This window comes from Microvirga flocculans ATCC BAA-817, assembly GCF_000518665.1.
GTDB lineage: Bacteria > Pseudomonadota > Alphaproteobacteria > Rhizobiales > Beijerinckiaceae > Microvirga > Microvirga flocculans.
Window position 1 is genome coordinate 1 of sequence record NZ_JAEA01000010.1, and the last position, 216,046, is coordinate 216,046.

Below are 216,046 nucleotides of genomic sequence, written 5' to 3' on the forward strand. Positions count from 1 at the left end.
CCAACAAAACTCCACACGCCGTCCCTGCCCTGCGCCCGCAAGAATCAATCCCGCCACGCAAGAGAAAAACCGAGGCCGCAAGACGCAGATCAGGACGCCAAAGACAAAGGCCGCATCGGACACGGGAGCAGGAAGCCCCGGCCCTCCCGATGAAAACCCCGCCGCGCGAGGCAGGACGGGGCCTGGCACCAGCAGGGGCAAAGGAGCGGCGTGAAAAGCGCTGCGGGCGACCGGCCCCGATCGCCTCAGGCAACCTGGCCCACAGGGTCCAGGTCGGCATTCAGGCCGAACCGCTCCAGCTGAACCGTATACGCCGCCTCCAGACCCTTCAAACGCAGCTCAGGAACCGGATCGAGACGCCCCGCCGCAGACGGCAGAGCGATCAACGGACAAAGATGCGATCAGCTTCCATCATGGTTGGGACTCCGAAGGCGGAGCCACAACGGATTTGACGAGGGGATCGTCGATGGCGTGAAAGCCGTCTTCGGCGTCGCCGCCCCTATGATGGCTCTATGAAATGCGCCGAGGCCGATTGCAGCAGGGCGGCGATATGGCAGGTGCGAAGCCCCGGTCCGCTCAGTTCAAGTTCTCGGGGACCCGCCGCGCGAGTTTCCTCTCACTCCCGGCGGAGAAACAGGGTGAAATCCATGATCAGCGCGAGGGACGCGCTCCTTCACAGGATATGGCGCGGGCCCATGGACTGAGCGGGAATTCCCGCTAGAGTGAAGCCAAGCCGTATTGCAAGCGGCCGCACCGTCACCAGAGGAATATCATGTCGATGAAAATGACCCGTCGCGAACTGGCCAAGATCGGTCTCGGATTGAGCGCCGCAACGGCCCTGGGCCGCAGCGCCTTCGCTCAGGCCCCTGCCTTCTTCCGGATCGGGACCGGCGGAACCGCGGGGACCTATTATCCCGTCGGCGGCCTCATCGCGAATGCGGTCTCGAATCCGCCCCAGCTCGTCCTGACGGCCCAAGCCTCCAACGGATCGGTGGCGAACGTCAATTCCATCGCGTCGGGCGCGCTCGAATCCGGCTTCAGCCAGGCCGACGTGGCCTATTGGGCCTATACCGGAACGGGCCTTTTCGAGGGCAAGGGCAAGAACGAGGACCTGCGCCTCCTGGCCAACCTCTATCCCGAGAGCATCCATCTGGTCGCGGCGAAATCGGCCAACATCAAGTCGGTCGCCGACCTCAAGGGCAAGCGCGTCTCCCTCGACGAGCCCGGCTCGGGCACCCTCGTCGACGCCCGGATCATCCTGGCGGGCTGGGGCATCAAGGAGGCGGACGTCAAGGCCGACTTCCTGAAGCCCAACCAAGCGGCCGAGCGCATGCGCGACGGCGGGCTGGACGCCTTCTTCTTCGTCGGCGGCTATCCCACGAGCGCGATCACGGAGCTTGCGGCCACCGGCGGCGGCATCGACATCGTTCCTCTCGCGGGACCGGAGGCGGATGCGATCCGCAAGCAGTATAGCTTCTTCGCGGCCGACGAGATCCCGGCCGGCACCTACAAGGATGTCGGCGCCGTGAAGACGCTGGCGGTCGGCGCCCAGTGGATCACCTCGGCCAAGGTGCCGGACGCGGTCGTGTATGAGGTGGCCAAGGGCCTCTGGAGCGACAAGACCCGGGCCGCGCTCGATGCCGGCCATGCCAAGGGCAAGCTCATCCGCAAGGAGAGCGCGCTTGCCGGCGCCGGCATTCCGATCCATCCGGGCGCCGAGCGATTCTACAAGGAAGCCGGCCTTCTGAAGGGCTGATTCACGCCTGCCCGTCCAATCCAAGCCTCCCGCGTCAGCCGCCGCGGGAGGCGCTTTGTTTCATTGCCGAGAGCCCGCCATGTCCGCAGACGCCCACGTGATCATCGAGAACCGCAGCCTCGAGGAGAAGTTCGATCCCGAGATGCGCTTCCGCCCTCTGCCGCAGGGGACCGCATGGCTCGTGGCGGGCCTTCTGCTCGCCCTGTCGGGCTTCCACTATTATACGGCGGGCTTCGGATTGCTGCGCGAAGCGACCCATCGCGGCATCCACATGGCCTTCGTGCTCGGCCTCATCTTTCTCGTCTTCCCGGCCTTCAAGAACGATCAGGACCGGATCGCCCCGTCGAACTGGTGGCGTCCAGGCAGCATTTCGCTGATCGACTGGGCGCTCGCCGTCGCAGCGGCCGTCGCCAGCCTCTACGTGCCGTGGATCTTCTCGGAGCTGGCGTTCCGCGTCGGCAATCCGAACATGACCGATGTGCTCATGGGGACGACCCTTATCGTGGTGCTGCTCGAGGCGACGCGCCGCTCCGTGGGCTGGCCGCTGCCTGTCATCGCCATCGGCGTGATGCTCTATGCCTATTTCGGCCCCTCCATGCCGGGCATCCTCCAGCATCCCGGCGCATCGTGGTCCAACATCGTCAACCATCTCTATCTTACGAGCCAGGGCATCTATGGCATCGCGCTCGGCGTCGTTGCGACCTATGTCTTCCATTACGTGCTGTTCGGCGTGCTCGCGACCCGGGTCGGCCTCGGCAAGCTCTTCATCGACCTCGCCACCTGTGTCGCCGGCCGTTACGCGGGCGGTCCGGCGAAGGTCTCGATCTTCGGCTCGGCCCTCTTCGGCATGATCTCGGGCTCCTCCATCGCCAACACAGTCACGGTCGGTTCGCTCACGATCCCGGCGATGATCCGCGTGGGCTATCAGCGCCACTTCGCGGCGGCTGTGGAATCGGCGGCGTCGACCGGCGGGCAGATCACGCCGCCGATCATGGGGGCCGCGGCCTTCCTGATGGTCGAGTTCCTGGACCTCTCCTATCAGACGATCATTCTCGCGGCGCTCGTGCCCGCAGCGCTGCACTTCTTCGGCGTATTCATGCAGGTCCATCTCGAGGCCAAGCGCGCCGGCCTGAAGGGCCTTCCGGCGGATGAGCTGCCGAGGGCCGCCAAGGTGATCCGCGAGGGATGGCAGACGATCATGCCGCTCGCGGTGCTGCTGATCGTGCTGTTTTCCGGCTTCACGCCGTATCTTGCAGCCTTCTGGGGCATCACGGGCTGCCTCGTCGTCGGGGCGTCGCGGGTTCCCGTCATCACGCTCGGCTTCCTTGCCGCGATCGTGGCAGGCATCGCCACGGGTCTGCTGACGCAGCTCATGTTCGCGGGGCCTCTGCTCGCCTTCGTCCTGGGTCTCCTGATCTACACCTATCTCAGGAGCGAGGCCGGAAAGGCGGTGGTCTTCGATCTCATCGACGCCTTCGTGGTCGGCGCGAAATACGCCATCGGCGTCGGCGCGGCGGCGGCCACGGTCGGCATCATCGTCGGCATCGTGACGCTCACGGGCGTGGGCTTCAAGATCTCCTTCATCGTCACGTCCTTCGCCGCGCAGATGGCGCAGAGCTTCATGGATCTGGTGCCTGCCGGTTTCGCCGACATGAAGGCCATGACTCTGTTCTTCACGCTCCTGATGACCGCCATCGTCTGCATTCTGCTCGGATGCGGCGTGCCGACGACGGCGAACTACATCATCATGGTCACGGTCGCGGCCCCGGCGCTCGGCCTCCTCGGCGTCCAGCCGCTCGTCGCGCATTTCTTCGTCTTCTATTACGGAGTGCTCGCCGACATCACGCCGCCCGTGGCGCTCGCGGCCTATGCGGGGGCGAGCATGGCGGGCGCCGACCCGTTCCGGACGGGCAACACGGCGTTCCGCCTCGGGCTCGGCAAAGCACTCGTGCCGTTCGTGTTCGTCTATGGACCGGCCATGCTGCTGGTGACGCCGGAATTCACCTGGCCCGACTTCCTCTTCGTCGTCGCGGGCGCCGTCGTCGGCATCGTGTTCCTCTCGGCGGCTTTCGCCGGCTATGCGGTGACGTCGCTCCGGACATGGGAGCGCTGGCTCATCGGCCTCGCGGCCCTGCCGATCATCGCGCCGGATCTGAAGACGACCCTGATCGGCCTTGCGCTCGCGAGCCCGGTGGTGCTGTCCCAGCTGCTCAAGCTCCGAATTGCGGCTGCGCCGAAACCGGCGTGAGCCGCCATGGCGGCCGCGACGGCTCCGGGCGAGACAACCTGAACCATTCGGCGCCGCTTCCGTTGTTCTGGAAAGAGCGCAGGAGGGCCCCATGGTCGATTATCGGAAGCTTCTGGATGCCTTTGTCGGGGCCATCGGGCGGGCGGATCATTCCCGGCCCGACCAGCCGGCTTCGGACGGCTTCGGGCGGCAGGTCGAGAGAGGTGTGACTCAGGTCACGGGGCAATCGCCCGAACAGCTTCTGCAGAAGGCCAGGGATTTCGCGACCCGGCATCCCGGCGTGACCCAGACCGCTCTGTTGGGCCTGGCGGGGCTTCTCTTCGGGCGGCGCAAGAAGGGCCGCCTGACGGGGGATCTGGTCAGGCTCGGCGGCCTCGCCGTGATCGGCGGGCTCGCCTACAGAGCCTTCCAGAACCGTGAGGCCGTGCAGGCGACGGCGGAAGGCGGGGCCGCGCCTGCGCTCACCCCGGTCTCTCAAGACGAAGCCGTGGCGCAGTCCGCTCTCGGCCTGCCGGAAACCTCGCGCTTCCATCCGGTGTCGCAGACCGAGGACGATACGCTGCTATTCCTGCGCACCATGGTGGCGGCGGCTGCCGCAGACGGGCATATCGACCGGGCCGAGCGGGCGCGCATCGTGAAAGGGCTCATCGAGGCCGGCATCGATCCCGATTCAACCCGCTGGCTGGAGAACGAGATGGCCTCGCCCGCCGATGTGGAGGAGCTGGCCGCCGGCGTGAACGACCCGGAAATGGCGGCGCAGGTCTATGCCGCCGCGCGCATCGCCATCGACCCGGACACGATCCAGGAGCGCGAGTTCCTGCATCGGCTTGCCGAGGCGCTCGATCTCGATCCGGCGGTGCGGGCGCAGATCGACGAAACCGCCGCGGAGCTGGGCTGAAGCGTCTTGATGGATGTCCGAAGCGGATGCCTCAGAGGGGAGCGGCCTTTCCGAGCGGCTTGATGCTCTGGTACTTCACGACCGTCTGGGAGCCGCCTCTTTCCTCGTATCGCTTGGCCAGGACGAAGCCGAGCTCGGGCGAGTAGAGATCCGTATGCTCGCCCGTGACCTTGCCCTCCGCGTTGAGGAAGCGGTTGCGCACGATCAGGACATTGTAGGAGCAGGAGCCGAGCTGAAGCTGTTCCTGGCCCGTCACTGTCAGTTCGAGCGAGACGATGGCGCCCACCTTGTCGGGCTGGGCGGGCGCATAGGTGAGGGCGCGGCGGGCCTTCGGCTCCAGGGGAAAAACCGTCCGCAGGTCGGATACCGGAATGTTGATGCTGCGCGCCGTGTCGTCGAAGCGGCTGACGGGGAAGAAGCCGCGGTAATAGATCACGTTCTGGACCTTCCCGGAGGGATAGAGGTTCAGGACATGGGTGAAGTGATCCGAGCCGGGCCGGACTTCCGCGCGCGTTCCCTGGCGCTCCAGCACGAAGCCGAGCTTTGCGGTTTGGGCCGTCGGGCAATCGTCGCCCATCGCCGGGGTGGCGAGGGGAAGCGCGACGGCGAGAAGGAGGGAGCGTGCAAACATGAAGGCCTGCTCGGTCAACGATTTCGTGAAATCATATAACGGATAATTGTCCGCGCGGAAGAGAGGCAGGGGCGGCTTGGGAAAGCTCTCCCCGGGAGATCCGGGCCAAATTGCCGCGACTTTCGTCTGAGTCTGGATGATCTCGACTTTCGCTCCAGATCAAATAGCCTTCGACGCGTCACGGACCCCCGAAAGGACACGAAGAATGGCTGAGAGGCCTCACCGTCGCACTCCCGATCAGCTTCGCTCCCGGCTCTGGTTCGACAACCCGGACAACCCCGGCATGACGGCGCTCTACCTGGAGCGCTACCTGAATTTCGGCCTGACGGGCAAGGAGCTGCAGGGCAAGAAGCCGATCATCGGCATCGCGCAGACGGGGTCCGACCTTTCGCCCTGCAACCGGCATCACCTCGAACTCGCCAAGCGCGTGCGCGACGGCATCACGGCGGCGGGCGGGGTGGCCTTCGAGTTCCCGTGCCATCCGATCCAGGAGACGGGCAAGCGCCCGACCGCCTGCCTCGACCGCAACCTCGCCTACCTCTCCCTCGTCGAGGTGCTCTACGGCTACCCGCTCGACGGCGTCGTGCTGCTCACCGGCTGCGACAAGACCACGCCAGCCTGCCTGATGGCGGCCGCCACCGTGAACATCCCGGCGATCTCGCTCAATGTCGGGCCCATGCTCAACGGCTGGCATCACGGGGAGCGCACGGGCTCCGGCACCGTCATCTGGAAGGCGCGCGAACGCCATGCGGCGGGCGATATCGACTACCAGCAGTTCATGGACATCGTCGGCTCCTCCGCGCCGTCCGTCGGCCATTGCAACACCATGGGCACGGCCTCGACCATGAACGCGCTGGCCGAGGCGCTGGGCATGTCCCTCCCGGGCTCCGCCGCGATTCCCGCGCCCTATCGCGAGCGCGGGCAGATGGCCTATGAGACGGGCAAGCGCATCGTGGACATGGTCTGGGAGGACCTGAAGCCTTCCGACATCATGACCCGCGAGGCCTTCGAGAACGCGATCGTCGCCAATGCCGCCATCGGCGGCTCCACCAACGCGCCGATCCACATCAACGCCATCGCCAAGCATATCGGCGTGCCGCTCGACAACGACGACTGGGAGCGGATCGGATTCGAGATTCCGCTGCTCGTGAACGTGCAGCCTGCGGGCGAGTATCTCGGCGAGGAATATTTCCGCGCGGGCGGCCTGCCGGCGGTGCTCGCCGAACTCATCGGCGCGGGCAAGATCCACGAGCGCGCCATCACCTGCACGGGCACGACCATCGGCGAGAACTGCAAGGGCAAGTTCTCCTGGGATCGCGACGTGATCCGCTCCTACGACAATCCGCTGAAGGAGAAGGCAGGCTTCCTCAACCTCAAGGGCACGCTCTTCGATTCCGCGATCATGAAGACGAGCGTGATCAGCAAGGAATTCCAGGACCGCTATCTCAACAATCCGGAGGATCCGAACGCCTTCGAAGGGCCCGTGGTCGTGTTCGACGGGCCGGAGGATTACCATCACCGCATCGACGACCCGTCGCTCGGAATCGACGAGCACACGATCCTGATCATGCGCGGCGCGGGGCCGGTCGGTTATCCGGGCGCGGCGGAGGTGGTGAACATGCAGCCGCCGGGAGCGCTCATCAGGCGCGGCGTTCTTTCGCTGCCCTGTATCGGCGACGGACGCCAGTCCGGCACGTCGGGCACGCCCTCGATCCTCAACGCGTCGCCCGAAGCCGCCATCGGCGGCGGGCTCGCGCTGCTCCAGACGGGAGACCGCGTCCGCATCGATCTCAACAAGCGCAGCGCCGATATTCTCGTTTCGCCCGAGGAGCTGGAGAAGCGCCGCGCCGATCTCAAGGCCCGGGGCGGCTACGCCTATCCGGCGAGCCAGACCCCGTGGCAGGAGATTCAGCGCTCCATGGTCGATCAGCTCTCCGAGGGCATGACACTCAAGCCCGCCGTGAAATATCAGAAGGTCGCGCAGACCTTCGGCGTGCCGCGCGACAATCACTGACCGGCGTGGGAGAGCGGCGCGTGTCATGAGCCGGTTGCAAGGAAAGACGGCCCTCGTCACGGCGGCCGGCCAGGGCATCGGACGGGCCATCGCGCAGGCCTTCCTCCGCGAAGGTGCGATGGTCTGGGCGACGGATCTCGACGTTGCGAAGCTCGACGGCCTCGACGGCGCATGGACCCGCCGTCTCGATGTGCTCTCGGGTGCGGATGTCGAGGCGCTCGCCGCCGAGGCGGGCCCCTTCGACATTCTCGTCAATGCGGCGGGCTTCGTGCATCACGGCACGGTGCTGGATTGCTCCGACAGGGACTGGGATTTCTCGTTCGATCTGAACGTGAAGTCCATGCACCGCACCATCCGGGCCGTGCTGCCGGGGATGCTGGACAAAGGCTCCGGCTCCATCGTCAACATCGCCTCGGGCGCGTCCTCCGTGCGCGGCATTCCCAACCGCTATGTCTATGGCGCGACGAAGGCGGCGGTCATCGGCCTCACCAAGGCCGTCGCCGCCGATTTCATCGGGCGCGGCATCCGCGCCAACGCCATCTGCCCTGGCACGGTGCAATCGCCCTCCCTCGACGAGCGGATCGCGGCGCTCGCCGAGAGCACGGGCCAGAGCAAGGAGGCGGTGCGCCAGGCCTTCATCGACCGCCAGCCCATGGGCCGCCTCGGAACGCCGGAGGAGGTGGCGGCGCTCGCCGTGTATCTCGCCTCGGACGAGTCGAGCTACACGACCGGCCACATCCATCTCGTCGATGGCGGGTTCGCGCTTTAATCCACGCGCCCCTTATAAGGCGTCTCGGGCACCGGCGTGAGCGGTCCCTTGTCATCGAACCAGGCGATCAGGTTGTCGGCCACGAGCTTGCCCATGGCCTTGCGGGTGTGGACCGAGCCCGACGCGACATGGGGCAGGAGCACCACATGTTCCATGGCGATCAGCTCCTGCGGAACGCGGGGCTCGTCCTCGTAGACGTCGAGGCCGGCGCTGAGGATCGTTCCGGATCGGAGGGCTTCGATCAGGGCCTGCTCGTCCACGACGCTGCCGCGCGCCACATTGATCAGCACGCCGTTCGGCCCCAGGGCCTGCAATACCTGCGCGTCGATGAGATGGCGCGTCGAGGGGCCGCCGGGAGTGATGACGATCAGCACGTCCGAGGCCTGCGCGAGGTCTGTGACGGTCGGGTAATAGGGATAGGCCACATCGGGCTGCCGGCTGCGGCCGTGATAGGCGATGCCCACATCGAAGCCTGAGAGCCGCCGTGCGATGGCCTTGCCGATGCGCCCGAGGCCGACGATGCCGACCTTCCTCTCGCGCAAGGTCGCCGACAGGGGAAACGGCGCCTTCAGCCATTGGCCCTCGCGCAGGTAGCGGTCGGCCTGCGGGATCTTGCGCAGCGTGGCGAGGAGCAGGCCGATGGTGAGATCGGCCACCTCGTCGTCGAGGACGCCGGGCGTGTTGGTGACGACGATGCCGCGCCGGGCCGCTTCCGCCGCATCCACATTGTCGTAGCCGACCCCGAAGCTCGCGATGATCTCCACGCTCGGCAGCCGGTCGAGAAGAGAGGCTTCGAGGCGGCCGTAGAGCGTGCTCGTGGCAATCCCGCGAATGCGCGGCCCGATAGTCTCGAGAAAGGCTTCACGGTCGTCCTGCTCCCACAGGCGATGGAGCGTGAAGGCCTTGTCCAGAGTCTCGATCACCACCGGCATCATCGGCGCGGTCATCAGGATGTCTGTGCGGCTCATGGGGTTGTCCGTCTCGTATTCGATTACAGGGCGCAGCGGGTGACGCCACCCCGGCGAAAAGCCTCTTCGATAGCCTTGGCCTCCTGCTGGAGCGCGGCTTTCACAGTCTGGGGCAGATCGAGCCAATGACATCCGCGCAAGGCGGCTTCAAGGGCATAGAGCGCATTGAGGCTGACGCGCCTGGGCAGCATGAACCTGAGGCGCCGATAGGCCTCGACGGCCCCGATGGCCCTGAGCTCGCCGACGGTGTGGATGCCGGCTTCCGAAAGCCATCCCTGCGTGACGGGGCCGATTCCGGGCAAGGTGTCGATGGAGGCTTCGCTCATGAGGGTTCCGGCGTCCGTGGCTTCCTAAGCTTACGGTAGAGCAAGTCGAGCCGTGACGCGACGGCGATGCGGGCCGGAGGAGGATGGAAATCCGGGCCATCCCCAAGGAGTGCATGGCCTGGGAATTCGATCGGGACGAACCGGGCAGAGAGGGATGTAACGCCCGTCCCTGCGGCGCCTGCCGAGGACGGCCTCGAGAGGGCGCAGATAATCGGCGCACGAAAGCCGTGCGCCGCAGATAAGATCCAAAACGGAGGCGTCAGGCCGTGGCGGCCAGTTCCGGCTCGTTTGATTCCAGACCCTCGGCATCGGCCTCGTCATCGGCCTCCGTCTCAAAACCGGTCTGGTCGGCCCCGGTGAGCCCGGCGAGGTTCTTGGCGGCCCGGCGCAGGAGCTTGCGCAGGCGCTTGCGGTCCTTGTTGTCGAAGTCCTGGAGCAGCTCCGCCTCGACCTCGGCCCAGAGGGCATCGATGGCGGCCGCCTTGCGCTTGCCTTCCTTGGTGAGCTTCACGCGCACGACCCGGGCGTCGCCGGGCTCGGTGTGGCGTTCCACCAGCTTGAGGGCCGAGAGGCGGGACACTGTCTTGGAGGCCGTCGGCGGGCGCACGCGCAGGATGGCGGCAAGCTCGCCCATGGTCATGGGCCCAGAGGTGCTGAGAGCCTGCAGAACCTGCTCCTGCCCGGCGAAAAGGCCGAGTTCCGAGAGCTTGTCGCCCGTGCGGCTTCGATGCAGGCGTGAAGCTTGAACCAGAGCCCATCCGACACTCTTGATGCCGGGATGCTTGATGTCGTTGTCCATCGTCCCTCGCTTTTCGAAGCGTTGCCTCACGTATCATGGACCCGTCTCATGACGGTACGATGACAAGCCGGCACAATATTAACAGGCTAAGGAACGAGAAGCTTCATTCGCCCCCGGCGAGGGCGCTTTCGTGCCAGCGGCGGAGCAGCAGGTGGCTGAGAGCCGCCAGAAGGAGATAGAGGCCGATGCCTGTCAGGGCCAGAAGGACGAGGGCGGCGAAGAGGCGCGGGATGTTGAGGCGGTACTGGCTCTCGATGATGCGGTAGGCCAGGCCCGAGCCCGCTCCGGCGGAGCCCGCCGCCATCTCGGCCACCACTGCGCCGATGAGGGAGAGCCCGCCCGCGATCCGCAGGCCCGCCAGGAAGGCGGGAAGGGCGGCGGGGCGGCGCAGATACCACAGGGCCTTCAGCCGAGCCCGGAACCGGGCGAGGGGCGTGCGGGAGGTGGGAGCGCCATAGAGCCGGAACAGCTCCATTAGGTTCCGGTCGACCGATTGCAGCCCCAGCATCGTGTTCGACAGAACCGGGAAGAAGGCGACGAGCCATGCACAGGCCAGCACCGCCACATCCTGCGGCATGTAGATCAGCAGCAGGGGCGCGATGGCGATGACCGGCGTGACCTGGAGCACCACGGCGAAGGGATAGAGCGAATATTCGACGATCCGCGACAGGCTCAGGAGGACGGCGAGCCCCACGCCGCCGACGAGAGCCAGGGCGAGGCCGCCGAGGGTCGTCTCGAGCGTCGTCACGAGCGAGGCCCGCAGGAGCGGCCAGTCGGCGACGAGGGTTTTTGCGATCAGGCTCGGAGCCGGCAGGATATAGGGCGGGATGCCCTTCAGGCGCACGGCGATTTCCCAGGCGCCGATGGCCGCAGCGAACACGCAGAGCGGCAGCAGATATTTCATAAGATTGACGCGCGCGCGTCCGGGAGAAGCGATCGTCATCACGCGCGCTCCTACGCCGTCTGCGCGAGCAGCGCCTGCGAGACCTGCCCGCAAAGCTCCGCGTAGCGGGCGCTGGTGCGGAAGGTTTTCGCGCGCGGGCCAGGCGGCTCGCCTTGGATTTCCGCGACGATGCGGCCGGGTCGCGACGACATGACGGCGATGCGGCTCGACAGATAGGCGCTCTCGTAAACCGAGTGCGTGACGAAGGCGATCGTGCAGCCGAGTTCCGCCTGAAGCCTCAGAAGATCGTCGTTGAGCCGGAAGCGCGCGATCTCGTCGAGCGCGGCGAAGGGCTCGTCCATGAGCAGCAGACGCGGCTTCAGCGAAAGAGCGCGCGCAATCGACACACGCATTTTCATGCCGCCGGAAAGCTCCCGCGGATAGGCTTTCGCGAAGTCGGCCAGGCCGACGAGGGCGAGGCTTTCGGCGATGCGCTCGCACGCATCGCGCTTCGCCATTCCACGCAGGCGCAGCGGCAGCCATACATTGTCCGCCACATCGGCCCAGGGCATCAGCGTCGGCTCCTGGAAGACGAAGCCGATCTCGCTGCGATGGTCGGCTTCAGCAGAGCCGGGCCAGGTGACGGTTCCCGCATTCGGCTCGGCGAGTCCCGCGATGAGGCGCAGCACTGTCGACTTTCCGCAGCCCGATGGCCCGAGGAGGGACACGAACTCGCTCTCGCGGATGTCGAGATCGAAAGCCTCGAGCGCCGTCACGCCGCTGGCGAAGGATTTTTCAATCCCCCGCAGGGAAACGAGCGTGGATGGGGAATGGCTCATGAGATGCGGCAGCGCTTCGCGGGCGAACGCGCCTCTCCTCTACTTCTTTAGGTTCAGGCCCACGCCCTTGTTCACGAACCGGAGCGTATAGGCTTTCGTGTAGTCGAGGTCCGGCTTGAAGAGACCGGCCTTCACCATCTTGTCGAAGAAGTCCTTCATGCGCGCATCCGTCATGGCGCCGATGCCGAGCGTCTGCGCGTCGCCGGAATCCACGATGCCGTATTCCTTCATCTTGGCGTGGGAGAAGTTCAAGAGCTCGTCCGTCATCTCCGGATTGTCGCGCTTAATGAGCTCCTTGGCCTTCGTGTTGTCGCCGTAGAGATAATTGTACCAGCCGATGGTCGAGGCATCGACGAAGCGCTGCACGAGATCCGGGTTCTTCTCCATAACCTCGCGGCGCGTCTCCACGGTGGTGGAATAGGTGCTGAAGCCATGATCGGCGAGCAGGAACACGTTGGGCTTGAAGCCCGCGGCCTTCTCGATGGTCAGAGGCTCGGAGGTCACATAGCCCTGCTGCACGGCGGCCTTGTTGGCGATGAAGGGAGCCGGGTTGAAGCCGAAAGGCTTGACTTGCTCGTCCCTGAAGCCGAACTCCGCCTTCATCCATTGAAAGAACGTGGCGACGCCGTCCTTGGAGAGAAGAATGTCGTTCGACTTCTTCAGGTCGGCGAAGGTGTCGAGACCCTGGCCCGGATGGCTGAGGAGCACCTGCGGCTCCTTCTGGAAATGGGCGGCGACCACGATGGTCGGGATGTCCTTCTCCACCGCCGAGAAGGCCTGGATCATGCTGCCGCCCATGTAGAAGTCGAGCTTGCCGACGCTCATGAGCATGCGGTTGTTGGCGCGCGGGCCGCCCGGCACGATGGTGACCTTCAGGCCGTACTTCTCATAGGTGCCGTCCGCAAGGGCCTGGTAGTAGCCGCCGTGCTCGCCTTGCGCGATCCAGTTGGTGCCGAAGGTCACCTCCGTCAGCGGCTGCGCCATTGCGTTTCCTGCGAACCACGAGAAGCCCGCGGCCAGCGCTCCTGCCGCCACCCAAGCATTCAGCTTCATGCCCGTTTCCCCCTCGCTCCGGCCCTGCGCCGGGTCGCTCAGCTTCTGCGCGGTTCGGCGGGGCTTGGCAAGGTCCGTAGCGTCACGCGGGCCGTGCAGGGCAGGTCATTCCACGGACCAGGGATAGGTCCAGGTCTCCGTCAGCGCCCGGTTGCCGGCGCGCAGGAAGGCGCGCAGGTCCGTGGACTGGCCCGGCTCCAGCTTCACGTCGATGGCGGCGCGGAAGCCCTTGGTGTGGGAATTGGGCATGAGGAAGGTGTTGGTGATCTGGCCGGTCGAGGTGGAGGGAACGAGCTGCACCATGTCCGGAGCGCTGAGGTAATAGGCCAGGTTGCCCCCGGCGAAGTCGATGAGGAAGCGGCGATGACGCGGGTCGCTCGGCGCGTTCGAGCCGCTGGCCCGGGGCGGGGTCTGGAAGGTGTTGATGACCTTGCCGCCGGGATGCATGGCGCCGATGGCTGCGGCCGCGCGCAGCCGATAGGCGACGACGACTTCCTGTCCCGGCTCATAGGGCCTGCTCGGCTGCCAATAGGCGACGATGTTGTCGTGGGTTTCGTCCGGCGTCGGGATCTCGACCAGCTCGACCCAGCCTTCGCCCCATTGCCCGACGGGCTCGACCCAGTAGCCGGGCCGCTGATGATAGGTGGCTTCCAGGTCCTGATAATTCTCGAACACCCGGTCGCGCTGCATCAGGCCGAAGCCGCGCGGATTGTTGTCGCTGAAGGAGGAGATCGTCTTGGCGCGCGGGTTGCGCAGGGGCCGCCAGATCCACTCGCCTGCGCCCGACTGCATCAGCAGGCCGTCCGAATCGTGCAGCTCGAGCCGGAAATCGTCCGTGGGCTTCCGGTCGTTCTCGCCTTCGAAGAACATGGAGGTGAGGGGCGCGAGCCCCACATTGGCGAGGGTCTGGCGCGGGAAGAGCGTGGCCGTCACGTCGAGGGTGGTTTCCTTGGACGGATAGATCTCGAACCGGTAGGCGCCCGCGACGGAGGGGCTGTCGAGAAGGGCGTAGACCACGGCCCGCTCGTCGTTGGGCTTGGGCATCTCGACCCAGAACTCGCGGAAATGCGGAAACTCCTCCGCCTCGCCGCCTTCCACGTTGATCGCGAGGCCGCGCGCGGAGAGGCCGTATTTCTGGTCCGCGCCGAGGAAGCGGAAATAGCTCGCACCGAGGAAGGCGATGAGCTCGTCGAAGACCTTCGGGTCGTTCAACGGGTAATGAAGCCGGAAGCCCGCGAAGCCCAGGTTGACCGGCAAAGGCCGCTCGATCTTGTTGCGCCCGTAATCGAAGAGCTCCCGCTGGTAGGGCACGGGGGTCGGCACCCCGTCGCGGATGATGTTGACCGTCACCGGGCGCTGATAGAGGAAGCCGAGGTGAAAGAGCTGCATCCGGAACGGCCCGTTGCCCGAGCCGAGAAGCGCCTTCTCGGGACGGAACCGGATGTCGCGGTAATCGTCGAAGCTGAGCCTGTTCAGCGGCTCGGGCAACTGCGCCGACGGCGCCTCGAACGGGGCGCCCGACAGCTCGCGGGCCCGGCGCACCACATCCTCATAGCGGAAGGGATTGGGCTGCGGCGCGCCGTTCTGCTGCTGCGCCCAGCCGGGACCGCTCCAGGCGGACAGCGCCGTGGCGGCGAGCAGGCTTTGCAGAAGGGAGCGGCGGGACGGATTCGTCATGGCTGTGGAGCTGTTCTCGTCGTCGATGGAAAGGTAGAGGCTTTAAGAAGCGGGATATGGGCCGGGCCCGCTATCCGTGCAGCTGGGCCGCTTAATGAAAGCTGAATGGTGATGCGGGCAAGACACAGGTCCGGCCAGGGTTAAAAAAATCCTCCGGGGGGTCGGAAAACCACTTGAGGTCCGGGGCGAATATGCTTATCTCCCCCCTTGCCCAATTTCGCACGTGCCTGTGGTCGCGTGCCGGTTGGTGGGCATCCGGACAAGAGGCCGGACAGCCGCCCGAGAACGACCTAGTTCTCGATACCCCTAACCGGCAGCCGGAGGCGAAACCGGCGTACTTCGCTCTCAGCGGAGGACGCGGCTTAAAGCAACGACGAACGGGCTTTTTTGGTCTCGTTGGCCCTCCACAGGTCAACACCGAAGAGGCTTGTTTATCATTGCCAGGCGTGCGGACGGGAAATCCCCATCCAATCCAAGGCAGCATCGTCGGGTGAAGAGCCCATTGCCGCTCGTCGTGTCTCCATCGCACGAGGCGGAATGCCATCTTCCCTCGCTGACGCCGGACGGCAGGTCGCCTGATCGTCCAGACTTCAATCCGGAGGCTTGAAGACCTCCATTGAACCTTTGGTGGGGAGAGCGCCATGACGCAGCGCATCCGTGAGTTCCTGCGCAACCGACGTGAGGACGGCCCGTGCGTGGTCGTCGACCTCGAGGTCGTGCGCGACAACTATTCCAAATTCGCCCGCGCGCTGCCCGACACGCGCGTGTTCTACGCCGTGAAGGCGAACCCCGCCCCGGAAGTGCTCAAGCTTCTGGCCGACATGGGTTCGTGCTTCGACACGGCTTCCGTGGTCGAGATCCAGCTCGCCCTCGATGCCGGCGCCACGCCTGAGCGGATCTCCTTCGGCAACACGATCAAGAAGGAGCGCGACATCGCTCGCGCGCTCGAGCTCGGCGTGCGCCTTTACGCCGTGGACTGCGAGGTCGAGGTCGAGAAGATCGCCCGTGCCGCCGCTGCCGTCGGCGTCGAGGCGTCCGAGGTGAAGGTGTTCTGCCGCATCCTGTGCGACGGCGCCGGCGCCGAATGGCCGCTCTCGCGCAAGTTCGGCTGCGTGCCCGAGATGGCCGTGGGCGTGCTGGAGCATGCTCACCGTCACGGACTCGAGGCCTATGGCGTGTCGTTCCACGTGGGTTCGCAGCAGCGCAACACCGAGGCCTGGGATCAGGCGCTCGCGTCCGCTTCGGCGATCTTCCGGGAATGCGCGGCCCGCGGCATCTTCCTCTCGATGGTCAACCTCGGCGGCGGTTTCCCGACGAAGTACCTGAAGAGCGTTCCGGAGGTCGAGGCCTATGGCGAGTCGATCTTCCGCGCGCTGTCGAAGCACTTCGGCAACCGCATCCCGGAAACGATCATCGAGCCGGGCCGCGGCATGGTCGGCAATGCCGGCGTGATCGAGGCTGAGGTCGTCCTGATCTCTAAGAAGAGCCAGGACGAGGACGAGGTGCGCTGGGTCTATCTCGACATCGGCAAGTTCGGCGGTCTCGCCGAGACCATGGACGAGTCGATCCGCTACCCGATCCGCAGCGAGCGCGATCACGACCGCAAGGTGCCGTGCGTGCTGGCCGGGCCGACCTGCGATTCGGCCGACGTTCTCTACGAGAAGGAGCCTTACCCGCTCCCCGTCTCGCTGGAGATCGGCGACAAGGTGCTGATCGAGGGCACGGGCGCCTACACGACCACCTATTCGGCGGTCGCGTTCAACGGCTTCCCGCCGCTCAAGTCCTACGTGATCTGAAGCATTTTCCGCAAAAGTGGTCTTCCGGTTTTGCTAAAGAAAATGCGACGCTAAGAGTGTCACGTCCCGCCTGCCTCGATGACGAGGCAGGCACCAACCCTGAAAGAGAGTTGTCCCGGACGGCTTGTTCAAGGCCATGAGGACGCATCGGATAACCGCAAAACCGGTATCCGCTTTTGCGTCCGATGCTGCGAGCAAGTGCGAGGGCTGTCGCTCACCCCACGTGTATTGGGAGGCCACGGCCATGATCACGATCCGCGAAGAAATCTATCGCGACACGGAAGCGCGCGAAGCGCTGCTCGATGCCTGCTTCGGACCCGCCCGGTTCCAGAAGACCTGCGAGCGCCTGCGCGAAGGCAGGATGCCGGCCGACGGCCTGTCCCTCGTCATCGACCGGGACGGCGAGGTCATCGGCACCGTGCGCCTGTGGCACATCTCGGCCGGTCCGAACCGTCCGGCGCTCATGCTGGGGCCGATCGCCATCGATCCGTCCGTCCAGGGCCTCGGGCTCGGAGGCAAGCTCATGCGCGAGGCGCTGGAGCGTGCGGGCCGTCGCGGCCACAAGGCGGTGCTGCTGGTGGGCGACGCGCCCTATTATGCGCGTTTCGGCTTCTGCGCGCAGAAGACCGGCTCCCTCTGGCTGCCCGGACCCTATGAGCGCGACCGCTTCCTCGCTCTCGAACTCGAAGCGGGCTCTCTGGACGGCGCCCACGGGCTCGTCACCGCGACGGGCGCGGCTGCGGAGAAGCCTGATCTTGCGGCGCTCGTGGCGGCATCGTCCCAGGGCGTTCTGGGAGGCGTCGTTCGCACGGCCTGAATCACCGTTTCACCATTGACGTGCGCCGCACCAGGCTCAATGGTGCGGCGCATTTCTTTGCCACGGAGCAATGTTTAATTGGAACCCAGTCTGACGAAGGAGAACCATCGATGACCACTTGGCCCGTTCATGGCCGCATCACCGGCCCGATCGTGATGATCGGCTTCGGCTCGATCGGTAAAGGCATGCTGCCCCTGATCGAGCGGCATTTCGAGTTCGACAAGAACCGGTTCACGGTCATCGATCCCGTCGACACGGACCGCAGCATGCTCGACGTGCGCGGCATCACCCTCGTTCAGAAGGCCCTGACGCCCGACAATTACCGCGAGATCCTGACGCCTCTTCTGACGGAAGGCGGCGGCCAGGGCTTCTGCGTGAACGTGTCCGTGGACACGTCCTCCCGCGCCATCATGGAGCTCTGCCGCGAACTCGGCGCGCTCTACATCGATACCGTGGCCGAGCCCTGGGCCGGGTTCTACTTCGACAAGAGCGCCGGACCCGCCGAGCGCACCAACTACATGTTGCGCGAGAACATTCTCGACGCGCGCCGGCAGAGCCCGGGCGGCACCACGGCGGTGAGCTGCTGCGGCGCCAATCCCGGCATGGTGTCCTGGTTCGTCAAGCAGGCGCTTCTCAACATCGCCAAGGATCTCGGCATCGCGCATGACGAGCCGAAGTCCCGCGATGACTGGGCGCGGCTCATGCAGCGCGCGGGCGTGAAGGGCATCCACATCGCCGAGCGCGACACCCAGCGGGCCGAGAACCCGAAGCCCATGGGCGTCTTCGTGAATACCTGGTCGGTGGAAGGCTTCGTGTCGGAAGGCGTGCAGCCTGCGGAACTCGGCTGGGGCACGCACGAGAAGTGGATGCCCGAGAACGGGCGCACCCATGACAAGGGCTGCGGCGCCGCGATCTACCTGCTCCAGCCCGGCGCGAATACGCGTGTGCGCACCTGGTGCCCCACGCCCGGCCCCCAATACGGCTTTCTCGTCACGCACAACGAGGCGATCTCGATTGCGGATTACTTCACCGTGCGCGAGGGCGATAAGGTCGCCTATCGGCCGACCTGCCACTATGCCTATCACCCGGCGAACGATGCCGTGCTCTCCCTGCACGAGATGTTCGGCAACGCCGCCAAGGTGCAGGAGAAGCATCACATCCTCACCGAGGACGAGATCGTCGACGGCAAGGACGAGCTCGGCGTGCTGCTCTACGGCCATGGCAAGAACGCCTATTGGTACGGCTCGCAGCTCTCCATCGAGGAGACCCGCAAGCTCGCTCCCTACCAGAACGCCACGGGCCTCCAGGTGACCTCCGCCGTGCTCGCGGGCATGGTCTGGGCGCTGGAGAATCCGAATGCGGGCATCGTGGAAGCCGACGACATCGACTTCCGCCGCTGCCTCGAGGTGCAGATGCCGTATCTCGGGCCGGTGAAGGGCTACTACACGGACTGGACGCCGCTCGACGACCGCCCGGGCTTCTTCCCGGAGGACATCGACACCTCCGATCCGTGGCAGTTCCGGAACATTCTCGTTCGATAACGCTCTCCATCATGGCCGGCTTCACGCCGGCCATGTTCGTTGGCAGGCCGCACCGGGCTTCATGGAGATATCGCCATGCCGCATTTCGAGGAATTCTACGCCAACAAGCTGCGCGGCGGCTTGGGCGTCGTGGACGCCGATGCCGTGCTCGACCTGCGCGGCGCGTCCCGCGAGCAGGCCGCGGCCTCGATCCAGGACATGCTGGAGCGCAGCCGCTTCGGGCAGGCGAAATCCGTCGCCGTCCGCCTCGACCCGCCCCCGGAAGGCGGCGGCGAAACGCTCTTCCAGCCCATCGGTAAGGCGCTGCTGGAAGCGAAAAAGCGCGGCTGGATCGACCGCCTTCAGACCTTGCCTGCCAACGACGGATTGGGCTTCTACGTGACGCTCGCCGGAAAGCCGGAGCGCGAAGCTTAAGCCTGCATTGATCTAGCCTCGCCCTCATCCTCCTCAGGATGAGGGCGGAGTTATTTCTCTCAGCAGGAATTATGCATTGACCGTTTGGCGAGGCCGCCTGAAGAGACTGCGCAGGAATCCCGCCAACAGCAGAATGCCGCCCCACACGGCGACGAAGCCGATGGCCGTTGCGAGAAGGCCTTCTTCCGTCACGGGCATGGCCGGTTCGAAATCGCGATAGGCGGCTTCCATCACATCTGTGTCGCCATCGCGCGCCATCATGGCGACACGTGCGAAGGGGCCTGCCTGAATCATGGCTTCGCGATGCGCCTGCAGGCGGCCTAGGCGCTCCACATTGGCCTGCATGGCTACGCCCTGGCGGCTGACGAGATCGTCGGGATTGGAGCGCAGCCGCGCTATGGCGCCGTCTTGCGTCTCGCCGTTGGCCGCAGCATCCGCATCGAAACGCGCGATCACGCGCTTGAGTTCATCAATGGTGCCGCCGAGACGCTGGCGGTACTGCTGGGAGAATTCCGGTCCTTGTGAAGCCGCGACGCCGCCGAGAATTCCCAATCCGAAAGCGATGATGCGAACGATGCGCGGCAAGGTTCAGCCTCCTGAACCGTCACGTAAGCTGCGGATATCCTCTTCCGTCACCTCATCGAGGGGCTTCTGCACCTTCAGCGCGCGCGTCTTCTTTCCGGGTTCCATCACCAGAATGACGGTTTCGATTCCGGGGCAGCCGGGGTCGTTGCAGGCGATCTCGTTCACGGCGAAGGCCGTCTCGGGCGGGACCTGGAGCGCCGCGCGGGCCAGGTCCTTCACCCGGTCGATCGCCTGCTTGTCGGGTTTCGGCAGGCCGAAGGTGCCCCGCATGAAAGCGCCGAAGAGAGCCAAGGGCGACCTCACGCGGGCAGGGTCAGGATTCCGGCCTGGCCGTCCTCGCAGCCGAAGGCCAGATGCCGGCCAGCCTTGTCCCAGGCCATGGCCGAAATCCCGCTGTCCTTCACGGCGGGACGCACCAGGAGCTCCGAGGCATCGGTGAGGCGGATGAGCAGGATGCAGCCGTCCTCGTAGCCGACGGCCAGCACATAGGTGTTGGGGTGAAAGGCGACGCGGCTCACCTTCGCGGGCCGCACGCCGCATTCCCGGGGAGCCTTGCCCATGGGGCCTTCCTTCGACTCGAAGGGCCAGATGATAGCGGCTTCCGCGCCGGAGGTGGCGAGCCACTTGCCGTCATGCGACCAGGAGAAGGAGCGCGTCTTCGAGGGATAGCCGCTCATGCGCATGTGGCCCTTGTCGGGGATGAGCCGCCAGCCGTGGAGCGCGTTCTCCTGCATGGAGGTCACGACGAAGCGGGCATCGGGCGACCAGGTGACGTCGAGATGCGAGCCCTTCCATTCGAGCGTCTCCGGCTTGGCCTCCACGTTGGGGAACCAGAGCGTCGCGCCGTTGTAGTGGGAAATCGCCAGCCGGTAGCCCTTGGGAGCGAAGGCAAGGCCGCGCGCGGTGGAGGAAACCTCGAGGATCTTCTCGCGTCCCCTGTCGTCACGGGCGATGACCCGCTTGCCCGCGGCATAGGCGAAGGCGCCGCCGCCGCTGAGCGCCAGGGAATCGATCCAGGCCCCCTTCGTCTCCGCCAGGGTCTTGGTCGAGCCGTCCGCGCCCGTGACGGCCACGCGGCCGTCGTCCCCGCCCGTCACGAAGCGCTCGCCGTCGCTTGCCGCCACCAGCACGCCCGCGTCCGGGTGGGCCTCGACCCGATGGGTCTCGGAATCCTTCGCCAGCAGCACGTCGCCGTCTCCCAGGCCGAAGGCGGCGGTGCCCTTCAGCCAGCCCACGGCGGTCACGTGCGCGCCTGCCGTCAGGGGCTTCACGCTTTGGGTCAAGGACGGTGCGGTTCCGGTGCTCATTCCATCAATTCCTTCATGCGGGCTCGCCTTACCACAGATCGGAGGGTGGTGGCAGGGCGGGGCGACCGCGCTTTGCCCGGCCCGACCGATGCGCCAGGGTTTAAGCCTTTTGCACCTTGGTCCGCCCCTGCCTTTTGCCGCACAATCCGCTCTCTTATGGGAGCCATGGAATGCGAGCCCTGCCTCTGGCGGCCTGTATCTTCGTCACGATGTCGTCCCTTGGCCTGCGCGCCCAGGAGCAATCGTTTCCGGCAACGGAGCGGGGGGTGCAGAAGGCCGCCTGCGAGGAAGAGGCACGCCGGATCTACCGCACCAGCAGCCGGGGCGTCGGCATGGCTCCCGATGTCCGGGAGCGCATGATCGCCGCCCGCAGGGCGCATGTCCGGGAGTGCCTGGTACGGGCGGGGCCCGCCCCAGGCTGATCCCCGTGGCCGTTCACGCCGCGCAGGCCAGGAAGCCCTCGCGGATCGCCTTCGCGTTGAGGTCGCGGCCGATGAAGACGACCTTGGAGGTCCGCTTCTCGCCCGGCTTCCACTCGCCCTGCACGTCGCCGTCCAGGATCATGTGCACGCCCTGGAAGACGAAGCGCTTCGGCTCGTTCGGGAAGGCCACGATGCCCTTGCAGCGCAGGATGTTCGGCCCCTCGACCTGGGTGAGGTTCGAGATCCACGGCATGAACTTTTCCGGATCGACCTCGCCGTCGATGGCCGCGGAGACGGACTGCATTTCCTCGTCATGATGATGGTGATGGCCTTCCTCTAGGAAGGCGGGCTCTATCTCGATGATGCGGTCGAGGTCGAAGGCCTTGCGGTCGAGGACTTCCGAGATTGGGATGGCGCAGTTCTGCGTGCGATGGACCTTCGCGTAAGGGTTGATGGCGCGGATGCGCGCTTCGACTTCGTCGAGCTGCTCGGGCGTGACGAGATCGATCTTGTTGAGGATGATCACGTCGGCGAAGGCGATCTGGTTCTTGGCCTCGGGCGCGTCCTTCAGGCGGTCGGATAGCCACTTGGCGTCGGCCACCGTCACCACCGCGTCGAGGCGGGCGGCGTCGGAGACGTCCTGATCCATGAAGAAGGTCTGGGCGACGGGAGCGGGATCCGCGAGGCCCGTGGTCTCGACGATGATGGCGTCGAACTTGCCCTTGCGCTTCATGAGCCCGTCGAGGATGCGGATCAGGTCGCCGCGCACGGTGCAGCAGATGCAGCCGTTGTTCATCTCGAACACTTCCTCGTCGGCGCCGACGACGAGCTCGTTGTCGATGCCGATCTCGCCGAATTCGTTGACGATCACGGCGTATTTCTTGCCGCGCGGCTCGGTGAGGATGCGGTTGAGGAGGGTGGTCTTGCCGGCGCCGAGATAGCCTGTGAGGACGGTGACGGGGATTTTGTCTGTCATCGGTTGGTCCGCAACGTTCGTCTTCCGCTCGCGGGAAGGATGGGGAGGTCAGCTCGAGAGGGCCGCGCTGAAAGCCCTTATATTGTGTCTCATCATGTCAATGTAAGTGCCTGCCGGCCCATCGGGAGCCGAGAGCGCGTCGGAATAGACCTGGGAGCCGATCTTCGCCCCGGTTTCCTTGGCGATGCGCTCCATCAGCCGGGCGTCGGAGACGTTCTCCACGAAGACCGCGCCGATCTTCTCGCGCTTGATCTGCTGGATGATCTTCGCCACGTCCCTGGCGGAGGCCTCCGATTCGGTGGAGACGCCCTGGGGCGAGACGAAGTCGATGCCGTAGGCGTGCTCGAAATAGCGGAAGGCGTCGTGGGAGGTGATGATCCTGCGGCGCTCGGCCGGGATTCCGGCGACGAGGCTCCGGATCTCCGCCTCCAGCGCGTCGAGCTGCGCGAGATAGGCCGCGGCATTGGCCTCATAGGCGCCCTTGCCCGCCGGGTCGGCGGCGATCAGGGCGTCGCGGATATTGGCGACGTAGATCTTCGCATTGCCGATGCTCTGCCAGGCATGGGGATCCGGGCCGCCGTGGTCGTGCCCGTGCCCGGGTCCGTGATCGTTGTCCTCGCCCTTCAGCGGCGTGATTCCCCCGGCGGCCTCGACCTTGACCGCCTTCGTGCCGGAGGATTTGACGAGACGGTCGATCCAGCCCTCGAACTTCAGCCCGTTGGTGAAGACGATCTTCGCCTCCGTCAGGCGGCGGCCGTCGGCGGGGGAGGGGGAATAGACATGCGCATCGCCGTTGGGGCCGACCAGGGTCGCCACCTCGACGCGCTCGCCGCCCACATGGCGCACCATGTCGCCCAGGATCGAGAAGGTCGCGACGACCTTCAGCCTGTCGGCGCCTTGTGCCGCCGCGGGCAGCGACAGCACGGCAAGGCTCAGGCCTGCTGCCAGCAGGGAGACGGCAGTTCTTCTCGTCAGCATCGATGGGGTCCTTTCGAGGGATCAGGCTTCCAGATGCCTGCCGGGCCATGCGAGCCACAGCAGGCCGCCCTCGCGCCCGAGCGCAAGGGAGATCACGTAGACGACCCCCGCCGAGAGGATGATCGCGGGGCCTGCGGGGAGTTCCGCATGGAACGAGAGCAAAAGGCCGCTCACCCCGGAGACGATGCCGATGAGCACTGAGACGAGCATCATCATGGTGATGTCGCTGGTCCAGAAGCGGGAGGCCGCCGCGGGCAGCATCATCATGCCGACTGCCAGCAAGGTGCCCAGCGCATGGAAGCCGCCGACGAGGTTCATGACAACGAGACCTAGGAAGATCAGGTGCGTCGGCGTGCCGGCCCGGCTCACCGAGCGCAGGAAGATCGGGTCCACGCATTCGAGCACGAGCGGGCGGTAGAGCACCGCGAGCGCGAGCACGGTCAGCGTCGAGATGGAGGCAAGCAGCAGGAGCGTGTGGTCGTCGAGCGCCAGCACCGTGCCGAAGAGCACGTGCAGCAGGTCCACGTTCGAGCCCCTGAGCGACACGATGGTGACGCCGAGCGCCAGGGACAAGAGATAGAAGGCGGCCAGGGAGGCATCCTCCTTCAGGGACGTGAAGCGGGAGACGAGGCCGGCCGCGATCGCGACGATCACGCCCGCGGCCAGCCCGCCGACGGTCATGGCCGGCAGCGAGAGGCCGGCCATCAGATAGCCGATCGCGGCTCCGGGGAGGATGGCATGGGCCATGGCGTCGCCCGTGAGGCTCATGCGCCGCAGCATCAGGAAGACGCCCACGGGGCCGCCGCCCAGGGCAATGGCGATCACGCCCACGAGGGCGCGCCGCATGAACTCGAATTCGGAGAAGGGAGCATAGAACAGGTCGAGCATGGGAAACGGCCTTTACGCGACGCTGCGGTGGCAGACATCCGCATGCGGATCGTAGGCCTCGACCATGCGCCGGGCCTTGAGCAGGTTCTCGGGGCTCAGCACCTCTCCCGTCGCCCCCCAGGCCACGGGCTCGCGGGCGATCAGCAGGGTCTGCGGGAAGCTGCGCTTGACCATGTCGAGGTCGTGCAGCACGGCGACGACGGTGCGGGACTCGTCATGCCACCGGCGGACGAGGTCCAAAAGGTCGGCGGTGGTCTTGGCGTCGATGGCGGTGAAGGGCTCGTCGAGCAGGATCAGGGGCGCGTCCTGCAGGAGCAGGCGCGCGAAGAGCGCCCGCTGCATCTGCCCGCCCGAAAGGGTCGAGAGGGGGCGCCGCTCGAAGCCGGTGAGGCCCACCGCCGCTAGCGCCTCTTCGATCCGCGCATGATCGCGCCGTCCGATGCCGCCGAAGAGGCCGGACCGGGACCAGAGGCCCATGGCGACCAGGTCGTAGACCGACAGCGGAAAGGACCGGTCGATTTCGGCGACCTGGGGGAGATAGGCGATGCCGGAGGCGGGGCCCTTGAGCCGGATATGGCCCTCGAGGGGCTTGAGCGTCCCGACGATGCCCTTGAGAAGGGTGGATTTGCCCGCCCCGTTGGGGCCGACCACGGCCATGAGGCAGCCGGCAGGGATTTCCCCGTCGAGATGATGCACGGCGGGCCTGCGGCCATAGCCCAGGGTCACGCCGTCGAACTGAATGGCGGTCGATGCGGAGGACATGGGCTACCCCATCACGCCGAAGACGAGCAGCCACAGGCCCAGCAGCAGGACGGCCGCTCCGGCGAGGCGCTGCCCGGCCGAGAGGCGCAGGAGCGAGAAGGTCGGCGCGGCGGCCATCGCCCGATGCCCGTGGGCATGGTGATGATGGTGGTGGTGATCGTGCGACATGACGATCACCATAGACTCATCCGGCGCCGATTTCCAGAGGCGTATAGTATTTTATACGCCCCCATCAAAAGTATGGTTTATAAGGTCTATTCAGGCTATCGGGTGGTACTGGTAAAGCCAGGTCTCGCTCAGGACTTCGTTCCCGTTGCGCAGGTAGCAGCGCATCTCCACGGGCTCGGTTCCGGTCACCGTCAAGTCGAACTGGGTGCGCCAGTGGCCGGGCACGTTGTTGGGCACGGCCTCGGTCAGAACGTTCGAGAACTCGCCGCGGGAGGCAGTGAGCACGGGCTTGGGGATCACTCCGCTGGGCAGCTTGGTCAGGGGCTGGCCGATGAACTCCACCATGAACTTGCGCACGCCCTTCGGGCGCACGGTTCCGGCCTGCCCGCCATTGCCGAACCGGGTGGCGATCACCCGGGCCAGCGGGGTCGGATAGGGCTCGTCCGCCGCCCAGTGCATGCGGTAGCGCAGCTCCATCGCCTGGCCGGCGCGGGCCGGCTCGGCGGGCACCCACATGACCACGATGTTGTCGTGAATCTCGTCGTCGGTCGGGATCTCGACGAGCTGGATGGTGCCGCGGCCCCAGGCGCCCTGCGGCTCGATCCAGAGGGAGGGGCGGCGGTCGTAATAGACGCCGTCGAGGTAATGGTCGAAGTTCCGGTCGCGCTGGAGCAGGCCGAAACCCTTGGGGTTCTCGTCCGAGAAGGCCGAGGTGATGATCCGGGGCGGGTTGTTGAGGGGGCGCCAGATATGCTCGCCTGCGCCCGTCCACATGGCGAGCCCGTCCGAGTCGTGGATTTCCGGGCGCCAGTCGATGGCGGTGGCCTTGGCCTTCTCGGAATACCAGTACATGGAGGTCAGCGGCGCGAGCCCGAGGCGGCTCACGTCCTGGCGCATGTAGACCGCGCAGTCGATGTCCATGATGACCGCGGCCGCCCGCTGCATCACGAAGCGATAGGCTCCCGCCACGCTCGGGCCGTCGAGCAGGGCATAGACCGTGACCGTGTCCGAGCCCGGCTTCGGGGTCTCGAAATAGATGTGGGTGAAGTCGGGAAACTCCTCGTTCTTGCCGAAGACGGCCACATCCACGGCGATCCCGCGGGCGGAGAGGCCGTATTGATAGAGTTCGCCGATGGCGCGGAAATAGGACGCGCCAAGGAAGGCCACCCAATCGTTCTTCTTCCAGTCGAGCTTGCCGGTGCGGGCCTCCTGGAAGCGGAAGCCGGCAAAGCCCGAATTGTCCGGCAGCTTGCGGGCCGGGGAATCCGCGGGCATCTCGAAATAGGCGTTGTCGTAGACGATCTCGCGGGCCTGGCCGTTCTCGACCACGTTCATGCGCACCGGCTTCTGGAAGAAGCGGCCGAGATGGAAGAAGGTGACCGGGAACTCGCTGGGGCCGTTGGCCCAGAGGGCGAGGTCCGTCTTGAACCTGATCTTGCCGTGGGCGTCGTAGTCGATCTGGTAGAGCACCTCCGGCGAGGGGCTCGGCGGAGCCGCATAGGGCAGGCGCGCCATGTCCTGCGCCCGCTTCTTCAGCGCGTCGAAGGAGAACGGGGAGGGGGCTCCCATCTTCAGGCCCTGCTGCGCCAGGGCGGAAGCGGAGAAGCCCTGAGCGGCCAGGGCGGCCGTGGCGGTTGCGGTCTGGAGGAACTGGCGACGGTTGATCATGGATGAGCGCATGTATCTGTGAAGGGACGCACCCCTACCGACCAAGGTGGCAGGATTAAGTCCCTCTTAGCCTCTTGAGAAATCTTCGTCAGCGGTCAAAGTAACCCCACACACAGGCGCTGCAAGAAATAGCGCCGTAAGAGAGGGAGTACGCTATGCATCGTAAAGTCATGCGCCGCCTGATCGGCGCAGCGGCCGCTTTTGCCCTGGCCGGAGCCAGCATTCCGGCGCAGGCCCAGGATTTCATCAATGTCCTGACCGGCGGCACCTCTGGCGTCTATTATCCTCTCGGCGTCGCTCTCTCCAAGGTTTTCACGGATAAGGTGCAGGGCTCCCGCCCGTCGGTGCAGGCCACGAAGGCTTCGGTGGAGAACCTCACCCTCCTGCAGCAGGGCAAGGGCGAAATCGGTTTCACCCTCGGCGACAGCCTGGCCATGGGCTGGGCGGGCGACGAGGAGGCGGGCTTCAAGGGCAAGCTCGACAAGCTGCGCGGCATCACCGCCATCTATCCGAACTACATCCAGATCGTCGCGACCCAGGAATCGGGCATCAAGTCGCTGGCCGACCTCAAGGGCAAGCGCCTCTCCGTCGGCGCGCCGAAATCCGGCACCGAGCTCAATGCCCGGGCGATCCTCCAGGGCGCGGGCCTGGCCTACAAGGATCTCGGCAAGGTCGAGTACCTGCCCTTCGGCGAATCCGTCGAGCTCATGAAGAACCGCCAGCTCGACGCCACCCTGCAATCGGCCGGCCTCGGCGTGTCCTCCATCCGCGACCTCGCGACCTCGGTGCCGATCGTGGTGGTGGAAATTCCCGCCGATGTCGTGGCCAAGGTCGGCACGCCCTACATCAAGGCCACGATCCCGGCCAACACCTACCAGGGCCAGAGCGCTCCCGTGCAGACGGCGGCCGTGGTGAACTACCTCGTCACCCATTCCGGCGTGAAGGACGAGACCGTCTACCAGATGACCAAGGCGATCTACGAAAGCCTGCCGGAGCTGGCAGCGGCTCATGCCGCCGCCAAGGACATCAAGCTCGAGAACGCGCTCTCCGGCATGCCGGTCCCGGTCCATCCCGGCGCGCAGCGCTACTTCGACGAGAAGGGCGTCAAGAAGCAGGGATCCTAAGCAATTCGGGTGATTTACATTCGGGCCGGGGCAGGTGAACTGCTCCGGCTTTTTCGTGACGAGAAGAAGATCCTCGAGGAGCCGCAGCATGAGCCAGGGCACGAACACTTCGGAACTTGCGCAAATGGAGGCGCCCTCCGAATCCATCAACCCGGAGCATGGCCTGCCGGAAAGCTTCGGCGAGGGTTTCCTGGGACGGCTCCTCTTCTGGGTCGCGGTGGCCTTCTCGACCTTCCAGATCATCACGTCCTTCGGCATTCCCCTCGATCAGCCCTTCGTTGCGGGCCTGAGCCTCACGCACCTTTTCACGGCCGCCATGACGGCCTGGGCCGCATGGCTGGTCGCACTCGCCGTGCGCCGGCGCGGCCTCGCCGACGGCGTTCTCGCATGGCTCGCCATTGCCGCGGCCTTCGGGCTGGTGCTCTGGTTCGGCGGGAGCCTTCCGAGCCAGGTCGTGCGCGCCCTCCATGTGGGCTTCCTCTGCCTCGTGGCGGGAGCGATGGTCGCCAACCATCGGGCGGGCTCGTCCGTCACCCGCGCCATCGGCTGGCTCGTCGGCCTCGCGGGGTTCGGCGTGGGGCTCTACCACTGGGCGCTCTACAACGAACTCGTGATCCGCGCGGGCGAACTCACCACGGCGGATCTTGTCGTCGGGATCGCCGCGCTTGCGATCATCGTCTATCTCGTCTGGCGCGTCATGGGACCGGCCCTTCCCATCGTCGCCGGCCTCTTCCTGTCCTACTGCCTGTTCGGCCACCTGCTGCCCGCGCCCCTCGACCATCGCGGCTATTCCCTGGACCAGGTGATCGAACACATGTCCTTCGGCACCGAAGGCATCTACGCCACGCCGACCCTCGTTTCGGCGACCTACATCTTCCTGTTCATCCTCTTCGGCGCCTTCATGGAGAAGGCGGGCGTCATCGACTTCTTCAACGACATCTCGATGGCGGTGTTCGGCGACAAGCAGGGCGGTCCCGGCAAGGTCTGCGTGGCGTCCTCCGCCCTCATGGGAACCGTGTCGGGCTCGGGCGTCGCCAACGTGGTGGCGTCGGGGCAGTTCACGATTCCGCTCATGAAGCGCTTCGGCTTCCCTTCGGCCTTCGCCGGCGGCGTCGAGGCGACGTCGTCCATGGGCGGCCAGATCATGCCGCCGGTCATGGGCGCCGTGGCCTTCATCATGGCCGAGACCATCGACGTGCCCTATTCGAAGATCGTTGAGGCTGCGATCATTCCGGCGGTTCTCTATTTCGCGGCCTGCTATCTCGCCGTGCATCTGGAAGCCGGCAAACGCAACCTGCGGGGCCTGCCGAAAGCCGAATTGCCGAATGCCTGGAGCGAGCTGAAGAAAAACTGGTTCCTCATCACACCGCTCGGCGTTCTCGTCTACCTGCTCTTCGCCGGATACACGCCGCTCTTCGCAGGCGCCGTGGGCCTGTCGCTCACCGTCGCGCTGATCCTCGGCACGGCCATCGTGGCCGGGCTCGGCACGCCGGCCCTGCGCGTCGCGTTCTGGATCGGCCTGGCGCTGGTGTCCGCTTATTCGCTCGCCTCGACCGTGACGCTGGTCGTGCTCGTGGTGGCGGCGCTCTCCCTGTGGAACGCCTTTACGGGCCGCGGCCGCACCACCCTGAAGGCCTGCGTCGATGCCATGGCGGACGGTGCTCGCCAGGCGCTTCCTGTCGGCTTGGCTTGCGCCGTCGTCGGCATCGTGATCGGCACCATGACCCTGACGGGCCTCGGCACCATCGTCGGCACATGGATGATCTCCATCGGCAAGGAGAACATCTTCGCGGCGCTCGTGCTGACCATGATCTTCAGCCTGATCCTGGGCATGGGCATCCCGACCATTCCCAACTACATCATCACCTCGTCGCTCGCGGCGCCGATCCTGCTGCAGCTCGACGTGCCGCTCATCGTCTCGCACATGTTCGTCTTCTATTTCGGCATCATGGCGGACCTGACCCCGCCGGTGGCGCTCGCGGCTTTCGCGGCGGCTCCGATGGCCAAGGAATCGGGGCTCAAGATCGGCATCCAGGCGATCAGGATCGCGCTGCCGGGATTCGTGATCCCCTACATGGCGGTCTACGATCCCACCCTGATGCTGCAGCCGGTGCCGGGGCTCGAAGGAGCCGCCTACTGGTTCGCGGTGGTCTATATCGTGCTGAAGGCTTCGCTCGCGATGGTGCTCTGGGGCGTGGCTGCCGTCGGCTTCTTCCTCAGGCCTCTCTCCTGGTGGGAGCGGATCTGGGCGACGCTTGCGGCGGGTTTCCTGGTCGCGGCCATTCCGCTCACCGATGAGATCGGCTTCGTGCTCTCGATTCTCTTCGTCGGGTTCCATCTCTGGCAATCCCGCAGGGCCGCCAACCTCGCCATCGGCCGATGATCTGCCTCATTGCCGGATCCGTGGCCGCGCCCCTGATGGCGGGCGCGATCACGCTCTCCTGGATGCACTCGGTCGAGAGGATCGCCTGGGAGGAGGACTGGCGCTCTACTCCGGCGGGCTTGGAGCTCGTCGAGGCGCGGGTGCGCGGCTCGGGGGCCGGCATGGAGCCGCCGCCGGAGGCGAGATTCGTCAATGGCGTCTGGTCGTGGAAGCCGGATCTGCCGCCCCAGCGCGAGGTGATCCTGCGCCGCTCGGGGGCGACGGCGGATTGGCGGATCTGCGTGTCCGGCCGGTGCCTTCCGATGGAGGCCTATGTGCCGGCCGGAGCCGATCCGATCGTGATGAAGGTCTGTGAAAAGCCTTAAGCCCGTCCGGTCAGGGGCTCGACGGAGACGCAGCGCCGCCAGAGGTTCACGAGGACATAGAGGGCGAAGAGGCTGAAGAGACCCATCAGGGCATAGCCCACGATGTCGCCGAGTTCGAACAGGCCCGCAATGGCCCAGCCGGCGGCAATCGCGACGCCGAAGACTTCCGCGCCGACCAGGATCATGATGCTCACGATCGTGATCACGTTGCGCCAGTTGGTGCTTTTCGCCTGAGCCACTGTCGTCTCACTCCATTCTTGACGGATGGGACTACCCTAATTGCCCCCTCCGGTGCAAGTTCTGCCCGAATCTCATTCCGTGACGCCTCACATTCAAGAGACATGCCAGAGACCCCCGTCTTCTCGACAGCCGCCGTCGCCGCTCCTCACAGCCTCGCCGCCGAGACCGGCCAGACCATTCTTGCGGCCGGAGGCAATGCGGTGGAGGCCATGGTCGCCATGGCCGCCGCCATCGCGGTCGTCTACCCGCATATGAACGGCCTGGGGGGCGACGGGTTCTGGCTCGTGCGGGAGCCGCGGGGCCGCATCCATGCCCTCGACGCCTCGGGACCGGCCGGATCCCTCGCCACCATCCGGCGCTACCGGGACAAGGGCTACGACGCCATCCCGCCGCGTGGGCCTGATGCTGCTTTGACCGTTGCCGGCGCCGTCGGCGGATGGGCCCTGGCCCTCGAACTCGCCAGGGCGCTCGGCGGGCAGCTTCCCCTCGACCTGCTCTTGAGCGACGCCATCCGCTTCGCCAGGGACGGCTATGCCGTCGCCGCCGCCGAGGGACGCAACGCGCTCCTGGAGCAGGAGGCCCTGTTTGCTGCTCCCGGTTTCGCGCAGGCCTTCCTGGCCGAGGGGAAGCGGCCCGAAGCCGGCTCCTTACGCAAAAGCCTCAGGCTCGCCGATACGCTCGGCCAGCTCGCCCATGCGGGCCTGGCCGATTTCTACCGCGGCGATGTGGGGCGGGAGATCGCCGCCGACCTGGAGCGGATCGGGAGCCCTGTCAACCGCAAGGATCTCGAGGCCTACCGCGCCCGCGTGGTGGAGCCCCTGTCCGTTCGCCTCAGGCACTCCACGGTCCACAATCTGCCGCCGCCGAGCCAGGGGCTCGCGAGCCTTCTGATCCTCGGGATTTTCGAACGGCTGAACGTGACGCGCGCCGAAACCCCGGAGCACCACCACGGGCTGATCGAGGCCGCCAAGCGCGCCTTCGCGATTCGCGACCGGGTCGTGACCGATCCGCGCGAGCTCGCCCACAACCCTTCCGACTACCTCACGCCCGCCCGCCTGGAACGGGAGGCGGCCCTGATCGAAGCCCGGCGGGCCGCGCCCTATCCGCCCCGCTCCGCCGAAGGCGACACGGTCTGGATGGGATGCATCGACAAGGACGGGCTCGCGGTCTCCTACATCCAGTCCGTCTATTGGGCCTTCGGCTCGGGCTGCGTGCTGCCCGCCACGGGCCTTCACTGGCACAACCGGGGTATGAGCTTCTCCCTCGATCCGAGCAGCCGCAATCCGCTGGAGCCGGGACGAAAGCCGTTCCATACGCTCACGCCGGGGCTCGCCGTGTTCGATGACGGGCGGGTCCTGTCCTACGGCACCATGGGCGGCGACGGGCAGCCGCAGATCCTGGGTCAGATCTTCACCCGCTACGCCGATTTCGGCATGAGCCTCGCGGATGCGGTGGATGCCCCGCGCTGGCTCTTCGGCAAGAGCTGGGGCGCGCCGGCGGCGACGCTGAAGATGGAGGATCGTTTCGATCCCGGCCTGCTGCGGGCGCTCTCCGGCTTCGGCCATCCGGTGGAGGAGACGGGCAAGCCCTATGCGGATGCTTTCGGCCATGCGGGCATGCTGGTGAAGCATCCGCGCAACGGGCGGGTCGAGGCCGTGCACGATCCCCGTTCCGACGGGGGATCGCTGGGACTTTAGACCCGAATTCCGGTTGGGCGGCCTAGCCCTTCGAAGCGCGGCGATGGCCGTTTTAGCCAGCCCACAGGCCCTGGAGCAGGCTCAGGCCCAGCACCAGAACGAAGGTTGCCGCCAGGAGCTCGATCCCCGAAATGGCGATGGCGCCCCAGGCGCCGCGCCCGCCCGCGATCCTCAAGGCCGCGGCCTTGAAGAAGACCGCGAGCGCCGCGATGGCGCCGGTGGTGAGCGCAGTGCCAAGGGCCATGGCGAAGGTCGCCGCGATGCCTGCCGCGAACAGGCCCTGCGACAGGGCGAAGACCAGGACGATGAGCGCGCCGGAGCAGGGGCGGATGCCCGCGGCGACCGCCACGCCCGCCATGTCGCGCCAGCGGGTCAGGCGGTCGAGCTCCCCCGGCGGGGGCAGGTGGACATGGTCGCATCCATCTTCCACGGGCACGGCCGGGTTGCGGGCGAGCGCCAGGACGCCCAGGACCTTGCCTGCCTTGCGCCAGGTGATGGCTGCGCCGAGCAGGGTCACGGCGAGGAAGCTCGCCAGCTCCACGTTCATGGCGAGCTTGTTCATGGTGGCGGCGGTGGCGCGTAGCGCCAGGTTCACAAGGGACACGATGGCGATGGCGACCAGGGCCTGCACGAGGGCCGCTGCCAGGCTCAGGGCGAAGCCCTTGCGCAGGGCCTTCTCGTCGGCGACCAGATAGGCCGAGATCACGCCCTTGCCGTGTCCCGGTCCCGCCGCGTGGAAGACGCCGTAGGCGAAGCCGAGGGCGAGCAGGGAGAGGAAGGCGGAGCCGTCGTCCTTCAGGGCGCGCACCCCCGCCTGCAGGCTCGCATAGAAGCCGGACTGGACGGACAGGATCCAGGCGCCGACGCTGCCCGACGGCGTCGCCTCGCGCAGGCCCATGCCGAACGGGTTGCGCGGCGGCGTGCTCGACGGCCCGAGCCAGAGGCCGATCAGGCCCATGGCGGCAGCCACCACGGCAATGGCGATCAGTGCGATGCCGAGCCGCCGCCATGGCGGAATCCGTCCGGCGTTCGGCACGGCGGAGGTGTCGGACATCAGGGACATGCGACAATGGCCCTGTTGGAATATTCGATGCCGAAGCCCGGATTGGGCTGCCCCTGGATGGCGCCTTCGTCCTGCAGGATCTTCTGCATGGCGGCGTCGAGAGGTTTCGCCTTCGCGACATTGGTCACGCAGCCCTGGGGCGCGTTGGCGAGGGAAATCGCCGCGTTGCCGTCCTCCAGGCTGAAATAGACGAAGAAGCTCGGATCCTCGATCTCGATGGAGACTGCGCCCGAAGGCGTCACGGGTGTCTTGAGGGGCAGGAAGAACGACATGGCGACCTGGGTCTTCTCCATGCTCATCCGGGCCTCCCGCGGCGGATCGAAGGCCTGCGGCCTGCCGCGCGCCTTGAGCACCGTGAAATACTCGAACTCGTTGAGGGAGGCGGCGTTCTCGTCCGCGAGGCCCTGCAGCTCCTCCGGGGTCAGCTTGCCGTCGCCGTTCGCATCCAGCCCTTGCGTGACATAGGCCGTATAGGCCTCGTCGAAGGTCCAATGGTGGCGCACCCCCGTCACCAGCCCATCCTGTGCGAAGACGATCTCCGCCTTGGCCGTGACCCACACATGGGGATGCGCAAGGGCCGGCGAGGCCAGGCCCCAGCCCAAGCCTAGGCTCAAGGCAACCAGGGAGGATTTCAGACCGAAACGATGTGCCATGCGATGACCCTGGAGAGGCGACGCTTCCGGCCGAGGGCCGGGAGAGAGCCATATGAGGGTTCTATGGTTAACAGAGGCGAAACGATGGCGCGGGCGAAAGGCCTCGATTGACGGGCTTTGGAAGATATGTCAGCATTACTGACATATTCAACGAGAAGAAGACCGGATCACCGGCAGCGGAGCAAAGGCTCCAGGAGGGAAACGGGTAATGGCCGAAGGTCATGGTGCGCTGCGTAGCGTGTCGCTCGACGACAAATACGACCTGTCAAAGGATCACATCTTCATCACGGGCACGCAGGCCGTCATCCGCATGCTGCTGATGCAGCGCGAGCGTGACCGGCTGGCGGGCCTCGACACGGCTGGGTTCGTCTCCGGCTATCGCGGCTCCCCCATCGGCGGGCTCGACCAGAATCTCTGGCGGGCCCGGAAATGGCTGGAGGCCTCGAACATCGTTTTCCAGCCGGGCCTCAACGAGGAACTGGCAGCCACCGCCGTGTGGGGCTCGCAGCAGGCCGAGATCCGCGGCGACGGCAAGCATGACGGCGTCTTCGGCCTCTGGTACGGCAAGGGTCCGGGCGTCGACCGCTCGGGCGACGTGTTCCGCCACGCCAACATGGCCGGGTCCTCGAAGCATGGCGGCGTGCTGGCGCTGATGGGCGACGACCACACGGCGGAATCCTCCACCGTCGCGCACCAGTCCGAGTTCCACTTCGTCGATGTGATGATACCGATCCTGAACCCGGCGGGCGTTCAGGAGATCCTCGATTACGGCCTTTACGGCTATGCCATGAGCCGCTTCTGCGGCACCTGGGTCGCCTTCAAATGCGTGAAGGACAACATCGAATCCACCGCCTCCGTCGATGGGTCGCTGGACCGGGTAAAGATCGTCATGCCCGACGATTTCGCGATGCCTCCGGGCGGGCTCAACATCCGCAACCGCGACGGCGTGCTCGACCAGGAGGCGCGCCTTCAGGATTTCAAGCGCGACGCCATGCTAGCCTTCGTGCGCGCCAACAACCTCAACCGCATCGTTCTCTCCGGCGGCCGCAATCCGAAGATCGGCATCATCACCGTCGGCAAGTCCTATCTCGACGTGCGCCAGGCGCTCGACGAGCTCGGCCTCGACGAGGTGAAGGCGAACGACATGGGGCTGCGCCTCTACAAGGTCGCCTGCCCCTGGCCGCTCTCGCAACGCGAGCTCGTCGACTTCGCGCGGGGGCTCGACAAGGTCATCGTCGTCGAGGAGAAGCGCTCGCTCATCGAGGTGCAGCTGCGCGAGGAGCTTTACGGCACGGCCAACCAGCCGGTCTGCATCGGCAAGAAGGACGAGGAGGGCCGCTGGCTCTTCCCCGTGAAGGGCGCGCTCGATCCCAACGACATCGCGATCGCCATCGGCGAACGTCTTCTCGCCTATCACAACAACGACGATCTGCGCGGCCGCGTGGCGCGGCTTCGCCATGCGCAGGAGGTGCTGGCGACCACGGGCGACGTGGCGAACCGCGTGCCGCATTTCTGCTCCGGCTGTCCGCACAACACCTCCACGAAAGTGCCGGAGGGCATGCGCGCCTATGCGGGCATCGGCTGCCATTACATGGTGCAGTGGATGGACCGCTCCACCGAGGGCTTCACGCAGATGGGCGGCGAGGGCGCGAACTGGATCGGCGAGGCGCCGTTCTCCAAGCGCGGGCACGTGTTCCAGAATCTGGGCGACGGCACCTACAACCATTCCGGCATCCTGGCCCTGCGCTGGTCGATCCACACCAAGACCCACGTCACCTACAAGATCCTCTTCAACGATGCGGTCGCCATGACCGGCGGCCAGCCGCACGAGGGCAAGCTCACCGTCGACATGATCGCGCGCCAGGTGCGCGAGGAGGGCGTGGAGCGCATCGCCCTCGTCACCGACGAGCCGCACAAATATCCGAAGGAGATGCGCTGGCCGTCCGGCATGACGATCCATCATCGCAGCGAGCTCGAGGCCGTGCAGCGCCAGCTCGCGGAAATTCCCGGCGTGACGGTGATGATCTACGACCAGACCTGCGCCTCGGAAAAGCGCCGCCGCCGCAAGCGGGGCGAGTTCCCTGATCCGGACAAGCGCGTCATCATCAACGATCTCGTCTGCGAGGCCTGCGGCGATTGCTCCGTGCAGTCCAACTGCGTAGCCGTGCAGCCCGTGGAGACCGAGTTCGGCCGCAAGCGGCAGATCGACCAGTCGAACTGCAACAAGGATTTCTCCTGCGTGAACGGCTTCTGCCCTTCCTTCGTGACCGTGCACGGCGCGAAGGTGAGAAAGGCGGCGCCGGAAACCGTCTCGCCGGACGGCATGACGTTCGCGCCGCTGCCCGACCCGGCGCTGCCTTCCATCGACCGCACCTTCAACATCATCGTGACGGGGGTGGGCGGCACGGGCGTCGTCACCATCGGCGCGATCCTCGGCATGGCGGCGCATCTCGAAGGCAAGGGACTGGGCATGATCGACATGGCCGGCCTCGCCCAGAAGGGCGGCGCGGTCTACAGCCATGTGCGCCTCGCCAATAACCAGGACGACATCCACGCCATCCGCGTGAGCGCGGACTCCGCGCATCTCGTTCTCGGCTGCGATCTGGTTGTCACGGGCACCAAGAAAGTGCTGGCCTCGGTGAAGCAGGGGCAGACCGCGCTTGTGGTGAACACGGCGGAGGTGATGCCCGGCGAGTTCACCCGCAACGCCGACTTCTCCCTGCCGACCGAGCGCCTCAAGCGCGCGATCACATCGGCCGCCGGCAAGGAGGGCGTGTCCTTCGTCGATGCGACGGCCATCGCCACCGCGCTCCTCGGCAATGCGATTGCCGCCAACATGTTCATGCTGGGCTATGCCTACCAGACGGGCCTCATCCCGCTCTCTGGCGAAGCCATCGAAAAGGCCATCGAACTCAACGGCGAGGCGGTGAAGATGAATCTTTCCGCCTTCGCCTGGGGCCGCCGCGCGGCCGCCGAGCCCGAGCGGATCGCCGCCATGATGAGCGCGCTGAAGGCGCCGACCGAATCGCGCAAGCTGTCCGACACCCTGGACGAGGTGATCGAGCGCCGGGCCGCGTTTCTCGAAGGCTATCAGAGCAAGCGTTACGCCAGGCGCTATCGCAGCCAAGTGGAGCGCGTGCGCGCAGCCGAATCCGCCGCCGTGCCCGGCGCGACGGCGCTCACCGATGCGGTCGCCCGTTCGCTCTTCAAGCTCATGGCCTACAAGGACGAGTACGAGGTGGCGCGCCTCTATACGAACGGCGATTTCGAGCGGCAGGTCGCCTCGGCCTTCGAGGGCGATAACCTGCGCTACGAGTTCCACATGGCGCCGCCCCTTCTCGCCAGGAAGGACCCGGTGACGGGCCTGCCGCGCAAGATGAGCCTCGGTCCGTGGATGATGCAGGCCATGCGCGTTCTGGCAAGGTTCAAAGGCCTGCGCGGCACGCCGCTCGACGTCTTCGGCTATACCCATGAGCGCCGCACCGAGCGCCAGCTCATTCATGATTTCGAGAGCTTGATCGGTGAGATCGTGGCGAAGCTCGACGCCGGCAATCACGCGGTTGCGGTGGGGCTTGCCGCCGTTCCGCAGAAGATCCGCGGCTTCGGCCACGTGAAGGAGCGGAACCTGACGGCGGCGAAGGCGGAAGAGGCGGATCTTCTCGCGCGGTTCCGCGCCGAGCCGCAGAAGATGCCGATCGCGGCGGAGTAAATCGCGCTCGAGCGAAAAACGTCATCCCGGATCGCCGCTTTGCGCCGTCCGGGATGACGGGTCGTGAGTTTAACCCTGGCTCACGTCCACGAAGCTTTTCGCGACCGTCGGCACGTTGGCCTCGTTGAGGCCCGCCACGCACATGCGCCCCGAGCCGACGAGATAGACGCCGTCCCGCTCGCGCAGGGCAGTAACCTGCTGCTCGGTGAGTCCGGTGAAGCTGAACATGCCGCGCTGGTTCAGCAGGAAGCCTATATCCACCTCGTTCGACAGCTTGCGGATCTCTTCGGCCAGGAGCTTGCGCATCGCATCCATGCGGTTGCGCATGGTTTCGACCTCGCGGGTCCATTGGGCGCGCAGATCGTCGTTGCCGAGCACCGTTCCCACGAGCAGGCCGCCCGTCATGGGCGGGCTCGAATAGCTGCGGCGCACCGCGAGCTTGAGTTGCCCCAGCACGCGCTCGGCCTCATCCCGGTCGCGGCAGACGACGCTCAGGCCGCCGCAGCGCTCGCCATAGAGCGAGAAGTTCTTCGAGAAGGAATTGGCGACGAGGCAGCTCGCGCGCGCCGCATAACGGCGCACGAAGGCGGCATCGGCCTCGAGGCTGGTGCCGAAGCCCTGATAGGCCATGTCGAACACGACGATATGGCCCTTGGCGACGAGAAGGTCCGTGACGGCCGCCTGCTGCGCCTCGTCGAGATCGACCCCGGTCGGGTTGTGGCAGACGGGCTGGAGCACCACGATGGAGCCCGCTTCCGCCGCGTCCAGCGCCTTGACCATGCCGTCGAAATCCACGGACCGGCTGGCGCGGTCCCAATAGGGATAGGTCGCCGTCTTGAAGCCCGCCCGCTGGAACAGGCCGTGATGGTTCTCCCAGGTCGGGTCGCTCACGAGCACGGTGCGGCCGGGGGTGTGCTTGGCCAGGAAATCGGCGGCGATGCCGACAGCGCCCGTGCCGCCGATGGTCTGGATCGTCGCGATGCGCTTGTCGGAAAGAGCCGGATGGGACGCGCCGAAGACGAGCTTCTGGACGCCGTCGCGGTAGAGCGCATGGCCCTCCATCGGAAGGTAGGGGCGTTCGGCGAAGCCGATGCGCTCGTAGGCGGCGCGGACCGAGCCCAGCACGGGGATGCGGCCGTGTTCATCCGTGTAGACGCCGATGCTGAGATTGACCTTCCGGTCGCGCGGGTCGGCCTTGAAGCTGTCGTTGAGGGACAGGATCGGGTCGCCCGCGAAGGCTTCCACCTGTCCGAACAGGGATTCCGTCATGCTGATCTCCAAGCCTGTTGCGACGGCGCGATGCCGCCGCAAATGCCTGTCGCGAGACCTAGCCCCTGGTGGGGCTCCTCCGCAAGGAACTTCGTGGAACTTCAGGCATCCAAACGCCAGTCCACCGGCGCCAGTCCCTTCTCCGCGAGCCACGCATTGGCGCGGCTGAAGGGCCTCGTGCCGCGAAAATCCTTCAGCCGGTTCAGCGGGGAGGGATGCCCTGCCTCGATGACGAGATGCTTCCTCCGGTCCACGAGCGCGGCGCGCTTGCGGGCGGGGGCGCCCCAGAGCAGGAAGACGACGGCGGGCTGCCGCTCGGAGATCGCGGCGACCGCCTGATCGACCAGCTCAGACCAGCCGAACTTCATATGGGCCCCGGACTTGCCCGCCTCGACCGTCAGGGCGGTGTTCAGGAGGAGAACGCCCTGCTTGGCCCATTGCGTCAGATCGCCCGATTTCGGCATGGGCACGTCCAGATCCGCCGCCATCTCAGTGAGGATCGTGCGGAGGGAGGCGGGCAGGCGCCGGGTGCCGCGATAGGAAAAGGCCAGCCCATGGGCGTCGCCCGGCGTCGGGTAGGGGTCCTGGCCCAGGACGACCACCTTCACCCTGTCGAGCGGCGTCAGCGTCAGGCTCGTGAAGACCAGATCGGGGGGAGGGAGCACCTGAACGCCGGAGGCAACCACCGCATCGACCTTGGCGGCGACCGCCTCCGCGCTTCCATCCTTGAAGAAGGGGAGCGTGAGCCATCCCGCGGCCTGGGGCTTGGCCCGGAAAGCGGCGAGGGCCTGGCTGATCGGTCCGGTCATGAGCTTGGGTGCCTTTAGGTAAGATGTGGGCCGGTCGCTGGATGCGCCGCGGGGTTTGGCAGGGCCAGATGAAAAAGACATCGGGAGTGCCGCCGATCCGGGCGCTGTGAATATCGACAGAATGTTACCGATGTGACACGTTTCCCGTCTAGGTTCCGCGTCCGTAACACTGGAACCAACCTGCTACGAGGACTTTTCATGATGCTTCAGAGCCGCCCCTCCGCCGCCCTGCGCGCCGGGTTTCTCGGATTATCCCTGCTTTTGTCGGGCACGGCCCTGGCGCAGGAGGCCGTGACGATCCGCTTCGTCCAGACCAACGATATCGACCGCATGAGCCCTGAAAAGGGTCGCGGCGGCTTCGCCAAGCTCGCAACGGTGATCAAGGAAGAGAAGGCCAAGGGCAATGCCTTCTTCATCCATGCCGGCGACACGATTTCCCCCTCGCTCCTGTCGGGCTTCGACAAGGGCGCCCACATCATCGACATCCTGAACCGCATGGGCGTCGATGCGATGGCCCCGGGCAACCACGAGTTCGACCTGGGTCCCGACGCCTTCCGCGCCCGCATGAAGGAGGCCAAGTTCGACGTGCTGGCCACCAACATCGTCGACGGCAACGGTCTGCCCGAGAACACCAAGCCCGACAAGATGGTCGAGGTTCAGGGCGTGAAGATCGGCTTCTTCGGCCTCACCACCGAGGAGACGCCCATCGCGTCGAGCCCCGGCAACATCAAGTTCTCCTCCACGATCGACACCGCCCGCGCGAAGTCCAAGGAACTGCGCGAGAAGGGCGCCGACATCGTGGTCGCCATCGCGCATACGCCGCTCGAAGTGGACATGATCATCGGCCGCTCCGCCGGCGTGGACGTCATCATCGGCGGCCATGACGAGCACCTGATCGCCTTCTACGACGGCAAGGTGGTCCTGTCGGAATCGGAATCGCAGGGCAATTACATCAACGTGATCGAGCTCGCCGTTACCAAGGCCACGAAGGACGGCAAGACCTCCGTCACCTGGACGCCGAACTTCCGCATCGTCGACAGCGCGACCGTGAAGCCCGATCCCGATATCGAGGCCGTGGTGAAGGGCTACGAGGACAAGCTGTCCAAGGAGCTCGACGTCGAGGTCGGCGTGACGGAAACGCCTCTCGACAGCCGCCGCGCCACGGTTCGCGGAGGCGAGGCCGCCATGGGCAACCTGATCGCCGATGCGCTCAAGGCCGCCGTCGGGGCCGATGTCGCCCTCACCAATGGCGGTGGCATCCGTGCGGACAAGCAGTACCAGGCCGGCCAGAAGCTGACCCGTCGCGATATCCTCTCCGAGATGCCCTTCGGCAACACCACCGTGCTGCTCGAGGTCACCGGCGCGCAGATCAAGGACGCGCTGGAGAACGGCGTGAGCCAGGTGCGCGAGCTGGGCGGACGCTTCCCGCAGGTGTCGGGCATCGTGGCCGAGGTCGACGTGAAGGAGCCGGTCGGCAGCCGGGTGAAGTCGGTCAAGATCAACGGCCAGCCGCTCGATCCGGCCAAGACCTACAAGCTCGCGACCAACGACTTCGTGGCCCGCGGCGGCGACGGCTACCGCATGTTCGCCAACGCCAAGTCGCTCATCGACGTCTCGGCGAGCCAGCTCATGGCAAGCCAGGTGATCGATTACGTGGCGAAGGCGGGCAAGGTCGCGCCGAAGGTCGAGGGACGCGTCGTCCTGCGCTGATCCGCGCCGCAGCTTTTTTCCCGCGCCGGGGCTCGCAAGGGCCCCGGCGTTTTTCATGCGGCAATGCTGCCGATATCCTGCTCTGGGGCATCTTGTCCCTGGCGATGCCGGTATCTGGCGCTCGCCTCTGGTCATTCAGGAAATAGAACGTAGATTTCCTCTCCATCGACGGAGATTGCCGTGCCATTCTGGGCGCGCGCAAAGGCGAAACTTCATAACCAAAGCGATCATCTCTTGCAGTTCTACTCGCTTCCGGAATCCTTGAGTCCGTCACAGAAGCGCCGCCGCCGCTCACTCGTGCGGGGACGGCTGGCTCTCGTGATGGGATTGCTCGGCGTCACGTTCATCCTGCTGACCTTCGGCTATGTCACCTGGGAGCAGCGCAACCGTCTGATCCAGCGCAACGAGGACGATCTCGGGAATGCGGCGTTCTTCCTCGCGGATCATGCGGCCAGGCTGATCGAGGTGACGGACCTGACCCTGAAGCAGACCACGGCTCTGACGCATAAACAGGGCTGGGAGCAGGTGGAGACGTCACGGGCCCTGTGGGAGCAGATCCGCGCCGTGCAGGAAGCCTTGCCGTATATCGAGGATGTGTGGCTCAACGATGCGAGCGGCCGCCTTCGTCTCACATCGGCGCAGTTCCCGACGCCCGTGGCGAACGTTTCCGGGCGCGATGCCTTCGAGGCCCAGGCGATGCGGGACCGGGGCCTCTTCATCGGCCAGCCGATCGTCGGGCGGCTGACCAAGGAGCCGACCTTCATGATCAGCCGGCGCCTGCAGAACGGAAATGCCGAATTCGACGGCACCGCTTCGGTGACCGTCGCCCTGTCCTATTTCTACGATTACTGGTCGAAGCTGCGCTTGCCGAAGGGGAGCCGGATCGCGCTGATGCGCGCCTCCGACGGGGCCGTGATCGCGCAGTATCCGCCGCCGCCGGACGCTCTCTCCTTCGCGCCCATCGACAAGGCGGCCTTCGACAAGGCACTCGAATCGTCAGTCCATGCCGGGCTCTACTCCTTCGTCAGCTTGGGCGCCGACCGTATCGGTGCCTACCGGCAGGTCGGCGCGATGCCGCTCTTCATCCATGCCAGCATGCCGCAGGACGCTTACCGGTCGCAATGGCTCGTGCAGACGCGGCTCTATGGCGCCTTCGCGCTGATCGCCCTGCTGGCGCTCCTGGCTCTGACGACGCTCGCTTCCCGGCAATTCCGTGAGCAGGCTACCACGGCCACGCTCCTGGAGCGCCAGGTGGCCATGCGGACCCGCGAGCTGCGCACGGAAACGGCTGCGCTGGAAATCCTTAATCGAACAGGCAGCATCCTGGCGGCCGAGCTCGACCTCGACCGCATCATCGAGAGCGTCGTCGATGCCGGAATCGAGCTGACCGGCGCCCAGTTCGGGGCCTTTTTCTGCGGAGCCTCTCAGGATGGGAAGGAACATTACGGCCAGTACCCGTCCGAGGATCTGCGCCGAGCTTTCGCCGCGCTCGACATCCGGGCCGTCTGTGCGCCCGCCTTCGCTGAAGGCAAGAACGTCATTCTCGACGATCTATCCCAGATCATGACCGATGGCGGGGCCGCCCTCGCCGGCGATGGCCAACCCGGCCATTCCGCCATCCGCAGCCTCATCGCGGTTCCCGTTCCGCTCCGGACCGGCGACGTTCACGGCATTCTCGTCTTCGGCCACGAGAAGCCGGGCATGTTCGGCGAGCGCTCCGAGCGCCTGCTCGCGGGTCTCACGGCGCAGGCGGCCATCGCCCTCGAGAACAGCCGTCTCTACCGCAATGCGCAGAGCGAGATCGAGGAGCGCAAGCAGGCGCAGACGCAGCAATCGCTGCTCATCCGCGAGCTCCATCACCGCGTGAAGAACACGCTCGCCACCGTGCAGGCGGTCGTGGGGGCCACGGCACGCTCGGCGCTCAGCATCGACGATTTCTATCAGGCCTTCGTCGGTCGCATCATTTCCCTTGCCAACACCCATTCCCTGCTGACCGAAGCCGTGTGGCAGACCGCCTCCCTGCGCGAGATCCTGGAGAAGGAGCTGCGCCCCTACAACGACACCAGGGGCGAGCGAATCACCCTGGAGGGAGGCGCCGTCGAGCTGCCGTCGGAGGCGGCCGTGCCTCTCGGCATGGCGATCCATGAGCTCACGACCAATGCGGCCAAATACGGTGCGCTCTCGGTTCCCCGCGGAAAAGTGGCCGTTTCCTGGGAGAGCGAACCCCTGGAGGACGGCCTGCGCCTCACCCTCGTCTGGCAGGAGCGCGGCGGGCCCGAGGTCGCGCCTCCGGCGCGGCAGGGTTTCGGCTCGCGCCTTCTGCACCGAGTGCTCGCCACCCAGCTCAACGCGAAGGTCGAGATGGATTTCGACCCGTCGGGCCTGCGGGTGGCCATCGATGCGAACCTCAAGCGGATGCCGTATCCCGAGACGGGGTTCTGAGCCTCCGCAGGTTTTCTGCAAAGCCACTTTGCGGCCGGGCGCGTCAATGTGAAGGGCCGATCGGTTGGCGGGATGCCGGAAAACCCCTATCTAGGCGGCATGACAGGGCGGGACCCGCCAGGGCTTCCCGCGGCCAAGGGGCTTTGAATGAACGAGATCGTCAAACCAACCGACTTGCAGGTGAACGTCGTCCGTCCGGCGAACCACCCCGCTGTGCGGAGCGGGCGGATCGGCGTGCTGCTGATGAACCTGGGCACGCCGGAGGGCACGAGCTACTGGCCCATGCGGCGCTACCTGAAGGAGTTTCTCTCCGACCGGCGCGTGATCGAGACGCCGCGCCTGCTCTGGTGGCCCATTCTCAACCTGATCATCCTGACCAAGCGCCCCGGTCCCAAGGGTCGGGACTACGCCTCGATCTGGAACAAGGAGCTCGACGAGGGGCCCCTCAAGACGATCACCCGCAACCAGGCCGAGAAGGTGGCCGCGCACCTGAAGAGCATCGGCGGCGACAGGATCACGGTCGATTGGGCCATGCGCTACGGCAAGCCGGAGGTGCGCGAGCGCATCCAGGCTCTGCTCGACCAGGGCTGCGACCGCGTTCTCCTGGTGCCCCTCTATCCGCAATATTCGGCGGCGACCTCCGCCACGGCCTGCGATCAGGCCTTCCGCGCGCTCATGGACATGCGCTGGCAGCCGGCCGTCCGCGTCTCGCCGCCCTATCACGACGACCCGGTCTATATCGATTCCGTCGTATCCTCCATGAGGGCGGAACTGGCGAAGCTGCCCTTCGAGCCCGAGGTGATCCTCGTCTCCTTCCACGGCGTGCCGAAGGAGTATCTCATGAAGGGCGACCCCTATCACTGCCACTGCGCCAAGACATGGCGCCTCATGCGCGAGGCCTTCGGCTGGCCGGCGGACAAGTTCCGCATGAGCTTCCAATCGCGGTTCGGCCCGGCGGAATGGCTGCAGCCCTACACCGACAAGACTGTCGAATCGCTCGCGAAAAGCGGCGTGAAGCGGCTCGCGATCGTCGCGCCGGGCTTCTCCGCGGATTGCCTGGAGACCCTAGAGGAGCTCGACGGCGAGAACCGCGAGATCTTCATGCACAACGGCGGCGAGCAATTCGCCTATCTGCCCTGCCTCAACGATTCTCCCGAAGGCATGCGCGTGATCAACCACATCGTGGAGCGTGAGCTTCAGGGGTGGATCTAGGACTCCTGCCCTGTTTGAGGTAGCCTGAGCCCTCTGCAACTCCGTTGCCTGGGGGGCTCATGCCGCTGAGTGGTTTCGATATCTTCGTCATCGTTCTGGTGCTCGTCGTCGTCGTGACGATCGCCATGGGCATCAGAACGGTCCCGCAAGGGTATGCCTACACCGTCGAGCGATTCGGGCGCTATTCGCGCACGCTCACGCCGGGCCTGGGCCTGATCGTGCCCTATATCGATCAGATCGGGAAAAAGGTGAACGTCATGGAGCAGGTGCTCGACGTTCCGAGCCAGGAGGCCTTCACCCGGGACAATGCCGGCGTCACCATCGACGCGGCCGCCTTCTATCAGGTGCTCGATGCCGCCCGCGCGTCCTACGAGGTCGCCAACCTGAACCAGGCGCTCCTGGTTCTCACCATGACCAACATCCGCACCGTCGTGGGGTCCATGGATCTCGATCAGCTCCTCTCCCATCGCGACGAGATCAATGAGCGGCTGCTGCGGGTCGTGGACGCCGCCGCGTCGCCCTGGGGCGCCAAGGTCACCCGCGTCGAGATCAAGGACATTCTCCCGCCGGCGGATCTTGCCGGCGCCATGGCGCGGCAGATGAAGGCCGAGCGCGAGAAGCGCGCCGCCGTGCTCGAGGCGGAAGGTCTACGCCAGGCGGAGATCCTGCGGGCCGAAGGGCAGAAGCAGTCGCAGATCCTGGCTGCCGAGGGGCGCAAGGAAGCGGCATTCCGCGATGCGGAGGCACGCGAGCGGCAGGCCGAAGCCGAGGCGAAGGCCACGGGCATGGTCAGCGACGCCATCACCCGGGGCGATCTTGCCGCGGCCAACTTCATCGTGGCGGAAAAATACATCGACGCGATCCGCACCCTCGCTTCCGCTCCCAACCAGAAGGTCGTGATCGTGCCCATCGAGGCGGCCGGGCTCGCCGGGACGCTGGGCGGCATCGCGGAACTCACCAGGTCGGTGTTCGGCGAGGGCGGAGCGTCTACGCGGCCCGCGCGCAGCGTCCCGGCCGTCTCCGGAGGAGCCGAGCGCTCATGATCCAGAACGCGTTCGTCAGCCTGGGAGCCTGGGCCTGGATCATCCTCGGAGTCGTTCTGATCGGCGTCGAGCTTGTGGCCCCGGGAGCCTTCTTCCTCTGGCTGGGGCTCGCCGCCATCGCCACCGGGCTCCTGGATGCGGCGCTCGGCCTGTCCTGGCAGGCGGCATCGCTGGTGTTCGCCGTCCTCTGCGTTACGGCGGTGATCCTGGGCCGCACCGTCACCCGCTCGAGGATGCAGCCCGAGCCGCAGGCCGAGATGCTCAATCAGCGTGGGCAATCCCTCGTCGGCCGCGTCTTCACCCTGGAGACGCCGATCAAGGACGGAGAGGGGCGGATCCGGGTCGATGACAGCTCCTGGCGCGTGACCGGCGCCGACCGGTTCGCCGGGGCGAAGGTGCGTGTGGTGAGGGTCGAAGGCTCCACCCTCGTGGTGGACGATCCTTGAGGAGGGCCGAAACCCGATCCTGTGCTTGACGTAATGTCCGCTGCAAAAAGCTGATTATTGAGAATATTATTACATATTCTGTAATATTTTTATGTCACATTCCGAAAGGGAAAATTCACGATTTTCTGGAATATTTACTTGACCTGAACCTGTCGCGTCGTGGGGGCGCGAACCCCTCGCGGTGATGCGGGCAGGCCGTGTAAGACGCAGATGTCTCTCCAGAAGCTTTCCATCCGCGCCAAGCTCATTGGCGCGTTCACCTTTCTGGTCCTGCTCCTCGCAGGGCTGGGCCTGCTGGGGCTCCGGGGCCTTCAGCGGATCAACGCCGAGACGACCGAGATCGCCGAGCACTGGATGGCCGGCATCGAGAAGGCCGGCGAAGTCAATGCCGAGGTCCAGGAGTTCCGCGCAACGCTCCTCAGGCACATCATCGCGAGCGCCTTCACCAAGCACCTGGTGGATCAGGAAATCACCCAGCTGCGTGAAAAGATCGCCGCCGCCCTGCGAAACTACGAAAAGACGATCGTCCTCGAGGAGGACCGGAAGCTGTTTACGCAGTTCGAGCAGCTCTGGAACGCTTACAACCGGGAAGCCGATGCGGTTTTCCAGCTGTCCAACGGCGACAAATACGAAGAGGCGCGCGACTACAATGCGCTCAAGGCTCTGCCCATCGCTCAGCAAATGAGCGAGGTCCTGAACCAGATCGTCGCATGGAACACCGTGGGAGCCCAGGACGCGCGCCGGGAAGCGTCGGAGGTCTATGCTTCCACGCAGAACCTGATGCTCGGCTTTCTCGCCGCCGGAATCGTCCTCGCCATCGTCATGGCCTTCCTGATCACGCGCACGGTGTCCACCGGGATTGCCTCCGTCACGCGGTCCATGGGGCTTCTTGCGCAAGGCGATCTCACGGCGCAGGTTGCCTATCGCGGCTATCGGACCGAGCTCGGCAAGATCGCCGACGCCGTCCAGGTGTTCAAGGATGCGCTGATCGCCAAGAAGCAGGCGGATGAGGAGGCGGCGCTCGAAGCCGATGCGAAGACGCGCCGCGCGCAAAGGCTCGACGAGCTGACGAAGCGCTTCGAGATGAACGTCTCCCTCCTGACCGAGAGTCTGGCGAGCGCCGCCACGGAGATGGAATCGACCGCGCAGTCCATGAGCTCGATCGCGGATCAGACCAATCATCAATCGGTGAGCGTCGCATCGGCGGCGGAGCAGGCGTCCGCCAATGTGCAGACGGTGGCCGCCGCGACCGAGGAGATGTCCATCTCGATCCAGGAGATCGCCTCTCAGGTCAGCCAATCCTCGCAGATTGCGGAAAAAGCGGTTGCCGGAGCCCAGCGCACCAACACGACGGTGCAATCCCTTGCGAGCACCGCCGAGAAGATCGGCAACGTGATCGCGCTCATCAACACGATTGCCGGCCAGACCAACCTGCTCGCGCTCAACGCCACCATCGAGGCGGCCCGCGCGGGCGAGGCGGGACGGGGCTTTGCCGTGGTGGCCGCCGAGGTGAAGGAACTGGCCAACCAGACCGCCAGGGCCACCGAGGAGATTTCGCACCAGATCGCGGGCATCCAGCATGCGACGCAGGATGTGGTCGCGGCCATTCACGAGATCGCGCAGACGATCACCGAGATGTCGCAGATCTCGACCGGCATCGCCGCCGCTATCGAGGAGCAGGGCGCCGCGACCCGCGAAATCTCGCGCAACGTGCAGGAGGCGGCCCGCGGTACGGAAGCCGTGACCGGCAGCATCGGCCATGTCCGTGAACGGGCTGGGGAAACCGGCGCTGCCGCGATTCAGGTGCTGGGCGCGGCCCAGGAGCTGGCGCGGCATTCGGAGGATCTCAGTCGTGAGGTGTCGGACTTCCTCTCCAGCGTGAAGGCCGCCTGACGCAGCCGGATCGCTTCGGAGCCTCCATCGGAAGAGGTCCATCGCGCTTGCGCGACGGCCTTTTCTTCGGGTGTTAGGCCGCGCCTGCGCGCAGCAGGTCGAGATAATGCACGAGGCCGACGGGCCGGCTGTTCTCGACCACGATCAGGGCCGTGATCCGCGAGGCTTCCTCCATCTCCAGGGCCGTGACCACGAGGGCGTCCGGCGCGATGGTGCGCGGCGTCTTCGTCATGATGGACGTGACGGGAAGCGTCGCGAGGTCGGGCTTGAGGTTGCGGCGCAGGTCGCCGTCGGTAACGATGCCGGCAAGGGTGCCGTCCCCGTTCACCACGATCACGGCGCCGAAGCCTTTGCGGCCGATCTCCTCGATGGCCTCGCCCATGAGGGCGTCGATGCCGACGATGGGCAGGCGCTCGCCCACGTGCATGATGTCCCGGACGAGCTTGAGCCGCGCACCGAGCTTTCCGCCGGGGTGGAACACCCGGAAATGATCCGCCGTGAAGCCGCGCCGCTCCAGCAGGGCGACGGCCAGGGCATCGCCCAGGGCCAGCTGGATCGTGGTCGACGTGGTGGGGGCGAGCCCGTTGGGGCAGGCCTCCTGGGTCTTCGGCAGGGTCAGGCAGATATCGGCGGCCCGGCCCAGGGTCGATGCGCCATTCGAGGTGAGGGCGATCAGGGGGACCCGGAAACGGCGGGAATAGCCGAGGATGTCGGCAAGCTCGGCGGTCTCGCCGGACCAGGACAGGGCAACGATCACGTCGTCCGTCTGGATCATGCCGAGATCGCCGTGGCTCGCCTCGGCCGGGTGCACGTAATAGGCGGGCGTGCCGGTGGAGGCGAGGGTGGCGGCCATCTTGCGGCCCACATGGCCGGACTTGCCCATGCCGGTCACGATCACCCGGCCCCTGGCGGCGGCGATGGTCTCGACGGCCGCCGTGAAAGGCTCCCCGAGGCCGTTGCCGATGGCGTCCATCAGGGCGGTCAGGCCGTCCCGCTCGGTTTCGAGGGTGCGCAGGGCCGAGGCGACGGCCGGGCCGGGCGAATGGGGGGCTGGTTCTGCTAATGCCATGGCCGCTCCTCTAGCACAGGAGAGCGGCCATGCGGAACCCTCGCGCCCGCTTACTTCTGCCGCAGAAGGGCCTCGAGTTCCCTGCGAAAGTCGGCCGAGAGGTCCTCCCGGTCCAGGGCATAGGCCACGTTGGCCATGAGGAAGCCGATCTTCGAGCCCGTATCGTAGGTCTTGCCCCGATACTTCATGCCGAAGAATTTCTGGTCCTTCATCAGGCGGATCATGGAGTCCGTGAGCTGGATCTCGTTGCCCGCGCCGCGCTCCTGGGTGGAGAGCAGGTCGAAGATCTCGGGCTGGAGGATGTAGCGCCCGGAGATGATGAAGTTCGACGGCGCGGTGCCCTTCGGCGGCTTTTCCACCATGCCGGTGATCTCGAAGGTCTGGCCGAAATCCTGCCCCATCGAGACGATGCCGTATTGGTGGGTCTGGTCCTCGGGCACCTCCTCCACGGCGATGATGTTGCCGCCGTGCTGCTCATAGGCCGCGACCATCTGTTCCATGGAGCCGCGGCTGAGCATGTCGGGCAGGATCACCGCGAAGGGCTCGTCGCCCACGAGCTCCCGGGCGCACCAGACCGCGTGGCCGAGGCCGAGGGGCTCCTGCTGGCGGGTGAAGCTCGTCTGGCCGGCCTGGGGCTGGTCCTTGGCGAGAAGCTCCAGTTCCTTCGTCTTGCCGCGGCTCTCGAGGGTGCGGTTGAGCTCGTAGGCGATGTCGAAATGGTCCTCGATCACCGCCTTGTTGCGGCCGGTGACGAAAATGAAATGCTCGATTCCGGCGGCGCGGGCCTCATCGACCACATGCTGCACCACGGGGCGGTCGACGACGCACAGCATCTCCTTGGGAACGGCCTTGGTCGCCGGCAGAAACCGGGTTCCGAGACCGGCGACGGGAAGGACTGCTTTGCGGATACGCTTCATTGAATGAGCCATGATTGAGCATCGAAAGGGAGGGGTAATCTAAGACAGGACCGGCAAAAGGAAACCGATAACTGCCAAGCTCCGACTACCTCCAAGGTGGTAGGTTTCCCGGGTTTCATCGTTGCGTTCCCATCCATGGCGGTGCGGACCTGAATTGAAGCTGAAGCGTTTTGGTTAAGCTGCCGCGGGTGGCCAAAGGGCTGGCTTTCAACCGCCTGTTAACTCTCTTAGTGTCGCAATGGCAGGGCAGATCTGTCCTGTTTCAAAGAGCGAATTTTTTCATGCGCCAGCCGCTTTCCCCGCTGCGCCGCCTTTCCGGCGCACTCCTTCTCGGTCTGAGCCTGGCCGCCGCTGTGGCGATTTCCGCGTCGCCCGTCCAGGCGCAGGAGGCGTCCCAGGCCGGGTTCCAGCGCTTCGTGCAGGGCTTGTGGCCGGAGGCCAAGGCGCGGGGCGTCTCGCGGGCAACCTTCGATGCGGCGTTCCGGGGCGTCGAGCCCGACGCCAAGATCGTCGCGCTCACGCGCAAGCAATCCGAGTTCGTCCGGCCGATCTGGGATTACATCGACGGCGCCATCTCGGCCCAGCGACTGAAGCGTGGCCGGGACATGGCCGCCGAATGGGCGAAGACCCTCGCCGCCGTCGAGAGAACCTACGGCGTTCCGCGCGCCGTCGTGCTCGGCGTCTGGGGCATAGAGACGAATTTCGGCAGCTTCACCGGCTCGATCTATACCATCCGGGCCCTCGCGACCCTCGCCTATACGGGCTATCGCGGCGACTTCTTCCGGGGCGAGCTGCTCACCGCGCTGCAGATCCTGGAGCACGATCATGTAGACCGCTCCAAGATGCTGGGCTCCTGGGCCGGCGCCATGGGCCAGACCCAGTTCATGCCCTCGAGCTTCATGAAATACGCCGTCGACGGCAACCGGGACGGGGTGCGCGACATCTGGGCCTCGGTGCCCGACGCCCTCGCCTCGACCGCCAATTACCTGCGCCAGCAGGGCTGGGAGCCGGGTCTTCCCTGGGGCTTCGAGGTCCAGCTGCCGAAGGGCTTCGATTTCCGGCATGCCAAACTCAACTTCGCCCAGTGGCGGAACCTGGGCCTGCGCCGGGTGGACGGGAAGGCAATGCCGCAGGCAGGGGAGGCGAGCCTGTTCCTGCCGGGCGGCGCGAGCGGGCCCGCCTTCCTGGTGACCCGCAACTACGATGTCATCAAGACCTACAATTCCTCGGACGCTTATGCCATGGGCGTCGCGCATCTGGGGGACCGGCTCATGGGTGGGCTGCCGATCCAGGGCGCCTGGCCGAAGGACCAGCCCATGCTCGACAAGGACCAGCGGCAGGAAGTGCAGGAGCGCCTCGCCCGCCTCGGGTTCTACGAGGGCGACGCGGACGGCAAGTTCGGCTCCAAGACCCGCGAGGCCGTGCGGAACTTCCAGCTCCGGCGCGGCTTGGTTCCCGACGGCTATGCCGATTACGCGGTCCTGCGCGAATTGCGCGCGACCCGCTGACGGAGCCCTGTTCGGGCTCTATAACAAGGCCGGTCTCCGGACACACAGGGAGCCGCCGATGCATTTGGTGCCGATCATCCGCCGCCTGTTCCTTGCCCTGCTCCTGGCAGCGGGGGGAGGAGGCGTGGCCCTGGCCCAGTACGCTCCCGGCCAGCAGCAGGGCTATCGCGACCTGAGGGCCTATCCGCCCGGCTACTATCCCGGCAAGCTCGTGCAGCCTGCCCCCCAGCAGCAGGGCTTCAGCCTGCGGCGCTTCTTCGGCATTCCCGACGATCCGCCCCCGCCCGCCCGCGCTCCGGTGACAAGGCCCCGCAACCCCGCTGCGGCGGCGCCGGCCGTCGCCAAGCAGGAGAAGCCCAAGATCAATCCGAGCACCCAGGTGGTGGTCTTCGGCGATTCCCTGGCGAGCTTCGTCCGGCAGGGCCTCGATGCGCATTTTGCCGAGAACCAGGACGTGGAGGTCGTTCCCAAGCTGCGGGGCGAGGCGAATGTCGTGCGGTCGGATCCGTCGGACTGGCCGAACTTCATCAAGAGCTCCCTCGAGGGCGGACAGAAGATCTCCGTCGCCGTGATCATGCTGGGCACCAACGACCGGCAATCGGTCAGGGACGGCGATGCGAATGTCGAACCCCTGTCCGACCGCTGGAAGGAGCTCTACCGGCAGCGGGTCGATGCAATCGTGAACGTCTTCAAGGAGCGCCGGATTCCCCTGGTCTGGGTCGGTCTGCCTCCCATGAAGAACAGCAAGATCTCCGAGGATCTCGTCGCCATGAACGAGATCTACAAGGAAAGCGTGGAGCGTGGCGGCGGAGCCTATGTGGATATCTGGCCCGGCTTCGTGGATGAGGACAACCGCTACACGGCCACCGGCCCCGACGTGGACGGCGAGCCGGCCAAGCTGCGCACCGACGAGGGCATCTTCTTCACCCGCGCCGGGGCGCGGAAGGTCGCCTTTTTCGCCGACACGGAAATCAAGCGGGTCCTCGGGCTCGGCGGGTCCGGGGCGGCGTCCGCCAGCCCCTCGTCGATCACGCCCGCCGACGGTTCTGCCGCCCCTGCGATCGAAGCCGCCATTCCCGCTCCGCCGGACAGCGCGGCTCCCGTCATCCTGCCGCAGAAACCGCTGATCGGGCCGGTCCTGCCGCTGACCCGGCAGGACGTGACGCCGGGCGGCACACTCGTGTCGGCGCCGCCGAAGCTCACGGGGGATCATCTCTACACGGTTCAGCGCGCCCTGCGCGTCGGCGTAGCCCCCAATTCGCGTCCTGGCCGGGCGGACGACTTCCGCTGGTCCGAACCGTAAAAAGGTCCACATGAAAAGCGGCGGCTCACGACACGGTGAGCCGCCGCTTTTTTTGCGGGTGGGATGGCTTACGCCGGCAGGGTGCTTTCGCCCGTCAGGAAGGTGTCGATGGCGCGGGCGGCCTGACGGCCTTCGCGGATCGCCCAGACCACGAGCGACTGGCCGCGGCGCATGTCGCCCGCCACGAAAACCTTCTCGTTCGAGGTCCTGTAGCTCTTGTCGTCGGCAACCACGTTGCTGCGCCGGTCCAGCGCGACGCCGGACTGTTCGAGAAGGCCCTCTTTCACCGATCCTGCAAAGCCGATGGCGATGAAGACGAGGTCGGCCTTGATGGTGAATTCCGTGCCAGGAATGGGCTGGCGCTTCTCGTCCACGCGGGCGCATTGCACGCCCGTCACGCGGCCCTTCTTGCCCTCCAGCCCGAGCGTCGCCGCCTGGAACTCGCGTTCCGCGCCTTCCGCCTGGGACGAGGACGTGCGCATCTTCGTTGGCCAATAGGGCCACACGGTCAGCTTGTCTTCCCGCTCCGGGGGCTTGGGGCGGATGTCGAGCTGCGTCACGGAGAGCGCGCCCTGGCGGAACGCGGTTCCGACGCAGTCGGAGGCCGTGTCGCCGCCGCCGATGACGACCACGTGCTTGCCGTTCGCGAGGATCGGCTCGTCGAGAACCTCTTCGCCGCCCACACGCCTGTTGGACTGGGTGAGATAGGGCATTGCGTAATGCACGCCGGCGAGATCCTGGCCGGGCAGGTTCGGGTTGCGCGGATCCTCCGCGCCGCCTGCCAGCAGCACCGCGTCGTATTCGTTGTGCAGCGAGGCGAAGGTCTTGTTCACGCCCACATTGACGCCGCAATGGAAGGTGACGCCTTCGGCCTCCATCTGCTTCACGCGCCGGTCGATGTGGTACTTCTCCATCTTGAAGTCCGGGATGCCGTAGCGCAGCAGGCCGCCGGGCTTCGCCTCGCGCTCGTACACATGGACTTCATGGCCCGCGCGGGCGAGCTGCTGTGCGGCGGCGAGGCCCGCCGGACCCGAGCCGACGATGGCGACGCGCTTGCCCGTCATGACGGCGGCCGGCTCAGGCTTGATCCAGCCCATCTCCCAGGCCTTGTCGGCGATGGCCTGCTCGATGGTCTTGATCGTGACCGGCTGGTTTTCGAGGTTGAGCGTGCACGCCTCCTCGCAGGGAGCCGGGCAGATGCGGCCCGTGAATTCCGGGAAGTTGTTGGTGGTGTGGAGGTTGGCCGCCGCCTCCTCCCAGTCGCCCTGCCAGACCAGATCGTTCCAGTCGGGAATCTGGTTGTGCACCGGACATCCCGTCGGTCCGTGACAGAACGGGATGCCGCAATCCATGCAGCGCCCCGCCTGCTTCTTGAGGTCGCTGTCGTCGAGCGGCAGCGTGAACTCGCGGAAGTGGCGGATGCGTTCTCCGGCGAGCTGATACTTCTGCTCTTGCCGGTCGTATTCGAGAAAGCCTGTGACCTTGCCCATGATCTTGCTCTTCCAATCCTTATTCCGCGGCCTGCAGGTTCCGGAGACGATCCATCTCCTGGAGCGCACGGCGATATTCGACCGGCATGACCTTCACGAACTTGGTGCGGTAGGTCGTCCAGTTGTCGAGGATCTCCTTCGCGCGCGTCGAGCCCGTATAGGTGTGATGGTTGGTGATGAGCTGCATGAGGCGCTCTTCGTCCGGGCCCGACATATTGGCCATGATGTCGATGCGGCCCTTGGTCTCCAGGTCGCCGCCATGGTGATGGAGGCGGCGCATGAGGTCCTCCTCCTCCTCGACGGGTTCCAGATCGACCATGGAGAGGTTGCAGCGCTTGGAGAAAGAACCGTCCTCGTCGAGCACATAGGCGATGCCGCCCGACATGCCCGCCGCGAAGTTGCGGCCGGTCTGTCCCAGCACGACCACGAGGCCGCCCGTCATGTATTCGCAGCCGTGATCGCCGGTTCCTTCCACCACCGCGATGGCGCCCGAGTTGCGCACGGCGAAACGCTCGCCCGCCACGCCGCGGAAATAGGCCTCGCCCGCAATCGCGCCGTACATCACGGTGTTGCCGACGATGATCGAGCGCTCAGGCTGGGCCTTGGAGCCCGGTGACGGCCTGATGATGATCTTGCCGCCCGACAGGCCCTTGCCGACATAGTCGTTCGCCTCGCCTTCGAGATTCAGCGTCACGCCGGCGGCGAGCCACGCGCCGAAGCTCTGGCCGGCTGTGCCCTTGAGCTTCACGGTGATCGTGTCGTCCGGCAGCCCTTCGTGGCCGTAGCGCCTGGCGACCTCGCCGGAGAGCATGGCGCCGACCGTGCGGTCGGAGCTGCGCACCCGCGACTCGATGGTCACGGCTTCGCCCTTTTCGAGGGCGGGCTGCGCCTGAGCGATGAACTCGCGGTCGAGCACGTTCGCGATCGGGTGAACCTGGCGCTCCTGGTGACGGATCGCCACGTCCGGACCCGCATCCGGCTTGTGAAAGAGCTTCGCGAAGTCGAGGCCCTTCGCCTTCCAGTGGGTGACGGCTGCGTTCTTGTCGAGAAGGTCGGACTGGCCGATCATCTCGTCGATGGTGGTAAAGCCCATCTCCGCCATCAGCTCGCGCACTTCCTCGGCGACGAAGAAGAAGTAGTTGATGACATGCTCCGGCAGACCCTTGAAGCGCTTGCGTAGGACTGGGTCCTGCGTGGCGACGCCGACGGGGCAGGTGTTGAGGTGGCACTTGCGCATCATGATGCAGCCTGCCGCGATGAGCGGCGCGGTCGAGAAGCCGTATTCGTCGGCGCCGAGCAAGGCTGCGATGACCACGTCGCGGCCGGTGCGAAGGCCGCCATCGGCCTGAAGGGCCACGCGGCCGCGCAGGCGGTTGAGCACGAGGGTCTGCTGCGTTTCGGCAAGGCCGATTTCCCACGGCGAGCCCGCATGCTTGAGCGAGGTGAGGGGAGAGGCGCCCGTGCCGCCCTCGAAGCCGGAAATGGTGATGTGATCGGCGCGCGCCTTGGCGACGCCTGCCGCCACCGTACCGACTCCCACTTCCGCGACGAGCTTCACGGAGACGTCGGCCGCCGGGTTCACGTTCTTCAGATCGAAGATCAGCTGCGCGAGATCCTCGATGGAGTAGATGTCGTGATGGGGCGGCGGAGAGATGAGGCCGACGCCGGGCGTCGAGTGGCGCACGCGGGCGATCTTGGCATCGACCTTGTGGCCGGGAAGCTGCCCGCCTTCGCCGGGCTTCGCGCCCTGCGCGACCTTGATCTGCACCATGTCGGCATTGACGAGGTATTCCGTCGTCACGCCGAAGCGGCCCGAGGCCACCTGCTTGATGGCGGAGCGCTTCGACTGGCCGTTCGGCAGAACGCGGAACCGCTCCGGCTCCTCGCCGCCCTCGCCGGTGTTCGACTTGCCGCCGATGGCGTTCATGGCGAGCGCCAGCGTTTCATGGGCTTCCTTGGAGATCGAGCCGTAGGACATGGCGCCCGTGGAGAAACGCTTTACGATCTCCTGCGCGGGCTCGACCGCGCTCAGCGGAACCGGCGCGCGTCCCGTCTCTTCCGCCTTCTTGATGCGGAAGAGACCGCGAATGGTCTTGAGCTCGTTGTCCTGCTCGTTCACGAGGCGCGCATATTCGCGATAGCGGTCCTGCGCGTTGAGGCGCACGGCATGCTGGAGGGTTGCGACCGTGTCCGGGTTCCAGGCATGAACCTCGCCGCGCTGGCGAAAGGCGTATTCGCCGCCCACATCGAGCGCGTTGCGGTAGATCGGCGCGTCGCCGAAGGCGTCGCGGTGGCGGCGCACGTTCTCTTCCGCCACTTCGTCCATGCCGATGCCTTCGATGGACGTCGCGGTGCCGAAGAAGTCGCGCGCCACGAACTCGGATTTGAGGCCGACCGCGTCGAAGATCTGCGCGCCGCAATAGGATTGGTAGGTGGAGATGCCCATCTTGGACATCACCTTGAGCAGGCCCTTGCCGATGGACTTGATGTAGCGCTTGACCGCCTCATCCGCGTCCACCTCCTCGGGCAGCTCGCCCTTCGCATGCATGTCCGCGATGGTTTCGAAGGCGAGATACGGATTGATGGCTTCCGCGCCGTAGCCGGCAAGGCAGGCGAAGTGATGAATCTCGCGCGGCTCGCCGGATTCGAGCACGAGGCCGACCGAGGTGCGAAGGCCTTTTCGGATGAGGTAGTTATGGACGGCCGCGGTGGCGAGCAGCGCCGGGATCGGGATGCGGTCCGGCCCCACCATGCGGTCGGAGAGAATGATGATGTTGTAGCCGCCGTGCACCGCCGCTTCCGCGCGGTCGCAGAGACGGTCGAGAGCCCCGTCGAGAGCGGGAGCGCCGAGTTCCGCCGGATAGGTGATGTCGAGGGTCTTCGTGTCGAAGCGATCCTCGAAATGCCCGATGCAGCGGATCTTTTCCAGATCCTCGTTGGTGAGGATCGGCTGGCGCACCTCGAGGCGCTTGCGGCGCGAGGTGCCTTCGAGATCGAGGATGTTCGGGCGCGGGCCGATGAACGACACGAGGCTCATGACGAGTTCCTCGCGGATCGGGTCGATCGGCGGGTTCGTCACCTGCGCGAAGTTCTGCTTGAAGTAGGTGTAGAGCAGCTTCGGCTTGTCGGAGAGCGCTGAGATCGGCGTGTCGGTGCCCATGGAGCCGACGGCCTCCTGGCCCGTCACGGCCATGGGCTGCATGAGGAGCTTGAGGTCCTCCGTCGTGTAGCCGAAGGCCTGCTGACGGTCGAGGAGCGACACGTCGGTGCGCGACTCGCGCGCCTGCACGGGCTTGAGATCCTCCAGCACGATCTGCGTGCGCTTCAGCCATTCCTTGTAGGGATGCGCCTGGGAGAGCTGCTGCTTGATCTCGTCGTCGGAGACGATGCGGCCCTCCTCGAGATCGATGAGGAGCATCTTGCCCGGCTGGAGGCGCCACTTCTCCACGATCTTCTCTTCCGGGATCGGCAGAACGCCCATCTCGGAGGCGAGGACCACGAGGCCGTCATCGGTGACGAGGTAGCGCGCGGGGCGCAGGCCGTTGCGGTCGAGGGTCGCGCCGATCTGCCTGCCGTCGGTGAAGCACACGGCGGCGGGACCGTCCCACGGCTCCATGAGAGCGGCGTGGTACTCGTAGAAGGCGCGCCGGTCCTCGTCCATGAGCGGGTTACCCGCCCAGGCTTCGGGGATCAGCATCATCATCGCGTGCGACAGCGAATAGCCGCCGCGCACCAGGAATTCGAGCGCGTTGTCGAAGCAGGCCGTATCGGACTGGCCTTCGTAAGAAATCGGCCAGAGCTTCGAGATGTCGTTGCCGAAGAGTTCCGAATCGACGGAAGCCTGCCGCGCCGCCATCCAGTTCACGTTGCCGCGCAGCGTGTTGATCTCGCCGTTATGCGCGACCATGCGGTAGGGATGCGCCAGCTGCCAGGTTGGGAAGGTGTTGGTGGCGAAGCGCTGGTGCACCAGCGCGAGAGCGCTCTCGAAGCGCGGGTCCTGGAGGTCGAGGTAATAGTCACGCAGCTGCGTGACGAGCACCATGCCCTTGTAGACGATGGTGCGCGAGGAGAGGCTCACCGGATAATAGCCGGCGGTGCGCTCGTCCTTCATGTCGTAGACGGCGTTTGAGATGACCTTGCGGGCGATGAACAGGCGGCGCTCGAAGGTCTCGGCGTCCTCCATTCCCTTGCCCTTGCCGATGAAGATCTGGCGGTGCAGGGGCTCGGTGGCCTTCACGCTCTCGCCGAGATCGCTGGAATCGACGGGCACCTCGCGCCAGCCGAGAACCTGCAGGCCCTCGTCCGCGATCGCCTTGGCGACGATCTCCTCGACGAGCCTGAAGCCCTCCGGGTCGCGGGGCATGAACAGGTGGCCGACGCCGTACTGGCCCGCCTCCGGCAGCCAGATGCCGAGCTTGGCGCATTCGGCGGCGAAGAACTTGTGCGGGATCTGGACGAGAATGCCGCAGCCGTCGCCCATCTTGGGGTCGGCGCCCACCGCGCCGCGATGGTCGAGATTCTTGAGGATCTGGAGACCCTGCTCGACGATTTCGTGCGACTTGCGGTTCTTCATGTCGGCAATGAAGCCGACGCCGCAGGAATCCTGCTCGTTGGACGGATCGTAGAGGCCCTGCGCCGGAGGAAGCCCCGGATCGCGCACGGCCCGTGGATCCGTTTTGACGGCCGTGCGGCTCGGGACCTTCGCTTCCAGTCTCTTCATCGGCACGTCGTTCATATCAGATCCTCACATCCGAACGTCTTCAAGGTTCTTCGAGGCGGTTTTTCGGGCCGCCGGATGATAAGGAGATCGTCCGGAATGCCCGCCGCTTCAGGGGGTCGTCGAGGGGTGGGTCCGGCAGGGGAGCCCGCACCTCGCGGGCATCCTTCAGGCTGTCTTCAGCCCAGAGTCGCCCGTTCCGCCCACGTTTTGCGGGCGGCTTTCGTGGTATCTCGTTTCGTTCGCGTCTGGCGAAGCATCAAGAAAGCCTCAGGGCGGAAAGAAGGGGCGCAGGCACCCCAAAAGGGACAGCATCACTGTCCTAATGCTTCCAACGTGCCAGACTTCATTGCAGGGCACAAGAGGGTTTGGAAAAATTTTAGACAAAAGTTACAAGCCGGGGTTCCGGGGTGTAACAAAAGAAACTTTTCAGCCCCTGGCGTGAAAGTCTGCTCCGATGGGTCAATGATCTTGACATGTCGGCTCCAGTGGGGAGGGTGCGCGTCCGAGGAGACGACGGATGAACTTTGCGAGCGACAATATCGTAGGGGCCAGCGGCCCGGTGCTGCAGGCCATCGTGGAGGCCAATGCCGGGGCCATGGCCGCCTATGGCAACGACGAGATTTCGGTCCGTGTCAGGGCGCGTTTCGCCGAGCTTTTCGAGCGCGAGGTCTTCGTGTTCTTCGCCGCGACCGGCACGGCCGCCAATGCGCTGGCCCTGTCCTCGGCCGTTCCGCCCTATGGCCTCTGCGTCTGCCACCGGGAGGCCCACATCATCGACGACGAGTGCGGCGCGCCGGAATTCTTCATGCACGGGGCGAAGCTCGCGGGCCTGCCGGGCGTCGGCGCGAAGCTGAGGGCCGAGGACGTCGATGCCTACCTCAAGGGCCTGCCCAAGGCGGTGAAGCAGATGCCGCCGAAGGCGCTTTCGATTTCGCAGGTGAGCGAAGGCGGGCTGGTCTACGGCCTCGACGAACTGGCGGCTCTGGGCCGCGTCTGCCGTGCGCACGGCCTGTCCTTCCACATGGATGGGGCGCGCTTCGCCAATGCCCTCGTGGCGCTGGGCTGCACCCCGGCCGAGATGACCTGGAAGCAGGGCGTCGACATCCTCTCCTTCGGCGCGACGAAAAACGGCGGGCTCATGGCCGAGGCCATCGTGGTGTTCAAGCCCGAACTGGCGGAGGCGCTCGACTACCGCGCGAAGCGCGCCGGCCAGATCATCTCCAAGAGCCGTCTCATAGCGGCCCAGTTCGAGGGCTATTTCGCGGCGGATCACTGGCTCGACAACGCCCGCCACGCCAACCGCATGGCCGCGCTTCTTTCCGAGGGGCTCGCGCGGCTGCCCGGCGTGCGCCTCGCCTGGCCGACCGAGGCCAACGAGGTGTTCCCCATCATCCCGCAAGCCCTCGACCGGGCCCTGAAGGCCGCGGGCCTCCACTACCATTCCTGGACGGAGCTGAGTCTGCCGGAGACCGAGACGATCGGGAAGGACGAGGTGCTGATCCGCCTCGTCGCCTCTTGGGCGACGGGCGAGGACGAGGTGCGCAGGTTCCTGGAGATCGCCTCTTCGGAGGTATCGCGGCAGGCCGCCGAGTGATTGCCCTAACCCTGCCGCATTCACCCGCGATGGAAGATCCCAGAGACCCTTGACCGGCGGGGACCTCCAACCCCGGCGGAACGGACCAGGATCGAAAACAAAAAAGCGCCCCGGCCAAACCGGGGCGCTCTTCGTTTGGGGCTTTGGGAAATCTCAGGCCGCTCTGCTGGCCTCGATGGCTCGGGCGCCGTTCGCCGAAATCGGAATCAGCTTCGGCTTCTTGGCTTCGGGGATCTCGCGCACGAGATCGAGATGGAGCAGGCCGTTCTCGAGGGTCGCGCCTGCCACCTGCACGCCGTCGGCGAGCTGGAAGCGCCGGTCGAAGCTGCGGGCGGCGATGCCCTGATAGAGAACGTCGGCCTTGCGCTCCTCCAAAGGCTTGCGCTCACCGCGGACGGAAAGGGTGTTTTCCTTCACCTCGATGGTCAGATCGCGATCGGTGAAGCCGGCCACCGCGATGGAGATGCGATAGGCATTCTCTCCGGTGCGCTCGATGTTGTAGGGCGGGTAGCTCGGGGCCGCATCGACGCCGACCATCTGGTCGAGCATCGAGAAGAGACGGTCGAAGCCGACCGTGTTGCGGTACAGGGGAGCAAGATCAAACTGTCGCATGGCATATCCTCCGCTTGAAGCGACATGCATTGTCGAAGAATCCACCGTCTGAGGCTGGATCCGGATCGCGTGCCGCCACCACGGCCGGCACTCTCTCGAGGTGGGAATAGATGCGGTTGCTTTCAAGAGGGCCGTTCCTTAAGCCTTGCAGGCACGATAAAAGCTTTCCGGTTTTTTGAGTTGGACCCCGCCGTGGAATTCATCGTCACCCCCGACAATCCCGTGCCCGGCGAGCCCACGCTGGTCGATGTGACCACCCGCGACGGCATCGTGCTTCGGGCCGCCTATTGGATGCCCGAGACGGAGGAGCCGCAGGGGACGATCTGCCTCATCCAGGGCAGGGCGGAATTCATCGAGAAATACTTCGAGGTGGTGGGTGAGCTCCTGGACCGGGGCTTCGCCGTCGTCGCCTTCGATTGGCGGGGGCAGGGACTCTCGGGGCGGCAGGTCGGCAATGCCCGCAAGGGCTATGTCCGGCGCTTTTCCGACTTCCGCCACGACCTGGAGGCGGTCCGCGATCAGATCCTTGTGCCGCGCATGCCCGAGCCGCATTTCGGCCTCGCCCATTCCATGGGCGGCGCCATCGCCCTCAATGCGGCCTATGAGAGCTGGCTGCCTTTCCGGCGCCTCGTGGTCACGACGCCGATGATTGCGTTGAGCCTCGTCAAGCGCACCCGCCTGGTGGCGATTCTGATGCGAATCCTGCGCCTGTTCGGGATGGGCAAGATGTTCGTGCCCGGCGGCGGCGAGACGTCCATCTCCACCCTGCCGTTCAAGGGCAACCGGCTCACGACCGACCGCGTCCGCTATGCCCGCAACGCCGAGGCCGCCCACGCCATCGGCGCCGGCGCCATCGGCGCGCCGACGGTCGCCTGGCTCGACGGCGCGTTCCGCTTCATGAAGCGCTTCGCCGATCCGCGCTATGCCATCAGGATCCGCCTGCCCACGCTCATCGTGGCGGCCGGGGAGGATCCGGTCTGTGCGACCCCGGCGATCGAACGCTTCGCCTCGCGGCTCAAGGCGGGCAGCGTCATCGTGCTCCCGGGAGCCCGGCATGAGATCCTCATGGAGCGGGACGCGATCCGCGAGCAGTTCTGGGCCGCTTTCGACGCATTCATTCCAGGCACGCCCGATCCGGTCGTGCCTGCGAAGGGCGATCTCGCGGAAGCGGGTTAGCGGCTGAGCAGCTCGACGGCGGCGGCGTGGACCCGGCGGTCGCCCGCAGCGACGATGCGCCCGCCCTCGGCGGCTGAGCCGCCGTCCCAGGACGTCACGATGCCGCCCGCGCCTTCGATGATCGGGATCAGGGGCGCGATGTCGTAGGGCTTGAGGCCCGACTCGACCACGAGGTCGATATGGCCCGCGGCCAGCATGCAATAGGCATAGCAATCGCAGCCGTAGCGGGCGAGGCGGGCCACGCTCTCCACCCGGTCATAGGCGCGCAGCTCGTCGCCCGCGAAGAGCCGGGGGCTCGTGGTGGAGATCACCGCGTCCTTCAGGGAGGCGCAGCGGCGAACCTTGAGCTTGCGCTCGCCGCCGGGGCCCCGATAGGTCGCGCTGCCCCCGTCGCCAAAGAACCGCTCGCCGGTGAAGGGCTGGTGCATCATGCCGAAGACCGGCTGCTTCTTGTAGGTCAGGCCGATGAGAGTGCCCCAGGTGGGCAGGCCGGCGATGAAGGCGCGGGTGCCGTCGATGGGGTCGAGAACCCAGACGTAATCCGCATCCGGCCGCTCGTCGCCGTATTCCTCGCCGATGATGCCGTGGGTGGGGAAGCTGCGCTTGATGAGGTGGCGCATGGTCGCCTCGCTCGCCCTGTCGGCCTCCGTCACCGGATCGAAGGCGCCGCCGCGCGATTTGTCGTCCGTGGCGATGGCGGTGCGGAAGAAGGGAAGAATCGCCTGGCCGGACTGGGTTGCGAGCTCGTTGACGAAATGCGTGAAGTCGATGAGCCCCATGGCCTGAGAATCCCCTGAAAGACGAATGCAGGCGACCTTGGCCCGCCGTGGATCTGCTTTTATCAAGCGCTTGGCCCGCGGCAAGAGCGCTGCGGTGTCCTGGAGAAATGGCCGCCATGAATCCTGCAAGGCCCGCCGCCCGCCGCGCCGAAACCGCCCTGTTCCTGATCGCGGCGCTCGTCTCGATCTATGCGGTCAGCCAGTTCCTGCGCAATTCCGTCGGCGTGATCGCCAACGATCTCGCCCGGGAGCTGTCCCTTTCGGCGACCCAGACGGGCCTTCTCTCGAGCGCCTTCTTCCTCGCCTTCGCGGCGGTGCAGATCCCCATCGGCATCCTCATCGACCGCTACGGCCCGAAACGCACCATGCTGGGGACGGCGGTGCTGACGGTGCTGGGCACGGTCCTTTTCGCGCTCGCTCCCTCGGCCTCCCTGCTGATCGCCGCGCGGGCGCTGATGGGGCTCGGCTGCTCTACCTTCTTCATGGCGCCGCTCGTGATCTATGCCCGACGCTTCCCGCCGGAGCGCTTTGCCGGGCTCACCAGCCTGCAGATGGGGCTCGCCAATATCGGGACCCTGGCGGCCACGGCGCCGCTCGCCGCCTCGGCCGCCGCCTTCGGCTGGCGGGCCTCTTTCCTTGCCGTGGCCGCCCTGACGGTCGTCATCGCGCTCGCCATCGTCATGGCCGTGCCGGGGGATGACGGCTCCGGAAAGCCAAAGGAGACCTGGGGCGCGGCCTTTCGCGGCGTGGCCGCCGCCCTGAAGATGCCCTCCTTCTGGCCCGTCTTCTTCATGCACCTGACCACCTATGGATGCTTCGCTTCCGTGATCGGGCTCTGGGCCGGGCCCTGGCTGTCGGATGTCCATGGTGCCGACTTCGCCGCGAGGGGGCGCATTCTCCTCCTCGGCGCGACGGCGCAGATCGCCGGCATGCTGATCTGGGGGGCGATGGACCGGTTCTGGGGCAGCTACAAGAAGCCCGTGCTCATCGGCAGCACGGTGACGATCCTGCTTCTCTCCGTCCTGGTTCTCGTGCCGCTCGACCGCACCTGGGCGACCCTATGGTTCATCCCCTTCGGTTTCTTTGTCGCCTATACGCCCATCCTGACCAGCCATGGAAAATCGCTGTTCCCGTCCGCCATTACCGGCCGTGGCATCACGCTCATGAACATCGGCACCATGGGAGGGGCCTTTCTCTCCCAGAGCGTGACGGGAATGCTGATCGATCTCGTGGGGCGCTCCGAGCAGGGCCTGTACCGTCCCGAGGGCTATCGCCTCGTCTTTGCGGCCCTGGCGGCATGGCTGCTGCTCAGCTTGTTATTTTATGTCAAAGCCATCGACCCGCATCCGAGCAGATATGCAAATAAAGCATGACCTGCGGCGAAATTTCAGTTGCAATTTGTGCGCTGCGGCGTAATTATTGCAGTGCGATATGGCGATGGCGTCGCCTTGTCGTAGCCCTTCTTGGGCGTTTCCTCCCTAAACTTCGGGCCGCTGGAGACAGTGGCCTTTTTCTTTTTCCGGCTCTTCCTTCCGTTTGCGATGTCGAGGCTTACTCCGCCGCGATGGGCCGCGTGACCAGCTCCCCCTCGATATCCGCGATCACCTGGGCGAAAGCCTCGATCAGGTCGTCGGCCAGCACCGGGAAGGCAGGTTTCTTCTGCATGCTGCGCTCGTCCATGTAGAGTGCGCGGTTGAGTTCGATCTGCAGCGCATGCCGGCCCAGGGCCGGTTCGCCGTAATGCTCGGTGATGAAGCCGCCCGCATAGGGCTTGTTGCGCACCACCGTATAGCCGCGCCCTCTCAGGGCCGCCTCCACCAGGTCGACCAGCAGCGTGGAGCAGCTCGTTCCGTAACGGTCTCCCAGCACGATGTCGGCCTTGATGCCGTCGTCCCGGCCCACGCTGGAGGAGGGCATGGAATGGCAGTCGATCAGGATGGCATGGCCGAACACCTGGGCCGTGCGGCGCACCAGCTGGCGCAGGGTCCGGTGATAGGGTTTGTAGAGCCACTCGATCCGGTGCAGGGCCTCTTCCACCGGCAGGCGCGAATGATAGATCTCCTGGCCGTCGGCCACGATGCGCGGAATGGTGCCGAGGCCCCCTGCGACGCGCATGGAACGGGTATTCGCGAAGGAGGGCAGGCGCCCGTCGAACATGCGCGAGTCGAGTTCGTAGGGCTCCCGGTTCAGGTCGAGATAGGCCCGCGGGAAATGCGCCGTCATCAAGGGGGCGCCCAGGCTCCTCACCGCGGCGAAGAGCTCGTCCACGAAGGCGTCCTCGGACCGTCTCAGGGCGATGGCGTCGAGCCGGGATCCGGCCAGGAACGAGGCCGGATAGACGGCTCCTGCATGCGGCACGTTGAAGACGAAGGGGATCGTCTGCGTCTCGGGCTCGCTGACGGTGAAGGGAGGATCGAACTCGTCGACGATGGCTGGCCGCATCGGGGAATGAACTTGACTATGCTGGAAGGAAACCGGTCTTCAAGCTAGTGTAAGGCACGGCCGCCGCCTGTCCATGACAATATCCCGGCAAGGCTGCGGCCTTCTTTCACGGCTTGTTTACTCCCCCTCCGGCATGAAGGTGGCAAAGACCCATTCGCCACGATTCGGGGCTGGCAGCCGATGAAGATCCTTCTCGCCGAAGACGACAACGACATGCGCCGCTTCCTTGTGAAGGCGCTGGAGAACGCGGGCTACGACGTCGCCTCGTTCGACAACGGCCTTTCGGCCTATAACCGCCTGCGCGAGGAGCCGTTCGAGCTTCTCCTGACGGATATCGTCATGCCTGAGATGGACGGCATCGAGCTGGCCCGCCGGGCCACCGAGCTCGATCCGGACATCAAGGTCATGTTCATCACGGGTTTCGCCGCCGTCGCGCTCAACCCGGATTCCCAGGCCCCGCGGGATGCGAAGGTCCTGTCGAAGCCGTTCCACCTGCGCGACCTGGTGACCGAGGTCGATAAATTGATGGCGGCCTAAAAAAGGCCCGCCGCAAGGCTTGCGCCCGGGCCCGCTTGTGGGTATATCGCCCCCACAGTCGAGACGGGACGTCAAAAATCACCGTTTCCCGGGCGCGTAGCTCAGCGGGAGAGCACTACGTTGACATCGTAGGGGTCGCTGGTTCGATCCCAGCCGCGCCCACCATTTTCTTTTTTCCGGCCTTCCCGAAGGGCCGCAGGAGACCGGATATGAAGATCCGTAACTCGTTGAAGTCGATCCGCGGCCGTCACCGCGACAACCAGCTGGTGCGTCGCAAGGGCCGGGTCTACATCATCAACAAGACCCAGAAGCGCTACAAGGCTCGCCAGGGCTAAGGGCGTCGTCCGGGGAGGGCCTGCTCTTCCCCGAAGCGATGCGACCCTCAGGAGCCGATGCGGCAAGCCCGCACACGCTTTTATGAATTGACCGCGCATGCCGGGATCCTAAAATCCCGGCATGCGCTTTTTTGCGTCCCTGCTGATCCTGATCTTGAGCCTCGCGGCCCTTCCGCTGGCAGCGCAGGAGGCTGCGCGCCCCAAGGATGCGAAGGGGCGGGGCCAAGCGCCTCAGGAGCGGTCGCGCGCGATCACGCTGGATGACCTGTTCGACCGTCTCGGCAAGGCCCAGTCCGAGCGGGAGGCCGAGGGCATCGCGTCCCTGATCGAGCGGCGCTTTTCCCGGTCCGGCTCCGATACGGCGGACCTGCTCCTGAGCCGGGCGGGCGAAGCCTATGGAAAGAAGGATTTTCCCCTGGCCGTCGAGCTGATCGACCGGGTGCTCGCGCTCCAGCCCAACTGGGCGGAGGCCTGGTACAAGCGCGCCACGGTGTTCTACCAACTCGACGATCCGGTCTCCGCCATGGCCGACCTTCAGCGGGCCTTGAAGATCGAGCCGCGCCACTTCAACGCCTGGACGGGCCTCGGCCATATCCTGATGGCCTCCGACGACAAGGCGCGGGCGCTGGAGGCCTATCGCCGGGTGCTCCAGATCAATCCTCAGATGTCGGACGTCAAGACGATCGTGACCCGGCTCGCGCCCGAGGTTGACGGCCAGGAGCTCTGATCCCAGGTTGCGGGGATGAACCTGCTCCTCGCCCTTGCGGCCCCTGTCCTTTTCCTGCTCCTGGGCGCCGCCTTCACAGCCCTCTACGCCTGGATCGCCGCGCGGCGCTTCCCGCCGACCGGGCGGTTTCTCGACATCGAGGATTGCAGGCTTCACTACCGGGAGGAGGGGCCTCGGGAGACGCCGCCGCGAGGAACCATCGTCCTCCTGCACGGCGCCACGTCCAATCTCGTCGAATCCATGCTTGGGCTCGGGACGGCCCTGTCCCGTCATTACCGCGTGATCGCCGTCGACCGGCCCGGACATGGCTGGAGCGAGCGTCCCCGGACCCTTGCCGCCGCCGAGCCTGCGCGGCAGGCGGCGCTCATCGCCTCCGCCTTGCGGCGGCTTAATGTGCGCAACGCCGTCGTCGTGGGGCATTCCTGGTCGGGAACCCTCGTGCCGCATTTCGCCCTCGACCACACGGATGTGGCCGGCGCGGTCGTGGTGCTGGCGGGTATCACGTCTCCCTGGCCGGGAGGCTATATCGGCTGGTATCGCCGCCTGATGGCGTCCTGGGCCGGCTGGCTTCTCATCCGCACCCTGGCCGTGCCGGTCCTTCTCGTGCTCCGGCCCTGGATGAAGAGAAAGACCTTCCGGCCCCAGCCGCCTCCGCCCGGCATCGTCACGAAGGGCTTCATCCCTCTCGCCTTCCGGCCGCGGGCCTATGAGGCCAACATGCTGGATTTTGCGGTCATGTACCACGCTGTCCTGCGCCAGAGCGCGCGCTACCGGGACATCCGGCTTCCGGCTCTGGTGATCGCGGGAGACAGCGACGAGATCGTCTGGACCGATCTCCACAGCCGCTCCTTCGCCCGCGAGGTGCCGGGCGCGGAGCTCGTCCTGATGCCCGGCATCGGCCACATGCCGCAATATGCCGATCAGGCGGCGGTTCTCGCCGCCATCGAGGCCCTGGCCGAACGGATCGCGCCGGCCAGGGCGGAGGCCGCTCAGGCCTGAGCGGCGTGCTCCTGGTTGACGAAGGCGATGCGCACCATGTTGGTGGCGCCTGGCGTACCGAATGGCACGCCCGCCACGATGATGATGCGGTCGCCGATGGCCGAATAGCCCTCGCGCACCGCGAACTTGCAGGCGCGGAACGCCATGTCGTCGATGTCGCTGGCGTCCTTGGTCCTGATCGGATGCACGCCCCAGACAAGGGCGAGCCGTCTGGCCGTATCCTGGCTCGGGGTCAGCGCGACCACCGTCGAGTTCGGGCGCTCGCGGGCGATGCGGAAGGCGGTCGAGCCCGACGACGTCCAGGCTGCAATGGTCTTGAGGTTGAGCGTGTCGGCGATCTGGTGCGCGCCCGCCGCGATGGCGTCCGATCCGGTCGCTTCCGGCTCGGTGTTCAGAGTGCGCATGATCGACCAGTAGTTCTGGTCCTGCTCCACTTCCTCCGCAATCCGGCTCATGGTGGCCACCGCGTCGACCGGATACTGGCCGGAGGCGCTCTCGGCCGAGAGCATCACCGCATCGGCGCCGTCGAAGACGGCGGTCGCCACGTCGGAAACCTCGGCGCGTGTCGGCACCGGAGAGGTGATCATGGATTCCAGCATCTGGGTGGCGACGACCACGGGCTTGCCGAGGCGGCGGGCTGTGCGGACGATCCGCTTCTGGATGCCGGGCACCTTTTCAAGGGGCATCTCCACGCCCAGATCGCCGCGCGCGACCATGACCGCGTCGGAAATCTCCATGATCTCGTCGAGGCGCGTGATGGCCTGGGGCTTTTCGAGCTTGGCCATCACGAGCGCCCGGCCGCGGGCCACCTTCTTCACCTCGGCCACGTCCTCGGGGCGCTGCACGAAGGAAAGCGCGATCCAGTCCACGCCCGCATCGAGCGCCGCTTCGAGGTCCGAGCGGTCCTTGTCCGTCATGGCCGCGACGGGAATCACCGTGTCCGGCAGGCTCACGCCCTTGCGGTTGGAGATCTTGCCGGCGACCTCCACGGAGGTGGTGGCCGAGCCGGGCTTCACGCTCTTCACCCGCAGGCGCAGCTTGCCGTCATCGATCAGGACCGTGTGGCCGGGCTCGAGCGAGGAGAGGATTTCCGGATGGGGCAGGTGCACGCGCTCGGCGTTGCCGGGGGCCGTGTCCGCATCGAGAGTGAAATTCTGGCCCTTCTCCAGCATGGCGCTGTCGCCCGCGAAGGCGCCCACGCGCAGCTTCGGGCCCTGGAGATCGGCCAGGATGGCGATAGGCCGCTTGAACTTGGCCTCGACCGCGCGGATCATCGCCACGCGCTCCTTCAGCTTCTCGCGCGGCAGATGGCTCATGTTGAGGCGGAAGACGTCGGCGCCGGCCTCGAACAGTTTGGCGATCATCTCGGGGTTCTCGGAGGCAGGCCCCAAGGTTGCTAGAATCTTCGTGCGCCTTTCGCGTCTCATCGTTATGGCCCCCCTGGGCGGTTCGTTTCGGTCAGCTGGATGGTCCAGCTTTTCTGTTCACCCGTATCGACTTCGAAGAAGCCGCTGCGATCGAAGCCTCTGGCGAGGCAATCTTCCGTTCCCCGGATCGTGAATTCACGCTCGCGCGTGCACATGAAGGAGCGCCCGCTCCATTCGCCGCCCCGGTCGTAATCGATGGCGTAGATGTAATAGAAGCGGCCGGCGAGCTGGCCCTTCAGAAGGGTCTCGCAGGCGCGGGCGGTGAGGTTCCACCAGCCTTCCGTCACCCATCCTTGCGCGTCCCGGTAGCCCAGCGCGACGCCGACGCGGCTCGAGGTCATGTTGCACAGGCGCAGGTCCGCCTTCGCGGGCGAGGCGGCGAGAAAACATGCGCTCAGGATGAACGTCGCGAGTGCAAGGCTTCGCCGCCAGCGAGGGGACGGTGTGAGAAAAGCGGCCTTCATGGATGCGGTATGATCGAATCGAAAGGAATGAAATCGCACAATGCCGTGAGAACTGTGTCGAATCGTTGTCGGCCAGAAGCGCCGCTAGGGCAAGACCCGATGACGCGGGCACTATAAAATTTGCCGGCTATGCGTGTGCTTTCACACAATCTGGGAGGCGTCCCGCTGTCTTTGCTCTCCGTTTGGAGAGGAGCTATCCCGCCCCGGTCTCCGTTCTGGGGCGCGCCACCCAGATGCCGAAGAGAATCAGCGCGCCGCCGAGGCTCTGGACAGGGGTCAGCGCCTCGCCGAGGATCGCCCATCCGAACAGGGCGGCCGCGATCGCCTCCAGGAAGATCACCAGCGACGAGAAGACCGCTGGCAGGCGGCCGAGCGCGATGGAGAGAAGCCCCTGGCCTCCCGCATGGCTCACGTAGGACATGGCGAGCAGGGCAGCGATTCCCTGCCCCGTCTGCGGGATCACCCGCGTGTCGAAGAGGAGCGCGACGACGAGGAGGATGGCCGAGGTGATCAGCCCGGCCTCGAACGTGACCCGCGCCGCGCCTGCCGTTTTCCGCGCCCGGCTCGCGGCCAGGAAATACATGCCGAAGAAGAAGGCCGTCGCGACGCCGTAGAGATCGCCGAGGATGCGGCCGGGATTCGCCTGAAGGCTCTGCCCGATCAAGGCAGCGCCGCCGAGAAGGCAGAGGGCGAGGCCGAGAAAGGTCCCGCGCGACACCCGCTGCCGCAGCACGAGCCAGACGACCAGCACCACGAAGAGCGGGGCCATGGTGGCGAAGAACGTGGCGTTGGCCACCGTCGTCTTGAGGATCGCCAGGTGCCAGAAGAAGAGATCCCCGGCGAAAACGATCCCGGCCACGATGCTGGCCTTGGAGAAAGGGATCTTCGGCGCGTCGGCGGTGGCGCGCTTCTCCTCGATCCGCATCCAGGCATAGAGCAGGGGTAGGCAGAGCGAGACGCGCCAGAAGGCGCTGGCGAAAGGCCCCACATCGGCAGGCGTTCCCGCCATGTCGGCGGACGCGAAGCGCACGAAGATCGGGGAAATCCCCATGGCCACGGCACCCAGGCAAAGCGCGGCAAAAGCGGAGGCGAAGCCTGTCTCGGGACGGGCCGTGGCGGAAAGGGAGGGCATGAAGCGTCTTGAAGATCTGTTGCGCGCAACGTCGCGTTGTCAGGTTCGAGGGCGCAGGGTAAGGCTTTTCCTCCGCCGTTCAATCCATCGTTGCCGAAAAACCGTCCATCGCCATGCCGTCTTCCGCCGCGCTCAGGCTCGACGAGCCTTCCCTTGAGCCTCACCCCGTCGAAATCCTGTCCGGCTCCGTCGAATCGGGTCTCCTGATTCTGTGCGATCACGCCTCCAACGCTGTGCCGCCCGACCTGGGCGATCTGGGCCTGCCGGAATCCGAGTTCCAGCGCCATATCGCCTATGACATCGGGGCTGCGGACGTCACCCGGTCACTGGCCCGGCGCCTCGGAGCTCCGGCGATTCTCACCCGGTTCTCGCGGCTCGTCATCGATCCCAACCGGGGGCGGGACGATCCGACCCTGGTCATGCGCCTCTCCGACGGGGCGGTGGTGCCGGGTAATGCCCGGGTGGACGAGGCCGAGGTGCAGCGGCGCATCGCCCGCTTCTACGACCCTTACGACCATGCCATCGCTCAGGCGATCCACAGGGCCATGGCGGCGGGCCATCCGCCCGTCATCGTGACGGTCCACAGCTTCACCCCGGTCTGGCGCGGCTGGCCGCGGCCCTGGCATGTGGGAATCCTGTGGGATGCGGACGACCGCTTCGCAAAGCCGCTGCTCGACGGGCTTCGGGCCGAGGAGGGGCTCGTCGTGGGCGATAACGAGCCCTATGATGGGGCGCTTGCAGGCGACACGGTCGACCGCCACGCGACCGTGCGGGGCCTGGCCAATGCGCTCATCGAGATCCGGCAGGACCTGATCGCCTCGGAAGAAGGTGCCGAGGAATGGGCCGGGCGATTCGCCCGGCTGCTCGAGCCCCTCGCCGCGCGGCCGGATCTGCGGGAGCCCAGGGCCTTCGGCACCCGCACCCGCGACCGCCTGCGCCAGCACGGAGGATGAGCCATGAAGGACATCGACGACACGACCCGCACGGAGCTGGAGGCCGCCGCCTTCCGCAGGCTCCTGGCGCATCTTCGCGAGCGCACGGACGTTCAGAACATCGACCTCATGAATCTGGCGGGATTCTGCCGGAACTGCCTGTCGAACTGGCTCAAGGACGCCGCCGACGAGCGGGGCTTAGCCCTCTCCAAGGAGGACAGCCGGACCCATGTCTACGGCATGCCTTACGAGGAGTGGAAGCAGCGCTACCAGCGCGAGGCGAGCCTGGCCCAGCTCGCCGATTTTGAGAAATCGAAGCCGGGGCATTAAAAGGGCTTCAACGAAATGACCATAACACTGGCGCCAATGCCATCAATCAGGGGTTTTTCCATTCATGGATGACGCAGCTTTCAATACCGAATCCGTCGCCGCCGACCAGCTGAAGGCCTTCATCGAGCGCATCGAGCGCCTCGAGGAGGAAAAGGCCGGAATCGCGGGCGACATCAAGGACGTCTATGCCGAGGCCAAGGGCAACGGCTTCGACACCAAGGTGATCCGCAAGATCATCTCCCTGCGGAAGCGCGATTACGCCGAGCGCCAGGAAGAAGAGGCGATCCTCGAGCTCTACATGCAGGCGCTCGGCATGGCATAGTCCGGGACGGCTCCCTCAAGTCTTCAAAAGGCCCCGCAGCGCGACCTGCGGGGCCTTCCTCATGCCTGGGGCGCATCCGGGAGGCGCAGGGCGTCCATGAGCTGCTTGCACGTGCAGCTATGTGGCATATGCGTCTCTAACGCACTCTCGGCTTTGTCGGACAAAGAGGATCGGCACCCAGCGAATCTCCATCTGGGAATCAAGTTACTTTGCGTGCGCAGAACTTAATCTGTGCCGATCGTTCTATGAGGTTCCTGCTACAAGACGAACCAGCCCTTGCTGAGGTCGAGCGAGCCTTTCAGCTTGATCACGGCTTCCGCTGCCTTGTCGCTGTCGGTGTTGAGGTAGACGTAGGTGTAGCCCTTCGTCTTCTCGTAGCGCACCTCGCCGGCCTTGCTGAAATCCTTGGTGCCGATGAAAGCGAAGTTCTGGTCGCCGCTCTTCTTCGTGTTGGCATCGATGGCCCGCAGGTCGATCCGGTCGCCGCCCTTTCCTGAGAAGTCGGCGATGGTGTCCGCCTTGCTCTTCGAGGAACTCGTCTGCCTGTCGTCGAAGACGAAGGCATCGCGGCCCGAGCCGCCGGTCAGCGTGTCCGTTCCCGAGCCGCCGCTCAGGCGGTCGTTGCCGGAACCGGCAATGAGCGCGTCGTTTCCGCTTCCTCCTTCAAGGGTGTCATTGCCTGATCCGCCATCGAGACGGTCATTGCCGGAGCTCGCCAGCAGCTTGTCATTGCCGCCCCCACCGGAAAGCCGATTTGCGCCTGCGTTCCCGTTCAGAATTTGGGAGAACTCATTGCCTGTCAGATCGAGCGAAGCCCTACCGTTCGGGGCCACGGCCCCCATGAACTCGATGGATTGCCCAGCCTGAAGGGTATAGGACCCGGACGAAAAGATCCGGTCGTCGCCATTCCCGGATATTTCGATGATCAAATCACCGCTACTCACGTAATAGATGTCGTCGCCAGCGCCTCCATCGAGTAGATCAATTCCGTCTCCGCCGTCGAGAACATCGTTGCCGGAACCACCGTCGAGCAGGTCAAGGCCCGCGCCGCCAAAGAGTGAGTCGCCGCCTCCGCCTCCTGAAAGCAGGTCTCGTCCGCCACCGCCCTTGAGGACATCGCTCAGCGCGCCACCGGTAACGACGTCATTGTTCGATCCGCCGTCGAACCTGAGCGCTTCGATCCCGGTCATCACCGTTCCATCGGTCGAAACCCAGGTCGCCGAGGGGTCTGAAAGATCAATAAATGAAGCACGGATGGAATTCGTCCGGTCGATGATGGCGAGATCGACGCCGTCTCCACCGATGAGGGTATCGTGAGCACCGCTGGCCTCGGATTGTCCAGTGCTGGTCAAAACGTCATCGCCGTCGCCGCCCTCCATCCGGTCGGCACCCATGCTGCCGTCAAGCCGATCGCTACCAGCCCCGCCCTGGAGAATGTCATCGCCATCATCGCCGGATAGAATGTCATCGCCGTCGCTAGCGACCAGCGTGTCATGTCCCGCGCTGCCGCGAAGGGTGTCCGCGAAGCGTGTTCCTACGAAGGCGTCGTTGGCACCGGTGCCGTTGAAGGTGACTGCCGAGGTGCGGGGATCGAAGATCTGTGCGCGCACGGCATAAAACGAGGGATCATCCGGGCTCTTGCTGTCGTCGGTCCAGGCGACGATGAACCGCCCGTCAAGGAGCATCGTCATCGACGCCTGTTTTTGATCCGCCTTCGTGGTCGTGTTGACGAGGAATTCGTCCCCGACCTTGCTGCCGTCGGCATTGAACACTTGCGCACGCAGAGCGGCCAGGAACGGATCATCCGGACTGTTGCTCAAGTCGGTCCAGGCCACCACGAATCCCCCGTCCGGGAGCGCCGTGATCGTTGGCGCGAACTGATAGGATGTCGTGGTCGTGTTGACGACAAACTCATTGCCGGCTTTGCTGCCGTCGGCATTGAACACCTGGGCTCGCACGGCCCAGCCTTCGGCATCGTCCCCACTTTGGCTATCGTCGGTCCAGGCAACCACGAAGCGGCCGTCCGAGAGGGTCGTGATAGTAGGCTCGAATTGTATAGATGCCGTTGCAGTGTTCACGAGGAACTCGCCACCGACTTTGCTGCCGTCGGCATTGAACACCTGGGCTCGCACCGAATAGCCGTCCGGGTCGCCCCCAAGCTGGCTACTGTCAGCCCACGCAACGACGAAGCGCCCGTCCGGAAGCGCCGTTATCGCCGGATCCCTTTGATAGCTTGAAGTGGTCGTGTTGACGAGGAACTCGCCCCCGACCTTGCTGCCGTCGGCATTGAACACTTGAGCCCGCACGGCTGAGCCAAGCGTGTCGTCCCCGCTCCCGCTGTAGTCTGACCAGGCAACGACGAATCTGCCGTCGGCGAGAGCCGTGATCGTTGGTTCCCTCTGGTCGTAGAGTGTCGTCGTATTGACGAGAAACTCATTTCCGATCCTGCTTCCATCACCATCGAAAATCTGCGCCCGCACCGCGTAGTCCGACGTGTCGCCCCCACTTTGGCTATAGTCCGACCAGGCAATGACGAAGCGCCCGCCCGGAAGCGCCGTTATCGTGGCCTCGGTCTGGTACTCTGTTGTAGAGGTGTTGACGAGGAACTCGTCTCCCGACTTGCTGCCGTCGATGTTGAATACCTGTGCTCTCAGCGCATACCCGTCGGTATCGTTGCCAGTTCGACTGAAGTCTTCCCAGGCGACGATGAAGCGCCCATCCGAGAGAACCTTAACCTTCGGCGCCTCTTGGGCGGAAGACGTTGTTGTATTGACGAGGAACTCAGGTCCCCAATGCGACGGTTTGGACATGGCGGCACCCCAGGGCGCAGGGATTGGTTGATGATGTATTGCCTATCATCGCGACGCGGCCAAGGAAATTATCCTTATTAAGAAAATATATGTCGACCTGCTCGAGGATACGCGTGTCTTCTCGTGCGCCCTAAAGTTGTTCGGAGGCGATAGATAAACTTTTCTTTGAATCTGAATAACTCTTCTCCACTCGTCCTCTTGATAGCCTCGGGCGAACTCAGGCGAAGGCCGATAGGACTTCGCCGTCGCTTCGGACGAACCATGCCACCAGGCCACAATGTCGAGCCAGTTCCACTCCACCATGGATTCCCGAGACCATCAGCGCCGTGGCCCAGGCATCAGCCACCATGCAGCTCTCTGCGAGAACCGTGACGGCAGCAACATCGTTCGCGAGCGGCGAGCCGGTGCGAGGATCCATCGTATGCGACACGCGACGGCCGTCGATCTCCGCCCCGTGCCGGTAGTTGCCGGAGGTTGCGACGGCTGCGTCCTGGAGTTCGAGGATGCCGTCGATTTCCCGCGTGCCCGCGATTGGCCTCTCCCGTGCGACGGCCCACAGACGCCTGTCGGGCTTGGGTCCGCCCGCCCGCATTTCGCCGTCGATGCCCACGAGCCAGGATTCGACCCCGAACCCGCCCATGACGCGGGCCAATTCGTCGACGCCGAAGCCCTTGGCTATTCCGGACAGGTCGAGCATCAAGGGAGCGAGCTTGCGGGCGCGGAAGCTCCCCAGGTCGAGCTGCAGCGTCTTCGGCGGATTGAACGATGCCCGGCCCGCGACAGTGGCGATCTGCGACGGATCCGGTACCCGTGAACCGCCGCCAAAGCCCCAGGCCTGGACCAAGTCGCCAACGCCGATATCGAAGGCTCCGCTGGACGCGCGACCGATCTCAAGAGCAGTCGCAAGGACCGTCGCGAGTTCGCGTGGGATCGTGACCCATTCACCTGCCGGGGTTGCGTTCAGGCGGTTGAGGTCGGATGCCGGATTCCATGTCGACATCTGCCTGTCGACCCGGTCGACCGTCTCCTGCAGCGCGGCGCCGAGCGCGACAAGGTCGAAATCGTCAGCTGCGTAGAACACGGCGGACCAGCGTGAGCCCATGGTCGGGCCGTTCAAAGTCCGGCGATGCAGGGCTGGGTTCCGAGGGAGAACGTCAGTAGACATCTTCGACATACCGTCCGCTGGATTTGAGGGTTGCGAGGTCCAGGCCGAGCGGGCGCACGACGGCATCGAGGGCATGGGTTACGGCCTGGGCCATGTCGCGCCCGCCGCAGACCAGCACCTGCGCCCCGTGCCGGATCAGCTCCTGCAGACGCGGCGCATCGGCCGCGATGCGATCCTGGACGTAGGCTCCTCCATTCGGCGTACGAGAGAAGGCGGTGTTCAGCGTAGTCAACCGCTTCTCGGCCAGATGCATGGCGAGTTCGTGCTCGTAGAGGAAGTCCGAGGACGGGCTGCGGCCACCCCAGTAGAGATGGACGGGTCGGCCAGGAGAGTTCGCCCGGACGAAGCCTGCGAGCGGACCGATGCCGGCCCCGGCGCCGATCAGGATGAGCGGCGCCCTGCCTTCGGCTGGCCGGAAGCCCGGGTTCTCGCGAATGAAGGCATCGATGCGGCCGCCAGGCTTGAGGCCATGCAGGAACGTCGAGCAGAACCCGCCCTCCCGAAGCCTCACGCAAATCTCCAGAACGCCGTCGCGGGACGAGGATGCAAGCGAATAGAAGCGCGGCATCGGGCTGTCCGGTGGCACGATGCCGACGAGATCGCCCGGCTCGAACGCCGGAAGGCGGCCGGTCTGGCCCTTTGCTCCGGCACCCGGCGCGCGGAACCTCAGGATTGCGATGGGCGCACCGACCGCGGCGCCGTAATCCTCCCGCTCGACAAGTTCCAACTCAGAGGTTTTGGGATGCACGGCGACATGCTCGAGCACAAGGTCGAGGCCGAGGGTTGCGCCGAGGTCACGTCCCCACTGGGCGAATTCCTGGGCCGACTGGCGGTCGACCCTCTTCAGCGGCAGAAGCCGCGGCCAGCCCTTCCGGTCGAGCGCGGTCGAAACCTCCTGGGCGTAGCCGCAAAAATGCGGAAAGGTGCGGTCACCGAAGCCGAGCACCGCCACCGGTAAGGCTGCGTCGAGGGCCGCGAACCGGTCGAGGAAACCTTTCGCCGATGCGGGCGCAGCGCCGTCGCCGTAGGTCGAGGTCAGGATCAACATCCTCTTCGCACTGGTATGGACGGGCGCAAGCTCGCTCATGGCCGCGATATGGACCCGGTGGCCGGCCGCGGTCAGAGCAGCGTGCAGTGTCGTGGCGAAGCCCCAGGTCGCGTTGCCTTCGCTGCCGACAAGGATCACCGTATCGGCCGAGCGGGCGGCGACGTTGTTGGCAAGGCGCGGCGGGTTCGTGCGGCGGCGCCACCAGATTGCGGCTCCTGTGATGGCGAAGGCCGGAACGCAGGCCGCCGAGAGGCCGAGCAGCAGCCCGAGCACCCACGCGCCGCGGCCGGTGTGGAGCATGACGACGACAGCCTGGACGCGTTCAAGGATGGGCGTCGGTGTGAAGACAAGGATTTCGCCAGTCGCGGCGTCGATCCGAGCCTCGCCTGCGGATGTGCGAAGGCCATAGGTATCGGTGCGGTCCTCCGGTGCTGGAAGGGTCAGCTCACGCAGGTCCGCGACATCGACGGCGCGGAGCGCCGCAAGGCTGCCGACCGGCGCCGCCGGGCCGCCGCTGGCGGTGAACGCAGGCTCCGCCAAGCTGCTCTCGGGAATGAGCCCGAAGGTGCCTGCCGACATCCACAAGCCGGTCAAGGATGAGAGCATCAGACCGAGTGCGGCGAAACGGCCGAGTTCTCCGTGCCAGCATTGAGCCGCCGTGCCACGGATCGGCTGTAGAAAGGCCCGCCAACCGCCGAGACGGCGCGCGAGCAGCCAAAGACCCGAGGCCGTGAGCACGAGCATCGCGCCTGCACCGATCGCGCCCGCCGCACGACCGGCATCGCCCACCAGGAGCGAGCGGTGCAGGTTGGTCACGAAGCGGGTGAACTCCGAAGGCTGGTATGGACCGAGACCCGCGCCGGTGGCAGGATCGACCAGTTCGACACCCTTGGTGTCGCCATCGCTATAGGTGACGGTGAGCGCACCGGTCGGACGCCGGGCGATCTTATCGACGCTGCCGTGGCGCGATGCGACGGCTTCGGCCAGTGCCGCGACGCTGACGCCGCGCTCGATCGGCGGATGGGTTGCGCGATCGAGCGCAGGATCAATGGAGAGTATCGTGCCCGAGACGGCGATGACGGTCAGCAGGAGCGCTAGCACGAGGCCCGGCAGGGAATGGATGCGGCGAAGCATGAGGCAATGCTCCGGATGGATCAGAAAGAAGCCAGGAAGGACTTGATGTAGCCCTTGCCGGGCGATGGATTGCCGGCAGAGCCGGTCGATAGCGGGACGACGATTTCCGATGGATTGTCCATTCCGTCCTCGACCGCGGTGTCGACGCGGACCTGATAGCCTGCGTCGATCATGGCGTCGGCAATATCGGCCGTGATCTTGAGCGTCTTGCCCGAGCCGATGCTCGCGCCGGTGATGCCATCGATTTCGGTGGCCGCCCCCCCGGACATGCGCTGCCAGTCGGAGAGGTGCCGATAATATTTGGCCTTGCCTCCCGCCATCCACAGGGTGCCGCGGTACTTGCCCGCCGCATCGGTAACGTAGAGGGCCACATAGGCCCCGTTGCCCCCGTAGTTCTTGAGCGTCGCCTCGAAAGTGACCGGACGAGCGAAGGCGAGGCTCGGGGCGACGAGCGCGGTCGCGGCCGCGAGCGCAGGCATGAGCGCTTTCATTGTTCTGCTCCTGGAGATGCTGGACAGGTGGAGAGTGCCGGTCACTGGACCTGGACCTTGGGCCGGCTGTTGCCGTTGAAGAGGCCGCTGTCCGGGACAGGCGCGGCGGGTTTGGCGGGGCCGTTCTGCGGCATCATCCCCCGGCTGCCATCCTCGTCGTCATCGTCGTCATCATCGTGGTGACGCCGATCACGCTTGGCGATGCGATCCTTGCTCGCGAGGAGGACAGGGCGGTCGCCTTGGCCGACCGTCTCGGAGCCCGTGTTTCGCTCATGCCGGTCTGCCGCTCGAAAACCGTTCTCACCGGATGCAGCGGCCAACGCGAGGCCGGCCGTCGTGGCTGAGAGGAGCAGGGCTGCTCCGACGATGAAGTGCTTGTGCATGGTGTCGTCTCCCGGCTGTTTGCTTGCCGGAGAGGACAGTCGCACCCGATCCTGACGACCACCTGAACCGTTTGCGAATTTGCTTTCAGCTTCCTGTCAGGCTTGTGGCCATTGCAGGGCGCGATGCTTCGGCCGGAGCGACCTTCAGACTCACCGTTGGCCGACGGAACCTGATTCGACTGTGTCGTTTCCCAGGTGGACCGTCGCGCGAAAGCCGTCGGCTTTTCCCGGGATCGGTGAAACCAGTTCGAGCACCAAGCCTGCACCTCGACAGATGGCGGCGGCAATAGCAAGCCCGAGACCGGATCCCTCCGCAGCGGTCTGGCCGCGCTCGAACGGGCGCGTCAGGCGGGCCAGTCGGTCGGCTGGCACAACCCCGCCGTGATTGGAAACTTCGAACAATCCATCGGCGAGCCTCACCGTGACCGACCGGTCGGGATCTCCGTGCTTGACCGCGTTCTCGATGAGGTTACGCGCCAGGACCGCGAAGGCGTCGGGATCCAGGTCGGACGGCGGGCCGCCATCGGCCGGAATCGAGACCTCAAGCCGGTCGCCGCAATCCGCTTGGCGGCTCACCTCTTCGATGACATGGCACAGCACAGGTCCGAGCGGCGCCGGGGTTTCGGCCAGAAGCCCTCCGCCTTCTGCCTTGGCGAGCTGCAGGAGCTTTTCCGACAGGCGCGACAGACGGCGCAGCGCCGTCTCGACCGAGCGGGCGCGGTCGCGCCGCATGTCGTCCGGCAGTTCGGAGATCAAGCGCTGCGTCTGCGCCAGCGCAGCTGCGATCGGTGTGCGTAACTCGTGGGCACTGTTGGCCGTGAAGCTGCGCTCGGCCTCAAGCGTTCCCCGCAGCCGCCCGATCAGCGCGTTGACCGAAGCCGCCATCGGCGCGATCTCATCGGGCAAGCCTTCGGTCGCGATCGGCATCAGGTTGCCGCGCCCCCGAGACTCGATAGCGGCCCGGAACACGACCATGGGCTTCAGTGAGAGGCGGACCGCCGCCCAAACGCCGAGAAGCGCAATCGGGATCAATGCCGCCAGGGGCCATATCAGCGCAGTCATCGCACGCATGACGGCTGCACGCCTGTGCGTGAGATCCTCGGCCGTGGTCACAATGATCGTGCCCTGGACGGCGGCCTCGGTGTAGGTGCGCAGACGGTCGGTCGTATGAAAGCCCGGCGGCAGATCGCGCGGGATCTTCAGGCGATCCGCGTCGCTGGACTGAAGGAGCTCCCGGCCCTGGGCATCGCGGACCACGTAGGTGATGTATTCCCGATGCGGACCGACCGGTGCCATGCGCTGTGTCGTATTGTCCGCATCGCGCGCGAGCACCTCGGCATAGGCGAGGGGAAGGATGCGCTGAGCGACCTCCTGCAGGGCGCTGTCGAAGACCTCGTCGACTTCTCGGCGCAGCACGAGGCCTGCCACGGTGGAGGCGGCCAACCAAAGAACCGCCATGCCAGCGGCGAGCCCAACCCCCAGGCGACGGCGAAGGCTCGACCGTGCGAAACCGAATGGAAGCTTCATTCACGGCTCCCGGGAGCGCCGAGACGGTAGCCCATGCCGCGCACGGTCTCGATCGCATCTGCACCGAGCTTCTTGCGCAGGCGGGCGATGTAGACCTCGATCGTGTTGCTCTCGATCAGGGCGTCGAACGAGTAGAGCCGCTCCTCGAGCTGCGCCTTCGACAGGAGTGCGTTCGGCCGCTGGACGAAGGCTTCGAACAGCGCCCATTCCCGTGCCGTCAGCGGCATTGGCTTGCCTGCCCGGTAGATCGAGCGTGCGGCGAGGTCGACCTCAAGATCGCCGACGGTGACGAGCGGGTTCGGATTGCCGGAATAACGCCGGCCGACCGCGCGGATGCGGGCCGAGAGCTCGAACAGATCGAAGGGTTTCACCAGGTAGTCGTCCGCACCGGAATTGAGGCCGGCAATACGGTCGGAAATCTGGTCGCGGGCGGTGAGGATGATGACCGGCGTGACGTCCCCGGCGGCGCGGCGCTTCTTCAGGAAATCGAGGCCCCGGCCGTCGGGCAGCATCAGGTCGAGCAGGACCAGATCGTAGGCTGCGGCATGGATCGCGGCGGCAGCCTCGTCCAGGCGCTTCATCCAGTCGACCGAATGCCCGTCGGCCAGGATCTGGTCGCGAACCGCCATGCCCAGGACGGGATCGTCTTCGACCAGCAAGATGCGCATCGGGAACCTCAGTTGAACTTGCGCCACATTAGCGCGTTCGTCGGCGGATTGGAGCCGTAAAATTCGCCATGGCGTTCAGGTGAATGTCAGGTCAGGGTGCTATCGGAATGGATTGCGTGCCAAAGTCGGGAGTGTCGGTGGTGAGAAATTTGGTATGGGCGGCGATCCTGTCGGTCTGCCTGGGCGCCGCGCCGGTCGCGGCCGGCGAGCGGTGCAACGTGCCGCTTGCGGACTGGCAGCCGCGCGAGGCTCTGCAGAAGAAGCTGGCCGACGAAGGCTGGACAGTTCTGTCGATCCGCTCCGACGATGGGTGCTACAAGGTGAAGGCCACGAATCCACGCGGCGAGCGGCTTGAGGCGAAATATGATCCCGGTAGCCTGGAGCTTATCCGCCGTAAGGGTAAGGATGACGACGATTAAGCTTCGCCCCGAGAGACACGGCAGATCAAGCCCCTGGCATTAAACGGTCAAATGAAAGGCGCACCGGAGCGCAATTCCCAGATACGCAGCCGGTTTGTGGCCTCCATGCATCAACCGGCCTGCCATCGGGAGCGGGCAGGGAATCATTGCCCTCTTCAAACTTCGCAGAAGGACCGGGCCCGTTTCGCAAGGGACGTTTCATGTAAACTTGCGGAGACACCGGTCAGCCCCATTTCATTGGCTTAAGGTGAGCACGCCCGCCGCATTGTCGCTGACGGCTTGGGCATGCCGTCGGTTTCAAGGCAGATGCCTCCCACCAAAGATTGTCGCGACATTGCCTTCGCGATGTCGCGCTCTCGAGAACCACCGTGACGATCATGTCAGCCAGAATCTGATGGCGAGGCTGACCGCTCCCGTTGCACCAACGCCGGCGGCCCAAAGGCCGATGAACCACAGCCAGCGGCGCAAGGCGGAGTTCGGTTCGGTCACGGTATCCATCAGTGATATCCTTCGTGTCCGGTCTTGCCGCGGAATACCCAGTACGCGTACCCGGTATAAGCAAGGATGGTCGGGATCAGTACGCTTGCGCCAACCAGCATGAATCGGAGGCTCACTTGCGGTGTCGCGGCCTCATGAATGGTGACGGCGTTCGGCACCACGTAGGGAAACATACTGATCCCGAGGCCGATCAGGCACAGGCCGAACAGGCTCAGCGTCAGCAGGAACGGCCAGTATTCCCAGCGGCGCACCAGGCCTACCAGAAGCATTCCCGAGCAGAGGCCGACCAGTAGCGGTACCTGCGCGGTGAACAGCACCTGCGGCCAATCGAACCAGCGCTCATAATAAGCGCCGTTTAGGAACGGCGTCACTGCGCTCACCGCGCCGATGCAGACGATCAGCGCAGGAGCCAGCTTGACGGCGAGGCGGAAGCTGTGGCTCTGGACGGCACCCTCGGTCTTCATGATCAGCCAAGTCGCGCCGAGCAGCGCATAGCCGATCACAAGGCTCACCCCGACCAAAAGACTGAACGGCGTGAGCCAGTCCCACCAGCCGCCGGCGTAGGAGCGTTCCTCGACCACAATGCCCTGGAGCAAGGCACCGAGCGTTATGCCCTGTGCCAGCGTGGCGACGAGCGAGCCGGTGGTGAAGGCGAAGTCCCAGTAGCGGCGGTGGCCGGGATCGCGCCAGCGGAACTCGAAGGCGACGCCGCGAAAGATCAGCGCCAGCACCATGGCGATGATCGGCGCGTAGAGAGCCGGCAAGATGATGGCGTAGGCGAGCGGGAAGGCCGCCATCAGGCCGCCGCCGCCGAGCACGAGCCAAGTCTCGTTGCCGTCCCAAACCGGTGCGACCGAGTTCATAGCGCTGTCGCGCTCAGGTCCTGGCGCGAAGAACGGGAACAGGATGCCGATACCGAGATCGAATCCGTCCATCACTACATAGGCAAAGACAGCAAAGGCGATGATGAAGGCCCAGAGTGTGGGCAGATCGAGAAGCGGTGTCACGGTTCACGCCTCCGCGCCAAGGGTGCGGGCCGGGTTAACGGCCGGGGCCGGTGTGATGCCGGCGGTGCGGATGGGATGGTCGGGACCGGGCTCAGGCCCGGTTTCACCCGGATGCGGAGCTTTGCTCATGAGCTTGAGGATGTACCCGGTGCCGGCGCCGAACACGATGAAGTAGACGACGATGAAGGTCAGCAGCGATACGGCCACCGCCGGCGCCTCGAGCGGTGAGGCTGACGCTGCGGTCTTGAGCAGGCCGTAGACCGTGAACGGCTGCCGCCCGACCTCGGTGGTCACCCAGCCGGCGATCACGGCCACGAAGCCTGCCGGACCCATGGCCAGGGCCAGCCAGTGCAGCGGACGCCAATCGAAGAGGCGCCCTCGAAAGCGTGCCCACAGGCTGAGCATTCCGAGTCCCAGCATGAGGAAGCCCAAGCCCACCATGATGCGGAACGACCAGAACACCACTGGCACATAGGGCCAGTTGGCGCGGTCGACCGTGTCGAGCCCGTTCATGGGTGCATTGAAGTCATGCTTGAGGATCAGCGAGGATGCTTTCGGGATCTCGATTGCATAGCGGACCGTACCGGCCTCTTGGTCGGGGATTCCGAACAGGATTAGAGGGGCGCCGTCAGGGTGGCTTTCGAAGTGCCCTTCCATCGCCATGACCTTGGCGGGCTGGTGCTCAAGCGTGTTGAGGCCGTGCATGTCGCCCGCAACGATCTGGAGCGGGGCGACGAGTGCCACCATGCCCATCGCCATCGAGAACATCACCCTCGCGCCCTTGTTGGTGCGGTCGCGCAGAAGATGCCACGCCCCGACGCCACCTACCACCAGGGCCGTGGTGAGATAGGCCGCCATCACGGTGTGCACCAGGCGATAGGGAAAGGACGGGTTGAAGATGTTGGCCCACCAATCCTCGGGCACGAACTGTCCGGCTTCATTCACGCTGTAGCCGGCCGGTGTTTGCATCCAAGAGTTGGCCGAGAGAATCCAGAAAGCCGAGATGAATGTGCCAATCGCCACGGCAAGAGTCGCGGTGTAATGCAGCTTCCGGCCGACCCGGCCCATGCCGAACAGCATAATACCGAGGAACCCTGCCTCCAGGAAGAACGCGGTCATGACCTCATAGGCCATCAGCGGCCCGATGACCGGCCCAGCCTTGTCGGAGAACACCGACCAGTTGGTGCCGAATTGGTAAGACATGACGATGCCCGAGACTACGCCCATGGCAAAGGCGAGCGCAAAGATCTTAAGCCAGTACCTGAATAGGTTGAGGTAGACCTCACGCCCGGTCCACAGCCACAACCCTTCCAGAACGGCCAGGTAGCTCGCTAACCCGATTGAAAAGGCCGGGAAGATGAAGTGGAATGAGACCGTGAACGCAAACTGGAACCGCGCCAGGAGCAGGGCGTCAAACTGATCAAACATGTCACTTATCCTTGGCGTCGTCGGGGCGGCCCTTCCTGGATCCCGGCACAACGAAGAGGCGGTCTTTCATCTCCAGGATCTTCTGCACCTTCGATCCCAGCGTCAGGAGCTGGACGAGGCGCTCGGTGTCGAGCCGCTGCACGTCGGCGTACCAGCCGGTAAGCAGCTCGAAGAGGTCGTGCATCTCGCGCATGCGATCCTGGGCATGGCGTTCCTCGGCGCTGGCGGGCTCCTGCATCAGCACCTCGCGCAAGAGGCTCATGGTCGGGTCGATCTCCCGCTTCTTGCGCTCCTCGACCAGGGTACGGACGATCTGCCAGATGTCGTCAGGTGTCGAGAAGTAGTCACGCCGATCACCGGGCTTGTGCTGGAGCCGGACAAGGTTCCAGGCTTGGAGCTCTTTAAGACCCATGCTGACGTTTGAGCGCGATACGCCGATCCGCTCGACGATGTCCTCGGCGTTCAAGGGCTCCTTGGACAGATACAGCAGGGCGTAGATCTGGCCGACAGTGCGGTTGATCCCCCAGCGGGAGCCCATTTCACCGAAGTGCAGCACAAAGGTCTGGACGAGGGGCGGGAGGTTCATGTCGATTCCGAAATTTCAGAATTTTCTGAAATATTGGACACGCATTGATCCAAGTCAAGTGAACACATCGACCCCGTGTCCGCGACGGTCAGCTATCCCCCCGAACTGATCGTTGAGGATATCCTCATTGTTGAGTGGCCAACGGGCCGGTTTGCATCGATCCGCGTCGAAAGACTTCATTTCGGCTTTGGCCTCTATGGATGCTCTCTTGCAGGATGTCTCAAGACAGGCAGAAAATGTGATGTAATTTTGTAAAGAATGCCGGGCAATGCCGGCCAGAACGCGAAGTTTGAGAGGGCGTTTGCGGCTGAATAGTTCAGTGCGGAGGCGATCATGGTTCCAACGGCTGGCGCAGCCGGAGCAATTCGCCAATCGTGGGTGTCAAACCTTTGAGGTGCGGATGAAACAGCCTTTTGCTGGCGTCACGGGTATTATGGGAAGGTCAGGCGCTTCCGATTGAACGGCGTCCACGCAAAATCCAGCGAGGCAGCAGAATGAGTCGGCTGCTACGGCGTGGTTGGTCTCCTCCGCGCATGACGAGTACCCACGCAAGAGCATCCCGAGAAACAAGCTGTGCCATAGTGCCTTTATGGTGAAATACACTATGGTGCGGCTCGACGGCCCGATGGGCGGAGCTTTGCTCGCTACCGCGGGAAACGCTTTGACGAAGCTAGCTTTGAGAAGCCGATAGGACGACAGAATGTCTGATATTTTGCAGATCGCCATGGGCGTACAGCGGGCATGGGCTCTACCGGGCCAACCTGGCGCGACGTTGGAGGCTGCTGGGGAAGCCTTCGCGGAAGCCGTGGGATATCGCCTTTATACCGTGACCCAGATGCTGAGCGGGGGGCGTGAGGTCGAGCGGATCTACTCGACGAACATCGCCATATATCCGGTCGGCGGCCGCAAGCCGGTTCTGCCGAACGCGTATACGCAGCGCGTGCGCACCGAGATGCGGCCGTTTCTGGCGAAAACCCCCGCCGAGTTCGCGCCGCTGTTTCCCGATCACGAGACGATCACGGGCCTCGGCCTCGGATGCGTCATGAACCTTCCCGTCGTCTTTAACGGCGATGTGCTCGGGACGGTGAACCTGCTTGATAGAGAAGGCGCCTATCACGAGCAGCACGTCGAACGGGCCATGCTGATCGCCCAGCAGATCGTGCCGGTGCTTCTTTCGGGAAAAGCATAAGTCGGCTGATGATCTCATGGAGCGCCGTGCCAACGTGCAGGTTGACCACGGAGGACAAGGCTTCGACACCAAGGTGATCCGCAAGATCATCTCCCTGCGGAAGCGCGATTACGCCGAGCGCCAGGAAGAAGAGGCGATCCTCGAGCTCTCCATGCAGGCGCTCGGCATGGCATAGTCCGGGACGCCTCTCTCAAGTCTTCAAAAGGCTCTGCAGGGCGACCTGCGGGGCCTTTCTCATGCCTGGGGCGCATCGGGGAGGCGCAGGGCGTCCAGTATCGCGACGGTTTGCGGGGGCAGGGGCGTCGAGCGGCGCGTCTGCTGGTCCACCATCACGATGGCGGCCTCCGCCGTCGCCACGAGGCGTCCGTCGTTGAACATGCCCTGAGCCAGGGTGAACGAGCTGCGTCCCATGCGCACCACGCCCGTGCCGATCTTGACCCGGCCGGGCCAGAAGAGTTCAGCCCGGAAATCGATCTGCAGGCGGGCTATGACGAAACTCCGGCCTTCAGGGGCCAAAGGACGCTCCGGATCGTACATGAAAGCGACGCGCCCGATTTCCGAAAAGGTCGCGAAGACCGCGTTGTTCACGTGCCCCTGCCGGTCGAGATCGGCGAAGCGGATATCGGTGGAGGTCCGGCTCGGGTAGGCCTCCAGAGGGCGAAGGGCGTCGGGGGCGGTCATCATGGGTCTCCCGTGGGACTGCCATAGAATACGGATTGCCTAACGGTTCAAGTGCCTCCCCTACGCCGGTCGGCTCACGTTTCACGCTCGCTCCCCACGCTCCGCTTCTCTATAGATTTTCCTGGATTCAAAATGTGGAGGGACGCATGAAGCGCGCGCGAAACGAAGTGACGGAGCCTCAGGACGCCGAAGCGCGGCGCAGGATCCGCCCGGTCATCTGCTATCCTGTCGACACCCTGCCGCGGCCGGACATCGCCGCCTACCGGGCCGCTCGCGAGGGATGGAAGAAGGTGAGCGAAGTCGTCGTGCCGCCGCGCGATGCCCGGTGCTTCCAGGTGCCGGCCGGGTCGTTCTTCCGGATCGTCAGCATCGAGGGGCCGCAGGTGGGCGACCTCAATCTCTGGTCGGCGCAGGACATCGGCGAGCGCTTCTTCTCCGGCAAGACGCGGGCGCTGCACGGCACGCATCTCTCCACCGGGGACCAGCTCTGGTCGAACCTGCCGCATCTTCGCCCCATGGCGACCATCACGCACGATACCCTCGACTGGTACGGCTTCGACGAATACGGCGGCTCGGTGCATGACGTGATCGGCACGCGCTGCGATCCCTACACGCACAAGCTCCTCTCCGGTCACGAGTACCACCATTGCTGCCATTCCAACCTGACCCGCGCGCTCGCGCAGCGCCTGGGTCGGCCGAAGGAGGAGGTCGAGCCTGCGGTCCACGACGTGCTCAACGTCTTCATGTGCACGGGATTCACGCGCGACACGGGGCAGTACTTCATGAAGGCGAGCCCCGTCCGGCCGGGCGATTATCTCGAGTTCTTCGCCGAGATCGACCTTCTGGGCGCGCTCTCCGCCTGCCCGGGCGGCGATTGCAGCACGGAGCATTCGAGCGATCTGGCCGCCTGCCATCCGCTGCTCGTGGAAATCTACAGGCCGAAGGCGCCGCCTTTGGGCTGGACCTCCCCGCCGCGCAACGGCTACAGCCGCAGGCACGAAGACTGAAACGGGAAGGGCCCCGCGCGGGGCCCTTGTCATGAGAAAATCGATCAAGCCCGAACGTGCGGATCCACGTCCGGGCCGATGCTTCAGCGCACCACAGGCAGCGGCTTGACCGCGGGGCCCGTGAAGCGGTTCGTCGCCAGGTCGCCCACGGGCTTGCTGGAGAAGCCCATATGGAGGCTCGGCTGGGACGACATCAGGGCGCTCAGCGCCGTGGCCGGGGGTTTGGCGGCAGCCGGAGCCTGCGGCGCGGCGGCAGGCTGGGGCTTGAGCTTCGTATCCCTGGACGTGGAGCCCGTGACCTGGACCGGGATATCGGCCGGGTTTGCGGCGGCGACCTGGATCGGGCGCAGGTCGGGCCGGGGCGGCGGCAGGGGAGCGGCGACGGCCTCCGCTGCCGGTTCCGCCGCGCCGCGCAGTTCCGCCAGAACGGGGATCGGGTTCGAAGCCGCGAGCGAGCCGGGCCGGGCCGGAGGCAGGGGCGCATAGGCGAGGGCGACCGTACCGGCGGGGCCGTCGTCGTTCATGTCGTCCGCATCCGGCCGTCGCGGCGGCATGGGCGCGAAGGCCATGCCCTTGGCGATGCTCATCCCGTCCGATCCTTGCGCCTCAGGCCCCTGCTGCCAGGCGAGCGTCGGGCCCGACGCGGTCTGGACGGTGCCGGGAGCGCCGTTGATCCGGGTCGGCGGCAGCGGCGCGGATTGAGGCGGCGTCAGGTCCTCGCGCAGGGCCGGCGCCATGGCCGCCACCACGGCGGGAGCGGGAGGCTCGGGTTGCGGCTGGGGCGCGACCGGGGCGCGGCGGGCCGCCGGAGCCGGCTGCATCGCCGCATAGATCGAGGAGCTCGAATCGCTCGCGTAATAGTCGTCCTGCTGCGGCTGCTGCCTGGAGGCCAGGAGCGCCCGGCCGGGCCGCGAGGCGGTGCGGATCTCCTCCGCATCCTCGTCCTCGTCGGCGCCGCCGCCGAACAAGGTGGCCCAGAAGCTCTTGCGGCGCGGCTGCGAAACGGCCTCCTCCGCATCCGCATAGGCCGTGTAGCCGGCCACGGTGCCGCCCTTGGCGAGCACCTCGGCGCGGGCGAGCTCGTAGCCGGGCAGGGGCTTGCCGTCGGACGGGATATGCACGGTCTTCCCATCAGGGAAGAGGCGGGCAAGCTGGTCGCGGGTCATGCGCGGCCAGGCGCGCACGCTGCCGACATCGAGATGGACGAAGGGCGTGTAGGCGTTGGGGTAATAGCCGACACCGCCGTTCTGGAGACGCATGCCGATGGCGCACAATTGCGCGGAGGACACGTCGGGCAGGTAGAAATCCATGGCCTTGCCCTGCATGTGCTGGCTGTTCTTGGCCACGGCGCTCGATCGACGACGGAGCATGGAATTGGTATGCGGGGAGCGATAGCCGGAGTTCACATGAATGGGCGCGCTCGAGCCGACCTCCCGGTAGACCTCCCAGACCGTATCGAACAGGCGCGGATCCATCCGTGTGGGCTCGTCCCGACGCCAGTCGCGGAGAAACCAGTTGAGCTGCTGCAGGGCCGCCGAATCGTACTGACCGTTGCGCCTGAAGGTGACGGTGAGGCTTTCCTTGGTGTTGTTGTTGTAAAGGGACAGCGTGCGGGTGTCGCCGTTGGCGACGGCATCCTGCGTGCCGCGCACCCCGCCTGCCATGACGGCCAGAAAAGCCGCAAGACCGATGCCCACGCGCCGCGTCGCGCGGTCCTTACGCAATACTCTCACTGTGGTACTCGTCTTTGCCGGCCCGCGTCAGCGGACACAAAAACCTTTATAGTGAAGGGATCTTTGCCGAAGAAAGTTACCTTCCCGTTAAATGCGGGAAAGAAACCCGTTCGAAATGCGGCGTGGCGGAAACGTTTATTCCGCCAGATTCAGGGCCGCGCGGACCTTGCGGTCGAGGCCGTAGACATCCTCGAAGCGCTGCATTCTTCCCTGCCCGTCGATGGCGAGCGTGAAATAGGTCAGGTGCACGGGCAGGGGATCGGTGAGATGGACGGTGCGCTCGCCTTTGCCGATGAGGCCCCGCAGCTTCTCCTCGGTCCATTTGCCGTCCTTGCCCATGATTTCCTCCGCGAGGGCGAAGGGCTTGTCGACGCGCACGCAGCCATGGCTGAAGGCGCGTTTGCTGGCGGAGAAGAGATTGCGGTTCGGCGTGTCGTGCAGATAGACCGCGTGCCGGTTGGGGAACATGAACTTCACGAAGCCCAGCGCGTTGCGCTCCCCCGGTGGCTGCTGCACCGAGATCCGGTTGCCGTTGCGGATGATCTTGTAGCCTTTGCGCGCGGCATAATCGGGATCGCTCGCGAGGGCGGGGAGAATCTCCTTCTTCATGATGGAGGGCGGGATCGTCCAGGACGGGTTCACCACCAGGTACTTCATGTCTTCGGAGAAGATCGGCGTCTGGGACTGCGCCTTGCCCACGATGACGCGGGTTTCGTGAACCACGGCGCCGTTCTCCACGAGCTTCAGGCGGAACTCCGGCACGTTCACCATGATGTGCCGCGCGCCCAGATCGGCTGGAAGCCAGCGCCAGCGTTCCATGTTGGCGATGATCTCGGATTCCTGCTGGAGCAGGGACGGTCCTGAGAGCGCTGCCACAGTCTGGGCGTTCAGGACGCCTGTGTCGGGCAATCCGCGCTCCTTCTGGAACGCTGCCACCGCCGAGGCGACGCGCTCGTCGTAGACCGTTTGGCTGTCCGTGTCCCGGGCGAGATTGAACCGCGCGCGAATCAGCGGAACGCGCGGGTCCTTCATGCCCACGCGCAGGACCGGCCCCTTGGGCAGGTGCACGCTCGGCTGGGAGGGATGGCTCTCCCGCAACTTGACGAGCTGCGCCTTCAGGGCCCTGTACCCCTCGTGGGGCGGATTGAAGCCGGCGAGCGCGGCATCGGCATCCTTCGCCGAAGCAACCGTATCCAGCACGTCCTTCGCATCCGGGATCGCGAGCTTCGGCGTCACGAGCGGCGACAGGCGGGGAAGGTCGATGCGGGCTCCGCGCGCATCCCGGGCATAGCGGATCACGGAAAGCGAGAGCTTCACATCGGCCCGCGCCCACTGGGCCGGGCTTGCCTCCTTGCGCAGGCCCGCCTCGGGGAAGGCGTAATCGGTGGGATCGAGGCCATCTTCGTCCGCTGCCTTCAGCCGCTCCATCGCGGCGCGGGCCGCAGGCGTCCAGGCACCGTCCCGCGCCCAGACCAGCGGACGCTCGGCCTGCGCGTAATAGGCGGACAGGGCCTCGCGGTCCTTGCGGCTCACGCGCAGCTCGCGCATGGCCGCGTCGTCCTCGAAAAAGGCTTCCATGCCCATGCGGACGATATCGTCCTGCATGAGCGCCGTCACGGGCGCGGCGTCGGGTAGGGGGATGTCGACCGCGACGGGCTTGAGATCGGCAGCGCCGATGGAGATGGGCGCCGGTTCGGGGAGCGGAATGGCGAGGGAGGCTGCGCCCGGCTGCGCCGGGGAGGGCGCAACGGCGATGTCGTGGAAGGACGGTTCGGCGGGCGCTTCGACGGCGACGGTCTGCGCGAGGGCGGAGAGGGACAGCAGGGAGACGGAACCGATCAGTCCGAGCCAAATGGCTGTCTTGCGCAATCCACGCATGACCATGCTCCTCGTCGCAATAAAATGGGAGGATTTCATCCATCCTCCATCGAATGAATTCCGTCGGTGTGCAGGCACACGTCTGTTACGCTTAACGCGCGAAACGACGCGCGGCTTCATTGGCTAGACCAAGTTCCTTCAATTTTCCGTAAAAGGTCGGACACCCGATGCCGCGTTGGTGCGACATCGCGGATCTCGAGTCCCCGATAGCGAAGGAGGCTTCCCTCCCGGCGGGGCTCGACATTTCGTCCGCATCGTTAATGAACGGTAAAGCGTTCGGATCGTTGAGCGGCTTTACGGGACGGAGGCGGTTGGGCGGGTCCTGACGGAGGCGGGTCGCGCGCGACGGGTTGATCCCGAGGGCGCGGCGGCCAATATGTGTGCTGACCCTTTCCAACCCGTTTCCGAACAGGCCCGCATCCGTGACCTCCCAGAAAGCCACCCCCTTGCTCCACCCCTCGTCCTCCGGCGCGGCGCAGGCCGAACTCGGTGCGCTGCCGGAGTGGAACCTGTCCCATCTCTATCCCGGCATGGAGAGCGAGGCGTTCAGGAGCGACCTCGCGAAGGCCGAAGCCGCGTGCAAGGCCTTCGCCGAATCCTATCGCGGTAAGCTCGATGCCATGGCGCAGGGTGAAGGGGCCTCCGAAACGCTCGGCGCTGCCGTGAAGCGTTACGAGGCGCTGGAGGATCTCCTCGGCCGGCTCATGTCCTATGCGGGCCTGATCTATTCCGGCGACACCACCGATCCGGTGCGCGCCAAGTTCTACGGCGACACGCAGGAGCGCCTGACGGCGGCCTCGACCGAACTCCTCTTCTTCGGCCTCGAGCTGAACCGTATCGACGATGCGGTGCTCGACAGGGCCATGAGCACGCAGCCGCTCGCGCATTACAGGCCGTGGATCGAAGACCTGCGCAAGGACAAGCCTTATCAGCTCGACGACAGGATCGAGCAGCTCTTCCACGAGAAGTCCGTGACCGGCCGCTCCGCCTGGAACCGCCTGTTCGACGAGACCATCGCTTCCTTGCGCTTCACCGTGCGCGGCGAGGAGCTGCCCATCGAGCCGACGCTCAACAAACTGCTGGATCCGGACGAGAGCGTGCGCAAGGACGCTTCCGACGCGCTGGCCAAGACCTTCCAGGCGAATCTGCGCACCTTCACGCTCATCACCAACACGCTCGCCAAGGACAAGGAAATCTCCGACCGCTGGCGCGGCTTCGAGGACGTGGCCGATTCCCGCCATCTGGCGAACCGGGTCGAGCGTGACGTGGTGGAAGCGATGGTCTCCGCCGTCCGCGCGGCCTATCCGCGCCTGTCCCACCGCTACTACGCCCTGAAGGCCAAGTGGTTCGGCAAGGACAAGCTCGACCATTGGGACCGCAACGCGCCTCTGCCGAAGGTCGAGCAGCGCACCATTCCCTGGAACGAGGCGAAGGACACGGTGCTCTCCGCCTATTCCGCCTTCTCGCCGCGCATGGCCGACATCGCCCGCCGCTTCTTCGACGAGGGCTGGATCGACGCGCCCACCCGGCCCGGCAAGGCGCCCGGCGCCTTCGCCCATCCGACCGTGCCCTCGGCGCATCCCTATGTGCTCCTGAACTACCAGGGCAAGCCGCGGGACGTGATGACGCTTGCCCACGAGCTCGGCCATGGCGTGCATCAGGTCATGGCCGGTCCCAACGGTGCGCTCATGGCGCCCACGCCCCTGACGCTGGCCGAGACGGCGTCCGTTTTCGGCGAGATGCTCACCTTCCGCCGCCTCCTCGACCAGACCACGGATCCCGTGCAGCGCAAGGCGATGCTGGCGTCGAAGGTCGAGGACATGCTCAACACGGTCGTGCGCCAGATCGCGTTCTACTCTTTCGAACGCAAGGTGCATGTGGAACGGCGCAACGGAGAGCTGACGTCCGACAAGCTGTGCGAGCTCTGGATGTCCGTGCAGGACGAATCCCTCGGCCCGGCGATCCGCCTCGGAGCGGGCTACGAGACCTTCTGGACCTACATTCCCCACTTCATCCATTCACCCTTCTACGTTTACGCCTACGCTTTCGGCGATTGCCTCGTGAACTCGCTCTACGGCGTCTACGAGCGCTCCAACGAGGGCTTCGTTGACCGCTATTTCGCGCTTCTCTCGGCGGGCGGCACCAAGCACTATTCGGAGTTGCTCGCCCCCTTCGGGCTCAATGCCGGCGATCCGTCGTTCTGGCAGATCGGCCTGTCGATGATCGAGCGGATGATCGGCGAGCTGGAGGCCATGGAGGCCGCCTGATGTCCGAGTCCGATCGCGAAGCGAACCGCTTTTCGGCGCGCGCCGCCCGTTACGCGCGCGTCGGCGCCAATATGGGAGGCGTGGCGGCCCGCATGGCCGGATCGCGCCTCTTCGGAGGCGACGATCGCGACGCCTCCAACGCGGCGGTTTTGGCCCAGGCCCTGGGCGGGCTGAAGGGGCCGATCATGAAGGTGGCGCAGCTGCTCGCCACCATCCCCGATCTCATCCCGCCGGAATACGCCGCCGAGCTGCAGAAGCTCCAGAGCGAGGCGCCGCCCATGGGGGCGGCCTTCGTGAAGCGCCGGATGCAGGCGGAGCTGGGGCCGCAATGGCAGAGCCGGTTCGGCTCCTTCGAGCTCAACCCCTCCGCAGCGGCCTCGCTCGGCCAGGTCCACCGGGCGACTACGAAGGATGGGGAGGCGCTGGCCTGCAAGCTGCAATATCCCGACATGCAATCCGCCGTGGAGGCGGACCTGAAGCAGCTCGAATGGGTCTTCGCGCTCCACCGCCGCATGGACCCTGCCATCGACACCCGGGAAATCGCGAAGGAGATCGGCGAGCGGGTGCGCGAGGAGCTCGACTACGAGCGCGAGGCAAAGCATGCGGCGCTCTATGCCCGGACGTTGGCCGACGTGGAGGAGGTCCGCGTGCCGCGGGTCCATCCGGACCTGTCCACCAAGCGGCTCCTCTCCCTGCAATGGCTGGAAGGCGAGAAGATCCTGACCTTCACGGAGGCCCCGGTCGAGATCCGCAACCGGCTGGCGGTCGCCATGTTCAAGGCGTGGTGGCACCCCTTCAGCCATGCGGCCGTGATCCACGGCGATCCTCACCTGGGCAACTACACGGTCTTCTCCGAGGGCGGGGAGGCGAGGGGCATCAACCTCCTCGATTACGGCTGCATCCGCATCTTCCATCCCCGGTTCGTCGGCGGCGTGGTCGATCTCTATCGCGGGCTGCAGACGGGTGACCGCGCCCGCATCGTGCATGCCTACGAGACCTGGGGCTTCAAGAGCCTGTCGAACGAGCTGATCGACATCCTCAACATCTGGGCCCGCTTCATCTACGCTCCGCTGCTGGACGACCGGGTCCGCACCGTGGCGGACGGGGTCAAGCCCGGGGAATACGGCCGCCGGCAGGCTTTCGAGGTGCACAGGGCCCTGAAGGAGAAGGGGCCCGTCACCGTCCCGCGCGAGTTCGTCTTCATGGATCGCGCGGCGGTCGGCCTGGGGGCGGTGTTCCTGCACCTCAGGGCCGAGCTGAACTACCACCGGCTCTTCGAGAACGAGATCGAGCGATTCTCCCTGGAAACCCTCGATCGGCGGCAGGCCGAGGCCCTGGAAGCTTCCGGTTTACCACGTCCGATGTAATGAGGTTGCAACTTTTGCGATCCGGCCTTAGAGGCTTACGGTGCGTTAGCGCATTCTCGGAACAGGGGGATCCCGTTTTTCCTCGCCGGACGGTGCGCTCAGTAAGACAAAAAGCACCGGATCACGCCAGGGAGCGGTTTCGCCCCGGGGCCGATGCAAAAGGGGCAGCCGATGAAGATCGCTTTCGTCCACCAGAACTTTCCGGGCCAGTTCCTGCGTCTGGCCCGCAGCTTCGCGGCCGAGGGGCATGAGGTCGTGGGCCTCGGGATGGTCAAGGAATGCTCCATCCCGGGCGTGAAGTACTTCTCTTACGACGCGGTCCCCGGCCCGGATGACGCGCCTTACCAGAACCGCTATTCCCCGGTCATTCCGCGCCTGCGGCGGGCCTATGGCGTGGCCCACAAGGCCCGTGAGCTGGCCAACCAGGGCTTCGAGCCGGACGTGGTGGTGGTCAATACCGGATGGGGCGAGAACCTGTTCCTGAAGGACGTCTGGCCCAAGGCCCGTCATGTGGCCTATTTCGAGTATTACTATCACGCCAAGGGCCAGGATCTCGACTTCGATCCCGAGTACCAGGTCACCAACGAGGAGGTGATCTGGCGCCTGCGGGTGAAGAACTCCATGCAGCTCGGCGCCCTGGACGCCGCCGATCTGGCCGTCGCGCCGACACGCTACCAGCGCGACACGTTCCCGACCTATCTGCGGGACCGGCTCGCCATCATCCATGACGGCATCGACACCCGAAGGCTCGTTCCCGACCCGGACATGAAGATCCGGCTCGGCAAGGACGGGCCGCAGCTCACCCGCAACAAGCCCGTCGTCACCTACGTGACCCGCAACATCGAGCCGATGCGGGGCGCGCATATCGTCTTCAAGAGCCTGCCCTACCTGCTCGACATCGACCCCGAGCTGCGGGTCGTCATCATCGGCGGCAAGGGCACCAGCTATTCGGGCTCCGCCCCGAACGGCCAGTCCTGGTTCGATGTGTTCAAGTCGAAGATCGAGCGGCCGGTCGACTGGTCGCGGGTGCATTTCGTCGGCAACCTGCCCTACGAGCAGTTCGTGAAGGTGCTTCAGGTCTCCTCGGCCCACATCTACATGACTTATCCCTTCGTGCTGTCCTGGTCCTCCATCGAGTCCATGGCGCTCGAATGCCGGATCGTGGCCTCCGACACGGAGCCGGTGCGCGAGATCATCCAGGACGGGGTCAACGGCCGCCTCTTCCCCTTCTTCGACGAGAAGGCTCTGGCGGAGCGGGTGCGCGAAACCCTGGCCGAGAAGGAGAAGTCCGCGGCCATGGCGGCCGAGGCGCGCCGGATCGCCGTGGCGAAATACGATTACGAAACCGTCTGCCTGCCCCAGTGGCGCGAGTTCCTGGGGATCAAATAGGACGGACCGTGCATAAAGTTGTCGCCGGAACCCATTCGAAAGATTGCGGCTCCTCACCGCATGGGTTAAACGCAGCCATTAACACGTGACGCTGAACAGGGCTTTGAATCATGGCCGATACAAAACATGCGCCGCATGGGGGCTATAGTCCGGAGATGGACGGCCGCGCTCATGAGGCGACCTATCGCGGATTTGTCCAATTCGCCGAGATCGGAACCGCCGTCGTCATCTGCTTCATGCTGGCGCTGGCCGTGGGCGGCATCAAGCATGCCTGGATAACGGCCGTTTTCGGCGTCATCCTCTCGCTCGTGGCGGGTGGCGTCGGGGCCGTGGCTCCCTCCATCGGCGTGCGCGCTCCGGCTGCCGTCGGTATCCTTCTTCTGCTGGCGCTCGTTCTCTACTGAGCCCGGGAGCTTTTCCGCAACGATAAAGAGCTTGCTTTTCAAGCCATTGACCAAGTGACAGGGGGGTCGCCATGCGGATTTCCGTTCTCTCCGAAACCGATGGAGCGGAAACCCGCGTTTCCGCCACCCCTGAAACGGTCAAGAAATACAAAAACCTCGGCGCGGACGTGGTCGTCCAGGCCGGGGCCGGCCTCAAGGCCGGCATTTCCGATGCCGAATTCGAGGCGGCGGGCGCTTCCATCGCCAAGACCGCCAAGGACGCCCTGAAGGATGCCGACGTCATCCTGCGGGTCCGCCGCCCGGCGGAGGGCGAGCTGAAGGGCGCCAAGCCCGGCGCCCTCCTCATCGGCATCCTGGATCCATATGGACAGGACGCGGCGCTCAAGGCGCTTGCCGCGGCCCAGGTTTCCGCCTTCGCCATGGAGCTGATGCCCCGCATCACCCGCGCCCAGGTGATGGACGTTCTCTCCTCCCAGGCGAATCTCGCAGGCTACCGCGCCGTCGTCGACGCCACCGCCGAATATGGCCGCGCCATGCCGATGATGATGACGGCGGCCGGCACCGTTCCGGCCGCGCGCGTCTTCGTCATGGGCGCGGGCGTCGCGGGTCTCCAAGCCATCGCCACGGCCCGCCGCCTCGGCGCCGTGGTCACCGCCACCGACGTGCGCCCCGCCGCCAAGGAGCAGGTGGAGAGCCTCGGCGCGAAGTTCGTCGCGGTGGAGGACGAGGAGTTCAAGCAGGCCGAGACGGCGGGCGGCTATGCCAAGGAAATGTCCGCCGAGTACAAGGCCAAGCAGGCCGCCCTTGTCGCATCCCACATCGCCAAGCAGGACATCGTCATCACCACGGCCCTCATCCCCGGTCGCCCGGCGCCGAAGCTGGTGAGCCGGGAGATGGTGGAATCCATGAAGCCCGGCTCCGTCATCGTCGATCTCGCGGTCGAGCGCGGCGGCAATTGCGAGCTGGCCCAGCCGGGGCAGGTGGTGGAGCATAACGGGGTGAAGATCGTGGGCCACCTCAACGTGCCCGGGCGTCTCGCCGCCACGGCCTCCAGCCTCTACGCGAAGAACCTCTATGCCTTCGTCGAGACGCTGGTGAACAAAGAGACCAAGGCCCTGGCCGTGAAGTGGGACGACGAGCTGGTCAAGGCCACCTGTCTGACCCGCGACGGTGCCATCGTCCACACCACCTTCCAGCCCGCCGCTTAATCCCAAGGGGAGGACATCATGGCAACCCTCACGCCCGAACAGGCTGTCGAACAGGCCCGCGCGGCGGCGGAGGCCGCCCGGCGCGCCGCCGAGACGGCCCAGTCCATTGCCGATCAGATGGCCGAGACGGTCGGCACCGCAGCTGCCGTCGTGACCCATGGCGCGGTGGACCCCACCGTGTTCCGCCTCGCCATCTTCGTGCTGGCGATCTTCGTCGGCTACTACGTGGTCTGGTCCGTGACGCCCGCCCTGCACACGCCGCTCATGTCGGTGACCAACGCGATCTCGTCCGTGATCGTGGTGGGCGCGCTGCTCGCGGTCGGCGTCAACGTGGCGCCCGGCCTCGGCGACGGGCCGATCTGGGCGCGGGCGCTCGGCTTCATCGGCCTCATCCTGGCGGCCATCAACATCTTCGGCGGCTTCCTGGTGACCCAGCGCATGCTCGCCATGTACCGCAAGAAGGGGTGAGGCGATGTCGGCCAATCTAGCCTCGATCCTTTATCTCGTCTCGGGCGTCCTGTTCATCCTGGCGCTCCGTGGCCTGTCGCACCCCACCACATCCCGGAAGGGTAATCTCTACGGCATGATCGGCATGGGGATCGCGATCCTCACGACCCTGTTCGTGTCCCCGCCCACCGGCTTCGGCGGCTGGTTCCTCACCTTCTGGGGCCTCGTGATCGGCGGCGTCATCGGCGCCGTGATCGCCAAGCGCGTGCCCATGACGGCCATGCCTCAGCTGGTGGCGGCCTTCCACTCGCTCGTCGGCCTTGCGGCGGTTCTCGTGGCGGCTGGCGCGCTCTATGCGCCGCAGGCTTTCGGCATCGGTGCCGTGGGCACGATCCATGGCGGCTCGCTGTTCGAGATGGCGCTGGGCGTGGCCATCGGCGCGATCACCTTCACGGGCTCCGTCATCGCCTTCCTGAAGCTCGACGGGCGCATGTCCGGCAAGCCGATCCTGCTGCCGGGCCGCCACGTCATCAACATCGCCCTCGGCGCGCTGCTGCTGACCCTGCTCGTCATCTTCATCCGCACGGAGAGCCACGCGGTCTTCTGGATGATCGTTCTGGTCTCCTTCGTGCTCGGCGTCACGCTCATCATCCCTATCGGCGGCGCGGACATGCCGGTGGTGGTGTCGATGCTCAACTCCTATTCCGGATGGGCGGCGGCGGGCATCGGCTTCACGCTCGGCAACCTCGCGCTCATCATCACCGGCGCGCTGGTGGGGTCCTCGGGCGCGATCCTGTCCTACATCATGTGCAAGGGCATGAACCGCTCCTTCATCTCCGTGATCCTCGGCGGGTTCGGCGGCGAGACGGCCGCCGCTGCGGGCGGCGCGGTGGAAACCCGGCCCGTGAAGCAGGGCTCGGCGGACGACGCGGCCTTCATCATGAAGAACGCCGCCAAGGTCATCATCGTGCCCGGCTACGGCATGGCGGTGGCCCAGGCGCAGCATGCCCTGCGCGAGATGGCGGACAAGCTGAAGGAGGAAGGCGTCGAGGTGAAATACGCCATCCACCCGGTCGCGGGGCGCATGCCCGGCCACATGAACGTACTGCTCGCGGAAGCCAACGTTCCTTACGACGAGGTGTTCGAGCTCGAGGACATCAACGGCGAGTTCGCCCAGGCCGACGTGGCCTTCGTCATCGGCGCCAACGACGTGACGAACCCGGCGGCCAAGACCGATCCGTCCTCGCCGATCTTCGGCATGCCGATCCTCGACGTGGAGAAGGCCAAGACCGTGCTCTTCATCAAGCGCGGCATGGGCTCCGGCTATGCCGGCGTGGAGAACGAGCTGTTCTTCCGCGACAACACCATGATGCTCTTCGGCGACGCCAAGAAGGTCGTCGACGAGATCCTGAAGAATCTCTGATCCGGCTTCAGCCGAGTGTTCATGCCCGGCCTCGCGCCGGGCATTTTCTTTGGTGCTTCCACATCATGGCCGGGACAGAACCGGCGATGCTGCGAGATGGAATGACGGATCGAGAAAAAGCTGGTTTAAGAAACCGTCCCATTGATCCGGAAACGCGCATGCCGTCCATCACCCTCCGCGCCGCCCTTCCCGCCGACCGGGAAGCCGTCATCGAGCTGATCCACCAGCTCAACGTCTTCGAGGCCGATCTCGTCGGCGACCGGCGGCGCGACTACGAGGCGGCGAGCGCGTATTACGACGAGCTGATGCAGCGCCTGTCCCGGCGCAACGGCCGCATCGTCCTGGCCGAGGCCGGTGGCGTCATCGTCGGCGCGATGGGCTTCTCCCTCGATCAGGATGCGGCCTATGTGACGGACGAGGTCCGCAACCACGGCACGGTGACGGACCTTATCGTGCATGGCGAGTGGCGCGGCCAGGGCATCGGCCGGACGCTTCTGAACGAAGCCGAGCGCCTGACCAAGGAAGCGGGCCACAAGCGGCTCGTCATCGGCGCTCTCGTGGCGAACGAACGGGCCGAGCGCACCTACCGCGCCTTCGGGTTCGAGCCCTATGTGTCGATCCTGGCCAAGGAAGTCTGAGAGGCCGGATAGGCCTCTTCCCAGGACATGATCAGCGTCAGTCCCGGCCAGCGGGATGGCCAATCCTTGCTTCGCACCCGCTCGCGATAAACATCCATCTTGTGTTTGAAAGCGGGCGTCGGCCTGACGATCAGGTTCAGGAGATCGCCGATCCCGTGAGGCGCCATGACCTCGACCCTGCCGCCTACGGCACGCGCGGCGATGGCTGTGGCGGTCTCCGCCCAATGCGCGATGGCGTCGGCGGTGCCGCGGTAGGGCGCGTCGCCGTTGCGACGATGCATGCGCGCCTGGTTCTTCGCAGACCAGGGAATGCCTGGCGAAAGGGCAAGAAGCTGCCGCTCGATGTCGGCCTCTCGCTGCTTTCGCGTATCTCCGGGGTCGAAGAAGATCACATCGACATCGGCAAGACGCCTCACGTCAATGGTGCGCCCGTGCAGCACGTCCCAGACGCTGTTGCGGATGAAGCCGGCGCCGATCCAGCCATCGGGGAGCCCGAGGCTCTCCACATAGACAAGAAGCGCATGCAGGTCCGCATGCGCTTCGAGAAGCCGTTCGATATCGGATAGCGTCCGCAGGGGAGGGACGGGGTTCATGCCGCCGCCCTTCTCGGCGGTCAGCCGAAGAGACCCGCCACGCCGCCCTGGAGCCGGGAGTTGCCCTGGCGGGCGATGCTGTTGCCGTTGTCGATGGCGAGCGCGCGCTGATAGCTCTCGATCGCCTGCTGGCGGTCGCCCTTGCGCTCGTAGGCCACGCCGCGCCAGGCCCAGGAATTGGCATCCCTGGCATCGACATTGAGGGCGGCGTTGAAATCCTCGATGGCCTTGTCGAACTGGTTCGTCGCGAGGTAGCTCTGGCCGCGGGCGGCATAGGGCGCGCCGACGAAGGGGTTGCGGTCGATGGTGGCGTCGAAGTCCAGGATCGCCTGCTGGTGCATGCCCTGGCGCTGGTAGAGCAGGCCACGGGCATGGAGGGCCTCGGCCGATTCGGGCAGGAGGCGGGTCGCCATGTTGAGGTCGCTGAGGGCCTCCTGGAACTGGTTCTGCGAGCGGTACAGGTTGGCGCGGCCGATATAGGCCGGGCCGTAATTGGGATCGGCCTGGATGGCGCGGGTGAAGTCGGCGAGCGCCTGGTCGTTGCGGTTCGTCTGCCGGAGGGCGAGGGCCCGGTTGGTATAGGCCGGGGCATAGTTCGGATCGAGCTGGACCGCCTTGCTGAAGTCGGCCATGGCGCTGCTGTAGTTGCCCACGCGGGCGTAAGCCGCGCCGCGGGTATTGTAGGCGCCCGGATCGTTCGGGTTACGCTGGATCACGTCCGACAGGGAGGCGATGTTGACCGTGCTCGTGCCCTGCGTGTCCTCTTCCACCACGGCGATGCGCTGGGCGGGACCGCTGCCGGTCGTGCCGCAGGCGGCAAGGCCGAGGGCGACTAGGGTCAGGCTCAGGGGGGCAAAACGGCGAATCGATGGGGCGGACACCTTCGTCTCCAGCTTCTTGAACGCGGTACCAGGAGGCGGCACTCTGGCGGGAAAACCTTAACAGCCGTGAAACAAGGCATCAAAAAGGCATGCCGGGATCGAAACTCCAGGGCGGCCGGCCGGGCAGGCAGAGGATGAGGAATCCCCATATGCAAACAGCGCCCTCGCTTTCGCGACGGGCGCTGGTTCACAACCGATCGGCCAGCCTTCTGAAAGGCTTGAGCGCGAAGAGCTTAGCGGGTGGTGCGCGGCTTCGAAGGCAGCAGGCCTTCGCGCTGCATGCGCTTGCGGATCAGCTTACGAGCGCGGCGGACGGCCTCAGCCTTCTCGCGGGCCTTCTTCTCAGACGGCTTCTCGTAGTGGCCGCGAAGTTTCATTTCGCGGAAGATACCCTCACGCTGCATCTTCTTCTTGAGAGCGCGGAGCGCCTGATCGACGTTGTTATCCCGGACAAGAACCTGCACGCGAATTCCTCGTTTTGAACCGTTTCGATTGTGATAAAAAACAAAGGAGGCGCGTCAAGCGCACCTCTATCTAGCGGGCGTCGATACCAGAAGAAGCCTTGCCTGTCCAGGGTTGCCCCTCAAGAAAAGCGCCGCGCCAGAGGAATAACCCCGGGGGCCGGGAAAGGTTCAATCCCGTTCCGGAAAAACCCGGGTCACATGCCCCATCTTGCGGCCCGGGCGGGCCTCCGCCTTGCCGTAGAGGTGCAGATGCGCGCCCGGCTCGGCGAGGATCTCCTCCCAGGCATCGGCGTCATGGCCGATCAGGTTCTTCATCTCGATCCGGCCCAGGCGGGCGGTGGCGCCCAGGGGCCAGCCGCAGACCGCCCTCACGTGCTGCTCGAACTGGGAGGTCACGGCTCCCCCCAGGGTCCAATGGCCGGAATTGTGCACCCGCGGCGCGATCTCGTTCACCACGAGCCGCTCGCGGCCGCCCTCCGTCACCAGGAACATCTCGACCGCCAGCACGCCCACGTAATCCAGGGCCTCGGCGATGGAGCGGGCGATGCGGACGGCCTGTTCCTCGGTTGCGCGCGAGACGCCGGCGGGGACGCGGGTGGTGTCCAGGATGTGGTGGCTGTGCTCGTTGGCGCAGAGGTCATAGGCCGCGAAGGCGCCGGACGCGGTGCGGGCCGCGACCACGGAGACCTCGCGCTCGAAGGGCACGAAGCCTTCGATAATGGAGGGGCTGCGGCCGATCTCGGCCCAGGCGGCGACGGGATCGCTCCCGGCCCGGAGCATGACCTGCCCCTTGCCGTCATAGCCGAAGCGCCGGGTCTTGAGCACGGCCGGGCGGCCGATCCTGTCGAGGGCCGCAACGAGCTCGGCCTCGTCGGCGAAGGTCGCGAAGGGGGCGACATCGATGCCGAGGCCGGCGATGAAGCTCTTTTCCAGGAAGCGGTCCTGGGACACGGCGAGCGCCTGGGCATTGGGCGCGAGCAGGGCATGGGCGCTCAGGGTCGAGGCGGTCTCGCTCGGTACGTTCTCGAATTCATAGGTCACCACGTCCACGGCCTTGGCGAAGCGCACCAGGTTCGCCTCGTCCTCGTAGGGGGCGATGGTGACCTCGGACGCCACCTCGAAAGCCGGGCTGTTCTCTTCCGGCGCATAGATGTGGGTTCTCAGGCCGAGCTGCGCGGCCGCCATGGCGATCATGCGCCCGAGCTGGCCGCCGCCGAGAATACCGAGGGTGCAGCCGGGACGGATCATGGGCTCAGCCTTCGTTCGAGGGCCGCTCGGCCACGCTGTCGCTCTGGCGCTTGCGCCATGCGTCGAGGCGCTCGCTGAGGGCGGGATCGTGCAGGGCCAGCACGGCGGCGGCGAGCAGGGCCGCGTTCACGGCGCCGGCCCGGCCGATGGCCAGGGTCCCGACGGGAATGCCGGCGGGCATCTGCACGATGGAGAGCAGGCTGTCCTCGCCCGACAGGGCCTTGGACTCCACCGGCACGCCGAAGACGGGCAGGGGCGTCATAGCGGCGGTCATGCCGGGGAGGTGGGCCGCTCCGCCCGCTCCCGCGATGATCACCTGGAACCCTTCCGCCTTCGCGCTCTTGGCGAAGGCATAGAGCCGGTCCGGCGTGCGGTGGGCGGAAACGATGCGGGCGTCATAGGCGATGCCAAGGGCCTCGAGGGTCTCGGCGGCATGGCGCATGGTCGCCCAGTCGGACTGGCTGCCCATGATGATGGCAATGGGGATTCCCGCCATGGCTTGGCTCCGGCTTTAAGGGCCTCAAGATGGATGCGGGAATAACGAAGGCTTCCCCCGCAGGCAAGGCCGTTCAGGCAATGATGTCGGGGGTCAGCTGATCCTCGAGCCGGATGATCTGGTCCTTGAGGGCGAGCTTGCGCTTCTTCAGGCGCTGGACCTGCAGCTGGTCGCCGGCGACCATGCTCTCCAGGGCGTCGATCGCCATGTCGAGATCGCGGTGTTCCTGCTTGAGACGGGACAATTCCGCTTCCAGTTCAGACAAGTCGGTCATTGAAGATACCCAGGATGCCAGGCCGTCGGGACGCCTGGCCGAGAGGGGCGGAAGTATGCCCCCCGGGGCGGTGGAGAGCAAGATCGGCAGGGCCCTTTGACCCCTCGATTCTTTTAAATTTTGCCTTCGACTCGCCACACTCTGTCGGGCACAATCCCCTGGTCAGTAGACACATAGGAGGAACTGACATGCCGCTGCAGAATCACCTGTCGGAACTGGAACGCAAGCATCGGGCCCTCGAGCGCGAGATCCAGGAAAACCTCAACAGACCGTCGGCAGATGACATCAAGTTGGCAGAACTCAAGCGAAGGAAGCTTCAGCTCAAGGACGAGATCGCACGCCTGAGAGGCTCCGAACAGGCGGTGCACTAGCCGTAATCTTCCTCGACAATCCCCCTTCAGAAGCCGTCGCTTCCTTTTCGGGAGCGGCGGCTTTTTCATGAGGCGCGTTACAGCAGAGCGGCCGCCCCGTCATGGACGAGCTTGGCGCCCACGAGCACCAGCAGGGCATAGACGGCCGTGTAGAAATGGGTGCCCGATACGCGCCGCACGAGAAGGACCCCGGCCCAGGTGGAGGCGATCGCCACCGGGAACAGGGCGGCGGCGGTCGCCATGTTCGCGAGCGTGATCTGGCCCAGCGCCAGATAGGGCGGCACCTTGATCCAGTTGATGAGCGCGAACACGACCGCGCCCGTGCCGACGAACACGTCGCGCGGCAGGCGCTGCGGCATGACGTAGATCTGGAAGGGCGGTCCGCCTGCATGGGCGATCATGCTGGTGAAGCCCGTGGCCCAGCCCCAGAAGATCCCGCGCGGCAGGTCGGCCGGCGTCGGTTTCGGTTCCCGCCCGCCGCGCTCCAGCACCAGACGGCGCAGGGCGAAGGCGATGGAGATCACGCCCACGGCCAGCTTGATGAAGGCGTCGGACACCTGGGCCGCCAGGAGATAGCCCGTGAGGATGCCGGTGGCCGCGCCGGCGACCAGGATCGCGACGTTGCGGCGATCCCAGGTGTTCCGGTAGGCCCAGACCGAGACCACGTCCTGCACGATCAGGATCGGCAGCATGATCGCCGCCGCCTGAACCGGCGAGGCGACGAGGGCCATCAGGGGCAGGGAGAGCATGCCGAGGCCCGAGAAGCCGCCCTTGGCGAGACCGAGCAGGGTCACGGCGGGAATGGCGGCGGCATAGAAGAGGGGATCGGTAATCAAGGAGAAACTCGCCGAAAGTCGGATCGCCGAAAGTCTCCGCTGACCACGACGTTGCCGCCTGCTACCACAACAGGCGCTTGAAGTCTCATGCACAGAACGCAACGGGGAAACGCCATGTCATCCACCCAAAGCCGTTATCATGGGGTCTATGCCCGCTGGAAAGCCGACCCGGAAGGCTTCTGGGCGGACGCCGCGCGGGCGATCGACTGGATCAAGCCTGCCGACAAGACCTTCGATCCCACGGCCGGCGCCTATGGCCAGTGGTTCCCCGGCGCGGTCTGCAACACCTGCTACAACGCGGTCGACCGGCACGCGGCCACGCGCGGCGACCAGGCGGCGATCGTCTACGACAGTCCCGTCACGAATTCCAAGCGGACGATCTCCTATGCCGAGCTCAAGGACGAGGTCGCGACGCTCGCCGCCGTGCTTCAGGACATGGGTGTGCAGAAGGGCGACCGGGTCGTCATCTATATGCCCATGATCCCCGAGGCGGCGATCGGCATGCTCGCCTGCGCCCGCATCGGCGCGATCCATTCGGTCGTCTTCGGCGGCTTTGCCGCAAAGGAACTCGCCACCCGCATCGACGACGCCAAGCCGAAGGCGATCCTCTCCGCCTCCTGCGGCATCGAGGGCGCCCGCGTCATCCCCTACAAGCCGCTCCTGAACGAGGCGATCACGCTCTCCGCCTACAAGCCCGATGCCTGCCTGATCTATCAGCGGCCGCAATGCGCGGCCTCCCTCGTCGAGGGGCGCGATGCCGACTGGCAGGCGGAGGTGGCCAAGGCCCGTCAGGCCGGACGGCGGGCCGAATGCGTGCCGGTGGCCTCCACCGATCCGCTCTATGTGCTCTACACCTCCGGCACGACCGGCAAGCCCAAGGGCGTGGTGCGCGACAACGGCGGCTACATGGTCGCGCTCAAATGGACCATGGATCATTTCTACGGCGTCGAGCCGGGCGAGGTGTTCTGGGCGGCCTCGGACGTGGGCTGGGTCGTCGGCCATTCCTACATCGTCTACGGGCCGCTCCTGCATGGCTGCACGGCGATCCTCTACGAGGGCAAGCCGGTGGGCACGCCCGATGCGGGCGCCTATTGGCGCGTCATCGCAGAGCACGGGGTCACGACCCTCTTCACCGCCCCGACCGCCTTCCGCGCCATCAAGAAGGAGGATCCGGACGCGGCCCTTCTCAAGCATTACGACCTCAAGGGGTTCCGCGCCCTGTTCCTCGCCGGCGAGCGGGCCGATCCGGATACGGTGAAATGGGCCGAGGACATTCTCAAGGTTCCGGTCATCGACCATTGGTGGCAGACCGAGACCGGCTGGCCGGTGGCGGGCAATCCGCTGGGCCTCGGCGCCCTGCCGGTCAAGCACGGCTCGCCCACGGTGCCGATGCCGGGCTATGCCCTCGACGTGCTGGACGAGGGCGGGCAGTCCGTCGGCCGGGGCAAGATGGGCACCATTGTGGTCAAGCTGCCGCTGCCGCCCGGCTGCCTGCCGACTCTCTGGCAGGCGGAGGACCGCTTCAGGGAATCCTACCTCGCCACTTATCCGGGCTACTACAACACCTCGGATGCGGGCTACATCGACGATGACGGCTATGTCTGGGTCATGGGCCGCACGGACGACATCATCAACGTGGCGGGCCATCGCCTGTCGACGGGCAGCATGGAGGAAGTTCTGGCCTCCCATCCGGCGGTCGCGGAATGCGCCGTGATCGGCGTGAAGGATTCCCTGAAGGGCGAGGTGCCCTGCGGCTTCGTGGTGCTGAAATCCGGCGTCCGGCAGAACCCCGAGGAGGTCGAGAAGGAGCTCATCGGCCTCGTGCGCGAGAAGATCGGCCCCGTGGCCGCCTTCAAGCTCGCCATCACCGTGCCGCGGCTCCCGAAGACCCGCTCGGGTAAGATCCTGCGCGGCACCATGAAGAAGATCGCCGACGGGGAAGCCTGGACCACGCCCGCCACCATCGACGATCCCGTGATTCTCGACGAGATCGGCGACGTGCTGAAGGGCAGGGGCCTGACGCACTAAAGCATCGGACCCAAAAGTGGACCTGCACTTTTGGGATCGATCCGATGCTTTCTTCTTGAGTGAGAGCATCGTTGAGAGCGGAAAAACCGGGTCCACTTTTCCGCACGATGCTCTGACTCTCCGACACGTCATCCCAGGCGGCAGGAGCCTGTCCGGGATGAAGAGGGCCTAAACGAAGAAGGCCCGGATCACTCCGGGCCTTTTCTCTTGTCCTATTCCTCGTCGTCGTCGTCGCGCTTGAGCTGCTTGAGCTTGGCGAAGACCGAGTTGACGTCGATCTCCTCCTCCTGCGGCTTCGGGCGGCTCATATCGGCGAAGGGCTCGTCGTAGGAGGGTTCCGCGGTGGAGACTTCCGCCGGCATCAGGGTGCTGCCGTGCTCGTGAGCCTCGACCTGCGGACGGTCCTTGGCGGCGCGCTGCACCTCGAAATCGAGGTCGATCTGCGAGCAGAGGCCCAGCGTCACCGGATCCATGGGGCTGAGGCTCGCCGAGTTCCAGTGCGTGCGGTCGCGGACCTGCTGGATCGTGGTCTTCGTGGTGCCCACGAGCCGCATGATCTGCGCGTCCTTGAGCTCGGGATGGTTGCGCACCAGCCAGAGAATGGCGTTGGGACGGTCGTGGCGGCGGGAGACCGGGGTGTAGCGCGGCCCCTTCTTGACCCGCTTCTGCTCCGGCAGCTTCACCCGCGATTCCGCCAGCTTCAGGCGGTGGTTCGGGTCGGCCTGGGCCTTCTCGATCTCCTCACGGGTCAGCTGGCCCGTCGTCACCGGGTCGAGCCCCTTGATGCCGGCCGCCACTTCGCCGTCGGCAATGCCCTTCACCTCGAGCGGGTGGAGCTTGCAGAAGTCGGCGATCTGGTCGAACGACAGCGATGTATTCTCGACGAGCCAAACGGCTGTCGCCTTCGGCATCAGCGGTCCCTGGGACATGTATGCGAACCTCCTTCAGGCCGGGCGCCGGCTGTCGGCGCCGCACGGCAAAACTCTCTTGCGCTCCGAACCGGCCCGGACCGGAGCATCTCGTCTCACGATGTGAGGGAAACGAGATGATTATAGGGATCGTGCCGCGATGTTGCAAATTTTAGAGCGACGGACCCGAAAAGCCCCGTGCTCCGTTTCGGGTCCGATTCCCCGGCCTTTCCTTGAGGAGCGCGTGGCGGACGAGGAAAACACATCGTTTTCCTCGCGATCCGCTAGAAAGCGAGCACGATCTTGCCGATATGCTCGCCCCCGTCCATGCGGGCATGGGCCTTCGCCACGTCCTCGAAGGCGAAGGTCGAATCCATCACCGGCCGGCATCGTCCTTCAGCGAGCAGCGGCCAGACCTTCTCCTGCAGGGAGCGGGCGATGGCGGCCTTCTCGGCAACGGAGCGGGGCCGCAGGGTCGAACCCGTGTGGGTGAGCCGCTTGACCATCAGGCGGCGGAAGTCGACCTCCGCCTTGGGGCTTTTGAGGAAAGCGATCTGGACGATTCGCCCGTCCTGGGCGGCGGCCTCGTAGTTGCGGGGGATGTAGTCTCCTCCCACCATGTCGAGGATCACGTCCGCGCCCCGGCCGCCGGTGGCCTCCTTGGTTGCGGCGACGAAGTCCTCGTTCCTGTAATTCACCGCCACGTCGGCGCCGAGCCGCAGACAGGCCTGGCACTTTTCCGGCGAGCCGGCGGTGGCGATCACCTTCGCCCCGAAAGCCTTGGCGAGCTGGATCGCCGTGGTGCCGATTCCGGAGGTTCCGCCATGGACGAGAAGGGTCTCCCCGGGCTGGAGGCGGCCCCGGTCGAACACGTTGGTCCAGACGGTGAAGTAGGTTTCCGGGATGGCGCCCGCCTCCGTCAGGGAGAGGCCCGCGGGCAGGGGCAGGGCGTTGCTTTCGTGCACGACGGCGTATTCCGCATAGCCGCCGCCCGCGACCAGGGCCATGACCGGCTGCCCCACCGAGACATGCGCGGCGCCGGGACCCGTGGCCACGACCTCGCCCGCGATCTCGAGCCCGAGGACGTCCGGGGCACCGGGAGGCGGGGGGTAGCCGCCCTGCCGCTGGATCACGTCGGGGCGGTTCACGCCCGCCACCTTCACCTTGACGAGGATTTCGCCCTCACCGGGCTGGGGCACGGGACGCTGGACGATCTTCAGGACCTCGGGTCCGCCGCTTCCGTCCGCCACGACGGCGCGCATCATCTGCGGGATCTGCCCCATTTTTTCCCTCCTTTGGTGAACACTCTCCCGGCATATAGGCTTTGTTGGCAAGGAATACATGCCGGATTAACGTGACGATCAACCCTTGAAGAGGAGAATGACATGGCCTTCGATCCCTTCGCCGATGAACCGCGCAAGGCGCTGAGCGGGTACGAGATCGGACAGGACCTGTCGATGCTCTCCATCGATGAGCTCGACGAGCGGGTCGATCTGCTCGAACGGGAGATCGTCCGCCTCAAGGAGGCGAGGGCACGCAAGGAAAAATCCCGCGCCGCCGCGAGCGCCTTCTTCAACATCGGCGAGGAGAAGATCGGCCGGGAATCCGTGTGACCGGATGCCTGTGACGTTGTGTCGATGCGTTCTTAACGGAGCATTAACCATTCCCGGGCATCCTCGCAGGCGTCCAGGTCTCCTCTGGATGTCGAGTGGTTCTGAAGCCCACTCTGTTTGACGCTTCCCTGTTAGACTTCACGAGCCGCCTCGCGCGGCTCGATTTTTGCGGGCCTTGGAACATCGGGCCCGAAAGACGCATTCACTTGCGTTGCGTCAGCTTAACCTTAAGAAGAGGTTACCAGGGCAAGTCCTGAAGCTCCGTTCTATACTGATCGCAACAGTTCAGAACGCCTCGCCGCGCGAGGCGCGGGATAGGCTTTGGGAGATGCGCGTGAACGAACCTGACGTGATCCAGCTTGGCGTCGATCCTGTCCGGTTCGGGCAGAGCTTCGTGGGGTCCGAGGCTTTCAAGGCGCTGTTCCAGGAAGGCATGGAGCTTATCGAGGAGACGGCCGCCTATCTCGACGGTCCGGGCCGGGAGGAATCCCGCCACCTGCCGCGCCAGGCGAGCCTCGCCTATGCCAGCGAGAGCATGCGCCTCACCACGCGCCTGATGCAGATCGCCTCCTGGCTCCTGCTGCAACGGGCCGTTGCCGAAGGGGAGATTTCGCCCGATCAGGCCCAGACCGAGAAGAATCGCGTCCGCCTGAACTCCCACGACACCACCACGACCATCGACGAATACGAGGCCTTGCCGGCCCGCCTGCGCGAGCTCATGGGGCTGGCGACGCGCCTCCACGCGCGGATCCTGCATCTCGAACGCCTCATTGCGGATGCCGCCGCGGCTCCCCGGCCCCCGGCCGCGAACCCGGTCGCGGACCAGCTCGGCATGCTGCAGCGGGCTTTCGGATCGATGGAATAGGCTCAAGGCGGCGGCCATGATGCCGCACCCGCCGCGAACCTCTCCCGGAAGGGTTGAAAGAGCCGGCCTGGAGGCTACAACCTCATGTGTCGGCCATTCGTGGGCCGTCAATCCAAGGATGCCAACCCATGTCCAGCGACAGTCGAAAGACCATGCCGCCTCAGGCCCGCGCGGAAGGCTGATCGCTCGGCTCTCCCGCGATCGGGCCCGTGGCGGCTGGTCGCGAGGAGAGTTCCATGAGAAAATTCATCACGAACCGTTTCGAAATCCTCTCGGAGTGGATCTCCGACAATCTCGGCAGCCCCTATGCCTTCATGGCGGCCTGCCTGCTCGTGGTCGTCTGGGCCGTGTCCGGACCGATCTTCGGCTTTTCGGATACGTGGCAGCTCGTGATCAATACCGGCACCACGATCTGCACCTTCCTCATGGTGTTCCTGCTCCAGAACACGGGCAACCGCACCATCGACGAGATGGAGGAGCGCCTGCGGGCACTGGAGCATCTGAACCGCGAGCTCTTGCACGAAATTCGCGATCAGCGGATGCGGGCCGGGGTGAGAGAGGCGGCGTGAAGCCGTTCCCGGCGGAAGGCTCGCCAAAGAAAAAGCCCCGCCGAGGCGGGGCTTTTTGCGTTCCGGGCCGGGATGGCCGGATTACTTCTTGCCGAGACCCAGGCCGGCGAACTTCGAGTTGAAGCGCGAGACGCGGCCGCCGCGGTCGAGCAGCTGCTGCGTGCCGCCGGTCCAGGCCGGATGGGTGTTCGGATCGATGTCGAGGTTGAGGGTGTCGCCCTCTTTGCCGTAGGTCGAGCGGGTCGTGTACTCGGTGCCGTTGGTCATGACCACCTTGATGAAGTGGTAATCGGGGTGATCGGTTTCTTTGCGCGCCATTGCCATAGTCCTTCTTGCGGCCAGCCACATCTGGTCAGCCCGCAATGTTAAGATCGAGCCTGAATTGATGAATGCGCGCCTATACCTCACTTAGAACCTTGAAACAAGCCGGGGCAAAGGTGCTAAACCGTCCCGCGACGAGATTCCGGCAAACGAAGGGTGTCATGGCCGACCATTCTCCAGGACAACACCGTCCCAAGGCTGCCCTGAGCGCCCTCAAGCCGCTCATTCCCTACGGCTTGGCTTACAGGGGGCGGATCGCGGCGGCGCTGGCGGCGCTCGCCATGGCTTCTGCGGCCACGCTCGTCGTCCCCATCGCCGTGCGCAGGGTGATCGACTTCGGATTCTCGGAGCAGGGCCGGGCCTTCATCAATGCCTATTTCGCCTTGCTCGTCGTGGTGGTGGGCGTTCTCGCCGTCTCCAGCGCCCTGCGCTACTACTGCGTCATCACCCTGGGCGAGCGGGTGGTGGCGGATCTGCGCTCGGCGGTGTTCCGGCACCTGACCTCTCTCGATCCCGCCTTCTTCGACCAGACCAAGAGCGGCGAGATCGTCTCGCGGCTGACCGCCGACACCACCCAGGTCAAGGCGGCCTTCGGGGTCAGCATTTCCATCGCCTTGCGCAATCTCTTCCTCTTCGTGGGCGCGGTCACGCTCATGATCGTCACGAGCCCCAAGCTCTCGGCCCTCGTCCTTCTGGCGATCCCCGTGATCGTCCTGCCCCTCGTGTTCTCGGGGCGCGCCGTGCGACGCCGCTCGCGGGCCGCGCAGGACCGGCTCGCCGACGCCTCGGCCTATGCGGCGGAGGCCATCGGGGCGGTGCGCACCATGCAGGCCTTCGGCATGGAAAGCCTCACCGCCGCGCGCTTTGCCGCCGCCGCCGAGGAGGCCTTCGCGGCCGCAAGGCTCTCCACCACCATGCGCGCCTTCCTGACGGGGGCCGGCATCTTCCTCGTATCATCGAGCGTGGTGGGCGTGCTCTGGTATGGCGCGCAGGACGTCCTGGCGGGCCAGATGACCGCCGGACGCCTGTCCCAGTTCGTGCTCTACGCGGTCTTCGCCGCAAGCTCCCTCGGCCAGCTCTCGGAGGTCTATGGCGAGCTCGCCCAGGCCGCCGGCGCGGCGGAGCGGCTGGGCGAGATCCTGGCCTCCAGGCCTGCGGTCGAAGCGCCCCGCGAGCCCAAGCCCCTGCCGGAGCCGCCGCTGGGCACGGTCGCCTTCGAGGACGTTCACTTCGCCTACCCGACCCGCGCCGAGCAGCGGGCGCTTCACGGACTGAGCTTCGCGGTGGCGTCCGGCGAGCGGGTCGCCATCGTCGGGCCGTCGGGGGCGGGTAAGAGCACGATCCTGCAACTGCTCCTGCGCTTCTACGATCCGCAGAGCGGTACGATCCGCGTCGACGGGGTCAGGATCGCCGAGGCCGATCCTTTCAGCCTGCGCGCCCGCATGGCCCTCGTGCCGCAGGAGCCGACGATCTTCGCGGCATCCGTCCTCGACAACATCCGCTACGGCCGCCCCGACGCGACGGAGGAGGAGGTGCGCCGCGCCGCCGAGCTCGCCTCCGCCGACGGCTTCATCCAGGCCCTGCCGCAGGGCTACGAGACCCTCATCGGCGAACGGGGCGTCACCCTCTCCGGCGGCCAGAGGCAACGCCTTGCCATCGCCCGCGCCATCCTGAAGGACGCGCCGATCCTGCTCCTCGACGAGGCGACCTCCGCCCTCGACGCGGAGAGCGAGCGCAAGGTTCAGGGCGCCCTCGACCGGCTGATGGAAGGCCGCACCACTCTGGTCATCGCCCACCGCCTCGCCACCATCCGCTCCGCCGACCGCATCCTGGTGATGGACAAGGGCCGAATCGTGGAGCAGGGCACCCACGAGGCCCTGCTCGCCCAAGGCGGCCTTTACGCGCGCCTCGCCCGGCTTCAGTTCACGAACGGGGACGAGCAGGCCGAGGCGGCAGAATAAGGCCTCCGGAATGCGTTTATCAGGCGTATCCACGACGCGTCGCATCAACTTGAAACCGATGTATTAGGTTTCGAAACCGGAGTGTTCGGAGGCTATGTCCGATCTCTACCCACCTCTTGAGCCCTACGAGACCGGCATGCTCGATGTGGGTGACGGGCATCTGATCTATTGGGAGGCCTGCGGCAATCCTCATGGAAAGCCGGCCCTTGTTCTCCATGGCGGCCCCGGTTCCGGTTGTACCGTGAATGCGCGTCGGTCTTTCGACCCGAGGGCCTACCGCATCGTCCTGTTCGACCAGCGCGGAAGCGGCCGCAGCATACCGCATGCCAGCGCTCCGGGTGTTGATCTTTCGACCAACACGACAGGCCATCTGCTCGCCGATATCGAACGGCTGCGGCAATTTCTGGAGATAGAGAAATGGCTGGTCCTGGGTGGGTCATGGGGGTCGACCCTGGCGCTGGCCTATGCCGAACGGCATCCTGAGCGCGTCAGCGCCATGGTGCTGTTTAGTATCGCGACGACCACGGATTCAGAAATCGAATGGATCACGCAGGGCGTCGGCGCTTTCTTCCCCGAGGTGTGGGAACGCTTTCGGGCAGGCGTCCCGAAGGCGGATCGAGAGATAAGCCTCGTTGATGCCTATCACCGCCTCCTCATGCATCCCGACCCTGTCATTCATGAGAAGGCGGCTAGGGATTGGTGCCATTGGGAAATGGCTATCGTCGCCACGCATCCCGGTCACAAGCCGCACCCCCGATACGAGGATCCCGCTTTCCGCTTAGGCTTCGCGCGGTTGGTGACCCATTACTGGCGCCATAAGGCTTGGCTTGAAGATGGCGAGCTGATCCGGAATGCGAACCGCCTTGCCGGTATCCCCGGTTTTATGATCCACGGTCGTCTCGACATAGGCAGCCCGCTCGTCACTGCCTGGAAACTTCAGCAGAACTGGCCGGGCAGCGAGCTGATCGTCGTCGGAGAAGCCGGTCACGATGCGCGCGACCCAGGTATGACGGAAGCCATCGTCGCCGCGACGGACCGCTTCGCGTAAGTCCGGCTTCTCAGTCTCACCGCTCCGTCAGCTTCAGCTCGATGCGCCGGTTGCGGGCGTAGGCTTCTTCCGTGGTGCCGTTGTCCAGGGGCTGGAATTCGCCGAAGCCGGCGGCGACGAGGTGCTGGGGCTGGACGCCGCGGGCGATGAGCGCCTGCACCACGGCGATGGCGCGGGCCGATGACAGGGCCCAGTTCGACGGGAATTGCGGGGTGTTGATGGGCCGCTGGTCCGTATGGCCGTCGACGCGGATCACCCAGGGGATGTCCGGCGGGACCTGCTTTTCCAGCTCCACCAGAGCCGTCGCGATCCGGTCGATCTCGCCCGAGGCCTCCGGGCGCAGGGTCGCCTGGCCTGCGGGGAACAGCACCTCCGACTGGAAGACGAAGCGGTCGCCGACGATGCGCACGTCCGGGCGGTTGCCGAGGATCTGGCGCAGGCGGCCGAAGAAGTCCGAGCGGTAGCGGGCGAGTTCCTGCACCCTCTGCGCCAGGGCGACGTTGAGGCGGCTGCCGAGATCGGCGATGCGGGCCTGGCTCTCCTTGTCCCGGTTCTCGGAGGCCGCGAGGGCCTCCTCCAGCGCGGCGAGCTGGCGGCGCATGGCCGCGATCTGCTGGTTGAGGATTTCCACCTGGCTGAGCGCCCGGCCCGTGGCCTGGCGCTCGGTTTCGAGCTGGGTGCTCAGCTCCTGGGCCTGGGACTGCGCCGCGCCGCCGCTGTCGAGAAGGCCCTGCAGGCGCGAGCGCTCGGCCTCGCTGGCGCGCAGGGTCGTCTGCAGCGACGCCACCGTGTCCTCGATGTTGCGGCGGCTCGAGCGTTCGAGGGAGAGCAGGTCGGTCAACTCGGCGATCTGCCGGTTCAGCCGGTCGAGCACCGTGTCGCGGCCCGACAGCTCGCGGGAGAGGAAAAACTGCCCCACGGTGAAGACCGAGATGAGAAAGATGATCGCCAGGAGCAGGGTGGACAGGGCGTCCACGAAGCCGGGCCAGTAATTGATCTGGCCCCCGCGCCCGCGCCGCCGTCCGCCTGCGCTCGACACCGGCATCAGGGGAGCCTTTCACGGGAGAGGCGGTCGAGCACCTGCTTCAGCTCCTTCTCGCGGGCCGCCTGGGCCTCGACCCAGTCGCGGATCATCTGCTGCTCGGCCCGCATGTGCTGGACGAGGCCCTGGACGCCCTCGGCCAGATTGGCCATGGCCTGGGTCGCCGCCCGGCCTCCCGCTCCGTCGTTGACGGCGGCGGTCAGGCGGTTCAGGGCGATGGTGAGATCGTGCGGAGGGGCGCCGCGCAGGGGGCTTTCGGGCGCGGTGTCCATCGTGGAGCTGGCGAGCCAGTCCTCCACCTCCGTGTAGAACCGGCTCTGCGCCTGGCCGGCCTGGAGGTCGAGGAAGCCGAGGACGAGGGAGCCTGCGAGGCCGAAGAGGGAGGCCGAGAAGGACAGGCCCATGCCCTGGAGCGGGCCTGCGAGCGAGTTCTTCAGCTCGTCGAACAGAACGGCCGAATCCTGGCCGGTGCGCAGCGAGGAGATGATGCGGCCCACCGAGCCCACGGTGTCGATGAGGCCCCAGAAGGTGCCGAGCAGGCCGAGGAACACCAGGAGACCTGCGAGATAGCGAACGATCTCGCGGCTTTCGTCGAGGCGGGCTCCGATGGAATCGAGGACCGAGCGGGTCGCGACCACGGAGAAGCCGGACTGGCCGGGCCGGTTTCCGACGAGGGCGGCGAGTGGCGCGAGCAGCACCGGGGGGGAGGGCAGGGCCAGCCCCTCCTCGCTCTGCCGCAGGGTATTGACCCAGCGCACCTCGGGAAACAGGCGCCAGACCTGGCGGATCGCCAGCACGATGCCGATGAACATCACGCCCAGGATCAGGGCGTTGAGGCCGGGATTGGCCTGAAAGGCCTCCCAGATCTGCCGGTAGAGAATGAAGGCGACAAACCCTGCCAGAACCAGAAAGACCGCCATGCGGATGAGGTAGATCCGCGGTGGGGTTAGGGGTTGGTCCGCCATTGTTATCCTGTGCATTGGTGCTTCGGGACTGCACCAATGTGACCGCGCCCGCCCGAAGGATCAAGCGCGACCATGGGCCTCTCGCCGGGCGCGAACAGAAATATCAGCCTTTGGCCTTCTTCAGCAGCTTGAGCAGGTCCCGGTGCATGAGCTCGTTGCCGCAAGCGATCGAGCCCTTGGCGAGCGGGTCGCTGCCGCCGTCCGCGTCGGAGACGAAGCCGCCCGCCTCGCGGACCATGAGGATGCCCGCCGCCATGTCCCAGGAGTTCAGGCCGCGCTCCCAATAGGCGTCGAAGCGTCCGCAGGCCACATAGGCGAGGTCGAGGGCGGCCGCGCCCCAGCGGCGCATGCCGCCCACATATCCCATGACGGCGGCCGTCTCGCGCAGGAAGAGCCCGTGATCGCCCTTGCCGATATGGGGCAGGCCGCAGGCCACCACCGCGTCGGCGAGGTCGTTGCGGGCCGCCACGCGGATGCGGCGGTTGTTGAGATAGGCGCCCTTGCCGCGCTCGGCGATGAAGAGCTCGTCCTTGGCCGGATCGTAGATCACGCCGGCCACGATCACGCCGTCGCGCTCCAGGCCGACGGAGATGGCGAACTGGGGCAGGCCGTGCAGGAAGTTCGTGGTGCCGTCGAGGGGGTCGATGTGCCAGCGGTGGCTGGGATCCGTGCCCACGACCACGCCTTCCTCCTCCATGACGAAGCCGTAGCCGGGGCGGGCCTTTTCGAGGGATTCGCGGAGGATCTTCTCGGCCTTGCGGTCGGCGGCGGAGACGAAGTCGCCGGGGCCCTTGCGGGAGACCTGCAGGTTCTCGACCTCCCCGAAATCGCGCTTCAAGGAGCGCGAAGCCTTCATCACGGCATCGGTCATGACGGTCATGAGGGGCGAGCGGATCATCGTGCAGGTCCTGGCAAAGAGCAAAAATCGATGAGTGGTCGATGGACCACGGAAGGGCTGGCGTCAAGCGGTTGGGGCCGGAGGCGGCCCGGTTTGAGCGTTTGGCTTTCAGGACAAGAGATTGGCGTCCCGGGCGATCCGCCATTGCCCGTCCTTTTCCTTGCGCAGGATCGTCAGGGTGTACCCGGACCGACGCACCGGCTCTCCGCCGGGCGGCGTCATCGTGACGTCGAGATAGTTCCGCAGATAGGCCCAGTCTCCCATGATCCGGAGTTCCTGGACATCGCTGCTCCCGCTCATGCAAAAGTCCTTCATCCGCGCCGCCATGGCTGCGAATGCCTGCTTTCCGAAGGGAGCCTGGCCCGGAACCATGAACACGACATCGTCGGTCATGAGTTCGAGCACAGCCGATACTTCGCCCTTCCGACTGGCCTCCAGCCAAACCTGGACCAGGTGTCTGATGGCAATCTCGTCGTTCGCCATGATGCGCTTCCCGTCTTGGATGGCATGAGACGATCCGGGCGGATGTCCTCGTCCGCGGCTTCCGGTCAGAACTCAGGGTACAGGTCGCGTCTCCCGAGTAAAGCCGGTCGGCCAGGAAAGGCTCCGATGCCCCTCAGCGCATGCCGAGCCGCTCGGCGGCGAGTTTTTCGGCGCGCTTGCGGTCTTCGGTGCTCAGGTCCTTGAGCGCGTTGTCGAGCCATGGGTCGGCCAGCCCCTGAGCCGCCGCCAGAATGTGCCACGCCGCCGCGTCGACCTTGTTGGCGGGCACCCCGCGCCCGGCGACGAGAAGGCGCGCGAGGCGGTTCTGCGCGATGGCGTTGCCCTTGGCGGCGGCGCGGCGGAAATAGCGCGCCGCCTGGGATTCGCTTGCCGGCACCCCGTCGCCGTTGAAGAGCAGGATCGCGTATTCCACCTCGCCGACGGAGCTGCCGTTGCGGGCGGCGCGCTCGAACAGGCGGGCGGCCTCGGCCGGGTTGCGCGCCACGCCGCGGCCCTTGAGGTAGAGGACGCCGAGGGCGTGCTGCGCATCGGGAATTTCGGCCTCCGCGGCCTTCTTCAGCAGCTCGACCGCCTTCTCGACGTCCGCATTTGTCTCGCTCGTGAGCAGGAGCAGGGCGAGGTTGTGGCAGGCGACCGGATTGCCCTTGGCGGCGGCCTGTTCCAGCCAAGCCTTGCCCTGCGCCGGGTTCTTGGCCATGCCGCGCCCGTCCAGGGCCATGAGGCCCAAGGCCGCGAGGGCATGGGCGTCTCCGCGCTGAGCGGCGAGAAGGTACCATTCGGACGCCTTCTTCGGGTCGATGGCGACCCCGAGGCCCTGGTTGTAGAGCTCGCCCAGCAGGGTCATGGCGGCGGTGTCGTTGTTGTTCTTCTCCAGCCGCAGGGTCGCCTCGCGGAAGGCGGTCTGATAGAGGCCGCGCTGGTAGGCTCCATAGGCCAGATCGGGCTGCGCCGCCTGGCTTGCGGTGGCGCAGGCCGCCAGCATCGCGCCACCGATGATCCAGGAAAGCCTCATCGGTGCGCGGCCTCCTGCCGTTCCAGAATGCCGGCGGCGGCCGTCACGGCGGCCGCGGGACCGTCCGGATGGGACCAGACCGCATCGCCCAGGGCGATGAACTCGGCGTTCGTGGCCGCGAGCCTCTCGACCGTATCGAGGCCCGGCGCATAGGCTACGCAGGGCGTCTCGAAGATCTCGGCCCACCAGGAGGCCCGGTCCACCACGCTGTCGAGGGAGGGCAGGGACCCGTCCGGACGGGGCTCGCCGAAGAGCAGGTAATCCGCCCCGCCTTCGCCGAAGGTCATGGCGTCGTCCCTGGTGCGGATCGCCCCCACGCCGACGGCGCGTTCGGATTTCAGGCGCTCGCGCAATTCGCGAAGGCGGGCCGCATCGCCCGCGATGTGCACTCCGTCGGCGCCGCCCCGGGCGGCGACCGTGGCCAGATCCGCCATGCCGTCCGCGGTCACGAGCACGGCTGTCCCATGCTCCTGGGCCGCGGGCGCCAGGGCCTTCACCAGATTGGTCAGGGTGCGCTCGTCGGCGGTCTTGAGCCGCAGCAGGACGGCGGCCACGGCTCCGGTCGCGCAGGCCTCGGAAAGACGCGGCGCGAAGGAGGCGTCCTCCAGGACGGGGGTGATGAGATAGAGGCGGGCGGCGGTATCGGCCATGGATCTGAAGGTCACCAAAAAGGAAAGACACCGTTCCCATAACGAAAACGGGGCCATCTTGCGAGGCCCCGCTTCTCGATCATGATTAAGGCAAAAGCCGGATCGGGTTACTCCGCCGCCTGCTTGGCCGTGCCGAAGGTCGGGTCGAGCTCGCCGGAGGCGTAGCGCTTGGCCATCTCGGCCAGGGTGAACACGCGCTTGATCTTCGAGGCCTGGCCGGCGGTGTTGAACTCCTGGAAGCGCTGCTTGCAGAGCTTCGTCATGGCTTCCATGGCGGGCTTCAGGTACTTGCGCGGGTCGAACTCGCCCGGGTTCTCGGCGAGAACTTTGCGGATCTGGCCGGTCATCGCCATGCGGTTGTCGGTGTCGATGTTGATCTTGCGCACGCCGTGCTTGATGCCGCGCTGGATCTCTTCCACCGGCACGCCCCAGGTCGGCTTCATCTGGCCGCCGTACTGGTTGATGATGTCCTGCAGGTCCTGCGGAACCGAGGACGAGCCGTGCATCACGAGGTGCGTGTTCGGGAGCTTCTTGTGGATCTCCTCGATCACGTGCATGGCGAGGATCGCGCCGTCGGGCTTGCGGGTGAACTTGTAGGCGCCGTGCGAGGTGCCCATGGCGATGGCGAGCGCGTCGACCTTCGTCTCGGCCACGAACTTCACGGCCTCGTCCGGGTTCGTCAGGAGCTGGTCGTGCGAGAGCTTGCCTTCCGCGCCGTGGCCGTCTTCCTTGTCGCCCATGCCGGTTTCGAGGGAGCCGAGCACGCCGAGCTCGCCCTCAACCGAGATGCCGCCGAGATGGGCCATCTCGACCACCTTCCGGGTCACGCCGACATTGTAGTCCCAGTCGCCGGGGGTCTTGCCATCGGCCTTGAGCGAGCCGTCCATCATCACCGAGGTGAAGCCGGCCTGGATGGCGGTCATGCAGGTGGCGGGCTCGTTGCCGTGGTCGAGGTGCACGCAGACCGGGATCTGCGGGTAGATTTCGGTCACCGCGTCCATCATGTGCTTGAGCATGACGTCGTTGGCGTATTGGCGCGCGCCGCGGGACGCCTGGATGATCACCGGGGCGTCGACTTCGCCCGCCGCCGCCATGATCGCGAGCGCCTGCTCCATGTTGTTGATGTTGAAGGCAGGCACGCCATAGCCGTGCTCGGCTGCGTGATCCAGAAGCTGCCTCATCGTGATGCGCGCCATCGTATCCTCCGTATTGGGCGCCCCTCTTAAAGCGCGCCGAAACTGAACCGTACCTTAAGCCCTCAGCGCTTCCACGCCCGGAAGCGCCTTGCCTTCCATCCATTCGAGGAAGGCGCCGCCTGCCGTCGATACATAGGTGAAGTTCTCGGCCACCCCAGCATGGTTGAGGGCCGCGACCGTGTCGCCGCCGCCCGCTACCGAGACGAGCTTGCCTTCCTTCGTGCGCTGAGCCGCATGGCGGGCCGCAGCCACCGTGCCCTGATCGAAGGGCGGGATCTCGAAGGCGCCGAGCGGGCCGTTCCACACGAGCGTCGCCGCGTCGTTGATGGCGGCGTTGATGCGCTCGACCGATTGCGAGCCCACGTCGAGGATCATCTGGTCCTCGGGGATCGCGTCGATGCCGTAGGTGTGGTTCACCGCGCCGGCCTTGAATTCATAGGCGCAGACCCCGTCGACGGGCAGGATGATCGCGCAATTGGACGTGCGCGCCTTCTCGATGATGCGAAGCGCCGTCGCGGCGAGATCCTTCTCGGCCAGCGACTTGCCGACATTGAGGCCCGTCGCGTGCACGAAGGTGTTGGCCATGCCGCCGCCGATCACGAGGGCGTCGACCTTGGTGACGAGGTTTTCGAGCAGGTCGATCTTGGTGGAAACCTTCGCGCCGCCGACGATGGCGACCACGGGGCGCTTCGGCGCTTCGAGGCCCTTGGTGAGCGCATCGAGCTCCTGCTGCATGGTGCGCCCGGCATAAGCAGGCAGCACGCGGGCAAGGCCCTCCGTCGAGGCGTGGGCGCGGTGCGCGGCGGAGAAGGCGTCGTTCACATAGAGGTCGCCGAGCTTCGCGAGGGCCGAGACGAAGGCGGGGTCGTTCTTCTCCTCGCCCGCGTGGAAGCGGGTGTTTTCCAGAAGAAGCACGTCGCCGCCCTTGAGGGCGGCGACGGCCTTTTCGGCAACCTCTCCGATGCAGTCATCGGCGAAGGCCACGTTCTTCTTGAGATGCAGCGAGACCGCTTCTGCAACCGGCTTCAGCGACTCCTTCGGATCGCGTCCCTTCGGGCGTCCGAAATGGGCGAGCAGGATCACCTTGCCCCCCTTGTCGGCGATTTCCCGGATGGTGGGGAGCACGCGCTCGATGCGCGTGGCGTCCGTCACCTTGCCGTTCTCCATGGGGACGTTGAGGTCCACACGGACGAGAACGCGTTTTCCCTGGACGTCGGCTTGGTCGAGCGTGCGGAAGGCGGTCATGGGGCAGCTCTCCTTAGATGAGCTTCGCCAGAGCGATGGCGGTGTCAGCCATGCGGTTCGAGAAGCCCCATTCGTTGTCGTACCAGGACAGCACGCGCACGAAGTTGCCTTCCATCACCTTGGTCTGGTCCATGTGGAAGACCGAGGAATGCGGATCGTGGTTGAAGTCGGAGGAGACGTTCGGGGCGTTCGTGTAGCCGAGGATGCCCTTCAACGGGCCGTCGGCTGCCGCTTTGATCGCCGCGTTGATCTCTTCCTTCGTGGTGTTTTTCTTGGCCACAAACTTGAAGTCGACGACCGACACGTTCGGGGTCGGCACGCGGATCGAGGAGCCGTCGAGCTTGCCGTTCAGCTCCGGCAGAACGAGGCCCACGGCCTTCGCCGCGCCGGTCGAGGTCGGGATCATGTTCAGGGCCGCCGCGCGGGCGCGGTAGAGGTCCTTGTGCATCTGATCCAGCGTCGGCTGGTCGTTGGTGTACGAGTGGATCGTCGTCATGAAGCCCTTCTCGATGCCCACCGTCTCGTGAAGCACCTTCGCCACGGGGGCGAGGCAGTTCGTGGTGCAGGAGGCGTTCGAGATGACGATGTGATCCTTCGTCAGCTTGTCGTGGTTCACGCCGTAGACGACCGTCAGGTCCGCCCCGTCGGCGGGGGCCGAGACGATGACGCGCTTCGCGCCGGCGGCGAGGTGAGCGGAGGCCTTCTCCTTCGAGGTGAAGATGCCGGTGCACTCCATGGCGATGTCCACGCCGAGCTCACGGTGAGGCAGGGTCGCCGGATCCTTGATGGCCGTGACCCTGATCTTCTTGCCGTTGATGACCAGGAACTCGCCGTCGACGGCGACCTCGGCCGGGAAACGGCCATGGACGGAGTCGAAGCGGAGCAGGTGAGCGTTCGTCTCGACGGGGCCGAGATCGTTGATGGCGACCACCTCGATGTCCTTGCGGCCGCTCTCCACGATGCCCCGCAGGATGTTGCGTCCGATGCGACCGAACCCGTTGATCGCGACCTTCACCGTCATAGTCTTAGCTCCCTTGTGTAACGAGGCCCTGTTCGTTGCGAGCCTCAGAGATTGTGTGTCCGCAGAACCTTTTCCACCACGGCCTCCGCCGTGATGCCGAAATGCTTGTACAGGTCCTTGTAGGGCGCGCTGGCGCCGAACCCATGCATGCCGACGAAAATTCCGTCCGGGCCGATGACCGAATCCCAGCCGAAGCGCACGGCTGCCTCGATCGCCACCTTGATCGGCGCATCGCCAATAATCGCCTCGCGCACCTTTTCGGGCTGGGCGAGGAAGAGATCGAGCGAGGGCACGGAGACGACGCGAACGGCGAAGCTCTGCTCGGCGAGCAGCTTCTGGGCCGCCAGCGCGATCTCGACCTCCGAGCCGGAGGCGAAGATCGTGGCGCGGGCCTTGCCCTGGGCCGGGGACAGCTCATAGGCGCCGGTGGCCGAGAGGTTCTTCGCCCCGCCTTCCTTGCGCACCTGCGGCAGGTTCTGCCGGGTCAGGGCCAGGGTCGTCGGGCCGTCGGTGCGCTCGAGCGCCAGCTGCCAGGCCTCCGCCGTCTCAATGGCGTCCGCCGGGCGGAACACGCGCATCTTCGGCATGCAACGCAGGGCGGCCAGGTGCTCCACCGGCTGGTGGGTCGGGCCGTCCTCGCCGAGGCCGATGGAGTCGTGGGTCATCACGTAGACCGCCGGAATGCCGGCGAGCGCCGCGATGCGCATGGCCGGGCGCGCGTAATCGGTGAAGACCAGGAAGGTCGCGCCGGCCGGCACATAGCCGCCATGGAGCGCGATGCCGTTCATGGCCGCGGCCATGCCGTGCTCGCGGATGCCGTAATGGATGTAGCGGCCCGCGTAGCTGCCCGGCGAGATGGCGTTCAGGTTCTTGGTCTTGGTGTTGTTGGACGGCGTCAGGTCCGCCGAGCCCAGCACCAGCTCCGGCACGGCCTCGGTGATCACCTCGAGCGCGATCTCGCTGGCCTTGCGGGTGGCGACGTTCTGCGGCTCGGCGATGAGCTTGTCCTTCAGCGTGGCGATGGCTTCGGCCAGCGCCTTCGGGCGCACGCCCTTCACGCGGCGCTCGAACTCGGCGCGCTTGTCCTGGGGAAGGGCCTTCAGGCGATCCGTCCAGGCCTTGCGATGGCGGCGGCCCTTCTTGCCCGCCTTCGCCCAGGCGTCGCGGATGTTGTCCGGAATCTCGAAGGGAGCGTAGGTCCAGGCCAGCGCCGCCTTCGCGCCCGCCAGCTCCTCGGCGCCGAGGGGCTCGCCGTGGGCCTTGGAGGTGCCGGCCTTCTTCGGAGCGCCGAAGCCGATGGTGGTCTTGCACGCGATCAGCGTCGGCTTGTCCGACTTCTGGGCGCGGGAAATGGCGCGCTGGATCGCCTTCGGGTCATGGCCGTCGACGCGCACCGCGTTCCAGCCGCAGGCCTGGAAGCGCTTCACCTGGTCGACGGAATCGGCCAGCGACAGGGGGCCGTCGATGGAGATGCCGTTGTCGTCGAAGAGCACGATGAGGCGGTTGAGCTTCAGGTGCCCGGCAAGCGCGATGGCCTCGTGGCTGATGCCCTCCATCAGGTCGCCGTCGGAGGCGAGCACATAGGTGTAGTGGTCGACGAGATCGTTGCCGTATTCGGCGTTGAGCATCCGCTCGGCGAGCGCCATGCCCACCGCCGTGGCGATGCCCTGGCCGAGCGGGCCGGTGGTGGTCTCGACGCCGGGGGTCTCGAAGTTCTCGGGGTGGCCCGGGGTCTTCGAGCCGAGCTTGCGGAAGTTCTTGAGCTCCTCGATGGTCATGCCCTTCACGCCGGTGAGGTGGAGGAGCGCATAGAGCAGCATCGAGCCGTGGCCGGCGGAGAGCACGAACCGGTCGCGGTCCGGCCAGGTCGGGTCGGCGGCATCGTATTTCAGGAACTTGGTGAACAGCACCGTGGCGATGTCGGCGGCCCCCATGGGCAGGCCCGGGTGGCCGGATTTGGCTTGTTCGACGGCGTCCATGGCGAGGGCGCGCACGGCGTTCGCCAGATCGGAATGGGTGACGCGATCGGCGGAGACGGTATTCAGCACGGCGTGATCCACAAGGCTTGAGGCCCCGCAGCGGGGCGGTCTGTCTGGAAAAGGCGTGGGCTCATTAACACGCAGGCCGGGGGAGTCAAAGGCTTCAAGGGGCGTATTCCCCTTATCGACCATTGCTCGCGCGTGAGGGGGAGCCTAAAGCATCTGACCCAAAAGTGAATCTGCACTTTTGGGATCCATCCGATGCTTCCTTCCTTGAGGAGCGCATCGTTCACGCGGGCCCGCAGGGCCGCGCGGCGAAAACCTGGTCCACTTTTCCGCACGATGCGCTAGTCTCTTCGGTGATTCAGGAGGCATGATGGCGCCCACACTCGACGAAGCGATGAAGCGGCTGGACATGGCCCTGGGCCTGCTCGAGGCCTCGGTGTCCCGTCGCCTGGAGGCCGAGAAGCGGCGCGGCGGCCTGGAAACCGAGCTTCAGCTTATGCAGGACGACCGCTCCCGGCTCGCGGTGGAGCTCGACGGGGCGCTCACCCGCCTGCAGCGCTTCGAGGCGGCCACCGACGATGTGGGCCGCCGCGTCCGCCAAGCCATCGGCGCGGTCGAGTCCGTGCTGTCCCAGGCGGGGGCCCTGTCTCCGGTCGCGCAACTGGCCGGGGCCGGAGACTACGAGCCGGAGGACGGATGAACATGGCCCAGGTCACGGTCACGATCGCCGGCCAGACCTACCGCATGGCCTGCGCCGAGGGCGAGGAGCAGCACCTCGAAGGCCTCGCCGCCGCCTATGACGCCCGGATCGCGGAGATGCGGGCCACCTTCGGCGAGATCGGCGACCTGCGCCTCCACGTCATGGCCGCGCTCTCCCATGCGGACGAGCTTTACGATGCGAGACGGCGCCTTTCCGGCCTGGAGGCGGAAATGGCAGCGCTCAAGCGCCTCGTCTCGTCTCCGGACGAGCGCATGCAGCTCGTCGAGGCCCGGCTCGCCGAAGGCGTCCAGCGGGCGGCGGAGCGCATCGAGGAGCTGGCGCGCAGCCTGAACGGGGCAGGGCCGGGTTAAGCCCGAGGCCTGGAGACCGGCTCCGCAGATCCGTCTCACATGAGGAAGGCCAGCCTCTGCTGGCGCAGCTTGAGCGCGGTCAGAAGCTCCACATAGGGCTCCCGCCTGTCGTGGTGAGCTGACCTGATCCTTGCCTCGATGGCGGGCTTGAGGCGCGGATGGCTTGTGCCGTTCTGAACCTTCTCCACTTCGACGGCATAGGCGAAATCGATGTCGCCGAGCCTCTGCATGACCTCCCGCATCATGGCGTCGATGCCGGGCGTTTTCGCATATAATTCTTTGTAATTGTTACGTTTCAGATGAGCCATGGTTCCTCCCTGACGGATGGCGCATCCCCCACGTGGGGCAATTGAGGGCGGCTGCTTTCGGCGGCCACCCCGTAAAGATACGGAGTTGACGGCCGAAAGAGTCCGCGGTGCTCACTTTTCCCCTTCCCCCGGGCCCCGCCTGTCCCTACATAGGGAAGGCGGGGCTGCGGGGCGCGTTAGGAGTTCATATTCCCCGGGGCCTTATCGATCCTGAAGGGAGCTGTCCCTGACCCGGTCCGTGGACCGGGACACACGGCGCCCACCTACTTTGTAGGTTCCCGGGATCGCTTCTCCGACGGTTTCTGTGGCTCCGCACCTTCATGCATTCCTCCTCTCCTCCCGTTCTGAAAGAGCAGCTCCGTCAGGAGGCGCTCGCCCGCCGAGACGGGCTCGACAAGGGTTTTCGCGAGGAGGCGGCCCGGGTCATCGCCGCTCGGGTTCTCGGCCTTTCCGATCTTCGCGACGCGACCCCGGTCGGCGGCTATTGGCCCATCCGCAGCGAGGTGGATTCCCGTCCCCTCATGGAGGCCCTGCGCGAACGCGGGCAGGACGTGGCGCTTTCGCAGATCCTCCACCCTCATTTGAGCTGGCGCCTCTGGCGGCCCGGCGACGTGCTGGTCAAAGGCGGCTTCGGCGTGCGCGAGCCCGGACCCGACGCGCCGGAAGTCTTCCCGAAGAGCCTCATCGTCCCCCTCGTCGCCTTCGACCGCAGGGGAGGGCGCATCGGCTACGGCAAGGGACATTTCGACCGGGCCATCGCGGCGCTGGAAGAGCAGCATCCGGTCTTGACTGTCGGGCTTGCCTATGCGGTTCAGGAGGTCGAAGAAGTCCCGGTCGAGCCCCATGACCGGCTGCTCGACATCATTGTTACCGAAACCGAACTCATTCGGACACAACCCGCATAGGGATCCATCATGCGCCTTCTCTTCCTCGGCGACATCGTCGGGCGGCCCGGCCGCAACGCGGTCATCGAGCGGCTGCCCGGGCTTCGCGACCGCTGGCGGCTCGACTGCGTGGTCATCAACGGCGAGAACGCCGCCGGGGGCTTCGGCATCACCGAGGCGATCTGCGACGAGATTCTGTCTGCGGGGGCCGATGTCATCACGCTGGGCAACCATTCCTGGGACCAGCGCGAGACGCTCGTGTTTATCGAGCGCCAGCCCCGGCTCCTGCGCCCGGTCAACTACCCGTCGGGCACCCCCGGCCGGGGCGCCACGCTCATCGACACCCGCTCGGGCCATCGGGTCCTCGTGATGAACGTCATGGGACGCCTCTACATGGACCCCCTCGACGATCCCTTCGCCGCCGTCGACCGGGAGCTCGAGACCTGCCCCCTGGGCCAGGTGGCGGACGCGGTCGTCGTCGACGTCCATGCGGAGGCGACGAGCGAGAAGGAGGCCATGGGCCATTATCTCGACGGGCGGGCGAGCCTGGTCGTGGGCACGCACACCCATGTGCCCACCGCCGATCACCGGGTGCTGGCCGGCGGCACCGCTTACATGTCCGATGCGGGCATGTGCGGCGATTACGATTCCGTCCTCGGAATGCAGAAGGAGGAATCGATCCGCCGCTTCGTCCAGAAGACGCCGGGGCCGCGCATGGAGCCCGCCCTCGGCGAGGGGACGCTGTCCGGCATCGCCGTCGAGACCGACGACCGCACCGGCCTGGCCGTCAGGGTCGCTGCGGTGAGGCTCGGGCCGAACCTCGAGGAGACCTGGCCGCGCTTCTGGGACTGAAGGGCGGCCCCGCTCCCTTCACCCGGCTCCCTTGGCGCGGCGCGGAATCATTCCCATCTCTACCGGCACGGAGGAGATCGGTGGACGCGGATACAGAGGCGGCAAAGGCGAAGAAGAACATCTATCGCGAGGAGAGCGCGTTCCATCAGGCGCATGAGCACCAGAGCGCCTCCGCCGTTCTGCGCGCCGTGATCGACGAGGCCAAGGGCGAGACGATTACCATCGGGCAGATCATCGAAGCCTTCGGCGAGCGCGCCTTCGGCTTCGTCCTGATCCTGTTCTCCCTGCCGAACTGCATCCCGGCCCCGCCCGGGGTCGCGGGCATCGTCGGCACCCCGGTCCTGATCTTCGGCATCCAGATGATGCTGGGCCATACACGGCCCTGGCTGCCGGGCTTCATCCTGCGGCGCACCGTCTCGACTGCGACGTTCAAGCGCCTGATCGACCTCGCGGAGCCCAAGCTCCAGAAGCTGGAGAGCTTCTGCAGGCCCAGGCTGCTCCAGCTTTTCGGCCCCTTCGGGGACCGGGTGGTCGGGTTCTTCGCCTTCCTGGTCGCCGTGTCGGTCCTGGTCCCGTTCCCCGGCACCAATTTCCCGCCCTCCATCGCGCTCGTGATCGCCTCCATCGCGGTCATGGAGGAGGACGGCTACCTCCTGATCGCCGGCTACCTGATCGGCCTGGCGGGGCTGGCCTATACGGCGACCGTGCTCGGGGCGTCCTATCACCTCATCCTGGCGGCCATCCACAACCTCCCGTCCTGGCTCGGCTTTTAGTTTTCGGCGAGAGGGGGGTGGGGGCTTTTCCTGAGGCCCTTCGCCGCCTTATAAGCCTGCCATCGTCAACTCACCGCAGCCTGTCGGGCGCTTCCCCGCGAAGCGCTCGCGGCCGCATCCTCGGAGGCCCCGATGGCCGGACATTCGCAGTTCAAGAACATCATGCATCGCAAGGGGCGCCAGGATGCAATGCGCTCCAAGCTCTTCTCCAAGCTCGCCCGCGAAATCACCGTGGCGGCCAAGATGGGCACGCCGGACCCGAACATGAACCCGCGCCTGCGCGCCGCGATCCTCGCCGCCCGCGCCGAGAACATGCCCAAGGACAACATCCAGCGCGCCATCAACAAGGCCGCCGGCAATGACGGAGAGAACTACGAGGAGATCCGCTACGAGGGCTACGGCCCCGGCGGCGCGGCGATCATCGTCGAGGCGATGACCGACAACCGCAACCGCACGGCCTCCGACATCCGCTCCTACTTCACCAAGAGCGGCGGCAACCTTGCGGAAACCGGCGCGGTTTCCTTCATGTTCGACCGGGTGGGCCTGGTGGAGTTCGCCCCCGGGGCGGCCGATGCCGACGCGATGCTGGAGGCGGCCATCGACGCCGGCGCCGAGGATGTGGTGTCCTCAGAGCACGGCCATGAGGTCTATTGCGAGCAGACCTCCCTCAACGAGGTGACCAAGGCGCTGGAGGAGAAGTTCGGCGAGCCCAAGGCCTCCAAGCTCGTCTGGAAGCCCCAGACCCCGGTGGCCGTCGACGACGAGGCCGGCGAGAAGCTCATGCGCCTCATGGAATCGCTGGAGGAGCACGACGACGTGCAGAACGTCTACGGCAATTTCGAGCTCTCTGACGCCCTGATGCAGAAGATGGCGGGCTGATGTGAGCGAGCGCGTCCGCATCCTCGGCCTTGACCCCGGCCTGCGCAACACGGGCTGGGGCGTCATCACCGTCGAGGGGACGAAGCTCTCCTATGTGGCCTGCGGCGTCGTGACCTCGGACGGCGATCTCGATCTGGCGCTGCGCCTGAAGCAGCTCCATGACCGCATCACGGACGTGGTCCGCACCTGGACGCCGGACGAGGTTGCGGTCGAGGAAACCTTCGTCAACAAGGACGCGCAGGCGACCCTCAAGCTCGGCCAGGCCCGCGCCATGTCTCTGCTGGTCCCGGCGCTGCACAACCTGCCCGTGGCGGAATACGGCGCGAACCAGGTCAAGAAGACCGTGGTCGGCGTGGGGCACGCCGAGAAGGATCAGGTGCAGGCCATGGTCAAGATCCTGCTGCCCAAGGCCGACTTCAAGAAGGCCGATGCGGCGGACGCGCTGGCCATCGCCATCGCCCACGCCCACCACCGCAAAGCGCGCGCTTTGGCGGCGAGCCTTTAATTTGTTACATAGCCACAAACGTCATCCCGGACGGCAAAGCCGATCCGGGATCGTGAGCAGAATATAGCGCGGGTTTCCCTCCCCTTGTGGGGAGAAGGGTTACCGGGAGCAGGAACGAACGTGATCGGCAAACTCAAGGGCGTGGTGGATTCTTATGGCGAGGATTTCGTGATCCTCGACGTGCACGGGGTCGGCTACGTGGTCCATTGCTCCTCCCGCACCCTTCAGAACCTGCCGAAGGAGGGCGAGGCGGCGACCCTGGCCATCGAGACCCATGTGCGCGAGGACATGATCCGCCTGTTCGGCTTCCGGTCGGATGCGGAGCGGGAATGGTTCCGCCTGCTCCAGACCGTGCAGGGGGTGGGCTCCAAGGTGGCGCTCGGCATCCTCTCGGTGCTCGATCCCGGTGCGCTCGCGACCGCCATCGCCACCGGCGACAAGGCTTCCGTCGCTCGCGGCCCCGGCGTCGGCCCGAAACTCGCCCAGCGCATCGTCTCCGAACTCAAGGACAAGGCCCCCGCCTTCGCCCCCGTCGATCCGGCCCTCATCCGCCTCACCGGCGCGGTGGAGGACAAGAACGCCCCGGCTCCCGTGGCGGATGCCATCTCGGCGCTGGTCAATCTCGGCTACCCCCAAGTCCAGGCTTCCGCCGCTGTCGCTGCCGCCATGAAGCAGGCCGGCGACGAGGCCGAGGCGAAGACGCTTATCCGGTTGGGATTGAGGGAACTGGCGCGGTAGCCCGATGCACTGGCTCATCTTTGCAGGTCTCGGCCCTCCGATCGGACTGGCATGTGTCTTCACGGGGATTGCGGTGTATAGCGCAAACCCCTTCGACGGGAAGCTGGTGGACATGATCTTGGTCACGGCTGGGATCACCGCGTTCGCCTACATCTTCGGTCTGCTTCCTGCCCTTGTCTCCGGATGGGCCGTCCGGCAGGTCCAAATCAGGCAACTCAGACCTGAATGGCTTTGGGTGACGCTGATCGGAACACTCGTGGGCTTTATCTTCGTTGTAGCTTTCGGTGCTGTGCTTGAGGCACTTATCCCAAGTGGGCTGAGCGTTTTCGACATCCGAAAAGAAGCCTTCTTCGTGTATGTGCCGACCTGCCTCGTCCCGACCCTCGTCTGCTGGTATCTGAGCCGCCATTCGGCCGGCCGGCAGAGCCAAACACCGTGACACATCGACGTTCCTGTTTTGATCCTATTAAGAATGGCGTATTAGTGTCTCGCCGCCTATATGAAGCCCCTGGAAGGTAAGCCTCTTTGACCGATTCCCGCCGCCTGCTCAGCCCCGATAAGCGCGAGGACGATGTCGATGCCTCGATCCGGCCGCTGTCGCTCGACGACTTCACGGGCCAGAAGGCCGCGCGGGCCAATCTCCAGGTCTTCATCGATGCGGCGAAGGCGCGCGGCGACGCCCTCGACCACGTGCTCTTCGTCGGCCCTCCGGGGCTGGGCAAGACGACGCTCGCCCAGATCGTCGCCCGCGAGCTCGGGGTCAATTTCCGCTCGACCTCCGGCCCGGTGATCGCGAAGGCGGGCGACCTCGCGGCCCAGCTCACCAACCTCGAAGAGCGCGATGTGCTCTTCATCGATGAGATCCACCGCCTCAACCCGGCGGTGGAGGAGATCCTCTATCCCGCCATGGAGGATTACCAGCTCGACCTGATCATTGGCGAAGGTCCCGCCGCGCGCTCGGTGAAGATCGAGCTGCCGAAATTCACCCTCGTCGGCGCGACCACCCGCGCGGGCCTGCTCACCACGCCGTTGCGAGACCGCTTCGGCATCCCGATCCGGCTCGAGTTCTACACCGTCGACGAGCTGGAGCTGATCGTGCGCCGCGGCGCGCGGGTGCTGGGACTGGGCATGAGCGAGGAGGGCGCGAACGAGATCGCCCGCCGCTCCCGCGGCACGCCGCGCATCGCGGGCCGGCTCCTGCGCCGGGTGCGCGATTTCGCCATCGTCGAGGGCGTGCAGACCGTCTCCCGCGACCTCGCCGACCGATCCTTGCGCCTCCTCGACGTGGATCCCATCGGCCTCGACCTCATGGACCGCAAGTACCTGACCATGATCGCCTCCTCCTTCGGCGGCGGCCCGGTCGGCATCGAGACCATCGCGGCGGCCCTCTCCGAGCCGCGCGACGCCATCGAAGACATCATCGAGCCCTATCTGATCCAGAAGGGCTTCGTGCAGCGCACCCCTCGCGGGCGCGTCCTCACCCCCCACGCCTTCAAGCATCTCGGGCTGCCCGAACCGACCCGCGAAACCTCGGCGCAGTTCGGATTGTTCGGCGGAGACGCGGATGAGTGAGACGGCCGACCGGGGAGGAATGATCGGCTCCCATCTCTGCGGCTTCATGCAGGATGGCGTGCATATTCTGCCCATCCGCGTTTATTACGAGGACACGGATTTCGGTGGGGGCATATACCACGCGAGCTATGTGCGGTTTTTGGAGAGAGGACGCACAGAACTCCTCCGATCTGTCTCAGTGTCTCAGCGCGATCTGCATCGGGATATGGAAGGGCTAACATTTGTCGTGCGGCGGATGACGCTTGATTATCTCAAGCCTGGTCATATGGACGATGTTCTACATGTCCTCACGCGTCCTAAAGAGATGCGAGGGGCTTCCATGACCCTTGCGCAGGAGATTCGCAGGGGTGATGAGCTTTTGCTTACAGCAGATGTCGTCGTTGCAGCTGTAAAGGCTGGCAGGGCTGTACGAATACCCGAGGAACTCCGAACCGCTCTATCGGGAGAGAGGTGACCTTATCTGGGGATGCAAGCCAAGATCGGTTTATGTGGTTGCGATTGCATCTAGTTGCACTAGCTCTTTCACATCTAGGCTGTCCCAGCTCCATTTCGGGATACGCTCTGGCCGGGCGTAAATCTGAGTGATTCTGCGAACGAATTCTTCCTTGTCAGCAACTCCTAGAAGCGGCTTGATCCGTTCGAAATAGGCCTTGGATTTGGCCCGAGCAAAAACCTCAAAGGTAATTGGATCGAATGCTGCATATAGCAGGGTTTCAGGCCACCAAGGGCGGGACTGATCCTCTTTATGGCTTCGTAGATACAGAAACAGGTCTGCGGTCATCAGGTGGCGAAAATCTATGCCTGTGGCCTCAGATCGAGTCTTTAATAGATCCGCATGTAGCGAAGATCGGTTAAGGCCAAGACGTCTATTGCGTAGCTCAAGCGTCTGTAGATGATTCCTGAAGACAACAAACGTTCTCATCGGATTCAAGCGGTTGCCAATGCTGCTAGCAACAAAGTATTCATTGTTCACAAAATAGGCGGCCGCATCGAAGCGGCCGCGGCTCACCAGCGCTCCGATACAATATAGAAAGAGCTCGTGACCGATAAACTTGAAGTTATCGTAATCTACATCGGTATATGTACCAACATTCTCCGGGCGTTTGAAGAACGGCAGGATCCCTTCAAAAAATCTATGCAGTTCCTCAAGCATGGGCTCATCGCAGTTATATTTTGCAACTGCAATGAAAAGCTCAATGAGTTCGTTTCTATAGGGAAGAAAATCATCAATATTTTTGACGAATATTTCGTCAAATTCTGGCTTTCCGACAGCAGAGATCCGAAATTTATCCAGCTCACTCAGAACTGTTGCAAGATAGTCCGAAGTTGCGATGACACTATTGTCTCGGCCATTGCGGATTGCCTCAATAGCGCGCCTAAACGGAACCGAGGTCGCTAGCTTGATTGCATTATCTTCTTCTCGCAGAAAGCTGGGTATCTTGCCCAGCTCCGGCTTAACATCGACGGGTTTGTCCCAAGCCCAGCGAACTAATCTCTCAAATTCAGTTGCGTAATTCGCCTCATCGGCAAGGTCGATGTATATACGGCTACCGTAATAAACGGGGAGATAGGCTTTGCCAGCCTCATCCTTTTCCCGAATTACGGCAACGAATTTGTCCTGCGCCCTTTTCGCATACAATTGCGGAGTAATAATCTGTGCCTCGGTGCCAGCACCGCCCGCTCGATTATTGGACTTCTCAGCATACTTTTTATCGCAGACCAGAACCACTTTGGTCACAGTCTCGTCCGTCACCATGCTTTCCATGAAAGCATTAGCATCGTGACCTGGCTTCAGATCCCATTTGTCGAGGATGACATCAATGCCTTGGCTTCGCAGTTCCCCGGCGAACTTGAGAACCCAAGCCTCATGTTCCGGACTGCTCCAACTATATGAGATGAAAAGTTTGGGATTAGACATAGCATTGAACCAACGCATGAAGGCACGAGTGGGGAGATATTCCTCCACCAATAAAATAAATAAGAGAGCTTTTCCTGCTATGCAACTATATTAGTAGTTTACGAGCGGTGTGTGCAACTTTGGATTGGTGGTCTTGTGCCCTTGCGTCATACATTGCAGGCGCGGTGATTGTTTTCCTCCTCCCAAGACGAGGCAGTTGGCTTTGTAACTTTTGCCATGCCCAAAAAAGCTCCGTTGATCTCACAAATTCTTCCCGAGCGCCCTCTCGCGCCAATGCCTGAATAAACAGCTTGAGCCCGTCTTCCATTTTGCGCCTCACCCATCCCTATTGAGTGCTGCAATCTTGAACTTCTCTCCTGCCAAGATCCAAGGAAAACAAGCCTCTTACTGTGTTCGCCATACTTCGATAGCGTCGCATCAGTCTTCTCGGCCCGCGTCTATCACGCGAGCTACCTGCGCTTCATGGAGCGGGGCCGCACGGAGCTCCTGCGGGCGGTCGAGGTGGCCCAGTCGGACCTTCACGCCGAGATGGGCGGGCTCGCCTTCGTGGTCCGCAGGATGACCATCGACTTCCTCGGCGCCGCCGTCATGGACGACATGCTGACCATCGTGACCCGTCCCAAGGAGATGCGCGGCGCCTCAATGACGCTGGCCCAGGAGGTTCGGCGCGGCGACGAGGTGCTCGTGAAGGCCGACGTGATGGTCGCGGCCGTCAGGGGCGGGCGGGCTGTGCGGATCCCGGACGAGCTCAGGGCGGCCCTGAGCGTGAATTCCTAAGGCTGCCTCTTGCCCTATGGGCAGGCACAGGCAGCCCTGCCTTCAGCGCATGCCAGCCATAATTTCCATATTCATTTCAGGTCATTCGCCTCGACAAGGCTCCAATTAAACCAGACCTTAACCTTACTCTGTGCCTAACAGGTAACGGTCCGGGACGATCTGAAGCCAATCGCCTGCCGCCCTTATTTTCGACAGATTCGGGGGCGAACGAGCAGGGGTACGAGAACAGATTTTCCTAGATCCGGTTGCGGTGGGCCTTGGACCGCCTGTCCAAGGCTGCTCGAAGAGCGAGGACGAGAGATATGAATCCGGCTGATGTGGCCCAGGCCGCTCCTGTGGCTCACGACATGTCCCTGTTTGGCCTGTTCTGGCAGGCGCATTTCGTCGTCAAGCTCGTGATGCTGGGCCTGCTGGCCGCTTCCGTCTGGTGCTGGGCCATCATCGTCGACAAGACCCTGCTCTACGCGCGCAGCAAGCGCGCCATGGACCGCTTCGAGGACGTGTTCTGGTCCGGCCAGTCGCTCGAGGAGCTCTACCGCTCGCTCCAGAGCCGCCCGGCCACGGGGCTCGCCGCCGTGTTCGTGGCCGCCATGCGCGAATGGAAGCGCTCCTTCGAGGGCTCGGGCCGTTCGTTCCAGACCCTGCCGCAGCGCATCGACAAGGTGCTCGACGTCACGATCCAGCGCGAGGTCGAGCGCCTGAATTCGCGCCTGACGGTTCTCGCCTCCATCGGCTCGGCCGGTCCCTATATCGGCCTCTTCGGCACGGTGGTGGGCATCATGAATTCCTTCACCTCCATCGCCGCGTCCAAGAACACGAGCCTTGCGGTCGTCGCCCCCGGCATCGCGGAGGCGCTGTTCGCCACCGCCATCGGCCTCTTCGCGGCCATTCCCGCGGTGCTCGCCTACAACAAGCTGCAATCGGAAGTCGGCAAGCTCCAGTCGCGGCTGGAGGGCTTCGCGGACGAGTTCTCGGCCATCCTGTCGCGACAGGTGGACGAGCGCATCGGCCAGGCGGGGCGCCACCCGGCCAACGCAGCCTGAGGAGGGATCGGCCATGGCCATGATGACAGGTGCGGCAGGAGGCGGCAGGCGCCGCAGGCGCGCCCGGCAGGCGGGCGCGATCAACGAGATCAACATGACGCCGTTCATCGACGTCATGCTCGTGCTGCTCATCATCTTCATGGTGGCGGCTCCCATGATGACGGCCGGCGTGCCGCTCGATTTGCCGCAGACCAAGGCCGCGCCGCTCAATTCCGATGCGACGCCCGTGACGCTGTCGATCAAGGCCAACGGCCAGGTCTTCCTCGGCGAGAGCGAGCTGGCGGACGAGGCCATCGTCGGCAAGCTCGCGGAAGTGTCGAAGGCAGGCTTCGACGAACGTATCTTCGTTCGCGGCGACAAGCGCGTGGATTACGGGCGCGTCGCGCAGATCATGTCGATCGTGACCACCGCCGGCTACAAGCGCGTCGCTCTTGTGACCGAGGTGGACCAGAACTGAGCCGGATGAGAGCAAGGGGCGAACAGACGTGGCGTTGAAGCTGAAGTTCAACACTTCTGAGCCGGGCTTCTGGGTCTCGGGCGTCGCGCATGCGGCGCTGCTGACGGCCGCCATGATCGGTCTGTCCTCCGTCGCCGAGTTCCCCGAGGCGCAGGAAGGGATCCCGGTCGAGATCATCACCGACAACCAGCTTTCGCAGATCACGAAGGGCGAGACGACGGCCAAGCAGGTTCTGCCGACGCCCAAGCCGCGCGCCGACCGCATTGCCGACAAGACCGAGGTGAAGGACCCCGGCGAGGACAAGCGCGATGCGCCCGCGCCGCCCAAGCGCCCGGCCGAGATGAAGGTGGCCGACAAGGAGGAGCCGGTCGCCGCCCAGCCTCCGCCGCCCGCGCCGCCGACCCGTTCGCAGGAAGAGAAAGCAGCCGAGGCCAAGGCCGCGGAAGAGAAGAAGCTGCAGGAAAAGGCAGAGGCCGAGGCCATCGAGAAGGCCAAGGCCGCCGAGCAGGCCAAGATCGAGGAAGCCAGGGCAAAGGCCGAAGCGGAGGCGAAAGCCAAGGCCGAGGCCGAGGCCAAAAAGATCGCCGAAGCGAAAGCCAAGGCGAAGGCGGAGGCCGACGCGAAGGCCAAGGCGGAAGCCGAGGCGAAGAAGCTTGCCGAAGCCAAGGCCAAGGAAGAGGCCGAGGCGAAGGCGCGCAAGGAAGCTCAACTCGCCAAGAAGCTCGACATGGGCGACCTGAAGCAGTTCCTCGACAACAAGGAGAAGAGCCAGTCCAGCGGTGCGACCGGCGCGGAGGTGCAGAAGACCGCCTCCCTCGGCACGGCGACCGGCTCGGCCGCGAAGCTCTCACCGAGCATGGAAGATTCGCTCCGAGGAATTATCGATGAGCAAATCAAACGCTGCTACAGCGCACCACCGGGTGCGGTTGCTGGCTCGGCCACGATTCCATTGATCGATGTAAAGTTTAATCTCGATGGAACGCTCGCCGATGAGCCGCGTGTTCTGAAAGCAGGTCCATCGGCTATTGATCGTGCTATCGCCGATGCCGCGGTAAGAGCGATCAGACGCTGCGCTCCTTACAAGATTCCAGCCAGCTTCTCGCCTTTCTACAACTCGTGGAAGCATTGGAACATGTATTTCGAGCTTTCACAGGTTTGACCACCTTTCAGTGTAATCCTACCAGCATTCAGTCATCCGGAACGCCAATGTCTCTGTACAAACCTACCCGTGCGCTCTTCACGACATTCTGCTTCCTGTTCGTGCTGGCGTTGTCGACGCTTCCTTCTCAAGCGCAACTCGTGCTCCGCATCAGCCCGGGCGGGCAGTTCCAGCCCATGCCCATTGCCGTTGCCGATTTCTCGGGCGAGGGGGATCTCGGCCAGCGGGTTTCGGGCATCATCGCGAGCAATCTTCAGCGCTCCGGCTATTTCGCGCCCCTCGACAAGTCGCGCTTTCCGGAGCGCCCGTCCTTCGATGCCGCGCCGCGCTTCGACGCCTGGAAGATGGCGGGCGCCCAGGCGCTGGTGACGGGTCGCGTCTCGCGCGATCCGTCGGGACGGCTGCGCGCCGAGTTCCGCCTGTGGGACATCGAGACCGGCCAGCAGCTCGCCGGTCAGCAATATGTCACGGACGCCAATTTCTGGCGCCGCGTCGGCCACATCATCTCGGATGCGGTCTATTCCAAGATCACGGGTTTCGGCGGCTTCTTCGACACGCGCATCGTGTTCGTCGATGAATCCGGCCCGAAGGAAAACCGCCGCAAGCGGCTCGCCATCATGGATCAGGACGGCGCCAACGTGCGCTACCTGACTCAGGGCGACTCGTCCGTCGTTGCGCCGCGCTACTCGCCGGCGACGCAGGACATCACCTACATGTCCCAGGTCGAGGGACAGCAGCCGCGCGTTCAGGTCATCAATCTCGAAACCGGCACGCGCCAGGTGCTCGGCAACTTTCCCGACATGGCATCCTCTCCGCGCTTCGCGCCGGACGGGCAGCGCATCGTCATGAGCCTGCAGCAGGGCGGCAACGCCAACATCTTCATGATGAATCTCGGCTCGCAGGCCACGACGCGGCTCACCTCCACCGCCGCCATCGACACCTCGCCGTCCTTCTCGCCCGACGGCCGCCAGATCGTGTTCGAGAGTGATCGCGGCGGCAAGCAGCAGATCTACGTCATGAACGTGGACGGCTCCGACCAGCGCCGCATCTCCTTCGGCGACGGCTCCTACTCGCAGCCGGCCTGGTCGCCGCGGGGCGACTACATCGCCTTCACGAAGCAGCGCGCGGGCGGGTTCGCCATCGGCATCATGAAGCCCGACGGATCGGGCGAGCGCATTCTCACGGAAGGCTTCCACAACGAGAGCCCGACCTGGGCGCCCAACGGCCAGTACATCCTGTTCTTCCGCGATCCCGGCGGACAGGCGGGCGGCAAGCTCTACATGGTCGACATCACCGGCCGCGTGGAGCAGCCCGTGCCGACGCCGTCCTTCGCGTCGGACCCCACATGGTCGCCGCTCCTGAGCGAGTCGCGATAAATCAGGGAATGACAAAGGGGCGCCTCGGGCGCCCCTTTTCGTCTCACGCCCCGCGCGGCGCGGCGGATCCCGACCACTCGTCCTTGCGGCCCTTCAGCTTGAAGGCGAGCACGAGAAGCGCGATCCCGAAAACCAGCGCATAGGCGCCGAGCCACCAGGTCAGCACGACGGCGCCGATCAGCGGAGCGATCAGGAGCGCGACGCCGAAGAGGATCGAGACGACCCCGCTGAAGATCATCCAGCCGCGGCCATAGGCGGGGTTGAGCCTGAAGGCGGCGACGATCATCAGCGCTCCGGTGACCAGGGACCAGACGGCCAAGAGCGCGATGAAGAAGGCCACGGTCAGGCCCGGCATGACGAGGGCGATGATGCCGACGGCGATATCCAGGATGCCCTCGAAGATCAGGAAGCCCCAGCGCTGGTTGTTGGAGGCGGCCCTGATGCCGGAAACGATGCCGAACACGCCGTCGACCAGCATGTAGGCTGAGAAGAACAATACGAAGGAGAGGATGGTCGCCCCAGGATAGAAGAAGGCGATCAGGGCGAAGATGATGGCGAAGACGCCCCGCAGGGCCACCGCCCACCAGTTTTGCGCCAGGAGCGCGCTCATGGACTGGGAGCGGTCGAGAGGATCGTTGATGCCGGAGGTGCCTGCTGCCATAGGAAGTCTCCCTGAAAAGACGGAACGGCCCCTTGGTCCTTAACGCCAAGCTTGGATGGAGGTTTCCTTTTATTCTCCCGAAGCGCTCCTGGCTGCCTTGATTTTCGTCAAGCGGCGGCGGAGCGCGAGCTTACGCCGCCGCAGGCGCACGCGGCGCTTGAGGCGGAAGCTGCGGATCAGCAGCGCCATGCCGAACCAGACGAGGCCGATCACGAGCGGCGCGACGATCAGGGCGGGCAGGAACGCGACCAGCGCCGCCAGGGCCAGGAGCACCAGGCCGATGAGGGCGATGCTGCTCGCCTCCGTGGCGGTCAGCGAGCGCGAGTGCATCGACTTACCGAGGGTGCTGGACAGGGCCAGCGCACCCGCCGCGAGCCGGCGGACGCCGCCCTTGGTGTAGCGATGTCCGCGGCGTGAGCGCATGTTCCTGGCCTGCCGCCTGCGGGACTGCCAGCCGGGAACGATCTCGGTGGCGTTGGCGAGGTCCTCCAGGTACATCGCCTCCATCGCCTCGGCGAAATGCGGGTCCTCGACGATCACGTCGAGTTCCCAGTTGGTGGCCCAGCTCGCCAGGTTGAGATTGGTCGAGCCCACCCGGGACCAGCGTCCGTCCGCGACGGCGGTCTTGGCGTGGAGCATCGAGCCGTTCCACTCATAGACGCGGATCCCGGCCTCGATGAGGGAACGGTAGCCCGCCCGCACCACGGGCTGGAGCGCGGGCACGTCGCTCGACCCGGGCACGAGGATGCGCACGTCCACCCCGTCCCGGGCCGCCTCGCCGAGCGACTGCACATAGGACGTGGTGGCGACGAAATAGGCATCGGTGAGCCAGAGATTGCGCTGCGCGGTAGCGGCGATGAACTGGTCGAGCCGGTACATGCGCAGCATGCCCGGTTCGCCGCTGATGACGCGGGCGGCCATCGTGCCCGCTTCCGGAATCAGGTCCGGATGAGGCAGGTCGGATTTCGGGATCGCCCGCATGCCCGAAAGCCGCCAGCTTTCCGCGAAGGCGGCGTCGAGATCGGCCACCACGGGGCCTTCCAGACACAGCCCCGTATCGCGCCAGGGGTCGTGGCCGTTCTTTCCCACCCAGCTGTCGGAGACGCACAGTCCCGACACGAATCCGATGCGCCCATCGACGGTGATCAGCTTGCGGTGGTTGCGCCGCACCCAGAAGGGGTCCGTGAGCCGGGGCGGATTGAAGACCCTGGCCTGAACCCCGGCTTCGCGCAGGCGCTTCCAGTAGGAGGGCAGGGCCCTGAACGACGAGCCGAGCCAATCGTAGAGCACCCGCACCTTCACCCCGGCCCGGGCGCGCTCCATCAGGGCCTCCGCGAAGAGGCCGCCGGTGACGTCGTCCGCGATGATGAAGTTCTCGAAATGGATCACCGATTCCGCCGAGCGGATCGCCGCGAGCCAGGCCGGGTAGTTTTCCCGCGAGTCCCGCAGCAGGGCGATGGCGTTGCCGTTCCGCAGGTCGCCGTCGGCGATGCGGGCGAAGGCCCTCTCCACGCGCAGATCGTCCAGGGCCTTGCGGTAGGGGTGCACGAGGGGGCCGGGCTGGGGCGTCACGATATGCATGACCTCTCAACGCGTGAGACGGGCAAACGGCAGCAGCCCAGCTTCGCCGATCTCGAACGGGAACCCATCATGCCCTGTCATCGGGAATTCATTCACTATTGATTTACCTTAACCTCAACTTCCACAACTTGGCCATAATTCACCTTAATCCCGCACGTGTCCTCACGGGTGCCGGAACCCTCCTTTAACCATCCTCCCGATATGAAAGACACAACGTTCGGCAAACGTATGTGTAAGGAGTATTGCCAATGATGACGCTGCGCGCCGTCAAATTCGCCGCCGCTATCGTCCTCGCCCTCGGGGCCGCGGCGTGTTCGTCCAACAAAGATGGCATGGCCGATGGGTCCGGCTTCGGGGCCGGCGGCGCCGCAACCCCGGGCAGCGCCCAGGACTTCGTCGTCAATGTGGGCGACCGCGTGTTCTTCGAGACCGACTCGACGGATCTCACCCCCACCGCCGCCGCCACTCTCGACAAGCAGGCCCAGTGGCTGCAGCGCTACCCGAACTACACCTTCATCGTGGAAGGTCACGCCGACGAGCGCGGCACCCGCGAATACAACTTCTCGCTTTCCGCCCGCCGTGCCCAGGTCGTGCGCGACTACCTGATCTCCCGCGGCATCCCGGGCAACCGCTTCCGCACCGTGTCCTACGGCAAGGAGCGCCCGGTGGCCGTCTGCAACGACATCTCCTGCTGGTCGCAGAACCGTCGCGCGGTGACGGTGCTGGGCGGCGGCGCCGGGGCCTGACCCCCGAACGGGATCGTCCCCCTGTGAAATCGGAAAGCGCCGCCACATTCTCGCCGTGGCGGCGCTTTTGTGTTATCGGCCCCTCGTTCGAGGATCCTCACGGTTATCCCAGCATGTTTCGACGTCTGTTTGTCTTTTTCGCCTTTGCCCTGGCCATGGCCGCCCCCGCCGCCGCGCAGGATGCCGCCGATGCCATCGTGCGCCTGAACCGGCTCGAGAGCCAGTTCCGGCAGCTCTCCGGCCAGATGGAGCAGCTTCAGTACGAGAACCGCCAGCTCAAGGAACAGCTTCGCAAGTTCCAGGAAGACGTGGAGTTCCGCTTCCAGGAAGGCCGTGGCGGTGGCGGCTCCAAGCCTCCGGCCGCGACGCCCGCGCGCCCGGCCCAGCCCTCGGCGCAGCCGACCCAGCCCCAGCGCCGCAGCGATGTCTTCGACCCGGCGGAAACGCCGGACGCCCCCGGGGCGCCCCGTCCGCTCGGCTCCACGCCGCCGTCCGCGCCTGTCGCCGATGCGGGCGCGGGCCGTCCCATGCCGCTGCCCGGCGGGCAGCTCGCCGGGATCGGCAGCCTCATCGAGCAGGACGAGCAGGCGGGCGTGGACGGGGCTCCGCTCGATGTCAACCCGGGAGGCACGGCGGCTCTTCCCCAGGGAGCCATCGCCGATCAGCGTCCGGGCCCGAGCGTGGCGGCCACGAGCGTGGGCAATCCGCGCGCCGATTTCGACGCGGCCTATGCCTCGTTCACGCAGAAGCAGTACGACCAGGCCGAGATGGGCTTCCGGCGCTTCCTGCAGTCCAATCCCCGCGACAAGCTGGTGCCCGAGGCGACCTTCTGGCTCGGCGAGACCTATCTCGTGCGCGCCCGCTACCGGGAAGCCGCGGAGCAGTTCCTGAACGTCTCCGCCGATCATCCCGATACCCCCAAGGCTCCCGACGCCCTCCTGCGGCTCGGCATCGCCCTGAACGGGCTGGGCGCCAAGGATCGCGCCTGCGCCGTCTTCGCCGAACTCGATCGCAAGTATCCGCAGGCCTCCGCCCCTGTCCGCCAGGCTTCCGAGCGCGAGCAGAAGCGGATCAAGTGCAGCTGACCCGGTAAGCCGTGAAAGGCCAGGCCGTGGCCGCGCCTCCGCCCCCCGATGATCCGCTCTCGGACGACGGGCTGGAGCGTCTTTTCGATTCCCTGATCCAGGCCTTGGGCATCGTCATCGCCGTTTCCGGCGGCCCCGACTCGATGGCCCTGATGCAATGCCTCGCCCGCTGGGCCTCGCGGCATCCGCGCCCCCCTCTTTTCGCCGCGACGGTGGACCATGGCCTGCGGCCCGAAGCCGCGGACGAGGCCGCGTTCGTGGCGCGGGAAGCGGCGGCCCTGGGCCTGCCCCACCGGACGCTTCCCTGGCTGGGGGAGAAGCCGCGAACCGGTATCCAGGAAGCCGCCCGCGAGGCGCGCTATCGTCTTCTCGTTCACTATGCCCGCGAGGTCGGCGCCTCCCATCTCGTGACCGCCCATACCCTGGACGATCAGGCCGAGACGGTGATGATGCGTCTCGCCCGGGGGTCGGGGCTCGCCGGGCTTTCCGGCATGCGCCGCGAAACCGACCGGCAGGGCATCCGCCATGTGCGGCCCCTGCTCGACCTGCCGAAGTCGGTTCTTCTCGATCGCTGCCGGTCCCGAGGCTGGCCCTTCCTCGTCGATCCCTCCAATGCAAACGAGCTTTACGCACGCGTCCGCTGGCGCCGGCTCATGCCCCTCCTGGCGAAGGAGGGGCTCACGGCGGAGCGCCTGGCCCGCCTTGCCGGGCGGGCCGCCCTGGCGGACGAGGCCCTGGACGCGAAGGCGCGGGAGGCTCTGGAGCGGGCCGAGCCTGTTGCGGAGGGCGGCATGCTGTCGTTCCGGGCGGCCGTTCTGGCCGACGAGCCGTTCGAGATTGCCCTCCGGGTCCTGGAGCTGGCCCTCGGCGGGGAGGGGCTCGGCCTCGAAAGCCGCCGCCTCCACCGGCTCGAAGCCTGCACGGAGCGCCTGCGGGAGGCCGTCGGGCGAGGGGAGGCCCTGCGCCTCACCCTGGCCGGAGCCCTGGTGCGTCTGGAGCGCTCCGGAAGGGTATCCCTCGGGCCGGAACCGTCCCGCCGCCGGGGCCGTTAGCCAATTCTCTTAGGCAAGGCGTCCGGATCATGCCGCATGCGCGCCGCATTCCCTTGGCAAGGCGGGACGGTGTGCCTACATTGACTTTAGCCGCGCGGGGAGACCTCCTCACGCTTCATCTCCCTCTGGGGCAGAACCTGATCCGATGAATTCAAATTTCCGCAACTTCGCCTTGTGGGTCGTCATCTTCCTTCTGGTGCTGGCGCTCGTGACCCTTTTCCAGAGCCCTGGGCACCGAGGCGGCGGTACCGACATCGCCTATAGCCAGCTCCTGAGCGATGCCGATGCCGGTCGCATCACCAGCGTGATCATCTCAGGCCCCGAGATCAGCGGCACCTATACCGACGGCCGGACCTTCACGACCTACGCGCCGAGCGACCCGATGCTGGTCACCAAGCTGCAGCAGAAGGGCGTTCAGATCACGGCCCGTCCGCAATCGGATTCGACCCCCTGGTTCATCGCGGTTCTCATGAACATCCTGCCCATCGCGCTCTTCATCGGCGCCTGGGTGTTCCTGTCGCGCCAGATGCAGAGCGGCGCGGGCCGGGCCATGGGCTTCGGCAAGTCCAAGGCAAAGCTTCTGACGGAGGCGCACGGTCGCGTCACCTTCGACGACGTGGCCGGCATCGACGAGGCCAAGGAAGACCTGCAGGAGGTCGTGGAATTCCTGCGCGATCCGCAGAAGTTCCAGCGCCTTGGCGGCCGCATTCCGCGCGGCGTGCTGCTCGTCGGCCCTCCCGGCACCGGTAAGACCCTGACCGCCCGTGCGGTCGCGGGCGAGGCCAACGTGCCCTTCTTCACCATCTCCGGCTCCGACTTCGTCGAGATGTTCGTCGGCGTCGGCGCCTCCCGCGTGCGCGACATGTTCGAGCAGGCGAAGAAGAACGCGCCCTGCATCATCTTCATCGACGAGATCGACGCGGTCGGCCGTCACCGCGGCGCGGGCCTGGGCGGCGGCAACGACGAGCGCGAGCAGACCCTCAACCAGCTCCTCGTGGAGATGGACGGCTTCGAGGCCAACGAGGGCGTGATCATCATCGCCGCCACCAACCGCCCCGACGTGCTCGACCCGGCGCTCCTGCGTCCCGGCCGCTTCGACCGCCAGATCGTCGTTCCGAACCCGGACGTGGTCGGCCGCGAGAAGATCCTGCGCGTTCACGTCCGCAAGGTGCCGCTCGCTCCCGACGTGGACCTGAAGGTCATCGCCCGCGGTACCCCCGGCTTCTCGGGCGCGGACCTCATGAACCTCGTGAACGAGGCGGCCCTGCTCGCCGCCCGCCGCGGCAAGCGCATTGTCACCATGCGCGAGTTCGAGGACGCCAAGGACAAGGTGATGATGGGCGCCGAGCGCCGCACCCTCGTCATGACCGACGACGAGAAGCGCCTGACCGCCTATCACGAGGCCGGTCACGCCGTCGTGGCGCTGAACGTCCCGGCCACCGACCCGGTTCACAAGGCCACGATCATCCCGCGCGGCCGCGCGCTGGGCATGGTCATGCAGCTGCCCGAGCGGGACAAGCTGTCTATGTCCTACGAGCAGATGACCTCGCGCCTCGCCATCATGATGGGCGGCCGCATCGCCGAGGAGATGATCTTCGGCAAGGAAAAGGTCACCTCGGGCGCGCAGTCGGACATCGAGCAGGCGACCCGCCTGGCCCGCATGATGGTGACGAAGTGGGGCTTCTCGCCCGAGCTCGGCACCGTGGCCTATGGCGACAATCAGGACGAGGTTTTCCTCGGCATGCAGATGGGCCGCCAGCAGAACGTCTCCGAGGCGACCGCCCAGAAGATCGATTCCGAGGTCCGCCGCCTCGTGGAGGGCGGCCTCAACGACGCCCGCCGGATCCTGACCGAGAAGGCCCAGGATCTCGAGGCGCTCGCCCGCGGCCTCCTGGAATACGAGACCCTGACGGGCGAGGAGATCCGCAATCTCCTCGACGGCCAGCCCCCGGTGCGGGATTCGGGCGACACCATCACCCCGACCCGCGGCTCCGCCGTCCCGACCACCCGTCCCGGACGGCCGCGCGAGAGCGATGGCGGCATGGAACCGCAGCCGCAGGCCTAAAGACGCCGTTATCTGTAAAATACCAGGACGCCCGCTTCCCGGCGGGCGTTCTTTTTTGTTTACCTCAAGATTCTAATACTCCCTAAGAGAGAGGTTTGAGGATTGTAACAATCGCTTATCACTTGTGATGCGCGAATTGGCCCTAACGCCTTGACCGAATTCAGGGAGGTTGCTTTGAAAAAGCCAAAGCGCGGGTTCGCGCAACGGAATGCGGAGACAAGGCACGTGCGTAAATACTTTGGAACCGACGGAATCCGGGGCCGCGCCAACGGGATCATCACGCCAGACCTGGCCCTGCGGGTCGGGCAGGCTGCGGGTCTCATGTTCCAGCAGCGGGGCGATTACCGCCACCGGGTCGTGATCGGCAAGGATACGCGGCTCTCCGGCTACATGATCGAGTCCGCCCTCCAGGCCGGGTTCACCTCCGTCGGCATGGATGTGCTGCTCCTCGGGCCGATCCCGACCCCGGCCGTCGCCATGCTGACGCGGTCCATGCGCTGCGATCTCGGCGTCATGATCTCGGCCTCGCACAACCCCTACGAGGACAACGGCATCAAGCTGTTCGGTCCCGACGGATTCAAGCTCAACGACGAGGTGGAGCTTCAGATCGAGGCGCTGATCGATTCCGACCTGACCCAGCGCCTGGCGGGCTCCGCCACCCTCGGCCGGGCCAAGCGCATCGAGAGCGTCCAGGCCCGCTACATCGAGTTCGCCAAGCGGACGCTGCCGCGCCAGATCGACCTGGAAGGCATGCGGGTCGTGATCGATTGCGCCAACGGCGCGGGCTACAAGGTGGCTCCGGAAGCCCTGTGGGAGCTCGGCGCCGATGTGGTGTCGATGGGCGTGGAGCCGAACGGCTTCAACATCAATCACGAGGTCGGCTCCACCGCCCCCGACGCCCTGATCCAGAAGGTGCGCGAGGTGCGCGCGGATATCGGCATCGCCCTCGACGGTGACGCGGATCGCGTGCTCATCGTGGACGAGAAGGGCAACAAGGTCGATGGCGACCAGCTCATGGCCGTGGTCGCCCGCTCGTGGAAGGAGGACGGCCGCCTGTCGCAGCCGGGCATCGTCGCGACGATCATGTCCAATCTCGGACTGGAACGGTTTTTGGGCGGCATGGGCCTCGGCCTCGTGCGCACGGCGGTGGGCGACCGCTACGTGCTCGAGCATATGCGCGCCCACGGCTTCAACCTCGGCGGCGAGCAGTCCGGCCACATCATCATGTCGGACTACACGACCACCGGCGACGGCCTGATCGCCGCGCTCCAGCTCCTGGCGGTGGTCAAGAGCCTGGACAAGCCGGTCTCTGAGGTCTGCCACTGCTTCGAGCCCCTGCCTCAGGTGCTCAAGAACGTGCGCTACAAGTCCGGCAAGCCGCTGCAGGACGCCTCCGTCGTCAAAGCCATCGAAGCGGGCCGTGAGCGCCTCGGCGCCAGCGGCCGTCTCGTGATCCGCCCCTCGGGCACCGAGCCGGTCATTCGCGTGATGGGCGAAGGCGACAACGAGGACCTCGTCACCCAGGTGGTGGACGATGTGGCTGAAGCCGTGACGCTGGCCGCCTCACAGGTTGCGGCCTGAACCGCATTTCATCCCGATCGAACGAAAGCCCCGGCGAGGTGATCGCCGGGGCTTTTTGATTGCGGCCCTGTCCAGACTCGGTCACTCCGCCGGATGAGCGGGCGGCCGGTGCGCGGCGCGCGGGATATCCTCGCCATGGGCGAGCTGGCCCGTCTGGGCCCGCAACTTGTCGAGCATTTCGCTCACATAGGTTGCGGGCTTGGTGTAGCCGCCGATGAGGAGATAGATCGCAGGCACCACGAGCACGGTGAGGAGGGTGGACATGGTCACGCCGCCGACGATCACCGTGCCGATGGCGTTGCGTGCCTCGGCGCCCGCGCCGGTCGACCAGGCGAGCGGGATCGCGCCGCCGATCATGGCGATGGAGGTCATCAGGATCGGCCGCAGGCGCAGCACGGAGGCCTCGATCACCGCATCCCACACGGACATGCCGCGCTCGCGCAGCTGGTTGGCGAATTCCACGATGAGGATGCCGTTCTTCGTCATCAGGCCGATGAGCAGGATCATCCCGATCTGGCTGTAGATGTTGAGCGACTGCCCCGTGATCGTCAGCGCCGCAAGGCCGCCCGTGACCGCGAGGGGCACGGTGAGCATGATGATGAACGGGTTGATCCAGCTCTCGAACTGGGCCGCCAGGACCAGGAACACCACGAGCAGCGCCATGCCGAAGGTGATGTAGATCGCGTTCGAGGATTCGCGGAAATCCTGCGACTGGCCCTTGTAGCCGATCCGCGCATCCGCGGGCAGTTCGGCCCGCACGATGTCTTCGAGCGTCGTGAGCGCATCGCCGATGGAGACATCGGGCCTGAGCCCCGCATCGATGGTGATGGCGCGCATGCGGTTGAAGCGGTTCAGGGTCTGGGGCGCGGCGGATTCGGTCAGCGACACGAAGGAGGAGAGGGGAACCAGATCGCCGTTGGCGGCCCGCACGAAGGTGTTCGTGAGGTCGTTGGGCGATGCGCGATCCTCCGCGCGGCCGCGCATGATGACCGAATATTCCTCGCCGCGGTTCACGAAGGTCGAAACCTCGCGTTCGCCGAACATCAGCTCAAGGGTGCGGCCGATATCCTCCACGGACACGCCCAGATCGGCGGCGCGCTGCCGGTCGATCTGCACGCGGATATCCGGCTGGGATTCCCGGTAGTCGGAATCCATGTTCACGAACATCCCGGTTGCCTGCGCCTTCTGCATCACGATGTCGCGCCACTCGCGAAGAGTGTCGTAATCGGGCCCGCCGAGCACGAACTGGATCGGCTTCGAGGGGCCGCGCTGCCCAAGCGATCCGGGGCTGATCGGCGACACGCGCGCGCCGGGCAGGTTGGCCACCTTGCGGTTGATCTCCTGCACCAGGTCCTGCTGCTTCACCGTCCGCTCCTCCCAGGGGACGAGGCGCAGGATGATCATGCCCGCATTCACCGGCGAGGGCCGCGCGAAGCCGGGTGCGACCTGGCTCGTGATGGAGGAGACCACGCCCTGCTCCTGATAGGGCAGGAGAATGCGCTCGACCTCCTTCACCCGCTCGCGGGTGTAGTCGAGGCTCGCGCCTTCGGGGGCATCGATGCGCACGATGATCGCGCCGCGGTCCTCCGTCGGCGAGAAGTTCTTCGGCAGGCCCTGGAACAGGCCGTAGGCCGAAAGACAAACGGCGAAGCCGATGGCGAGGATGACGAGCGGCGCCTTGAGCACCCGCGTCAGGATCCTGCGATAGACGTTGTTCATGCCCGTGAAGAAGGGCTCGGTCATGCGCTGGATGCGGCCATGGGCCGGCACCATCAATTTCGAGCACATCATGGGCGTGAGGGTTCGCGCGACGACGCCGGAGAAGAAGATGGCGGCGGCGAGCGTGATGCCGAACTCGCGGAAGAGCTGGCCGGTATTGCCCGTCATGAAGGCGAGCGGCACGAACACCGCCATCAGGGTCGCCGTCGTCGCGATCACCGCGAAGCCGATCTCGCGCGCGCCGTCGAAGGAGGCGAGCAGCGGCGGCTGGCCCTCCTCGATGCGGCGGTGCACGTTCTCGATTTCCACGATGGCGTCGTCCACCACGATGCCGATGGCGAGCACCACGGCGAGCAGCGTCAGCACGTTGATGGAGGCGTTGAAGTAAGCCATCACCATGCAGGCGGCGATGATCGAGACCGGGATCGCCACGATGGCGACGATGGTCGAGCGCCAGTCGCGCAGGAAGACCAGGATCACCAGGATGACGAGGCCGATGCCTTCGAGCAGCGTCTTCAGAACGCCGTTGATGGAGGCGCTGATGAAGCGGCTCTCGTCGTAGGAAACCTCTGCGGTGGTGCCGGGCGGCAGGGAAGGCTTCAGGTTTTCCAGCTCCGCGCGGACGCCGTCGGCCACCGAAAGGGTATTGGCCGTTGCCTGCCGCACGATTCCCAGGCCCGTCGCGACCTTTCCGGATTCGTAGAACTCGAAGCGATTGTCCTCCGGGCCGACTTCGACCTTGGCGACCTCGTTCAGGCGCACGAGATAACCGTTCTTGTTGGAGACGATCAGGCGCTGGAAGTCCTGCGGGGAGGAAAGGCGTGAATCCGTCTTGACGGTGAATTCGCGCTGCGAGGACTCGATGCGGCCGCCGGGCAGCTCCACGTTCTGGCGCTTGATGGCGGCCTCCAGGTCCTGCACGGTAAGGCCGCGGGCGGCGAGCGCCGGACGGTCGACCCAGACGCGCATGGCGTAGCGCCGTTCGCCCGCGAGATACACATTGGCGACGCCGGGCACGGTGGAGAGGCGGTCCACATAGACGCGCTTGAGGAAATCGCTGAGCTCGAGCGCGTCGTAGGTGGACGAGGTCACGCTGATCCACATGATGGCCGAAGCGTTGTCGTCGACCTTGCGGATGACGGGCTGGTCGACGCCGTCGGGCAGGCGTCCCACCACGCGGAACACCGCGTCGCGCACGTCGGAGGTGGCGCCTTCGGGATCGCGCGACACGTCGAACTCGATGGTGACGGAGGAGCGGTCGTTCTGGCTCTGGGAGCGGATCTGGCTGATGCCCTCGATGCCTGCCACCGCACCCTCGATGACCTCCGTCACGCGGCTCTCGATGACCTCGTTCGAGGCGCCGCGATAGACCGTGGACACGGAGACGACCGGGCGGTCGACGCTCGGATATTCGCGCACCGGCAGCTGGATGAGCGCGGCAAGGCCGCCCACGATCAGCAGCAGGCTGACCACGACGGCGAAGACGGGGCGACGGATGAAGAGGTCTGAAACCTGCATGGCGGTTCGGCTCTGGTCTGGTCCGTTGAATCAAAAATCTCCCGCCGGAGCGGGAGACGGATCATTTCCGCTCGGCGGCCTGCGCGGCGCCGATGGGCTGGGGCATGTTCAGCGAGGAGCGGGAGGGCTGCTGCCGGTTGGCTGCCGGAGCAGCGCCTTCCGGCGCCGGGGCGGCGGAGCCCACGGGCCGCGCGACGACCTCTGCGCCAGGGCGCACGCGCTGCACGCCCAGCACGACGATGGTCTCGCCTGGCTTGAGCCCGTCCACCACCTCGACCTTGCCGCCCTGGCGCTGGCCGATGACGATGACGCGGCGCTCTACCTTGTTGTCCTTCACCGGGTAGACGATCTGGCGCAGGCCCTCGCTGACGATGGCTTCTTCCGGCACCACGACCGCATCGTCCTTGGTGGATACCTCAAGGGCGACGGAGAGGAACATGCCGGGCTTGAGCGCCTCGTCCGGGTTGTCGAACTCGGCGGTCAGCCGCACGGTGCGGGTCGCGGTATCGACGCGCGGATCGATGGTGGAAACGGTGCCCTTGAAGATGCGGTCCCGATAGGCGGCGGCGGTGGCGTTCACCGTCTGGCCCGGCTGGAGGCGGCCGAGAAGGTTCTCCGGCACCGCGAAGTCGAGGCGCACCTTTGACAGATCGTCGAGGGACGTGATGCGGGTGCCGGGAGCCACATAGGCGCCGAGCGAGACCGAGCGCGTTCCGACGCGGCCGGCGAAGGGGGCGCGGATGGTCAGTTCGTCGAGCCGGGCCTCGGCGGCCTTGCGCTGGGCCTGGGCGGAGGCGATCGAGCCTTCGAGAGATTTCATCTGGGCCGTCAGGTCATCGACCTGCGCTCCGGTGCCCGCCCCCGTGCGGTTGAGGGCCTGGGCGCGCTCGAGCTTGATCGCGACCTCGTTGCGCAGCGCCGTGGCGCGGCTCGCCTCGGCGATGGCCTGCTCGATCGCGGCCCGGCGCTCGGCGGCATCGAACTGGACGAGCATGTCCCCGGCCTTGACCTTCTGGCCCTCCTCGAAGCCGATCTGGTCGATGATGCCCGCCACCTTGGCGGTCACGGTGATCGATTCATAGGCACGCAGCGTGCCGACCGATTCCCGGACCTCGACGATCCGTCCGGTCCTGACCGTATCGACCTCGACCGTGGCCGGACCCATCGGGCCGCCGCGGCCCCGGCCTCCCGGAGCGCCGGCCTCCTGACCTGCGGGCTGGCTCACATAGGCGCCGATCACGGGCATATTGGCCAAGTGGCCGCCCTTATAGGCATACCACCCGCCAAAGCCTGCCGCCCCCAGCACGGCAATGACGGCGAGTTGACCGGACACACGCATGCTCGCTCCTTGACCTCTGTCTTCGATCTTTGTCGTTTAAGAATGCCGGAATGGTCCTAGCACAATATATGCCAATTACCCCGAACGGATCCGTCTGAACACGATGTTTTGTATTACGATTTCGTAATCTGCGGTTCCGCCGTAACGAAAGGTACGGCCGCAATCGCCTTGACCGGGAGGCTCGCCTCCGTCATACCGGTCGGCGGGACACCTCTCCCCACCGAGAGGCGCCCATCTGAAAGGATGGATCACATGACAAGCCTGCCCGCCGCGCGCCCGCGCGCGCCCTTCTTTTCGTCCGGCCCCTGCGCGAAGCGCCCCGGATGGTCTCTCCAAAACCTCAAGACCGACAGCCTCGGCCGCTCGCATCGCGCCAAGCTCGGCAAGGCGCGCCTGAAGCTCGCCATCGACCTGACCCGCGAGGTTCTGGAGGTCCCGGCCGATTACCGTATCGGCATCGTGCCTGCCTCCGATACCGGCGCAGTGGAGATGGTGCTGTGGTCGATGCTGGGCGCGCGTCCCGTCGACATGCTGGCCTGGGAAAGCTTCGGCGAGGGCTGGGTCACGGATGTGCTCAAGCAGCTCAAGCTCCCCGACGCCCGCGTGATCAACGCACCCTACGGCGAACTGCCCGATCTCTCGCAGGTGGATACGAAGACCCGCGACGTGGTCTTCACGTGGAACGGCACCACCTCCGGCGTGCGCGTGCCCGACGCGAACTGGATCGCCGCCGACCGCGAAGGTCTCACGATCTGCGACGCGACCTCCGCCGCCTTCGCGCAGAAGCTCGATTTCTCGAAGCTCGACGTGGTCACTTTCTCCTGGCAGAAAGTGCTCGGCGGCGAAGCGGCCCACGGCATGCTCATCCTCTCGCCGCGCGCGGTGGATCGGCTCGAAAGCTACAAGCCCGCCTGGCCGCTGCCGAAGATCTTCCGCATGACCAAGGGCGGAAAGCTCATCGAGGGCATCTTCGAGGGCGAGACCATCAACACGCCGTCCATGCTCGCGGTCGAGGATTACATCGACGCCCTCGAATGGGCGAAATCCATCGGCGGGCTCAATGCGCTCGTCGCCAAGGCCGATTCCAACGCCAAGGTCATCCACGACTGGGTCGCGAAGACGCCGTGGATCGCCAACCTCGCGAAGGATCGAAAGACCGCGTCCAACACCAGCGTGTGCCTCGTCATCGCCGATCCGGACGTGGTCGCGAAGGGGCAGGAAGCCGTGGCGCAGGTCGCCAAGGGCATCACGTCGGCGCTCGACAAGGAAGGCGTGGCCTTCGACATCGGCGCCTATCGCGATGCGCCTCCAGGTTTGCGCATCTGGTGCGGCGCGACGGTGGAGAAATCGGATCTCGAAGCCCTGACGCCGTGGCTCGACTGGGCCTTCGCGCAGGAAAAGGCGAAGCTCGCGAAAGCAGCTTAAGGACAAGACACGTCATCCCGGACGTAGGCTCTGCCGCGATCCGGGATCGCTCAAACCAGCCAGTCTCCCATCATGATCCCGCGCTGCGCTCGGCCGGGATGACGCCACAGGTGCATTCATGCCCGCTCCCCGCGTACTCATTTCCGACGCCCTGTCTCCTGCCGCCGTGCAGATCTTCAAGGATCGCGGCATCGAGGTCGACTTTCAGCCCGATCTCGGCAAGGACAAGGACAAGCTCGCCGCCATCATCGGCAATTACGACGGCCTTGCGATCCGCTCCGCCACCAAGGTGACGGCGAAGATCCTCGAACAGGCCAAGAACCTGAAGGTGATCGGCCGCGCCGGCATCGGCGTGGACAATGTCGAGATCCCCGCCGCGACGGCGAAGGGCATCATCGTCATGAACACGCCCTTCGGCAATTCCATCACCACCGCCGAGCACGCGGTTGCGATGATGTTCGCGCTCGCGCGCCAGATCCCGCAGGCCGATGCGTCCACGCAGGCCGGCAAGTGGGAGAAGAACCGCTTCATGGGCGTGGAGCTCACAGGCAAAGTTCTCGGAATCATCGGCTGCGGCAACATCGGCTCGATCGTCGCCGACCGCGCCATCGGTCTGCGCATGAAGGTCATCGCCTACGATCCCTTCCTCTCTCCGGAACGCGCCGTCGAACTCGGCGTGGAGAAGGTTGAGCTCGACGACCTGCTCCGCCGCGCCGACATCATCACGCTGCATGTGCCGATGACGGAGAAGACGAAGAACGTGCTCTCCGCTGATAACATCGCCAAGACCAAGAAAGGCGTGCGCATCATCAACTGCGCCCGTGGCGGCCTCGTCGACGAGGTGGCTTTGCGCGCGGCCCTCGATTCCGGCCATGTGGCCGGCGCCGCCTTCGACGTATTCGTCGAGGAGCCCGCGCTTGCCAACCCGCTCTTCGGTCATCCCAACGTGGTCTGCACGCCGCATCTGGGCGCGGCCACCACGGAGGCGCAGGAAAACGTGGCGCTGCAAGTGGCCGAGCAGATGTCGGACTACCTGCTGCAGGGCGCGATCCAGAATGCGGTGAACTTCCCGTCGATCACGGCGGAGGAAGCGCCGCGCCTGAAGCCCTTCGTGGCGCTTGCGGAAAAGCTCGGCTCCTTCCTGGGCCAGCTCACGGAAGCGCCGATCAAGGGCATCCGCATCGAGTATGAGGGCGCGGTGGCCGAGATGAACACCCGTGCGCTCACCTCCGCCGCGGTGACCGGGGTGCTGCGTCCCTTCCTGCAGGACATCAACATGGTATCGGCGCCCGTCGTCGCGCGCGAGCGCGGCATCACGGTCGAGGAGGTCAAGCGTGAGAACGCGGCGCGCGACTATGAGAGCTTCATCCGCATCATCGTCGATGCGGAGGACATGGCGCGCCACGCCGGCGGCACCGTATTCCAGGACGGCAAGCCACGCGTCACCGAGATCCGCCACATCGCGGTCGATGCGGAATTCGCGCCGCACATGATCTATGTGCGCAATGACGACAAGCCCGGCTTCATCGGGCGCTTCGGAACGCTCCTCGGCGAGTCCGGCGTGAACGTCGCGACCTTCGCGCTGGGCCGCGACAAGCCCGGCGGCGACGCGATCTGCTTCGTCTCCGTCGACCAGCCCGTGTCGGAGGAACTCCTGCGCCGGATCGAGGAAATCCCGCAGGTCAAGCGCGCCCGCGCCGTGCGCTTCTAACGAGGGCCGAAAGGAACGCATCATGCCATCATCCCTGCCGCAGCGCTTCGTCCTGACGCTCGCCTGTGCGAACCGTCCCGGTATCGTCGCGGCCGTGGCAGGGCACCTGTCGGATGCGGGCCTCAACATCCTCGACGCCCAGCAATACGACGACACGCAGACGGACCGCTTCTTCATGCGCGTCGTCTTCGACCCGGTATCGGGCGAAACCCATCTCGATATGCTCGAGAAGGGTTTTGCGCCGCTCGCCGAGCGCTTCGGCATGACCTGGACCCTGCGCGACAAGAATGAGAAGCGCCGGGTCATGCTGCTGGTGTCGAAATTCGACCATTGCCTCGCCGATCTCATCTACCGCTGGCGCATCGGCGAGCTGGATTTCGAGCCTGCCGGCGTCATCGCCAACCATCCGCTCGAGACCTATGGTCATGTGGGCCTCGGCGACATCCCGTTCCACTATCTGCCCGTCACGAAGGACACGAAGCTCGAGCAGGAGGCGAAGCTCTGGGAGATCATCCGTGAATCCCGGGCGGATCTGGTCGTGCTCGCCCGCTACATGCAGGTTCTCTCGGATGGCTTGGCTGCGAAGCTCGCCGGGCGCTGCATCAACATCCATCATTCGTTCCTTCCGAGCTTCAAGGGCGCCAAGCCCTATCATCAGGCTCATGCCCGTGGCGTGAAGCTGATCGGCGCGACCGCGCATTATGTCACCTCGGACCTCGACGAGGGTCCGATCATCGCGCAGGACGTGGAGTCGATCACCCATCGCGACAGCGCTGACGATCTCGTCCGGAAAGGTCGCGACATCGAGCGCCGCGTTCTCGCCCGCGCCGTGCGCTACCACCTGGAGGACCGCATCCTCCTCAATGGCCGCAAGACGGTGGTCTTCGCGGATTAGAGCTGCGCGATGGCCGGGGCGATCCGGTTTTACTTGCGCTCCGCCAGCCAGATGCCGCCGAGGACGAGGAACAGGCCGAGCGCGTGATAGAGCGCGAAGGGCTCGCCCAGGAGCAGCACGGCGAGCAAGGCCCCGAAGACCGGAACGAGATTGACGAAGAGGCCCGCCCGCGCGGGGCCGATCAACTCCACGCCACGGATGAAGAAGACCTGCGACACGAGCGATGGCATGAGGCCCACATAGAGCAGAATGAGCCAGCCCTGCGGCGTCGGCCATTGCACGGCCCCCTGCCGGATCTCGAGCGCCAGGAGCGGCAGGGATGTCAGGAAAGCCACTACGGCAAGGGCCGCGAAGAAGACGAGCCCTGGAAGCGCCGGCCGATGGCGCAGGCCCAGGGTGTAGCCCGCGTAGAGCACGCAGGCGATCAGCGTCCATACGTCGCCGATATTGAGGCCCAGCGTCTTGAGAATGTGGAGGTCGGCCTTCACCGAGACCAGCACGACGCCCAGCAGGGTCACGATCATGCCGAGCACCTGCAGCGGGATCACGCGCGCGTGGAAGAACAGCACGGTACCCATGAGCACGAGCACGGGGATGGAGCCCTGGAAGATCGTCAGGTTCACGGCGGTCGTGTGGTGCGCGGCGGCGTAGAAGAGCGCATTGAAGGCCGTGAAGCCGAACATGCCCATGAGCATGGTGAAGAGCCAGCGCTCCCGGATCTTCGGCCACTCGGCCACGACCTGCCTTCCCACCAGGGGGAGCAGGACGAGCACCACGATCACCCAGCGGAGGCAGGTGAGGACCATGGGCGAGACCTGGCCGATGGCGAGCCGTCCGGCGATGGCGTTGCCGCCCCACATCAGGGCCGTGAGCGTCAAAAGCAGGTAGGCCTGCCCCCATATTCCTTGCCAGATCGAATGCAGGATTTTCATGGAGGGCAGAACCTCGTAAAGCTTGCAGTCGCGCGCAGCTTCGCTAAACCGGCGCGGAATGGAAGCGGGTGAAGGGTATGGCCTTAAGGTTTCTGGTGGTCGAGGGCAATACGCGGGGCGCAAGGCAGGCCCACAAGGAAAACTATGGACTTACGCCCTCGGAGTCCTATGCGGAGGTGATCCGGAGCATCGCGGAGGATGCCGTCTGCGACATCGCCTTCCCGGCGGATGAGGGCGCGAACCTGCCCGACGCGGCGGGTTTGGAATCCTATGACGGGATCGTGCTCACCGGTTCGCATCTCAACATCTATGACCGCACGCCCGAGATCTTAAGCCAGATCGAGCTGATGCGGTCGGTCTATGCCTCCCGCACACCGTCCTTCGGCTCCTGCTGGGGGTTGCAGGTGGCGGCGGTCGCGGCCGAGGGTGACGTACGCCAGAACCCGTTCGGCCGCGAGGTTGGCATTGCCCGCAAGCTCACCCTGACGGAGGCTGGACGCAGCCATCCGCTGCTCGGGGGACGCCCGGCTTCCTACGACGCGCCCGCCATCCATCTCGACATGGTCACTGCCCTGCCGGAGGACAGCATCGTGCTGGCGAGCAATGCCGTCTCCCCGGTCCAGGCCGCCGAGATCCGAAAGGATGGCGGCGTGTTCTGGGGCGTGCAGTACCATCCGGAGTTTTCCTTGAGCGAATTGGCCTCACTCCTGAGACGCCGCACGGATATCCTCGTGCGGGAGGGCTTCTGTCGGACGGAGGAAGAGGCGCTGGCCTATGCGGACGATCTGGCCGCCCTCGATCGGGATCCGGCCCGCTTCGACCTCGCCTGGCGGCACGGCATCGATGCGGAGGTTCTCGAGCCCCAGCGCCGCACCCGCGAAATCCGCAATTTCATCGAGCACAAGGTCAGGACGGAAAAGAGCGCGCGCGGCCGGGCTTGAGGCGCGGCAACAGAATCGAATCCCTGGTTAAGCCGGTCGCGTCTTTTCGGGGGCGCCAAGGCTTCGCTGCGGAACCGCCTGAAAACCATATTCCCGCCGCTACCGATGCATATGATGCATGGCTCAAGGCTCATTCCGCCTTGACCTGAGGCGCATGATCCACCATGAGGGTTTGCAAGGTTTTTAACCCAACCCTGGCCTTGCGCCGGGGTTTTTTATTGTGAGGGTTTGAGCGATGGCGAACGTGGTTGTCGTGGGCGCCCAATGGGGCGACGAGGGCAAGGGCAAGATCGTCGACTGGCTGTCCGAACAGGCGGACGTGGTCGTGCGGTTCCAGGGCGGTCACAATGCCGGCCACACCCTCGTGATCGGCGACAAGGTCTACAAGCTTTCGCTTCTCCCGTCCGGCGTCGTGCGCCCGGGAAAGCTGTCCGTCATCGGCAACGGCGTGGTGCTCGATCCGCATGCGCTCGCCGGCGAGGTGGAACGCCTGGCCGAGCAGGGGGTCTCGATCACCCGCGAGAACCTGCGCGTCGCCGAGAACGCCACGTTGATTCTCTCCATCCACCGCGAGCTCGATGCCCTTCGGGAAAGCGGTAGCGCCGGAACGAAGATCGGCACCACCAAGCGCGGCATCGGCCCGGCCTACGAGGACAAGGTCGGCCGCCGTGCGATCCGCCTCATGGACCTCGCCGACCTGTCCGCGCTGCCTGAGAAGATCGACCGGCTGCTCACCCATCACAATGCGCTGCGCCGCGGCTTCGGCTTGGCGGAGTTCGAGCCGAAGGCGATCTACGAGGAGCTGGCCTCCATCGCGCCCAAGGTTCTGCCCTACATGGACGCCGTGTGGCGGCTGCTCGACGAGGAGCGCCGGTCCGGCAAGCGCATCCTGTTCGAAGGCGCGCAGGGCGCGCTTCTCGATGTCGATCACGGCACCTATCCCTTCGTGACCTCGTCCAACACGGTGGCCGGTCAGGCGGCCACGGGCTCGGGCCTCGGCCCGGGCGGCGTCGGTTACGTGCTCGGCATCGCCAAGGCCTATACGACCCGCGTGGGCGAGGGGCCGTTCCCGACCGAGCTGTTCGACGAGACCGGCGAGCTGATCGGACAGAAGGGCAAGGAATTCGGTGTGGTCACGGGCCGCAAGCGCCGCTGCGGCTGGTTCGACGCCACCCTGGTGCGCCAGACCGTGCGCACCTCCGGCATCGACGGCATCGCGCTCACCAAGCTCGACATCCTCGACGGCTTCGAGACCATCAAGATCGGCGTCGGCTACAGGCTCGATGGCGAGACCATCGACTATTTCCCGGCGAGCCAGGGGGCTCAGGCCCGGGTCGAGCCGATCTACGAGGAGATCGAGGGCTGGAGCGGGTCGACTGCGGGCGCCCGGTCGTGGGCCGACCTGCCCGCCCAGGCCATCAAGTATGTCCGCCGCATCGAGGAACTGATCGGCGCGCCCGTCGCAGTGCTCTCCACCTCGCCGGAGCGTGACGACACAATCCTCATGAAGAACCCGTTTGAGGGTTGACGGCGAGGCCTCGGAGGGTCCATTTCGAGGAGAAATGGCAGATTATTACCCTCTCATCGCACGGGCCGTCGAAGGCCTGCCCGAGCAGACCCCCGACAAGCGGCACGCCGTCTACGAGCGTGCCCGCACGGCTTTGGTCGCTCAGCTTCGCTCTCTCAACCCGCCCCTGACGGAGCCGGAGATCCAGAGGGAAAGCCGTTCTCTGGACGAGGCCATCGCCCGGGTCGAGGCGGATTACGCGGCTCCGGCCGGTTTCGATGCCGACGCCTTCGCCTCCGTGCTGGCGGACGATCGCGCCGCTCACGCGATGCTTGAGGCGTCCCGCGGCGCCGCCTCGGTTCACGGCCTGCGGGCTCCGGCTCCCGAGCCGGCTCCGGAGGTCGAGGCGGCCGAGGAGCATGCTCTTTCCGAACCCGTGGTGGCCCGGCCCAAGATCGACAGCCGTCCTCATCCTGCCATGCAGAACAAGGGGCGGATGCGGACAGTCATCTTCGGCTCGGTTCTGGCGCTCGTCATTGCGGCCATTGCCGCCTTCGCCTTCATGTGGCGCGACAAGCCCGAGAACCTGGCTCCCGAAACCCCGGCCGCGGAGGCCCAGCCGCCTGCGCCCGCCGATTCCAAGATCAACGAGAGGGTCGGCGGACAGGCTCCGCCGGCGGGAGCGCCTGCCGCACGGCAGCAGGCCGGTGCCGTGCAGCGGGCCGTCTTCTATGAGGAGGATCCCGCCAATCCGCAGACGCCCCGGGCCCTGGTCGGGCGCGTGGTCTGGCGGTTCGAGGACATGAACCCCGGTCAGGGCCAGTCCCTGGAGCGGGCAGTGATCGCCGATGTGGACATTCCCGATGCCGGACTGACCATGAAGATGGTCCTGCGGCGAAACCTCGACACGACCCTGCCGGCGTCGCACACGGTCGAGCTCACCTTCACGACCCGCCAGGGCGACATGGCCCGCGTGATCCGGGATGTGGGCCTTCTCCAGTTCAAGAGCGAGGAGGCGGCCCGCGGCACGCCGGTTGCGGGACTGCCCGTGCCGGTGCGGGAAAACCTGTTCCTGATCGGCCTTTCCAACCTGGAGAGCGACGTGGTGCGCAACACGCAGCTCTTCGTGCGCCGCAACTGGATCGACCTGCCGGTGCGCATGGCCTCCGGCCAGCGCGCGATCCTGAGCTTCGAGAAGGGCGGCTCCGGCGAGCAGATCCTGAACGACGCCTTCAGCCGCTGGCAGTGATCGGAACAGAAAGGCCCGGACAGCAAAAAGCCGCGCATCGCGCGGCTTTTTTCGTGAGGATCAGGCCTTTTCGTGGGCTCATGCTTCGGCCGAGGTAGCCTCGATCTGGGTCAGGTTCTTCTTGACCGCTTCCTGAACCTTCTCGAAGGCGCGCACTTCGATCTGGCGGACGCGCTCGCGGGAGACGCCGAACTCGGCGGACAGCTCCTCCAGGGTGATCGGGTCCTCCGAGAGGCGCCGCGCCTCGAAGATACGGCGCTCGCGCGGGTTCAGGACCGAAAGCGCATTGCGGAGCGCGGTCAGCCGGTTCTGGCCTTCCTCCTCCTCAACGAGCATCTGCTCCTGGCTCTCGCTCTGGTCGACCAGCCAGTCCTGCCACTCTCCGCCTTCGCCTTCTTCGCGCAGGGGCGCGTTGAGGGACGCATCGCCCCCGAGGCGGCGGTTCATGTCCACCACGTCCTGCTCGGTCACGCCGAGCTGGGTCGCGATCTGCTTCACCTGGTCCGGGCGCAGGTCGCCTTCCTCGAAAGCGGAGATGCGGCCCTTGGCCTTGCGCAGGTTGAAGAAGAGCTTCTTCTGGTTTGCGGTCGTCCCCATCTTCACGAGGGACCAGGACCGCAGGATGTATTCTTGAATCGCCGCCTTGATCCACCACATGGCATAGGTGGCGAGGCGGAAGCCCTTGTCGGGCTCGAAGCGCTTGACGGCCTGCATCAGGCCTACATTGCCCTCCGACACCACCTCGCCGATCGGCAGGCCGTAGCCGCGATAGCCCATGGCGATCTTGGCGACCAGGCGCAGGTGGGATGTGACGAGCTTGTGGGCTGCTTCGCGATCTCCATGCTCGCGCCAGCGTTTGGCGAGCATGTACTCCTCATGCGGCTCAAGCATGGGGAAGCGACGGATCTCGTCGAGATAGCGCGAAAGGCCCCCTTCATTGGCAAGCACTGGAAGCGCTGCAGCCATATTTTCTCCTCCTTTGGCTCCCTCACCATGAGGCAAGCCTGAGGCGGCCCCCTCCATGGCTGGCCGCCCTGCTTCACTATATAAGCGGTTCAACCTTGTCCGAATAGAGGCGTCAGGCTTCAAGACGTGGTGAACGCCTCAGAATCGCAAGGGTGCCATCACAGCCTCGTTTTGCGACCGATTGCCGCTGGAGCGGGGCTTTTGGCGGCGGGAAGGCCGCCGCGACGAAGACCTAGCTTTCGGCGCGCAGGGCCTGGAGCAAGGCGGCCATGTCCGCGGGGAGGGGGCTCTCGAAGCGCAGGAGCTTCCCGCTGCGCGGGTGCTCGAAGCCGAGGATCGCGGCGTGCAGGGCCTGCCGGCTCAGGGCGCGCAGCGCCGCTCTCTGCGGCTCCGAGAGGCGGTTGGCCTTGGTCTTGAACCCGGAGCCGTAGGTCGGATCGCCCAGCAGCGGATGCCCGAGATGGGCCATATGGACCCTGATCTGGTGCGTGCGCCCGGTTTCGAGCTCGCACCGGACCAGGCTCGCGATCGGCTGGGCGGGGGGGAGGCCCTCCAGCACCTCGTAATGGGTGATGGCGTAGCGGCCGCGGTCCTCGCCGACCACGACGATCTTCTCACGGTTATGGGTGCTGCGGGCAAGGGCCGCCTCGACGGTGCCGCGCCGCCGCTCCGGAACGCCCCAGACGAGCGCGAGATAGGCGCGCTCCAGGGGGCCCGTCCGGCCATGGTCGGCGAACTGCGCCGCCAGCGCCTGATGGGCCAGATCGTTCTTGGCCACCACCAGCAGTCCCGACGTATCCTTGTCGAGGCGATGCACGATGCCGGGCCGCCTGACGCCGCCGATGCCGGAGAGGCTCTCGCCGCAATGGGCGATGAGGGCGTTCACGAGGGTGCCGGAATCGTGCCCCGCCGCCGGATGGACCACGAGACCCGGCGGCTTGTCGATGACGATCACGTCCTCGTCTTCATAGACGACGTTGAGGGCCATCGCCTCGCCGGCCGGCTCGGCCGGAACCGGCGGCGGGACGGTGAGTGCAAGGCGGGCGCCGCCCGCGACCTTGCGGTTGGGGTCGAGAACCGGCACGCCGTCGACGCTCACCTGCCCGTCCCGGATGAGCGCCTGCAGCCGGCTGCGCGACAGGTCGCCCTGAAGCCGCGCCAGCACCCGATCCAGCCGGTCGGCCGCCGCGTCCTCATCCAAAATCCATGCCTGTACTGTCGCGTCGTTCACCGCTGCCTCATTTCAGTCGCGCCGCCCGCTTTTTTGAGCAAAGGGGCTTGATGCAAATCACAAGGGTGGTTATACGAGCGGCCTCCACCTTGCTAGCTCCCTTCGTCTAGCGGTCTAGGACGTCGCCCTCTCACGGCGAAAACAGGGGTTCGAGTCCCCTAGGGAGCGCCAAGGTTCAAGGGTTTCAGCCCAATTTCCCTTAAAAGATGTGAACTGGCACAACGCTGGCGCAATATGTCCGTCAGTGGTGTTGAGCTTTGAAGCTCGAAGACAACACATTGTGCAACACTGATGCGTGCCGGCCTCAGGTCGGGACGAACTGACGTCCAAGCAAGTAAGACAGCATGCGGACCAAGCCGCTCTCAGGCCCTTGGCTGTACGTTTTTCGTTCTGTGCCGCGGTTGCGCATAATGCCGCCGTTCCGGTCGACCATAGGTTCTTTCTGGAGAGCTTGCAGTGGCAGTCCCCCGAATCGGTTCTAGGAATGGGATGCCGAATTGCTGATGAGTGCGATACGAAAGGTCGTCTTGCTGTTGCTGCCGGCGTGACCCATCGATCGCATGCGACGCCGGTTCAGCGTGCCGCCTACGGGTGCCTCGTACAGCACCGACAGAAGGCTCGCGGTGTATCATTGCGGCCTTCGACAAGACCGCACGGGCTTTGAGGATCCGGCCGGGGCCGACGATTGCCCACGCTCGAACTTCCATCCCGGACCTCATATCTCGATGCGCTTTCCCTCAGAACAGAAAGGCTCTGAAACGCCTCGCACTACGGCGCTCACGACATAGGCCGAGCTTCTCTTTGGAGTTGAAGGGAATGACATCGGAGGCCTTTCGGTGCGGCTCGATTGAAGTAAAGGAATTGCCGCTATGTTGCTTTCGGCAAAGGACGCATGACTTCATCAAAATCGTCTAGCGTCGGCATCCGGAGGATCGGGAGAGTATCGATCTTCCCCAGGTGGGTGCGATACGCCTCCAGGCATCGGCTGCGCTCTGCGTCCGATATGTAAGGAACATGGTAGCCGAAGAACGGCTCGAGGACCTGAAAGCCGCAATAGCCGAGCGTGCCCTGGAGCAGATGGCGCAGCATGCCGTTAAGCTCTCCATGAACGCCGTTTGGGCCGAACATGTGATCCCGTCCGCCGAGAGTTGCCGTCACCAAGGCTTTCTTGCCCGTCAGCTCTGCGCGATCGTAAATCCGCTTCCCTCCAAAAAAGGCGCCTGACAGGAAAACCCGGTCGATCCAGCCTTTCATGATGGCCGGCATCGAAAACCAGAAGATCGGGAAGTTCAGGATCAGAAGATCGCTCTCCAGGACCCGTTCCACTTCACGGGCGATGTCCGGGGCGATGGTGCGGTTCTGCCAGCCGTTTCGCTGCTCGAGAGAATAGACGAGGTAATCCGCATTGCGGCGTGTGCCGAAATCGTTCGGCCCGGCCACCGGATTGAAATTCTGCTCATAGAGATCGGAGACGACCACTTCGTGCCCATTTCGGCAGAGCGTATCCACCGCAGCGTCTCGCAGGGCTGCGCAGAAGGATGCGGGTTCGGGATGCGCGTGGACCAACAAGACCTTCATGTCTTTCCTCTCTTTCTGACCGTTCGAGCCAAGATCCTGTTGACTCATCTGCGGGATTGTAGTCACATATTTCTAATAAAGAAAAATAATTCGTAATACGAAATAAGAGGAGAGCAGCTGATGTCAGTCATGATCCGGCCCAGCGACGTTAAAATTCGGGAAGGGGCCACGCCCGGAACGCCTTATGCAGCCTTCACCGTCGGCCAGAAGCTGAAGCCCGTGCGCTTTATGATCACGCCGGAGATCGTCGACGAGTACGCGCGGGCCGTCGAAGCCGATCTCAGCCTCTACAGGCTCGACGGGCGGCCGGTCGCTCCGCCGAACGTGCTGTTCGTGTACATGACCGGCGTCGTCTATCGGACCTATCCGCCGATCCAGGGCATCGTGATGATCGAGGCGGATTTCCGCTGGCGCCATCCGATTTACGCCGACGAGTCCACGGAAATCGTCGCCAGCGGTGAGATCGTCGACAAGTTCGAGAAACGGGGACGCCGCTATATCCGCTGGCGCGGCGATTTCCATCGCGCCGACGGCGTTCTGTTGTCATCCCTCATCAATACTTTCCATGTGCCGGAGTAAGCCCATGCAACAGACCTTTGATATGACGCAGGAAAAGATCGACCGTTACGGCGACATCAACGGCGATTACGATATCATTCATTACGACCACGATTATGCCGTGCAGCGCGGCTTTCGCGGAACGCTGGCGCATGGCCCCCATTTGTCGGCTTTCACCTGCGATCTGGCGCTGAAGAAGTACGGGGCCGATTGGTTTAGGCACGGTCGCTTGCGCACGAAGTGGATCGCTCCCGTTTGTCCTGGCGACGATCTGGTCGTGGAGCTCGCCGGGGATGGAACGATCACCGAGACGGTGAACGGGGCTCCTGTCGTGGTCGGTTCTGCGACCATCGAAAAGGACTGACCGGCCATGAAGGATGGAAGCGCCCCGCGGAGGACCGAGCAGGATCAACTCTTCTTCGAGGATCTCGAAGTCGGGATGAGAGTGTCCGGTCGCGAGCGCCAGCTGATGCAGGGCGACTTCCAGGCTTTTTCTGCCCTGACGGGCGACGCCCATCCGATCCATTACGATGAGGCCTATGCATCGCAGACGTCCTTCGGCCGTTGCGTTGCCCACGGCTTGTTGCTGACAGGGCTTGCGGCTCTCGGGGCGAGCCCAATCTCAGGGCGTCTGCATGCCTCGATGGTGGCGTTCGTCTGGCAGGAGATGCGGTTTCTCAAGCCCGTTTTCATCGGCGACAGGGTGACCCCTGAGCATGAAGTTCACTCGCTCCATGAAATGCACGGCAAACCTCATGGAAGAGTCCGCTTCATCGTGCGCCTGCATGAACAGGCAAGAGGCATCGTCGCGGAAGGCCATCACGACTACCTCCTTCGAACGCGTGTTGGAGCAGGCGCATGAAGACAGACAAGATTTTCGAGCCGGTCGGAATCCTGAGTGACCGGTTGACCTTCTCGCCGGCGGTGCGCGTGGGGAACATGGTGTGGCTGTCAGGGATGACGGCCACGGACGAGAACCGGCAGATCGTCGGCATCGGTGATATCGCCGCTCAGACGCGGTACATCTTCAAGAAGATGGAGACGATCCTGCAAAGCCTGGGCGCAGGTCTCAATAACATCGTTGAAACCGTCGATTACGTGACCACCTTCGAGGGCTATGAGCGCACTGCTGCTGTGCGCCGCGAGGTCTTCGGCGGGGCGCCCTATCCGGCAGCGACTGGCGTGCTCGTTTCCGGTCTCGTCCGACCTGAAGCCTTGATCGAGATCCGTGCGACTGCGGTGCTCGCGTCCGGTCATGCGGAAATCATCGCGGAGGCGGGCCGATGAACGCACCCATCGCAAATCCGAACAGATGGTGGCAGGCCGTGCTCGCTCCCCGGTGCGTCGCCGTGATCGGCGCATCCGACAGCCCGGACAAGGTCGGCGGGCGTCCCCTGCGCTACATGCAGCGCTTCGGCTTCAACGGCCGCATTTTCCCGATCAACCCGACACGCGCGGAAGTGCAGGGAATCAAGGCGTTTCCGAGCCTGCGGGATACCCCCGAGCGGCCTGAACTCGCCATCGTCGCCGTCCCCGCCGCCAATGCGCTCTCGGCCGTTCAGGATTGTGCCGAACGGGGCGTCGAGGTCGTGGTGGTTCTCACCTCTGGCTTTGGCGAGGTCGGAACGGATGGGCGTGCGGTTCAGGACGATATCGTCGCGACCGCGCGCGGAGCGGGGATGCGGATCATCGGGCCGAACACCCAGGGCGTCGCCAATTTCGGCAACGGAACCATTGCGAGCTTTGCGACGCTTTTCAGCGAGATCGAACCGGGTGACGGACCGGTCGGCATTGTCAGTCAGAGCGGCGCCATGAGTGTGGTGCCCTACGCGCATCTGCGCCGGGCCGGCATCGGGGTGCGCTATGCCCATGCCACAGGCAACGAAGCGGATGTGACGGTCGCGGACCTGGCGGCGAGCGTCCTGGACGATCCCGATATCAGGCTCCTCATGCTCTATATGGAGAATATCGAGAACCCTGCCGCTCTTGCCGCCGTCGCGGCGCGCGCTCATGCTCGGGATGTCCCCGTGCTGGCTCTCAAATCGGGCCGCTCCAAGCGAGGGGCCGCCGCCGCCAGCTCGCATACCGGCGCTCTCGTCAGCGAGGATCGGGTCGTGGATGCCTTCCTGCGGCAGAACGGGATCCTGCGCGTCGACGACATGCATGGTCTTGTGAATGCCGCAGGGTTGTTCCTCTCCGGACAGCGCTCCCGGGGGCGTCGTCTGGCCGTGGTCAGCAATTCCGGCGCAAGCTGCGTGATGGCAGCGGATCTGGCGGAAACGCATGGTTTGGACATGCCGGATGTGGAGGATGCGACCCGCGAGGCGCTCGCGGCGGTTCTGCCGTCTTTCGCGACGCCGAACAATCCGCTCGATCTCACGGGCGCTCTGCTGTCGCAGAGCGGACTCTTCGGAGAGGCGCTCGACGCTCTGGCTGGAAGCGACATGGCCGATCAGTTGCTGATCTCGCTGCCCAATGCAGGGGCTGGCTATGACGTTCAGGGATTCATAGAGGCCGCCCGCAGCTACGGGCGCCGCACGGGGGCTGCAGTTGCCGTGACGACCCCCAATCCGTCGACAGCCGATGCTTTCAGAAAGGGCGGAATCGCCGCCTTCGATCATGACAGCCATGCCATCGCCGCTTTGGCTCAGCTGGCGCGCTGGAACGAACTTGAGATCGAATCCGCATCTCCGGTCCAGATCGAGAATATCAAGATGCCCCCGCTGCCGGCTGAAGCGGGGGGTGGGCAAGCATATGCCAGCGAGTGGACGTCGCTTTCCTTCTTGCAGGCCTGTGGCATGCCGGTTCCCCGCATGAGGCTGTGCCGCACCCCGGACGAAGCCCGGCAAGCCTTTGACGGTCTCACGGCGCCCTTGGTGGCCAAAGGCTGCTCCCCCGACGTTCCTCATAAGTCGGAATATGGATTGGTCCGCCTCGGCATTGCGAGTTCCGACGATGCCGAGCAGGCGGTGCGGGTCATGCTGCAGCGTATGGAAGATCTCGGCGTTCGCTCCGAAGGGGTGATCCTCGCGGAGATGCATAAGGCGGACGTCGAGCTGCTCCTCGGAGGGCGATACGACGAGAAGTTCGGACCTGTGATCACGATCGGTGCCGGCGGAAAATACGTCGAGGCGCTCGACGATGTCGCGGTTCTCGTTGCTCCTTTCTCACGGGCAGCTGCGAGGGATGCGCTCAATTCCCTGCGCATTGCGCCTCTCTTCGGTGCGCTGCGCGGGGATCCGCCCATCGATGTGGAAAGCATCGTCGACATGATGATGCGACTTGCCGCGATCATGCTGAAGGCCGGTCCTGCTGTCGCGTCGGTCGACCTCAATCCGGTTCTTGCCCCGCGCGGCGGCGCTGCTGTCGTGGCCGACGCCCTGATCGAATATGCGAAGGAACGATAAGAATGGATCGGGTCACAACGGATGAGGTCGTCAGCGTCGCCGAGGGGTTGCTCGATCTTTTCGTCGCGCGCGGCGTCGAGTATATCTTCGGCAATGCCGGTACGGATTTTCCCCCGCTGATCGAGGCGATTGCCCGTGCACGGCATCTCGGCCGCCCGGTGCCGCAGCCTGTGGTCGTGCCGCATGAAAATGTCGCCATGGCGATGGCGCATGGCAATTACATGGTGACCGGACGTCTCCAGGCCGTCATGGTGCACGTGGGCCTCGGAACGGCGAATGCGCTCAACGGGATCTACAACGCCGCACGCCTGAATATCCCGATTCTGCTCGCGGCCGGGCGGACGCCGGTGACTGAAAGCGGCGTGTTCGGAGGACGCAACAACTACATCAACTGGGCGCAGGAGATGTTCGACCAGGCGGGCATGCTGCGTGAGCTGGTGAAATGGGAGTACGAGCTGCGCCATCCCGCCCAACTCGAGATGGTGGTCGACCGCGCAATGGCCGTAGCCCAAAGTTCTCCGCCGGGACCGGTTTACCTTACGTTGCCGCGCGAGGTCCTTGCCGCCGGGCGCGCCAAGGCGCAGACGCCGGATTCTCCGGTGATGACGCCCGTGACCAAGCCGGAGCCCTGCGCAAAGGCCGTCGAGCGGCTGGCTGAGCTGATTGCGACGGCGAAGAGGCCGGTCATCGTCACGTCCGCAGCCGGGCATTCCGAGGATGTCTGGCCGGCTTTGGCGCAACTTGCCGAGCGCTTCGCCATTCCCGTGGTCCAGTACCGACCGCGCTATATGGCGCTGCCGACGGACCATCCGATGCATTGCGGCTACAATCCGACGCCTTTCGTGAAGCAGGCCGATCTCGTCATCGTGCTCGAAAGCGATGTGCCTTGGATTCCGGACGAAGTGGGGCCGATCACGGCGACTGTGGTCCAGGTCGGTCTCGATCCGCTGTTCCAGCGCTACCCCATGCGGAGTTTCGCGGCGGATATCGCCATCATGTCCGACACGGCGACATTGCTCGAGCGCCTCATAGACGTTCTGCCGCACGAGGGAGATACGAGGCTCGTCGAGGCCCGTCGTCTGGAGATAGCCCATCAGCGCCGTTCTTCCGGAGTGGCCAGCCAGTTTCCGGAGGGACGAGCCCCCGCGCAGATGACACCGCGTTGGGTCACGGCCTGCATCAATGCCGCCAAGGATGACGAGACGATCCTGATCAATGAATATCCCTTCGTCCTGGAGGAGTTGACCATCGATCGGCCGGGGACTTTCTTCGCCCACAGCCCCGCCGGCGGCCTCGGCTGGGCCATGGGCGCCGCGCTCGGCGCCAAGTTGGGACGCCCCTCGGCGACGGTGATCGCGGGCATCGGCGACGGTACGTATATGTTCGGCAATCCGACGCCGACGCATATGGTCTCACGGGCTCTTGGACTTCCCGTTCTCTTCGTCATCTTCAACAATCGCCGCTGGGGCGCCGTGCATCGGGCGACCCTTTCCATGTACCCTCAAGGCTATGCCGCTCAGGAGGCGGAGCCGCCCTTCGCCACTCTGGAGCCGTCGCCCGATTTCGAGCAGATCGTGACGGCAAGCGGCGGTTACGGCGAGCGGGTGGACGATCCTGCCGAACTTCCGGCCGCCCTTCAGCGCGCGCTGCGCGCGGTGCGGGAAGAGGGACGACAGGCGGTTCTCAATGTGATCTGCGAGGCTGTCTATGCACGCACCAGCTGAATCGACGCGCAAAACCTTCGATGCGGACGGCATCGCGCTGCCGACCGGCTCCTTCGTGAACGGGCAGCGGCGTGATGGCGATGGAGAAGCTCTCCTTGTCCATCGTCCTTCCGACGGCCGTCTGATCGCCAGCATGCCCGGTGCGCGCCAGGCCCTGATCGACGAGGCTGTAGCAGCGGCTGCGCTGGCTTTCAGAACGAGCGGCTGGCGCGAGGCGTCGCCGCGTCACCGTGGCGCGGTCATGCGCCGTTGGGCCGATCTGGTCGAGGCTCATGGAGAAGAGCTGGCGCGGCTCGAAGCCGTCACCACGACGCGGGTGATCGCCGAAACGCGGGTCCGTGACGTCCCCGTCACGGCCGAGCTCCTGCGCTTCTATGGCGAATGCGCGGACAAATTCGATGGGGCCCTCTACCCGACGGCATCCTCCGTATGGAGCATCGGTGTTCCCGAGCCCTACGGCGTCGTAGGGGCGATCTCGCCCTGGAACGTGCCCATGGTTCTTTCCACCGCGAAATTCGCCCCTGCCATCGCAGCCGGCAACGCGGTCGTTCTGAAACCGTCGGAGCTTACGCCCTTCACGGCGGTGCGGCTTGCGGAACTCGCAATCGAAGCGGGATTGCCTCCCGGACTCTTCAATGTCGTGGTCGGGACCGGGCCGGAGGCCGGCGAGCCGCTCGTACGGCACCCGGAGGTCGCCTGCGTGTCCTTCACCGGCTCGACCGTTACCGGACGCCGGATCATGGCCGCTGCGGCTGAAGCGGGTCCGAAACCGGTGACGCTGGAGCTCGGAGGAAAAAGTCCTCAGATCGTCTTTGCCGACGTGCCCGACCGGGAGCGGCTTGCCGACATGGTAGCGGCCGGGACATCCCGTAACGGCGGTCAGCTCTGCTATTGCGGCAGCCGGCTGATCGTCCATGAATCCTTGGCGAACCAGCTGCTGGAGGATGTTGCCGCACGCCTGAAGCAGGCGAAAGCCGGAGCCACCTGGGACGAGCGGACCACGCTGGCTCCCATCGTCTCCTCCCGCCAGTTGGACCGGGTCGACGACATCGTGAGGCGCGGTGCCGCGGCCGGGGCCGAGATCAGGCTCGGCGGCACCCGCATCGAAACCCATGGCGGGGCGTTCTATGCGCCGACGATCGCCCTGGCCGGTCAGGACAATCCCTTGCAGCAGGAAGAGGTCTTCGGCCCCGTCCTGTCCGTGCAGACCTTCCGCGAGCCGGAAGAAGCCTTCAGCCTCGCGGCTCACGATACCTATGGGCTGGCGGCCGGCATCCACACACAGAACATCACCAGGGCTCTGGATGCGGCACGGCGCATCGAGGCTGGCATGGTCTGGATCAACACCTATGGACGCTCGACCGACATCGGAACGCCATTCGGCGGCTTCAAACGCTCGGGCTTCGGCAAGGATTTCGGGGCTGCGGCGTACCTCAAATACACACGGTTGAAGAATGTGTGGATTGATATGACCATATAGCGGCCAACAATGGGCGGAGTGCGACCATGCTACAACGAGCAAATCTCTGGGCCGGCGGCGTTCTGATCTTCATAGGCGCAGCGGGCATCCTGATCGGAAGAACCCTTCCGCAAGGAACGCTCACCCGCATGGGGGCGGGCTTCATGCCCTTCTGGCTTGCGGTCATCGTCCTGATCTTCGGGTGCATCGTCCTTCTGGAAGCGGTCTGGAACGACGAGCGGGTTTCTATCCCTCTGCACGATCTCCGGCCTGCCTTCTTCGTGACCCTGGCCATCGTCGCGTTCGCCATCCTGATCGAGACGGCAGGCTTCCTGATCAGCGCCTTTCTCGTGTCGATGACGGCGACATTGGCGAGTCCCGGGCTCACGTGGCGGCGCAATCTCGTCCAGTCAGTCCTCATTGCCCTGGGCAGCGCTGTCCTGTTCCTGGGCGTGCTGCAGATCAACCTTCCCCTGTTCCCGCGCTGAGAGGTCCGCATGTCTTTCTTCGATGGCCTTCTCGTCGCGATGGAACCGGGAAACCTCCTGGCCTGTTTCGTCGGCGCGCTCGTCGGGACTTTCGTCGGCGTTCTGCCAGGCCTCGGCCCGGTCGCAACCATCGCCATGCTCCTCCCGATCACCTATCACCTGAGCCCCGCTGCGGCGATCGTGATGCTGTCCGGCATCTATTACGGGGCGCAGTACGGAGGCTCCATCACCGCCATTCTCGTCAACATCCCCGGCGAGACATCGACGGTCGTGACCTGTCTCGACGGCTATCGCATGGCCCAGAAGGGAAAGGCGGGAATAGCCTTGTCGATTGCGGCCATCGGTTCGTTCGTCGCGGGTCTTTTCGCAACCGGCGTCATTGCCTTCGTCTCGGTGCCGCTGGCGGATTTCGCGCAGCAGTTCGGGCCTGCCGAATATTTCGCCTTGATGTCTCTGGGACTGGTCGGGGCCGTGGTGCTCGCCCGGGGCTCGATCATCAAGGCGCTGGCCATGATCGCCGTCGGCCTGCTTCTTGGGCTGGTCGGGACCGACGTCAATTCCGGGCTTCAGCGCCTCACGTTCAATCTCCCGCAACTGGCGGACGGACTGAGCTTTGCGGCCATTGCCATGGGTGTCTTCGGGATCGGCGAAATCTTCTCGACCCTGGGCCAGAAGAGAAGCGGTGCGCAGGTGGTGGCTCCCATCGAGCGCTTGTGGCCCAACAGGGAAGACCTCGCCGCGTCGGCAGCCCCCATCGCGCGCGGCTCGATCGTCGGATCTCTGCTGGGCGTTCTGCCCGGAGGTGGAGCGATCCTCAGCTCGTTCGCCTCATACGCTCTCGAGAAGAAGCTCTCGCGCCATCCGGAGAGGTTCGGCCAGGGCGCGATCGAAGGCGTGGCGGGACCGGAATCCGCCAATAATGCAGGGGCGCAGACCTCCTTCATCCCGATGCTCACTCTTGGCATTCCTTCCAATCCCGTGATGGCGCTGATCGCAGGCGGCCTGATGCTTCACGGCATTACGCCTGGGCCGCAGATCCTTGCCGAACAGTCGCTTCTGTTCTGGACCGTGATCGCGAGCATGCTGATCGGCAACCTGCTTCTCGTCATCATCAATATTCCCTTCGTCGGATTGTGGACCAAGCTGTTCAAGCTGCCCTACGAGATCCTGTTTCCCTGCATCGTCGTGATCTGCTGCGTTGGAACCTACAGCGTCAACAAGATGCCCTTCGATGTTCTCGTTCTTGGTCTGTTCGGTGTGATCGGCTATGGCCTGGTCAAACTGAATTTCGAGGTCGGCCCGATGCTGCTGGGTCTGGTTCTCGGCCCGATGCTCGAGGAGAATTTCCGTCGGGCCATGCTTCTGGCTCGCGGCGATCCGATTAACATCATCACACGCCCGATCTCGGCGATTCTGCTTGCCACCGCTTTGATCTTGCTCTGCGTGATCTTACTGCCCAATTTAAGGCGCACCCGCGAAACGGTGTTTCAAGAAGAGGCGTAAGAGTAATCCCATGGGACGTAGAGCACACAGCAAGGGCATCGAGCAGGAGACCGCCGGAGGTGTCGGCCTGGAGGCACAGCCTGACTTCGTTGCAGGCTTTGCCCGCGGCCTCAAGGTGATCCGCGCTTTCGGTGAGAACTCGCATATGCTGACCCTGTCCCAGGTCGCCGAACGCTCGGGGCTGACGGCGGCCGGCGCCCGGCGGCTTCTGCTGACCCTCGTGACTCTTGGCTATGCCGGAACAAAGGACCGGTTCTACTTTCTCACGCCCCGGATCCTGTCTCTGGGCTATTCCTACCTCACCTCGCTTCCGCTCTATCACTTCGCCCAACCCATCCTGGAGGAGCTGGTGGAGAAGACGGGAGAGACCTGTGCGGTCGGTGTCCTCGACGATGTCGACGTGGTCTATGTCCTGCGCATTCCCGTCCGGCGCATCGCGTCGGGCGATTTCGGCATCGGCACGAGGCGACCGGCCCATGCGACCTCTATGGGGCGCATTCTTCTGGGACACCTGAACGAGCGCGAGCTTGCCGATTATTTCGAGCGCGCGGATCTGCGAGCCTATACGGGGACGACCGTCACCGATCCGAAGTTGCTGCGCCAACGGATCAAGGAGGATCGGGAGCAGGGCTATTCCTGGATTACGGGAGAAATGGCCGAACATGTGAGCGGCTTGTCGGTGCCCATCATCGGCGAGGATAGCCGCGTCAACTCCGCCATCAACATCAGCTTCAATCGTCCGAAGATATCCAGCAACGAGGTTCTGCGCGAGTACCTTCCGCCCCTTCGGGATGCCGCCGATCAAATCCACCGATCTCTTATGCTGCGCGACCGCAGCATGGCCGACCGTCCAACGCGTCTTAAAGGTTAGAAAGCCATGAGAACAGATTTTGCGACTCTCTATCTGGAGAAGCGGGACGGGGCAGGCTGGATCACGTTCAATCGACCCAAGCGGCTGAATGCACTCGATTTCGCCAGCAAATGGGACCTTCAGGCGGCTCTTGCACTCTGCGTCAACGACGATGCGATCAAGGTCATCGCCTTTCGCGGTGAGGGGCGGGCCTTCTGCGCGGGGATCGATCTGACGGATCTGTCCGCAGGCTTGATCGACGAGCGCAATTTCCGCCTGTGGGAGGAATGCCTTCGGATGATCGAAACGTCCGACAAGATCGCGATTGCCTGCATGCATGGCCACGCGCTCGGCAGCGGCGTTCAGCTCGCCCTTTCCTGCGACCTTCGGGTCGCCACGCGCGGTGCCAAGATCGGCGTGCCAGCCGGCAAGGAGGGGCTCGTTCCCGGACTTTCCGTCATGCGCCTCGCCCGTTTCGTCGGTCTCGGACGCGCTAAGGAAATCGTCATGTGGGGCGAGTTCATGGACGGCGAGGAGGCAGCACGCATCGGCCTCGTCAACAGGGTGGTTGACGATGAGACGAAGGACGAGGATTTCGAGAAGGTCGTGGCGCGCACGGTCGCTGTCGCGACGGATGGGGTGCGGCTCACCAAGCGGGCGATGAACGAAATCGCCTACGGGGATTTCGCGGAAGCCTATGACATCTATCTGCAATGCCAGCGCCTGGGTCTGCAATCCGGCGACTTCGCCAAGGCCATGGCCGCTTGGCGCGACCGCGCGGCTGCCCCAAGGAGCGAGAACGCCGCATGAGCGTCCCGGCATCTCAAGGGAGTGACTGGAAAACGGCCCTGCATGCCCCGCGCGCTGTCGCCGTGATCGGGGCCTCCTCGAACCCGCAGAAGATCGGCGGGCGGACTTTGGCCAATCTCCGCGAAGGAGGATTCGAGGGGCAGGTCTATCCCGTCAATCCCGCAGGGGGCGAGATGGCAGGGTGGCAGGCTTACCCGAGCCTCACGGATGTGCCTGTGCCGCCGGACATGGCGATCATCGCAGTGCCTGGAGCCGAGGCCGTCGAGGCCGCGATCCGCGATTGTGCCGCAGCGTCCGTGAAGACCTGCGTCGTGTTCTCTGCCGGGTTCCGGGAAAGCGGTGAGCAAGGCCATGCGCATGAAGCACGCCTCGTCCGGGAGGCGCGATCCCTCGGCTTGAGGATCCTGGGGCCGAACTCCCAGGGCAGCCTTTGCGCACGCTCAGGATTGGTCGCGAGCTTCGCGACGACCTTTCAGGAATACGCCATCGAGGACGGTCCGGTCGCGATCATCAGCCAGAGCGGCGCCATGAGCTCGGTCATCTATGGACTCCTGCGGGAAAAGGGAATCGGCGTCCGCTACGTTCACGCAACGGGAAACGAGTCCGATATCTCGTCCGCCGATCTTTTGGATGTCGTCGCGGATGATCCGGATATTTCTGCCGTCCTGCTTTACCTTGAAAGCATTTCCGATCCGGAAAAGCTGGCCGCTGCGGCTCGCAAGGCCCGCGCCGCCGGCCAGCTGATCCTGTGCGTCAAGGCGGGCGCGAGCGCATCGGGCCAGAAGGCCGCTCAATCCCATACGGGCGCGCTCGCGTCCGATGACAAGGTCGTGGACGCGTTTCTTTCGCGTGTCGGCATCTGCCGTGTCGACAATCTGCGTGGCCTTGTCGATATCGTTCCACTGGCTCTGCAGCGGAGAGAGGCTGGGGTGGGCGGCCTCGTCCTCGTCAGCAATTCAGGGGCCGCCTGTGTTCTCGGGGCCGACCTGTGCGAACGCCTGAATGTTCCTCTGGCTCGGCTGTCGGAAGCCACGAAACAGACTCTCGATCGCATTGTCCCGCCGAACGGTAACACGGACAATCCCATCGACGTGACGCCCGCTCTTCTGACGGATCCGACCATGCTGGAGCGCATTCTCGGCTCTGTCGCTGCGGATCCTGCAGTCGACTCGATCCTGTTGAACCTTCCCGGCTCCGTGCGCGGGTACGACTTCCCCCGTTTTTCCCGCGACATCGAGCGCTTCAGGGCGCAATCGGGAGCTTTGACTCTGGTCGTCACTCCCACCAGTGGAGCGCGGGTCGAGATGGCCTCCTCCGGTGCAGCCGTGTTCGAGCATGACAGCGATGCGCTCCAGGCATTGTCGGTGCTCCGTCGCGCCCAGCGGCTGCCCTCGTCGCCGGCCCAACAGGTGGAGTTGGAAGCGCCGAAGCTGTCCGGATCCGGTTTCCTCGACGAGGCTGAAAGCCTGAAAATTCTCGAACGGATCGGCATTCCAACGGTCGCTCATCGCCTGTGCAGCTCTGTGGAAGAGGCTCGCTCGGCATGGGAGATATGGGGCGGGGCCGTGGTTGTGAAGGGGTGTTCCTCCCGCTTCCCGCACAAGTCCGAATACGGTCTCGTCGAGCTCGGGTGCCGCGACGCAGGCGCAGTCTCCGCGGCCTTCGAGCGGATCACGGCGCAGATGAAAGCCCATGGCGAGCATGATCCCCGGGCGATCGTGGCAACCTTCAGCAGGATGCGCGCCGAGGCTTTCGTCGGAGCGCGCTGGGACGATGCCTTCGGGGCCGTCGTGGTTGTCGGTGAGGGCGGGAAATATACGGAAGCGCGCCAGGATGTGGTGACGCTCTCCTGGCCCTTCGGGCAGGATGAAGTCCTTAATGCACTCAAAGGATTGCGTGTCGCCAGCATTTGGGCCGGTGTCAGAGGCGAGCCTGCCCTGGATCTTGCGCCTCTAGCGGAGATTGCGGTTCGCATCGGCTCCCTTGTGGATCGCATGCAGGGCGCAATCGTGAGCATCGATGCGAATCCGGTGGGCTTGGGTGCGCCTGGAGAAGCCTGCATCGTTCTGGATGCCCTCGTGGAAGTCGCAGGATGATGAGCGCAGAGCGAAACGCCGGCTTCGGAACGCATAGGACGGGATCGCAAACAGCGGCCGGACCAAGCGGTCTGATAGCGTTTCGGTTGCAGGTTTCGTCTTCAAGGCGCCGGATGCAGGCGCAAAGAGCCGCAATATCCGCGTGTGAAGGCAAGTATAGCTTGACGGTGAATTTAAGTTCTTCATAATCAGTTCTAATAGCGAAAAGAATTTCGCAATAAGAAAAAAGAGCGGAACTGATCTTTTGGAGTGATCGGTTTGAACGTCACCGATCAGCGCCAGCGAGGGAGAGGTGATATGAGTCAAGCTTACAACAGGCGAACATTCGTTGGGATGCTGGCAGGCGCCACCGCATTCGCAGGACTAGGGTCAAAGGCGTCCGCAGCGGCTTCATTGCCCTCGGGAACCATCACTATCGTCGTGCCTTTCGATCCGGGTGGAGCAAACGACATCATCGCCCGCGCCGTGGCGCAGCATATGACGGAAACAGGAGCCACCGTCGTCGTGGACAACCGCCCGGGCGCAAGCGGATCCGTGGGGGCGCAGTATGTCGCGCGGTCCGAACCCGACGGGCGGACTCTCCTCATGGCTCCCATCGGAGTTCTCGCGATCAACCCATGGCTTTTCAGCCAGTTAGGTTATGACCCCGTCAAGGATTTCGCGCCGCTCACGCTGGCAGGCACGGTGCCCAACGCCTTGATCGTGCATCCCTCGGTGCCGGCGAAGACTGTGGCTGAATTGATCGCCTATGCCAAGGCCAACCCAGGCAAGCTGAACTTCGCCTCGATGGGCAACGGAACCACAGGTCATCTTTGCGGCGAGATGTTCAAGAAGGCTGCTGGCGTCGACATCCTGCACGTCCCTTACAAAGGAAGCGCTCCTGCGCTGAAGGATCTTTTAAGCGGCCAGGTGCAATTGATGTTCGACAATCTGCCCACGGCACTGCCGCATATGCGGGCTGAGAAATTGCGTGGACTTGCCGTGACCAGTCCCGCTCGGCATCCCCTGGCGCCGGAGGTGCCGACGCTTAAGGAAAGCGGCGTCGATGCCGAGGCCGTTGCATGGTTCGGCTTCGTTGCTCCCGTCAAGACGCCGGGTGAGATACAGAAAGCGATCTCGGACAGCATGATCGCCGCTTTGAAGAGCGACAAGGTCAAAGCTCAACTGGAGAAGGTTGGCGTTACGATCTCCGCCAATCAGCCGGCGGAATTTGCGGCCTTGATCGCGAGCGAGTCCAAGAAATGGAGGCAGGTTGTCGCCGACGCAGGGGCAAAAATCGACAACTGATATAGCCTCCACCACACGGTGGTAGCGCTGCCACCGTGTGGATCTCATCTTCGCTTTCGTGTGATCCCCTCGCGAAAAGCACAATTTCCGACATGCGACATCCGGCCATTTAAATGAAGCCGGGAATGGTCAGCACCATCGGCTTCAAGCACATGATCGATCATGCCCCAGGAATGGTGAGATGGTCGTTTGGCGCAGTATATGCGCGAGCCATCCAAGCACAGCTCTCAGCCGGGCAGGGGGCTCTGTGCGGGCCTGAGACTGCCTTTCCTTGTGTAAAATATTCCTCTTTGTAAGGCCGCACTCTTTTGATGGCGAACCGAATACAGGTCGCCGAAGAATACTCTCGAGCGATAGTGCGGGAAGCATTGTCTCGCGCAGGGTCAGTCGCCGCGGGCTGAGAGTTCCATGGCATGTCTCGCCGGGGAGCGGGACTTTCCTGCTTTGCGGGCGCGCGCTTCTTCGCGTAATGCGCTCCGGCATCGCCTCTTACTTCGGCTGTCGGGAGAAGGACGCGGTCCGAATCCGAAAGCGGCGACCTGCATCTGCCATCGGTGACACGGAACTCCCCGGTCAAAACCTCTGAGTCCAATACAGTGAAGGCGCTTCCGCTTTGCCGTCGACGCGTGATGCGGAAAGCGGCCATGACAGCGCCTGTGCGATGCAGGCCGGCCAGCCGCCCGGAGGCCTCTTATGTTGCCCTAGAGTAACATTTTGCATGATCGGGTATTTCAAATGTATTTTGTTAATTTTTAGGCTTTGATTCTCATCATTTTCATATAAATGAAGTTAACTGAAGTCGAGTCGAGTAAAATCATCAATCTCATTGTTATTAAATAACAAGACAACTGGTCCGTGCAGCATGCCTGGATCGGAAGGGGCGCGATATGGTCGGCAGTCTGGAAGGAATTCAGGTTAAAATTACCCTGACCCTGGAGGGGTCTTTCGAGAGTGCCCCTCCTTACCAGTTCACATCCGTCGTCGTCGGTCAGGGTGCCGAACTGGTCGTGCCGATCTCTGCACGCATATTGTCGGACACGGATGGGAACGGCACCATCGAGCCGGTCCAGGGGCCGAACGGTCTGCTCGACGGCACGGTGACGATCGACATCTCCGGCAATCAGGTCTTCGCCCAGTTCCAGGGCACGGCGCAGCCGGCCGGGTTCCGCATCACCATCGAAGGCTTGGCGCCGGCAGGCGTGGCGCCGGGGACCATCACCGAGCAGGGCTCCATGAGCGGCGTCAACATGGTCTATGCCCCGACCTACGACGCTGCGACGAAGACCTTGGGAATGTATTGGTACTTCCTGGGGTTCCAGCCGGGCACGACGGTCAACCAGTCGGTCTTTTACGACAACCAGCTGGCCGACGCTCCTCAGGCCGCCGACGATGCCTTCGGTGTCAAGGTCGGAGTCCCGCTGACCGGCAAGAACGTTCTGAGCAACGACGTGGATCTCGACAACGGCGGCCCCCTCGGCGTCGTCGATCTCCAGAGGGTCACGCACGTGAATGGGGTCGCAGCGAGTGTCGGCCAATGGGTCGATCTGCCCGGCGGCGGGCGGATCCTGCTGAAAGCGGACGGCAGCCTGCAATTCTCCGATGATGGAGATTTCAGCGATCTCGCAATAGGACAGACACGCGCCACGTCCTTCCAGTATACGGTCACGGATTCCGCCGGACTCTCCGATACAGCGACCACGACCATCACCGTCGAAGGCGTCAACCGGCCCTCGACGGCAACGAACCTGACCCAGACGAAAACGTTCGTCGAAGATGCCGGTCCCGTCGCTCTCGATGACATCGTCGTCAGCGATCTCGATCCGGGCGAAACGGTCACGGTCACCCTCACCCTCAGCAATCCGCTGGCAGGCGCTCTTTCGACGGGCTCTTTCGGTGGTGTAACATCGACGTACAACACCGCGACCGGCATATGGACGGCCACCGGATCGGTGGCCGACGTCAACGCCCTTCTCGCGGCGGTGACCTTCAGCCCGGCTCTGAACTGGAACCAGAATGTCACCATCGCGACACGCGTTCGGGATGCTTCCGGGCAAGGACCGGCCGATGGCGTCATTACCCTGCAGGGAACGGCCGTCAACGATGCGCCGACTGCATCCGCCACAGGAAGCGCGCCGGTTCATACCGAGAACGGCAGCGCGGTAGATCTGTTCAGCAACGTCAGCATCGGCACTGTCGAGGCCGGCCAGACGATTACCGGCATGACTCTGACGGTGAGCAATCTGGCGGATGGAGCCCATGAGGTTCTCATCATCGACGGTACGAGCATCCTTCTGACGGACGGCTTCACCGCGACCACTGGCGCGAACGGTGTGACGGTGAGCGTCAACCTTTCAGGCGCGACTGCGACCGTCACCTTGAGCAAGACAGGCGGCCTCAGCGCAGCTGGCGCGCAGACCCTGGTGGATGGCATCGCCTATCGCAACACCAGTGAATCTCCAACCGTTGCCGGTGATCGTGTGGTGACCCTGACCGGCATCACCGACAATGGCGGCACCGCCAATGGCGGTGTCGACACCACCTCTCTCTCCCTCTCGGCCACGATCAGCCTCGCGGCCGTCAACGATGCGCCGACCCTTTCGGGTGGCCCCTATGTGCTGCCTGCAGCGAACGAGGATGCCGCCTCAGGCGGCACGCTAGTGTCGTCGATCCTGAGCGGTCTCACTCATGGCGATGCCGACGCGGCGGCCCCGTCGGGCATCGCCATTACGGCAACGGCCGGCAGCGGAACATGGCAGTACTCCACCGATGGGGTCACGTGGAACGTCGTCGGCACCGTCTCGGGAAGTGCCGCGCTCCTTCTCTCCGGTTCGACCCAGCTTCGCTTCGTGCCGAATGGCGAGAACGGAGAGACGGCTACACTGACTTTCCGGGCCTGGGACCAGACCAGCGGTACGCCGTCCACCAACAGTGCCAGAAGCACCGCCGATACCACCAGCAACGGCGGAACTACGGCTTTTTCCACGGGCACCGCGCAGGCCAGCCTTACGGTGTCCTCCGTCAACGATGCGCCGGTCCTGAGCCCGATCTCCCCGGTTCTGACCGGCCTTGCCGATGCCGATGTCAACAATGCCGGGCAGACCGTCGCCAGCATCGTCGGCGCAAGCATTGCCGATGTGGATAGCGCCGCAGCGGAGGGCATCGCCATCACGGGCCTGACGTCAGGATCCGGCACCTGGCAATACAGCCTCGATGGCGGAAGCACGTGGCACGACATGGGAAGCGTCTCCGCCAGCAGCGCCTTGCTGTTGCGCGCGACCGATAATGTCCGCTTCGTCCCAGATGGGGTGAGCGGAACCACGGGAAGCCTCACCTACAAGGCCTGGGATCAAAGCGGCTCCACCGCCGGGCTGCAAGGCACCAAGGTGGATGCGAGCGCTGGCGGAGGAAGCACGCCGTTCTCCTCGGTGACGGATACGGCCAGCATCACCGTCACCGCCGTCAACGATGTGCCTGTCGTGACCGCCAGCGGCGGTTCCACCGCTTTCGTGGAAGGGGCGGATGTTGCCTCGACGCCTGTTGCCGTCGATCCGGGCCTGACGCTCTCCGACAGCGACAATGCCACCTTGGCGAGCGCAAAGGTGACGATCGTCGGTAACTTTTATCCCGGACAGGACGTGCTGGCCTTCATCAATGACGGCATCAGCATGGGCAACATCACGGCGAGTTACGATGCCGATACAGGCGTGTTGACCCTGATCTCGGCGGGAGCAACGGCGACGCTGGCGCAGTGGCAAGCCGCACTCCGCAGCGTTACCTACACCAACAGTTCGGATTCTCCCGTGACTGCCGCGCGTGTCATGAGCTTCACGGTCAATGACGGGTCGCTGGACAGCTCAGGGGCGAGCAAGAGCGTCAGCATTGAGGCCGTCAACGACACCCCTGCCGTGACTGTCCCTTCCGCGATCACGGTCACGGAGGACGTGGCTACGGCCCTGACCGGCATCAGCTTCAGCGATACGGATTCCGGTTCCAACATGGTCACAGTCACTCTTGCGGTTGCGAGCGGGATTCTGTCGGCCCTGAGCGGAGGCGGCGTCACGGCGGCAGGAAACGGGACCGGCAGCCTGACGCTGACCGGGACGATTGCGAATATCAATTCCTTCATCAACGGCGGCCATGTCTCCTTTACGACAGCGAGCAATGCCACGGCTGACGTTGTCTTGACTGCGACCATCAACGATAACGGCAATGTCGGGAACGGCGGCGCGAAGAGCGCCACTGCCACTACCACGATCGAAGTGGCGCAGGTCAACGACGCGCCCACGATAACCGCGCCTGTTTCCATTGCCGTGAGCGAGGATACGTTCACCGCGCTGACCGGGTTCAGTTTCGCCGACATGGATGCCGGCGGCAACCTTGTGGTCGTTACCCTTGAGGTTTCACACGGAACGCTCACCGCTCTGAACGGCGCGAACGTAACCGTCGGCGGTTCCGGAACAGGATCGTTGACGCTGACGGGCAGCATCGCCGACATCAATACATTCATTGCGGACAGCCTGGTCAGCTTCAAAACCGATCCCGATGCCACCAGCAATGTCGTTCTGACCGTTGGAATCGACGATGGCGGCAATACCGGCACCGGTGGCGCCAAGACGGCGGTCACGACGACCACTCTGGTGGTCACGGCGGTGAACGATGCGCCCGTCAACAGCGTGCCTTCGGCGCAGATCGTGGATCAGGACGGCATTCTGGTCTTCAGCTCAGGCAATGGAAATCTCATCGCAATCTCGGACGTGGATGCAGGGAACGGCACGCTGCGCGTGACATTGACGGCCACTCACGGGTCGATCGCCCTGAGCGGCACTTCCGGTCTGTCCTTCCTGGTCGGCAGCGGCTCTGGCGATGCCACGATGACTTTCGATGGCACATTGGCCGCCATCAATCAGGCCCTGAACGGCCTTTCCATCACTCCAGAGGCCGGCTATCACGGTCCTGCGAGCCTGCAGGTCGTGACGAGCGATCTGGGTTTGAGCGGATCCAGAGGCACGCTGACAGACAGCGATACGATCTCTATCCATGTCCGCAGCGTCGAGCCCAGGGTTGCATCCGTCAACGTCACGAATGCAGACGGCACCTACAAGCCGGGGGACACGATTGTCGTGACCGTGACCTTCGATCAGGCCGTGATCGTGGATGCTGCCGGAGGCGTGCCGAGCCTTCTTCTCGAAACAGGCAGTCAGGACCGCACGGCGCGGTATGTGTCGGGTTCGGGCACGAATGTTCTGGCCTTTGCCTACAAGGTCCAGGCAGGCGATGTGAGCGCCGATCTCGACTACCACTCCATCAACGCGCTTTCGCTGAATGGCGCCACGATCCGCAATGCGGCGAATGACGATGCGATCCTGACCCTTCCTGCGCCTGGTGGAGCGGGCTCCATTGGTGGACAGCATGACATTGTGATCGAGTATGGTGCAGAGGTGACGCCCAGGCCTGGCGGCGGCGTGGGTATCAGCATCACGGATCCCGACCAGCTGACGTCAGGCCTCGGTACCAGCGGTCTCGATGAGGTGGTGTATAGTGGCTCCGGTCGGCTCATTCTGCCGGGCAAAATCGAGAACCTCACCCTGACGGGCGGTGATGCCCAGGCCGACGGCAATAACCTTGCCAATGCCATCCGGGGCAGTGCCGGTGACAATGTGCTGCGCGGATTGGGCGGCAACGATTGGATGCACAGCGGCGATGGCGATGATTCAGTGGATGGTGGCTTGGGACGCGACTACCTGTTCGGCGGCAGAGGGGACGATGTCGTCAAAGGCAACTCGGGCAACGACACCATTTACGGATATATGGGCGACGATTCCGTCTATGGTGGGTCGGGCAACGATCTGATGTCAGGCAGTGCCGGAAGCGACCGGGTCTATGGCGGTGTTGGCGACGATACGGTCAATGGTGGCTCCGGCAACGACTGGGTCTATGGCGAGGCCGGTGATGACAGAGTCTATGGCAGCATTGGCAATGACACTATCAGGGGCGGAACCGGCAACGACACACTCAATGGCGGGGCCGGCAATGACATGCTTTATGGCAATGCGGGGCGAGACGCCTTCGTTTTTGATACAAGGCCGAGCCGAAGCGGCAACATCGACACGATTGTCGATTTCAATCCGGGCTATGACCGGATTTTGCTGGATAATGCCGTTTTCGCAGCGCTTGGGAAGGGATCCGCCAAGGGTGTGAAGCTGTCGGCCGAGATGTTTGTTGCAGGCACGTCTGCGAGGGATGGAGACGACCGGATCGTCTATGATCGCAAGACTGGCGCGCTCTATTATGATCCGGATGGTAGCGGCTCGGCCGTGCAGGTGAAGATCGCGACGCTGGCCAACAAGCCTGAACTCACGCATCACGTGCTCTTCGTCATCTGAAGAAGGCATCAGTCGACGCGGTGCAGCATCATGTACCGCGTCGTTCGGCGAGACTTTTTAGGGAGGTAGTCCGGCGCCACTCTGTTGGCGCCGGCTTCTCAAAAGACCGGGAGTATCACTCGGCAGGTTTCAGCTGGCCGCTCGGCGCAGGAGCGTTGTAAAGGGTCGGTCGGAAGACGAAATAGCCGAACAGCGCCATGGCGGCCAGCACGACCAGTGAAGCCAGAGCGGCGATCGGATCGGCCGCGGTGTAGCCGAGATGGATCGCGGCCACGGCGATGGTTAGAATGACGGTGCCTGCCGACCAGAGCGCAACCTGGATCAGGGCCAGCCTGTTTCTGTCGAGGATCGGGCGGCGCTCGTAGTAAATTCCGAAGAGGAAAAGGCTCACCCAGCCGAGCAGGTTCACGTGGGCATGAGCAGGCATGATCGCATGGTCCTGGGACGCCGCCATCCCGATCCCCATCGCCATGCCGGCAATGACGAAAAGAACCGCAAGACGAAAGCTGAGAGAAGAGGCGGTCATGATAAGGGTCCTCCTGAAAGTATTCCCTGGCTGAATATTATTGTTGTCTTTACAGCCGCGCACAGAATGGACGATGCGCGGAAGATCACAACTGAAATTTTGGCTTTTTATAGATGCAAATAATTATATAATATCGTTCTTAAGATAAGTTGCGCCGTCTGGTGCGATGATCTTGCGATGCGGTTTCGAACCCTTGGAGAATGGGTCCCCGCCGATGGCATGAGGGCAAGGGGGTAGACAAGGCCTAGACCTTCAAGATGCGCCAGGCCTCCGGCGGGCTCACCTCGGCGCAGTCTCTCGAAACGATGGGTATTGAACACCGAAGCTCGGCTTCGGCGAAAACCTCGACTTGCTTTCAGCTCCGAGGCACGCCGGGTCCCATGCCCTGCATGGCATGCAGCGCTTGCTCACAGCGCTCGATATGGCTTGCAGCCCGTTGCTTCATCTGTTGCATGTCATGGCAAGGATCATCGACGTCCTGGCGACAGAACCGGCACTGCATGGCGGCCTCCCTGGCGTGGCGAACGAAGATCCAACGTGATCCCAGTGTGGAGGGTTCCTGCCACAGATCGGGCGGCAACGGCGCAGTCTGCCGTTTTGACATCAGTCGTGAGATAGCGTGTCAGGCACGTTCCAGAGCGTTGGTGAGGTCCGCCAGCAAATCGTCGCGATGCTCCAGGCCCACGGAGAGCCGCACAAGCCCGTCCGAAATCCCCATCTCGGCGCGCTGCTCAGGCGTGAAGCGTTGATGGGTGGTGGTGGCCGGATGCGTGACAAGGCTCTTCGCATCGCCCAGATTGTTCGAGATGCGGATCAGCCTGAGGGCGTTCAGGAACCGGAAGGCTTCCTCCTTTCCGCCCTTCAGGTCCAAGGCGATCATGGTGGAGGCGCCGCTCATCTGCTGCTTGATCAGCGCGGCCTGCGGATGGTCGGCGCGGCCCGGATAGGTGACCCGCCGAAGCTTGGGATGGCCGTGCAGGGCATCCGCAAGGTAGCCCGCCGTCGCCGTCTGGCGCTCGACGCGAAGAGGAAGGGTTTCGAGGCCTTTGAGGAGAACCCAGGCGTTGAAGGGCGATAGCGAGGGCCCCGTCATGCGCAGGAACTGCTGCACCTTGGTCTCGATGAATTCGGTGGAGCCCAGGATCACGCCGCCGAGACATCGTCCCTGCCCGTCGATGTGTTTCGTTGCGGAATACACCACGCAATCCGCTCCCAGGGCGAGGGGCTTCTGGAAGAGGGGCGTGGCGAAGACATTGTCGACGGTCAGCGTCGCGCCGGCCTCGTGGGCGATGGCGGCGACAGCCGCAATGTCGATGATCTCAAGGCTCGGATTGGTAGGCGTTTCGAGCAGGAAAGCTTTCGTCTCGGGCCTGACCGCCGCGCGCCACTGGTCAAGGTCCTTGCCGTCGACGAGCGTGCAGCCGACGCCGAAACGGGGCAGGAAATCCTCCACCACCCAGCGGCAGGAGCCGAAGAGGGCGCGGGCGGCGACCACGTGGTCTCCGGCCTGGACCTGACCCACCATGGCGGCCGTGACTGCTGCCATGCCGCTCGCCGTCGCGCGGGCCGCCTCAGCCCCTTCGATGGCGGCGATGCGCTGCTCGAAGGCATCCACGGTCGGGTTGGAGTAGCGGCTGTAGCTGTAGCCCGGCTCCTCGTTCAGGAACCGCTTCTCGGCGCTTTCGGCGCTCTCGTAGACGAAGCCCTGGGTCAGGAAAAGGGCCTCGGCGGTTTCTCCAAACGGGGTCCGCTGATGGCCTTCGTGAACGAGACGGGTTTCAAGGTGATAATCGGGGCGATGGGGCGAGGTCATGAATGGAACCTACAGACGTTCTATAAAAAGAACAATCGTCTTTTGTCGCGGAATGCCCAGTTGTTTCATTCTCCGGGGGTCAGCCCGTGACCTCCTTGCGCGCCAGCTCGATCAGGCGCTTCACGCATACTTCCAGGGATCCGCGCCAGGGCGGGAGAGCGACGCCATGCGCTTCCCTCAGCTTCGTGCAGTCGAGCCGCGAATTGGCGGGCCTCTTGGCCGGCGTCGGGTAATCGGCCGTCGCAATCGGCCGGACCTTGGCGGAAGGACCGCCGAACCGCGCGGAGAGGGCGAAGATCTCCGTGGCGAACTCCGCCCAGCTGGCATAGCCCGTCCCGGCCATGTGGAACAGGCCGCGCAGGCTGCGGTCCTCGGGCCGTTCGAGAAGATTGCGGCTGACGGCGATTACGCCGTCGGCGATATCGAGGGCGCTGGTGGGCGAGCCGTACTGGTCGGCCACGACGCCGAGCTCATCGCGCTCGCCGGCCAGGCGCAGCATCGTCTTCACGAAATTCTTGCCGAAGGGGCTGTAGACCCAGGCCGTGCGCAGGATCACGTGGTTCTCGGCTTCGGCCGCCACGGCTTCCTCGCCCAGAAGCTTCGAGGCGCCGTAGACTCCCAAGGGGGAGACCGGGTCGTCCTCTCGATAGGGGCGGCCTGCCGTGCCGTCGAAGACGTAATCGGTGGAGAGGTGGATCAGGGGCACGTTCATGGCGGCGGCCGCGCCCGCAACGACGCCGGCGCCGATCCCGTTGATGGCCTCCGCCAGCTCCCGGTCCGTCTCCGCCTGATCGACGGCGGTATAGGCGGCCGCATTCACGATCACGTCGCCGCCGGTTTCGATCAGCGCATCCTCGATGCCCGACGGATCGGCGAGATCGAGCTTGGGGCGGCCGACGAGCACGGCCTGGACGCCGTGCGCTCGCGCGCGCTCCGCCAGGGAGCGCGCCACTTGCCCTTCCTTGCCGATGACGATGATACGCATGAATACTCCAGTCTTCTTCAATCGAGGCGCGGCCCTTCAGCAGGAAGGGCCGCTTGCGATAGGCCGGGTCAGTTGCCGATGGCAACCCCTTCCCGCCGGCTGTCTGCTCCGCCGACGAGCCCCGCCGGGGTGACAACGATAGCATGGATGCCGGAATTCTGGTCGATCAGCTTGACGTCGTGCCCCATCGCCTCGAGACCCGCTTTCCAGCCTTCCGCTTCCGTGCCGGCCTCCAGCTCGGTCGGGCCGTTGCGGCTGCCCACATTGGGAAGGTCGGCCGCGACCTGCGGATCGAGCTTCCAGTCCAGAAGACCCACGAGGGTTTTGGCCACGTAGTTGATGATCAGGCTTCCGCCCGGCGAACCCACCACCGCATAAAGCTTTCCGTTGCCGTCGAGCACGATGGTCGGTGCCATGGACGAGCGCGGGCGTTTGCCCGCCTCGACCCGATTGGCGATGGGCTTGTCGGATTCCATGACGGCGAAGGAGAAGTCCGTCAGCTCGTTGTTGAGCAGGAAGCCGCTCTTCGTCATCAGCCTCGCGCCGAACCCGTCCTCGATCGTCGTCGTCATCGACACCGCATGGCCGTTGCGGTCGACGATGGACATATGGCTGGTGCCGAACTCGATTCCGTCCGAAGGACCCCACAGGAAGGTCTTCTGGAAGGGCGGATCGCCGGGCTGCGCCTTGCCCATGGATTTGCCCGGATCGATGAGGGCGGCGCGGCTCTTGATGTAGCCGGGATCCGTCAGGCCCTTGACGGGCACATTCACGAAAGCCGGATCGGCGAGGAAGAGGGCGCGGTCCGCGTAGGCCAGGCGGCCCGCCTCCGCGATCCAGTGAACCGCTTCCGGACCGGGTTTCAGGGAGGCCATGTCCCGGGTTTCGAGAATGCCCATGATCTGCTGCACGGCCACCTGTCCCGAGCTCGGCGGGCCCATTCCGCAGATCCTGTAGACCCTGTAATTGCCGCACAGGGCCTCGCGCTCCTGCACCCTGTACCCCTTCAGATCGTCGAGCGTCATGTCGCCGGGATTGGTGGGGTGCCCCGTCACGGTGGCCACGATGTCCTGAGCGATCTCGCCCGTGTAGAAGGCGTCCGCTCCCTTCTCGGCGATGGTGCGCAGGGTCTTGGCGAAGGCGGGGTTCTTGAGAACTGTCCCGACGGCCTTTGGCTTGCCGTCTGCCTCATAGAAATAGGCGCGGGCCACCGGATCGTTCTGGAGATACTTCTCCTGGGTCAGGAGACCATTGAGCCGCGGCGAGATCGCAAAGCCTTCCTCGGCCAGGCGTGCCGCCGGTTCGATCACCTGCTGCCAGGGCAGCTTGCCCCAGTTCTTGTGCGCCGTTTCCAGCAGGCGCAGCGTTCCCGGCACGCCGACCGAGCGCCCGCCCACGACGGCGTCGTAGAACTTCATCGGCTTGCCGTCAGGCCCCAGAAAACGCTCCGGCTTGGCGGCGGCGGGCGCGGTTTCGCGCCCATCGAGCGTCGTCATGGTCTTCCCGTCCCAGAAGACCATGAAGGCTCCGCCGCCGATGCCGGAGCTTTGCGGCTCGACGAGGTTGAGAACCAGCTGGACGGCGATCGCCGCATCGACCGCGCTGCCGCCCGCGGCGAGGATCTCGCGGCCAGCCTGGGCCGCCAGGGGATTGGCCGCAGCGACCATGTCGCGGGTTGCGGTGCCGGGAGATTTGAGCGCGCGCCCGGTCGGCGCTTCAGGCGCCAGAGTCGGCTGCGCCAGAACGGGCGCCGAGAGTGCAAGGCTTGCAAAGAACCCGAGGCTCATGAGGCCTCGGTAACGCATAGAGCCGATCATGCTGGTATCCTCCCTCTTCCGGTATTGGCAAAACGCGACCATAGGAGCCTAGCAAAAGCTTATCCCTTTGCGCCACATTTCCCAGAAAGAGGCGCAAAGAAGATATTGATCCTTATTGCGCTGCAATATCACACTCCTGTCACTCTTTTCCGGCAGGGTGCGATTCGTGACAGGAAATCATGGAGCAGGACATGTACGCCTATAATCTGTTCCGCAGCACGAAGCCCGACGGGCTCGTTTGCGCGGTGCCGGAAGAGCGCACGGTTCCTCCGTTCGTGGTCGAGCCGTATTGGGAGTTCGGCGGAAAGGTCGAGGGCCGGGAGGCGCCTCTGGGCTTCGACAGGAAGGCGGCGATGGAGGGCGTCCGGTTCAACGGCTTCTATCTTTTCGCCAGTTTCCAGAAGGACCGCCCGAACCGGTCGCTTCCGGCAGGCTCCTGAGACAAAGGCATGTCCGGCGCTGTGCCGGACATGTGAGCTCGGGAAAGATCGTCCATAGATTCACATCGACACTTGATATCGAGCGGCACCTGTTCTCTATCTCATGTGTCCTCGCGCTCGCCGCTTCGCAGCATCGATTCGATTGTGAATTCCTCCCTCGCCCTCATCTGGACCATCACGGCCGCCACCACTCTGCTTCAGGCAGGCAACGGTTTGCTGCAGGCTCTGATGCCGCTGCGCATGCAGGCGGAAGGCATTTCCGTGGCCTCCATCGGCGTCGTCGCGGCAGCCTACGGTCTCGGGTTCTCGACAGGCTGCTTCCTGGCGCCGAGCTTCATCCGTCACGTGGGCTACATCCGCGCCTTCGCCAGCCTAGCGGCCATGGTGTCCGTGCTGGTGCTCGCCATGACCCAGGCTCATTCGACCCTGGCCTGGGTTGTCCTGCGCGGACTGAGCGGGGTTACGTTGGCCTGCATCTTCACCGTCACCGACGGTTGGATCAGCGCCCGCGCGACATCGAGCCATCGCGGGCGCATCCTCTCGATCTACACGATCTGCACCAAGGTCGCCATGATGCTGTCTCCGCTCGGGATCGGCTTCGGCGATATCCGCACTGACGGGTTGTTCATGGCCGTGAGCGCGCTCATGACGCTCTCGCTGCTTCCGATCGCAGCGACGACGACCAAGGAGCCCGGTGCGCCGCAAGGGGTGCGGATCGAGGTGAAGAAGCTGTTCTCGACTGCGCCTTCGGCCGTGGTCGGCTCTTTCGTGGTCGGCCTCGTCAATGGACCGGTCATCGCCATCACGCCGGTGTTCGGCGTCAGCATCGGATTGAGCCAGGACCAGGCAGCCGCGCTTCTGTTCGCCCTGCAGGCCGGAAGCCTGGTGATGCAATGGCCCCTCGGCTTGCTCTCCGACAGCGCTGACCGCCGCTATGTCATCGCAGGTCTGGCCGCGGGAACGAGCCTCGTGTCGCTGTTCATCCTGTGGGCCAGCGCGCAAGGCGCGAACTCTCTGGTCTTGTGGGCCTTCGCGGCCTGGGGCGGCCTGGCCTTGTGCATCTATTCCGTCTGCGTGGCCCACGCCTGCGATATCGTGGATCCGGGGCAGATCGTCCCCACCGTGGGCACGCTCCTGTTTTCCTGGGCGGTCGGCGTCACGGTCGGCCCGCTCCTGGGGGGCGCGGCCATGACGGTCATCGGTCCTCACGGCCTGTTCATTTATGCGGCGCTGGCGTCCCTCGGACTTGCCGCCTTCATCGTGATACGGATCATCCGCGTGCAGCGCTCTCCCGCCAAGGGCGGCTTTGCGGATATCGCGCCGACGAGTTCCGCATCGGCCACCCTGACACCACGCGCCGACATCGGCCAAACGCACGACCGGAGCGATGCGGAAGCGGCCGATCAGAAGGATGCGTCCGCTGTTGCCCGCGCCGATACATCCACGTAGCGGTTGAGCCGCTTGTCGATCATTCCGTCGATCTTGTTGTAGACCTCGGCCACGCTGAGCTGGCGGGTCTTCTTGCCGTCCTTGGTGAAGAACAGGGACTTGTTGGACTTCGCGGCCGCCGGAAACGCATCGCGGGCGCTCTTCTTGGGGGCATCGTCCACCAGGGCGATGAACTTGCTGGCGCTGTCGACGCCAAAGAAGTGGGACAGGTAGAACTCGGATCGGCTGAGCTGGCGGCCGAGCCGCCCCTCGATCTTCGCCTTGTCGCGCTTCATCATCTCGGCCGCCATGAGCGCGGATATGTAGGGATTGCGGCGCAGGCCGAGGATGTGCTCGCGCATCGTGTCGTCGGCCACGGCGAGCTTGCCGGCCGCGTTCTCGATCGCCTCGGCTTCCGCGATCAGGCCATGCACGGGACCGAAGGCGCGAACCACTTCGAGCCATGTGCTCGCGATGAACTGAAATAGGCCGACGGCGGAGGAGGTCGAGGCCTTGTTGCCGGGTATGAAGCTCGATTCCTTGTCGGCTAGCGCCATCATGTAAACCGGATCTGCGCCGGTCGCCTTGGAGGCGCGCAGGATCGTGTCCACGATCCAGACCGGAACGCGCATGTCCTCGAATTCCATGTATTCGGTGAGCGCGCGGGAAACCGGCTCCTTGTCCTCACGTCCCTCCGGCGGCGTCGCCTCCGTCAGGGGAATGGACAGGATGATCTGCTTGTGCAGGTCGGCGGGAGTTGCTTCCACGGCGGCAACCGGCACGATGGCGGTCAAGGGATCGGCAGCCGCAGCGCCGCTCGCGCCCGTCGCATACAATGGCTGCGACGGAGCCGGAACCGCCACGGCCACGGCATACTGTCCGGAATCGGGGGCCTGTGTGGTGGACCGTGCGGGAGCCGCCGCGCCAAGCGTGATTGCGATGCAGAACCCGAGGCCCAGGGCACCGGACAGGACCCGGCTTCTCCTTTCCAGGAGCCGCGTGCGTTTCCGGGGCAGGCGGGAGCAAGGTCCGTCCTTCTCCCCCCGCATCAGGCAGATACCCATCGGCTGGCATGCGTCGCGAGGCGCTGTCAGATCGATTTGCATATGAAGAAGCCCCTAGAAATATGCCGTTTCGCTGTCTGAACAGGTGAGCGGTCGTTCTTCGTTCAAGAGGGGCGAGTATGTGAAAGTCATATATGACCAGAATAGGTCAGCTTGACGGTATGATTTTGAACTTGTTCCAGGCTGCGACCATTTGCACACCGCATTATACGCAGACAATTCTTTGAAAACCTATAAGAGTTCACGGACGTTGCCACTTGCGCATGGTCCGCGGCTGCGGCCTTGAAGCGCGGCTCCCATGCGCCATGAAGGGCTGAGGCTGTTTCACGAAACAGGGTGCATCCTGTAAGGAAGGGCCGTTCCAAGCGTGACGGGAATGCTGCTCATGCCTCGCCAAGGCTGCCGGCTCATGGCCTTGCCGGTGCTTCTGACCTGGTGTCTGCTCGCGATGGCGGGGATCGCCCATGCCCAGCCCAGGCAGGTGGCATCGCTCAACCTCTGCACGGACCAATTGCTGCTGGCCCTAGCGGATCGCAGCCAGATCGCCTCCCTGAGCCGCCTGGCCCGAGACCCGGCAATCTCCTTCCTCGCGGATCGGGCCGCAGGACTGCCCCTGAACGACGGGAGCGCCGAGGCCATTCTCTTCAGCAGGCCCGGCCTCGTGCTGACAGGCACCTATGGCCAGCGGGATCGCGTCGATCTCCTGCGACGGGAAGGCCTGGACGTGTTGCAGTTCGGGCCGTGGTTGAGCCTGGACGAGGGGCGCCGCCAGATCCGCCTGCTTGCCGGAAGGCTGGGGCATGCGGATCGCGGAGAGGCCCTGATCGCCGCAATGGATCAAGCTCTGGAGCGGGCGAAAGGCATCGCCCCAGCCGGGCGCAGCATCATGGCCTATGAACGGGGAGGCTGGGTCGCCGCGGCCCGCTCGCACCTGGGAGAGGTCCTGGTCGAGATGGGCTTTGCCCTGCACCAGGAAAGGTTCGGGCTGGGAGGCGGTGGCATCGCGCGCCTGGAAACGATGGTCGCGATGCCTCCGGATGTCCTGCTCGTCGATCCCGGTACGCGGCGCGCCATGGACAACGGAACGGCTCTGTTCGCGCATCCGGCCCTTGCCGCGGCGGTGCCTCCGGAACGGCGTCTGGAGCTCCCGGGAAGGCTTACGATCTGCGGCGGTCCGTCGACGCCGGCCATGATCGATGCCCTGGCCGCCGGGGTCAGGTCCAGGCTGCGCCTGTAAGTCTCAAGCCAGTTTCAGGTTCAGGGGCGGGGATGGCTTCAGCACGATGGGGCAGCCCGCCGCGACGAAGACCACGGCGTCGCAGGCTTCCGCCATCCGCTGGTTCAGGCGGCCCTGCTCGTCCCGGAAGGCCCGCCCCAAGGGTGTCGAGGGGACGATCCCCTGGCCGACCTCGTTCGAAACGAGAACGAGCGGGGCCCGCGCCTCCCGCACGCTCCGGATCAGCCGGTCGGATTCGGTCTCCGGATCGCGCTCGGCCAGGACGATGTTGGAGAGCCACAGGGTCAGGCAATCGACGAGCACGACACGTCCCGGAGCGGCCTGCGCCTGAATGGCCTCGGCCAGTTCCAGGGGCGCGTCGACCGTCTGCCAGGAGCCGTCCCGCTCCGCGCGGTGCTGCGCGATGCGCTCGCGCATCTCGTCGTCGAAGGCCTGAGCGGTGGCGATATAGATCCGCTGCGGGCAGGCCTCTTCGACGAGCCTCAGGGCGGTGCGGCTCTTTCCGGAGCGCGCGCCGCCGATGACCAGAACACTGCGATAGGATGTCATGACGGCTCAGGCAGAGAGGCGGCTGAGAGGAAGGACCATGTGAACGCGCAGGCCTTCCGGCCGCCATTCCCGGTCGAGTGCCCCGCCAAGCTGCCCGGTGATGCTCCTCAGGGACAATTGGGTGCCGAACCCTTCGAAGTTCGGCGCGCTTTCGATAGCCGGGCCGCCGCTCTCGGTCCAGATGAAATCGACCGTATCGTCCTTCACGCTCCAGTGAATGTCGAGCGCGCCTTCTTCATGGGAGAGGCAGCCGTACTTCGCGGCATTGGTCGCGAGTTCGTGCAGGACCAGCGCGAGGCTCGTGGTGGTGTTGGAGCCGACGGGAACATGAGGCCCCTCGATGGTGATTCTGCCCGCGCTCGCCTGCCGGTAGGGTTCGAGGACGGCCCCGATCAATTGGGACAGCTCGGTTCCGGCACCCTGTCCGGCTTCCGTCGACCCGACCGGCTGCACCAGTTCATGCGCCCGCGACAGGGCGCTCAGGCGGCCGCGCAGGGCCGTTGCCATGTCCTTGGGATCCCTGGCGGTGCGGGCCGTCATCGAGACCATGCCGTTGGCGATGGCGAACAGGTTTTTGACGCGGTGGTTGAGCTCGCGCATCAGGAGCTTCTGGCCCTCCTCGAGGGTGTGGCGCTCCGTGATGTCGCTGACGACGCCGTAAAGGCTCACGGCCCGCCGCGTTCCCCCCTCATACCGGTAAAGGGCCTGCCCGAGCGAACGGAACCAGCGCTGCTTTCCGTCCGGCATGACGGCGCGATACTCGCCCTCATAGTGACCGTTGGAGGCCGGACCGGCCGCCTCGGCCAGCCGCGCCTTCATCGCCTCTCGGTCCTCGGGGTGGATCATGTCCCAGGCCTCGTCGAGTGTGAGGCTGTACAATCCGTTGTGCGGCAGGCGATAGAGCGCGCAGGTGCCCTCGTCCCAGGTGATCAGGCCCTTTTCCAGGTCGATCTGCCACGTTCCGAGGTCGGCGGCTTCGAGAGCCTGCCGGTATTGGCCTTCGAGCATGCGCAGCGCGTCCTCGGTCCTCTTGTGCGCGTCGATATTGGTATTGGTTCCGAACCAGCGGACGATCCTGCCCGAAAGGTCCTGGATCGGGATGGCCCGGCTGAGGAACCACTCATAGTCTCCGGCGGCGTTCCGGATCCGGTATTCGCGCTCATAGGGCTCGCCCGTTTCCAGGGAGCGGCGCCATTGTTCGAGAACCCCGGGAAGCTCGCCAGGGTGGAGCGCCGCCTGCCAGCTATCGCCGGTCGACTGGGCAAGGGGAAGCCCGGTGAACTCGCACCAACGGCGGTTGACGTAATCCACGAATCCATCGGGACGGGCCGACCAGACGAGTTGGGGCAGGGACTCCGCCAGAACAGCGAATTGCGTTTCCGTTTCCTTGAAATCCACGCAGAACTCCCCTGGGGTCCCCAGCCAGGTTTCTTAAGCTTACAGGAACATTGTTGTAGGCCTTTTTCGCGACTGGCAACCCATGACGGCGGCCGACGACGGCGATTTATGGCGCGAAAGAGTAGCGCAGGCTTGGCGAAGCCATTAAAAGGCGGCATGCGTCTGGCGGTTCCTGTCGCCAGCACATAGATGCAGGACAGCCCGCGCCCTGAGGCGATCTTTCCCACGCTGAGGCTGATTGACAGTTTGCATGAACGATATGAGTCCCCATCCGGTGACGCCACCGGAGATGTCCTCTGCCGAAGACCTTCACCCCAAGGAGCGGCGCTCCCGGCGTTTCGCCTGGATCGGGATGGCCGCGAGCATCCTGCTCTTCGCAACCTCTCTGGTGGTTCTCTGGCACATCGTCTCGGACATCGATCTCAACGAGCTGAAATCCGCCTTCACCGCGGCGAGCCTGCGCCAGATCGGCCTCGCAGTCCTCCTCACCGCCGTCAGCTACGGCCTGTTGACCTGCTATGACGCCATCGCCCTGCGGCAGCTGAAGCTGCAGATCCCATACCGCACCACCGCGCTCGCCTCGTTCACGAGCTATGCGGTGAGCTTCACCCTGGGCTTCCCCCTGCTGACGGCGGGAACGGTCCGCTACTGGATCTATGCGCCGAAGGGGGTTGGGCCGGGGCGCGTGGCGAGCCTGACCGTCATCGCCGGGGTCACCTTCTGGCTCGGCATGGCCCTGGTCCTGGCCTGGAGCCTGATCAGCAAGGCCGACGAGCTGGCGAGCCTTGTCTACACCCATATCTGGATGAACCAGCTCGTCGGCCTGGGCGCGGCCGCCTTCGTCATCGTCTACATGGTCTGGGTCTCGCTCAAGCGCCGGTCGGTCAAGATCCAGGGCTGGAAGCTGGAGCTTCCGGGTTTCCGCCTTTCCCTCGCCCAGATCCTGATCGGCGCAGGCGATGTCTGCGCCGGGGCGGGCGTGCTCTTCGTCCTGCTCCCCGGAGGGCACAATCTCAGCTTCGAGACCTTCGTGGCGGTCTATATCTTCGCCGTCATGCTCGGGGTGGCGAGCCATGCTCCGGGCGGCCTCGGGGTCTTCGAGGCCACGATTCTCCTCGCGCTGTCGTCCTATCCCCGCGAGCCGGTCCTGGGCGCGCTGCTTCTCTATCGCCTCTGCTACTACCTCGTTCCTTTCGTCGTCGCCCTCGCTCTGCTCGGAGCCTACGAGATCCGCAACCGGATCCGGGCCGCCCGGCTGGCCTTCACGCCGGACGACGGAGAGGCCGAGATCGGCGGGAGATGACAACCCGGCAGGGCCTGCCTTAAAGAAGGCGGGCCACGCCCGAGAGACCTCCTGCCTCATGAGCGATCCCGACGATTCCCCGCCGGAAGCAGTCCCGCAGCGGTCCGTTTCCATCCGTCACGCGGCCCTGCGCGGGGCGGTCGTGTCCTGTTTCGTGCTCGTCTCGGTGGCCCTGGTGCGGGGCCAGGGGGACCTCTGGCTGCTGTTATGGGCCGCGATCGCCGTTCTGGCCGGTCTCGCCGTCGCGGGGCCTAAGCGCCGCCTGACGGGAGGAGTAAGGGCGCAGACGGAAAGGCCCCAGCGCTCCAGCATCGCCGAGGCCGTGCTGGCCCAGATCCCCGACCCGGTCATTCTGGTGGATCAGCGGGCGGTGGTCCTGGAGGCGAACAAGGCTGCCTTCACGCTCCTGGCGGGCCTCAAGCCGAGCCATCCGCTGTCCTTTGCGCTCCGCAGCCCCGATGTGCTCGACGGCATCCAGACGGTCCTGGAAACCGGCGAGCCGATGAAGGTCGAGTATTCGGAGCGCATTCCCACCGAGCGGACCTTCGAGGTTCATATCGGCCCTCTGCAGACCGATGTCTCTCACGCGGAGTTCAAGGCCGGGGTCGTGCTGTTCTTCCGCGACCTCACGTCGGCGCGGCGCCTGGAGGCCATGCGCGCGGATTTTGTCGCCAATGCGAGCCACGAGCTGCGCACCCCGCTGGCCTCGGTGCTCGGATTCATCGAGACGATCCAGGGCCCGGCGCGCGACGATCTCAAGGCCAGGGAGCGCTTTCTCGAAATCATGAAGGGGCAGGCCGAGCGCATGAAGCGCCTGATCGACGACCTTTTGTCCCTGTCGCGCATCGAGATGCGGGCCCATCTTTCGCCCACCCAGACCGTCGATCTGGCCTCCATCGTAGCCCAGATGGTCGAGACCCTTTCGCCCCTGGCGCGGGAGCGGAATGTCGTCATCGAGGCGAGGTTCCCCGATCGCCCGGCCGTCGTTCTCGGCGACAGGGACGAGCTTCTGCGCGTGGCGGAGAACCTGATCGAGAACGCGGTCAAGTACGGCGAGAGCGGCGGCAAGGTCGATGTGGAGGTGGCCCATGCCGGACCTTCCCATGGAGAGGCGGGACCGCATATCGTGTTCGACGTCCGGGATTACGGACCCGGCATCGCTCCCGAGCACCTGCCGCGCCTGACCGAGCGCTTCTACCGGGCCGATGCCGCGCAGAGCCGCGACAAGGGCGGAACGGGGCTGGGGCTCGCCATCGTCAAGCACATCGTCAATCGCCACCGTGGACATTTCGACATCGCCAGCGAGCTGGGGCAGGGGGCCCGGTTCACGGTGACGCTGCCCGAAGCGGGCGCAAGCCGGTAGTCCGCCCTCGTTCCAGGCGGGCGCAGACTCGAAGGCTCCCGTGGGTGTCATCTAATTGTCATCGAACTGTCGTAGAGGAGACATCCGTCGGGCCTAGCTGTCCCTCACGTGACACGGACCTTGAGGCTTCGAAGCCGCCTGTCACGCTGTATGAACAGGAGACTTACCGTGAAGATCATGTCCTACGCCGTTGCGGCCGGCCTTGCCGTCGCGAGCCTTACGACCACGGCTTCTGCTGCCGACATCACCGGCGCAGGCGCGACGTTCCCCTTCCCGGTCTATTCGAAGTGGGCCGAAGCCTACAAGAAGGAGACCGGAAACGGCATGAATTACCAGTCGATCGGTTCCGGCGGCGGCATCAAGCAGATCCAGGCCAAGACCGTGGATTTCGGCGCCACCGACGCCCCGATGAAGGGTGAGGATCTCGAGAAGAACGGCCTCCTGCAGTTCCCGACCGTGATGGGCGCCGTCGTTCCCGTCGTGAACATCGAAGGCATCCAGCCCGGCCAGATCAAGCTGACGGGCCAGGTTCTCGCCGACATCTTCCTGGGCAAGATCGCCAAGTGGAACGATCCGAAGATCGCTCAGCTGAACGCCGGCGTGAACCTTCCCAACGCCAACATCACCCCGGTCTACCGCTCCGATTCCTCGGGCACGACCAGCGTGTTCACCACCTACCTGTCACAGGTTTCCGATGCCTGGAAGGCCGAGCTCGGCGCCGGCACCACGGTCAACTGGCCGCTCGGCCAGGGCGGCAAGGGCAACGAGGGCGTGGCTGCGACCGTGAAGCAGGTTCCGAACTCGATCGGCTATGTCGAGTACGCCTACGCCAAGCAGAACAAGATCCCCTACACCCTGCTCCAGAACAAGGCCGGCAAGTATCCGCAGCCCGAAATCAAGTCGTTCCAGGCGGCTGCCGCGAGCGCCAACTGGTCGTCGGCTCCAGGCTTCGGCATCTCGCTGACCAACCAGGCCGGCGATGACGCCTGGCCGATCACGAACCCCACCTTCATCCTGGTCTACAAGACCACGGAGAAGCCGGAGCAGACCGCCGAGGTCCTGAAGTTCTTCGACTGGTCGTTCAAGAACGGCGACACGCTCGCTTCCGACCTCGACTACGTCCCGCTGCCGGACAACGTCGTCGAGCAGATCCGCACCGTGTGGGCGAGCGAGATCAAGTCCAGCGCGGGTCAGCCCGTCTACAAGAAGTAAGCTGGCCTCTGGCCTGTCGATGGAGTAAGGCGGATGGCCGTTGTGTCTGATCAGTTCGTCGTATCAAACATGCAGACCGTCCGCCGACGCTCCTCACCCGCTTTCGATCAGGGCTTCCGATGGGCCAGTTACGGCTCCGCCCTGATCGTACTTGCCGTTCTCGCCGGCATCATCGGCTCGATGGTGTATGGCGGATGGCCCGCCTTCCAGGAATTCGGCTTCGGCTTCATCACGTCCAGCATCTGGAACGTGGGGCAGGACCAGTACGGCGCATGGGTCGCCATCGCCGGAACCCTGACCTCGGCCGTGATCGCCCTCGTCATCGGCGTTCCGATTTCCATCGGCATCGCGATCTTCCTCACCCAGCTTTGCCCGCCATGGCTCCGGCGCCCGGTTTCGACCGTCATCGAGCTGCTGGCCGCGGTGCCCAGCATCATCTACGGCATGTGGGGCCTCTTCGTGTTCGCCCCGTTCTTCGCCAAGTATGTCCAGATCCCCCTGACAACCATCGTCGAGGGCATGCCCATCCTCGGCACGGTCCTTTACGCCCGCGTTCCTTCCGGCGTGGGCATGATGACGGCGGGGATCATCCTGGCGATCATGATCATCCCCTTCATCGCGTCGATCACGCGCGACATCCTGGACCAGATCCCGACGGTCCTGCGCGAGAGCGCCTACGGCATCGGCTGCACCACGTGGGAAGTCATGCGCTACGTGCTGCTGCCGCAGGCGGGCGTGAGCATCATCGGTGCGGTCATGCTCGGCCTCGGACGCGCCCTCGGGGAGACCATGGCGGTGACCTTCGTCATCGGCAACGCGAACCGCCTGTCGCTGTCGCTGTTCGATCCCAGCTCGACCATCGCCTCGCGCATCGCCAATGAGTTCAACGAGGCGGCCGGCATGCAGATGCACGCCCTGCTCGCCCTGGGCTGCATCCTGTTCGTCGTCACCTTCATCGTGCTTGCCCTCGCGCGTCTCCTGATCGCCGGCATGAAGACCCATTGAGAGGTGGAAGATGGATAACGCCGCTTATCGAAAAGCTTCCACGACGGCTCCGGCCCCTTGGGGGCGTGTGCGCCGCAGCCGCTACTGGGCCGACCGCGCGCTCAAGATCGTCAGCACCCTTTTCACGGCGCTGGGCGCCTTCGTTCTCGGATGGATCCTGCTGATGCTCCTGGTGGAAGGCATCGGCGGGTTGTCGCCCGCTGTCTTCACGGAGACGACGCCGGGGCCCGGCACGGAGGGCGGGGGCATCGCCAACGCCATCGTCGGCAGCCTCATCCTCACCGTTCTCGGCATCGTGGTCGCAACGCCTATCGGCGTGCTCGCGGGAACCTATCTCGCCGAATACGGCAAGGACTCCACGCTCGCCACGGTCATCCGTTTCGTGAACGACATCCTGCTCGCGGCCCCCAGCATCCTCATCGGTCTTTTCGTCTACATGCTGATGGTCCAGCCCATGGGCGGCTATTCGGGCTGGGCCGGCGGCGTGGCCCTTGCCATCATCGCGGTGCCCGTGATCGTACGCTCGACGGAGGACATGCTGCGCCTCGTGCCGGGCTCGCTTCGCGAGGCAGGAGCCGCTCTCGGCGCGCCCATGTCGACGGTGATCGTGAAGATCAGCTGGAAGGCGGCGCGGGCCGGCATGGTGACGGGCGTCATCCTTGCCACGGCGCGCATCGCCGGAGAGACGGCCCCGCTGCTCTTTACCGCGCTCAACAACAATTTCTGGTTCAGCCCGACCCTGATGGGCGGCGTCTCGAACCTGCCCGTCACCATCTACCAGTTCGCCCTGGCTCCTTATCAGAATTGGCGCGAGCTGGCCTGGGCCGGCGCCCTCATCATCACCCTGTCCATCCTGGGGCTGTCCATCGTGGCACGCCTGATCTTGAAGAAGGATAAAGTCCGGTGAGCACGATCGCCCTCAACACGAGCAGCGCCATCGGGAACGCGGCCGCTGCCGATGCCAGCGCTCCGGTGCGCATCGCCGTCAAGGATCTCAACTTCTACTATGGCGATTTCCGCAGCCTGAAGGACATCGCGCTCGACTTCTACGACCGTCAGGTCACGGCCCTCATCGGTCCCTCGGGCTGCGGAAAGTCGACGCTCCTGCGCACCTTCAACCGCATCTACAGCCTCTATCCCGAGCAGCGCGCCGAGGGACAGATCCTGCTCGACGGACAGAACATCCTGTCGTCCTCGATCGACGTGAACGAGCTGCGCGCGCGGGTCGGCATGGTGTTTCAGAAGCCGACGCCGTTCCCCATGTCGATCTACGACAACATCGCGTTCGGCATCAGGCTCTACGAGAAGCTGCCGAAGTCGGAGCTCGACGGCCGCGTCGAGGAGGCCCTGCGCAAGGCAGCCCTGTGGGACGAGGTGAAGGACAAGCTGCGCCAGTCCGGCATGGGATTGTCCGGCGGCCAGCAGCAGCGCCTGTGCATCGCGCGCACCATCGCGCAGCGGCCCGAGGTGATCCTGCTCGACGAGCCGACCTCCGCGCTCGATCCGATCTCCACCGGCAAGATCGAGGAGCTCATCGAGCAGCTCCGATCCGAATTCACCATCGTGATCGTCACCCACAACATGCAGCAGGCCGCGCGGATTTCGCAGTACACGGCCTTCATGTATCTCGGCGAGCTGGTGGAGTTCGGACCGACGACCAAGATGTTCATGAATCCGGTCAAGAAGCAGACCCAGGATTACATCACGGGCCGCTTCGGCTGACCGAAGAGGGCTCAGGGAGAACTTCCATGCCAGAGCATATTGTCAGCTCCTATGACACCGACCTTCAGGCGCTCCGGCAACGCATCGCCGAAATGGGCGGCATTGCGGAGAAGATGCTGGTCGATTCCGTCTCCGCGCTCGCCCGCCGCGACAAGCCGCTGGCGCAGACGGTGATCGCCTCCGATCCGCGCCTCGACGCCTTGCATCGCGAGGTCGAGGAGAGCGCCATTCTCACCATCGCCCGCCGTCAGCCGCTGGCGGTCGATCTGCGCGAGACCATTTCCGCCATCCGCATCGCGGGCGACGTGGAGCGCATCGGGGATCTTGCCAAGAACATCGCCAAGCGGGCGCTGGCCATCGGCGACGACTTCCAGCCGCACAAGATCGTCGTCGGCCTCCAGCACATGAACGATCTGGTGCTCGGCCAGCTCAAGGACGTGCTCGACGCCTATGCGCAGAAGGACACGGAGAAGGCGCTCGACGTCTGGAAGCGCGACGGCGCCATCGACGCGCTCTACACCTCCCTGTTCCGGGAACTCCTGACCTACATGATGGAGGATCCGCGCAACATCTCGTACTGCACGCACCTTCTGTTCTGCGCCAAGAACATCGAGCGCATCGGCGACCACACCACCAACATCGCGGAGACGGTCCATTACCTCGTCACCGGCGAGACGCTGGCCATCGACCGGCCGAAGAACGACCGCTCCATCGACACCACGGTCGAGGCGGGAGCCTGACCATGGGACCTCGCGTTCTGATCGTCGAGGATGAGGAGCCCTTGATGCTCCTCCTGCGCTACAACCTCGAGTCCGAAGGCTACGAGGTCGACAGCGTGTCTCGCGGGGACGAGGCGGAAATCCGCCTGCGGGAGCAGGTGCCGGACATCGTGCTGCTCGACTGGATGCTGCCGGGCCTGTCCGGGATCGAGCTGTGCCGGCGCATCCGCGCGCGGACTGAAACCGAGCGTCTGCCGGTGATCATGCTCACGGCTCGCGGCGAGGAGGGCGACCGCATCCGCGGCCTTTCCACCGGAGCGGACGATTACATCGTCAAGCCCTTTTCGGTGCCGGAACTTTTGGCGCGGGTGCGCGCACTGCTGCGCCGGGCGAAGCCCGCGCATATCGCGACCCTTCTGAGGGCGGGCGACATCGAGCTCGACCGGGAAACGCACCGGGTCCGCCGCGCGGGCCAGGAGCTGCATCTGGGCCCGACGGAGTTCCGCCTGCTGGAATTCCTGATGCAGAGCCCCGGCCGCGTCTTTTCCCGCGAGCATCTGCTCAACGCCGTCTGGGGCCATGACGTCTATATCGACGAGCGTACGGTGGACGTGCATGTGGGCCGTCTGCGCAAGGCCATCAACCTACCGCGCAAGCCCGATCCCATCCGCACGGTGCGGGGCGCGGGCTACTCCTTCGACGAGACCTTCGCCCGCGAGGAGCAGCCGGTCGGCGCGTGAATTGATACCGGCAGCCGTCCGGCCCCCCCCCCGGGCTCGGGACTTCCGCATTCCATCGGGCTTCAGACAAACGAAAAGGCCGCGCCGACGATCATCGGCGCGGCCTTTTCAATGGAGTGAAGAGATCAGGCCCGGGCCAGCTTGCGCTCGCGCTTGCGGTCGGCGACCGGCTGGTAGGCGACGCGGGCGTGGTGCGTGCAATAGGGCAGGCCCGTGATGGAACGCGCGCCGCAGAAGCGGAATTCCGGCTTGGTCGGGTCCCCCATGGGCCAGCGGCACATGGACTCGCGCAGGTCCATGATCGTCACGCGCTCGGACATGGGAATGGCCACATCCTCGTCCACGAAGGCTTCCGTCTCCGCCACCGCGGGCTGCATGGCAATCGGGGCGATCACCACGTTGCCGGTGTGCGGCTGGGGAGCGATGGGCGCCGGGGCGCTGGGCGCGCGGGTCGCCTTGCGCGGGCGTGCGGCGGCCGAAGCGGCGGGCTTGGCATCCTTGGCGCGGCCGGAGAGGCCGAGGCGGTGAACCTTGCCGATCACTGCGTTGCGGGTCACGTTGCCGAGCTCGGCGGCGATCTGGCTCGCGCTCAAACCATCGGTCCAGAGCTTCTTCAGCAGCTCGACCCGCTCGTCCGTCCAGGTTGCGCCCGCATCCATCATTTTTAACTTGCCTCCATCGTGGCGGTCTTCAAAGCTCAGAATCCCGGATGCCTCGCGGACAGTGTTTTGACGTCCGACCGCGTTGCGAGGATCGCTCCTGAGGGTGATAGCCGCCGCACGAATGCTGTACTCGACTGACCTGAAGTTACAGGATGGGTGGACTCGGGCGCAAGAGTCCCCGGGCAGGCCCTGTCGTTTTCCCCAAGGAACTCGCCTTGGGCAAAAATTCCCTGTGATGAGTCAGTTCATTTCTCTTGAATTGACAGGGTCTCGCTGCTCGTTAGAATCCCGGACCGTGCCGCCCCGGCTGGGGCGGCGCTTTCTTTTTCGGGCCCGGGTGCGACCTTGGGTCCTGGAGGTGGAGACGAACTGTGACATCGCCATTGCTGCCGGTATTTGCGCGCACCGACCTGTCCTTCGAGAAGGGAGAGGGGGCCTGGCTCTACGGCCGAGATGGCGAGCGATATCTCGATTTCGGGGCGGGCATCGCGGTCAATGCCCTGGGCCACGCCCATCCGCATCTCGTCCAGGCCCTGACGGAGCAGGCCTCCAAGGTTTGGCACACCTCCAACCTCTTCCAGATCCCGGAAGGGGAGCGCCTGGCCCAGCGGCTGGTGGACAACACCTTCGCCGACGTGGTGTTCTTCTCCAATTCCGGCGCCGAGGCGAACGAGGCGGCCATCAAGATGGCCCGCAAGTATCACGCCGTGAACGGCCATCCGGAGCGCTTCCGTATCGTCACGTTCGAAGGCGCCTTCCACGGGCGGACGCTCGCGACCATCGCGGCCGGCGGTCAGGCCAAGTACCTGGAGGGCTTCGGCCCGAAGGTCGAGGGTTTCGATCAGGTGCCGGTCGAGGATCTCGACGCCCTGAAGGCCGTCATCGGCCCTGAGACGGCGGCGCTCATGATCGAGCCGATCCAGGGCGAAGGCGGCATCCGCACCGTCTCCAACGCCTTCCTGCGCGAGCTGCGCGCCCTGTGCGACAGCCACGGCCTGCTTCTGATCTTCGACGAGATCCAGACCGGCGTCGGCCGCACGGGCAAGCTTTTCGCCTATGAATGGACCGGCGTGACGCCCGACATCATGTCCGTGGCCAAGGGCATCGGCGGCGGCTTCCCGCTCGGCGCCTGCCTCGCCACGGCCGAGGCGGCCAAGGGCATGACCGCGGGCACCCACGGCACCACTTTCGGCGGCAATCCGCTCGCCATGGCGGTGGGCAACGCGGTGCTCGACGTCATCCTGGCGCCGGGCTTCCTGAAGGAGGTCGAGCGCAAGGGGCTGCTGCTCAAGCAGCGTCTCGCCGAGCTGAAGGACCGCCACCCGGGCGTCATTGACGAAGTTCGCGGTCAGGGCCTCATGATGGGCCTGCGCACCGTCGTCCCGAATACCGACTTCATTGCCGCCGCCCGCGCCGAGAAGCTCCTGGTGATCGGCGCCGGCGACAACGTGGCCCGTCTCCTGCCGCCGCTGATCATCAGCGACGCCGAGATTTCGGACGCCGTCAATCGCATCGAGGCCGCCTGCGCGGCTTTGGAAGCTGGGCAGAAGACCACCGCCCAGCAGGGAGCCTCACAATGAAGACCCGTCATTTCATCGATCTCAGCGACTTTTCCGGCGCGGAGATCCGCCACCTCCTGACTATCGGCAAGGAGATCAAGGCCAGGCGCCGCCGTGGAGAGAAGGCCAAGGACCGCCCGCTCGAGGGCAAGGTCCTGGCGATGGTCTTCGACAAGCCCTCTACCCGCACCCGCGTCTCCTTCGACGTCGGCATGCGCGAGCTCGGCGGCGAGACGCTCATGCTCACCGGCAAGGAGATGCAGCTCGGCCGCGGCGAGAGCATCGCCGACACGGCGCGGGTCCTGTCCCGCTACGTGGACGCCATCATGATCCGCACTCTCGATCATGCCATGGTGACCGAGCTGGCCCAATATGCCTCGATCCCGGTCATCAACGGCCTGACCAAGATGACGCATCCGTGCCAGATCATGGCCGACATCATGACCTTCGAGGAGCATCGCGGCTCCATCGAGGGGAAGACCGTTGCCTGGACGGGCGACGCCAACAACGTGCTGGCTTCCTGGATCCACGCGGCGGCGCGCCTCGATTTCACGCTGAAGATCGCAACCCCGCCGGAACTTGCTCCCCGTCCGGAGCTTTTGTCCTGGGCGAAACAGGAAGGGGCCAAGATCAGCGTGACCACCGATGCCTTCGAAGCGGTCGAGGGGGCCCATGCGGTCATCACCGATTGCTGGGTCTCCATGGGCGATGACGACGAGTTCCGTCGTCAGAACCTGCTGAAGCCCTATCAGGTCAACGGCAGGCTCATGGGCATCGCCGACAAGGAGGCGATCTTCATGCACTGCCTTCCCGCCCATCGCGGCGAGGAGGTGACGGATGAGGTCATGGACGGTCCGCAATCGGTGGTCTTCGATGAGGCCGAGAACCGGCTTCATGCGCAGAAGGGCGTCCTCGCCTGGTGCCTCGGAGCAGCAAACGCATGAGTTCCGCTTCGTTTGAAGGATCCGACGACGTCGTTCTGCCCTTCGCGGTCGAGCCTCTCGACGTGCGCGGGCGCGTGGTGCGTCTCGGCCCCTCCATCGACACCATCCTGGCTCGCCACGGCTATCCCGATCAGGTCGCCCGCGTCATCGGCGAAGCCGCCGCGCTGACGGTCATGCTCGGCGCGTCCCTCAAGCTCGAGGGTCGCTTCCAGCTGCAGACGAAGACCGACGGCATCATCGACATGGTGGTGGTCGACTTCAACGCGCCGGATCGCCTGCGCGCCACGGCCCGTTTCGACAAGGACCGGCTCGAGGCCCTCGGACAGGCGACGCCGTCGACGGGAGAACTGCTGGGTTCCGGCTATCTCGCCATGACCATCGATCAGGGCTCCGAACGCAGCCGCTACCAGGGCGTCGTCGCGCTCGAGGGCCAGGGCTTCGAGGAGGCGGCGGATCAGTATTTCCGCCAGTCCGAGCAGATCCCGACGCAGGTGCGCCTCGCGGTGGCCGAGCAGTTCGAGAACGGACGCCACACCTATCGGGCGGGCGGGCTGATGATCCAGTTCCTGCCGTCTTCCTCCGAGCGCCTGCGGCAGGCGGACCTGCATCCCGGCGATATCCCGGAGGGACATCCCTCGAACGATCTCGCATCTCCCTCGGAGGACGATGCCTGGGTCGAGGCCAAGTCGCTGGTCGGCACGGTCGAGGATCACGAGCTGATCGATCCCACCGTCTCCAGCGAGACGCTTCTCTATCGCCTGTTCCACGAGCGCGGCGTGCGCGTCTTCGAGGGGCAGCATGTGCATGAGGAATGCACCTGCTCGCAGGAGCGCATCATGGGCATGATGCGCCGCTTCTCCGCCGAGGATCGCCGCGACATGGTCGGCGACAACGGCCGGATCGGCATCACCTGCGAGTTCTGCTCTCGCTTCTACGATCTCGATCCGGCGGACGTCGAGGCCGAGATCGCGAAGTCGGAAGCATGATGCTTCGCATGTGAAGAGCAGGCTTGCACTTTTGGGGTCCGGTGCTCCTTCTCTTGGTGAGCACCTCAAGTCTTTTGCTGAAAACGAAGGCCCGGTCCTGCACCGGGCCTTGGTGTTTTGGAACCGGGTTCGACGCCTGGGTTTTCAGGATGCCGCGCACGTCGCCGCGAGCCGCCGCATGAAGGCGGCGCCTGCTTCGAGCTGCTCCAGGGTGATGTATTCGTCGGGCTGATGCGCCTGATCGATGGAGCCGGGACCGCAGACGATCGTCGGAATGCCCGCCGCCTGGTAATGCCCCGCCTCCGTGCCGTAGGGCACGGTCTGAGTCCGGTTCTTGCCGGCGATCCGCAGGGCCAGGGTTTCCGCGAAGGAGCCCGGATCCGGCGCCAGGCCCGGCACGGAGGCGTGGACGATGGTCTCGATCCGCCCGAAATCCCCGAAACGGTTGAGGCGCTTGAGGGCGACCTCCTGCGCGAACTTTTCCAGGCGGTTCGGGATCTCCTGCGGATCGAGGCCCGGCAGGCCGCGGAATTCCCAGTGGAAGGTGCAGGACTTGGAGAGGATGTTGCGCGCCGTTCCGCCCGAGATCGTACCCACATGCACCGTGGTATAGGGCGGATCGAAACGCCCGCTGACGTCGCCGCGCTCCATCATCTCGTCGCCGATGCGGTTCAGCTCCACGATCAGCTCGGCCGCGGTCATCACGGCGCTAGCGCCGATAGAGGGCTTGGAGGAATGCGCCTCGAAGCCGTGCACCGTGGTGGAGAAGGTCACCACGCTTTTATGCGCATCCACCACCTCCAGCATCGTCGGCTCGCCGACGAAGACGGCTTTCGGCAGGGGCAGGTCGTGCCCGAGGCGGCGGATGGTGTCGACGACGCCGAAACAGGTCGTCTCCTCGTCGTAGGAGAGCATGATGTGGATCGGCATCTTGAGGTTCGCGGCCAGGAACTCGGGCACCAGCGCGAGCGCCAGCGCATCGAAGGCCTTCATGTCCACAGCGCCGCGCCCATAGGCGCGCCCGTTCTCGACGCGCAGGGTGAAGGGATCCGACGTCCAGGCCTGGCCTTCCACCGGCACCACGTCCGTATGGCCCGAAAGCACGACGCCGCCCCGGTCCCGCGGCCCGATCGTGGCATAAAGGGCTGCCTTGTCGCCGGCTTCGTTCGGCACGCGCACGAAGGGCACGTCCCAGCTCTGGAGATAGCCTTCCACGAATTCGATCAGGGGCAGGTTCGATTTGGAGCTCACCGTATCGAACGACACGAGCTTCGCCAGCATTTCGAGCGGCGTGAACCGCTGGCCGTTGGGGGACATCGAAGACCTCAATGCAGCACGCGCCTGGCGCGGGGAATGTCGAGAGAGAAGGCGGGGATTTCGGCGTCGAAGGTTTCTCCGCCGGCGGTTTCCATGAGGTAGGTGCCCTGCATGGTGCCGCTCGGTGTCGTGAGGGGGCAGCCGCTCGTATAGCTGAAGCTCTCGCCCGGCCCCAGCACCGGCTCCTCGCCGACGACGCCCGTCCCGCGCACCTCCTGCACCTGGCCGTGCTCGTCGGTGATGCGCCAGTAACGGGCGCGCAGCTGAACCCGCTCAAGGCCCGTGTTGATGATCTCCACCGTATAGGCGAAGAAATAGCGGCCTTCGTCGGGGGAGGACTCTTCGGGCATGTAGCGGGGCGTTACCGTCACGCTGATGCCGCGGGTCACTGCCTTGTACATGAGAATGCCTTGAGCCAGCAGAGGAGTTCGACCCGTTCGTGGTAAGGCCGTCCTCCCACCGCGTCAACGAGGCGGGGAGCCCGCCGGGGCTGTCGCCCCGCGGAACGGGGGGGCGTTGCTGCCTGTCCGGGGATTGATTCCAAAACAGGTTTCCACTTTCAGGCCTGATACTCTAGAGAAGATCGTCAGGCTCAAATTTCATGAGAGGGCAGGGCCCTCGGAAGACGGACATGGTTGCGTTGAAGGACGGGATCCAATCGGCCGATGCCATCATGCGCCTTGCGGAAGCGGGCGCGATCAAACCGGAGACGCCCTTCGCCTCCGATCAGGTTCAGCCTGCGAGCCTCGATCTCAGGCTGGGCCGACGGGCCTATCGCGTCCGCGCCAGCTTCCTGCCCGGCCGCAACCATACGGTTCGCGACCGGCTCGACCAGTTGAGCTTCCACGAGATCGACCTGACCCGCGGGGCCATTCTCGAGACCGGCAGCGTTTATATCGCCGAGATCCAGGAGGAGCTGTCCCTGCCGGAGGATCTGTCCGCCGCCGCGAACCCCAAGAGCTCGACGGGCCGCATCGATGTCTTCACCCGGGTCATCGCCGACCGCGGCCAGGAATTCGACACCATCGCGCCGGGCTACCGAGGCCGCCTCTATGCCGAGATCTCGCCGCGCACCTTCCCGGTGCTGGTCCGGACGGGGACGCGCCTGTCCCAGCTGCGGCTGCGCAAGGGCGAGGTGCGCCTGAGCGATGCCGAACTCCTGGACCTGCACCGGCACGAGCGGGTGGTGACGTCCGCCGAGCCCTCCATTCAGGACGGCGTCGCGGTGAGCGTGGACCTGGCGGGCTTCGGTCCGGATAACCTGATCGGCTACCGGGCCAAGCGCCATACGGGCCTCGTCGACGTGGACAAGCCGGGCTCCTGCCGGATCGCCGACTTCTGGGAGCCGCTTTATGCGGATGCGTCCCGCACGCTGATCCTCGATCCGGGCCAGTTCTACATTCTCGCCTCCAAGGAGGCGGTGCACGTCCCGCCCGATTACGCCGCCGAGATGGTGCCCTTCGATCCGCTCGTGGGCGAGTTCCGCGTTCATTACGCCGGCTTCTTCGATCCGGGCTTCGGCCATGCCGGGGCAGGAGGGGAGGGGGCGCGCGCGGTGCTCGAAGTGCGCTCCCGCGACGTGCCCTTCATCCTAGAGGACGGGCAGATCGTCGGGCGCCTGGTCTACGAGCGCATGGCCGAGCGGCCGAAAATCCTCTACGGCGCCGGCGCGGGTTCGAACTATCAGGCCCAGGGCCTCAAGCTCTCGAAGCACTTCCGGTAACCCCTTGCGCGGTCCCTCTTGCAGGATCGCGGCAAGGCCGGATATGAATAAAGGGCGCGCGGGCGTAGTTCAGAGGTAGAACGTCAGCTTCCCAAGCTGAATGTCGTGGGTTCGATTCCCATCGCCCGCTCCAACTTTCCCCTTATCAAAGGTCAGTCGAGATTGCCGGAGACATGTCTCCGGCGAGCCTTGTTGCCGGGAATGGCAATAAGGCGTTCGGATCCTCGTCCCGGGAGTTGACAAACCAAGCGGGAATCGACATATCCGCAGCCCCGCCGGAATTCAGTTCGGGCGAGCTTCAATCTCAAAAGATGCCGACACCGCCGAGATCCTTGGATCTCGCGAACGGGTCGGGTCTTGGCCAAGTTCTTCAAGATCGTGGCCAGCGGCACGAGCCACAGACGCCATTCATGGCATGTCTTCGCGGCTCCTCTGACGGCATCGAGAATGTATCCGGATCGATTTCATTGATCCGGATCATAGTAAACGCGGAGGCGAATACGCTTTTGCGAATGCTTAAGCTTGCCTGAATATTGAAAAACGGAGGTAGGCGACGCTGAGTTCGAGAAAATTTTTCGAAAGAGGTGTTGACCTAAGGAGGGGCTTCGGTTAGAAGATCTTCATCGGCGGCGCGGTTCTTGGTTGGGATGGCGCTGTGTGGGGGATTTGGTTCCCTGTGATTTTGCTCTTTGACATTGTTGAGAGGGGAAGAGAAGCGTAGGCGGCGGTGTCCTTGCGCCGGGCCCTTTGGGGTCTGGGGAACGACATTGACCGGATCTATGCTTTGGTGAGTACACCGCTTCGGCTTTGGCTGGAGTGAGAGTGGCTCTGTCAATTTGCGTAGTGAAGTCTTGATCATTCTTTCAACTTGAGAGTTTGATCCTGGCTCAGAACGAACGCTGGCGGCAGGCTTAACACATGCAAGTCGAACGCATCCTTCGGGGTGAGTGGCAGACGGGTGAGTAACGCGTGGGAACGTGCCCTTCAGTTCGGGATAACCCAGGGAAACTTGGGCTAATACCGGATACGT

193 protein-coding genes, 3 tRNA genes, 1 rRNA gene, 1 other RNA gene and 1 pseudogene are annotated in these 216,046 nt (G+C 65.2%); 113 read left to right on the forward strand and 86 right to left on the reverse strand.

Going from position 1 to position 216,046, the window contains the following annotated elements; all coding sequences use genetic code 11:
* The first annotated feature begins 778 nt into the window (after positions 1–778).
* The 3 genes from L879_RS0112325 to L879_RS21535 all read left to right on the forward strand — a co-directional run bounded on the left by L879_RS0112325 (position 779) and on the right by L879_RS21535 (position 4,902).
* Positions 779–1,756 carry a TAXI family TRAP transporter solute-binding subunit gene (locus L879_RS0112325; RefSeq protein ID WP_183501383.1) on the forward strand — a complete coding sequence of 326 codons (978 nt, stop codon included), beginning with the start codon at positions 779–781 and terminating at the stop codon, positions 1,754–1,756.
* A 79-nt stretch (positions 1,757–1,835) separates the two neighbouring features.
* Positions 1,836–4,004, forward strand: a complete 2,169-nt coding sequence (locus tag L879_RS0112330; protein ID WP_027316371.1) for a TRAP transporter permease — start codon at positions 1,836–1,838, stop codon at positions 4,002–4,004.
* 91 nt (positions 4,005–4,095) lie between these two features.
* Positions 4,096–4,902: a tellurite resistance TerB family protein gene (locus L879_RS21535; RefSeq protein ID WP_051435278.1), complete on the forward strand. Its 807-nt coding sequence runs from the start codon at positions 4,096–4,098 to the stop codon at positions 4,900–4,902.
* 31 nt (positions 4,903–4,933) lie between these two features.
* Here the strand turns inward: L879_RS21535 and L879_RS22850 are convergent, their stop codons facing one another.
* Positions 4,934–5,533 (reverse strand): hypothetical protein, encoded by a 600-nt coding sequence (locus L879_RS22850; RefSeq protein WP_154664199.1) that lies wholly within the window; start codon positions 5,531–5,533, stop codon positions 4,934–4,936.
* Between the two features lie 205 nt (positions 5,534–5,738).
* Here L879_RS22850 and L879_RS0112345 point away from each other — a divergent pair, with 205 nt between their 5' ends.
* Complete coding sequence (locus L879_RS0112345) at positions 5,739–7,547, forward strand: IlvD/Edd family dehydratase (RefSeq protein WP_027316372.1); 1,809 nt, start codon at positions 5,739–5,741, stop codon at positions 7,545–7,547.
* Between the two features lie 25 nt (positions 7,548–7,572).
* Complete coding sequence (locus tag L879_RS0112350) at positions 7,573–8,316, forward strand: SDR family oxidoreductase (RefSeq protein WP_027316373.1); 744 nt, start codon at positions 7,573–7,575, stop codon at positions 8,314–8,316.
* Here L879_RS0112350 and L879_RS0112355 read toward each other — a convergent pair.
* The 7 genes from L879_RS0112355 to L879_RS0112385 form a co-directional block, all read right to left on the reverse strand.
* Complete coding sequence (locus tag L879_RS0112355) at positions 8,313–9,284, reverse strand: 2-hydroxyacid dehydrogenase (RefSeq protein WP_027316374.1); 972 nt, start codon at positions 9,282–9,284, stop codon at positions 8,313–8,315. The genes L879_RS0112350 and L879_RS0112355 overlap by 4 nt on opposite strands.
* Before the next feature lie 23 nt (positions 9,285–9,307).
* Entirely contained in the window at positions 9,308–9,610 is a 303-nt protein-coding gene (locus L879_RS21545) for a TfoX/Sxy family protein (protein ID WP_051435280.1), read from the reverse strand.
* Positions 9,611–9,869: 259 nt separating this feature from the next.
* On the reverse strand, positions 9,870–10,409 hold the full coding sequence (locus L879_RS0112365; protein WP_027316375.1) for a MarR family winged helix-turn-helix transcriptional regulator: 540 nt from the start codon (positions 10,407–10,409) through the stop codon (positions 9,870–9,872).
* Positions 10,410–10,512: 103 nt separating this feature from the next.
* A complete protein-coding gene (locus L879_RS0112370) occupies positions 10,513–11,352 on the reverse strand; it encodes an ABC transporter permease (protein WP_027316376.1) in 840 nt (279 codons plus the stop codon).
* Between the two features lie 11 nt (positions 11,353–11,363).
* The gene (locus tag L879_RS0112375) at positions 11,364–12,131 is read right to left on the reverse strand and encodes an ABC transporter ATP-binding protein (protein ID WP_035459509.1); all 768 of its coding nucleotides are present in this window, start codon (positions 12,129–12,131) and stop codon (positions 11,364–11,366) included.
* Between the two features lie 39 nt (positions 12,132–12,170).
* Complete coding sequence (locus tag L879_RS0112380; protein WP_027316378.1) at positions 12,171–13,184, reverse strand: ABC transporter substrate-binding protein; 1,014 nt, start codon at positions 13,182–13,184, stop codon at positions 12,171–12,173.
* A gap of 105 nt (positions 13,185–13,289) precedes the next feature.
* The gene (locus L879_RS0112385) at positions 13,290–14,861 is read right to left on the reverse strand and encodes an OpgD/OpgG family glucan biosynthesis protein (RefSeq protein WP_027316379.1); all 1,572 of its coding nucleotides are present in this window, start codon (positions 14,859–14,861) and stop codon (positions 13,290–13,292) included.
* A gap of 641 nt (positions 14,862–15,502) precedes the next feature.
* On the opposite strand from L879_RS0112385, the gene L879_RS0112390 reads away from it, so the two are divergent.
* The 4 genes from L879_RS0112390 (at position 15,503) to L879_RS0112405 (ending at position 19,429) form a co-directional block, all read left to right on the forward strand.
* Complete coding sequence (locus tag L879_RS0112390) at positions 15,503–16,657, forward strand: type III PLP-dependent enzyme (RefSeq protein WP_027316380.1); 1,155 nt, start codon at positions 15,503–15,505, stop codon at positions 16,655–16,657.
* Positions 16,658–16,901: 244 nt separating this feature from the next.
* Positions 16,902–17,474 carry a GNAT family N-acetyltransferase gene (locus tag L879_RS21550; RefSeq protein ID WP_035459549.1) on the forward strand — a complete coding sequence of 191 codons (573 nt, stop codon included), beginning with the start codon at positions 16,902–16,904 and terminating at the stop codon, positions 17,472–17,474.
* A gap of 110 nt (positions 17,475–17,584) precedes the next feature.
* Complete coding sequence (locus L879_RS0112400; protein WP_027316381.1) at positions 17,585–19,015, forward strand: homospermidine synthase; 1,431 nt, start codon at positions 17,585–17,587, stop codon at positions 19,013–19,015.
* Between the two features lie 75 nt (positions 19,016–19,090).
* Entirely contained in the window at positions 19,091–19,429 is a 339-nt protein-coding gene (locus tag L879_RS0112405; RefSeq protein ID WP_027316382.1) for a hypothetical protein, read from the forward strand.
* A 69-nt stretch (positions 19,430–19,498) separates the two neighbouring features.
* On the opposite strand, the gene L879_RS0112410 is transcribed toward L879_RS0112405, so the two are convergent.
* From L879_RS0112410 to L879_RS0112420, 3 genes are read right to left on the reverse strand one after another with little or no spacing between them, the layout of a single operon-like run.
* A complete protein-coding gene (locus L879_RS0112410) occupies positions 19,499–20,014 on the reverse strand; it encodes a DUF2937 family protein (protein WP_027316383.1) in 516 nt (171 codons plus the stop codon).
* 3 nt (positions 20,015–20,017) lie between these two features.
* Complete coding sequence (locus tag L879_RS0112415) at positions 20,018–20,305, reverse strand: hypothetical protein (protein ID WP_245265227.1); 288 nt, start codon at positions 20,303–20,305, stop codon at positions 20,018–20,020.
* 8 nt (positions 20,306–20,313) lie between these two features.
* On the reverse strand, positions 20,314–21,321 hold the full coding sequence (locus L879_RS0112420) for a WD40 repeat domain-containing protein (protein WP_027316385.1): 1,008 nt from the start codon (positions 21,319–21,321) through the stop codon (positions 20,314–20,316).
* Positions 21,322–21,491: 170 nt separating this feature from the next.
* Here L879_RS0112420 and L879_RS0112425 point away from each other — a divergent pair, with 170 nt between their 5' ends.
* Positions 21,492–21,743 carry a hypothetical protein gene (locus L879_RS0112425; RefSeq protein WP_027316386.1) on the forward strand — a complete coding sequence of 84 codons (252 nt, stop codon included), beginning with the start codon at positions 21,492–21,494 and terminating at the stop codon, positions 21,741–21,743.
* A gap of 13 nt (positions 21,744–21,756) precedes the next feature.
* Here L879_RS0112425 and L879_RS0112430 read toward each other — a convergent pair whose 3' ends face one another.
* From L879_RS0112430 to L879_RS0112455, 6 genes are all read right to left on the reverse strand, one after another.
* Positions 21,757–22,719: a CobW family GTP-binding protein gene (locus L879_RS0112430; RefSeq protein WP_027316387.1), complete on the reverse strand. Its 963-nt coding sequence runs from the start codon at positions 22,717–22,719 to the stop codon at positions 21,757–21,759.
* A 48-nt stretch (positions 22,720–22,767) separates the two neighbouring features.
* Positions 22,768–23,697 carry a metal ABC transporter substrate-binding protein gene (locus tag L879_RS0112435; protein WP_027316388.1) on the reverse strand — a complete coding sequence of 310 codons (930 nt, stop codon included), beginning with the start codon at positions 23,695–23,697 and terminating at the stop codon, positions 22,768–22,770.
* Between the two features lie 21 nt (positions 23,698–23,718).
* Complete coding sequence (locus L879_RS0112440) at positions 23,719–24,585, reverse strand: metal ABC transporter permease (RefSeq protein ID WP_027316389.1); 867 nt, start codon at positions 24,583–24,585, stop codon at positions 23,719–23,721.
* A 12-nt stretch (positions 24,586–24,597) separates the two neighbouring features.
* Positions 24,598–25,347 carry a zinc ABC transporter ATP-binding protein AztA gene (gene aztA, locus L879_RS0112445; protein WP_027316390.1) on the reverse strand — a complete coding sequence of 250 codons (750 nt, stop codon included), beginning with the start codon at positions 25,345–25,347 and terminating at the stop codon, positions 24,598–24,600.
* 3 nt (positions 25,348–25,350) lie between these two features.
* Entirely contained in the window at positions 25,351–25,515 is a 165-nt protein-coding gene (locus L879_RS24005; RefSeq protein WP_169732751.1) for a hypothetical protein, read from the reverse strand.
* Between the two features lie 90 nt (positions 25,516–25,605).
* The gene (locus tag L879_RS0112455) at positions 25,606–27,183 is read right to left on the reverse strand and encodes an OpgD/OpgG family glucan biosynthesis protein (RefSeq protein ID WP_027316391.1); all 1,578 of its coding nucleotides are present in this window, start codon (positions 27,181–27,183) and stop codon (positions 25,606–25,608) included.
* 155 nt (positions 27,184–27,338) lie between these two features.
* On the opposite strand from L879_RS0112455, the gene L879_RS0112460 reads away from it, so the two are divergent.
* The 3 genes from L879_RS0112460 (at position 27,339) to L879_RS0112470 (ending at position 31,055) form a co-directional block, all read left to right on the forward strand.
* Positions 27,339–28,307 (forward strand): TAXI family TRAP transporter solute-binding subunit, encoded by a 969-nt coding sequence (locus L879_RS0112460; protein WP_027316392.1) that lies wholly within the window; start codon positions 27,339–27,341, stop codon positions 28,305–28,307.
* An 88-nt stretch (positions 28,308–28,395) separates the two neighbouring features.
* Positions 28,396–30,690 (forward strand): TRAP transporter permease, encoded by a 2,295-nt coding sequence (locus L879_RS0112465; RefSeq protein ID WP_027316393.1) that lies wholly within the window; start codon positions 28,396–28,398, stop codon positions 30,688–30,690.
* A 20-nt stretch (positions 30,691–30,710) separates the two neighbouring features.
* Complete coding sequence (locus L879_RS0112470) at positions 30,711–31,055, forward strand: DUF1850 domain-containing protein (RefSeq protein ID WP_245265228.1); 345 nt, start codon at positions 30,711–30,713, stop codon at positions 31,053–31,055.
* On the opposite strand, the gene L879_RS0112475 is transcribed toward L879_RS0112470, so the two are convergent.
* Complete coding sequence (locus tag L879_RS0112475) at positions 31,052–31,240, reverse strand: hypothetical protein (RefSeq protein WP_051435301.1); 189 nt, start codon at positions 31,238–31,240, stop codon at positions 31,052–31,054. The genes L879_RS0112470 and L879_RS0112475 overlap by 4 nt on opposite strands.
* 156 nt (positions 31,241–31,396) lie before the next feature.
* Between L879_RS0112475 and L879_RS0112480 the strand changes: the two genes are divergently transcribed.
* Positions 31,397–32,992, forward strand: coding sequence for a gamma-glutamyltransferase family protein (locus L879_RS0112480; protein WP_027316396.1), 1,596 nt, complete (start codon positions 31,397–31,399; stop codon positions 32,990–32,992).
* Positions 32,993–33,044: 52 nt separating this feature from the next.
* On the opposite strand, the gene L879_RS0112485 is transcribed toward L879_RS0112480, so the two are convergent.
* On the reverse strand, positions 33,045–34,046 hold the full coding sequence (locus L879_RS0112485; RefSeq protein ID WP_027316397.1) for a nickel/cobalt transporter: 1,002 nt from the start codon (positions 34,044–34,046) through the stop codon (positions 33,045–33,047).
* Positions 34,046–34,708, reverse strand: coding sequence for a DUF1007 family protein (locus tag L879_RS0112490; RefSeq protein ID WP_027316398.1), 663 nt, complete (start codon positions 34,706–34,708; stop codon positions 34,046–34,048). Before L879_RS0112490 ends, L879_RS0112485 begins: the two co-directional genes overlap by 1 nt.
* 208 nt (positions 34,709–34,916) lie before the next feature.
* On the opposite strand from L879_RS0112490, the gene L879_RS0112495 reads away from it, so the two are divergent.
* Positions 34,917–38,417, forward strand: a complete 3,501-nt coding sequence (locus L879_RS0112495; RefSeq protein ID WP_027316399.1) for an indolepyruvate ferredoxin oxidoreductase family protein — start codon at positions 34,917–34,919, stop codon at positions 38,415–38,417.
* A gap of 69 nt (positions 38,418–38,486) precedes the next feature.
* On the opposite strand, the gene L879_RS0112500 is transcribed toward L879_RS0112495, so the two are convergent.
* Positions 38,487–39,686, reverse strand: a complete 1,200-nt coding sequence (locus tag L879_RS0112500; protein ID WP_084020973.1) for an amino acid aminotransferase — start codon at positions 39,684–39,686, stop codon at positions 38,487–38,489.
* Between the two features lie 101 nt (positions 39,687–39,787).
* Positions 39,788–40,495 carry a uracil-DNA glycosylase gene (gene ung / locus L879_RS0112505; protein ID WP_027316401.1) on the reverse strand — a complete coding sequence of 236 codons (708 nt, stop codon included), beginning with the start codon at positions 40,493–40,495 and terminating at the stop codon, positions 39,788–39,790.
* Positions 40,496–40,693: 198 nt separating this feature from the next.
* On the opposite strand from ung, the gene L879_RS0112510 reads away from it, so the two are divergent.
* The 6 genes from L879_RS0112510 (at position 40,694) to L879_RS0112535 (ending at position 49,241) form a co-directional block, all read left to right on the forward strand.
* The gene (locus tag L879_RS0112510; protein ID WP_051435281.1) at positions 40,694–42,205 is read left to right on the forward strand and encodes a bifunctional metallophosphatase/5'-nucleotidase; all 1,512 of its coding nucleotides are present in this window, start codon (positions 40,694–40,696) and stop codon (positions 42,203–42,205) included.
* 234 nt (positions 42,206–42,439) lie between these two features.
* Entirely contained in the window at positions 42,440–44,647 is a 2,208-nt protein-coding gene (locus L879_RS22855) for a sensor histidine kinase (RefSeq protein ID WP_154664200.1), read from the forward strand.
* Between the two features lie 147 nt (positions 44,648–44,794).
* A complete protein-coding gene (gene hemH, locus L879_RS0112520) occupies positions 44,795–45,859 on the forward strand; it encodes a ferrochelatase (protein WP_027316404.1) in 1,065 nt (354 codons plus the stop codon).
* Between the two features lie 59 nt (positions 45,860–45,918).
* Positions 45,919–46,902, forward strand: coding sequence for an SPFH domain-containing protein (locus L879_RS0112525; RefSeq protein WP_027316405.1), 984 nt, complete (start codon positions 45,919–45,921; stop codon positions 46,900–46,902).
* Positions 46,899–47,348, forward strand: coding sequence for an NfeD family protein (locus L879_RS0112530; RefSeq protein WP_027316406.1), 450 nt, complete (start codon positions 46,899–46,901; stop codon positions 47,346–47,348). Before L879_RS0112525 ends, L879_RS0112530 begins: the two co-directional genes overlap by 4 nt.
* Before the next feature lie 210 nt (positions 47,349–47,558).
* Positions 47,559–49,241 carry a methyl-accepting chemotaxis protein gene (locus L879_RS0112535; RefSeq protein ID WP_027316407.1) on the forward strand — a complete coding sequence of 561 codons (1,683 nt, stop codon included), beginning with the start codon at positions 47,559–47,561 and terminating at the stop codon, positions 49,239–49,241.
* A 73-nt stretch (positions 49,242–49,314) separates the two neighbouring features.
* Here the strand turns inward: L879_RS0112535 and L879_RS0112540 are convergent, their stop codons facing one another.
* Both L879_RS0112540 and galU read right to left on the reverse strand, forming a co-directional pair.
* Positions 49,315–50,310, reverse strand: coding sequence for a KpsF/GutQ family sugar-phosphate isomerase (locus tag L879_RS0112540; protein ID WP_027316408.1), 996 nt, complete (start codon positions 50,308–50,310; stop codon positions 49,315–49,317).
* A 50-nt stretch (positions 50,311–50,360) separates the two neighbouring features.
* Positions 50,361–51,227, reverse strand: coding sequence for a UTP--glucose-1-phosphate uridylyltransferase GalU (gene galU, locus L879_RS0112545; protein WP_027316409.1), 867 nt, complete (start codon positions 51,225–51,227; stop codon positions 50,361–50,363).
* Between the two features lie 281 nt (positions 51,228–51,508).
* On the opposite strand from galU, the gene L879_RS0112550 reads away from it, so the two are divergent.
* On the forward strand, positions 51,509–52,735 hold the full coding sequence (locus L879_RS0112550) for a lytic murein transglycosylase (protein WP_084020975.1): 1,227 nt from the start codon (positions 51,509–51,511) through the stop codon (positions 52,733–52,735).
* Between the two features lie 58 nt (positions 52,736–52,793).
* Positions 52,794–54,038, forward strand: a complete 1,245-nt coding sequence (locus L879_RS0112555) for an SGNH/GDSL hydrolase family protein (RefSeq protein WP_051435283.1) — start codon at positions 52,794–52,796, stop codon at positions 54,036–54,038.
* 68 nt (positions 54,039–54,106) lie between these two features.
* Here the strand turns inward: L879_RS0112555 and L879_RS0112560 are convergent, their stop codons facing one another.
* Together L879_RS0112560 and gltB are read right to left on the reverse strand one after the other, a co-directional pair.
* Positions 54,107–55,528: a glutamate synthase subunit beta gene (locus tag L879_RS0112560; RefSeq protein WP_027316412.1), complete on the reverse strand. Its 1,422-nt coding sequence runs from the start codon at positions 55,526–55,528 to the stop codon at positions 54,107–54,109.
* Between the two features lie 19 nt (positions 55,529–55,547).
* On the reverse strand, positions 55,548–60,248 hold the full coding sequence (gene gltB, locus L879_RS0112565) for a glutamate synthase large subunit (RefSeq protein WP_051435302.1): 4,701 nt from the start codon (positions 60,246–60,248) through the stop codon (positions 55,548–55,550).
* Positions 60,249–60,765: 517 nt separating this feature from the next.
* Here gltB and L879_RS0112570 point away from each other — a divergent pair.
* A complete protein-coding gene (locus tag L879_RS0112570) occupies positions 60,766–61,842 on the forward strand; it encodes a threonine aldolase family protein (protein ID WP_027316414.1) in 1,077 nt (358 codons plus the stop codon).
* Positions 61,843–61,995: 153 nt separating this feature from the next.
* Here L879_RS0112570 and L879_RS0112575 read toward each other — a convergent pair whose 3' ends face one another.
* A complete protein-coding gene (locus L879_RS0112575; RefSeq protein ID WP_027316415.1) occupies positions 61,996–62,454 on the reverse strand; it encodes an Hsp20 family protein in 459 nt (152 codons plus the stop codon).
* A gap of 192 nt (positions 62,455–62,646) precedes the next feature.
* Here L879_RS0112575 and L879_RS0112580 point away from each other — a divergent pair, with 192 nt between their 5' ends.
* Positions 62,647–63,630, forward strand: coding sequence for an alpha/beta hydrolase (locus L879_RS0112580; RefSeq protein ID WP_035459562.1), 984 nt, complete (start codon positions 62,647–62,649; stop codon positions 63,628–63,630).
* On the opposite strand, the gene hisN is transcribed toward L879_RS0112580, so the two are convergent.
* Positions 63,627–64,409, reverse strand: coding sequence for a histidinol-phosphatase (hisN, locus tag L879_RS0112585; protein ID WP_027316417.1), 783 nt, complete (start codon positions 64,407–64,409; stop codon positions 63,627–63,629). The two genes, L879_RS0112580 and hisN, sit on opposite strands and share 4 nt — an antisense overlap.
* A gap of 116 nt (positions 64,410–64,525) precedes the next feature.
* Here hisN and L879_RS0112590 point away from each other — a divergent pair, with 116 nt between their 5' ends.
* The gene (locus L879_RS0112590; RefSeq protein ID WP_027316418.1) at positions 64,526–65,782 is read left to right on the forward strand and encodes an MFS transporter; all 1,257 of its coding nucleotides are present in this window, start codon (positions 64,526–64,528) and stop codon (positions 65,780–65,782) included.
* A gap of 178 nt (positions 65,783–65,960) precedes the next feature.
* Here L879_RS0112590 and L879_RS0112595 read toward each other — a convergent pair whose 3' ends face one another.
* Positions 65,961–66,851, reverse strand: coding sequence for an N-formylglutamate amidohydrolase (locus L879_RS0112595; protein WP_027316419.1), 891 nt, complete (start codon positions 66,849–66,851; stop codon positions 65,961–65,963).
* 180 nt (positions 66,852–67,031) lie between these two features.
* Here L879_RS0112595 and cpdR point away from each other — a divergent pair, with 180 nt between their 5' ends.
* The 5 genes from cpdR to L879_RS21560 all read left to right on the forward strand — a co-directional run bounded on the left by cpdR (position 67,032) and on the right by L879_RS21560 (position 69,449).
* A complete protein-coding gene (gene cpdR, locus L879_RS0112600) occupies positions 67,032–67,388 on the forward strand; it encodes a cell cycle two-component system response regulator CpdR (protein ID WP_027316420.1) in 357 nt (118 codons plus the stop codon).
* Between the two features lie 90 nt (positions 67,389–67,478).
* Positions 67,479–67,553: transfer RNA gene (locus L879_RS0112605), tRNA-Val, on the forward strand.
* A gap of 44 nt (positions 67,554–67,597) precedes the next feature.
* Positions 67,598–67,723 carry a type B 50S ribosomal protein L36 gene (gene ykgO / locus L879_RS0112610; protein ID WP_009763379.1) on the forward strand — a complete coding sequence of 42 codons (126 nt, stop codon included), beginning with the start codon at positions 67,598–67,600 and terminating at the stop codon, positions 67,721–67,723.
* A 121-nt stretch (positions 67,724–67,844) separates the two neighbouring features.
* Positions 67,845–68,450, forward strand: a complete 606-nt coding sequence (locus L879_RS0112615) for a tetratricopeptide repeat protein (RefSeq protein WP_027316421.1) — start codon at positions 67,845–67,847, stop codon at positions 68,448–68,450.
* 15 nt (positions 68,451–68,465) lie between these two features.
* Positions 68,466–69,449, forward strand: coding sequence for an alpha/beta fold hydrolase (locus tag L879_RS21560; RefSeq protein ID WP_051435284.1), 984 nt, complete (start codon positions 68,466–68,468; stop codon positions 69,447–69,449).
* Here L879_RS21560 and pyk read toward each other — a convergent pair.
* The 3 genes from pyk to L879_RS0112635 form a co-directional block, all read right to left on the reverse strand.
* On the reverse strand, positions 69,440–70,876 hold the full coding sequence (gene pyk / locus L879_RS0112625) for a pyruvate kinase (protein ID WP_027316422.1): 1,437 nt from the start codon (positions 70,874–70,876) through the stop codon (positions 69,440–69,442). The two genes, L879_RS21560 and pyk, sit on opposite strands and share 10 nt — an antisense overlap.
* Before the next feature lie 2 nt (positions 70,877–70,878).
* Positions 70,879–71,340: a DUF1036 domain-containing protein gene (locus tag L879_RS21565; RefSeq protein WP_027316423.1), complete on the reverse strand. Its 462-nt coding sequence runs from the start codon at positions 71,338–71,340 to the stop codon at positions 70,879–70,881.
* 193 nt (positions 71,341–71,533) lie between these two features.
* The gene (locus tag L879_RS0112635; protein ID WP_027316424.1) at positions 71,534–72,472 is read right to left on the reverse strand and encodes a DMT family transporter; all 939 of its coding nucleotides are present in this window, start codon (positions 72,470–72,472) and stop codon (positions 71,534–71,536) included.
* A 113-nt stretch (positions 72,473–72,585) separates the two neighbouring features.
* Between L879_RS0112635 and L879_RS0112640 the strand changes: the two genes are divergently transcribed.
* The 3 genes from L879_RS0112640 to L879_RS0112650 all read left to right on the forward strand — a co-directional run bounded on the left by L879_RS0112640 (position 72,586) and on the right by L879_RS0112650 (position 74,056).
* Positions 72,586–73,425, forward strand: a complete 840-nt coding sequence (locus tag L879_RS0112640; RefSeq protein WP_027316425.1) for an N-formylglutamate amidohydrolase — start codon at positions 72,586–72,588, stop codon at positions 73,423–73,425.
* Between the two features lie 3 nt (positions 73,426–73,428).
* A complete protein-coding gene (locus tag L879_RS0112645) occupies positions 73,429–73,734 on the forward strand; it encodes a DUF1244 domain-containing protein (RefSeq protein WP_027316426.1) in 306 nt (101 codons plus the stop codon).
* Positions 73,735–73,798: 64 nt separating this feature from the next.
* The gene (locus L879_RS0112650) at positions 73,799–74,056 is read left to right on the forward strand and encodes a DUF2312 domain-containing protein (protein ID WP_027316427.1); all 258 of its coding nucleotides are present in this window, start codon (positions 73,799–73,801) and stop codon (positions 74,054–74,056) included.
* A gap of 257 nt (positions 74,057–74,313) precedes the next feature.
* Here the strand turns inward: L879_RS0112650 and L879_RS23645 are convergent, their stop codons facing one another.
* The 7 genes from L879_RS23645 to L879_RS0112685 all read right to left on the reverse strand — a co-directional run bounded on the left by L879_RS23645 (position 74,314) and on the right by L879_RS0112685 (position 83,282).
* The gene (locus L879_RS23645) at positions 74,314–76,866 is read right to left on the reverse strand and encodes a calcium-binding protein (RefSeq protein WP_051435285.1); all 2,553 of its coding nucleotides are present in this window, start codon (positions 76,864–76,866) and stop codon (positions 74,314–74,316) included.
* 217 nt (positions 76,867–77,083) lie between these two features.
* Positions 77,084–78,031, reverse strand: a complete 948-nt coding sequence (locus L879_RS0112660; protein WP_035459567.1) for an FAD:protein FMN transferase — start codon at positions 78,029–78,031, stop codon at positions 77,084–77,086.
* A complete protein-coding gene (locus L879_RS0112665; protein ID WP_027316429.1) occupies positions 78,021–80,213 on the reverse strand; it encodes a PepSY domain-containing protein in 2,193 nt (730 codons plus the stop codon). The genes L879_RS0112660 and L879_RS0112665 overlap by 11 nt, the downstream gene beginning before the upstream one ends.
* Positions 80,214–80,233: 20 nt before the next feature.
* A complete protein-coding gene (locus L879_RS0112670; RefSeq protein WP_027316430.1) occupies positions 80,234–80,704 on the reverse strand; it encodes a DUF2271 domain-containing protein in 471 nt (156 codons plus the stop codon).
* Between the two features lie 41 nt (positions 80,705–80,745).
* On the reverse strand, positions 80,746–81,087 hold the full coding sequence (locus L879_RS21575; RefSeq protein WP_035459513.1) for a hypothetical protein: 342 nt from the start codon (positions 81,085–81,087) through the stop codon (positions 80,746–80,748).
* A gap of 150 nt (positions 81,088–81,237) precedes the next feature.
* On the reverse strand, positions 81,238–82,614 hold the full coding sequence (locus L879_RS21580; protein ID WP_051435286.1) for a sensor histidine kinase: 1,377 nt from the start codon (positions 82,612–82,614) through the stop codon (positions 81,238–81,240).
* The gene (locus L879_RS0112685) at positions 82,611–83,282 is read right to left on the reverse strand and encodes a response regulator transcription factor (protein WP_027316431.1); all 672 of its coding nucleotides are present in this window, start codon (positions 83,280–83,282) and stop codon (positions 82,611–82,613) included. Before L879_RS0112685 ends, L879_RS21580 begins: the two co-directional genes overlap by 4 nt.
* 137 nt (positions 83,283–83,419) lie before the next feature.
* On the opposite strand from L879_RS0112685, the gene L879_RS0112690 reads away from it, so the two are divergent.
* Positions 83,420–83,701 carry a PepSY domain-containing protein gene (locus L879_RS0112690; protein ID WP_438268109.1) on the forward strand — a complete coding sequence of 94 codons (282 nt, stop codon included), beginning with the start codon at positions 83,420–83,422 and terminating at the stop codon, positions 83,699–83,701.
* A gap of 375 nt (positions 83,702–84,076) precedes the next feature.
* Here L879_RS0112690 and L879_RS24085 read toward each other — a convergent pair whose 3' ends face one another.
* From L879_RS24085 to L879_RS0112710, 4 genes are read right to left on the reverse strand one after another with little or no spacing between them, the layout of a single operon-like run.
* Entirely contained in the window at positions 84,077–84,199 is a 123-nt protein-coding gene (locus tag L879_RS24085) for a DUF2474 domain-containing protein (protein WP_210163821.1), read from the reverse strand.
* A complete protein-coding gene (gene cydB / locus L879_RS0112700) occupies positions 84,199–85,206 on the reverse strand; it encodes a cytochrome d ubiquinol oxidase subunit II (protein ID WP_027316433.1) in 1,008 nt (335 codons plus the stop codon). The genes L879_RS24085 and cydB overlap by 1 nt, the downstream gene beginning before the upstream one ends.
* Before the next feature lie 3 nt (positions 85,207–85,209).
* Entirely contained in the window at positions 85,210–86,634 is a 1,425-nt protein-coding gene (locus tag L879_RS0112705) for a cytochrome ubiquinol oxidase subunit I (protein ID WP_027316434.1), read from the reverse strand.
* Position 86,635: 1 nt separating this feature from the next.
* Positions 86,636–87,220 (reverse strand): GbsR/MarR family transcriptional regulator, encoded by a 585-nt coding sequence (locus tag L879_RS0112710; protein WP_027316435.1) that lies wholly within the window; start codon positions 87,218–87,220, stop codon positions 86,636–86,638.
* Positions 87,221–88,055: 835 nt separating this feature from the next.
* Between L879_RS0112710 and L879_RS21585 the strand changes: the two genes are divergently transcribed.
* A complete protein-coding gene (locus L879_RS21585) occupies positions 88,056–88,409 on the forward strand; it encodes a GAF domain-containing protein (protein ID WP_438268112.1) in 354 nt (117 codons plus the stop codon).
* A pseudogene (locus tag L879_RS23265) lies at positions 88,399–88,584 on the forward strand (DUF2312 domain-containing protein); the annotation flags it as partial. The gene L879_RS21585 and the pseudogene L879_RS23265, both read left to right, overlap by 11 nt.
* Before the next feature lie 59 nt (positions 88,585–88,643).
* Here the strand turns inward: L879_RS23265 and L879_RS0112725 are convergent.
* Entirely contained in the window at positions 88,644–89,093 is a 450-nt protein-coding gene (locus L879_RS0112725) for an acyl-CoA thioesterase (RefSeq protein ID WP_245265229.1), read from the reverse strand.
* 143 nt (positions 89,094–89,236) lie between these two features.
* On the opposite strand from L879_RS0112725, the gene L879_RS0112730 reads away from it, so the two are divergent.
* Positions 89,237–90,097 (forward strand): urea carboxylase-associated family protein, encoded by an 861-nt coding sequence (locus L879_RS0112730; RefSeq protein WP_027316437.1) that lies wholly within the window; start codon positions 89,237–89,239, stop codon positions 90,095–90,097.
* An 83-nt stretch (positions 90,098–90,180) separates the two neighbouring features.
* Here the strand turns inward: L879_RS0112730 and L879_RS24290 are convergent, their stop codons facing one another.
* Both L879_RS24290 and L879_RS0112740 read right to left on the reverse strand, forming a co-directional pair.
* A complete protein-coding gene (locus L879_RS24290; protein WP_438268110.1) occupies positions 90,181–91,830 on the reverse strand; it encodes a peptidoglycan L,D-endopeptidase MepK in 1,650 nt (549 codons plus the stop codon).
* A gap of 135 nt (positions 91,831–91,965) precedes the next feature.
* Complete coding sequence (locus L879_RS0112740; protein WP_027316438.1) at positions 91,966–93,708, reverse strand: L,D-transpeptidase family protein; 1,743 nt, start codon at positions 93,706–93,708, stop codon at positions 91,966–91,968.
* A 446-nt stretch (positions 93,709–94,154) separates the two neighbouring features.
* Between L879_RS0112740 and L879_RS0112750 the strand changes: the two genes are divergently transcribed.
* The 8 genes from L879_RS0112750 to L879_RS22865 all read left to right on the forward strand — a co-directional run bounded on the left by L879_RS0112750 (position 94,155) and on the right by L879_RS22865 (position 102,851).
* The gene (locus tag L879_RS0112750; protein ID WP_154664208.1) at positions 94,155–95,975 is read left to right on the forward strand and encodes a M3 family oligoendopeptidase; all 1,821 of its coding nucleotides are present in this window, start codon (positions 94,155–94,157) and stop codon (positions 95,973–95,975) included.
* On the forward strand, positions 95,975–97,342 hold the full coding sequence (locus L879_RS0112755; RefSeq protein WP_027316441.1) for an ABC1 kinase family protein: 1,368 nt from the start codon (positions 95,975–95,977) through the stop codon (positions 97,340–97,342). The genes L879_RS0112750 and L879_RS0112755 overlap by 1 nt, the downstream gene beginning before the upstream one ends.
* Before the next feature lie 171 nt (positions 97,343–97,513).
* Complete coding sequence (locus tag L879_RS0112760) at positions 97,514–98,731, forward strand: glycosyltransferase (protein WP_027316442.1); 1,218 nt, start codon at positions 97,514–97,516, stop codon at positions 98,729–98,731.
* 110 nt (positions 98,732–98,841) lie between these two features.
* Positions 98,842–99,135, forward strand: a complete 294-nt coding sequence (locus L879_RS0112765) for an aa3-type cytochrome c oxidase subunit IV (protein WP_027316443.1) — start codon at positions 98,842–98,844, stop codon at positions 99,133–99,135.
* A gap of 71 nt (positions 99,136–99,206) precedes the next feature.
* Positions 99,207–100,343, forward strand: a complete 1,137-nt coding sequence (locus L879_RS0112770) for a Re/Si-specific NAD(P)(+) transhydrogenase subunit alpha (RefSeq protein ID WP_027316444.1) — start codon at positions 99,207–99,209, stop codon at positions 100,341–100,343.
* Between the two features lie 18 nt (positions 100,344–100,361).
* A complete protein-coding gene (locus tag L879_RS0112775) occupies positions 100,362–100,811 on the forward strand; it encodes a proton-translocating transhydrogenase family protein (RefSeq protein WP_027316445.1) in 450 nt (149 codons plus the stop codon).
* A 4-nt stretch (positions 100,812–100,815) separates the two neighbouring features.
* Positions 100,816–102,213 carry an NAD(P)(+) transhydrogenase (Re/Si-specific) subunit beta gene (locus tag L879_RS0112780; RefSeq protein WP_027316446.1) on the forward strand — a complete coding sequence of 466 codons (1,398 nt, stop codon included), beginning with the start codon at positions 100,816–100,818 and terminating at the stop codon, positions 102,211–102,213.
* Between the two features lie 158 nt (positions 102,214–102,371).
* Positions 102,372–102,851 (forward strand): GNAT family N-acetyltransferase, encoded by a 480-nt coding sequence (locus tag L879_RS22865; RefSeq protein WP_051435290.1) that lies wholly within the window; start codon positions 102,372–102,374, stop codon positions 102,849–102,851.
* Here the strand turns inward: L879_RS22865 and L879_RS21600 are convergent.
* The 6 genes from L879_RS21600 to L879_RS0112815 form a co-directional block, all read right to left on the reverse strand.
* Positions 102,821–103,444, reverse strand: coding sequence for a nucleotidyltransferase family protein (locus L879_RS21600; RefSeq protein WP_084020990.1), 624 nt, complete (start codon positions 103,442–103,444; stop codon positions 102,821–102,823). The genes L879_RS22865 and L879_RS21600 overlap by 31 nt on opposite strands.
* A 20-nt stretch (positions 103,445–103,464) precedes the next feature.
* Positions 103,465–104,325: a tetratricopeptide repeat protein gene (locus L879_RS0112795; RefSeq protein WP_084020992.1), complete on the reverse strand. Its 861-nt coding sequence runs from the start codon at positions 104,323–104,325 to the stop codon at positions 103,465–103,467.
* 233 nt (positions 104,326–104,558) lie between these two features.
* Positions 104,559–104,789 (reverse strand): 30S ribosomal protein S21, encoded by a 231-nt coding sequence (rpsU, locus tag L879_RS0112800; RefSeq protein ID WP_027316448.1) that lies wholly within the window; start codon positions 104,787–104,789, stop codon positions 104,559–104,561.
* 168 nt (positions 104,790–104,957) lie between these two features.
* Complete coding sequence (locus L879_RS0112805; RefSeq protein WP_027316449.1) at positions 104,958–106,037, reverse strand: 5-(carboxyamino)imidazole ribonucleotide synthase; 1,080 nt, start codon at positions 106,035–106,037, stop codon at positions 104,958–104,960.
* A 4-nt stretch (positions 106,038–106,041) separates the two neighbouring features.
* On the reverse strand, positions 106,042–106,533 hold the full coding sequence (gene purE / locus L879_RS0112810) for a 5-(carboxyamino)imidazole ribonucleotide mutase (RefSeq protein WP_027316450.1): 492 nt from the start codon (positions 106,531–106,533) through the stop codon (positions 106,042–106,044).
* Between the two features lie 73 nt (positions 106,534–106,606).
* Entirely contained in the window at positions 106,607–106,807 is a 201-nt protein-coding gene (locus L879_RS0112815; protein WP_027316451.1) for a YdcH family protein, read from the reverse strand.
* 188 nt (positions 106,808–106,995) lie between these two features.
* On the opposite strand from L879_RS0112815, the gene L879_RS0112820 reads away from it, so the two are divergent.
* Entirely contained in the window at positions 106,996–107,178 is a 183-nt protein-coding gene (locus L879_RS0112820; RefSeq protein ID WP_027316452.1) for a YdcH family protein, read from the forward strand.
* 77 nt (positions 107,179–107,255) lie between these two features.
* Here the strand turns inward: L879_RS0112820 and L879_RS0112825 are convergent, their stop codons facing one another.
* The gene (locus tag L879_RS0112825) at positions 107,256–108,014 is read right to left on the reverse strand and encodes a sulfite exporter TauE/SafE family protein (RefSeq protein WP_027316453.1); all 759 of its coding nucleotides are present in this window, start codon (positions 108,012–108,014) and stop codon (positions 107,256–107,258) included.
* A 114-nt stretch (positions 108,015–108,128) separates the two neighbouring features.
* On the opposite strand from L879_RS0112825, the gene L879_RS0112830 reads away from it, so the two are divergent.
* Positions 108,129–110,042 (forward strand): propionyl-CoA synthetase, encoded by a 1,914-nt coding sequence (locus L879_RS0112830; RefSeq protein WP_027316454.1) that lies wholly within the window; start codon positions 108,129–108,131, stop codon positions 110,040–110,042.
* A gap of 212 nt (positions 110,043–110,254) precedes the next feature.
* On the opposite strand, the gene L879_RS0112835 is transcribed toward L879_RS0112830, so the two are convergent.
* On the reverse strand, positions 110,255–110,971 hold the full coding sequence (locus L879_RS0112835) for a DUF1013 domain-containing protein (protein ID WP_027316455.1): 717 nt from the start codon (positions 110,969–110,971) through the stop codon (positions 110,255–110,257).
* Positions 110,972–111,234: 263 nt separating this feature from the next.
* Positions 111,235–112,233, reverse strand: coding sequence for an NAD(P)H-quinone oxidoreductase (locus L879_RS0112840; RefSeq protein ID WP_027316456.1), 999 nt, complete (start codon positions 112,231–112,233; stop codon positions 111,235–111,237).
* Positions 112,234–112,335: 102 nt separating this feature from the next.
* Between L879_RS0112840 and L879_RS0112845 the strand changes: the two genes are divergently transcribed.
* From L879_RS0112845 to L879_RS0112855, 3 genes are all read left to right on the forward strand, one after another.
* On the forward strand, positions 112,336–112,563 hold the full coding sequence (locus L879_RS0112845) for a DUF1192 domain-containing protein (RefSeq protein WP_027316457.1): 228 nt from the start codon (positions 112,336–112,338) through the stop codon (positions 112,561–112,563).
* A gap of 328 nt (positions 112,564–112,891) precedes the next feature.
* Entirely contained in the window at positions 112,892–113,428 is a 537-nt protein-coding gene (gene rcdA, locus L879_RS0112850) for a protease adaptor protein RcdA (protein WP_154664202.1), read from the forward strand.
* Positions 113,429–113,664: 236 nt separating this feature from the next.
* Positions 113,665–113,997, forward strand: coding sequence for a low affinity iron permease family protein (locus L879_RS0112855; protein ID WP_027316459.1), 333 nt, complete (start codon positions 113,665–113,667; stop codon positions 113,995–113,997).
* Positions 113,998–114,078: 81 nt separating this feature from the next.
* Here the strand turns inward: L879_RS0112855 and rpmE are convergent, their stop codons facing one another.
* A complete protein-coding gene (gene rpmE / locus L879_RS0112860) occupies positions 114,079–114,315 on the reverse strand; it encodes a 50S ribosomal protein L31 (protein ID WP_027316460.1) in 237 nt (78 codons plus the stop codon).
* A 164-nt stretch (positions 114,316–114,479) separates the two neighbouring features.
* Here rpmE and L879_RS0112865 point away from each other — a divergent pair, with 164 nt between their 5' ends.
* Both L879_RS0112865 and pip read left to right on the forward strand, forming a co-directional pair.
* Positions 114,480–116,279: an ABC transporter transmembrane domain-containing protein gene (locus tag L879_RS0112865; protein ID WP_027316461.1), complete on the forward strand. Its 1,800-nt coding sequence runs from the start codon at positions 114,480–114,482 to the stop codon at positions 116,277–116,279.
* 94 nt (positions 116,280–116,373) lie between these two features.
* On the forward strand, positions 116,374–117,327 hold the full coding sequence (gene pip / locus L879_RS0112870) for a prolyl aminopeptidase (protein WP_027316462.1): 954 nt from the start codon (positions 116,374–116,376) through the stop codon (positions 117,325–117,327).
* 16 nt (positions 117,328–117,343) lie between these two features.
* Here the strand turns inward: pip and L879_RS0112875 are convergent, their stop codons facing one another.
* The 10 genes from L879_RS0112875 to tkt form a co-directional block, all read right to left on the reverse strand.
* The gene (locus L879_RS0112875) at positions 117,344–118,372 is read right to left on the reverse strand and encodes a peptidoglycan -binding protein (RefSeq protein WP_027316463.1); all 1,029 of its coding nucleotides are present in this window, start codon (positions 118,370–118,372) and stop codon (positions 117,344–117,346) included.
* Positions 118,372–119,334: a hypothetical protein gene (locus L879_RS0112880; protein WP_027316464.1), complete on the reverse strand. Its 963-nt coding sequence runs from the start codon at positions 119,332–119,334 to the stop codon at positions 118,372–118,374. The genes L879_RS0112875 and L879_RS0112880 overlap by 1 nt, the downstream gene beginning before the upstream one ends.
* A gap of 103 nt (positions 119,335–119,437) precedes the next feature.
* A complete protein-coding gene (locus tag L879_RS0112885) occupies positions 119,438–120,232 on the reverse strand; it encodes an inositol monophosphatase family protein (RefSeq protein ID WP_027316465.1) in 795 nt (264 codons plus the stop codon).
* Between the two features lie 108 nt (positions 120,233–120,340).
* The gene (locus L879_RS0112890) at positions 120,341–120,715 is read right to left on the reverse strand and encodes a YybH family protein (protein WP_027316466.1); all 375 of its coding nucleotides are present in this window, start codon (positions 120,713–120,715) and stop codon (positions 120,341–120,343) included.
* A 133-nt stretch (positions 120,716–120,848) separates the two neighbouring features.
* Positions 120,849–121,748: a tetratricopeptide repeat protein gene (locus tag L879_RS0112895; RefSeq protein WP_027316467.1), complete on the reverse strand. Its 900-nt coding sequence runs from the start codon at positions 121,746–121,748 to the stop codon at positions 120,849–120,851.
* Complete coding sequence (locus L879_RS0112900; protein ID WP_027316468.1) at positions 121,745–122,398, reverse strand: thiamine phosphate synthase; 654 nt, start codon at positions 122,396–122,398, stop codon at positions 121,745–121,747. The genes L879_RS0112895 and L879_RS0112900 overlap by 4 nt, the downstream gene beginning before the upstream one ends.
* A gap of 107 nt (positions 122,399–122,505) precedes the next feature.
* Entirely contained in the window at positions 122,506–123,594 is a 1,089-nt protein-coding gene (gene fba, locus L879_RS0112905; RefSeq protein WP_027316469.1) for a class II fructose-bisphosphate aldolase, read from the reverse strand.
* Between the two features lie 54 nt (positions 123,595–123,648).
* Positions 123,649–124,839, reverse strand: coding sequence for a phosphoglycerate kinase (locus tag L879_RS0112910; RefSeq protein ID WP_027316470.1), 1,191 nt, complete (start codon positions 124,837–124,839; stop codon positions 123,649–123,651).
* 13 nt (positions 124,840–124,852) lie between these two features.
* Entirely contained in the window at positions 124,853–125,860 is a 1,008-nt protein-coding gene (gap, locus tag L879_RS0112915; RefSeq protein WP_027316471.1) for a type I glyceraldehyde-3-phosphate dehydrogenase, read from the reverse strand.
* 44 nt (positions 125,861–125,904) lie between these two features.
* The gene (gene tkt / locus L879_RS0112920) at positions 125,905–127,839 is read right to left on the reverse strand and encodes a transketolase (protein WP_051435305.1); all 1,935 of its coding nucleotides are present in this window, start codon (positions 127,837–127,839) and stop codon (positions 125,905–125,907) included.
* Positions 127,840–128,212: 373 nt separating this feature from the next.
* Here tkt and L879_RS21605 point away from each other — a divergent pair, with 373 nt between their 5' ends.
* Both L879_RS21605 and L879_RS0112930 read left to right on the forward strand, forming a co-directional pair.
* Positions 128,213–128,545: a DUF4164 domain-containing protein gene (locus L879_RS21605; RefSeq protein WP_368086321.1), complete on the forward strand. Its 333-nt coding sequence runs from the start codon at positions 128,213–128,215 to the stop codon at positions 128,543–128,545.
* A 2-nt stretch (positions 128,546–128,547) separates the two neighbouring features.
* Positions 128,548–128,916: a cell division protein ZapA gene (locus L879_RS0112930; protein WP_027316473.1), complete on the forward strand. Its 369-nt coding sequence runs from the start codon at positions 128,548–128,550 to the stop codon at positions 128,914–128,916.
* Between the two features lie 35 nt (positions 128,917–128,951).
* Here L879_RS0112930 and L879_RS0112935 read toward each other — a convergent pair whose 3' ends face one another.
* Entirely contained in the window at positions 128,952–129,224 is a 273-nt protein-coding gene (locus tag L879_RS0112935; RefSeq protein WP_027316474.1) for a hypothetical protein, read from the reverse strand.
* Between the two features lie 158 nt (positions 129,225–129,382).
* Here L879_RS0112935 and ssrS point away from each other — a divergent pair.
* From ssrS to ybgC, 10 genes are all read left to right on the forward strand, one after another.
* Positions 129,383–129,539: non-coding RNA, 6S RNA (ssrS, locus tag L879_RS23270), on the forward strand.
* Between the two features lie 5 nt (positions 129,540–129,544).
* The gene (locus tag L879_RS0112940) at positions 129,545–130,129 is read left to right on the forward strand and encodes a 5-formyltetrahydrofolate cyclo-ligase (protein WP_027316475.1); all 585 of its coding nucleotides are present in this window, start codon (positions 129,545–129,547) and stop codon (positions 130,127–130,129) included.
* A 9-nt stretch (positions 130,130–130,138) separates the two neighbouring features.
* On the forward strand, positions 130,139–130,960 hold the full coding sequence (locus L879_RS0112945; RefSeq protein WP_027316476.1) for a TIGR00282 family metallophosphoesterase: 822 nt from the start codon (positions 130,139–130,141) through the stop codon (positions 130,958–130,960).
* A gap of 80 nt (positions 130,961–131,040) precedes the next feature.
* Positions 131,041–131,733, forward strand: coding sequence for an exopolysaccharide biosynthesis protein (locus L879_RS0112950; protein ID WP_027316477.1), 693 nt, complete (start codon positions 131,041–131,043; stop codon positions 131,731–131,733).
* A 132-nt stretch (positions 131,734–131,865) separates the two neighbouring features.
* The gene (locus L879_RS0112955; protein WP_027316478.1) at positions 131,866–132,612 is read left to right on the forward strand and encodes a YebC/PmpR family DNA-binding transcriptional regulator; all 747 of its coding nucleotides are present in this window, start codon (positions 131,866–131,868) and stop codon (positions 132,610–132,612) included.
* Between the two features lies 1 nt (position 132,613).
* Positions 132,614–133,117 (forward strand): crossover junction endodeoxyribonuclease RuvC, encoded by a 504-nt coding sequence (gene ruvC, locus L879_RS0112960; RefSeq protein WP_027316479.1) that lies wholly within the window; start codon positions 132,614–132,616, stop codon positions 133,115–133,117.
* A 120-nt stretch (positions 133,118–133,237) separates the two neighbouring features.
* The gene (gene ruvA, locus L879_RS0112965; RefSeq protein WP_027316480.1) at positions 133,238–133,855 is read left to right on the forward strand and encodes a Holliday junction branch migration protein RuvA; all 618 of its coding nucleotides are present in this window, start codon (positions 133,238–133,240) and stop codon (positions 133,853–133,855) included.
* A gap of 4 nt (positions 133,856–133,859) precedes the next feature.
* The gene (locus L879_RS0112970; RefSeq protein ID WP_027316481.1) at positions 133,860–134,294 is read left to right on the forward strand and encodes a hypothetical protein; all 435 of its coding nucleotides are present in this window, start codon (positions 133,860–133,862) and stop codon (positions 134,292–134,294) included.
* An 86-nt stretch (positions 134,295–134,380) separates the two neighbouring features.
* Positions 134,381–135,427 carry a Holliday junction branch migration DNA helicase RuvB gene (ruvB, locus tag L879_RS0112975; RefSeq protein WP_027316482.1) on the forward strand — a complete coding sequence of 349 codons (1,047 nt, stop codon included), beginning with the start codon at positions 134,381–134,383 and terminating at the stop codon, positions 135,425–135,427.
* A 46-nt stretch (positions 135,428–135,473) separates the two neighbouring features.
* On the forward strand, positions 135,474–135,881 hold the full coding sequence (ybgC, locus tag L879_RS0112980) for a tol-pal system-associated acyl-CoA thioesterase (protein WP_027316483.1): 408 nt from the start codon (positions 135,474–135,476) through the stop codon (positions 135,879–135,881).
* A gap of 30 nt (positions 135,882–135,911) precedes the next feature.
* On the opposite strand, the gene L879_RS0112985 is transcribed toward ybgC, so the two are convergent.
* The gene (locus L879_RS0112985; RefSeq protein ID WP_154664204.1) at positions 135,912–137,363 is read right to left on the reverse strand and encodes an SEFIR domain-containing protein; all 1,452 of its coding nucleotides are present in this window, start codon (positions 137,361–137,363) and stop codon (positions 135,912–135,914) included.
* 369 nt (positions 137,364–137,732) lie between these two features.
* Between L879_RS0112985 and L879_RS0112990 the strand changes: the two genes are divergently transcribed.
* The 5 genes from L879_RS0112990 to tolB all read left to right on the forward strand — a co-directional run bounded on the left by L879_RS0112990 (position 137,733) and on the right by tolB (position 142,157).
* A complete protein-coding gene (locus L879_RS0112990) occupies positions 137,733–138,122 on the forward strand; it encodes a YbgC/FadM family acyl-CoA thioesterase (RefSeq protein WP_051435291.1) in 390 nt (129 codons plus the stop codon).
* 302 nt (positions 138,123–138,424) lie between these two features.
* The gene (gene tolQ, locus L879_RS21610; RefSeq protein ID WP_035459523.1) at positions 138,425–139,165 is read left to right on the forward strand and encodes a protein TolQ; all 741 of its coding nucleotides are present in this window, start codon (positions 138,425–138,427) and stop codon (positions 139,163–139,165) included.
* Positions 139,166–139,178: 13 nt separating this feature from the next.
* Entirely contained in the window at positions 139,179–139,622 is a 444-nt protein-coding gene (locus tag L879_RS0113000) for an ExbD/TolR family protein (protein WP_027316486.1), read from the forward strand.
* Positions 139,623–139,656: 34 nt separating this feature from the next.
* A complete protein-coding gene (gene tolA, locus L879_RS0113005) occupies positions 139,657–140,781 on the forward strand; it encodes a cell envelope integrity protein TolA (protein WP_027316487.1) in 1,125 nt (374 codons plus the stop codon).
* Positions 140,782–140,828: 47 nt separating this feature from the next.
* Complete coding sequence (gene tolB / locus L879_RS0113010; RefSeq protein WP_027316488.1) at positions 140,829–142,157, forward strand: Tol-Pal system beta propeller repeat protein TolB; 1,329 nt, start codon at positions 140,829–140,831, stop codon at positions 142,155–142,157.
* A 43-nt stretch (positions 142,158–142,200) separates the two neighbouring features.
* Here the strand turns inward: tolB and L879_RS0113015 are convergent, their stop codons facing one another.
* Together L879_RS0113015 and L879_RS0113020 are read right to left on the reverse strand one after the other, a co-directional pair.
* A complete protein-coding gene (locus L879_RS0113015; protein WP_035459527.1) occupies positions 142,201–142,818 on the reverse strand; it encodes an HdeD family acid-resistance protein in 618 nt (205 codons plus the stop codon).
* A 69-nt stretch (positions 142,819–142,887) separates the two neighbouring features.
* The gene (locus L879_RS0113020) at positions 142,888–144,399 is read right to left on the reverse strand and encodes a phospholipase D-like domain-containing protein (RefSeq protein ID WP_027316490.1); all 1,512 of its coding nucleotides are present in this window, start codon (positions 144,397–144,399) and stop codon (positions 142,888–142,890) included.
* Between the two features lie 248 nt (positions 144,400–144,647).
* Between L879_RS0113020 and pal the strand changes: the two genes are divergently transcribed.
* From pal to glmM, 5 genes are all read left to right on the forward strand, one after another.
* Positions 144,648–145,145: a peptidoglycan-associated lipoprotein Pal gene (gene pal, locus L879_RS0113025; RefSeq protein ID WP_027316491.1), complete on the forward strand. Its 498-nt coding sequence runs from the start codon at positions 144,648–144,650 to the stop codon at positions 145,143–145,145.
* Positions 145,146–145,258: 113 nt separating this feature from the next.
* Entirely contained in the window at positions 145,259–146,230 is a 972-nt protein-coding gene (gene ybgF / locus L879_RS0113030; protein ID WP_027316492.1) for a tol-pal system protein YbgF, read from the forward strand.
* Positions 146,231–146,241: 11 nt separating this feature from the next.
* Entirely contained in the window at positions 146,242–147,282 is a 1,041-nt protein-coding gene (gene tilS, locus L879_RS0113035; protein ID WP_051435292.1) for a tRNA lysidine(34) synthetase TilS, read from the forward strand.
* 145 nt (positions 147,283–147,427) lie between these two features.
* Positions 147,428–149,347 carry an ATP-dependent zinc metalloprotease FtsH gene (gene ftsH / locus L879_RS0113040; protein WP_027316494.1) on the forward strand — a complete coding sequence of 640 codons (1,920 nt, stop codon included), beginning with the start codon at positions 147,428–147,430 and terminating at the stop codon, positions 149,345–149,347.
* A 225-nt stretch (positions 149,348–149,572) separates the two neighbouring features.
* Positions 149,573–150,928, forward strand: a complete 1,356-nt coding sequence (gene glmM / locus L879_RS0113045; RefSeq protein ID WP_027316495.1) for a phosphoglucosamine mutase — start codon at positions 149,573–149,575, stop codon at positions 150,926–150,928.
* A gap of 81 nt (positions 150,929–151,009) precedes the next feature.
* Here the strand turns inward: glmM and L879_RS0113050 are convergent, their stop codons facing one another.
* On the reverse strand, positions 151,010–154,165 hold the full coding sequence (locus L879_RS0113050; protein ID WP_027316496.1) for an efflux RND transporter permease subunit: 3,156 nt from the start codon (positions 154,163–154,165) through the stop codon (positions 151,010–151,012).
* Positions 154,166–154,226: 61 nt separating this feature from the next.
* On the reverse strand, positions 154,227–155,504 hold the full coding sequence (locus L879_RS21615; RefSeq protein ID WP_051435293.1) for an efflux RND transporter periplasmic adaptor subunit: 1,278 nt from the start codon (positions 155,502–155,504) through the stop codon (positions 154,227–154,229).
* A gap of 252 nt (positions 155,505–155,756) precedes the next feature.
* Between L879_RS21615 and L879_RS0113060 the strand changes: the two genes are divergently transcribed.
* The 3 genes from L879_RS0113060 (at position 155,757) to purU (ending at position 159,535) form a co-directional block, all read left to right on the forward strand.
* Positions 155,757–156,929 (forward strand): phosphoserine transaminase, encoded by a 1,173-nt coding sequence (locus L879_RS0113060; RefSeq protein ID WP_027316497.1) that lies wholly within the window; start codon positions 155,757–155,759, stop codon positions 156,927–156,929.
* 118 nt (positions 156,930–157,047) lie between these two features.
* Positions 157,048–158,640 (forward strand): phosphoglycerate dehydrogenase, encoded by a 1,593-nt coding sequence (gene serA, locus L879_RS0113065; RefSeq protein WP_027316498.1) that lies wholly within the window; start codon positions 157,048–157,050, stop codon positions 158,638–158,640.
* Between the two features lie 22 nt (positions 158,641–158,662).
* Positions 158,663–159,535 (forward strand): formyltetrahydrofolate deformylase, encoded by an 873-nt coding sequence (purU, locus tag L879_RS0113070; protein WP_027316499.1) that lies wholly within the window; start codon positions 158,663–158,665, stop codon positions 159,533–159,535.
* A gap of 29 nt (positions 159,536–159,564) precedes the next feature.
* Here the strand turns inward: purU and L879_RS0113075 are convergent, their stop codons facing one another.
* Entirely contained in the window at positions 159,565–160,467 is a 903-nt protein-coding gene (locus L879_RS0113075; RefSeq protein ID WP_027316500.1) for a DMT family transporter, read from the reverse strand.
* Between the two features lie 77 nt (positions 160,468–160,544).
* Between L879_RS0113075 and L879_RS0113080 the strand changes: the two genes are divergently transcribed.
* From L879_RS0113080 to L879_RS0113090, 3 genes are all read left to right on the forward strand, one after another.
* Positions 160,545–161,408 (forward strand): type 1 glutamine amidotransferase, encoded by an 864-nt coding sequence (locus L879_RS0113080; protein WP_027316501.1) that lies wholly within the window; start codon positions 160,545–160,547, stop codon positions 161,406–161,408.
* Between the two features lie 235 nt (positions 161,409–161,643).
* Positions 161,644–162,936 (forward strand): adenylosuccinate synthase, encoded by a 1,293-nt coding sequence (locus tag L879_RS0113085; protein WP_027316502.1) that lies wholly within the window; start codon positions 161,644–161,646, stop codon positions 162,934–162,936.
* A 34-nt stretch (positions 162,937–162,970) separates the two neighbouring features.
* On the forward strand, positions 162,971–164,164 hold the full coding sequence (locus L879_RS0113090; protein WP_027316503.1) for a hypothetical protein: 1,194 nt from the start codon (positions 162,971–162,973) through the stop codon (positions 164,162–164,164).
* A gap of 78 nt (positions 164,165–164,242) precedes the next feature.
* On the opposite strand, the gene rpoH is transcribed toward L879_RS0113090, so the two are convergent.
* A complete protein-coding gene (gene rpoH, locus L879_RS0113095; protein WP_027316504.1) occupies positions 164,243–165,130 on the reverse strand; it encodes an RNA polymerase sigma factor RpoH in 888 nt (295 codons plus the stop codon).
* A gap of 232 nt (positions 165,131–165,362) precedes the next feature.
* Positions 165,363–166,361, reverse strand: a complete 999-nt coding sequence (locus L879_RS0113100; protein ID WP_027316505.1) for an RluA family pseudouridine synthase — start codon at positions 166,359–166,361, stop codon at positions 165,363–165,365.
* A 95-nt stretch (positions 166,362–166,456) separates the two neighbouring features.
* Between L879_RS0113100 and L879_RS0113105 the strand changes: the two genes are divergently transcribed.
* Positions 166,457–166,532, forward strand: a tRNA-Glu gene (locus L879_RS0113105).
* A gap of 696 nt (positions 166,533–167,228) precedes the next feature.
* Here the strand turns inward: L879_RS0113105 and L879_RS0113110 are convergent.
* Entirely contained in the window at positions 167,229–167,987 is a 759-nt protein-coding gene (locus L879_RS0113110; protein WP_210163822.1) for an NAD(P)H-dependent oxidoreductase, read from the reverse strand.
* Between the two features lie 72 nt (positions 167,988–168,059).
* Here L879_RS0113110 and L879_RS0113115 point away from each other — a divergent pair, with 72 nt between their 5' ends.
* The 14 genes from L879_RS0113115 to L879_RS22870 all read left to right on the forward strand — a co-directional run bounded on the left by L879_RS0113115 (position 168,060) and on the right by L879_RS22870 (position 188,504).
* A complete protein-coding gene (locus tag L879_RS0113115; protein WP_210163823.1) occupies positions 168,060–168,518 on the forward strand; it encodes a MaoC family dehydratase in 459 nt (152 codons plus the stop codon).
* Positions 168,519–168,522: 4 nt separating this feature from the next.
* The gene (locus L879_RS0113120; RefSeq protein ID WP_027316508.1) at positions 168,523–168,861 is read left to right on the forward strand and encodes a MaoC family dehydratase; all 339 of its coding nucleotides are present in this window, start codon (positions 168,523–168,525) and stop codon (positions 168,859–168,861) included.
* A 6-nt stretch (positions 168,862–168,867) separates the two neighbouring features.
* Positions 168,868–169,359, forward strand: coding sequence for a MaoC family dehydratase (locus tag L879_RS0113125; RefSeq protein ID WP_027316509.1), 492 nt, complete (start codon positions 168,868–168,870; stop codon positions 169,357–169,359).
* Positions 169,356–169,784 carry a Rid family hydrolase gene (locus L879_RS21620; protein WP_051435294.1) on the forward strand — a complete coding sequence of 143 codons (429 nt, stop codon included), beginning with the start codon at positions 169,356–169,358 and terminating at the stop codon, positions 169,782–169,784. The genes L879_RS0113125 and L879_RS21620 overlap by 4 nt, the downstream gene beginning before the upstream one ends.
* A complete protein-coding gene (locus L879_RS0113135) occupies positions 169,781–171,904 on the forward strand; it encodes an acetate--CoA ligase family protein (protein ID WP_027316510.1) in 2,124 nt (707 codons plus the stop codon). Before L879_RS21620 ends, L879_RS0113135 begins: the two co-directional genes overlap by 4 nt.
* A 2-nt stretch (positions 171,905–171,906) precedes the next feature.
* Complete coding sequence (locus tag L879_RS21625) at positions 171,907–173,628, forward strand: thiamine pyrophosphate-requiring protein (protein ID WP_035459531.1); 1,722 nt, start codon at positions 171,907–171,909, stop codon at positions 173,626–173,628.
* Entirely contained in the window at positions 173,612–175,108 is a 1,497-nt protein-coding gene (locus L879_RS0113145) for an aldehyde dehydrogenase family protein (protein ID WP_027316511.1), read from the forward strand. The genes L879_RS21625 and L879_RS0113145 overlap by 17 nt, the downstream gene beginning before the upstream one ends.
* Before the next feature lie 26 nt (positions 175,109–175,134).
* The gene (locus L879_RS0113150; RefSeq protein ID WP_027316512.1) at positions 175,135–175,575 is read left to right on the forward strand and encodes a tripartite tricarboxylate transporter TctB family protein; all 441 of its coding nucleotides are present in this window, start codon (positions 175,135–175,137) and stop codon (positions 175,573–175,575) included.
* Between the two features lie 9 nt (positions 175,576–175,584).
* Positions 175,585–177,078, forward strand: a complete 1,494-nt coding sequence (locus L879_RS0113155) for a tripartite tricarboxylate transporter permease (protein ID WP_027316513.1) — start codon at positions 175,585–175,587, stop codon at positions 177,076–177,078.
* Between the two features lie 10 nt (positions 177,079–177,088).
* On the forward strand, positions 177,089–177,949 hold the full coding sequence (locus L879_RS21630) for an IclR family transcriptional regulator domain-containing protein (RefSeq protein ID WP_051435295.1): 861 nt from the start codon (positions 177,089–177,091) through the stop codon (positions 177,947–177,949).
* A 6-nt stretch (positions 177,950–177,955) separates the two neighbouring features.
* Positions 177,956–178,738, forward strand: coding sequence for an enoyl-CoA hydratase/isomerase family protein (locus tag L879_RS21635; RefSeq protein WP_051435296.1), 783 nt, complete (start codon positions 177,956–177,958; stop codon positions 178,736–178,738).
* On the forward strand, positions 178,735–180,834 hold the full coding sequence (locus L879_RS0113170) for an acetate--CoA ligase family protein (RefSeq protein WP_051435297.1): 2,100 nt from the start codon (positions 178,735–178,737) through the stop codon (positions 180,832–180,834). The genes L879_RS21635 and L879_RS0113170 overlap by 4 nt, the downstream gene beginning before the upstream one ends.
* 297 nt (positions 180,835–181,131) lie before the next feature.
* Entirely contained in the window at positions 181,132–182,121 is a 990-nt protein-coding gene (locus L879_RS0113175) for a Bug family tripartite tricarboxylate transporter substrate binding protein (RefSeq protein WP_035459534.1), read from the forward strand.
* Between the two features lie 887 nt (positions 182,122–183,008).
* A complete protein-coding gene (locus tag L879_RS22870; RefSeq protein WP_051435298.1) occupies positions 183,009–188,504 on the forward strand; it encodes a cadherin-like domain-containing protein in 5,496 nt (1,831 codons plus the stop codon).
* A gap of 115 nt (positions 188,505–188,619) precedes the next feature.
* Here L879_RS22870 and L879_RS0113185 read toward each other — a convergent pair whose 3' ends face one another.
* From L879_RS0113185 to ggt, 4 genes are all read right to left on the reverse strand, one after another.
* On the reverse strand, positions 188,620–189,030 hold the full coding sequence (locus L879_RS0113185; protein WP_027316516.1) for a hypothetical protein: 411 nt from the start codon (positions 189,028–189,030) through the stop codon (positions 188,620–188,622).
* Between the two features lie 622 nt (positions 189,031–189,652).
* Positions 189,653–190,843 carry an O-succinylhomoserine sulfhydrylase gene (locus tag L879_RS0113195; RefSeq protein ID WP_027316517.1) on the reverse strand — a complete coding sequence of 397 codons (1,191 nt, stop codon included), beginning with the start codon at positions 190,841–190,843 and terminating at the stop codon, positions 189,653–189,655.
* Positions 190,844–190,922: 79 nt separating this feature from the next.
* Positions 190,923–191,828: a dTDP-4-dehydrorhamnose reductase gene (rfbD, locus tag L879_RS0113200; protein WP_027316518.1), complete on the reverse strand. Its 906-nt coding sequence runs from the start codon at positions 191,826–191,828 to the stop codon at positions 190,923–190,925.
* 68 nt (positions 191,829–191,896) lie between these two features.
* Positions 191,897–193,645, reverse strand: a complete 1,749-nt coding sequence (ggt, locus tag L879_RS0113205; protein ID WP_154664206.1) for a gamma-glutamyltransferase — start codon at positions 193,643–193,645, stop codon at positions 191,897–191,899.
* 191 nt (positions 193,646–193,836) lie between these two features.
* On the opposite strand from ggt, the gene L879_RS21650 reads away from it, so the two are divergent.
* Positions 193,837–194,085: a hypothetical protein gene (locus L879_RS21650; RefSeq protein WP_035459601.1), complete on the forward strand. Its 249-nt coding sequence runs from the start codon at positions 193,837–193,839 to the stop codon at positions 194,083–194,085.
* Positions 194,086–194,229: 144 nt separating this feature from the next.
* Positions 194,230–195,534 (forward strand): MFS transporter, encoded by a 1,305-nt coding sequence (locus L879_RS0113215; RefSeq protein WP_154664207.1) that lies wholly within the window; start codon positions 194,230–194,232, stop codon positions 195,532–195,534.
* Here L879_RS0113215 and L879_RS22875 read toward each other — a convergent pair.
* The gene (locus L879_RS22875) at positions 195,489–196,619 is read right to left on the reverse strand and encodes a transglycosylase SLT domain-containing protein (protein WP_051435299.1); all 1,131 of its coding nucleotides are present in this window, start codon (positions 196,617–196,619) and stop codon (positions 195,489–195,491) included. The genes L879_RS0113215 and L879_RS22875 overlap by 46 nt on opposite strands.
* Positions 196,620–196,962: 343 nt before the next feature.
* Between L879_RS22875 and L879_RS0113225 the strand changes: the two genes are divergently transcribed.
* Positions 196,963–197,814 (forward strand): ABC transporter substrate-binding protein, encoded by an 852-nt coding sequence (locus tag L879_RS0113225; RefSeq protein WP_245265230.1) that lies wholly within the window; start codon positions 196,963–196,965, stop codon positions 197,812–197,814.
* A gap of 3 nt (positions 197,815–197,817) precedes the next feature.
* Here L879_RS0113225 and cobU read toward each other — a convergent pair whose 3' ends face one another.
* Both cobU and L879_RS0113235 read right to left on the reverse strand, forming a co-directional pair.
* Positions 197,818–198,363 carry a bifunctional adenosylcobinamide kinase/adenosylcobinamide-phosphate guanylyltransferase gene (gene cobU, locus L879_RS0113230; RefSeq protein WP_027316522.1) on the reverse strand — a complete coding sequence of 182 codons (546 nt, stop codon included), beginning with the start codon at positions 198,361–198,363 and terminating at the stop codon, positions 197,818–197,820.
* A gap of 6 nt (positions 198,364–198,369) precedes the next feature.
* Entirely contained in the window at positions 198,370–199,761 is a 1,392-nt protein-coding gene (locus L879_RS0113235; RefSeq protein WP_027316523.1) for a sensor histidine kinase, read from the reverse strand.
* 250 nt (positions 199,762–200,011) lie between these two features.
* Here L879_RS0113235 and L879_RS0113240 point away from each other — a divergent pair, with 250 nt between their 5' ends.
* From L879_RS0113240 to phoB, 8 genes are all read left to right on the forward strand, one after another.
* The gene (locus L879_RS0113240) at positions 200,012–201,064 is read left to right on the forward strand and encodes a lysylphosphatidylglycerol synthase domain-containing protein (RefSeq protein WP_027316524.1); all 1,053 of its coding nucleotides are present in this window, start codon (positions 200,012–200,014) and stop codon (positions 201,062–201,064) included.
* A 58-nt stretch (positions 201,065–201,122) separates the two neighbouring features.
* On the forward strand, positions 201,123–202,427 hold the full coding sequence (locus L879_RS0113245) for an ATP-binding protein (RefSeq protein WP_027316525.1): 1,305 nt from the start codon (positions 201,123–201,125) through the stop codon (positions 202,425–202,427).
* Positions 202,428–202,595: 168 nt separating this feature from the next.
* Positions 202,596–203,639: a phosphate ABC transporter substrate-binding protein PstS gene (gene pstS, locus L879_RS0113250; protein ID WP_027316526.1), complete on the forward strand. Its 1,044-nt coding sequence runs from the start codon at positions 202,596–202,598 to the stop codon at positions 203,637–203,639.
* A gap of 69 nt (positions 203,640–203,708) precedes the next feature.
* Positions 203,709–204,644, forward strand: a complete 936-nt coding sequence (pstC, locus tag L879_RS0113255) for a phosphate ABC transporter permease subunit PstC (RefSeq protein WP_245265233.1) — start codon at positions 203,709–203,711, stop codon at positions 204,642–204,644.
* Between the two features lie 10 nt (positions 204,645–204,654).
* On the forward strand, positions 204,655–205,551 hold the full coding sequence (gene pstA, locus L879_RS0113260; RefSeq protein ID WP_051435300.1) for a phosphate ABC transporter permease PstA: 897 nt from the start codon (positions 204,655–204,657) through the stop codon (positions 205,549–205,551).
* Positions 205,548–206,366 (forward strand): phosphate ABC transporter ATP-binding protein PstB, encoded by an 819-nt coding sequence (gene pstB, locus L879_RS0113265; RefSeq protein ID WP_438268111.1) that lies wholly within the window; start codon positions 205,548–205,550, stop codon positions 206,364–206,366. The genes pstA and pstB overlap by 4 nt, the downstream gene beginning before the upstream one ends.
* A 26-nt stretch (positions 206,367–206,392) precedes the next feature.
* On the forward strand, positions 206,393–207,106 hold the full coding sequence (phoU, locus tag L879_RS0113270; RefSeq protein WP_027316530.1) for a phosphate signaling complex protein PhoU: 714 nt from the start codon (positions 206,393–206,395) through the stop codon (positions 207,104–207,106).
* A gap of 2 nt (positions 207,107–207,108) precedes the next feature.
* Positions 207,109–207,825, forward strand: coding sequence for a phosphate regulon transcriptional regulator PhoB (phoB, locus tag L879_RS0113275; protein ID WP_027316531.1), 717 nt, complete (start codon positions 207,109–207,111; stop codon positions 207,823–207,825).
* Positions 207,826–207,950: 125 nt separating this feature from the next.
* Here phoB and L879_RS0113280 read toward each other — a convergent pair whose 3' ends face one another.
* Positions 207,951–208,487, reverse strand: a complete 537-nt coding sequence (locus L879_RS0113280; RefSeq protein WP_027316532.1) for a GcrA family cell cycle regulator — start codon at positions 208,485–208,487, stop codon at positions 207,951–207,953.
* A gap of 371 nt (positions 208,488–208,858) precedes the next feature.
* On the opposite strand from L879_RS0113280, the gene L879_RS0113285 reads away from it, so the two are divergent.
* Genes L879_RS0113285 through L879_RS0113295 form a run of 3 tightly spaced genes read left to right on the forward strand, consistent with a single transcriptional unit; the run spans position 208,859 to position 211,976 of the window.
* On the forward strand, positions 208,859–210,067 hold the full coding sequence (locus L879_RS0113285) for an aspartate aminotransferase family protein (protein WP_027316533.1): 1,209 nt from the start codon (positions 208,859–208,861) through the stop codon (positions 210,065–210,067).
* The gene (gene argF, locus L879_RS0113290; RefSeq protein ID WP_027316534.1) at positions 210,064–210,990 is read left to right on the forward strand and encodes an ornithine carbamoyltransferase; all 927 of its coding nucleotides are present in this window, start codon (positions 210,064–210,066) and stop codon (positions 210,988–210,990) included. The genes L879_RS0113285 and argF overlap by 4 nt, the downstream gene beginning before the upstream one ends.
* Positions 210,987–211,976, forward strand: a complete 990-nt coding sequence (locus L879_RS0113295; protein WP_027316535.1) for an Hsp33 family molecular chaperone — start codon at positions 210,987–210,989, stop codon at positions 211,974–211,976. Before argF ends, L879_RS0113295 begins: the two co-directional genes overlap by 4 nt.
* A 144-nt stretch (positions 211,977–212,120) precedes the next feature.
* Here the strand turns inward: L879_RS0113295 and argE are convergent, their stop codons facing one another.
* Complete coding sequence (gene argE, locus L879_RS0113300) at positions 212,121–213,293, reverse strand: acetylornithine deacetylase (protein ID WP_027316536.1); 1,173 nt, start codon at positions 213,291–213,293, stop codon at positions 212,121–212,123.
* A gap of 8 nt (positions 213,294–213,301) precedes the next feature.
* The gene (apaG, locus tag L879_RS0113305; RefSeq protein ID WP_027316537.1) at positions 213,302–213,694 is read right to left on the reverse strand and encodes a Co2+/Mg2+ efflux facilitator ApaG/CorD; all 393 of its coding nucleotides are present in this window, start codon (positions 213,692–213,694) and stop codon (positions 213,302–213,304) included.
* A gap of 230 nt (positions 213,695–213,924) precedes the next feature.
* Here apaG and L879_RS0113310 point away from each other — a divergent pair, with 230 nt between their 5' ends.
* The 3 genes from L879_RS0113310 to L879_RS0113320 form a co-directional block, all read left to right on the forward strand.
* A complete protein-coding gene (locus L879_RS0113310; RefSeq protein WP_027316538.1) occupies positions 213,925–215,016 on the forward strand; it encodes a 2'-deoxycytidine 5'-triphosphate deaminase in 1,092 nt (363 codons plus the stop codon).
* 58 nt (positions 215,017–215,074) lie between these two features.
* Positions 215,075–215,149, forward strand: a tRNA-Gly gene (locus tag L879_RS0113315).
* A gap of 731 nt (positions 215,150–215,880) precedes the next feature.
* A 16S ribosomal RNA gene (locus L879_RS0113320) occupies positions 215,881–216,046 on the forward strand; the annotation flags it as partial.

Bases quoted from the DNA above. Each gene is read 5' to 3' on its own strand.
- L879_RS0113075 (WP_027316500.1), bottom strand. From the start codon at position 160,467: ATGAAAATCCTGCATTCGATCTGGCAAGGAATATGGGGGCAGGCCTAC.
- L879_RS0112440 (WP_027316389.1), bottom strand. From the start codon at position 24,585: ATGCTCGACCTGTTCTATGCTCCCTTCTCCGAATTCGAGTTCATGCGG.
- L879_RS0112615 (WP_027316421.1), top strand. From the start codon at position 67,845: ATGCGCTTTTTTGCGTCCCTGCTGATCCTGATCTTGAGCCTCGCGGCC.
- ggt (WP_154664206.1), bottom strand. From the start codon at position 193,645: ATGATCGGCTCTATGCGTTACCGAGGCCTCATGAGCCTCGGGTTCTTT.
- L879_RS0112435 (WP_027316388.1), bottom strand. From the start codon at position 23,697: ATGCTGACGAGAAGAACTGCCGTCTCCCTGCTGGCAGCAGGCCTGAGC.
- L879_RS0112970 (WP_027316481.1), top strand. From the start codon at position 133,860: ATGCACTGGCTCATCTTTGCAGGTCTCGGCCCTCCGATCGGACTGGCA.
- L879_RS0112510 (WP_051435281.1), top strand. From the start codon at position 40,694: ATGATGCTTCAGAGCCGCCCCTCCGCCGCCCTGCGCGCCGGGTTTCTC.
- L879_RS0112325 (WP_183501383.1), top strand. From the start codon at position 779: ATGAAAATGACCCGTCGCGAACTGGCCAAGATCGGTCTCGGATTGAGC.
- tolQ (WP_035459523.1), top strand. From the start codon at position 138,425: ATGAATCCGGCTGATGTGGCCCAGGCCGCTCCTGTGGCTCACGACATG.
- rpoH (WP_027316504.1), bottom strand. From the start codon at position 165,130: ATGGCTGCAGCGCTTCCAGTGCTTGCCAATGAAGGGGGCCTTTCGCGC.
- L879_RS0113125 (WP_027316509.1), top strand. From the start codon at position 168,868: ATGAAGGATGGAAGCGCCCCGCGGAGGACCGAGCAGGATCAACTCTTC.
- L879_RS0112930 (WP_027316473.1), top strand. From the start codon at position 128,548: ATGGCCCAGGTCACGGTCACGATCGCCGGCCAGACCTACCGCATGGCC.
- L879_RS0113135 (WP_027316510.1), top strand. From the start codon at position 169,781: ATGAACGCACCCATCGCAAATCCGAACAGATGGTGGCAGGCCGTGCTC.
- L879_RS0112730 (WP_027316437.1), top strand. From the start codon at position 89,237: ATGAAGCGCGCGCGAAACGAAGTGACGGAGCCTCAGGACGCCGAAGCG.
- galU (WP_027316409.1), bottom strand. From the start codon at position 51,227: ATGAAGCGTATCCGCAAAGCAGTCCTTCCCGTCGCCGGTCTCGGAACC.
- argF (WP_027316534.1), top strand. From the start codon at position 210,064: ATGAAGACCCGTCATTTCATCGATCTCAGCGACTTTTCCGGCGCGGAG.
- L879_RS0112380 (WP_027316378.1), bottom strand. From the start codon at position 13,184: ATGAAGCTGAATGCTTGGGTGGCGGCAGGAGCGCTGGCCGCGGGCTTC.
- L879_RS0113185 (WP_027316516.1), bottom strand. From the start codon at position 189,030: ATGACCGCCTCTTCTCTCAGCTTTCGTCTTGCGGTTCTTTTCGTCATT.
- L879_RS0112900 (WP_027316468.1), bottom strand. From the start codon at position 122,398: ATGGCCGATACCGCCGCCCGCCTCTATCTCATCACCCCCGTCCTGGAG.
- pstC (WP_245265233.1), top strand. From the start codon at position 203,709: ATGCAGACCGTCCGCCGACGCTCCTCACCCGCTTTCGATCAGGGCTTC.
- L879_RS0112570 (WP_027316414.1), top strand. From the start codon at position 60,766: ATGAACTTTGCGAGCGACAATATCGTAGGGGCCAGCGGCCCGGTGCTG.
- L879_RS21600 (WP_084020990.1), bottom strand. From the start codon at position 103,444: ATGAACCCCGTCCCTCCCCTGCGGACGCTATCCGATATCGAACGGCTT.
- L879_RS21615 (WP_051435293.1), bottom strand. From the start codon at position 155,504: ATGCGTGTGTCCGGTCAACTCGCCGTCATTGCCGTGCTGGGGGCGGCA.
- L879_RS0112375 (WP_035459509.1), bottom strand. From the start codon at position 12,131: ATGAGCCATTCCCCATCCACGCTCGTTTCCCTGCGGGGGATTGAAAAA.
- L879_RS0113310 (WP_027316538.1), top strand. From the start codon at position 213,925: ATGGTTGCGTTGAAGGACGGGATCCAATCGGCCGATGCCATCATGCGC.
- L879_RS0112485 (WP_027316397.1), bottom strand. From the start codon at position 34,046: ATGTCCGACACCTCCGCCGTGCCGAACGCCGGACGGATTCCGCCATGG.
- L879_RS0113240 (WP_027316524.1), top strand. From the start codon at position 200,012: ATGAACGATATGAGTCCCCATCCGGTGACGCCACCGGAGATGTCCTCT.
- gltB (WP_051435302.1), bottom strand. From the start codon at position 60,248: ATGAAGAGACTGGAAGCGAAGGTCCCGAGCCGCACGGCCGTCAAAACG.
- L879_RS0113020 (WP_027316490.1), bottom strand. From the start codon at position 144,399: ATGCATATCGTGACGCCCCAGCCCGGCCCCCTCGTGCACCCCTACCGC.
- L879_RS0112815 (WP_027316451.1), bottom strand. From the start codon at position 106,807: ATGACCGACTTGTCTGAACTGGAAGCGGAATTGTCCCGTCTCAAGCAG.
- L879_RS22850 (WP_154664199.1), bottom strand. From the start codon at position 5,533: ATGTTTGCACGCTCCCTCCTTCTCGCCGTCGCGCTTCCCCTCGCCACC.
- L879_RS0112940 (WP_027316475.1), top strand. From the start codon at position 129,545: ATGCATTCCTCCTCTCCTCCCGTTCTGAAAGAGCAGCTCCGTCAGGAG.
- serA (WP_027316498.1), top strand. From the start codon at position 157,048: ATGCCCGCTCCCCGCGTACTCATTTCCGACGCCCTGTCTCCTGCCGCC.
- phoB (WP_027316531.1), top strand. From the start codon at position 207,109: ATGGGACCTCGCGTTCTGATCGTCGAGGATGAGGAGCCCTTGATGCTC.
- L879_RS0113175 (WP_035459534.1), top strand. From the start codon at position 181,132: ATGAGTCAAGCTTACAACAGGCGAACATTCGTTGGGATGCTGGCAGGC.
- L879_RS0113195 (WP_027316517.1), bottom strand. From the start codon at position 190,843: ATGACCTCGCCCCATCGCCCCGATTATCACCTTGAAACCCGTCTCGTT.
- L879_RS0112430 (WP_027316387.1), bottom strand. From the start codon at position 22,719: ATGACAGACAAAATCCCCGTCACCGTCCTCACAGGCTATCTCGGCGCC.
- L879_RS24085 (WP_210163821.1), bottom strand. From the start codon at position 84,199: ATGGATACCGTGACCGAACCGAACTCCGCCTTGCGCCGCTGGCTGTGG.
- ykgO (WP_009763379.1), top strand. From the start codon at position 67,598: ATGAAGATCCGTAACTCGTTGAAGTCGATCCGCGGCCGTCACCGCGAC.
- L879_RS0113145 (WP_027316511.1), top strand. From the start codon at position 173,612: ATGCACGCACCAGCTGAATCGACGCGCAAAACCTTCGATGCGGACGGC.
- L879_RS0113115 (WP_210163823.1), top strand. From the start codon at position 168,060: ATGTCAGTCATGATCCGGCCCAGCGACGTTAAAATTCGGGAAGGGGCC.
- L879_RS0113120 (WP_027316508.1), top strand. From the start codon at position 168,523: ATGCAACAGACCTTTGATATGACGCAGGAAAAGATCGACCGTTACGGC.
- L879_RS0112660 (WP_035459567.1), bottom strand. From the start codon at position 78,031: ATGTCTACTGACGTTCTCCCTCGGAACCCAGCCCTGCATCGCCGGACT.
- L879_RS0113080 (WP_027316501.1), top strand. From the start codon at position 160,545: ATGGCCTTAAGGTTTCTGGTGGTCGAGGGCAATACGCGGGGCGCAAGG.
- L879_RS0112460 (WP_027316392.1), top strand. From the start codon at position 27,339: ATGCATCGTAAAGTCATGCGCCGCCTGATCGGCGCAGCGGCCGCTTTT.
- L879_RS0112760 (WP_027316442.1), top strand. From the start codon at position 97,514: ATGAAGATCGCTTTCGTCCACCAGAACTTTCCGGGCCAGTTCCTGCGT.
- pyk (WP_027316422.1), bottom strand. From the start codon at position 70,876: ATGAGACGCGAAAGGCGCACGAAGATTCTAGCAACCTTGGGGCCTGCC.
- L879_RS0113155 (WP_027316513.1), top strand. From the start codon at position 175,585: ATGTCTTTCTTCGATGGCCTTCTCGTCGCGATGGAACCGGGAAACCTC.
- L879_RS0112455 (WP_027316391.1), bottom strand. From the start codon at position 27,183: ATGATCAACCGTCGCCAGTTCCTCCAGACCGCAACCGCCACGGCCGCC.
- L879_RS0112835 (WP_027316455.1), bottom strand. From the start codon at position 110,971: ATGTCCCAGGGACCGCTGATGCCGAAGGCGACAGCCGTTTGGCTCGTC.
- fba (WP_027316469.1), bottom strand. From the start codon at position 123,594: ATGGCGCGCATCACGATGAGGCAGCTTCTGGATCACGCAGCCGAGCAC.
- L879_RS0112840 (WP_027316456.1), bottom strand. From the start codon at position 112,233: ATGGGGCAGATCCCGCAGATGATGCGCGCCGTCGTGGCGGACGGAAGC.
- L879_RS0112740 (WP_027316438.1), bottom strand. From the start codon at position 93,708: ATGCGTGGATTGCGCAAGACAGCCATTTGGCTCGGACTGATCGGTTCC.
- purU (WP_027316499.1), top strand. From the start codon at position 158,663: ATGCCATCATCCCTGCCGCAGCGCTTCGTCCTGACGCTCGCCTGTGCG.
- L879_RS22875 (WP_051435299.1), bottom strand. From the start codon at position 196,619: ATGCAAATCGATCTGACAGCGCCTCGCGACGCATGCCAGCCGATGGGT.
- L879_RS0112645 (WP_027316426.1), top strand. From the start codon at position 73,429: ATGAAGGACATCGACGACACGACCCGCACGGAGCTGGAGGCCGCCGCC.
- L879_RS21550 (WP_035459549.1), top strand. From the start codon at position 16,902: ATGATCACGATCCGCGAAGAAATCTATCGCGACACGGAAGCGCGCGAA.
- L879_RS0112465 (WP_027316393.1), top strand. From the start codon at position 28,396: ATGAGCCAGGGCACGAACACTTCGGAACTTGCGCAAATGGAGGCGCCC.
- L879_RS0112530 (WP_027316406.1), top strand. From the start codon at position 46,899: ATGATCCAGAACGCGTTCGTCAGCCTGGGAGCCTGGGCCTGGATCATC.
- L879_RS0112875 (WP_027316463.1), bottom strand. From the start codon at position 118,372: ATGCCGGTGTCGAGCGCAGGCGGACGGCGGCGCGGGCGCGGGGGCCAG.
- L879_RS0112635 (WP_027316424.1), bottom strand. From the start codon at position 72,472: ATGCCCTCCCTTTCCGCCACGGCCCGTCCCGAGACAGGCTTCGCCTCC.
- aztA (WP_027316390.1), bottom strand. From the start codon at position 25,347: ATGTCCTCCGCATCGACCGCCATTCAGTTCGACGGCGTGACCCTGGGC.
- L879_RS0112370 (WP_027316376.1), bottom strand. From the start codon at position 11,352: ATGACGATCGCTTCTCCCGGACGCGCGCGCGTCAATCTTATGAAATAT.
- L879_RS0112365 (WP_027316375.1), bottom strand. From the start codon at position 10,409: ATGGACAACGACATCAAGCATCCCGGCATCAAGAGTGTCGGATGGGCT.
- L879_RS0112650 (WP_027316427.1), top strand. From the start codon at position 73,799: ATGGATGACGCAGCTTTCAATACCGAATCCGTCGCCGCCGACCAGCTG.
- L879_RS0112490 (WP_027316398.1), bottom strand. From the start codon at position 34,708: ATGGCACATCGTTTCGGTCTGAAATCCTCCCTGGTTGCCTTGAGCCTA.
- L879_RS0112985 (WP_154664204.1), bottom strand. From the start codon at position 137,363: ATGCGTTGGTTCAATGCTATGTCTAATCCCAAACTTTTCATCTCATAT.
- L879_RS0113245 (WP_027316525.1), top strand. From the start codon at position 201,123: ATGAGCGATCCCGACGATTCCCCGCCGGAAGCAGTCCCGCAGCGGTCC.
- L879_RS0112885 (WP_027316465.1), bottom strand. From the start codon at position 120,232: ATGATCCGCTCGCCCCTCATGACCGTCATGACCGATGCCGTGATGAAG.
- L879_RS0113085 (WP_027316502.1), top strand. From the start codon at position 161,644: ATGGCGAACGTGGTTGTCGTGGGCGCCCAATGGGGCGACGAGGGCAAG.
- L879_RS0112595 (WP_027316419.1), bottom strand. From the start codon at position 66,851: ATGCGGCCAGCCATCGTCGACGAGTTCGATCCTCCCTTCACCGTCAGC.
- L879_RS21535 (WP_051435278.1), top strand. From the start codon at position 4,096: ATGGTCGATTATCGGAAGCTTCTGGATGCCTTTGTCGGGGCCATCGGG.
- pip (WP_027316462.1), top strand. From the start codon at position 116,374: ATGTCCGATCTCTACCCACCTCTTGAGCCCTACGAGACCGGCATGCTC.
- L879_RS24005 (WP_169732751.1), bottom strand. From the start codon at position 25,515: ATGTCGCACGATCACCACCACCATCATCACCATGCCCACGGGCATCGG.
- L879_RS0112855 (WP_027316459.1), top strand. From the start codon at position 113,665: ATGAGAAAATTCATCACGAACCGTTTCGAAATCCTCTCGGAGTGGATC.
- L879_RS0112955 (WP_027316478.1), top strand. From the start codon at position 131,866: ATGGCCGGACATTCGCAGTTCAAGAACATCATGCATCGCAAGGGGCGC.
- L879_RS21605 (WP_368086321.1), top strand. From the start codon at position 128,213: ATGATGGCGCCCACACTCGACGAAGCGATGAAGCGGCTGGACATGGCC.
- rcdA (WP_154664202.1), top strand. From the start codon at position 112,892: ATGCGCGTGAACGAACCTGACGTGATCCAGCTTGGCGTCGATCCTGTC.
- ybgC (WP_027316483.1), top strand. From the start codon at position 135,474: ATGCAGGATGGCGTGCATATTCTGCCCATCCGCGTTTATTACGAGGAC.
- purE (WP_027316450.1), bottom strand. From the start codon at position 106,533: ATGGCGGGAATCCCCATTGCCATCATCATGGGCAGCCAGTCCGACTGG.
- L879_RS0112780 (WP_027316446.1), top strand. From the start codon at position 100,816: ATGTCGGCCAATCTAGCCTCGATCCTTTATCTCGTCTCGGGCGTCCTG.
- L879_RS0112865 (WP_027316461.1), top strand. From the start codon at position 114,480: ATGGCCGACCATTCTCCAGGACAACACCGTCCCAAGGCTGCCCTGAGC.
- ftsH (WP_027316494.1), top strand. From the start codon at position 147,428: ATGAATTCAAATTTCCGCAACTTCGCCTTGTGGGTCGTCATCTTCCTT.
- L879_RS0112385 (WP_027316379.1), bottom strand. From the start codon at position 14,861: ATGACGAATCCGTCCCGCCGCTCCCTTCTGCAAAGCCTGCTCGCCGCC.
- L879_RS0112945 (WP_027316476.1), top strand. From the start codon at position 130,139: ATGCGCCTTCTCTTCCTCGGCGACATCGTCGGGCGGCCCGGCCGCAAC.
- L879_RS0112425 (WP_027316386.1), top strand. From the start codon at position 21,492: ATGCGAGCCCTGCCTCTGGCGGCCTGTATCTTCGTCACGATGTCGTCC.
- L879_RS0112535 (WP_027316407.1), top strand. From the start codon at position 47,559: ATGTCTCTCCAGAAGCTTTCCATCCGCGCCAAGCTCATTGGCGCGTTC.
- L879_RS0112845 (WP_027316457.1), top strand. From the start codon at position 112,336: ATGGCCTTCGATCCCTTCGCCGATGAACCGCGCAAGGCGCTGAGCGGG.
- L879_RS22865 (WP_051435290.1), top strand. From the start codon at position 102,372: ATGCCGTCCATCACCCTCCGCGCCGCCCTTCCCGCCGACCGGGAAGCC.
- hisN (WP_027316417.1), bottom strand. From the start codon at position 64,409: ATGGGGCTCATCGACTTCACGCATTTCGTCAACGAGCTCGCAACCCAG.
- L879_RS0112725 (WP_245265229.1), bottom strand. From the start codon at position 89,093: ATGATGACCGCCCCCGACGCCCTTCGCCCTCTGGAGGCCTACCCGAGC.
- L879_RS0112805 (WP_027316449.1), bottom strand. From the start codon at position 106,037: ATGATCCGTCCCGGCTGCACCCTCGGTATTCTCGGCGGCGGCCAGCTC.
- L879_RS21585 (WP_438268112.1), top strand. From the start codon at position 88,056: ATGCTGAGCGGGGGGCGTGAGGTCGAGCGGATCTACTCGACGAACATC.
- L879_RS0112910 (WP_027316470.1), bottom strand. From the start codon at position 124,839: ATGACCGCCTTCCGCACGCTCGACCAAGCCGACGTCCAGGGAAAACGC.
- L879_RS23645 (WP_051435285.1), bottom strand. From the start codon at position 76,866: ATGTCCAAACCGTCGCATTGGGGACCTGAGTTCCTCGTCAATACAACA.
- L879_RS21560 (WP_051435284.1), top strand. From the start codon at position 68,466: ATGAACCTGCTCCTCGCCCTTGCGGCCCCTGTCCTTTTCCTGCTCCTG.
- L879_RS0112405 (WP_027316382.1), top strand. From the start codon at position 19,091: ATGCCGCATTTCGAGGAATTCTACGCCAACAAGCTGCGCGGCGGCTTG.
- ybgF (WP_027316492.1), top strand. From the start codon at position 145,259: ATGTTTCGACGTCTGTTTGTCTTTTTCGCCTTTGCCCTGGCCATGGCC.
- rpmE (WP_027316460.1), bottom strand. From the start codon at position 114,315: ATGGCGCGCAAAGAAACCGATCACCCCGATTACCACTTCATCAAGGTG.
- L879_RS0113170 (WP_051435297.1), top strand. From the start codon at position 178,735: ATGAGCGTCCCGGCATCTCAAGGGAGTGACTGGAAAACGGCCCTGCAT.
- L879_RS22870 (WP_051435298.1), top strand. From the start codon at position 183,009: ATGGTCGGCAGTCTGGAAGGAATTCAGGTTAAAATTACCCTGACCCTG.
- L879_RS0112350 (WP_027316373.1), top strand. From the start codon at position 7,573: ATGAGCCGGTTGCAAGGAAAGACGGCCCTCGTCACGGCGGCCGGCCAG.
- L879_RS0112480 (WP_027316396.1), top strand. From the start codon at position 31,397: ATGCCAGAGACCCCCGTCTTCTCGACAGCCGCCGTCGCCGCTCCTCAC.
- L879_RS21625 (WP_035459531.1), top strand. From the start codon at position 171,907: ATGGATCGGGTCACAACGGATGAGGTCGTCAGCGTCGCCGAGGGGTTG.
- pstA (WP_051435300.1), top strand. From the start codon at position 204,655: ATGGATAACGCCGCTTATCGAAAAGCTTCCACGACGGCTCCGGCCCCT.
- tolB (WP_027316488.1), top strand. From the start codon at position 140,829: ATGTCTCTGTACAAACCTACCCGTGCGCTCTTCACGACATTCTGCTTC.
- L879_RS0112670 (WP_027316430.1), bottom strand. From the start codon at position 80,704: ATGAAAGCGCTCATGCCTGCGCTCGCGGCCGCGACCGCGCTCGTCGCC.
- L879_RS0112590 (WP_027316418.1), top strand. From the start codon at position 64,526: ATGAATCCTGCAAGGCCCGCCGCCCGCCGCGCCGAAACCGCCCTGTTC.
- gap (WP_027316471.1), bottom strand. From the start codon at position 125,860: ATGACGGTGAAGGTCGCGATCAACGGGTTCGGTCGCATCGGACGCAAC.
- L879_RS0112830 (WP_027316454.1), top strand. From the start codon at position 108,129: ATGTCATCCACCCAAAGCCGTTATCATGGGGTCTATGCCCGCTGGAAA.
- ung (WP_027316401.1), bottom strand. From the start codon at position 40,495: ATGACCGGACCGATCAGCCAGGCCCTCGCCGCTTTCCGGGCCAAGCCC.
- L879_RS0113280 (WP_027316532.1), bottom strand. From the start codon at position 208,487: ATGATGGATGCGGGCGCAACCTGGACGGACGAGCGGGTCGAGCTGCTG.
- L879_RS0112495 (WP_027316399.1), top strand. From the start codon at position 34,917: ATGGCCGAAGGTCATGGTGCGCTGCGTAGCGTGTCGCTCGACGACAAA.
- L879_RS0112525 (WP_027316405.1), top strand. From the start codon at position 45,919: ATGCCGCTGAGTGGTTTCGATATCTTCGTCATCGTTCTGGTGCTCGTC.
- L879_RS0113050 (WP_027316496.1), bottom strand. From the start codon at position 154,165: ATGCAGGTTTCAGACCTCTTCATCCGTCGCCCCGTCTTCGCCGTCGTG.
- L879_RS0112575 (WP_027316415.1), bottom strand. From the start codon at position 62,454: ATGCGACAGTTTGATCTTGCTCCCCTGTACCGCAACACGGTCGGCTTC.
- L879_RS0113295 (WP_027316535.1), top strand. From the start codon at position 210,987: ATGAGTTCCGCTTCGTTTGAAGGATCCGACGACGTCGTTCTGCCCTTC.
- L879_RS0112770 (WP_027316444.1), top strand. From the start codon at position 99,207: ATGCGGATTTCCGTTCTCTCCGAAACCGATGGAGCGGAAACCCGCGTT.
- L879_RS0112555 (WP_051435283.1), top strand. From the start codon at position 52,794: ATGCATTTGGTGCCGATCATCCGCCGCCTGTTCCTTGCCCTGCTCCTG.
- L879_RS0112475 (WP_051435301.1), bottom strand. From the start codon at position 31,240: ATGATCCTGGTCGGCGCGGAAGTCTTCGGCGTCGCGATTGCCGCCGGC.
- L879_RS0113150 (WP_027316512.1), top strand. From the start codon at position 175,135: ATGCTACAACGAGCAAATCTCTGGGCCGGCGGCGTTCTGATCTTCATA.
- L879_RS0112765 (WP_027316443.1), top strand. From the start codon at position 98,842: ATGGCCGATACAAAACATGCGCCGCATGGGGGCTATAGTCCGGAGATG.
- cobU (WP_027316522.1), bottom strand. From the start codon at position 198,363: ATGACATCCTATCGCAGTGTTCTGGTCATCGGCGGCGCGCGCTCCGGA.
- L879_RS0112880 (WP_027316464.1), bottom strand. From the start codon at position 119,334: ATGGCGGACCAACCCCTAACCCCACCGCGGATCTACCTCATCCGCATG.
- L879_RS0112400 (WP_027316381.1), top strand. From the start codon at position 17,585: ATGACCACTTGGCCCGTTCATGGCCGCATCACCGGCCCGATCGTGATG.
- pal (WP_027316491.1), top strand. From the start codon at position 144,648: ATGATGACGCTGCGCGCCGTCAAATTCGCCGCCGCTATCGTCCTCGCC.
- L879_RS21620 (WP_051435294.1), top strand. From the start codon at position 169,356: ATGAAGACAGACAAGATTTTCGAGCCGGTCGGAATCCTGAGTGACCGG.
- L879_RS0112420 (WP_027316385.1), bottom strand. From the start codon at position 21,321: ATGAGCACCGGAACCGCACCGTCCTTGACCCAAAGCGTGAAGCCCCTG.
- L879_RS0112685 (WP_027316431.1), bottom strand. From the start codon at position 83,282: ATGCGCATCTTGCTGGTCGAAGACGATCCCGTCCTGGGCATGGCGGTT.
- L879_RS0113000 (WP_027316486.1), top strand. From the start codon at position 139,179: ATGGCCATGATGACAGGTGCGGCAGGAGGCGGCAGGCGCCGCAGGCGC.
- L879_RS0112500 (WP_084020973.1), bottom strand. From the start codon at position 39,686: ATGACGGAATCCCTGTTCGGACAGGTGGAAGCCTTCGCGGGCGACCCG.
- L879_RS0112330 (WP_027316371.1), top strand. From the start codon at position 1,836: ATGTCCGCAGACGCCCACGTGATCATCGAGAACCGCAGCCTCGAGGAG.
- L879_RS0113060 (WP_027316497.1), top strand. From the start codon at position 155,757: ATGACAAGCCTGCCCGCCGCGCGCCCGCGCGCGCCCTTCTTTTCGTCC.
- L879_RS21565 (WP_027316423.1), bottom strand. From the start codon at position 71,340: ATGAAGGCCGCTTTTCTCACACCGTCCCCTCGCTGGCGGCGAAGCCTT.
- L879_RS0112390 (WP_027316380.1), top strand. From the start codon at position 15,503: ATGACGCAGCGCATCCGTGAGTTCCTGCGCAACCGACGTGAGGACGGC.
- L879_RS0112820 (WP_027316452.1), top strand. From the start codon at position 106,996: ATGCCGCTGCAGAATCACCTGTCGGAACTGGAACGCAAGCATCGGGCC.
- L879_RS0112775 (WP_027316445.1), top strand. From the start codon at position 100,362: ATGGCAACCCTCACGCCCGAACAGGCTGTCGAACAGGCCCGCGCGGCG.
- phoU (WP_027316530.1), top strand. From the start codon at position 206,393: ATGCCAGAGCATATTGTCAGCTCCTATGACACCGACCTTCAGGCGCTC.
- L879_RS0112560 (WP_027316412.1), bottom strand. From the start codon at position 55,528: ATGGGCAAGGTCACAGGCTTTCTCGAATACGACCGGCAAGAGCAGAAG.
- L879_RS0112665 (WP_027316429.1), bottom strand. From the start codon at position 80,213: ATGCTTCGCCGCATCCATTCCCTGCCGGGCCTCGTGCTAGCGCTCCTG.
- hemH (WP_027316404.1), top strand. From the start codon at position 44,795: ATGAACGAGATCGTCAAACCAACCGACTTGCAGGTGAACGTCGTCCGT.
- L879_RS0112540 (WP_027316408.1), bottom strand. From the start codon at position 50,310: ATGGCATTAGCAGAACCAGCCCCCCATTCGCCCGGCCCGGCCGTCGCC.
- tkt (WP_051435305.1), bottom strand. From the start codon at position 127,839: ATGGACGCCGTCGAACAAGCCAAATCCGGCCACCCGGGCCTGCCCATG.
- L879_RS0112550 (WP_084020975.1), top strand. From the start codon at position 51,509: ATGCGCCAGCCGCTTTCCCCGCTGCGCCGCCTTTCCGGCGCACTCCTT.
- L879_RS0112705 (WP_027316434.1), bottom strand. From the start codon at position 86,634: ATGTTTGATCAGTTTGACGCCCTGCTCCTGGCGCGGTTCCAGTTTGCG.
- L879_RS0112345 (WP_027316372.1), top strand. From the start codon at position 5,739: ATGGCTGAGAGGCCTCACCGTCGCACTCCCGATCAGCTTCGCTCCCGG.
- L879_RS21650 (WP_035459601.1), top strand. From the start codon at position 193,837: ATGTACGCCTATAATCTGTTCCGCAGCACGAAGCCCGACGGGCTCGTT.
- L879_RS21630 (WP_051435295.1), top strand. From the start codon at position 177,089: ATGGGACGTAGAGCACACAGCAAGGGCATCGAGCAGGAGACCGCCGGA.
- rfbD (WP_027316518.1), bottom strand. From the start codon at position 191,828: ATGCGTATCATCGTCATCGGCAAGGAAGGGCAAGTGGCGCGCTCCCTG.
- L879_RS0112755 (WP_027316441.1), top strand. From the start codon at position 95,975: ATGTCCGAGTCCGATCGCGAAGCGAACCGCTTTTCGGCGCGCGCCGCC.
- argE (WP_027316536.1), bottom strand. From the start codon at position 213,293: ATGTCCCCCAACGGCCAGCGGTTCACGCCGCTCGAAATGCTGGCGAAG.
- L879_RS0112355 (WP_027316374.1), bottom strand. From the start codon at position 9,284: ATGAGCCGCACAGACATCCTGATGACCGCGCCGATGATGCCGGTGGTG.
- L879_RS0112890 (WP_027316466.1), bottom strand. From the start codon at position 120,715: ATGGCGAACGACGAGATTGCCATCAGACACCTGGTCCAGGTTTGGCTG.
- L879_RS21575 (WP_035459513.1), bottom strand. From the start codon at position 81,087: ATGCACAAGCACTTCATCGTCGGAGCAGCCCTGCTCCTCTCAGCCACG.
- L879_RS0112935 (WP_027316474.1), bottom strand. From the start codon at position 129,224: ATGGCTCATCTGAAACGTAACAATTACAAAGAATTATATGCGAAAACG.
- L879_RS0112710 (WP_027316435.1), bottom strand. From the start codon at position 87,220: ATGAACCTCCCGCCCCTCGTCCAGACCTTTGTGCTGCACTTCGGTGAA.
- L879_RS0113225 (WP_245265230.1), top strand. From the start codon at position 196,963: ATGCCTCGCCAAGGCTGCCGGCTCATGGCCTTGCCGGTGCTTCTGACC.
- L879_RS0113015 (WP_035459527.1), bottom strand. From the start codon at position 142,818: ATGGCAGCAGGCACCTCCGGCATCAACGATCCTCTCGACCGCTCCCAG.
- L879_RS0113090 (WP_027316503.1), top strand. From the start codon at position 162,971: ATGGCAGATTATTACCCTCTCATCGCACGGGCCGTCGAAGGCCTGCCC.
- apaG (WP_027316537.1), bottom strand. From the start codon at position 213,694: ATGTACAAGGCAGTGACCCGCGGCATCAGCGTGACGGTAACGCCCCGC.
- cpdR (WP_027316420.1), top strand. From the start codon at position 67,032: ATGAAGATCCTTCTCGCCGAAGACGACAACGACATGCGCCGCTTCCTT.
- L879_RS21580 (WP_051435286.1), bottom strand. From the start codon at position 82,614: ATGAAGCTTCCATTCGGTTTCGCACGGTCGAGCCTTCGCCGTCGCCTG.
- L879_RS0113110 (WP_210163822.1), bottom strand. From the start codon at position 167,987: ATGAGTCAACAGGATCTTGGCTCGAACGGTCAGAAAGAGAGGAAAGAC.
- L879_RS21545 (WP_051435280.1), bottom strand. From the start codon at position 9,610: ATGAGCGAAGCCTCCATCGACACCTTGCCCGGAATCGGCCCCGTCACG.
- L879_RS21635 (WP_051435296.1), top strand. From the start codon at position 177,956: ATGAGAACAGATTTTGCGACTCTCTATCTGGAGAAGCGGGACGGGGCA.
- L879_RS0112640 (WP_027316425.1), top strand. From the start codon at position 72,586: ATGCCGTCTTCCGCCGCGCTCAGGCTCGACGAGCCTTCCCTTGAGCCT.
- L879_RS0112895 (WP_027316467.1), bottom strand. From the start codon at position 121,748: ATGAGGCTTTCCTGGATCATCGGTGGCGCGATGCTGGCGGCCTGCGCC.